The organism is Streptomyces deccanensis (assembly GCF_022385335.1).
GTDB lineage: Bacteria > Actinomycetota > Actinomycetes > Streptomycetales > Streptomycetaceae > Streptomyces > Streptomyces deccanensis.
In genome coordinates this window covers 1-230,686 of the sequence record NZ_CP092431.1, presented here as the reverse complement: position 1 = coordinate 230,686, position 230,686 = coordinate 1, and the positions used below count along the sequence as shown (strand labels likewise).

208 protein-coding genes, 1 tRNA gene and 15 pseudogenes (1 of these 224 cut by a window edge) are annotated in these 230,686 nt (G+C 69.7%); 133 read left to right on the top strand and 91 right to left on the bottom strand.

Annotated features, from left to right (window positions below):
- The 3 genes from L3078_RS01135 to L3078_RS01125 form a co-directional block, all read right to left on the bottom strand.
- Positions 1-353, bottom strand: the 5' end (the start) of a protein-coding gene (locus L3078_RS01135) for a putative PEP-binding protein (RefSeq protein WP_239750021.1). 2,275 nt of this gene lie to the left of the window's left edge; only the first 353 of its 2,628 coding nucleotides appear in the window; it begins with the start codon at positions 351-353; its stop codon lies off the left edge, out of view.
- Positions 350-982, bottom strand: a complete 633-nt coding sequence (locus tag L3078_RS01130; RefSeq protein ID WP_239750020.1) for a hypothetical protein — start codon at positions 980-982, stop codon at positions 350-352. Before L3078_RS01130 ends, L3078_RS01135 begins: the two co-directional genes overlap by 4 nt.
- A gap of 94 nt (positions 983-1,076) precedes the next feature.
- Positions 1,077-1,913 carry an enoyl-CoA hydratase/isomerase family protein gene (locus L3078_RS01125; protein ID WP_239750019.1) on the bottom strand — a complete coding sequence of 279 codons (837 nt, stop codon included), beginning with the start codon at positions 1,911-1,913 and terminating at the stop codon, positions 1,077-1,079.
- 118 nt (positions 1,914-2,031) lie between these two features.
- Here L3078_RS01125 and L3078_RS01120 point away from each other — a divergent pair, with 118 nt between their 5' ends.
- Complete coding sequence (locus L3078_RS01120) at positions 2,032-3,246, top strand: acyl-CoA dehydrogenase family protein (RefSeq protein ID WP_239750017.1); 1,215 nt, start codon at positions 2,032-2,034, stop codon at positions 3,244-3,246.
- Between the two features lie 397 nt (positions 3,247-3,643).
- On the opposite strand, the gene L3078_RS01115 is transcribed toward L3078_RS01120, so the two are convergent.
- The gene (locus tag L3078_RS01115) at positions 3,644-4,102 is read right to left on the bottom strand and encodes an Lrp/AsnC family transcriptional regulator (RefSeq protein ID WP_239750015.1); all 459 of its coding nucleotides are present in this window, start codon (positions 4,100-4,102) and stop codon (positions 3,644-3,646) included.
- 62 nt (positions 4,103-4,164) lie between these two features.
- Between L3078_RS01115 and L3078_RS01110 the strand changes: the two genes are divergently transcribed.
- A complete protein-coding gene (locus L3078_RS01110; protein ID WP_239750014.1) occupies positions 4,165-4,926 on the top strand; it encodes an AzlC family ABC transporter permease in 762 nt (253 codons plus the stop codon).
- Positions 4,919-5,248, top strand: coding sequence for a branched-chain amino acid transporter permease (locus L3078_RS01105; protein WP_239750013.1), 330 nt, complete (start codon positions 4,919-4,921; stop codon positions 5,246-5,248). The genes L3078_RS01110 and L3078_RS01105 overlap by 8 nt, the downstream gene beginning before the upstream one ends.
- Before the next feature lie 85 nt (positions 5,249-5,333).
- On the opposite strand, the gene L3078_RS01100 is transcribed toward L3078_RS01105, so the two are convergent.
- On the bottom strand, positions 5,334-5,981 hold the full coding sequence (locus L3078_RS01100; RefSeq protein WP_239750012.1) for a response regulator: 648 nt from the start codon (positions 5,979-5,981) through the stop codon (positions 5,334-5,336).
- The gene (locus tag L3078_RS01095) at positions 5,978-7,126 is read right to left on the bottom strand and encodes a sensor histidine kinase (protein WP_239750011.1); all 1,149 of its coding nucleotides are present in this window, start codon (positions 7,124-7,126) and stop codon (positions 5,978-5,980) included. Before L3078_RS01095 ends, L3078_RS01100 begins: the two co-directional genes overlap by 4 nt.
- A gap of 132 nt (positions 7,127-7,258) precedes the next feature.
- On the opposite strand from L3078_RS01095, the gene L3078_RS01090 reads away from it, so the two are divergent.
- Positions 7,259-7,975, top strand: coding sequence for a class I SAM-dependent methyltransferase (locus L3078_RS01090; RefSeq protein WP_239750009.1), 717 nt, complete (start codon positions 7,259-7,261; stop codon positions 7,973-7,975).
- Complete coding sequence (locus L3078_RS01085; protein ID WP_239750006.1) at positions 7,972-8,631, top strand: DedA family protein; 660 nt, start codon at positions 7,972-7,974, stop codon at positions 8,629-8,631. Before L3078_RS01090 ends, L3078_RS01085 begins: the two co-directional genes overlap by 4 nt.
- A gap of 34 nt (positions 8,632-8,665) precedes the next feature.
- Here the strand turns inward: L3078_RS01085 and L3078_RS01080 are convergent, their stop codons facing one another.
- Entirely contained in the window at positions 8,666-9,886 is a 1,221-nt protein-coding gene (locus tag L3078_RS01080; RefSeq protein ID WP_239750004.1) for a metallophosphoesterase, read from the bottom strand.
- Positions 9,887-10,444: 558 nt separating this feature from the next.
- Here L3078_RS01080 and L3078_RS01075 point away from each other — a divergent pair.
- The 4 genes from L3078_RS01075 to L3078_RS01060 all read left to right on the top strand — a co-directional run bounded on the left by L3078_RS01075 (position 10,445) and on the right by L3078_RS01060 (position 13,449).
- Positions 10,445-11,083 carry a GNAT family N-acetyltransferase gene (locus L3078_RS01075; protein ID WP_239750002.1) on the top strand — a complete coding sequence of 213 codons (639 nt, stop codon included), beginning with the start codon at positions 10,445-10,447 and terminating at the stop codon, positions 11,081-11,083.
- Positions 11,084-11,527: 444 nt separating this feature from the next.
- Positions 11,528-12,322, top strand: a complete 795-nt coding sequence (locus L3078_RS01070) for a class I SAM-dependent methyltransferase (protein WP_239749999.1) — start codon at positions 11,528-11,530, stop codon at positions 12,320-12,322.
- A 105-nt stretch (positions 12,323-12,427) separates the two neighbouring features.
- Complete coding sequence (locus tag L3078_RS01065) at positions 12,428-12,844, top strand: hypothetical protein (protein WP_239749997.1); 417 nt, start codon at positions 12,428-12,430, stop codon at positions 12,842-12,844.
- Between the two features lie 215 nt (positions 12,845-13,059).
- Entirely contained in the window at positions 13,060-13,449 is a 390-nt protein-coding gene (locus tag L3078_RS01060) for a nucleoside 2-deoxyribosyltransferase (RefSeq protein ID WP_239749996.1), read from the top strand.
- Between the two features lie 129 nt (positions 13,450-13,578).
- Here L3078_RS01060 and L3078_RS01055 read toward each other — a convergent pair whose 3' ends face one another.
- Positions 13,579-14,502 (bottom strand): hypothetical protein, encoded by a 924-nt coding sequence (locus tag L3078_RS01055; RefSeq protein ID WP_239749995.1) that lies wholly within the window; start codon positions 14,500-14,502, stop codon positions 13,579-13,581.
- Between the two features lie 325 nt (positions 14,503-14,827).
- On the opposite strand from L3078_RS01055, the gene L3078_RS01050 reads away from it, so the two are divergent.
- Complete coding sequence (locus L3078_RS01050; RefSeq protein ID WP_239749994.1) at positions 14,828-15,538, top strand: hypothetical protein; 711 nt, start codon at positions 14,828-14,830, stop codon at positions 15,536-15,538.
- Between the two features lie 341 nt (positions 15,539-15,879).
- Here L3078_RS01050 and L3078_RS01045 read toward each other — a convergent pair whose 3' ends face one another.
- The 11 genes from L3078_RS01045 to L3078_RS00995 all read right to left on the bottom strand — a co-directional run bounded on the left by L3078_RS01045 (position 15,880) and on the right by L3078_RS00995 (position 26,407).
- On the bottom strand, positions 15,880-16,797 hold the full coding sequence (locus L3078_RS01045; protein ID WP_420864025.1) for a 3-hydroxybutyryl-CoA dehydrogenase: 918 nt from the start codon (positions 16,795-16,797) through the stop codon (positions 15,880-15,882).
- A complete protein-coding gene (locus L3078_RS01040) occupies positions 16,794-17,984 on the bottom strand; it encodes an acyl-CoA dehydrogenase family protein (protein ID WP_239749992.1) in 1,191 nt (396 codons plus the stop codon). Before L3078_RS01040 ends, L3078_RS01045 begins: the two co-directional genes overlap by 4 nt.
- Before the next feature lie 141 nt (positions 17,985-18,125).
- Positions 18,126-19,244 carry an alcohol dehydrogenase catalytic domain-containing protein gene (locus L3078_RS01035; protein WP_239749991.1) on the bottom strand — a complete coding sequence of 373 codons (1,119 nt, stop codon included), beginning with the start codon at positions 19,242-19,244 and terminating at the stop codon, positions 18,126-18,128.
- Positions 19,245-19,338: 94 nt separating this feature from the next.
- Positions 19,339-20,919, bottom strand: coding sequence for a class I adenylate-forming enzyme family protein (locus L3078_RS01030; protein ID WP_239749990.1), 1,581 nt, complete (start codon positions 20,917-20,919; stop codon positions 19,339-19,341).
- Complete coding sequence (locus L3078_RS01025; protein WP_239749989.1) at positions 20,916-22,160, bottom strand: NAD(P)/FAD-dependent oxidoreductase; 1,245 nt, start codon at positions 22,158-22,160, stop codon at positions 20,916-20,918. Before L3078_RS01025 ends, L3078_RS01030 begins: the two co-directional genes overlap by 4 nt.
- Complete coding sequence (locus tag L3078_RS01020) at positions 22,157-22,480, bottom strand: 2Fe-2S iron-sulfur cluster-binding protein (protein ID WP_239749988.1); 324 nt, start codon at positions 22,478-22,480, stop codon at positions 22,157-22,159. The genes L3078_RS01025 and L3078_RS01020 overlap by 4 nt, the downstream gene beginning before the upstream one ends.
- A 40-nt stretch (positions 22,481-22,520) precedes the next feature.
- Positions 22,521-23,750, bottom strand: coding sequence for a cytochrome P450 (locus tag L3078_RS01015; RefSeq protein ID WP_239749986.1), 1,230 nt, complete (start codon positions 23,748-23,750; stop codon positions 22,521-22,523).
- Complete coding sequence (locus L3078_RS01010) at positions 23,747-24,277, bottom strand: cupin domain-containing protein (RefSeq protein WP_239749983.1); 531 nt, start codon at positions 24,275-24,277, stop codon at positions 23,747-23,749. The genes L3078_RS01015 and L3078_RS01010 overlap by 4 nt, the downstream gene beginning before the upstream one ends.
- Positions 24,278-24,415: 138 nt before the next feature.
- Positions 24,416-24,958, bottom strand: coding sequence for a MarR family winged helix-turn-helix transcriptional regulator (locus tag L3078_RS01005; RefSeq protein ID WP_239749981.1), 543 nt, complete (start codon positions 24,956-24,958; stop codon positions 24,416-24,418).
- A 22-nt stretch (positions 24,959-24,980) separates the two neighbouring features.
- A complete protein-coding gene (locus tag L3078_RS01000) occupies positions 24,981-25,829 on the bottom strand; it encodes a fumarylacetoacetate hydrolase family protein (protein WP_239749980.1) in 849 nt (282 codons plus the stop codon).
- Positions 25,826-26,407, bottom strand: a complete 582-nt coding sequence (locus L3078_RS00995; RefSeq protein WP_239749979.1) for a carboxymuconolactone decarboxylase family protein — start codon at positions 26,405-26,407, stop codon at positions 25,826-25,828. The genes L3078_RS01000 and L3078_RS00995 overlap by 4 nt, the downstream gene beginning before the upstream one ends.
- Before the next feature lie 80 nt (positions 26,408-26,487).
- Between L3078_RS00995 and L3078_RS00990 the strand changes: the two genes are divergently transcribed.
- From L3078_RS00990 to L3078_RS00980, 3 genes are all read left to right on the top strand, one after another.
- Positions 26,488-27,348, top strand: coding sequence for a VOC family protein (locus L3078_RS00990; protein WP_239749977.1), 861 nt, complete (start codon positions 26,488-26,490; stop codon positions 27,346-27,348).
- Entirely contained in the window at positions 27,345-28,949 is a 1,605-nt protein-coding gene (gene paaZ, locus L3078_RS00985) for a phenylacetic acid degradation bifunctional protein PaaZ (protein WP_239749974.1), read from the top strand. Before L3078_RS00990 ends, paaZ begins: the two co-directional genes overlap by 4 nt.
- Before the next feature lie 78 nt (positions 28,950-29,027).
- Positions 29,028-30,659, top strand: a complete 1,632-nt coding sequence (locus L3078_RS00980; protein WP_239749973.1) for a bifunctional 3-(3-hydroxy-phenyl)propionate/3-hydroxycinnamic acid hydroxylase — start codon at positions 29,028-29,030, stop codon at positions 30,657-30,659.
- A 124-nt stretch (positions 30,660-30,783) separates the two neighbouring features.
- Here L3078_RS00980 and L3078_RS00975 read toward each other — a convergent pair whose 3' ends face one another.
- Together L3078_RS00975 and L3078_RS00970 are read right to left on the bottom strand one after the other, a co-directional pair.
- Positions 30,784-31,272, bottom strand: a complete 489-nt coding sequence (locus tag L3078_RS00975) for an NADAR family protein (protein WP_239749972.1) — start codon at positions 31,270-31,272, stop codon at positions 30,784-30,786.
- 80 nt (positions 31,273-31,352) lie between these two features.
- The gene (locus tag L3078_RS00970; RefSeq protein WP_338059448.1) at positions 31,353-32,021 is read right to left on the bottom strand and encodes a GntR family transcriptional regulator; all 669 of its coding nucleotides are present in this window, start codon (positions 32,019-32,021) and stop codon (positions 31,353-31,355) included.
- A 93-nt stretch (positions 32,022-32,114) separates the two neighbouring features.
- Here L3078_RS00970 and L3078_RS00965 point away from each other — a divergent pair, with 93 nt between their 5' ends.
- The 3 genes from L3078_RS00965 (at position 32,115) to L3078_RS00955 (ending at position 34,425) form a co-directional block, all read left to right on the top strand.
- Positions 32,115-32,543, top strand: a complete 429-nt coding sequence (locus L3078_RS00965) for a VOC family protein (protein WP_239749971.1) — start codon at positions 32,115-32,117, stop codon at positions 32,541-32,543.
- A 112-nt stretch (positions 32,544-32,655) separates the two neighbouring features.
- Complete coding sequence (locus L3078_RS00960; protein ID WP_239749969.1) at positions 32,656-33,597, top strand: carbon-nitrogen hydrolase family protein; 942 nt, start codon at positions 32,656-32,658, stop codon at positions 33,595-33,597.
- Between the two features lie 87 nt (positions 33,598-33,684).
- Positions 33,685-34,425 (top strand): DUF4253 domain-containing protein, encoded by a 741-nt coding sequence (locus tag L3078_RS00955; RefSeq protein WP_239749967.1) that lies wholly within the window; start codon positions 33,685-33,687, stop codon positions 34,423-34,425.
- 424 nt (positions 34,426-34,849) lie between these two features.
- On the opposite strand, the gene L3078_RS00950 is transcribed toward L3078_RS00955, so the two are convergent.
- Positions 34,850-35,200 carry a hemerythrin domain-containing protein gene (locus L3078_RS00950; RefSeq protein WP_239749966.1) on the bottom strand — a complete coding sequence of 117 codons (351 nt, stop codon included), beginning with the start codon at positions 35,198-35,200 and terminating at the stop codon, positions 34,850-34,852.
- A 288-nt stretch (positions 35,201-35,488) separates the two neighbouring features.
- Here L3078_RS00950 and L3078_RS00945 point away from each other — a divergent pair, with 288 nt between their 5' ends.
- On the top strand, positions 35,489-36,082 hold the full coding sequence (locus tag L3078_RS00945; protein WP_239749965.1) for a TetR/AcrR family transcriptional regulator: 594 nt from the start codon (positions 35,489-35,491) through the stop codon (positions 36,080-36,082).
- Positions 36,083-36,154: 72 nt separating this feature from the next.
- The gene (locus L3078_RS00940) at positions 36,155-36,892 is read left to right on the top strand and encodes an NADPH-dependent F420 reductase (protein WP_239749964.1); all 738 of its coding nucleotides are present in this window, start codon (positions 36,155-36,157) and stop codon (positions 36,890-36,892) included.
- A gap of 168 nt (positions 36,893-37,060) precedes the next feature.
- Here L3078_RS00940 and L3078_RS00935 read toward each other — a convergent pair whose 3' ends face one another.
- Positions 37,061-37,708 carry a hypothetical protein gene (locus L3078_RS00935; protein WP_239760155.1) on the bottom strand — a complete coding sequence of 216 codons (648 nt, stop codon included), beginning with the start codon at positions 37,706-37,708 and terminating at the stop codon, positions 37,061-37,063.
- 523 nt (positions 37,709-38,231) lie between these two features.
- On the opposite strand from L3078_RS00935, the gene L3078_RS00930 reads away from it, so the two are divergent.
- From L3078_RS00930 to L3078_RS00895, 7 genes and pseudogenes are all read left to right on the top strand, one after another.
- On the top strand, positions 38,232-39,992 hold the full coding sequence (locus L3078_RS00930) for a S8 family peptidase (RefSeq protein ID WP_239749962.1): 1,761 nt from the start codon (positions 38,232-38,234) through the stop codon (positions 39,990-39,992).
- Between the two features lie 215 nt (positions 39,993-40,207).
- Positions 40,208-41,212: pseudogene (locus L3078_RS00925) on the top strand (nSTAND1 domain-containing NTPase); the annotation flags it as partial.
- A 68-nt stretch (positions 41,213-41,280) separates the two neighbouring features.
- A complete protein-coding gene (locus L3078_RS00920; protein WP_239749960.1) occupies positions 41,281-42,099 on the top strand; it encodes an IS5 family transposase in 819 nt (272 codons plus the stop codon).
- Positions 41,982-44,831, top strand: a complete 2,850-nt coding sequence (locus tag L3078_RS00915; RefSeq protein WP_338059560.1) for an nSTAND1 domain-containing NTPase — start codon at positions 41,982-41,984, stop codon at positions 44,829-44,831. Before L3078_RS00920 ends, L3078_RS00915 begins: the two co-directional genes overlap by 118 nt.
- A gap of 143 nt (positions 44,832-44,974) precedes the next feature.
- A complete protein-coding gene (locus L3078_RS00910) occupies positions 44,975-46,399 on the top strand; it encodes a polysaccharide deacetylase family protein (protein ID WP_239749956.1) in 1,425 nt (474 codons plus the stop codon).
- Positions 46,400-46,481: 82 nt separating this feature from the next.
- The gene (locus L3078_RS44495; RefSeq protein WP_275593110.1) at positions 46,482-49,889 is read left to right on the top strand and encodes a S8 family serine peptidase; all 3,408 of its coding nucleotides are present in this window, start codon (positions 46,482-46,484) and stop codon (positions 49,887-49,889) included.
- Between the two features lie 257 nt (positions 49,890-50,146).
- Positions 50,147-50,515: a zinc-binding dehydrogenase gene (locus L3078_RS00895; protein WP_239749955.1), complete on the top strand. Its 369-nt coding sequence runs from the start codon at positions 50,147-50,149 to the stop codon at positions 50,513-50,515.
- A 157-nt stretch (positions 50,516-50,672) separates the two neighbouring features.
- Here L3078_RS00895 and L3078_RS00890 read toward each other — a convergent pair whose 3' ends face one another.
- The gene (locus tag L3078_RS00890; protein WP_086800909.1) at positions 50,673-51,110 is read right to left on the bottom strand and encodes an Lrp/AsnC family transcriptional regulator; all 438 of its coding nucleotides are present in this window, start codon (positions 51,108-51,110) and stop codon (positions 50,673-50,675) included.
- A 184-nt stretch (positions 51,111-51,294) separates the two neighbouring features.
- Between L3078_RS00890 and L3078_RS00885 the strand changes: the two genes are divergently transcribed.
- Positions 51,295-52,569: an ArgE/DapE family deacylase gene (locus tag L3078_RS00885; RefSeq protein ID WP_239749954.1), complete on the top strand. Its 1,275-nt coding sequence runs from the start codon at positions 51,295-51,297 to the stop codon at positions 52,567-52,569.
- Between the two features lie 36 nt (positions 52,570-52,605).
- On the opposite strand, the gene L3078_RS00880 is transcribed toward L3078_RS00885, so the two are convergent.
- The 5 genes from L3078_RS00880 to L3078_RS00855 all read right to left on the bottom strand — a co-directional run bounded on the left by L3078_RS00880 (position 52,606) and on the right by L3078_RS00855 (position 55,938).
- Positions 52,606-53,016, bottom strand: coding sequence for a hypothetical protein (locus L3078_RS00880; RefSeq protein WP_239749953.1), 411 nt, complete (start codon positions 53,014-53,016; stop codon positions 52,606-52,608).
- Between the two features lie 688 nt (positions 53,017-53,704).
- Positions 53,705-53,941: a hypothetical protein gene (locus tag L3078_RS00870; protein ID WP_239749951.1), complete on the bottom strand. Its 237-nt coding sequence runs from the start codon at positions 53,939-53,941 to the stop codon at positions 53,705-53,707.
- A 126-nt stretch (positions 53,942-54,067) separates the two neighbouring features.
- Positions 54,068-54,511, bottom strand: coding sequence for a TraR/DksA family transcriptional regulator (locus L3078_RS00865; RefSeq protein ID WP_239749950.1), 444 nt, complete (start codon positions 54,509-54,511; stop codon positions 54,068-54,070).
- 191 nt (positions 54,512-54,702) lie between these two features.
- Positions 54,703-55,659 carry a polyphosphate kinase 2 gene (gene ppk2, locus L3078_RS00860; RefSeq protein ID WP_239749949.1) on the bottom strand — a complete coding sequence of 319 codons (957 nt, stop codon included), beginning with the start codon at positions 55,657-55,659 and terminating at the stop codon, positions 54,703-54,705.
- A 36-nt stretch (positions 55,660-55,695) separates the two neighbouring features.
- Positions 55,696-55,938 carry a DUF6411 family protein gene (locus L3078_RS00855; RefSeq protein WP_239749948.1) on the bottom strand — a complete coding sequence of 81 codons (243 nt, stop codon included), beginning with the start codon at positions 55,936-55,938 and terminating at the stop codon, positions 55,696-55,698.
- A 409-nt stretch (positions 55,939-56,347) separates the two neighbouring features.
- On the opposite strand from L3078_RS00855, the pseudogene L3078_RS00850 reads away from it, so the two are divergent.
- Positions 56,348-56,458 (top strand): annotated as a pseudogene (locus tag L3078_RS00850) (hypothetical protein); the annotation flags it as partial.
- 20 nt (positions 56,459-56,478) lie between these two features.
- On the opposite strand, the pseudogene L3078_RS00845 reads toward L3078_RS00850, so the two are convergent.
- Together L3078_RS00845 and L3078_RS00840 are read right to left on the bottom strand one after the other, a co-directional pair.
- Positions 56,479-56,802: pseudogene (locus L3078_RS00845) on the bottom strand (transposase); the annotation flags it as partial.
- Between the two features lie 149 nt (positions 56,803-56,951).
- Positions 56,952-57,554 carry a TetR/AcrR family transcriptional regulator gene (locus tag L3078_RS00840; protein ID WP_239749947.1) on the bottom strand — a complete coding sequence of 201 codons (603 nt, stop codon included), beginning with the start codon at positions 57,552-57,554 and terminating at the stop codon, positions 56,952-56,954.
- A 90-nt stretch (positions 57,555-57,644) separates the two neighbouring features.
- On the opposite strand from L3078_RS00840, the gene L3078_RS00835 reads away from it, so the two are divergent.
- Positions 57,645-58,577, top strand: a complete 933-nt coding sequence (locus L3078_RS00835; protein WP_239749945.1) for a zinc-binding dehydrogenase — start codon at positions 57,645-57,647, stop codon at positions 58,575-58,577.
- A 153-nt stretch (positions 58,578-58,730) separates the two neighbouring features.
- On the top strand, positions 58,731-59,180 hold the full coding sequence (locus L3078_RS00830) for a hypothetical protein (RefSeq protein WP_239749944.1): 450 nt from the start codon (positions 58,731-58,733) through the stop codon (positions 59,178-59,180).
- Here L3078_RS00830 and L3078_RS00825 read toward each other — a convergent pair whose 3' ends face one another.
- The 3 genes from L3078_RS00825 to L3078_RS00815 form a co-directional block, all read right to left on the bottom strand.
- Positions 59,181-60,044 (bottom strand): LLM class flavin-dependent oxidoreductase, encoded by an 864-nt coding sequence (locus tag L3078_RS00825; protein WP_239749942.1) that lies wholly within the window; start codon positions 60,042-60,044, stop codon positions 59,181-59,183.
- Between the two features lie 257 nt (positions 60,045-60,301).
- On the bottom strand, positions 60,302-60,457 hold the full coding sequence (locus tag L3078_RS00820) for a hypothetical protein (protein WP_239749940.1): 156 nt from the start codon (positions 60,455-60,457) through the stop codon (positions 60,302-60,304).
- A 407-nt stretch (positions 60,458-60,864) separates the two neighbouring features.
- Positions 60,865-62,049, bottom strand: coding sequence for an amidohydrolase (locus L3078_RS00815; RefSeq protein ID WP_239749935.1), 1,185 nt, complete (start codon positions 62,047-62,049; stop codon positions 60,865-60,867).
- A gap of 175 nt (positions 62,050-62,224) precedes the next feature.
- On the opposite strand from L3078_RS00815, the gene L3078_RS00810 reads away from it, so the two are divergent.
- Positions 62,225-63,685 (top strand): aminotransferase class I/II-fold pyridoxal phosphate-dependent enzyme, encoded by a 1,461-nt coding sequence (locus tag L3078_RS00810; protein ID WP_239749933.1) that lies wholly within the window; start codon positions 62,225-62,227, stop codon positions 63,683-63,685.
- A gap of 134 nt (positions 63,686-63,819) precedes the next feature.
- On the opposite strand, the gene L3078_RS00805 is transcribed toward L3078_RS00810, so the two are convergent.
- Together L3078_RS00805 and L3078_RS00800 are read right to left on the bottom strand one after the other, a co-directional pair.
- Positions 63,820-64,806, bottom strand: a complete 987-nt coding sequence (locus tag L3078_RS00805) for a sugar-binding transcriptional regulator (RefSeq protein WP_239749931.1) — start codon at positions 64,804-64,806, stop codon at positions 63,820-63,822.
- A gap of 57 nt (positions 64,807-64,863) precedes the next feature.
- Positions 64,864-65,136, bottom strand: coding sequence for an HPr family phosphocarrier protein (locus tag L3078_RS00800; RefSeq protein ID WP_239749929.1), 273 nt, complete (start codon positions 65,134-65,136; stop codon positions 64,864-64,866).
- 471 nt (positions 65,137-65,607) lie between these two features.
- Here L3078_RS00800 and srlA point away from each other — a divergent pair, with 471 nt between their 5' ends.
- The 9 genes from srlA to L3078_RS00755 all read left to right on the top strand — a co-directional run bounded on the left by srlA (position 65,608) and on the right by L3078_RS00755 (position 73,453).
- Positions 65,608-66,279: a PTS glucitol/sorbitol transporter subunit IIC gene (gene srlA, locus L3078_RS00795; RefSeq protein WP_239749926.1), complete on the top strand. Its 672-nt coding sequence runs from the start codon at positions 65,608-65,610 to the stop codon at positions 66,277-66,279.
- Positions 66,276-67,328 (top strand): PTS glucitol/sorbitol transporter subunit IIB, encoded by a 1,053-nt coding sequence (gene srlE / locus L3078_RS00790; RefSeq protein ID WP_239749911.1) that lies wholly within the window; start codon positions 66,276-66,278, stop codon positions 67,326-67,328. Before srlA ends, srlE begins: the two co-directional genes overlap by 4 nt.
- Positions 67,328-67,699, top strand: coding sequence for a PTS glucitol/sorbitol transporter subunit IIA (locus L3078_RS00785; protein ID WP_239749908.1), 372 nt, complete (start codon positions 67,328-67,330; stop codon positions 67,697-67,699). The genes srlE and L3078_RS00785 overlap by 1 nt, the downstream gene beginning before the upstream one ends.
- 64 nt (positions 67,700-67,763) lie before the next feature.
- Entirely contained in the window at positions 67,764-68,138 is a 375-nt protein-coding gene (locus L3078_RS00780; RefSeq protein WP_239749905.1) for a hypothetical protein, read from the top strand.
- Positions 68,139-68,149: 11 nt separating this feature from the next.
- Positions 68,150-68,572: a transcriptional regulator GutM gene (locus L3078_RS00775; RefSeq protein WP_239749899.1), complete on the top strand. Its 423-nt coding sequence runs from the start codon at positions 68,150-68,152 to the stop codon at positions 68,570-68,572.
- Between the two features lie 311 nt (positions 68,573-68,883).
- Positions 68,884-70,212 (top strand): NAD(P)H-dependent oxidoreductase, encoded by a 1,329-nt coding sequence (locus L3078_RS00770; RefSeq protein WP_239749898.1) that lies wholly within the window; start codon positions 68,884-68,886, stop codon positions 70,210-70,212.
- A gap of 14 nt (positions 70,213-70,226) precedes the next feature.
- Complete coding sequence (locus L3078_RS00765) at positions 70,227-71,195, top strand: thiamine pyrophosphate-dependent dehydrogenase E1 component subunit alpha (RefSeq protein WP_239749896.1); 969 nt, start codon at positions 70,227-70,229, stop codon at positions 71,193-71,195.
- An 18-nt stretch (positions 71,196-71,213) separates the two neighbouring features.
- A complete protein-coding gene (locus L3078_RS00760) occupies positions 71,214-72,263 on the top strand; it encodes an alpha-ketoacid dehydrogenase subunit beta (protein ID WP_239749893.1) in 1,050 nt (349 codons plus the stop codon).
- Positions 72,263-73,453: a dihydrolipoamide acetyltransferase family protein gene (locus tag L3078_RS00755; RefSeq protein ID WP_239749891.1), complete on the top strand. Its 1,191-nt coding sequence runs from the start codon at positions 72,263-72,265 to the stop codon at positions 73,451-73,453. The genes L3078_RS00760 and L3078_RS00755 overlap by 1 nt, the downstream gene beginning before the upstream one ends.
- A gap of 219 nt (positions 73,454-73,672) precedes the next feature.
- Here the strand turns inward: L3078_RS00755 and L3078_RS00750 are convergent, their stop codons facing one another.
- A complete protein-coding gene (locus L3078_RS00750) occupies positions 73,673-74,620 on the bottom strand; it encodes a sugar-binding transcriptional regulator (RefSeq protein ID WP_239749890.1) in 948 nt (315 codons plus the stop codon).
- Between the two features lie 281 nt (positions 74,621-74,901).
- On the opposite strand from L3078_RS00750, the gene L3078_RS00745 reads away from it, so the two are divergent.
- Together L3078_RS00745 and ptsP are read left to right on the top strand one after the other, a co-directional pair.
- Complete coding sequence (locus tag L3078_RS00745) at positions 74,902-75,306, top strand: hypothetical protein (RefSeq protein WP_239749889.1); 405 nt, start codon at positions 74,902-74,904, stop codon at positions 75,304-75,306.
- A gap of 339 nt (positions 75,307-75,645) precedes the next feature.
- Positions 75,646-77,316, top strand: coding sequence for a phosphoenolpyruvate--protein phosphotransferase (gene ptsP, locus L3078_RS00740; RefSeq protein WP_239749888.1), 1,671 nt, complete (start codon positions 75,646-75,648; stop codon positions 77,314-77,316).
- A gap of 286 nt (positions 77,317-77,602) precedes the next feature.
- Here ptsP and L3078_RS00735 read toward each other — a convergent pair whose 3' ends face one another.
- Positions 77,603-78,235: a TetR/AcrR family transcriptional regulator gene (locus L3078_RS00735; protein WP_239749883.1), complete on the bottom strand. Its 633-nt coding sequence runs from the start codon at positions 78,233-78,235 to the stop codon at positions 77,603-77,605.
- Positions 78,236-78,354: 119 nt separating this feature from the next.
- Here L3078_RS00735 and L3078_RS00730 point away from each other — a divergent pair, with 119 nt between their 5' ends.
- On the top strand, positions 78,355-79,347 hold the full coding sequence (locus tag L3078_RS00730; RefSeq protein ID WP_239749881.1) for an aldo/keto reductase: 993 nt from the start codon (positions 78,355-78,357) through the stop codon (positions 79,345-79,347).
- A 192-nt stretch (positions 79,348-79,539) separates the two neighbouring features.
- Here L3078_RS00730 and L3078_RS00725 read toward each other — a convergent pair whose 3' ends face one another.
- The 3 genes from L3078_RS00725 to L3078_RS00715 form a co-directional block, all read right to left on the bottom strand.
- Positions 79,540-80,484, bottom strand: a complete 945-nt coding sequence (locus tag L3078_RS00725; protein WP_239749878.1) for a tetratricopeptide repeat protein — start codon at positions 80,482-80,484, stop codon at positions 79,540-79,542.
- A 105-nt stretch (positions 80,485-80,589) separates the two neighbouring features.
- Positions 80,590-82,077, bottom strand: coding sequence for an APC family permease (locus tag L3078_RS00720; RefSeq protein ID WP_239749876.1), 1,488 nt, complete (start codon positions 82,075-82,077; stop codon positions 80,590-80,592).
- A gap of 76 nt (positions 82,078-82,153) precedes the next feature.
- Positions 82,154-83,809 (bottom strand): amidohydrolase, encoded by a 1,656-nt coding sequence (locus L3078_RS00715; RefSeq protein WP_239749875.1) that lies wholly within the window; start codon positions 83,807-83,809, stop codon positions 82,154-82,156.
- Positions 83,810-83,962: 153 nt separating this feature from the next.
- Here L3078_RS00715 and L3078_RS00710 point away from each other — a divergent pair, with 153 nt between their 5' ends.
- The 4 genes and pseudogenes from L3078_RS00710 to L3078_RS00695 all read left to right on the top strand — a co-directional run.
- Positions 83,963-84,574: a TetR/AcrR family transcriptional regulator gene (locus L3078_RS00710; protein ID WP_239749872.1), complete on the top strand. Its 612-nt coding sequence runs from the start codon at positions 83,963-83,965 to the stop codon at positions 84,572-84,574.
- A 132-nt stretch (positions 84,575-84,706) separates the two neighbouring features.
- A complete protein-coding gene (locus L3078_RS00705; RefSeq protein ID WP_239749834.1) occupies positions 84,707-84,817 on the top strand; it encodes a P-loop domain-containing protein in 111 nt (36 codons plus the stop codon).
- Complete coding sequence (locus L3078_RS00700; protein WP_239749820.1) at positions 84,814-85,221, top strand: hypothetical protein; 408 nt, start codon at positions 84,814-84,816, stop codon at positions 85,219-85,221. Before L3078_RS00705 ends, L3078_RS00700 begins: the two co-directional genes overlap by 4 nt.
- A 334-nt stretch (positions 85,222-85,555) precedes the next feature.
- Positions 85,556-85,681 (top strand): annotated as a pseudogene (locus tag L3078_RS00695) (flavin reductase family protein); the annotation flags it as partial.
- Here L3078_RS00695 and L3078_RS00690 read toward each other — a convergent pair.
- From L3078_RS00690 to L3078_RS00675, 4 genes and pseudogenes are all read right to left on the bottom strand, one after another.
- Positions 85,658-85,994, bottom strand: a pseudogene (locus L3078_RS00690) (ATP-binding protein); the annotation flags it as partial. The pseudogenes L3078_RS00695 and L3078_RS00690 sit on opposite strands and share 24 nt — an antisense overlap.
- A 541-nt stretch (positions 85,995-86,535) precedes the next feature.
- On the bottom strand, positions 86,536-87,702 hold the full coding sequence (locus L3078_RS00685; protein ID WP_239749817.1) for a thiolase family protein: 1,167 nt from the start codon (positions 87,700-87,702) through the stop codon (positions 86,536-86,538).
- Positions 87,703-87,917: 215 nt separating this feature from the next.
- A complete protein-coding gene (locus L3078_RS00680; protein WP_239749812.1) occupies positions 87,918-88,748 on the bottom strand; it encodes an enoyl-CoA hydratase/isomerase family protein in 831 nt (276 codons plus the stop codon).
- Positions 88,749-88,948: 200 nt separating this feature from the next.
- Positions 88,949-89,788 (bottom strand): alpha/beta fold hydrolase, encoded by an 840-nt coding sequence (locus L3078_RS00675; protein ID WP_239749805.1) that lies wholly within the window; start codon positions 89,786-89,788, stop codon positions 88,949-88,951.
- Positions 89,789-89,855: 67 nt separating this feature from the next.
- On the opposite strand from L3078_RS00675, the pseudogene L3078_RS44705 reads away from it, so the two are divergent.
- Positions 89,856-90,041, top strand: a pseudogene (locus L3078_RS44705) (TetR family transcriptional regulator); the annotation flags it as partial.
- 121 nt (positions 90,042-90,162) lie between these two features.
- On the top strand, positions 90,163-90,528 hold the full coding sequence (locus tag L3078_RS00665; protein ID WP_239760743.1) for a hypothetical protein: 366 nt from the start codon (positions 90,163-90,165) through the stop codon (positions 90,526-90,528).
- 205 nt (positions 90,529-90,733) lie between these two features.
- Here the strand turns inward: L3078_RS00665 and L3078_RS00660 are convergent, their stop codons facing one another.
- The 3 genes from L3078_RS00660 to L3078_RS00650 form a co-directional block, all read right to left on the bottom strand.
- Positions 90,734-91,603, bottom strand: coding sequence for an alpha/beta fold hydrolase (locus L3078_RS00660; protein WP_239749802.1), 870 nt, complete (start codon positions 91,601-91,603; stop codon positions 90,734-90,736).
- Between the two features lie 133 nt (positions 91,604-91,736).
- Positions 91,737-92,741: an NADP-dependent oxidoreductase gene (locus L3078_RS00655; protein ID WP_239749794.1), complete on the bottom strand. Its 1,005-nt coding sequence runs from the start codon at positions 92,739-92,741 to the stop codon at positions 91,737-91,739.
- 184 nt (positions 92,742-92,925) lie between these two features.
- Positions 92,926-93,108, bottom strand: coding sequence for a hypothetical protein (locus L3078_RS00650; protein WP_239749788.1), 183 nt, complete (start codon positions 93,106-93,108; stop codon positions 92,926-92,928).
- A 163-nt stretch (positions 93,109-93,271) separates the two neighbouring features.
- Here L3078_RS00650 and L3078_RS44850 point away from each other — a divergent pair.
- The 3 genes and pseudogenes from L3078_RS44850 to L3078_RS00635 form a co-directional block, all read left to right on the top strand.
- Positions 93,272-93,625, top strand: a pseudogene (locus L3078_RS44850) (ATP-binding protein); the annotation flags it as partial.
- A gap of 306 nt (positions 93,626-93,931) precedes the next feature.
- On the top strand, positions 93,932-94,294 hold the full coding sequence (locus tag L3078_RS00640) for an AQJ64_40280 family protein (protein WP_239749784.1): 363 nt from the start codon (positions 93,932-93,934) through the stop codon (positions 94,292-94,294).
- A 15-nt stretch (positions 94,295-94,309) separates the two neighbouring features.
- Positions 94,310-95,173: an SDR family NAD(P)-dependent oxidoreductase gene (locus L3078_RS00635; RefSeq protein ID WP_239749780.1), complete on the top strand. Its 864-nt coding sequence runs from the start codon at positions 94,310-94,312 to the stop codon at positions 95,171-95,173.
- Between the two features lie 63 nt (positions 95,174-95,236).
- Here the strand turns inward: L3078_RS00635 and L3078_RS00630 are convergent, their stop codons facing one another.
- The 3 genes from L3078_RS00630 to L3078_RS00620 form a co-directional block, all read right to left on the bottom strand.
- Entirely contained in the window at positions 95,237-97,126 is a 1,890-nt protein-coding gene (locus tag L3078_RS00630; RefSeq protein ID WP_239749777.1) for a propionyl-CoA synthetase, read from the bottom strand.
- A 199-nt stretch (positions 97,127-97,325) separates the two neighbouring features.
- A complete protein-coding gene (locus L3078_RS00625; protein WP_239749772.1) occupies positions 97,326-98,237 on the bottom strand; it encodes an alpha/beta hydrolase in 912 nt (303 codons plus the stop codon).
- An 815-nt stretch (positions 98,238-99,052) separates the two neighbouring features.
- A complete protein-coding gene (locus L3078_RS00620) occupies positions 99,053-99,676 on the bottom strand; it encodes a TetR/AcrR family transcriptional regulator (RefSeq protein WP_239749767.1) in 624 nt (207 codons plus the stop codon).
- Between the two features lie 168 nt (positions 99,677-99,844).
- Between L3078_RS00620 and L3078_RS00615 the strand changes: the two genes are divergently transcribed.
- From L3078_RS00615 to L3078_RS00595, 5 genes are read left to right on the top strand one after another with little or no spacing between them, the layout of a single operon-like run.
- On the top strand, positions 99,845-100,660 hold the full coding sequence (locus L3078_RS00615) for an oxidoreductase (protein ID WP_239749763.1): 816 nt from the start codon (positions 99,845-99,847) through the stop codon (positions 100,658-100,660).
- Between the two features lie 34 nt (positions 100,661-100,694).
- A complete protein-coding gene (locus tag L3078_RS00610) occupies positions 100,695-101,612 on the top strand; it encodes an alpha/beta fold hydrolase (protein WP_239749761.1) in 918 nt (305 codons plus the stop codon).
- A gap of 3 nt (positions 101,613-101,615) precedes the next feature.
- Positions 101,616-101,942, top strand: a complete 327-nt coding sequence (locus L3078_RS44845; RefSeq protein WP_420864152.1) for a VOC family protein — start codon at positions 101,616-101,618, stop codon at positions 101,940-101,942.
- On the top strand, positions 101,903-103,579 hold the full coding sequence (locus tag L3078_RS00600) for an NAD(P)/FAD-dependent oxidoreductase (protein WP_239749756.1): 1,677 nt from the start codon (positions 101,903-101,905) through the stop codon (positions 103,577-103,579). Before L3078_RS44845 ends, L3078_RS00600 begins: the two co-directional genes overlap by 40 nt.
- A complete protein-coding gene (locus L3078_RS00595; RefSeq protein ID WP_239749745.1) occupies positions 103,576-105,048 on the top strand; it encodes an ATP-binding protein in 1,473 nt (490 codons plus the stop codon). The genes L3078_RS00600 and L3078_RS00595 overlap by 4 nt, the downstream gene beginning before the upstream one ends.
- Before the next feature lie 494 nt (positions 105,049-105,542).
- On the opposite strand, the gene L3078_RS00590 is transcribed toward L3078_RS00595, so the two are convergent.
- Complete coding sequence (locus tag L3078_RS00590; RefSeq protein ID WP_239749742.1) at positions 105,543-105,884, bottom strand: hypothetical protein; 342 nt, start codon at positions 105,882-105,884, stop codon at positions 105,543-105,545.
- A gap of 215 nt (positions 105,885-106,099) precedes the next feature.
- Positions 106,100-106,894, bottom strand: coding sequence for a maleylpyruvate isomerase N-terminal domain-containing protein (locus tag L3078_RS00585; RefSeq protein WP_239749740.1), 795 nt, complete (start codon positions 106,892-106,894; stop codon positions 106,100-106,102).
- A gap of 320 nt (positions 106,895-107,214) precedes the next feature.
- Here L3078_RS00585 and L3078_RS00580 point away from each other — a divergent pair, with 320 nt between their 5' ends.
- The 7 genes from L3078_RS00580 (at position 107,215) to L3078_RS00550 (ending at position 114,605) form a co-directional block, all read left to right on the top strand.
- On the top strand, positions 107,215-107,334 hold the full coding sequence (locus L3078_RS00580) for an alpha/beta fold hydrolase (protein WP_239749712.1): 120 nt from the start codon (positions 107,215-107,217) through the stop codon (positions 107,332-107,334).
- A 113-nt stretch (positions 107,335-107,447) separates the two neighbouring features.
- The gene (locus L3078_RS00575; protein WP_239760154.1) at positions 107,448-108,170 is read left to right on the top strand and encodes a methyltransferase domain-containing protein; all 723 of its coding nucleotides are present in this window, start codon (positions 107,448-107,450) and stop codon (positions 108,168-108,170) included.
- Positions 108,171-109,219: 1,049 nt separating this feature from the next.
- The gene (locus L3078_RS00570) at positions 109,220-110,155 is read left to right on the top strand and encodes an alpha/beta fold hydrolase (RefSeq protein WP_239749710.1); all 936 of its coding nucleotides are present in this window, start codon (positions 109,220-109,222) and stop codon (positions 110,153-110,155) included.
- A gap of 40 nt (positions 110,156-110,195) precedes the next feature.
- Positions 110,196-111,242: an NAD(P)/FAD-dependent oxidoreductase gene (locus tag L3078_RS00565; RefSeq protein WP_239749705.1), complete on the top strand. Its 1,047-nt coding sequence runs from the start codon at positions 110,196-110,198 to the stop codon at positions 111,240-111,242.
- Positions 111,243-111,396: 154 nt separating this feature from the next.
- A complete protein-coding gene (locus L3078_RS00560) occupies positions 111,397-112,653 on the top strand; it encodes an FAD-dependent monooxygenase (RefSeq protein ID WP_239749702.1) in 1,257 nt (418 codons plus the stop codon).
- Between the two features lie 114 nt (positions 112,654-112,767).
- Positions 112,768-114,267, top strand: coding sequence for an MFS transporter (locus tag L3078_RS00555; protein ID WP_239749693.1), 1,500 nt, complete (start codon positions 112,768-112,770; stop codon positions 114,265-114,267).
- Between the two features lie 155 nt (positions 114,268-114,422).
- Positions 114,423-114,605: a hypothetical protein gene (locus L3078_RS00550; RefSeq protein WP_239749691.1), complete on the top strand. Its 183-nt coding sequence runs from the start codon at positions 114,423-114,425 to the stop codon at positions 114,603-114,605.
- 105 nt (positions 114,606-114,710) lie between these two features.
- On the opposite strand, the gene L3078_RS00545 is transcribed toward L3078_RS00550, so the two are convergent.
- Complete coding sequence (locus L3078_RS00545; protein WP_239749681.1) at positions 114,711-115,724, bottom strand: NADP-dependent oxidoreductase; 1,014 nt, start codon at positions 115,722-115,724, stop codon at positions 114,711-114,713.
- A gap of 161 nt (positions 115,725-115,885) precedes the next feature.
- On the opposite strand from L3078_RS00545, the gene L3078_RS00540 reads away from it, so the two are divergent.
- Positions 115,886-116,395: a winged helix-turn-helix transcriptional regulator gene (locus L3078_RS00540; protein WP_239749664.1), complete on the top strand. Its 510-nt coding sequence runs from the start codon at positions 115,886-115,888 to the stop codon at positions 116,393-116,395.
- 32 nt (positions 116,396-116,427) lie between these two features.
- Here the strand turns inward: L3078_RS00540 and L3078_RS00535 are convergent, their stop codons facing one another.
- A complete protein-coding gene (locus tag L3078_RS00535; RefSeq protein ID WP_239749653.1) occupies positions 116,428-117,027 on the bottom strand; it encodes a CGNR zinc finger domain-containing protein in 600 nt (199 codons plus the stop codon).
- A 63-nt stretch (positions 117,028-117,090) separates the two neighbouring features.
- On the opposite strand from L3078_RS00535, the gene L3078_RS00530 reads away from it, so the two are divergent.
- Complete coding sequence (locus L3078_RS00530; protein ID WP_239749649.1) at positions 117,091-117,963, top strand: alpha/beta fold hydrolase; 873 nt, start codon at positions 117,091-117,093, stop codon at positions 117,961-117,963.
- 123 nt (positions 117,964-118,086) lie between these two features.
- Here L3078_RS00530 and L3078_RS00525 read toward each other — a convergent pair whose 3' ends face one another.
- Positions 118,087-118,719: a TetR family transcriptional regulator gene (locus L3078_RS00525; protein ID WP_239749647.1), complete on the bottom strand. Its 633-nt coding sequence runs from the start codon at positions 118,717-118,719 to the stop codon at positions 118,087-118,089.
- A gap of 91 nt (positions 118,720-118,810) precedes the next feature.
- Between L3078_RS00525 and L3078_RS00520 the strand changes: the two genes are divergently transcribed.
- Complete coding sequence (locus L3078_RS00520; RefSeq protein WP_239749644.1) at positions 118,811-119,989, top strand: saccharopine dehydrogenase NADP-binding domain-containing protein; 1,179 nt, start codon at positions 118,811-118,813, stop codon at positions 119,987-119,989.
- 166 nt (positions 119,990-120,155) lie between these two features.
- Positions 120,156-121,568, top strand: coding sequence for a dihydrolipoyl dehydrogenase (gene lpdA, locus L3078_RS00515; RefSeq protein ID WP_239749604.1), 1,413 nt, complete (start codon positions 120,156-120,158; stop codon positions 121,566-121,568).
- An 83-nt stretch (positions 121,569-121,651) separates the two neighbouring features.
- Here the strand turns inward: lpdA and L3078_RS00510 are convergent, their stop codons facing one another.
- Entirely contained in the window at positions 121,652-123,124 is a 1,473-nt protein-coding gene (locus L3078_RS00510; RefSeq protein ID WP_239749587.1) for an amidase, read from the bottom strand.
- A gap of 425 nt (positions 123,125-123,549) precedes the next feature.
- Here L3078_RS00510 and L3078_RS00505 point away from each other — a divergent pair, with 425 nt between their 5' ends.
- Complete coding sequence (locus L3078_RS00505; protein WP_239749582.1) at positions 123,550-124,824, top strand: MFS transporter; 1,275 nt, start codon at positions 123,550-123,552, stop codon at positions 124,822-124,824.
- Positions 124,825-125,133: 309 nt separating this feature from the next.
- Here the strand turns inward: L3078_RS00505 and L3078_RS00500 are convergent, their stop codons facing one another.
- Positions 125,134-126,090: a LysR family transcriptional regulator gene (locus L3078_RS00500; protein WP_239749578.1), complete on the bottom strand. Its 957-nt coding sequence runs from the start codon at positions 126,088-126,090 to the stop codon at positions 125,134-125,136.
- Positions 126,091-126,221: 131 nt separating this feature from the next.
- On the opposite strand from L3078_RS00500, the gene L3078_RS00495 reads away from it, so the two are divergent.
- The 17 genes and pseudogenes from L3078_RS00495 (at position 126,222) to L3078_RS00415 (ending at position 140,881) form a co-directional block, all read left to right on the top strand.
- On the top strand, positions 126,222-127,208 hold the full coding sequence (locus L3078_RS00495) for a fumarylacetoacetate hydrolase family protein (protein ID WP_239749563.1): 987 nt from the start codon (positions 126,222-126,224) through the stop codon (positions 127,206-127,208).
- Positions 127,205-128,164 carry a cyclase family protein gene (locus L3078_RS00490; RefSeq protein WP_239749559.1) on the top strand — a complete coding sequence of 320 codons (960 nt, stop codon included), beginning with the start codon at positions 127,205-127,207 and terminating at the stop codon, positions 128,162-128,164. Before L3078_RS00495 ends, L3078_RS00490 begins: the two co-directional genes overlap by 4 nt.
- A gap of 177 nt (positions 128,165-128,341) precedes the next feature.
- Positions 128,342-129,517 carry an FAD-dependent oxidoreductase gene (locus tag L3078_RS00485; RefSeq protein ID WP_239749555.1) on the top strand — a complete coding sequence of 392 codons (1,176 nt, stop codon included), beginning with the start codon at positions 128,342-128,344 and terminating at the stop codon, positions 129,515-129,517.
- Positions 129,518-129,549: 32 nt separating this feature from the next.
- Entirely contained in the window at positions 129,550-130,563 is a 1,014-nt protein-coding gene (locus L3078_RS00480) for an amidohydrolase family protein (RefSeq protein WP_239760153.1), read from the top strand.
- A gap of 12 nt (positions 130,564-130,575) precedes the next feature.
- A complete protein-coding gene (locus tag L3078_RS00475; RefSeq protein WP_239749550.1) occupies positions 130,576-131,514 on the top strand; it encodes a VOC family protein in 939 nt (312 codons plus the stop codon).
- A 60-nt stretch (positions 131,515-131,574) separates the two neighbouring features.
- Positions 131,575-132,546, top strand: coding sequence for a fumarylacetoacetate hydrolase family protein (locus L3078_RS00470; RefSeq protein WP_239749546.1), 972 nt, complete (start codon positions 131,575-131,577; stop codon positions 132,544-132,546).
- Positions 132,543-133,364, top strand: a complete 822-nt coding sequence (locus L3078_RS00465; protein WP_239749543.1) for an SDR family NAD(P)-dependent oxidoreductase — start codon at positions 132,543-132,545, stop codon at positions 133,362-133,364. The genes L3078_RS00470 and L3078_RS00465 overlap by 4 nt, the downstream gene beginning before the upstream one ends.
- A 161-nt stretch (positions 133,365-133,525) precedes the next feature.
- Positions 133,526-134,272, top strand: coding sequence for a FadR/GntR family transcriptional regulator (locus tag L3078_RS00460; protein WP_239749525.1), 747 nt, complete (start codon positions 133,526-133,528; stop codon positions 134,270-134,272).
- A 704-nt stretch (positions 134,273-134,976) separates the two neighbouring features.
- A complete protein-coding gene (locus L3078_RS00455) occupies positions 134,977-135,675 on the top strand; it encodes an aspartate/glutamate racemase family protein (RefSeq protein ID WP_239749522.1) in 699 nt (232 codons plus the stop codon).
- Entirely contained in the window at positions 135,672-136,025 is a 354-nt protein-coding gene (locus tag L3078_RS00450) for a sugar phosphate isomerase/epimerase family protein (protein WP_239749506.1), read from the top strand. The genes L3078_RS00455 and L3078_RS00450 overlap by 4 nt, the downstream gene beginning before the upstream one ends.
- Positions 136,026-136,107: 82 nt before the next feature.
- Positions 136,108-136,425, top strand: a complete 318-nt coding sequence (locus L3078_RS00445; protein ID WP_239749503.1) for an apurinic/apyrimidinic endonuclease family protein — start codon at positions 136,108-136,110, stop codon at positions 136,423-136,425.
- A gap of 188 nt (positions 136,426-136,613) precedes the next feature.
- Entirely contained in the window at positions 136,614-137,699 is a 1,086-nt protein-coding gene (locus L3078_RS00440; RefSeq protein ID WP_239749499.1) for an isocitrate/isopropylmalate dehydrogenase family protein, read from the top strand.
- Positions 137,700-137,854: 155 nt separating this feature from the next.
- Positions 137,855-138,721: pseudogene (otnK, locus tag L3078_RS00435) on the top strand (3-oxo-tetronate kinase); the annotation flags it as partial.
- A 178-nt stretch (positions 138,722-138,899) separates the two neighbouring features.
- A complete protein-coding gene (locus tag L3078_RS00430; RefSeq protein WP_239760152.1) occupies positions 138,900-139,115 on the top strand; it encodes a nucleotide-binding domain containing protein in 216 nt (71 codons plus the stop codon).
- Positions 139,076-139,618, top strand: a pseudogene (locus tag L3078_RS00425) (class II aldolase/adducin family protein); the annotation flags it as partial. The gene L3078_RS00430 and the pseudogene L3078_RS00425, both read left to right, overlap by 40 nt.
- Positions 139,619-139,836: 218 nt before the next feature.
- Positions 139,837-140,259 (top strand): ribonuclease E activity regulator RraA, encoded by a 423-nt coding sequence (rraA, locus tag L3078_RS00420; protein WP_239749476.1) that lies wholly within the window; start codon positions 139,837-139,839, stop codon positions 140,257-140,259.
- Positions 140,260-140,590: 331 nt separating this feature from the next.
- Positions 140,591-140,881: a hypothetical protein gene (locus L3078_RS00415; protein ID WP_239749459.1), complete on the top strand. Its 291-nt coding sequence runs from the start codon at positions 140,591-140,593 to the stop codon at positions 140,879-140,881.
- Between the two features lie 207 nt (positions 140,882-141,088).
- On the opposite strand, the gene L3078_RS00410 is transcribed toward L3078_RS00415, so the two are convergent.
- Positions 141,089-141,166: transfer RNA gene (locus L3078_RS00410), tRNA-Met, on the bottom strand.
- 113 nt (positions 141,167-141,279) lie between these two features.
- Here L3078_RS00410 and L3078_RS00405 point away from each other — a divergent pair.
- The gene (locus L3078_RS00405) at positions 141,280-141,522 is read left to right on the top strand and encodes a hypothetical protein (RefSeq protein ID WP_239749454.1); all 243 of its coding nucleotides are present in this window, start codon (positions 141,280-141,282) and stop codon (positions 141,520-141,522) included.
- Between the two features lie 198 nt (positions 141,523-141,720).
- Here L3078_RS00405 and L3078_RS00400 read toward each other — a convergent pair whose 3' ends face one another.
- Positions 141,721-143,694, bottom strand: a complete 1,974-nt coding sequence (locus L3078_RS00400) for an oxidoreductase (protein ID WP_239749450.1) — start codon at positions 143,692-143,694, stop codon at positions 141,721-141,723.
- Positions 143,695-143,889: 195 nt separating this feature from the next.
- Positions 143,890-144,792 carry a LysR family transcriptional regulator gene (locus L3078_RS00395; RefSeq protein WP_338059559.1) on the bottom strand — a complete coding sequence of 301 codons (903 nt, stop codon included), beginning with the start codon at positions 144,790-144,792 and terminating at the stop codon, positions 143,890-143,892.
- A gap of 329 nt (positions 144,793-145,121) precedes the next feature.
- On the opposite strand from L3078_RS00395, the gene L3078_RS00390 reads away from it, so the two are divergent.
- The 8 genes from L3078_RS00390 to L3078_RS00355 all read left to right on the top strand — a co-directional run bounded on the left by L3078_RS00390 (position 145,122) and on the right by L3078_RS00355 (position 151,865).
- On the top strand, positions 145,122-145,310 hold the full coding sequence (locus L3078_RS00390; RefSeq protein WP_239749443.1) for a tautomerase family protein: 189 nt from the start codon (positions 145,122-145,124) through the stop codon (positions 145,308-145,310).
- Entirely contained in the window at positions 145,307-145,879 is a 573-nt protein-coding gene (locus L3078_RS00385; protein ID WP_239749420.1) for an amino acid synthesis family protein, read from the top strand. The genes L3078_RS00390 and L3078_RS00385 overlap by 4 nt, the downstream gene beginning before the upstream one ends.
- Positions 145,876-147,027 (top strand): amidohydrolase family protein, encoded by a 1,152-nt coding sequence (locus L3078_RS00380; protein ID WP_239749412.1) that lies wholly within the window; start codon positions 145,876-145,878, stop codon positions 147,025-147,027. Before L3078_RS00385 ends, L3078_RS00380 begins: the two co-directional genes overlap by 4 nt.
- Positions 147,028-147,055: 28 nt before the next feature.
- Positions 147,056-147,559, top strand: coding sequence for a type II 3-dehydroquinate dehydratase (locus L3078_RS00375; protein WP_239749409.1), 504 nt, complete (start codon positions 147,056-147,058; stop codon positions 147,557-147,559).
- Between the two features lie 14 nt (positions 147,560-147,573).
- Positions 147,574-148,080, top strand: a complete 507-nt coding sequence (locus L3078_RS00370; protein WP_239749397.1) for a type II 3-dehydroquinate dehydratase — start codon at positions 147,574-147,576, stop codon at positions 148,078-148,080.
- A gap of 100 nt (positions 148,081-148,180) precedes the next feature.
- Positions 148,181-149,053: an FAD binding domain-containing protein gene (locus L3078_RS00365; protein WP_239749361.1), complete on the top strand. Its 873-nt coding sequence runs from the start codon at positions 148,181-148,183 to the stop codon at positions 149,051-149,053.
- Positions 149,050-149,523 (top strand): (2Fe-2S)-binding protein, encoded by a 474-nt coding sequence (locus L3078_RS00360; protein ID WP_239749358.1) that lies wholly within the window; start codon positions 149,050-149,052, stop codon positions 149,521-149,523. The genes L3078_RS00365 and L3078_RS00360 overlap by 4 nt, the downstream gene beginning before the upstream one ends.
- Positions 149,520-151,865, top strand: a complete 2,346-nt coding sequence (locus L3078_RS00355; protein ID WP_239749355.1) for a xanthine dehydrogenase family protein molybdopterin-binding subunit — start codon at positions 149,520-149,522, stop codon at positions 151,863-151,865. The genes L3078_RS00360 and L3078_RS00355 overlap by 4 nt, the downstream gene beginning before the upstream one ends.
- Before the next feature lie 392 nt (positions 151,866-152,257).
- Here the strand turns inward: L3078_RS00355 and L3078_RS44840 are convergent, their stop codons facing one another.
- Together L3078_RS44840 and L3078_RS00350 are read right to left on the bottom strand one after the other, a co-directional pair.
- Positions 152,258-152,590, bottom strand: coding sequence for a hypothetical protein (locus tag L3078_RS44840; RefSeq protein WP_420864024.1), 333 nt, complete (start codon positions 152,588-152,590; stop codon positions 152,258-152,260).
- The gene (locus L3078_RS00350; protein ID WP_239749343.1) at positions 152,530-153,651 is read right to left on the bottom strand and encodes a DEAD/DEAH box helicase family protein; all 1,122 of its coding nucleotides are present in this window, start codon (positions 153,649-153,651) and stop codon (positions 152,530-152,532) included. The genes L3078_RS44840 and L3078_RS00350 overlap by 61 nt, the downstream gene beginning before the upstream one ends.
- Positions 153,652-154,133: 482 nt before the next feature.
- Here L3078_RS00350 and L3078_RS00345 point away from each other — a divergent pair, with 482 nt between their 5' ends.
- The 3 genes from L3078_RS00345 (at position 154,134) to L3078_RS00335 (ending at position 161,223) form a co-directional block, all read left to right on the top strand.
- Entirely contained in the window at positions 154,134-155,051 is a 918-nt protein-coding gene (locus L3078_RS00345; RefSeq protein WP_239749326.1) for an endopeptidase, read from the top strand.
- Entirely contained in the window at positions 155,048-159,538 is a 4,491-nt protein-coding gene (locus L3078_RS00340) for an NACHT and WD repeat domain-containing protein (RefSeq protein ID WP_239749317.1), read from the top strand. Before L3078_RS00345 ends, L3078_RS00340 begins: the two co-directional genes overlap by 4 nt.
- A gap of 432 nt (positions 159,539-159,970) precedes the next feature.
- Positions 159,971-161,223, top strand: a protein-coding gene (locus tag L3078_RS00335; RefSeq protein ID WP_239760151.1) for an IS3 family transposase whose coding sequence is annotated in 2 segments (ribosomal slippage) — positions 159,971-160,313 and positions 160,313-161,223 — 1,254 coding nt in all. Because the reading frame shifts where the segments join, the coding sequence is not laid out codon by codon here.
- Positions 161,224-161,513: 290 nt separating this feature from the next.
- On the opposite strand, the gene L3078_RS44835 is transcribed toward L3078_RS00335, so the two are convergent.
- The 3 genes from L3078_RS44835 to L3078_RS00315 all read right to left on the bottom strand — a co-directional run bounded on the left by L3078_RS44835 (position 161,514) and on the right by L3078_RS00315 (position 164,171).
- Positions 161,514-162,592 (bottom strand): IS630 family transposase gene (locus tag L3078_RS44835; protein WP_420864023.1). Its coding sequence is split into 2 segments (ribosomal slippage): positions 161,514-162,091 and positions 162,091-162,592, totalling 1,080 coding nucleotides; the frame shifts between segments, so codons are not numbered across the junction.
- Between the two features lie 159 nt (positions 162,593-162,751).
- Positions 162,752-163,465, bottom strand: coding sequence for a hypothetical protein (locus tag L3078_RS00320; protein ID WP_239749301.1), 714 nt, complete (start codon positions 163,463-163,465; stop codon positions 162,752-162,754).
- Between the two features lies 1 nt (position 163,466).
- Positions 163,467-164,171 carry a hypothetical protein gene (locus L3078_RS00315; RefSeq protein ID WP_239749280.1) on the bottom strand — a complete coding sequence of 235 codons (705 nt, stop codon included), beginning with the start codon at positions 164,169-164,171 and terminating at the stop codon, positions 163,467-163,469.
- A gap of 118 nt (positions 164,172-164,289) precedes the next feature.
- Between L3078_RS00315 and L3078_RS00310 the strand changes: the two genes are divergently transcribed.
- The gene (locus tag L3078_RS00310; RefSeq protein ID WP_239760150.1) at positions 164,290-165,021 is read left to right on the top strand and encodes a class I SAM-dependent methyltransferase; all 732 of its coding nucleotides are present in this window, start codon (positions 164,290-164,292) and stop codon (positions 165,019-165,021) included.
- Here L3078_RS00310 and istB read toward each other — a convergent pair.
- The 4 genes and pseudogenes from istB to L3078_RS00290 all read right to left on the bottom strand — a co-directional run bounded on the left by istB (position 164,999) and on the right by L3078_RS00290 (position 169,037).
- Positions 164,999-165,850, bottom strand: coding sequence for an IS21-like element helper ATPase IstB (gene istB, locus L3078_RS00305; protein WP_275593109.1), 852 nt, complete (start codon positions 165,848-165,850; stop codon positions 164,999-165,001). The two genes, L3078_RS00310 and istB, sit on opposite strands and share 23 nt — an antisense overlap.
- A pseudogene (istA, locus tag L3078_RS00300) lies at positions 165,847-167,443 on the bottom strand (IS21 family transposase). The gene istB and the pseudogene istA overlap by 4 nt, the downstream one beginning before the upstream one ends.
- Before the next feature lie 291 nt (positions 167,444-167,734).
- Positions 167,735-168,436: a P-loop NTPase fold protein gene (locus L3078_RS00295; protein ID WP_239749268.1), complete on the bottom strand. Its 702-nt coding sequence runs from the start codon at positions 168,434-168,436 to the stop codon at positions 167,735-167,737.
- Positions 168,417-169,037, bottom strand: a complete 621-nt coding sequence (locus L3078_RS00290) for a P-loop NTPase fold protein (RefSeq protein WP_239749265.1) — start codon at positions 169,035-169,037, stop codon at positions 168,417-168,419. Before L3078_RS00290 ends, L3078_RS00295 begins: the two co-directional genes overlap by 20 nt.
- A gap of 688 nt (positions 169,038-169,725) precedes the next feature.
- Between L3078_RS00290 and L3078_RS00285 the strand changes: the two genes are divergently transcribed.
- Both L3078_RS00285 and L3078_RS00280 read left to right on the top strand, forming a co-directional pair.
- Positions 169,726-171,078, top strand: a complete 1,353-nt coding sequence (locus L3078_RS00285; protein WP_239749254.1) for a hypothetical protein — start codon at positions 169,726-169,728, stop codon at positions 171,076-171,078.
- A gap of 778 nt (positions 171,079-171,856) precedes the next feature.
- Positions 171,857-172,957: a hypothetical protein gene (locus L3078_RS00280; RefSeq protein ID WP_239749243.1), complete on the top strand. Its 1,101-nt coding sequence runs from the start codon at positions 171,857-171,859 to the stop codon at positions 172,955-172,957.
- 39 nt (positions 172,958-172,996) lie between these two features.
- Here the strand turns inward: L3078_RS00280 and L3078_RS00275 are convergent, their stop codons facing one another.
- Positions 172,997-173,569 carry a hypothetical protein gene (locus L3078_RS00275; protein ID WP_239749230.1) on the bottom strand — a complete coding sequence of 191 codons (573 nt, stop codon included), beginning with the start codon at positions 173,567-173,569 and terminating at the stop codon, positions 172,997-172,999.
- A 233-nt stretch (positions 173,570-173,802) separates the two neighbouring features.
- Between L3078_RS00275 and L3078_RS00270 the strand changes: the two genes are divergently transcribed.
- From L3078_RS00270 to L3078_RS00260, 3 genes are all read left to right on the top strand, one after another.
- A complete protein-coding gene (locus L3078_RS00270) occupies positions 173,803-175,662 on the top strand; it encodes a hypothetical protein (protein ID WP_239749132.1) in 1,860 nt (619 codons plus the stop codon).
- A gap of 139 nt (positions 175,663-175,801) precedes the next feature.
- On the top strand, positions 175,802-176,002 hold the full coding sequence (locus L3078_RS00265; protein ID WP_239749126.1) for a transposase: 201 nt from the start codon (positions 175,802-175,804) through the stop codon (positions 176,000-176,002).
- Positions 176,003-176,026: 24 nt separating this feature from the next.
- A complete protein-coding gene (locus L3078_RS00260; protein ID WP_239749121.1) occupies positions 176,027-176,719 on the top strand; it encodes an IS5 family transposase in 693 nt (230 codons plus the stop codon).
- Here the strand turns inward: L3078_RS00260 and L3078_RS00255 are convergent.
- Positions 176,676-177,212, bottom strand: a complete 537-nt coding sequence (locus tag L3078_RS00255) for a hypothetical protein (RefSeq protein WP_239749120.1) — start codon at positions 177,210-177,212, stop codon at positions 176,676-176,678. The genes L3078_RS00260 and L3078_RS00255 overlap by 44 nt on opposite strands.
- 231 nt (positions 177,213-177,443) lie before the next feature.
- Here L3078_RS00255 and L3078_RS00250 point away from each other — a divergent pair, with 231 nt between their 5' ends.
- Positions 177,444-178,463 (top strand): hypothetical protein, encoded by a 1,020-nt coding sequence (locus L3078_RS00250; RefSeq protein ID WP_239749119.1) that lies wholly within the window; start codon positions 177,444-177,446, stop codon positions 178,461-178,463.
- Between the two features lie 227 nt (positions 178,464-178,690).
- Here the strand turns inward: L3078_RS00250 and L3078_RS00245 are convergent, their stop codons facing one another.
- From L3078_RS00245 to L3078_RS00230, 3 genes are all read right to left on the bottom strand, one after another.
- Positions 178,691-180,499 (bottom strand): hypothetical protein, encoded by a 1,809-nt coding sequence (locus L3078_RS00245; RefSeq protein ID WP_239749118.1) that lies wholly within the window; start codon positions 180,497-180,499, stop codon positions 178,691-178,693.
- A gap of 81 nt (positions 180,500-180,580) precedes the next feature.
- Positions 180,581-181,659, bottom strand: a protein-coding gene (locus tag L3078_RS44830) for an IS630 family transposase (RefSeq protein ID WP_420864023.1) whose coding sequence is annotated in 2 segments (ribosomal slippage) — positions 180,581-181,158 and positions 181,158-181,659 — 1,080 coding nt in all. Because the reading frame shifts where the segments join, the coding sequence is not laid out codon by codon here.
- 52 nt (positions 181,660-181,711) lie between these two features.
- A complete protein-coding gene (locus L3078_RS00230) occupies positions 181,712-182,197 on the bottom strand; it encodes a hypothetical protein (RefSeq protein ID WP_239749117.1) in 486 nt (161 codons plus the stop codon).
- 2 nt (positions 182,198-182,199) lie between these two features.
- On the opposite strand from L3078_RS00230, the gene L3078_RS00225 reads away from it, so the two are divergent.
- Entirely contained in the window at positions 182,200-182,757 is a 558-nt protein-coding gene (locus L3078_RS00225; RefSeq protein WP_420864022.1) for a hypothetical protein, read from the top strand.
- On the opposite strand, the gene L3078_RS00220 is transcribed toward L3078_RS00225, so the two are convergent.
- Positions 182,694-183,485 (bottom strand): IS5 family transposase, encoded by a 792-nt coding sequence (locus L3078_RS00220; protein ID WP_239749116.1) that lies wholly within the window; start codon positions 183,483-183,485, stop codon positions 182,694-182,696. The two genes, L3078_RS00225 and L3078_RS00220, sit on opposite strands and share 64 nt — an antisense overlap.
- Before the next feature lie 993 nt (positions 183,486-184,478).
- On the opposite strand from L3078_RS00220, the gene L3078_RS00215 reads away from it, so the two are divergent.
- From L3078_RS00215 to L3078_RS00180, 8 genes are all read left to right on the top strand, one after another.
- Positions 184,479-185,003 carry a transcriptional regulator gene (locus L3078_RS00215; protein ID WP_239749115.1) on the top strand — a complete coding sequence of 175 codons (525 nt, stop codon included), beginning with the start codon at positions 184,479-184,481 and terminating at the stop codon, positions 185,001-185,003.
- A 65-nt stretch (positions 185,004-185,068) separates the two neighbouring features.
- Complete coding sequence (locus L3078_RS00210; protein WP_275593107.1) at positions 185,069-186,652, top strand: transposase family protein; 1,584 nt, start codon at positions 185,069-185,071, stop codon at positions 186,650-186,652.
- Positions 186,649-187,761, top strand: a complete 1,113-nt coding sequence (locus tag L3078_RS44490; protein WP_275593106.1) for an AAA family ATPase — start codon at positions 186,649-186,651, stop codon at positions 187,759-187,761. The genes L3078_RS00210 and L3078_RS44490 overlap by 4 nt, the downstream gene beginning before the upstream one ends.
- On the top strand, positions 187,758-188,516 hold the full coding sequence (locus tag L3078_RS00200; RefSeq protein ID WP_050487125.1) for an AAA family ATPase: 759 nt from the start codon (positions 187,758-187,760) through the stop codon (positions 188,514-188,516). The genes L3078_RS44490 and L3078_RS00200 overlap by 4 nt, the downstream gene beginning before the upstream one ends.
- Complete coding sequence (locus L3078_RS00195) at positions 188,513-188,788, top strand: hypothetical protein (protein ID WP_239749114.1); 276 nt, start codon at positions 188,513-188,515, stop codon at positions 188,786-188,788. Before L3078_RS00200 ends, L3078_RS00195 begins: the two co-directional genes overlap by 4 nt.
- 40 nt (positions 188,789-188,828) lie before the next feature.
- Entirely contained in the window at positions 188,829-189,677 is an 849-nt protein-coding gene (locus tag L3078_RS00190; RefSeq protein ID WP_239749113.1) for a hypothetical protein, read from the top strand.
- On the top strand, positions 189,674-190,093 hold the full coding sequence (locus tag L3078_RS00185) for a helix-turn-helix domain-containing protein (RefSeq protein ID WP_239749112.1): 420 nt from the start codon (positions 189,674-189,676) through the stop codon (positions 190,091-190,093). Before L3078_RS00190 ends, L3078_RS00185 begins: the two co-directional genes overlap by 4 nt.
- Before the next feature lie 132 nt (positions 190,094-190,225).
- Complete coding sequence (locus tag L3078_RS00180; protein ID WP_070201530.1) at positions 190,226-191,071, top strand: nucleotidyltransferase family protein; 846 nt, start codon at positions 190,226-190,228, stop codon at positions 191,069-191,071.
- 37 nt (positions 191,072-191,108) lie between these two features.
- Here the strand turns inward: L3078_RS00180 and L3078_RS00175 are convergent, their stop codons facing one another.
- The 3 genes from L3078_RS00175 to L3078_RS00165 all read right to left on the bottom strand — a co-directional run bounded on the left by L3078_RS00175 (position 191,109) and on the right by L3078_RS00165 (position 194,430).
- Positions 191,109-191,459 carry a hypothetical protein gene (locus L3078_RS00175; RefSeq protein WP_070201531.1) on the bottom strand — a complete coding sequence of 117 codons (351 nt, stop codon included), beginning with the start codon at positions 191,457-191,459 and terminating at the stop codon, positions 191,109-191,111.
- Between the two features lie 68 nt (positions 191,460-191,527).
- Positions 191,528-193,024 (bottom strand): restriction endonuclease, encoded by a 1,497-nt coding sequence (locus tag L3078_RS00170; protein ID WP_239749111.1) that lies wholly within the window; start codon positions 193,022-193,024, stop codon positions 191,528-191,530.
- 323 nt (positions 193,025-193,347) lie between these two features.
- Positions 193,348-194,430, bottom strand: coding sequence for a hypothetical protein (locus tag L3078_RS00165; RefSeq protein ID WP_239749110.1), 1,083 nt, complete (start codon positions 194,428-194,430; stop codon positions 193,348-193,350).
- Between the two features lie 147 nt (positions 194,431-194,577).
- Here L3078_RS00165 and L3078_RS00160 point away from each other — a divergent pair, with 147 nt between their 5' ends.
- Positions 194,578-194,886 carry a transposase gene (locus tag L3078_RS00160; RefSeq protein WP_053756971.1) on the top strand — a complete coding sequence of 103 codons (309 nt, stop codon included), beginning with the start codon at positions 194,578-194,580 and terminating at the stop codon, positions 194,884-194,886.
- The gene (locus L3078_RS00155) at positions 194,883-195,803 is read left to right on the top strand and encodes an IS3 family transposase (RefSeq protein ID WP_239748969.1); all 921 of its coding nucleotides are present in this window, start codon (positions 194,883-194,885) and stop codon (positions 195,801-195,803) included. Before L3078_RS00160 ends, L3078_RS00155 begins: the two co-directional genes overlap by 4 nt.
- Positions 195,804-195,831: 28 nt before the next feature.
- Here L3078_RS00155 and L3078_RS00150 read toward each other — a convergent pair whose 3' ends face one another.
- Positions 195,832-196,524, bottom strand: a complete 693-nt coding sequence (locus L3078_RS00150) for a hypothetical protein (protein ID WP_239749109.1) — start codon at positions 196,522-196,524, stop codon at positions 195,832-195,834.
- Positions 196,525-197,071: 547 nt separating this feature from the next.
- Between L3078_RS00150 and L3078_RS00145 the strand changes: the two genes are divergently transcribed.
- From L3078_RS00145 to L3078_RS00135, 3 genes are read left to right on the top strand one after another with little or no spacing between them, the layout of a single operon-like run.
- The gene (locus tag L3078_RS00145; protein WP_239749108.1) at positions 197,072-197,560 is read left to right on the top strand and encodes a DNA-binding protein; all 489 of its coding nucleotides are present in this window, start codon (positions 197,072-197,074) and stop codon (positions 197,558-197,560) included.
- 25 nt (positions 197,561-197,585) lie between these two features.
- Complete coding sequence (locus L3078_RS00140) at positions 197,586-199,688, top strand: hypothetical protein (protein WP_175411401.1); 2,103 nt, start codon at positions 197,586-197,588, stop codon at positions 199,686-199,688.
- Positions 199,688-200,407 (top strand): helix-turn-helix domain containing protein, encoded by a 720-nt coding sequence (locus L3078_RS00135; RefSeq protein WP_070201534.1) that lies wholly within the window; start codon positions 199,688-199,690, stop codon positions 200,405-200,407. The genes L3078_RS00140 and L3078_RS00135 overlap by 1 nt, the downstream gene beginning before the upstream one ends.
- 76 nt (positions 200,408-200,483) lie before the next feature.
- Here L3078_RS00135 and L3078_RS00130 read toward each other — a convergent pair whose 3' ends face one another.
- Together L3078_RS00130 and L3078_RS00125 are read right to left on the bottom strand one after the other, a co-directional pair.
- Positions 200,484-201,014, bottom strand: a complete 531-nt coding sequence (locus L3078_RS00130) for a hypothetical protein (protein ID WP_338059444.1) — start codon at positions 201,012-201,014, stop codon at positions 200,484-200,486.
- Positions 201,015-201,231: 217 nt separating this feature from the next.
- Positions 201,232-201,561, bottom strand: coding sequence for a hypothetical protein (locus L3078_RS00125; RefSeq protein WP_239749107.1), 330 nt, complete (start codon positions 201,559-201,561; stop codon positions 201,232-201,234).
- An 877-nt stretch (positions 201,562-202,438) separates the two neighbouring features.
- Between L3078_RS00125 and L3078_RS00120 the strand changes: the two genes are divergently transcribed.
- From L3078_RS00120 to L3078_RS00070, 11 genes and pseudogenes are all read left to right on the top strand, one after another.
- Positions 202,439-202,702: a helix-turn-helix transcriptional regulator gene (locus L3078_RS00120; RefSeq protein WP_032769652.1), complete on the top strand. Its 264-nt coding sequence runs from the start codon at positions 202,439-202,441 to the stop codon at positions 202,700-202,702.
- Positions 202,703-202,949: 247 nt separating this feature from the next.
- Positions 202,950-203,735 carry a DUF6083 domain-containing protein gene (locus tag L3078_RS00115; RefSeq protein ID WP_338059443.1) on the top strand — a complete coding sequence of 262 codons (786 nt, stop codon included), beginning with the start codon at positions 202,950-202,952 and terminating at the stop codon, positions 203,733-203,735.
- Positions 203,736-203,738: 3 nt separating this feature from the next.
- Positions 203,739-204,215 (top strand): hypothetical protein, encoded by a 477-nt coding sequence (locus L3078_RS00110; protein WP_239749036.1) that lies wholly within the window; start codon positions 203,739-203,741, stop codon positions 204,213-204,215.
- Positions 204,212-205,763, top strand: a pseudogene (locus tag L3078_RS00105) (UvrD-helicase domain-containing protein). The gene L3078_RS00110 and the pseudogene L3078_RS00105 overlap by 4 nt, the downstream one beginning before the upstream one ends.
- Before the next feature lie 247 nt (positions 205,764-206,010).
- Positions 206,011-207,588, top strand: a complete 1,578-nt coding sequence (locus L3078_RS00100) for an ATP-binding protein (RefSeq protein ID WP_239749017.1) — start codon at positions 206,011-206,013, stop codon at positions 207,586-207,588.
- 87 nt (positions 207,589-207,675) lie between these two features.
- Positions 207,676-207,912: a hypothetical protein gene (locus tag L3078_RS00095; protein ID WP_239749008.1), complete on the top strand. Its 237-nt coding sequence runs from the start codon at positions 207,676-207,678 to the stop codon at positions 207,910-207,912.
- A gap of 77 nt (positions 207,913-207,989) precedes the next feature.
- On the top strand, positions 207,990-209,159 hold the full coding sequence (locus L3078_RS00090; RefSeq protein ID WP_239749004.1) for an exonuclease SbcCD subunit D: 1,170 nt from the start codon (positions 207,990-207,992) through the stop codon (positions 209,157-209,159).
- Between the two features lie 34 nt (positions 209,160-209,193).
- On the top strand, positions 209,194-212,547 hold the full coding sequence (locus L3078_RS00085; RefSeq protein ID WP_239749003.1) for an AAA family ATPase: 3,354 nt from the start codon (positions 209,194-209,196) through the stop codon (positions 212,545-212,547).
- On the top strand, positions 212,544-213,359 hold the full coding sequence (locus L3078_RS00080; RefSeq protein WP_239749001.1) for a hypothetical protein: 816 nt from the start codon (positions 212,544-212,546) through the stop codon (positions 213,357-213,359). Before L3078_RS00085 ends, L3078_RS00080 begins: the two co-directional genes overlap by 4 nt.
- Positions 213,329-213,577: a hypothetical protein gene (locus L3078_RS00075; RefSeq protein ID WP_239748997.1), complete on the top strand. Its 249-nt coding sequence runs from the start codon at positions 213,329-213,331 to the stop codon at positions 213,575-213,577. Before L3078_RS00080 ends, L3078_RS00075 begins: the two co-directional genes overlap by 31 nt.
- Before the next feature lie 127 nt (positions 213,578-213,704).
- Positions 213,705-215,954: a DEAD/DEAH box helicase gene (locus L3078_RS00070; RefSeq protein WP_239748993.1), complete on the top strand. Its 2,250-nt coding sequence runs from the start codon at positions 213,705-213,707 to the stop codon at positions 215,952-215,954.
- Positions 215,955-215,981: 27 nt separating this feature from the next.
- Here L3078_RS00070 and L3078_RS00065 read toward each other — a convergent pair.
- Positions 215,982-216,715: pseudogene (locus tag L3078_RS00065) on the bottom strand (IS5 family transposase).
- Positions 216,716-216,904: 189 nt separating this feature from the next.
- On the opposite strand from L3078_RS00065, the pseudogene L3078_RS00060 reads away from it, so the two are divergent.
- Together L3078_RS00060 and L3078_RS00055 are read left to right on the top strand one after the other, a co-directional pair.
- Positions 216,905-217,721: pseudogene (locus L3078_RS00060) on the top strand (IS5 family transposase).
- An 82-nt stretch (positions 217,722-217,803) separates the two neighbouring features.
- A pseudogene (locus L3078_RS00055) lies at positions 217,804-218,622 on the top strand (IS5 family transposase).
- A 124-nt stretch (positions 218,623-218,746) separates the two neighbouring features.
- On the opposite strand, the gene L3078_RS00050 reads toward L3078_RS00055, so the two are convergent.
- Positions 218,747-219,685 (bottom strand): RNAseH domain-containing protein, encoded by a 939-nt coding sequence (locus L3078_RS00050; protein ID WP_275593214.1) that lies wholly within the window; start codon positions 219,683-219,685, stop codon positions 218,747-218,749.
- A gap of 71 nt (positions 219,686-219,756) precedes the next feature.
- On the opposite strand from L3078_RS00050, the gene L3078_RS00045 reads away from it, so the two are divergent.
- Complete coding sequence (locus L3078_RS00045; RefSeq protein WP_053756971.1) at positions 219,757-220,065, top strand: transposase; 309 nt, start codon at positions 219,757-219,759, stop codon at positions 220,063-220,065.
- Positions 220,062-220,982: an IS3 family transposase gene (locus L3078_RS00040; protein WP_239748969.1), complete on the top strand. Its 921-nt coding sequence runs from the start codon at positions 220,062-220,064 to the stop codon at positions 220,980-220,982. The genes L3078_RS00045 and L3078_RS00040 overlap by 4 nt, the downstream gene beginning before the upstream one ends.
- Here the strand turns inward: L3078_RS00040 and L3078_RS00035 are convergent.
- The 7 genes and pseudogenes from L3078_RS00035 to L3078_RS00005 all read right to left on the bottom strand — a co-directional run.
- A complete protein-coding gene (locus L3078_RS00035) occupies positions 220,979-222,880 on the bottom strand; it encodes a pPIWI_RE module domain-containing protein (RefSeq protein WP_239748958.1) in 1,902 nt (633 codons plus the stop codon). The genes L3078_RS00040 and L3078_RS00035 overlap by 4 nt on opposite strands.
- A 51-nt stretch (positions 222,881-222,931) precedes the next feature.
- A complete protein-coding gene (locus L3078_RS00030) occupies positions 222,932-224,953 on the bottom strand; it encodes a hypothetical protein (RefSeq protein ID WP_239748939.1) in 2,022 nt (673 codons plus the stop codon).
- A complete protein-coding gene (locus tag L3078_RS00025) occupies positions 224,847-226,220 on the bottom strand; it encodes a hypothetical protein (RefSeq protein WP_239748936.1) in 1,374 nt (457 codons plus the stop codon). Before L3078_RS00025 ends, L3078_RS00030 begins: the two co-directional genes overlap by 107 nt.
- Entirely contained in the window at positions 226,211-227,194 is a 984-nt protein-coding gene (locus tag L3078_RS00020) for a restriction endonuclease-related protein (RefSeq protein ID WP_239748926.1), read from the bottom strand. Before L3078_RS00020 ends, L3078_RS00025 begins: the two co-directional genes overlap by 10 nt.
- Positions 227,195-227,529: 335 nt before the next feature.
- Complete coding sequence (locus L3078_RS00015) at positions 227,530-228,780, bottom strand: helix-turn-helix domain-containing protein (RefSeq protein ID WP_275593213.1); 1,251 nt, start codon at positions 228,778-228,780, stop codon at positions 227,530-227,532.
- 69 nt (positions 228,781-228,849) lie between these two features.
- A pseudogene (locus L3078_RS00010) lies at positions 228,850-229,039 on the bottom strand (NUDIX domain-containing protein); the annotation flags it as partial.
- A 339-nt stretch (positions 229,040-229,378) separates the two neighbouring features.
- A partial coding sequence (locus L3078_RS00005) for a hypothetical protein (protein WP_239748914.1) occupies positions 229,379-230,686 on the bottom strand: 1,308 nt, incomplete at its 5' end.

The window sequence follows — 230,686 nt, the reverse complement described above, 5'->3', positions numbered from 1 at the left end:
GCGCTGGCCGACAGACGCAGCAGGAGGGGGCGGCCCGCGTCGCCGATCCGCCGGCCGGAGAGCTGTTCGATGAGGTCGACGGCGGCCCGGGCGGTGCCGGGCTCGCACAGGGACGCGGAGGCGCCGGCCGGGACGGTGAGCCCCGGAACGACCGGCAGCCCGAGGGCCACCAGCCCGTCCATGGCCGCACCGTGCGCGCCCAGCTCGTCGGCGTCGAGCCCCCTGATCCGCCCCTGCCCGTAGGGCACCAGGACCCGGCCGGGGGCGTCGCAGGAGGCGAGCGGAGCCTCCGGCCGCGCGAGCGGAGCCTCCGGCCGCGCCACGGCGTCCGTCTCGCGGTCGGTGACGCTCAACCCCGGCTCCCCGTGACCAGTTCCTCTTCCCGGGCCTCGTCCTCGGCCCGGCTGATCCCCAGCACGAGCAGCAGTTCCTGGTGGAGCCGCATCCACACGGTGTGGTATGAGTCGCACAGCGGCGAGGCCAGCCACTGCGGCTCGCCGTCGTCGAAGCGGTCGAGGGCCTCCTCCAGGGCGGTGACGTACTGTCCGCTGCCTTCGAGTACCGGCTCCAGTCTGCGCAGTACGGGCTGGATGGCCTCGTGCACGTCCTCCAGCGACTCGCGCACCCCGGCGTCGTAGACGCTGTCGGAGTGGTCGTTGGGGCTGCCGTCGGGGCGGCACTGCCATGCCGTGCACACCTCGCGGATCTTCCTGTTGACCGGCAGGAAGGCCTCGTACGCGGCGGTGATCCGCTCCTCCTGCGCCGACCCGGGGGAGATCCGCAGGATCCGCGCGGCGGCGGCCTTGGCGCGCTCGGTCGGCAGCACCATCGGTCCCTTGACCATCGCCAGCCCCGCGTCGACCAAGGGGCGGTGCTCGGCCTCGGGCCTGCCGCGCCACATGCCACGCAGAACGAGATCGACGACGGCTTCGGTCAGCGTCTCGTCGAAGGCGTCCGGAAGGTCCACGGCAGCAGATTGCATCGCCACACCTTTTCCCCGGTTCTGTGGTGACCGGTTCCTCGGATCTGTGTTGCCCGGAGGTTACGCTCCGGCGGGCCTGTTAGTGAAGAGGGAATCAAGAAACACTTTCCGGTGCCCTGGGCCGGTCCCGGCCTTCCGAGCCCCGGGCACGGCCCCGCGCGGCGAGGAACGACGCCATGCGCTCCTGTGCCTCCGGCGTACCCGCCAGGGCCGCGATCTGCCGCGCCTCCTCGGCCAGATGGGAGGCCAGGCCGGTCCCGTCGCGACCGCGCAGCAGACCCTTCGCCGCGCGCAGTGCGCCACCGGCCCCGGCGACCAGCCCGGCGGCCGTGCGGTGCGCCGCCGCGTCCAACTCCCCGTCCTCCACGGAACGGGAGACCAGACCGCACCGTTCGGCATCGTCGCCGGTCAGAACCCGGTTGGTCAGGATCAGGTCCGCCGCCACCCGGGGGCCGGCCAGGCGGGGCAGGAACCAGGAGGCCCCGCAGTCCGGGGTGAGCCCGACGTCCGTGTATGCCAGCCGGAACCGCGCCGACCGGGCCGCCAGGACGATGTCGCCCACCAGGGCGAGGCCGACACCGCCGCCGGCGGCGGCGCCGCGCACGGCGGTCACCACCGGTACCGGCAGGTCGTGCAGCGTCAGTATCGCGGCGTGCGCGGCGGTCGCCACGGCATGCACATAGGCGCCCGTCCCCTCGCCCAGACCGGCGAAGGCGCGCAGGTCACCGCCCACGCAGAAGGTGCCGCCCGACGACCGCAGCAGGACCGCGCCCCCCGGGTCCGCGGCCACCTCGGCAGTCGCGTCCCGCATGGCCTCGGCCGTCGCCAGGTCCAGGGCGTTGCCCCGCCCCGGATCGTCCAACCGCACCTCGACGACGCCGTAGGGGTGACGGACCACCCGGACCGCCCCGGGGCTCGTGGAGTTACTCATGGACATGCCTCCTGTCGTCTTCCCGTCACCGGGCTCTCCCGGCAAGATACTGAAGACGCTATACAGTTTCTAGACGCGACGGGACCCGGTGCCCGTACGCCCTTCGGCGGGAGGTCCCGTGCCCATCCAGTTCGACGTCGATCCGACGATCGCCCAACTTGCCGCGTCCACCTCCGCGTTCGTACGCGAGGTGGTGATACCGGCCGAGCGCGCCTGCGGCGGGTCGGTCCACGACGCCCCCGAGGACGTGCGGCAGACCCTGCAGAAAGGCGCCCGTGAGGCGGGTGTGTTCGCTCCGCACGTGCCCGAGCGGTGGGGCGGACACGGCCTCGACCTACGGGGCCAGGCGGTGGTGTTCGAAGCGGCCGGCTACTCGCTGCTCGGGCCGCTGGCGCTGAACTGCGCGGCCCCGGACGAGGGGAACATGCACCTGCTGGAGAAGGTGGCCACGGAGGAGCAGCAGGAGCGCTATCTGCGTCCGCTCGCCGCCGGTGACGTGCGGTCCTGCTTCGCCATGACCGAGCCGGCACCGGGGGCCGGTGCCGATCCCCGCGCCCTGCGGACCACCGCGACCCGGGTGTCCGGCGGCTGGCGCATCGACGGACGCAAGTGGTTCATCAGCGGGGCGAACGGTGCCGGCTTCGCCATCGTCATGGCCCGCACCTCCGGCGAGCCGGGCGACCCGGGCGGCGCCACCATGTTCCTGGTCGACGCCGGTACGCCCGGCATGAACATCGTCCGCGACATCGAGACCCTGGACGAGGCGCTCTTCGCCGGCCACAGCGAGATCGTCTTCGACGGGTGTGTGGTGGGCGACGAGCAGGTGCTCGGCGAGGTCGGCCAGGGTTTCGCGGGCGCCCAGGTGCGGCTCGGTCCCGCCCGTATGACCCACTGCATGCGCTGGCTGGGCGCCGCCCGCCGCGCCCAGGACGTCGCCCTCGAACGGGCGGGCAGCCGCATGGCGTTCGGCTCCGTCCTCGGGGACCTCGGGATGGTGCAGCAGATGCTGGCCGACTCGGAGATCGACATCGAGGCGAGCCGCGCGCTGATCCTGCGCACCGCGTGGGAGCTGGACACCGGGTCCGCCGGAGCCGCGCAGCTCACCTCGGTGTCCAAGACCTTCGTCGCGGAGGCCGTGAACCGGGTGGTCGATCGCGCCGTCCAGATCTGCGGAGCCCTCGGCATCTCGGCCGCCGACGCCCCACTGGCCCGCCTGCTCAGGGAGGTACGCCCGTTCCGGATCTACGACGGCCCATCAGAGACACACCGCTTCGCCATAGCCCGCCGCGCGGTACGCCCGTACCGCAGACCGAGCACGGGCCCTACCGCCTGACCGGCGCCGACGTCACGTACGGGAGAGGCTCGTCGTGCGGGGGAGCTCCGTTCGGTGTGGTGTGAGGGGGCGGAGAGGCCGTCCGGGGGCTCGCGTGTGGGCCGGCGAGTTCGTGGGTGGTCGTCGAGGCCGACGCCGGGGATGTGCCGGAGGTGGCACAGGCATGAACGGCGATGCGGACCTGGCACCCTGTTCACCCTCGTTCGTCCGGCGGCAGAAGGCATCCGGCGACGACCGGGTGCCGCGCCGCCGATGTCGCCCCCGCGGCTACGATCACGCCGCCGTCCGGGCGCAGTTCGACCGACTCGCAGCCCGCCTGGACCAGAAATTCCAATGCACCTGCTCCGTTGATCGGACGTCCAGGACGCAGCCCGCATACGAAGGAGGACCGCATCGTTCAGCCGTCCAGCTTGATCGTCTTCATGGTGAGGTGGGATTCGAGGCGCAGGACGGCGGGCAGACCGCTGAGCCTGCCCATCACGAAGGCTTCGTAGGCGGCGTGGTCGGCGACGGCGACGCGGAGGAAATAGTCGGGACGGCCGTACATACGACGGAACTCGACGACCTCCTCGTACGAGGCCACGGTGTCCTCGAACTCCTCGACGGTCTTGCGGTCCTGGGCGAAGATCTCGACATCGATGTGGACCTCCAGTTCGCGCCCCAGAGCCGCGGGATCGATGACGGCCCGGTATCCGGCGATGACGCCGGCCTCTTCCAGCCGCTTGACCCGGCGCAGGCACGGCGGCGGGGTAAGACCGACCCGTTTGGCGAGCTCCACGTTGGTCAGTCGGCCGTCCTGGCGTAGATGAAACAGAATTTCCCGATCGACGGCATCGAGACTGATTTTATTGCTCATCGGCCGATCGTAGCGCCATTATCGGCAACCATATGAGGCGCGAATCTTCCTAAAATGTCGGCATGCGAATACGGCCCACCGTTGCCGACCCCTCGTGCCCGCCTCCCTCTCCCACCTCACCCCTGCCTGCCGCCCGTACGTCGTCCGACGCCCGGTCCGCGTTCCAGGACTCCGCCCCCGTGGGCCTGGGCTTCGTGCCGCTGGGCATCGCCTTCGGGGTGCTCGTCACCCAGTCCGGCCTCGGCTGGTGGTGGGCGAGCCTGTCCAGCGCGGTCGTCTTCGGCGGATCATTCGAGTTCCTGCTCATCGGGATGGTCACCGCCGCCGCCCCGCTGGCGTCGATCGCCGTGTCCGCGTTCCTGGTGAACGTCCGGCACGTCTTCTACACGCTGTCCTTCCCGCTGCACCAGGTGAAGGGGCCTCTCGGCAAGACGTACAGCACCTTCGCGCTGTGCGACGAGGCATACGCCCTGACCGCCGGGGAGCACGCCCGCTCCTGGTCCGGGCGGCGCATCCTCTGGCTGCAGTTCTTCCTGCACCTGTACTGGACGGGTGGTGCCACCGCCGGCGCCCTGCTCGGCTCCCTCATCCCGGACAGCGTCACCGGCCTGGACTTCGCGCTGACCGCCCTGTTCACCGTCCTCGCCCTCGACGCCGTCCGTGACCCGCGCGGTGACCTGCCCACTCCTGCGCTCGCCCTCGTCTGCGCCCTGGCCGCCCGCCTCCTCTTCCCCCACCAGATGCTCCTGGCCGCCTTCGCCCTGTTCACCGCCGTTCTCCTGACACGCCGCTTCGTCATCGGCAGGAAGCCCACCCATGCCTGACGCTCGCTATGCCGTCGTCGCCGTCCTGGTCACCGCGGCCGTCACCTGGGGCCTGCGCGCCCTGCCCTTCGCGGCTCTCGCCCCGCTGCGCGCCAGCGCGACGGTGCAGTACCTCAGCACCCGCATGCCCGCCGGCGTCATGGTGATCCTCGTCGTCTACTGCCTGCATGACCTGCCGGTCACCCAGTCCCGCGTACTGGCCCCGCTGGCCGCCCTGACCGTGACCATCGGCCTGCACCTGTGGCGCCGCAACGCCCTTCTGAGCATCCTCGCCGGAACCGCCGTGCACGTGACCCTGGCCAGTACGGTCTTCGCCCCCTGATAACTCACGCCACGAGCGGGCCCTCGCCTGGCCCGGCACCCGAGCGACTTCGGCGGACGACCCGTCCCAGGCGGCGCCCAGTCCGTCAGGTGATGCCGGCGTCGCGGGCCAAGAGGGCGGCTTGGACGCGGTTGGTGACTTCGAGTGCCATCAGGATGCGGCTGACGTGGGCCTTGACGGTGCTTTCGCGCATCGCGAGATCGGCGGCGATGTCGGCGTTCGTACCGCCCTTGGCGAGGAGGGCGAGCACGTCGCGTTCGCGGGGGGTGAGCTGGTTCAGGCGTGCTCGCGCCGCGGTGGTTCGTGGTGGGTTGGCGGCGTGGTAGCGGTCGATGAGGCGGCGAGCCGCGGTGGGGTGGAGCATGGCGGAGCCGGTGGCCACGAGGTGGACGGCGCGCAGTATTTCGGCGGGGTCGGTGTCCTTGAGGAGGAAACCGTCGGCCCCGGCGGCGAGGGCGTTGTAGACGTATTCGTCGAGGTCGAAGGTGGTCAGGGTGATGACCTTCGGGGGGTGGGGGAGGGCGCGGAGCCGAGTGATGGCGGTGATGCCGTCCATGTGGGGCATGCGTACGTCGACGAGCGCGACGTCGACGTGGTGGGCGGTGGCCTGTTCGATGGCCTGCAGACCATCGGCGGCCTGGGCGACGACCTCGATGTTCTCGTCGGTGCCGAGGAGGTCGGCCAGACCCAGGCGGACCAGGGCGTCGTCGTCGACGATCATGGCGCGGATCATGTGGAGGAGCCGTTCTTCTCGATGGCTACGGGATGGGGGATACGGGCGGCCAGTCGCCATGCCCCGGCGCCGGCGGGGCCTGCGGTGAGCTGCCCGCCGAGCGCGCTGACGCGTTCGCGTAGCCCGACCAGACCGTAGCCGGAGCCGGGAGTGTCGGTGCGGGGGGCTCCTGGGGTGTTGCCGACCTCGACGAGGGTGGCCGGTGCGCGGTAGTCGACGCGTACGGTGACCTGGGCTCCGTGGGCGTGCTTGCGGGCGTTGGTCAGCGCTTCCTGGACGAGGCGGTAGACGGCCAGGCGGTGGGTGGTGGGGGCCTGTTCGGGAAGACCGTGGAAGGAGAGTTCGACCTGTTGCCCGGCGGTGCGGGCCTCGTCGACCAGCTCCCGTACCTCCCTCATCACGGGCGACAACTCGGAACCCGTCCGCGCCCCGTCCGGGTGGTGCAGTGCGCCGAGAACGTCACGCAGGTCGGCGAGGGCTTCGACGGACGTGGAGCGCAGCAGTCCGAGGCGGTCGGCGACCGGTGCGGGCAGAGCGTCGCTTCTGGTGGTCAACACGCCGGTGTGCAGAGCGATCAGGCTCAGCCGGTGGGCCAGCACGTCGTGCATCTCCACGGCGATCCTGGACCGCTCCTCGGCACGGGCCGCTTCTTCACGGAGCTTCGACTCCGTGCGCAGATGCTCGACATCGGCGGCCAGAGCCTCCAGAAGACGTCGTCGATTACCCAGCCACAGGCCGACGACCACGGCCAGAGTCGGCAGGAGCACGGTGGAGGCGTAACTCTGCGACGTCCACAGTGAGGTGCTCGAGTAGCTGAACAGGTTGGCGCCCAGCGCGGCGACGGCGCAACCCACCGCCGCCCGCGCCCTGAGATCCACGGCCAGGCTGAACAGGGCCAGGACCATGAGTGGCAGCAGCGGCCAGCCCCACCAGGCTGTGGCCACGGTGACCAGCAGCGGCGCGACCGGCCATCGCAGTCGGGGCACGAGCAGGGCCGCTCCGCACAGAAGAGCCGCGACGGTGACGGGAACCAGGAAGCCCGCGGCATCGGTCGATGCCGCGTTCAGCGGGGCGGCCAGCACACACACGAGCACCAGGCTCACCCGGCCGAAGGCAGCCCATCCGCGCCCTTTGCTCCTGTTCACTCTGGCAATCCTAGGCAGCACCGATGGGGTTTCCGTCCGACGATCTGCGATGCCTACCCCCGACTTTCGTAGGGGGACGGGGTCGCACAACGGCGGATCCGATGCCTGACACCGGTTCCTAGCGTCGAAACCATGAACGAACGCACCACCTGGCACGACCGCGCACTGCCACCCCGCCATGCCGAGGGCTTGATGTTCCTGGCTGAAGCGGCCCGCGATCTGCGGACGACCGGAGCGATAGCCCCCAGCGGCAAGGCCCTCGCCCGTGCCCTGACCGAACCGGTCAGGGCACGGGCACCCCGGCCGCTCTCCGTCCTGGAAGTCGGCGCCGGCACGGGCGCGATCACACGTGCGCTCATCCCCCAGCTGCCCCGGGGCAGCCGTCTGGACATCGTCGAGGCGAATCCGCGCTTCGCCGCTCGGCTGCGTCGCCTCGCCGCCGTCCACCCGCACCTGGCCGACCGGCCCGCGCAGGTGTCGGTACACAAGGCGTTCGTCGAGGACCTCGACACCGACGAGCGCTACGACGTGATCATCTCCGGGTTGCCACTGACCAACTTCGAGCCCGCCCAGGTCGAGCGGATCATGTCCCGCTACCTCGAACTGCTGCACCCCGGCGGCACCCTGACCTACTTCGCCTACCTCGGCACCCGCAAGGCCCGCGCCCTCACCGCCTCACGGGCCGCAGCGCGCCGCCACGCCGCCGTGCACGACCTCATGGCTGCCTACCAGCGCACCTACGCGACCGGCCGCTGGACCGTGTGGGCCAACCTTCCCCCCGCCCACGCCTGGCACCTCCGACTGCCTCTCGTCGCTGCGCCGCGGCCACAGGAACCTGCCGGCCTGTGAACGCCGTTTCCGACATCCTCGGCCACGTCTCCCCGACGTCGGCCTACACCGTCGTGGCCGGGGCGGTGCTGGCCGAATCGGTCCTGTTGGTCGGCGCCTTCATCCCCACGCTCACCCTGCTGTTGACCGCCGGGGCACTGGCCCGCACCGGCCAGCTCAGCCTCCCCGTCGTCATCGCCGTCGCGGCAGGCGCCGTCGTGGCGGGCGACTTCTTCGCCCATCGCACCGGCAGGCTCCTCGGCGAGCAACTGAGGTCGGGCCGTGTGGGCAGCCGTGTTCCCGACACCACCTGGCGGCGGGCCGAGATGCTGATGACCCGCCGCGGCGGCCGGTCCATCCTGCTGGCCCGCTTCCTGCCCGTGGTCCGCACCCTCGCCCCCCACTTCGCCGGCGCCACCCGACTGCCCTACCGCAGCATCGCCCCGTACAGCGTCGTGGCCGCCTGCCTGTGGGCGACGGCCGAGGTCGGCGTCGGCTATGCCGCGGCCGCGTCTCTCCAGCGCGTCCTCACCCTGGGTGGCCCCGCCCTCGCGACAGTCGTCCTCATCGCTCTCGGGACCACACTCCTACGGCGTCGCTCACCACACCCCACGCGACGCGCAGACGCAAGCCCGCGCAGTGGCCCCGAGTGCCCTGACGGCGCTGCACCGCGCTGAGCATCAGCAGCAGCCGGTATCGGCCCGTCGGGTCCTACGTCGAGCCGGACAGGTTCGGGGATCGGAGTACGAGCAGGGTGATCTCGCTGGGGGCGAAGACGCGGAACGGCGGGCCCCAGAAGCCGGTGCCGCGGCTGGTGTAGAGGAGGGTGCGGGCGCCGTGGTGGCTGAGGCCGGCGAGGGCCGGCTGGTCGAGGCGGACCAGGTGGTGGAAGGGCCAGATCTGACCGCCATGGGTATGGCCGGAGAGCTGGAGGTCGACGCCGGCGGCCGCCGCCCGGTCGATGAACTTCGGCTGGTGGGCCAGGAGCAGAACGGGCAGGTCGGGGTCGGCGCCGTTCAAGGCTCCGGCGAGGTGGGCGCGGTGGCCCGCCAGGCCGGAGGATTCGGCGGTGACGTCGTCCACGCCGGCGACCACGAGGGTGTCACCTCCGCGTTCGAGCAGCAGATGGCGGTTGCGCAGCGGCTCCCAGCCGAGCTCGTCCATCAGGTCGACCCAGCCCTGGGCCTCGCTGTAGTACTCGTGGTTGCCGGTGACATAGACGCGGGCCCGGGAGGCCCGCACGGTTCCGAGTGGGGTGGCCTGGGCGCGGCGGCGTTCGGCCGTGCCGTCCGCGATGTCGCCGGTGTGGCAGACCAGATCGGCTTCCAGGGTGTTCACGGTCTCGCACACCTGCGCCGACCAGCGAGTGCGATCGAGGGGACCGTAGTGGGTGTCGGTGATGAGGACGACGCGGGTGCCGTCCAAACCGGCGCCCAGCCGGGGGAGTTGAACATCGAGTCGGCGTACGCGTGGCACGCGGCGGGCTTCGGCGTACCCCCAGGCGAGTAGTACGGCGGTCACGCCGAGGACGGCGAACGTGACGATGCGAGCCCGATCCTGACTCTCGCCGACACCGACTACGGCCAGGAGGAGCCGCAGGGTGACGCCGACCAGAATCGACCAGGTGAACAGAACCCAACTGGACCCCAGCAGGGTGTCACCGACGATGGCCGCCCGGTCCTGCTGTCGTCGACCATGGCCGCGCGCCATCGCGAGCGGCATACCGACGAGGCCGAGGGCGAACAGAGCGGTGCCGCCGAGCGTGACGGGCAGCGGCCAGTGCTGGCCGCTGTGCAGAAGCACCCAACACGGCACGGCCCACAGCAGAACGGGCGCGATCAGGGGGAGGTAGCGCATCAAGCGGTGCAGCCGGCTCTGCCGCGCGGCTTGCGCTTCGCTGCCGACGGGTCGGGTGCTACGGGTGTCGGTCACGCTTCCCCTCTTCGACCAGGCTGCCGTCTCGCGCACTGTATCCGGTCGCCCTCGGGCGGGACCGACCCGAGTGCACGAGAGCGGCCCCTTGTGACGGAGGGTTCTCGAGGGGATCGCATGCCCAGCCGCGGACACCCCCTCGACGTGCGTTGCGGTGGGGGCGCGATTGCCCTGAAGGCAGCCCGAAGCGAGCCGACTCCCTCAACCAGGGCGCCACCGCGATCTTGCGCCTTCTCCCGGTCCAATCGATGACACACCGTCATGCCGGGTGCTGCCAGGAGGACTTGTGGTCGACTTACAGCCGCCACCCGCCCGAGTGGCCCCTCTTCTCCAGGGCGGCCTCGCGTTGGTCCGGACGGGTGGGAGAGTGAGCCGTGGCGCACTTGCGCGACGAGGGTCGGCGTGGACACGTCCTTGCGCCGTACCCCGCTGTCGGTCGGTACGGCGGTCTTTCTGGCCGGTACGTTGGGCCGCACACACCCGGTCCATGTGTCTGGGGCATATCAGGACGAAGACCACGGGGGTTCCATGATCCGGTCGTTCCTACATCGTCGCCGGGTGGCCTCGGGTCTTCCGATCCCGGACGCGTGCACACCCGGCCGGCACGCCCTGGCCACCCGGCGCCTGCTGCTCTACACCCCGGTGATCAAGCTCGACGTGTTGGCGGCCTTCGCCGCCGGCGCGGACCCCGATTCCCAGCGCTGGCAGGGGAACCAGTTGGACCAGGTGGTACCGGACCCGGACGTCAGACGGGCCCTGCTGCGGATGGGCCCCGCCGGCGCCACCCCTCGCTGGTTCTTCAAGTCCAACCCCGAACTGGCCGAGCCCTCCGAACCCGGCCCCGAGACGTTCGAGTTCATGGTCTGCATACGTCGCGACACCGGCCACTACGCCGGATCCCTCGAACTCGACCACGAGAAGGGCGAGATCGGCGGCACCCTCGCCCCCGATCATCGAGGCCAGGGACTCGGCGCTGAACTGTTCCTGGCGGGCGCGGAGTTGGCCCACAGCCACGCCGGTCTGCCGATGGTACGGGCCGGCACGGCGACGGCGAACCTCGCGTGCCGCCGCTCCCTGGAACGCGCCGGCTTCGTCCCGGCCCCCGGCCCGGCCCGCCACACCGTGCCGGACGGCCGTGAGCTGGAGACCGTCTGGTACCAGCACCAGGGCACCGCGTCGGCATGCGCGAGGCCTTGAAGCAGGAGCGGACGCATGCGCCGGGCCCCTTGCCGTAGGCGCACGCCGCCGGACGGCTCGGTAGACCGGGATGTCTGCGCGCACAGCCGTGCACGTATGGCGAGGCCACAAGGGCGACGCGCAGGTACCACTACCTGGGAGTGGACTGAAAAGACCGGCCGGATATCGGCGAGACAGCGCCATAACGCCGGACTGCTTTCGGCCCCGGCCCACAGCGCGTACGGCTGCTCCCGCCGTACGCCCGTAACCCGGTAACGAGCCCACCTCGTCCCTGATCCGACCATGAGCAATGGTCAAAAGCGTAGAGATCGTCTTCGCCGTCGTCGCCGGGGATCAGCCTGATCCGGACCGGCATCGACTCCTCTTGCCTGGCACTCACCAGGCCCGAGCCGCGTTGCACGACGACGACGTCGGCGGAGGACGTCCGGCGGCTATCGTCGCCAGATGCCTGAAGTTCCTGAGGAGTTCGACACCGCGATGACCACCTGGCGGGAGTGGCAGGACGCCCCCTGGGGCCGACTGCGCTACTCGATCGCTGAGGCAAACCTGCTCCGTCACTTCGACGACCTGGGCGGCGAATCGCTGCGGATACTCGATCTCGCCGGCGGCGACGGCGGAGACGCCCTCCGCCTCGCGGCCCGCGGGCACCATGTCACCATCGTTGACCACGCGCCCGCCATGCTCGCCGCGGCCACCGAGCGAGCCGTGGCAGCAGGCGTGACGGAGCTGATCACCTGCGTCGAGGCAGATGCGACCGATCTGCCCCGCGACCTCGCCAAGGGCGAGTTCGATGTCGTGCTCTGCCACAACCTCCTGCCATACATGGACGACGTCCCAGGCACTCTCACCTCAGCACTCTCGCCCCTGAAAGCCGGGGGCCTGGTCTCCGTCATGGCGATCAACCGGCATTCGGCACCCCTGAACATCGCCGTCCGGGAGATGGACCCCGCGGCCGCGCTCGCCGCACTCGACACCGATCAGGCTCGCACACAGATGTTCAATTCCGCGCTGACGCTCCACACCGCCGACGAGATCATCCTCACCCTGCGAAAGCTCGGATGCCGGGACATCTCCCACTACGGCATCCGCAGCTTCTGCGACTACATCACCGACGACGCACGCAAGCACGAACCAGGCTTCTACGCAGACCTCGAACGCCTCGAACTCGCCACCACGGCCCGGCCGCCCTACATGCACACTGCCCGGCTCTTCCAACTCACAGCCTGGAAGCCGAGTTAGGCCGTTTCGTTCGGTTCACCGAACCCTTGGCGTGTGTGCTGTGCTCCTCGGGTACGGCGCCTCCGACGCCCTCTGTAGCCTGGCTGTACGAGGGGGGAGCTGATCGTGGAGAACATACTGTCCGTGGCCATCGGAGCCGCTGTCGGCCTCATCGGGGTGGTGTTCGGGTCGTGGTTCACCGCGCGCCGACAGGACCGCATGTGGCTTCGCGAACAGAAGCTCAAAGCCGGGATCGGCTTCAACACGGCCGTAGTCCAGCTACTGGACCACCTGAAGGAAACACAGCTGAGCGACGACGGTCCGGGCGCCAACGAGTTGGTGGACCGGCTGCAGGAAGCACGCTCAGCCCTCTACCTGCTCTGCTCCGACGACACCGTCGATCTCGCCGATGCTCTCGCGCGTCGGGTCTGGAGCACCCAGCCCACCAACGGCAGGGACGACCGCCGGACCGAGTTCCGAGTGACGTTGGACCTCCTGCGTCGCTTCACCCACCAACTCCGACAAGAGATCGCCAGCTCGTAGTCACCACTGAATCACCGGGCGGGAGCAGTTGGCGGATCACGCGGGAGGAGTACGGGCTGCCAGGGTGCCAGGTGGAAATGCTCTTTCAGCATGGCGTCGGTCGTAGCCTAGAGTGCTGTCGCGAGGGTGTTCACGTCGCTCGTCACCAACAATCCTGCACACCTTCTTCCTCGTCTCCGCAGGCACTTCTGGGACCACACCACCAGGAGGAACCAGTGTCATACCCGCAACTGTTCACTCCCGAGGAGAAGCTCGCCGACGCGAAGAAGCTGTTGAGTCTCCCGCGAATCGTCGTGATCTGCGGGTCCACCCGCTTCATGACCGAGATGAACGAGGCCGATCTGCGGGAGACCAAAGCCGGAAAGATTGTCGTCAAACCGGGCTGTGACATGAAGTCGCCGCGCGAACTTGGGTCCGATCCTCTCGAGGCCGAGGCGCTGAAGGTTCGACTCGACGATCTGCACCGGGCGAAGATCCGACTCGCTGACGAGGTGCTCGTGGTCGGCGACTACATCGGAGACAGCACCCGAGCCGAAGTCGCCTACGCCCGGTCGCTGGGCAAACCCGTGCGGTTCACGCACCCCGAAGTCGACCCTAACGCCTGAGCACCCGCTCACAACTCGACAACCAGGGCTAGCATTGACCGCCGCCCACCCCGCACCTTTCGCAGATGTTCCGTGGAGTTGATCATCCAGAAGCGTCCAGCCGTCGGCCGATCTCGGCAGGCCGCGTGCTCACGATCCCTGGGTGATGGTCTTTTCTCGCATCATGGTCTCCAGTTCCTCGTCGGACAGCGGGTGCAGTGTGTTGAGCAGGTGGCGCAGACCCGGTTCGTCGAGGGACTGGCTGGAGGCCTCGACCTCCGCGCCGCGGTGCTCGCGGATCAGTCTGATGTGGTGGCCGTCGTGGGGGAGGGCACTGGCAACCCGGATCTCGCCGTGCTCGTCCACGGTGCAGGTCACGTCCTTCTGCACGAGCAGGGCGCATGTCGCTTTCGGCGTGTGCGGCGAGCGAACCGTCAGGTTCACGTATCCGCTCTGGTCCGGCTCGACGGGGCGGTAGTCGACGCTGAAATGGCCGTGACCCACCACGGCTTGGGAGACCCGCATCCCCGGCGGGGGGTCCGCCACGTACAGCAGCTCAGGACGCTCCCGGTACCGCGCGACCTCGGCAGCGTGCCGACGCTGATCCGCCTGCTGCGGACCGACGAGGCCCCCGTAGACCCCGCATGCCGCCAGCACGGCGATCGCCCCCAGCCGCACCCACCGGCTCGGTACGAAGAACGCCGCGGCCACGGCGTACGGCAGTCCGGTCAGCGCGATCCGCATGCCGGCGCTCCCCAGGTCGACCTCCTCGCCGTAGGCGGCCAGGCCGGCCAGGACGCCGAGCGTGCCGAGGACGAACACGAGGACCGCCCAGCCGAATCGACGTGGCGTGGAATCGCACAGTGGCACGACCGTTCGTGCCGGGAGGCCCGCCGTGGCCAGCAGGATCACCGTCAGTGGTACGCCCAGCGCGAAGGCCGACACGGCGGACCCCGTGCCGCCGCCCCAGCCCGCCATCAGCAGCCCGAATCCGAGTACCGACATCGCGGCGGCCATCGTCGCCCAGACCAGAAGGAGATGAAGTGCCGTCAGTGCGCCTCTGCCACTCGTCATGCCAGCAGGCTGCCATCCTGTGTTCCGGCGGACATGAGTACTTCTACTCAGTGCGTTCCCCTCCCTCATCGACGGCGTGCTGGCGCACAGCCCCGCCGTCCCCGGCGGCCAGATCGGACGCGCCCTACGCGCCCCACGCGGCCCGGCCCCGTGTTCCCGTGCGCCAAGGCGGCGGGATCCGGGAGTTACGGAACAGGGACAACTCGGTGCAACCGCCCCCCACCCGTCCGCGTCTCCGCTCCTGCCCAGCGCGAATGCCGGGCCATAGCACGACGGGGAGTGACGAGTGAACCGATCCAGGGGATGGGCGAGACGGGTGTCCCAGGTGGCCGCCGCAGGGCTGGTCGCGGGGCTGGTCGTGGCCTGCGGGCCGAAGGACTCGGCTGCGGGGGAAGCGGCCGTGAGCGGGAAGCCGGACAAGACGTCGAAGCCGGCGACCGCCACACCGGCCAAGTCGCCTGACAATCCGGCCAAGTCGCCCGACAGCCCGGCGAAGACACCCGGTGCCCCCACCACCGCTCCGTCCCCGAAGCCGAGCGGTACGGCAGCCGGTGGCGCCAAGGCCCTGACCTGCGAGCAGTTGCGGAACGCGTCTCTGGACGGCGGAGGGCTGGAGGGATACGGCATCTCAGGAGCCGCGCTCAGCGCAGGACGCTGGGAGGGCGCGGACGGTGTCGTGATCGAGTTGCAGCCGCAGTGCGCGATCGGTGACATCGCCGGGGACAGCGCGCCCGACGCCGTGGGAGCCCTGAAGATCTCGACCGGTGGCACCGGCAAGTTCTACACGCTGGTGACCTGGCGCAACGACGGCGGCACCCCCGTCCCCGCAGCCGCCGCCGAGCTCGGCGACCGTACGCCCGTGGTCTCCATCGCCTTCCCGTCCGGCGGGGCACCACGACAGGTGACCGTCGTCTACCGGACCCGCGGCGACGACGATCCGGCGGCCGTCGTCACCCTCACCCGTACCGCTGTGTACGAGGTCAGCGAGCCCACCATGGTGGAACTGCACCACAGCGACGCCCCGTACACGCCGTAACCGGCGACAACCTGGCCCGCAGGGGTACGCCCAGGGATGCCGAGTTCGACGCGAGCGACCCGGAAGGGGCCCCGACCGGGCGCTCAGCGTGCGGATCACCAGCGAATTCGAGCTCGAGCCGACCGAACGGAGACATGGCGACGCCTGCGCGCCAATGCCCGGGCAGCACCGATCCGTCGGGCGGGACGGGTCCGTTCGAGGGGGCGGGTGAAGCCGCTGATCGTCAGACGTGGGACGTCGGCGAGGAGGTCAGGGCGGGGTCGGGTGCCACGATCGTCTCCACCCGCACCGGCTCGCCCTTGACCGGTGCGATCACGCCGCGAACTTCCTGCGTCATGAGCTCAGTTGCCCTTCTGGGCATCCGAGTAGTCGTGGAAGCCCCGGCCCGACTTACGGCCGAGCAGCCCGGCCTCCACCATGCGCAGCAGCAGGGGTGGCGGGGCGTGCAGGGGGTCCTTGAAGTCCGCGTACATGGCTTCCGCGATGGCGGTGAGGGTGTCCAGGCCGATCAGATCGGCCAGGCTCAGCGGGCCCATGGGGTGGGCACAGCCCAGGACCATGCCGGTGTCGATGTCCTCCGCGGACGCGTGACCGGACTCCAGCATGCGGATCGCCGAGAGCAGGTAGGGGACCAGCAGGGCGTTCACCACGAAGCCGGCGCGGTCCTGGGCGCGGATCACTTTCTTGCCCAGCACGTGGGTGACGAAGTCCTCCGCCCTGGACTGCGTCTGCGGAGCCGTCAGCAGAGAGGGCACGATCTCGACGAGCTGCAGAACCGGGACCGGGTTGAAGAAGTGCACCCCGATCACCTGGTGCGGCCGGGTGGTGGCCATGCCCAGTTTCATGATGGGCAGGGAGGAGGTGTTCGACGCGAGCAGCGCGTCCTCGCGTACGACGACGCGGTCGAGGGCGGTGAACAGTGCGGTCTTCACCGCCTCGTCCTCGGTCGCCGCCTCCACCACCAGGTCCCGGTCGGCCAGGTCCGCGAGGTCGGTCGTGACGCGGACGCGGTCGCGCGCGGCATCCCGTTCCGTGTCGGTGAGCTTGCCGCGCCGTACACCGCGGTCGAGGGAGGCGGTGATCCTGGACCGGCCCGCCTCGGCGGCGTCCGGGTGCACCTCGTGGACGACCACGTCCAGCCCGGCCCGTGCGCAGACCTCGGCGATACCCGCGCCCATCAGTCCACAACCGACGACACCGATCCGCCGGATGTCCGGACCGCCGTGCACCCGAAGGCCGTGAGCCGGACCGTCGTTCACCGGAACGCCGCCTGGCCGGTCAGGGCCTGGCCGATCATGAGCGTGTGCATCTCGACGGTGCCCTCGTAGGTGAGGATCGACTCGAGGTTGTTGGCGTGCCGGATGACCGGGTACTCCAGGGAGATGCCGTTGGCGCCGAGGACCGTACGGGCGGTGCGGCAGATGTCGAGTGCGGTACGGGTGTTGTTGAGCTTGCCGTAGCTGACCTGCTCGGGGCGCAGTCCGCGGTCGTCCTTGGCGCGGCCGAGGTGGAAGGCGAGCAGGATGCCCTTGTTCAGCTCGATCGACATGTCGGCGAGCTTGGCCTGGGTCAGCTGGAAGGAGCTGATCGGGCGGTCGAACTGGACGCGGTCGCCCGCGTAGGCCAGCGCGGTCCGGAAGGCGGAGCGGGCGGCGCCCATCGCGCCCCAGGCGATGCCGTAGCGCGCCTCGTTGAGGCAGGAGAGCGGTCCGCGCAGACCCCGCACCCGGGGCAGCACGGCGGAACCCGGCAACCGTACGGAATCCAGGACCAGTTCGCTGGTCACCGAGGCCCGTAGCGACATCTTGTGCTTGATGGCGGGGGCCGAGAACCCGGGGGTGTCGGTGGGGACGACGAAACCACGGACACCGTCGTCGGTGCGCGCCCAGACCACGGCCACGTCGGCGACCGAACCATTGGTGATCCACATCTTGCGGCCGTCGAGCACCCAGTCCTCGCCGTCACGGCGCGCGGCGGTGCGCATGCTGCCCGGGTCGGAGCCGGAGTCGGGTTCGGTGAGGCCGAAGCAGCCGATGGCGGTGCCCGCGGCGAGGCGGGGCAGCCACTCCTCCTTCTGCTCCTCGGAGCCGAAGGCGTGGATCGCGTACATGGCCAGCGAGCCCTGTACGGAGACCAGGGAGCGCAGTCCGGAGTCGGTCGCCTCCAGTTCCAGGCAGGCGAGGCCGTAGTCGACGGCGCTCATCCCGGCGCAGCCGTAGCCCTCCAAGTGCATGCCCAGCAGGCCGAGTTCACCGAGTTCCTTGGTGAGCCCGCGGATGTCCTCGATGGCTCCCTGTTCGAACCACTCGGCGATGTGCGGCTCCACGCGACGGTCGCAGAAGGTGCGGACGGCGTCACGGACGGCGCGCTCGTCCGGGGTCAGCAGGGTGTCGAGTTCCAGGAGGTCGAGGGGGTCAGCCGGACGGCCGGCGTGCGAGGCGTGCATCGGTACTCCAGACAGAGGGGGTTAGACAGAGGGGGGAGGAGGGGGCCGTCGGCCAGGGGGGAGTTGCCGACGGCCCCGGCTGTGGGGCGTTACGGAGGGGGTCGGCCGCGAGCCGTTACGGAGGAGGGCGGCCGCGAGCCGTTACGAGGTGGCCCGTGGACTGATGATGAAGTTGCTGAAGCCGCCGTTGCGTTCGGCGATGCCGCTGATCACCTCGTTGACCTGCTCCAGCGGATACACGTGGTGTTCCAGCGGGCTGAGGTCCAGCAGGCCCGCCCCCACCATGTCCGCCATGGTCTGCCCCTCGGCGGAGGTGAACCACGCCGAGCCGATCAGCCGCAGCTGCTGGTCCATCATCCGGTGGATGTCGATCGGCAGATCACCGGCGACGGCACCGATGTTGACCGCGATCCCGCCGCGCGCCATGGCCCGCATGCCGGCCCGGAACGTCTCGTGCGGGGCACCCGGGCCGAGCGCGTCGATGTAGATGTCGGCGCCGTAACCGCCCGTCTCCTCGCGGACCCAGTCGTCCAGCGGGCCGTCGTCCAGCGAGTGCAGGCGCAGCCGGCCGCCCGCGAGCTTGCCGACCTGGTCGAGCAGACCCCGGTCCCGACCGGTGCCGTACACATCGGTGAGGCCCATGGCGGGGGCGAGCAGCGCGGCGGCGATGCCGAGGGTGCCGCTGATGCCGTTGATCAGGATCGTCTTGCCCGGGCCCGCCTCCGCCTTGCGCAGCGCCGAGTACATGGTCCCGATGTAGCCGAAGCGGGCCGCGGCCTCGAAGGAGAGCGAGTCGGGCAGTTTCACCAGGCTGTACGCCGGGGCCACCATGTACTCGGCGAGTCCGCCCTGGTAGCGGTCGAGCAGGTCGAGCGCGGTCGCGGAGAAGCCGAAGTAGCCGGCGAAGGCGTAGCTGGCGCAGTTGATCGAGTCGCCGCCGCGGCAGGCGCGACAGGAACCGCAGGAGCGGCCCGGGTTGACGTAGACCCGGTCACCGGGCTTGAACGCCTGGACGCCCTCGCCGACCGCCTCGACCACGCCTGCCGGGTCCAGGCCGAAGATCGCCGGGAGAGTGGGCAGGGGGCTGTGCGGGAACCAAGTGGTCCACATGTTCAGGATGTTGGCGAGGTTCGGGACGATGTTGACGGCGTGCACGGCCACCCGGACGTCACCGGGGCCGGGCTCGGGAACGGGGAGTTCCTCGATCCGCATCGGCTCGCCGACGGCGTGCATCCGCGCGGCTCGCATGGTCGCACTCATGGGCTCTCCTGGGTGTGGTGAGGGAGCTGTCGCCGGAGGTACCGGCGGCGTGTGCGTGGGGGGAGTGGGGGAGCGGGAAGGGCTCGGACGGGGATCAGACGTCGAGCAGGGTGGTGAGGCGCTGCCGCTGGAGCTTTCCGGTGGCTCCGCGCGGCAGCGCGGGCACGACGCACAGGCGCCGCGGCCACTTGTGCCGGGACAGCCGGCCGTCGAGGTGGGCGCGGAGGTCGTCCAGGGTCGGTTCGCCGGCGTCCGTGACCAGGAAGGCCGTCACCAGCTCGCCCCAGACCGGATCCGGTGTCCCGGACACCGCGACCTCGACGACACCCGGGAAGTCGGTCAGCGCGTTCTCGACCTCGGCGGGGTCGACGTTCTCGCCGCCGGTGATGATGGTGTCCTTGACCCGGCCGGCGACCTCCAGCCGGCCTTCGCTGTCGAAGAGCCCCCGGTCCCCGGTGCGGAACCAGCCCTCGCCGTCCGTCACCGGCCGTGTCCCGGCGGACGTCCAGTACGCCGACGCGACCGACGGACCGCGCACCCAGATCTCGCCCGCCGTGCCGACCGGGGCGGGGGCCCCCGCCGGATCGACGACCCGCAGCTCGACATGGGGCGCCGGGTGTCCGGCCACGGCAGTCGTGTCGAGCGCGGAGTACGTCACCCCCGCGCAGGTCTCCGTCAGGCCGTAGGAGTCCACGACCGCGATGCCGCGCTCGTGGAGGCGCTCCCTGGTCGCGGTCTGGGCGGGTGCTCCGCCGGAGAGCAGCCACCGCAGGCCGTCGAGGTCCTCGCCCGGGAAGCGGGGGTGACGGGTCAGCAGGGCCGCCATGGCCGGTACGGCGAAGGCACACGTCGCCCGGTGGTCACGGACCAGATCGATGAACAGATCCGGGTCGAACTTCGGCGCCAGGACCACCGTTCCGCGACGGGCCCAGGTGTACTGCGGAAGCCCGCCCAGCACGGCCACGTGGGCCAGCGGCGTGGAGACGAGAGCGACGTCGTCCGGGCCGACGGGCAGCCGGTTCAGGCCGTTGACCATGCTCCAGCGCAGGTTGTCGTGGGTGAGCGCAACTCCCTTGGGGCGCCCGGACGTTCCTGAGGTGAACGCGATGACCGCGATGTCGTCCCCGGCCGGGGGAGGGGGCGCCTCGATCGCGGGCGCGGAAGGCTCGTCGACGGGGTGCAGCACCTCCCACGTGAGGACCTCCTCGGCGAACCCGGCCTCGGCGAACCCGGCCTCGGCGAACCCGGCCTCCGCGAACCCGGCCTCGGCGAACCCGGCCTCGGCGAACCCGGCCTCCGCGAACCCGGCCTCGGCGAACCCGGCCTCGGCGAACCCGGCCTCCGCGAACCCGGCCTCGGCGACGACCGCTCGCGGCGCCGTCTCCTCGCGGATGACGGCGAGCTCGGCGCCGGTGAGCTGGGGGTGGACGGGGACGAGGACCGCACCCATCCGGGTCACCGCGAACATCGTGACGAGGGCCTCGGGACGGGCCGCTCCCTGCATCACCACGCGATCGCCCGCGCGCACCCCGAACCCGTGGAGACGGGCGACGGTGTTCCGGATGGCCAGATCCAGCTCGGCGTAGGTCCAGGAACGGTCCTGGAAGACCAGAGCGGGTCGCGAACCGGCCTCGGCCGCGCTCGCCACGAGATGGGCACCGAACCAGTCGTTCATCCGCGCACCCCCGCCGCCCGTCGAGCCCGGGTCAGGGCGCCGAGTGTCGATCCCACGAGGTCGGCGGCGCACACCGGCGCGCTCTGCTCCAGCAGCCGCCGGGCGGCCAGGTGCTCCGCGGGCCAGTTCAGCGTCTCCACGGCCACCAACCGGTCGTCGCGGAAGGCGTAGGCCGCCAGCCGTTCCGGGGAGTCTCCGGTCGCGAGGTAGACGTCGTCGGTGCTCGCGCGGAGTCCGGCGATCTGGAGCTTGATGTCTCCCTGGTCGCTCCAGAACCACGGCAGGTTCGTGTACGGCACGGGGGCGGAACCGGCGATCCGGCGGCCGACCAGGGCCCCCTGATCGGTGGCGTTCTGCACGGACTCCAACCTGACCAGCCCGTCCGCGCACGGATGCGGGTGGCGAGCGCAGTCACCCACGGCGAAGACCCGTGGATCGGTGACCGAGCGGAGCTGATCGTCGACGATCACGCCGTCGTCCACCGCCAGACCGGCGTCCCGCGCGAGCTCGTCGCGGGGGACGGCGCCGATGCCGTAGACGACGAGGTCGGCGGGCAGCACGCCACGGTCCGTGACGACTCGCTGTACGTGGTCCGCGCCCTCGATGGCCTGCACGGCCGTCCCGGTGAGGATCCGTACGCCGCTGCTCTCGTGCCGCTCCCGCAGATGTTCCTGCACCTGCGGGGAGACGGCCCGGCTCAGCAGCCGTTCGGCCAGCTCGACGACCGTGACGCGCGCGCCCCGGGCCTGGGCGACCTGGGCGAGCTCCAGCCCGATGAACCCGCCGCCCACGACGACCACCTCGCGGGCCGTCGTCAGCGCCTGGCCGATGGTGAGGGCGTCGTCGAGTGAGCGCAGGGCGTGGACGCCGTCCAGCTCGGCGCCGGCGACGGGCAGCGGCCGGTTGCGTGCGCCGGTCGCCAGTACGAGGTGCTCGTAGGGCAGACGGGTTCCCGAGGCGGTGGTCACGGCGCGGGCGGCGATGTCCACGGCGACCACGGCATCACCGAGCCGCAGATCGATGTCCCGCTCGCGGTAGAAGGACTCCGGCACCAGCTCGACGCGGACGGGATCCGTGTGCGCCTTCTTCGACAACGGCGGCCGCTGGTACGGCAGATGAGGCTCGGAAGCACAGACGGTGACCGGCCCGTCGTAGCCGGAGGAGCGCAGGGTCGACACGACACTGAACCCGGCCTGTCCACCGCCGACGACGACCACACCCGCGGTGCTTGTGCGCGTCATACCTGCTCCTCGGGTACCCGCACGACCAGGCCGTCGAGTGCGTCGGACAGCTGGACCTGGCAGCTGAGCCGACTGGTGGGCCGGCGTTCGGCGGCGGTGAAGTCGAGCATCTCGTCCTCGACGTCGTTCGGGGGCCCCACCAGTTCGCTGTGCCGGGCGTCGACGTAGACGTGGCAGGTGGCGCAGGAGGCGTTGCCGCCGCACTCGGCGACGATGCCGTCGACTCCGTGGGACACGGCCGCCTGCATGAGCACGGTTCCCGAGTCGGCGGTGACCTTGCGCTGGGTGCCGTCGGGCAGCTCGAAGATGACGATGGGCATGAAGTCCTCCCGGTGGGGACGGCTCAGGTGCTTGCCGGGTTCAGGCGGCTTGCCAGGTGACGTGCAGTGAGGTCAGGCCCCGGAAGACCCAGCCCTCCACGCGGTCAGCCGCGCCCTCGACGAGGCGGAGCTGCTTGAGGCGGTCGAAGACCAGGGGCCAGGCGAGCGCGCTGACCTCGTGGCGCGCGACCCACGCGCCCATGCAGAAGTGCGGTCCGCCGCCGAAGGCGAGGTGGGGGCGGTGCGGGCGGTCGATGTCGAACTCGTCGGCACGCTCGAAGACGGACTCGTCCCGGTTGCCGGACGCGATCACCAACGCCACCCGGCTCCCGGCGGACAGCCGCACACCGGCGATGTCGTGGTCCTGGGTGAGCTGGCGCGGGTACATACCGATCGGTGACACCCAGCGGGCGGTCTCCTCGAACACCCGCTTCCACAGCGCCGGTTCGCCGAGCACCCGGCGCTGGACGTCGGGGCGGCTCAGCAGAGCCCAGGCGCCCACACCGAAGACGTCACGCGGTTCGTTGACGCCGCCGCCGATGATGACCTTGACGTTGTTCTGGATCTCGGTGAGCCCCACCGGCTCGGCCGCGTTGACCATGGAGGAGATCACCGAACCGTCGGGCTCGCGCCGGACCGCCGCGGCGATCTCGGCGACCGCGTCCTCGATGGCCCGGGTCGCCCGTTCGGCGCGCAGCCAGAGGTCGGGGTCGTCCGCGTAGTTGCTGTTGCCGGCCATCATGGCCCGCGACCAGTCGGCGATGTCGCCGGCCGTGGCGTTGCGCAGGCCGAGGACCAGGGCCAGGTTGGCCGCCGCGAGGGGTTCGGCGAAGTCGGCGATCAGGTCGGCCTCGCCGCGCCGGGCGATCCGGTCGAGCAGCTCGTGCGCGGTCTTCTCGAAGGCCCCGGCCCACAGGTTCCGGACCTGGCGGGGCCGGGTGGGCGGCTCGGCCGCGGCCCGCAGCCGCCGGTGTTCCGGGTCGTCCTCGCGGAGCATGTTGGGGCCGACGGTGCGCAGCAGGAGCGAGCCCTCCTCGCGCGAGCTGAACACCTCGGGCAGCTTCTCGGCGTGGACGATGTCGTCGTACCGGGTGAGCAGGTGACGGCCCACGGAGGGCACCCAGGCGAGCGGTGCCTCGGCGCGCAGCCGTGCGTAGGCGGGATAGGGGTCCCGGCGCAGGTCGGCGAGGTCGAGGTCGACGACGGGTGCGCCGGGTGCCGCGGTGGCGGGGGCGCCGGCGTGGCTTCCGCCGGTGGCGGGGGCGCTCATGACGAGGTTTCCGCGCCGATCAGGACGAAGAACACCGTGGCGGGCTCGGTGCCGAGGTTGCGCCAGGCGTGGCGCGTGCCGTTCTGCACGCAGAGGTCACCAGGTCTGAGGACCGTGGTCTCCCCGCCGTCGAGATCGAGGACGATCTCTCCGCCGAGCACGACGCCGTAGTCCACCGTCGGGGTCGTGTGCATCCCCGGGTTCTCCGGTTCGAACAGCTCGGCGAGACCGGGCGTGCCCTCCAGCTGCTCGGCCGCAGCGGCGGCGGGATCCCAGGACGGGTCGGCGTAGACACTGGCCGGCGGGAAGGTGACGGTCAGGGCGATCGTCTCGCCAGGGGCCGGCACATAGGACTTCAGGGTCTCCGTCGGGTCGGCCGACGGGGCGGCGGGAGCCGTCGTGTTCCACACCAGGGAACGGGCGAAGCCGGGGGTGTGGGTGTACTGACGTGAGACGGGCGGCTCTCCGTCGCTGACGATCACGGGCTTGCCACTGGGATCGACACCGGTGACGACACGACGGACCATGATTCTCTCCTTTGAGAAACACCTGCTGACAAGCTCTGGACGTTAGAGGTGTGACAGTAAGAGTCCTGACGAATACGTGAGAGTGAGTGATCTGCGCGGGCCCTAGTCCGCGTGGTGTGAGTGGCCGGTGTGTGCCGGTCAGTCTGCGGCCGGAGTGTCCTGATTGACCAGGGTGCGCAGCAGGTGAACCAGCTCACTGAGCTGGTCGTCGCGCAGTACGCCGGTCCAGGCGCGCTCGCGCTTGGTCTGGGCCTCGATGGCCTGGCGCAGCGTCTCGCGGCCTTCCGCGGTGAGCTCCACGAACAGCTGGCGGCGGTCGGACTCGACCCGCTCGCGGGTGACCAGGCCCCGGCTCTCCAGGGTGGCCAGCGCGCTGGAGATGCTGGCCCGGGTGGATCCGGAGACCCGGCCGATGTCCTGCTGGCCGAGCGGGCCGTAGACCCACAGGGCATTGAGGATCCGGAAGCCCGCCCAGGTCAGGCCGAGCGGCCGGTGGACGTGCTTCTCGAAGTCCTTGGTGAGCCGGGCTTCGAGGCGGGTGAGATCGGTGACCATCTCGATGGCGTCGAGGTCCCGGGGCTCGGTCGTGCCCAGCTCACGATGGTGGTGGCGCAGCAGCTCCGAGAACTCCCGGGTCCGGCTCGCGCCGGCGATCTCCGTCTCGCGCACGGTGTCCGTCACGATCTCCCGCCCTTCCCTCTGCCTAGCCGCCGACGACCGGATTGACCATAGTGCCCACGCCCGTGACTTCCGTACGCAGGACCTTGCCCTCGGTCAGGTACAGCCGCGGAGTGCGGCGGACACCGCAGCCGGCCGGGGTCCCGGTGAAGATCAGGTCGCCGGGCTCGAACGTCACCCGCTTCGACAGCCAGGCGATCAGCGCGGGCACCGGGAAGATCAGGTCCGAGGTCCGGCCTCGCTGGACCTCCAGGTCGTCGACCCAGCCGGCCACTTCGATGTCGTCGGGGTCCTCGAACTCGTCGACGGTGACCAGGAAGGGGCCGATCGGGCTGAAGGTGTCGTACGACTTCGGCAGCGTGAACTGGTTGATCGGCTTGCGCCACTGCTCGCGCCGGTCGCTGACGTCCTGCCCGGCGGTCACGCCCGCGACGTACGACCAGGCGTCGGCCTCGGAGATGTTCTTGCCGACCCTGCCCATGACGACGACGAGTTCGGCCTCGAAGTCGACCTTGTCGTACTGCGGTTCGACCACGATGTCGTCGTAGGGGCCGACGACGGACGAGGCGAACTTGGCGAACACGGACGGTTCGTCGGGCACGGGGAGGTTCGACTCCTCGGCGTGCGCCCGGTAGTTGAGGGCCACCCCGATCGCCTTGTACGGCTTGGCGACCCGGCCCAGGTCACGCCGGTCGAACGGCTGCCAGTCCGCCTCCGCGGCCCGCTCGGCGAGCGTACGCAGCTCGTCGTGGAGGGAGAGGTCGGAGAGGACCTCCAGGCGGGCCTCGATCGCGCCCTTGCTGGCGGTGGCGATGTCGAGGGCGCGGTCGTCGCGGACGACGACGGGGCGGCCGGCGAGGTTGGCGAGCTTCATGCGGCTGCTTCCTTGTGGTCGGGGAGCTGGGGGAGGGGCAGGGCGGCCTCGCCCTCCACCTGGACGCCGAGGGTGTTGATGACGGTGGCGATGGTGAGGTACTGGCCGACGGTGTAGAGGACGTCGATGATCTGCTCGACGCTCAGGTGCGCCTCCAGACGGCTCCACAGCTCGTCGTCGACGCTCTGGCGGTCGAGCAGCGAGTCGGTGGCGCCGAGCAGTACCCGGTCGAGTTCGTCGAGGTCGTCCCAGGCGCCGGTCGCGGCGGCGAGGAGCGTCCCGTCGGTCAGCCCCGCCCGGCGGGCGATGCGGACGTGCTGGTCCCACTCGTATGCCGCCCCCGCCCGGGCGGCGATCCGCAGGATCATCAGCTCGCGGGACCTCAGCGGCAGGGTGTTCTTGCCCAGCACGTGGTTGCCGAAGACGAGGAAGCGGCGCAGCGCGTCCTCGTGGTGCGCCAGGGTCGCCCAGATCGTGTAGATCCGGCCGTCCTGATCGCGGTACGGCGCCAGCGACGCCAGGGTCTTCTCCTGCAGATCGGCCTCGTCGACGGGCCGCACGCGGGCTTTCTCGGGCACTGGATCCTCCTCGGCTCGATGGCGTCAACGTATTCGTCAGAGTCTTGACCGTCAAGGGTCTAACAAATAACGTCGTCGTCATGACGATCCAGAGCCTTGGGTACGTGGGCATCGGCACGCCCGACCCGACAGCATGGGCGGACTACGCCCGCACAGTGATAGGCCTCGCGGTCGAGCCCGGAGACCCGGAAGGGCCCGTACGTCACCGGCTGCGGATGGACCAGCACCCGTTCCGCATGTGGCTGACGGAGGCGGAGACCGGCGGCGTCACGGTCATCGGCTGGGAGGTCCGCGACCACATGGCGATCGAGGCGATGACGGTGCGCCTCAAGGAAGCCGGCATCGACGTCACCGTCGGCACCGAAGAGGAGTGCCAGGACCGCCAGGTGGCCCGGATGGTGCACTTCACCGGCCCGCTCGGCATCCGCACCGAGCTGTTCTGCGGCCGCCGCCTCGCCCCGAGCCAGTTCGTCTCACCGCTGGGCGTGGACTTCGTGACCGGGGAGCAGGGGCTCGGACACGTGGTGATGAAGACGCCGCACGTGCAGGAGGCGGTGGACTTCTACTGCGACGTCCTGGGCTTCCGGCTCAGCGACACCGCCGACTACCCGTGGGGCACCTTCTACTTCCTGGGCTGCAACCCCCGACACCACAGCATCGCCTTCATCCGGTCGTACAAGAACGAGGGCACCCACCACATCCTGTGCGAGGTGACCAGCCCCGAGGAGGTCGGGCGCGCCCTGGACCGCACACGTGAGCACGACGTCAAGCTCATGGCGACGCTCGGCAAGCACGCCAACGACGGGATGTTCTCCTTCTACATGAACTCGCCGGCCGGCTTCGGCATCGAGATCGGCGCGGGCGGAGTGCAGGTCGACGAGGCCACCTGGGTGAGCCGCGTCTACACCGCCGACATCTGGGGCCATCACCCGGTCGCGTGACGTTCTGCCCCTGCCAGGCAAGTCTCCCCTCCGACGAAAGCGGTCTGTTCGCCATGCTCCAGAGCTATCTGCGGGACACCTGGACCACGCCCACGGCCACGCACGCGTCGGCGGCCGAGGTGCACGACGCGGTCACCGGTGACCTGGTCTGCCACGTCTCCTCCGAAGGCCTCGACCTCGACGCGGCGTTCACCCACGCACGACGCGTCGGCGGACCGACCCTGCGCGCCCTCACCTTCCACCAGCGAGCCGACCTCCTCGACGCGCTCGCCGCCGCCGTCCGAGCCCGACGCGAGGAGCTGTACGCCCTGTCGTCCCGGGCCGGTGCCACCCTCAACGACGCCCGCTACGACGTCGACGGCGGCATCCGCGTCCTGCGCGACTACGCCACCCGGGCCCGGGCCGAACTGCCCGACGCCCCCGTCCTCGTCGAGGGACCGGCCGAACGGCTGGGCAGGGGCGAGGACTTCCTCGGCGTCCACCTCTGCACCCCCTCACCGGGCCTGATGCTGCAGGTGAACGCCTTCAACTTCCCCGTCTGGGCCCCGCTGGAGAAGCTGGCCCAGGCGCTGCTGGCCGGACTGCCCAGTGTGGTGAAGCCCGCCACCCCCACCGCCTACCTCACCGCCCATCTCGTGCGGATCGCCGCCGAGTCCGGAACCCTCCCGCCCGGAGCACTCCAGCTGGTCGTGGGTTCGGTACGCCCGGCCCTGGACCTGCTGCGGGAACAGGACGTGCTCTCCTTCACCGGCTCGGCCGCCACCGCCGCGACGCTGCGCACCCACCCCAACGTGGTGGCCCGCTCGGTCCGCTTCAACGCGGAGGCCGACTCCGTCAACGCCATCGTCCTGGCGCCGGACGTCGATCCCGGATCTCCCCTGTTCGAGGCGTTCGTCCGCGAGGTCGTGACCGAGATGACCGTCAAGGCGGGCCAGAAGTGCACCGCCATCCGCCGCGTCCTCGTCCCGCGCCAGCACGAATCCGCCGCCCTCGACGCGATCTCCTCCGAGTTGGCCGGCGTGACCATCGGCAACCCCACCGCGGAGGGCGTCCGGATGGGCGCCGTCGTCAGCCTCGCGCAGCGGGACGACGTACGCCGGGCGGTGCGCCGGATCGCCGAGTCCGGCCGCTTCGTCCACGGCGACCCCGACAAGGTCCGCGTGGTGGACGCGGACGCCGAGCGGGGTGCCTTCCTGGACACCCTCCTCGTCTCCGCGGACCCGGACGCCGCCGCACCGCACGAGGTCGAGCCGTTCGGACCGGCGGCGACCGTGCTGGCGTACCGCGACACGGCACACGCCATGGACCTGGTGGCGCGCGGCCGAGGCAGTCTCGCCGCTTCCGTGGTGGGCGACGACCTCGCCTGGACGACCGCCTTCGTCCAGCAGGCGGCACCCTGGCACGGGCGACTCCACCTGCTCGACTCTACGAACATGGCACAGACCACGGGGCACGGATCGCCGCTCCCCGCCCTCCGGCACGGTGGCCCTGGGCGGGCCGGCGGCGGATCGGAGATGGCGGGCATCCGCGGCGTGGTGGACCTGATGCAGCGCACCGCGCTCCAGGTCTCACCCCGGCTGCTGGACGCGCTGTCCGCCTGACCGCCGTGCGGAGGGCGCCGGGCACGACGACCGGAACGGCCGCACCGTCGCGCGGCGCCGACCACTGAAGGGGATGTCATGGGTGACTCATTCGATGCCGATGCCGATGCCGATGCCGATGCCGATGCCGATGCCGATGTCGCGATCGTGGGCCTGGGGCCAGTCGGTGCCACAGCGGCCAACCTGGCCGCCGAACTCGGGCTGTCCGTCGTGGCCTTCGATCGCGCCACCGCCGTGGAGTCGCGGCCCCGAGCCATAGGCCTCGACCATGAAGCCATGCGCGTCTTCGCCAACCTGGGCCTGGCCGACGCCTTGGCGCCGCACACCATGCCGTACAGGCCGTCCGAGTACCGCAACCGCCACGGACAGGTCATCAAGCGGCTCGACACCGCACCACCACCCCATCCGCTGGGCTGGGCGCCCAACTACGTCTTCCTCCAGCCCGAACTAGAAGGCGCGTTGCGTCGGCGCCTCGCCGACGCCGACGGCGTCGAGGTGCGCCTCGGAACGACGGTGACGGACGTGCGTGCCGACGACGAGGGCGCTCGCGTCGAGGCGGTGGACGACACCGGTGAACGGCGGACGTACCGTGCGCGGTACGTCCTCGCGTGCGACGGCGGCGGCAGTCGCACCCGGACACGACTGGGGCTGTCCATGCGCGACCTGGAGTTCGACGAGCCGTGGCTGGTGGTGGACATCCTGTTGCGGCCCGGCGCGGGGGAGACGCTTCCCCGGACCAACGTCCAGTACTGCGAGACGGAACGCCCCAGCACCTACGTGGTGGGGCCGGGCCGTCTGCGCCGCTGGGAGTTCATGATCAACAAGGGTGAGGTCCCGGAGGACATGACCGATCCCACCGTCGTCCGTACGCTTCTGTCGCGGTGGCTGCGGCCGGGGGAGTACGACCTGTGGCGGGCGGCCTCCTACCGTTTCCACGCACTCGTTCTGAGGCAGTGGCGTGCCCAGCGGCTGTTCTTCCTCGGAGATGCCGCCCACATGACGCCTCCTTTCCTCGCGCAGGGCATGTGCCAGGGCATCCGGGACGCCTCCGGCCTCGTATGGAAGCTGGCCGCGCATCTGCGCGGCGGTGCCGGTGACCATCTCCTCGACACGTATCAACTGGAGCGTGAGCCCCATGTCGTCCAGGTGACGGCCGCTGCAAAGGAGTTCGGGCGGATCATCTGCGAGCGTGACGAGCTTGCTGCCGCGCGACGGGACGCGGAACTGCTGGCCGAGCTGGCGGCCTCGCCCCGGGGAACGATCCGTCAGTCACTCATCCCGGGCCTCAGCGGGGGATTCGTCGCCCCTGAGCGCTTCCCCGTCCGGGGCCACATCCTGCCGCAGCCGCAGGTCACCGACAGTGCGGGACGGAGCGCGCTGCTGGACGAATTCACCGGCACCACCTTCCGCCTTGTGCTGACGGACGAGGCGGACGACAGTGCCGTGGCGGCCGCGCTGAGCAAGCATCGGGCCGAGGGAAGCTTCCCGGTCGAGCTGGTCCACCTGCACCAGGGCGCGGCACCAGCCCGACAGGGCGCCTACCGGGAGGAGACCAACGTCCTGAGCGCCTGGCTGAGCGAGCACTCGTGCGAGGCGGTCCTGGCTCGACCCGACCACTACACCTTCGGCGGCGTTCACGACGCGGCCGACCTCGACGGGCTTCTCACCGCCGCCCGGCAGCGGTGGACGAGGGTGGCCGCCGCCGGCTGAGCCGCCGTCATAAGACCAGCGAGGGTCGCTGCTGCTGCGCTTGGAGTCCCCCGTGAGCGGCTGCTCCGCACCATGGCGCAGACGCGCCAGCCGGTGCCATTGGCATCCCGCACATGTGGTTCAGTTACCGGCGAGGGCGGCCAACACCGTTGTGTTCTTCGGCGAGTTCGGCGAGTTCGGCGCGGAGTCGGCTGCGGGTGCGCATGAGGATCTTTCCGAGCATGTTCTTGCCGGTCCCGGTCCTGCCGCGCCCCCAGTAGTGATCCGCGGTGGTGTCCTCGACGATCTCTTCGTCACCGGTGGACAGCAGAACCTCACAAATGTCGCCATGCGTACGGAACTTGGTCGCCACCGCACGGCGCATCACGTCGTCCTTGACCCGCTCCCAGTCCCTCCGCAGAGGCTTGGACGCATCACGCCCCAGCTCGGCTGCCCGCAGTGGAGTACGAGCGCGCCGGACGAGTTCGGCGTGCCGGGTGCCGGCGAACTTCTGCGCCTGGAAGTAGTGCTCCGAAGTGGGCCACCACAACCCGTCGAGGTCGAAGCCATGATCGGAGAAGTTCGAGAAGCATCCGTACGGAACCTCGTCGGCACCGTAGAAGTAGATCGTCATGAGGACCTCACGGGAGTCACTGAAACCCGCACAGTGTCAGACACACTCCCGCCGCCATCAACCAGTTTTCGGAGGCTCGGCTACTCCGTCGTGTCCGCCGCCTTGAGGAGTTCGAAGGCGTGGCTCCTGTGTTCCGCGAAGAGCCGGAGGGCGCGCTCGGTGTCGCGTGACTCCAGGACATCGGCGAGTTCGCGGTGTTCGACCTCGATGTGCCGGGCGTAGTCGTTCTCGCCGAGGCCCATGCGCATCAGCAGGAACAGGTGCACCTGGGAGCGGATGGCCTGCCATGCCTTCTCCAGGCGGCCGTGATGGGCGGCGGCGTAGACGGCGTCGTGGAACTCCAGGTCCAGCCGCACGATCGCGTGATCGTCCTCGGCGTGGGCCATCCGGTCAACGGCTCTCCGGACGGACGCCAGGTCCTCCTCCGAGGCGTGCTCCACGAGGCGTTCGACGGCCAGCTGCTCCAGCGCCCCGCGGAGGCTGTTCAGCTCCTCGGCGTCCTGTGCGGACAGGTTCGTCACGGTGGTCCCGCGATGCCATTCGCTCTGGACGAGGCCTTCGCGCTCCAGCCTCAGCAGCGCCTCGCGCACCGGGCCACGGCTGACCTGGAGGGCCGTGGCCAACTCGACCTCGCGCAGCTGGGCTCCGGGTGCGTAGACGCCGGAGAAGATCGCTTCGCGGACACGGTCTGCGACCTCGTTCGCCATGCCGCGTCGGCGGGCCGGTGCGATGCCGCTCTGGTTACTCACTTCGCTCACCCTTGCTGCTCGATGTAGCAATGTTAACATTCAGACATTCACTGTCAGTGCTACCGCCACTCTTCCGAACGGAAGGAAAAAATCGTGACCACGCACGAACGACCGGTCCCGCCCTTCCACCTGGCCGTGCCGGTCGACGACCTGGCGGCGGCTCGCCGCTTCTACGGCGAGATCCTGAACTGCAGCCCGGGCCGCAGTTCCGACACCTGGATCGACTGGAACTTCCGTGGCCATCAGCTCGTGACTCACCTGGCGCCGCGTGGCGAGCCGGTCCACAACCCGGTCGACGGCCACGACGTACCCGTCCCGCACTTCGGCCTCGTCCTGTCCGTCCCCGACTTCCACGCACTCGCCGAACGCCTCCGTGCCGCGGACACCACGTTTGTCATCGAGCCCTGTCTGCGGTTCGAGGGGCAGCCCGGCGAGCAGTGGACCATGTTCCTCAAGGACCCGTCGGGTAACGCCCTGGAGTTCAAGGCGTTCGCCGACAGCTCGCAGATCTTCGCAGTGTAGTCAGCATGGCCGGCGGGGCCGCCGCGCTCGGTCCGCCGACCGCCCTGCCCACCGTCGGCTGATCCCGTCAGCCGCTCATCTCACCCATCGAAGCGACCCAGGAGACAACGACATGCGTGTTGCCGCCGCACAGGCCAGGCCGCACTGGCTCGATTCGTCAGCCACGACCAAGAAGGTCGTCGCCTGGCTCGAGAGCGCGGCCGAACAGGGTGTACAGCTGATCGCCTTCCCCGAGACCTTCCTGTCCGGCTACCCGTCCTGGCTGGAGCACACGGGCGGCGCCCGCTTCAACGACGCAGCGCAGAAGCGCGCCTACGCCGCGTACCTGCAGGCTGCGGTCGAGCTCGACGGCCCGGAACTCGCCCAGATCACCGAAGCCGCACGAGACCTGGGCATCTTCGTGTACCTCGGCACCACGGAACGAGGAGTCGGTACCGCCCGAGGAACCGTGTTCTGCACCCTGGTCGCCATCGACCCCGGCGCCGGCATCGTCAGCGCCCACCGCAAGCTCATGCCCACCCACGAGGAACGACTGGTCTGGGGCCTCGGGGACGGCAACGGGCTGCGCGTGCACAAGGTGGGCCCCACCCTGGTGGGAGGCCTGAACTGCTGGGAGAACTGGATGCCGCAGGCCCGTCACGCCCTCTACGCGCAGGGCGAGGAACTGCACATCAGTGTCTGGCCCGGCAACCCCCACAACACCGCCGACAACAGCACCTGCTTCATCGCCCGCGAGGGGAGGATGTTCCACCTCGCTGCCAACGGGCTGCTCTCCCTGGCCGACGTCCCTGCCGACTTCCCGCTGCGCGCCGAGCTGGAGGAGGTCGGCGTGACCGACTACTGCCGTGGTGGCTCCGCCGTGGCGGCCCCGGACGGCACCTGGATCGTCGAGCCGGTCGTGGACGAGGAGCGTCTCGTCATCGCCGATCTGGACTTTGCCAAGGTCCGGGAGGAGCGTCAGAACTTCGACCCGGCCGGCCACTACAGCCGTCCGGACGTCTTCGCCGTCGAGGTGGACCGTCGGCGCAGGGAGGCATCGCACTTCCGCGACTGACCGGGGGCAGGGGCAACTGCCCTGTCCCGCAGTCGGGGTGGCCCTGCGGGTGGCTGCGCTGTCGGTACCACGGTCTACGGTGTGGCCATGTCGTTCGCACTGCCCAGCGGCCTGCCTCCCGGCCGGTTCCTGTCTCGTGGCCCCGTACGCCCCGTACCGGTGTGGGTCTCTGACGAATTCCCCCAGGACGCCGAACGGCTGTGGCCTCGCCTGCTGAGCGAGCACAGTGCACACGGCCTGGTTCCCCTCCTGTGCCGGCCCGATGCCATGGGAAGGCCGCTGAGCCTGGACCACGTCGACACCGTCCGCCTGGCGGAGGTGCTGGCCGCGGACTTCGCCGAGTACCGCGGCAGGAGGCTGCCCTTCTGGACGGACCCGACGCCGGCCCCGGTACCCGAAGGCATCGAGCCCTGGCCGCACGACCCGGGGCCGCCCTTCGAACAGTGGCCGGGCCTGACACCGGGGAGTCCGGTCGCGGCCGCAGGTCCGACGCCGGACGAGGCTGCGTCAAGCCTGCTGGCCGGGCTCATGAAGTCGGGTCAGTTCGGGGTGGACGAGTGTCGGCTCGTTCTCGTCCCTGCCGATCGCGGCAGCGATGCTCTGGCGTTGATCGGCTGGTCGGCGGAGGCACCACTGCCTCTGCTGTGTGCACTCCTGCGGAGCTGGGAGGACCGCTTCGGCGCCCGGGTCGTGGCGGTGTTCGGCAGCGAGCTGCACGTATCGGTCGCGAGACCTCCCGTGGAACCAGAGCACGCGAACCAACTCGCCTTGGAGCACGTGCTGTCGACGGCGACCAACGTCGTCGATGACCCGCCCCCCCTTCCCTGAGTACGCGACGGAACTTGCCGGACGGGCTTCCTGGTCGTTCTGGTGGGACTAGGCACGACCGTCGGGCTGTGTCGTAAGTGATCGGCGCGATCGCCTGGAGCTTTCCAGTGGCGCCGGACGCTGCGGCGCGCGAAGACGACGACGCCGGCCGCCGCGGCGGCCGTGGCGGCGGTGACCAGGGCCGCGCGGCGGGCGGCGGGGGAGGTGAGGGGAGCAAGGTCGCGTAGCCGGTCGAAGACACTGAGCGGGGGGCCGCTCAGCACGTTGCCGGGCGGGCGACGCGGCACCGCGGGGTGGGGATGGGTGGGCGCGCCGGCGCGCACCGCCTCCCAGGCGGCTCCGATCTGCCGCAGTCGGCGGTCTCCGAGCGCGTCACGCATGCGGGGCAGCAGCTCGTCCTCCTCGTCACGGATGTCCTCGGAGATCAGGGCGAACGCTCGGCGGAGCGGCGGGGATCGTCCGGTGATTTTTCGACCTGAGCGATCAGCTCGTTGATCTCCTGATGTTCCTGCTCGACCCGCGCTGTGAGGGCCTGGCCGTCGGCACTGACGCGCCGTAGGAGGGGCCACAGGACGGTCTCCTCGGCGAAGGCATGACGGAAGACCAACTGCACGATGTCTCCCCACAGTTCCTTCTGTTCCTCGGGCGTGGTGGTGGCGCTCCCGTAGCGGTTCATCATCGCGTCGAGGTCGGCGTGATCGCGTCGCTGTCGCACCAGGATGCTGTCCTCGCCTCCGAGCTGGGCAGCGTCCTGTTCGCTGATCGAGATGGTCATGATGAACCTTCCGGGGACGAACCCTGCCCGTCATCCGCCAACGGGCGGGCCAGCTCATCGTCGTGCGGCCTGGGGATGGCCACTCCTCACTGTCTGGACCCACCGAGTCCCCCGCATACGCCGCCCCGATCACCTTGAACCATGCCAAATGGGGGCAATCATCAGCTAACCCGCGCTTGACCGGAGGCGGCCTCCGTTTTATCGTGGACGCAATTCGGAGATAGCCTCCGTTTTAATGGTTCACCACCCGAGAGCTCGGGTCACCGCACCGAGGGCGCAGGAGGGCGTATGAACGCCGCGGAGCAACGGGGGCGCAAGCCCCGCGCCGACGTCCAGCGCAATCGCGCGGCCCTTCTGGAAGCCGCCCAGCGCCATTTCCTGCGGGACGGCGTCGGTACGTCACTGGAGGCGGTCGCCAAGGAGGCGGGCGTCGGGCCGGGAACGCTGTACCGGCATTTCCCCACCCGTGAGGCCCTGCTGGCGGCCGTACTGCACGCCCGCACCCAGGAACTGGCGGCCCGCCGCGAGGGCATCGCCGGCATCGACGACGCCGGCGCGGCGCTGACGCAGTGGCTGCGGGCGATGGAGGACTACCTCAGCGCCTACAGCGGACTGCCGGAACCGCTCATGGCGGCGACCCGGGCGCAGGACCCGGGCAATCCGCTCACCGTCCCCTGCGACGAGCTCATCGCCACGACCGACGCATACGTGCGGGCCGCGCGGCGCACCGGATACCTACGCCCGTCGGTGACGGGCCACGACCTGTTCCTCGCGGCCTGCTCGGTCGCCTGGATCAAGGGCGCCGGCGCCACGGGGGAGTCGGTCGACCGGCTGCGGGCGCTCGTCGCCCACGGATACCGCGAGCCGGACGACCGCGCCTAGGCCGTGTTTAGCGGTCGGCACCTCGCTCAAGGCCGCCCCCAGGGGGTGGCTCATCCTTCGAATGGACAAATCATGAAAATAACTGTTATCGGCGCTGGGGCGATCGGCGGAAACCTGGCTCGCAAGCTGAGCCTGGCCGGTCACGACGTCCAGGTGGCGGGCGCCCGGGGGCCCGAGGCTGTCGCGGCCGAGGTGCTGGACGCGGGCGCCCGCGCGGTGGCCCTGGACGCGTCCGTCCAGGGCAGGGACGCGATCATCCTGGCGATCCCGTTCGGGGCGCAAGGGCAGCTGGCGGAGCTGATCGCCACCGCCCCCGCCGAGACCGTGGTGATCGACACCTCGAACTACTACCCGCACCTCAACGGGCGGATCGAGGCGGTGCAGGACGGCGGCCAGGTGGAGAGCGTGTACGTCTCCGCGCTCCTCGGCCGGCCCGTGGTCAAGGCGTGGAACGCCGCCCTGGCCGAGACCCAGCGCACCCGAGGCCTTCCGGCGGGCACCGCAGGCCGTATCGCCATCCCGGTCGCCGGCGACTCCGAGGACGCGAAGAAGGTGGCCATGAGTCTGGTCGACGACACCGGCTTCGACCCCTACGACGCCGGTGCTCTGGCCGACTCGTGGCGCCAGCAGCCGATGGGCCCCGCCTACTGCACCGAGCTGACCCTCGATGAACTCCCCGCCGCCCTGGCCGCGGCCGACCGCGTCAAGGACGCCGCCGTCCGCGACAGCATGCTCGAGCGGATCGCCGCCCTCCCCGACAACCCCACCCTCGACGACGTCGTCGAGATGAACCGCGCCGCACACCGCTGAAGCCCGCGGCACCGCTGAAGCCCGCGCAGGCGGCGCGGCATGCGGGCGCCTCGCGGAGAGCGGGCCCCGCGCGGCGGCCCGCCGGAGCCCCTCGTTGACGGTCGGTGCTCGTATAACACGCCCGCCCAATCCAACGTCAGGCATCCGGCCGGGAGGCGGCGGGAATGCCTACCGCCGCCGGTTGCGGGGCATCAGGCCCGCGCGGCGGGCGAGTTCGTCCTCGGGTCCGGTGCCCTGGCGTTTGCCCGGCGTGGAGCGGACGACGTAGCGGAAGGGCAGTCCGCCGGGTTCGGCGATCATGCCGCCGAACCGGGTGTCGCCGGCGAACCACACCCGGTCCGCCGGGCGGGGCCCACTGGGGCGGGGACCGTCCCAGCCGTCGGCGGGGACGGGGAACGAGCAGTGGCTCTGGCCGTCCGGCTGGAGCAACACCACCCGCCCGTCCGTCCCCCAACGGCGGCCCTGGACCCGCTCGCCCTCGGCGGCGATCACCCGGACCTCCTGGGTCCGCACGGGCCAGACCTGCCATCCGTAGGTGGACATCACCAGCCGCTCCCGGCGTCGCGCCCGGCGCCACAGCAGCGTCAGCCCGGCCGTGACCGCGATGACGGGGACCAGGCAGGCGGCGGTGACCAACCCCGGGGCGGAGCCGGGGCCCGCCCAGGAGAGGACTGCCGCCAGCAGCAGCACTTCGGCGGTCAGTGCGAGGATGCCCCACCGGAGGCCGCGTTCACGCTGCCGCAGGACGTCCTCGACGCCCGGGGTGTCCACCGCCGCTCCCGGCAGCACCTCATAGCCGTACTCCGCAGCGATCATCACGCTTCCCCTCCCGCAACGGCCGTGGTGCGGCGGTTCGCCGGCCGTCGCCAAGGCCCTGGGCGGCGGCTCGCGGATCTCCACCGCGCCCGCAGCCTACTGGCCGCGCCCCCGGTGACCACACCCTTCTCCCGGTTGTGCCACAGCTCCTGAACACCTCGAACGGTGGCGTCCAGGCGCCGGTCTCCCTGACGCCGAAGCCTCCTCGGGGTGAGGCGGCTTCGGGGACTTCGGGCGGCGTGGTGTCCGGTCAGCGCAGGCCGAGTTCTTCACGCTGGTGTGCAGCGGCATGCTCTGGCAGGAGCGGTCCGTCGAAAATCGCGGCGGGAGCGGTTGTGTCGCTTTTCAGCCATGCTCCTGCAACGTCCCTGCACGGAAAGGTACTTCCGTGCAGGAGCATGCACCTGACATCTTGCATCCACCACTCGTTTCGTACGGTCCGGCCGGTGCCCTCAGCGCGGCCGGGCCGTCTCTGGAGGACGCATTGATACCCCACATATTCAGCCGATCCAGACGCACGCTGGTGCTGGCGGGCACCCTCGGCGCCGCCCTCGTGCTCGGCGCGCCGGGCGCCCTCGCGGGCACGCTCCCCGTCGCCCCCTCCAAAGCGCCGGCCGCCAAGGCCCAGGCTCCGGCCACCGTGCCCGCGTCCCAGAGCGCGGACTGGGTGGCCGGCACGCGTGCCTACCTCGTGATCACGGCCCCCGGTGACAACTCGGCGGTCCGCTCCGCGATCGAGGCCAACGGCGGCACCGTCTTCTCCAACTTCGAAGCCATCGGCGTGATCGTCGCCCACTCGGCGGCCGGCGGATTCGCCGCCACCATGCGCGGCGTCTCCGGCGTGCAGCAGGTCGGCGCCACGCGCACCTCGGACGTCCCTGCCGACGCGTACAACCCGGCGCTCCCGCCCAACCCGTCCCAGGCCTCGACCCCGGCCGGCGAACCGGTCCGGGCCGACATGAGCCAGATCAAGGCCGACCAGGCCTGGGCCGTGAACCCGGGTTCCGCCTCGGTCAAGGTCGGCATCCTGGACACCGGTGTCGACGACCAGCACCAGGACCTGGCGCCCAACTTCAACGCGGCCGACTCGGTCTCCTGCGCCTACGGCAAGCCCGACACCCGTACCGGCGCGTGGCGGGACGTCGACACGCACGGCACCCACGTGGCGGGCACCGTCGCCGCGGCCAAGAACGGCAAGGGCGCCGTCGGCGTGGCCCCCGGTGTGAAGATCTCCGCGGTCCGGGTCGCCGAGCCGGGCACCTCCCTCTTCTTCGCCGAGAACACCATCTGCGGCTTCGTCTGGGCCGGTGACCACGGCTTCAAGGTCACCAACAACAGCTATTACACGGACCCCTGGCAGTTCAACTGCCCGGACAACATCGACCAGGCCGCCATCATCGAGGGCGTCAAGCGCGCCCAGGAGTACGCCGAGAGCAAGGGCTCCCTCCAGGTCGCCGCCGCGGGCAACGAGAACTACGACCTCGCCCACAAGACGACCGACTCCGCGAGCCCGAACGACTCGACGCCGGTCACCCGCACCATCACCAACGCCTGCCTCGACATCCCGACCGAACTGCCGGGCGTGGTCACGGTCGCGGCCAACGGCACGGGCGTCACCAAGGCCTCGTTCTCCAACTACGGGCAAGGCGTCATCGACATCGCGGCACCGGGCAGCAACGTGTACTCCACCGTCCCCGGCGGCGGCTACGGCAGCAAGAGCGGCACCTCGATGGCCTCCCCGCACGTGGCCGGCGTGGCGGCGCTCATCGCCAGTGCCAACCCGGGCATCACGCCGGCGCAGATCCGCGCCAAGCTGGCCACCCAGGCCAACGACATCGCCTGCCCCTCGGACAGCCGCTGCACGGGCACGACAGCCAACAACGCGTTCTTCGGCGAGGGCCAGGTCGACGCCCTCAAGGCCGTCGGGGCCACCCCGACGCCCGGCAAGTACTTCGAGAACCTCGCGGACTTCGCCGTCAACGACAACGCGACCGTGGAGAGCCCGATCGCCGTCACCGGCGTGACCGGCAACGCCCCGGCCACCCTCAAGGTGGGCGTGGACATCAAGCACACCTACATCGGTGACCTGAAGGTCGACCTGGTGGCGCCGGACGGCACCGTCTACACGCTCCACAACCGCGCCGGCGGCAGCGCCGACAACATCGCCCAGACCTACACCGTCAACGCCTCCTCGGAGGTCGCGAACGGCACCTGGAAGCTGCGCGTCAACGACAACGCCGCGTCCGACACAGGAAAGATCGACGCCTGGAACCTGACCTTCTAGCTGCGAACGGCTGGGCGGCAGACGGCATAGGGACCTCGGCGGCGGTGCGCGCGACGGTCGGTCCCTGTGCCGGAGCCGCCCAGCCAAGCCGCAGACGGCCCGGGGCCGGTGTCCAGCCCACCGCACGGCTCAGCAGTGTCACAGATCGGACAGGTTTGCGTGGGGGCGAGTGAAAACGTAGCTTGACCGCCTGAAGCGTGTGAAAGGTGCTCCCGGTGGGACGACGTGAGAAGCCGGTCGATCCTGACGCCGGTGCCGTGCAGCGCCTCGCGCACGAACTGCGGCTCCTCCGAGAGAAGGCCGGAAAACCGCCGTACCGGGAGATGGCCGCGCGGGCGGGCTACTCCATCACCGCGATGTCCCAGGCCGCCGCCGGTGATCAGCTGCCGTCCCTGGCGGTGGTGCGGGCGTACGCCGAAGCGCTGGACGCCGACCCGCACGAGTGGGAGCGCCGCTGGCGGGAGGCGGACGCCGAGGTCCGGGCGCCCGTACCGGAGGAGAAGCCGCCGTACCGGGGGCTGGCTCGGTTCGAGCCGGACGACAGTGAGCTGTTCTTCGGCCGGGAGACGCTCCTCGCCGACCTGGTGGAGTTGGTGCGCGAGCACCGGTTCGCCGCCGTCTTCGGGCCGTCCGGCAGCGGCAAGTCGTCACTGCTACGAGCGGGACTGATCCCGAGGCTGCGGCAGGCGGCGGGGGAGGAGCGGCCCGCGGTGATCCGCGTGCTCGCACCGGGAGAACTGCCCGCGCGCACGCACGCGCAGGCACTGGTGCCCCGCGATGGCGAGGGCGAGACCTGGGTGATCGTCGACCAGTTCGAGGAACTGTTCACGCTGTGCCACGACCGTGCGGAGCGCGACCGGTTCCTCGACCTGCTGCTCGCGGCCCGGCGGCCGGAGAGCGGACTGCGGGTGGTGGTCGCGGTCCGCGGCGACTTCTACGGCCACTGCTCCGCACACCGTGAGCTGGCCACGGCCGTCAGCCGGGCCAACCTGCTGGTCGGGCCGATGAGCCGGGACGAGCTGCGCGAGGCGATCACCGGCCCGGCCGCCTCCGCCGGACTGAACGTGGAGCGCACCCTCACCGCCCGGATCATCGACGAGGTCGTCGACCAGCCGGGAGCGTTGCCCATGCTCTCCCATGCCTTGCTGGAGACCTGGCGCCGTCGTCGTGGCCGCCTGCTGACCCTGGCGGCGTACAACGAGACGGGCGGAGTAAGGGGTCCTTGCAGAAAGATCGTGTTGTGGCACGGTGGAGAGGTATGTGATCCCGTCTTTTGTGGGGTGTGACCATGGCGCGGCGGAAGCCGTGGGAGGTCAGTGACGAGTTGTGGGCGGTGATCGAGCCGCTGTTGCCGAAGCATGAGCGGCGCTTCCGGTATCCGGGGCGCAAGCGGATCGATGACCGCAGGACGCTGCAAGGTGTGCTCTTCGTCCTCTACACAGGTGTCCAGTGGGAGTTTCTGCCGCAGGAGCTGGGGTTCGGATCGGGTCCCACCTGCTGGCGTCGGCTGGCCGAGTGGCAGGAGGCGGGGGTGTGGGAGGAGCTCCAGCGGGTGCTTCTGGACCGGTTACGGGCGGCGGACCGTCTGGACTTCTCCCGCGCCACTGTCGATGCCTCGCATGTGCAGGCCAAGCGGGGGCGAAGCAGCCCAAAAGTCGGTCCGAGCCCGGTTGACCGCGCACGGCCGGGCTCGAAGCATCACGTGCTGACCGATGCCCGCGGCACTCCGCTGCGGGTGTCGCTGACCGGTGGTCACCGTCACGATGTCACCCAGCTTCTGCCGCTGGTCGACAGCCTTGGGCCGGTACGGGGCAAGCGGGGCCGGCCCCGGCGCAGCCCCCGCACGCTGTATGCCGACCGCGGCTATGACTACGACATCTACCGCCGCCGTCTGCGCGAGCGCGGCATCACACCGAAGATCGCCCGGCGCGGCCGGCCACACGGCTCGGGCCTTGGCAAAGTCCGGTGGGTCGCCGAGTCCGCCATCGCCTGGCTCCACGGACCCCGCCGCCTACGGACCCGCTGGGAAACCAGAGACGACATGCACGACGCCTTCCTTCAGCTCGCCCACTGCATGACCCTCGCCCGCAAGCACCCGGCTTTCTGAAAGCACTCCTAAGAGGCGCGATCGCCGCCACCGCCGAGGAGGTGTACCGCCGCATACCGGCGGAGCAGAGCCGTATCGCGCGGCGCATCCTGCTGAGGCTGATCGCGCCCGGCGACGGCACGGCCGACACACGCCGCCCGGCATCCCGCTCCGAGCTCGGCAGCGGCGCACAGGACGTGCTGGACCGTCTCGTCGCCGCCCGTCTGGTCACCCTGGACGGCGACACGGTGGAGCTGTCGCACGAGGCGTTGATCACAGGCTGGCCACGGCTCGCCGGGTGGATCGAGGAGAGCCGGGAAAGACTGCGCGCACAGCGCCGACTCGGTGAGGCGGCGCGCGGCTGGGAGGAGTTGGCTCGTGACCCCGGAGCGCTGTACCGGGGCGCGAGGCTGGCCGGGGCCGCGGAACTGTTCGTCCGCCAGCCGAACGACGACCTCACCCCTCTGGAAAGAGACTTCCTCTCGGCCTCCCTCGCCGCTCAGCACGCCGAGCGGGAGGCCGAGACACGCACCGCACGTCGGACGCGTTCTCTGACCATCGCCCTGTCCGTGTTCCTCGTCCTGGCACTGACCGCCGGCCTGGTCGCCTGGCAGCGCAACGAGGTGAGCCGGGAGGAATCCGCCAAGGCCACGGCCCGCCGCCTGGCCACCGTGGCCGGCAGTCTGCGCTCCACCGACCCGCGCACCGCCGCCCTGCTCGGCGTGGCGGCATGGAAGACGGCCCCGCTCACCGAGTCCCGCTCGGCCCTCCTGGGATCCCTGACACAGCCGGAACGCGACGCGTTCACCGACCCCTTGGCCGGAAGGGACGTCCGGCGCTTCCTCTCCGACAGCGGCCGGACGCTGCTCAGCGTCGAGGGCACCACGGTGACCACCCGGAACGTGACCGACCACCAGGTCACCGCCACCCACCGCCTGCCGAGCGGCACGGAGGTGGGCGACGTCGGGCCCGACTCCCGGTTCCTCGACGTCATCGGCCCGGACGGGGGAGGCAGGCTGTGGAACCTGCCGGAGGGCAGATCCGAGGCCGAGCTGGGCAACGCGTCACAGTGGGGCAGCTCGACGGACGGGGGAACGTACCTCACCGCGCCGCCGGACGGCCCGGGCGCGGTCGCCTTGCACCGGACGGACGACGGCCAGGTCCTGTTCACCACCGACCTCCCGCGCACGCTCTCCTCGGCGGCCATCGGCCCCGGCGGACGCCTGCTCGCCCTCTGTCCCGCCGATGGGCCGCTCCAACTGTGGGACACCGCCGCCCGCAAGCGGCTGCCGGGAACCTGGGAGAAGGCGGACAGCACCGTCTGCGGAACCGGTTCCGGTGCCGACGGCGGCTCCCGCCTGCTGCGGTTCAGCGCGGACGGCAGGCGGCTGGCCGCCGTCTACGGCACGCGGGCCCTTGTCTGGGACGTCCGCGGCGGAAGCACGCTCGCCGACTTCGCCGGTGACGGCAGCACCGGCTTCACGCAGGCAGCGCTCTCCACCGACGGCGAGTTCGTGGCCACAGCGGACGACCAGGAACTCGCCGTCTGGCGACTGGCCACCGGCGGGACCCAGGTCTTCCACCGGCCGATGTCCAAGGACGAGGTCACCGGGCTGGCGTGGGACCCGGGTGAGCCCGGCCTCCTGCGCTACCTCGACGGCGCCACCGTTCACACCCTTGACCTGACCGCCCGTCTCACCCCGCGGTGGCACGACACACCGACCGACGCGAGCCTGCTCAGCCCGGACGGCACCACCTTGGCCACCGTCACCCGTTCCGGCGCCGACTACCGCTTCGAGCTGCGCGCCACGCGCACGGGCAAGGTCCTCGCGCACGCGAAGCTCGGCCCGCTGCCGAGCACCTCCGACGAGGACGTTCCCCTGCTGGCCTTCAGCCCGGACGGCCGCGCCCTGGCCCTCGCCGACACCGCGTCCTCCCACGGCTCGTCGCGGCTGCGCTTCACCGTGTGGGACGTACGGGCCCACCGGATCCGTACGGTCTTCGACACCTCCGGCGCGGCCGACCGCCCTGCCAAGGCCCTCGCCCTGGGACCCGGCGGCCGCACTCTGCTGGCCGTCCGCTTCACCGACGGCACCTCCACGACGGAGGTCTGGAACACCCGCGACCACCGGCGATCGAGGACCGTGCGTGGCTTCTCCGGGGAGGCACTGGCCGGGCGACCCGACGGGGGTCTGCTCGTCAGCTCCGACGACCAGTACGTCGATCCAGGGGCCGCAAGGGTCCGTGGACGCGCGCTCGCCGACGGCCGCCAGGTCACCTCGCTCGCTTTCAGCCCCGACGGCACCCAGCTCGCCGTCGGCGATTCCACCGGCCACGTCACCCTGTGGGACGGCGCGATCCGAGACCGCACCGGCGCACTCACCGGCACCTCCGACACGGTCACCCAGGGCGAACCGGAGGCAGTGGGGGCGCTCGCCTTCTCCTCCGACGGCGCCACGCTCGCCGTGGGCGGCGCGAACGGGACGCTGAGGCTGTGGGACACCGAGAGCCATCAGCTGCTCGGGGCGGACCTGCCCACGCCCGGCGACGAGATCCATTCCCTTGCCTTCACCGAGGACGGCGGCACGGTCTACGCCGTCAGCCCCCACGTGCCGCTCCTGCGTTTCCCTGTCGACCCGGACCACGTCGCGGACATCGTCTGCGCGCGCGCCGGTGGCGGACTGACCGCGGAGCAATGGCGGACCTACGTCCCCGACGCGCCGTACGAGAGCGTCTGCCCCACCAGCGGCTGACGCGGCCGGTCACCGGAACCGGATTTTTCACAGTGGCGTCGAGGGTCGCTGAAAAACGCCTCTGACCTGGACGCTCGTGACCAGAACGACCGCGGCGCCCGCCGACGGCGTCCGCCCTCCCCTCTCCCAGGTTCTGGTCACCCATGCGCACTCACACCCTGCTGCCCTCGCTCCTGCTGCTCGGCACACTCTCGATCACCACGGCCTGTTCTCCCGGTTCCTCGGAGCCGGCATCCGCCGGCCCGCCACGAGACGCCACCCAGTCCCCCTCGCCCGTCCACAGTGTCGACCCGTCGAAGATCAAGGGCCTGCGGATCGTCACCAACAGCAGCGAGCAGCGCTCCTGCCCCTTCGCCACGAGCTACCCGGACGTGCCCGGCGCGGAGGCGATGACGGCCGCGATGAAGAAGGACGTGGAGCAGCGCCTGGCCACATTCCGCGAGTGGGCGTGCGCTAACGGCTCAGTCGGCGAGCTCAACGTCAGCCACAGGTTCCTGGTGGCCTCCGGCGATGTACTCGGCGTCCGGCTCACCACACAGGACGGGAGCGGCGCCGGGTCCGGGCTGTCGAGCAGGACGTACTGGTACGACGGGGACGCGGGCGACTACGGCACCGCTCTCGAACTCATCGCCGACGACTCCCGGAACGCCTTCATCTCCGCCTTGAAGGACGAACTCGAGGGGCGCGAAGGCTTCGACACGACCGTCTTCGACGGCACGCTCTCCGACGCCACCTCCCGCGTCCCCGCGCTGGACAACATGGCCTTCACCGCTGACGGCGGTCTGCAGGTGACCTTCGACAGCGGCGAGGTGGGTGTACCGCCCGCCGGAACCTTCCTGGCGACGCTCTCCAAAGAGACGGTCACCCCCTGGCTGTCCGCGTTCGGCAAGCGCGCCCAGCGGCAGACCACGACGCCCAGCCGTTCGCTCGACCTGGGCGCGACGCACACCCTCGGCCCGGCCGTCCCCACCCACACCGCCTCCGGCGACGACGACACCGACTGCAAGCAGGTCACCTGCATCGCGCTGACCTTCGACGACGGACCGGCGGCCCCGGAGACCGCGACCCTGCTGAACCACCTGGCCCAGTACAAGGCCCGCGCCACCTTCTTCACCACCGGACAGAACGTCGCCGCCCACCCCGACCTGGTCCGCGCCGAGGCCCGCGCCGGACACGAGGTCGGCAACCACTCCTGGAACCACCCCGACCTCACCAAGCTCACCCCCGAGCAGATCGCCTCCCAACTCAACCGGACCAGCGCCGCCATCAAGGCCGCCACCGGCAAGGAGCCCACCCTCTTCCGCCCGCCCTATGGCGCCATCAACTCCACCGTCCGGTCCGCCACCAGGCTTTCCCCCGTCCTGTGGGACGTGGACACGGAGGACTGGAAGTATCCCGACGCCGCCAAGGTCGCCCAAACCGTCATCGACAAGGCGCAGCGCAACAGTGTCGTCCTCTTGCACGACATCCACCCCACCTCCGTCGCCGCGGTCCCGCAGATCCTGCGCACCCTCACCGCCCGCGGCTACCACTTCGTCACGGTGAGCCACCTGCGCGCCAGCCTCTGAACAGTCGCCCCGCTCATCCTGCTGGCCCCAGTCGCCGAACCACCAGATTCCGGCATGGAGCCGGACACCGAAGGAGAACGCATTGCTGCCCAAGTCAGTCAGGTGGGGGACGCTCCCCGCCCTCGCAGGTGTGGTGGCCGTCTCGCTCGCCGTGCCGGGCCCCGCCGCCCAGGCCGTCGCCCCCGAAGCAGCGTCGGTGGGGAGGCACACGGGGACAGCCAGAACCGTGACCCTCATCACCGGCGACCGGGTCATCCTGCGCCCCCAGCCCGGCGGCAAGACCCCCGCCGTGTCCGTGCTCCCCGGCAAGGGCCGGGAGGACATGGCCTTCCGCCTCGTACGCTCCCTCCGAGCCGGGACACGGCACATCAGCGTGATTCCGACTGACGCCGAACACGCCCTGTCCACCGGGAAGTTGGACGCGCGCCTGTTCGACGTCACGGAGCTGATCCGCATCGGTCAGGACGACGCGCGCTCGCGCTCACTGCCGTTGATCGTCATGGAGCGGGCGGGCAAGGGGGCCGCCCGATCCGCCCTCACCGCACACGGAGCCGACCTCGGCCGCACCCTGCGCGTGCTGAACGGCGGCACCCTCACCCAGCCCAAGAAGCACACCGGTGCCCTGTGGCAGTCCCTGCGCAAGGGACCGTTGTCCAGTCGCGTCAACAAGCTCTGGCTGGACGGCAAGGCGAAGGTCCTGGACGACGAGAGCAACAAGATCATCGGAGCCCCCACCGCCTGGAAGTCCGGCCTCACCGGCAAGAACGTGCTGATAGCCGATCTGGACACCGGCATCGACGCCCACCACCCCGACTTCAAAGGCCGCATCGCCGCATCGAAGGTCTTCACCGGGACCAGCCTCAAGGACGGATTCGGGCACGGCACCCACACCGCCTCGACCATCGCCGGCACCGGCGCGGCATCCCGAGGCACGTACGCGGGCGTCGCGCCGGGCGCCAGACTGCTCATCGGCAAGGTGTGCGACGACAACGGCGCCTGCCCCGACAGCGCGATCATCGCCGGCATGGAGTGGGCCGCGGCCCAGCACGCGGTCGCCGTCAACATGAGCCTCGGTGACACCGCCACCGACGGAACCGACCCCGTGTCCACCGCCCTGAACCGGCTCACCGCACAGACCGGCACCCTGTTCGTGGTGGCCGCCGGCAATGACGGCGGGCCGGAGGGCACCGGCGTGGACGGCACGATCGGCAGCCCCGGCAGCGCCGACGCCGCACTCACCGTCGGCAGCACCACCAAGCGCGACACCCTCAGCGACTTCTCCAGCCAGGGCCCCCGACTCGGCGACGCCGCCGTCAAGCCCGACCTGGTGGCACCCGGCGAGGACATCATCGCGGCCCGCGCCGACGGCACCAACATGGATACGCCCACGCCCAACCCGCGCTACGAGCAGGCGTCCGGCACCTCCATGGCCACCCCGCACGTCACCGGTGCCGTGGCCCTGCTCGCCGAGGCCCACCCCACCTGGAAGGCCGCCGACTTCAAGCGGGCCCTGACCTCCTCGGCGCACGGCCTGAAGAACCTGACCGCCTTCCAGCAGGGCTCCGGCCGCCTCGACATCGGGCGCGCCCTGAAACAGAAGGTCCACGCCACCTCCGGCGCCGCCAACCTGGGCCTGTTCGCCTGGCCGCACGCCGACACCACCGCCACCCGGCAGATCACGTACCGCAACGACGGCGACCAGGCGGTCACTCTCAAGCTCGCCCTGGACACCTACGGGCCCGGCGGCAAGCGGGCCCCGGCCGGCATGTTCGCCCTGGGCGCCACCAGCGTGACCGTCCCCGCGCACGGCACCGCCACCGCCAACGTCACCGGCCGTACCACCAAGGCCCAGATCGGCCGCTACGGCGGCGCAGTCCTCGCCACCGCCGGAGACACCACGGTACGCACCGCCGTCGGCCTGTTCGCCGAACCGGAACGCCACACCCTGACCGTCACCGGCCTCAACCGTGAGGGCAAGCCGGCCGCGGGCGAACCGCTGACCGTCGTCGGCCCGCGCACCGGCATCCAGCAGGACATCCGGCTGGGGAGCGACGGCACGTTCCGGCTGCGCCTGCCGGAGGACGACTACACCATCCTCGGCGTCGACGACAGCCTGGCCGAGCTCGACGGTTCCGGCACCCGTACCGGCACCCGGACCCTGCTCGCCGCCACCGGCATCCGCACCGACCGGGACCGCACCGTGACACTCGACGGCCGCAAGGCCGGCAAGGTCTCGGCCCGCGTCGACCGCCGTGACACCACAGCGATCTCCACCTCGGCGACCCTCGCGCTGGCCGGAGGGCAGGAAGACGACACCTACTCACTCACCGTCGTCGTCGGCAGCAAGGCCACCCTGTACGCCACGCCCACCGCACAGGCCCGGGGCGTCCGCTACGCCGCCTCCACCACCCTCACGGGCAAGGACACCGGCGGCGCCCACCGCTACTCCTTGTGGCAGACACACAAGGGCGGCATACCCGCCGACACCGACCCCGTCGTCCACGACCGGCAACTGGCCACCGTGCGCGCCAGTTACGCCTCCCAGGGCGGCAAGCGGGTCGCAGCCGTGCGCTCCGATCAGCCGACGACCGATGTGGCGTTGATGCCGTTCATCCCGACGTTGCCCACCGCGCTCCCGAGCCGGGTAACCGAGTACTACTCAGCCGCCCCCGGACTCACCTGGACGCACTACCTCGACCTCTTCGGGACGACGGACAACAGGCCCGACGGCACTCTCCCGGACCATGACGAGACGACCGCGGTCCGTCGCTACCGGGCCGGACGCACGTACACCGTCGACTGGAACCGCGCCCCCGTCGGCCCGGCCGTCTACAGCTCCACCCGCAAGGGCAACCACCTGTCCCTGGACATGGCCCCTTATGCCGCCGCCGGCACCGGGCAGCGCCTCGACGGTTCCTCCAACTTCGAGGTCGACGGCGACGTCGTGCTCTCCTCCGGTGGACGGGTCATCGACCGAACGGGCGACCTCTCGAACATCGGCTTCACCGTCCCCGGCGCCGCCAAGCGCCGCTACACCCTGACCACCCGCACCACGCGCACGGTCGACTGGACGGCGCTCGGCACCCGCTCCACGGCGACCTGGGGCTTCACCTCGGCACGGCCTCGCGGCTCGACGTCCTCGACGCTTCCGCTGCTGACCGTACGCGCCGGGGGAGGGGTCGACCTCAACAGCACCGCCCCCTTCGGCCGTACCTTCCGCGTCCCGCTCACCGTGCAGCGCCCCCCGGGTGCCGAACGGTCGGCGGTGACCCGGCTGACCCTCCAGGTCTCGTACGACGACGGCCGCACATGGAAGACCGTCCGCGTCGCCCGCCACGGCACCACCGGCAGCGCCCTGCTCCACCACCCGAATCGCACCGGCCATGCCTCCCTGCGGATCAGCGCAGCGGACAAGGCAGGCAACACCGTCACCCAGACCGTCATACGGGCCTACCGCATCGCCACAGGTCAGGGGCGCTTGACCCGGTAGGCATGGCCTGAGGTGCCGCAAGTGCCGGGGCTTGGACCCGGCGAAGGCGGTCGCCCTTCCGGTCGCCGGCGTGGCCGCACTGCGCTCGCTGCGGGCCGCCGGGCTCGGGCCGGACAAGAGGGTCTTGATCACCGGCGCGTCCGGCGGGGTCGGCCGCTTCGCCGTCCAGTTGGCGGCGAGGGCGGGTGCCCACGTGATCGCGTCCGTGGGCTCGACGGCCCGCGGGGAGGGGCTGGTCGGCCTCGGGCGCCGACGAGGTGCTGGTCGGCCTGGAGGGACTCGAGCGAGCCGTCGACGTGGTCATCGACAGCGTCGGCGGTCCCCAGCTGGTGGCGGCATGGAACCTGCTCGCTCCCGGGGGCAGCGTGCAGAGCGTCGGCTGGACTTCCGGGGAGCCGGCGGTCTTCCCCCCGTATGCGACCGTGGGCCCGACCAGGTCGCTGACGTCCTTCGTCATCGAGGGCGATACCGGCCCGGACCTGACCGCTCTCACCGAACTGGCTGCCGAGGGGGCCATCTCTGTCGAGATCGGCTGGCAGGGATCCTGGGCCCATTTCGCCGAGGCCGCCGAGGCCCTCCGCGGGCGCCGCGTCTCCGGAAAGGCAGTCCTGCGGGTCACGCGGTGAACGGGATGCGCCGGCACTGCCTCCGCCGCCTCCCGCCGCAGGTAGTCCCGGGAGAGGTTGTCCCAGCGCAGGCAGCTGAGAACGATCCGGTCGCGGACGCGGCGCTCGTCGGCCGACGCGAGCCCGGCACCCGCGGTGATCCCATGGTGGTGTTCGATCACACGCGAGGCCGGTTCAACAGCCGGGAGAGCACGATGGCGCTCTCGGTCCGTTCGACAGGAGCCGTGGCGCGCACGCGCTGGATGGCCTGTTCCAGGTGATGGATGTCCCTGGCGAGCATGTGGACGACTGCGTCGGCGGCGCCGGAGACGGTACAGGCTTCGACGACCTCGGGGATGCCCTCCAGGGCGCGGCGCAGTTCGGCGGGGGTGGGATTGCCGGTGCAGTAGACCTCGACGAAAGCCTCGGTGTGCCAGGCCAATGCCTGAGGGTCGATGAGAGCGGTGTAACCGCGGATCGCGCCCGTGGCCTCCAAACGGCCGAGACGCCGCTTGGCAGCGGGCGCGGACAGCCCGGCCGCCTTGCCGATCTGGGCGTACGTGGCACGTGCGTTGTGCAGCACGTAGCGGATGATCGCTTCGTCGATGGCGTCCATACCCCACTCCAGACGTCGGAACCTGTGGCTGGCCTCGCGCGCCGCGGCGCAAGTATTCGCCACGATCCCCCTGACATTGCAAGAAATCGACAGGAGGCAGCAGCAAATGGCGATTGCTTGCATTGTCGGCCCGAACATAGTCTCCGGCTTGTCCTGATGTCACGTGTGCCGGAGCAGGGTGGGGATGACAGCAAGCCTGAGCGATGTGGAAGCCTCGGCACTGGCCGCGGTGGACGAGGCGGCCATCGGCCGACTGCTGCTGGAACTTCTCGCTGTTCCGAGCGTGACGGGGAGCGCCGCGGAGTCAGAGCTTCAGCACGTCCTGGCCCGGCAGTTGGAGCGGATGGACCTCGATGTGGACCTGTGGTCCATGAACCTGCCCGAGCTACGTGCCCATCCCCGGTTTCCCGGCAGCGAGGCCCCGCGCACGGAGTCGTGGGGCCTGGTGGGCGGCACGCGGCCCCAGGGCGACGGGCCGACCCTGGTCCTCCAGGGACACGTCGACGTCGTCCCTTCCGGGGACCTGGCGCAATGGCAGGGCGACCCGTTCCGCCCCCGGATCACCGGGGACTTGGTGCACGCACGAGGAGCGTGCGACATGAAGGCGGGCGTGGTGGCGATACTCGCCACCCTGGCCGCGATACGCCGAGCGGGCGCGAAGCTGCGCGGCCAGGTGTCCGCGCACTTCGTCGTCAGCGAGGAGGACGGAGGCCTCGGAGCGTTCGGAACCCTCGAACGCGGCCACACCGGTGATGCCTGCATCATCACGGAACCGACCAGCGGCGCTCTCATGACCGCGAACGCCGGCGCCCTGACTTTCCGTATCGAGGTACCCGGCCGCGCCACCCACGGCAGCACCAGATACGTCGGAGTGAGCGCGATCGACGCCTACCTGCCCATCCACCGCGCGCTCGCCCGTCTCGAAGCCCGCCGCAACACCGGCGCCGGACCCCTGATGGCCGACTACCCCATTCCCTACCCGCTGTCCGTGGGTACCGTCCGGGCCGGCGACTGGGCCAGCAGCGTGCCCGACCTGCTGGTGGCTGAGGGAAGACTGGGTGTCCGCCTGGGCGAGGATCCGGCCCGGGCACGCACCGAACTGGAGGTGTGCGTGGCCGAGGCCTGCGCGGACGATCCGTGGCTGCGCTCTCACCCCGCCACGGTGACGTGGCCCGGAGGCCAGTTCGCCAGCGGACAGCTGCCCGCCGGCCACCCGCTCGCAGCCCTGGTCGGCGACGCGCACGCCGACGTCACCGGCGGCCCCCGCCCGCCGGAGCGAGGCGCTCCCTACGGCAGCGACCTGCGGCTGTACTCAGGGGCGGGCATCCCCACGCTCCAGTACGGCCCCGGCGACGTACGCCTCGCGCACGGCCCGCAGGAACAGGTCCGCGTGAGCGAAATCGTCACCGTCACCAGGGCACTGGTACTCGCCACGCTGCGTGCGGTCGGCACCGAGTAGCCAGGTCTCCGGCTGCCTCGGGCCCGTGACCGGAAGCTACGCGACACCCCTGGCGCTTCGGCAGTTGTCCTCGTTGTTGCCCCAGTACTCGCAGACCGTGACGTACACGTAGAACCCGTCGGCGAAGAAGTTCCCGACGTCCGCGGTGCAGCTGCCGTTGTTGGACGGGTCGCGCAGGATGACCGCCATGTCACCGCCACGGGGGTCGGTGCCGCTCACGACGGCGACGACACCCCGCTCATTGGAGTCGTTGTCGCACACCGTGATCTTCTCCATCGACGGATAGCCGGCGAGGTCGGCGTCGAAGAACACCGCGCCGCTGCCACCCGCCGTGTAGAGCCAGCCGACGTTCTGGGGCGGCTCCGCCGCGTTCGCCTGCGTCCCGACACCGAACACAACGGCCAACCCCGTGGCGACCACCAGACCGAATCGTCGCACCCACCTCATCGACCATCCCCCTTCCCAGCACAAGACAAGATCGGCACACCCTACGAAAAGCTCCCGCTCACGTCACCGCCCGCTCGCAACTCTGGCTGGATCTGACGGTCACCCACGGACCGCCCCGTCGGCTGCGTGAGCACTCTCTCCGCCGTCCCGGCGGTGGCGAGTTCTCATGCGACTGACGCGGTCAACTCGCCCCTGTCGGTCGCGGAGTCGATTGCCACCAGCGGTGTTTGGCGGGGCCGGGCCGACGAACGGCCCACCCGAGGACACCGCGCTGTCAGTGCCCCGACGTAGGGTGCCTGGCGTGGCCGTATACCGGCCTCGACCCGCAGTTGACCACCCACCGGCCGCGCCGCCGGGAAAGTCCGACAGAGAGCAGATCCCGCCGTGTTCCAGGAGACCCCCATCTTCAGCCGCCTCGTCGACGAGCGCGGCGACATCCCCGCCCAGGTGCGCGGCGAAGCCGAGCGCATACAACGCGACTTGGCCCGTGTCCTGCGCCAGGCACCCGCATCCCCCCTGAACACGCCGCGCAACTCCCCGGGCTCGACAGCTCCCTCCAGGTCCCTGTAAGGGTGCGCTGCGCCCGTCAGGCCCGCGCCTTCACCGCTGGCTTTCTGGCTGCACGACGGGTCGCGGTCGTAGTCACTCGACATGGACGGGTGCCGGGGACCACGTGGGAGGCAGTGGCTCAGTTGCACATCAGGTTGTGGCTCGCACCGATCGGTCTGATCGGTGCCGTGGCCACGCGGAACCGCTCGTCCAGGGCGTCGAGTTCGGCCTGACGGTGTCCGCGTACCCGCTCGGTCAGGATCGGCCAGGCGTCGCGGAGCCAGTCGCGATCGGCGATGTCATGGAGAAACTCCCAGGCCCACATCGTGTCGAAGCCCTCTTCGACGTCCGCAACGAACTCCGCCCACGCCTCCATACACGAGGACCAGCGACCTCGACGAACCCGACGACCCATCGCCCTGAGCGACGACGAACAGGTGCTCGGCCCCTTCCGTAGCTACTCGGACGCTGGAGGCGCCAGGGCACTTCCCACGATGCTCCCTCATGGGTTGTGCGGCGGACGCCGTAGCGGGTGGCCGGTGCGCGGCGGCCGGCGTGCGTCGGATTCGGCGCAGCGGACACACGTGGTCGTCGCCGGACGGATCTCCAGACGCTCGGGCGGGATCGTCATGCCGCAGCCTTCGCAGCGTCCGTACTGTCCTCGGTCGAGTCGTTCCAGCGCCCGGTCCAGCTCCTTCAGGTCCTCGCGTGCTTGCGCCATGAGGGCGGCCACGTGGGCACGCTCGAAAGCCGTGGTGCCTCCTTCGGGGTCGTGCTCGTCGTCGACAGCGATCAGGGCATTCGCCGCGACGATCCCGTCGAAGTCGCGGCTCAGCGCGGCAGCCCGGGCGAGCGTCTCGGCGCGGGCGGCTACGAGGCGCGCGCGGGCGTCCGAGGAGATGGGCGGACCGGGGGCGTCGGGGTCCTGACGGGATGCATCACCCATGCTGCGAGAACGCCGAAACGCGGCTCACGATTCCCTATGCCGAAGCTCAGCGAGCCTGGTCCGACGCCCCATGCCGGCGTCCGGCGCATCCGGTCACCGCACACTTTCATGTAGCCCTGGCCTGCACGTTTACAGATCCTGTCCGGCGAGTAGGGAGAACCGTACGACCGGACGATCACGGTGGTCGGCGGTCAGGGGTTTTCGGGGTGGTTGCCGGGCCCGCTGGTGCGGGGGGACAGAGGGGTGGGTGACAGCGTGGTGTCTTCCTCTCCGGGCTCCAGCAGGGTGTTCGCGGCGCCGACGATGAGCGGATCAGGGGTGCCCACCGCCTCGGGATCCTTGCTGGCGTAGTCGATGCGCGACAGCAGACTGCGCATGGTCTCCAGTCGCGCGCGACGTTTGTCGTTGCTCTTGACGACGGTCCAGGGGGCGCATTCGGTGTCGGTGGCGCGGAACATGTCGACCTTGGCCTCGGTGTAGTCGTCCCACCGGTCCAGCGAGGCCAGGTCGGTGGGGGAGAGTTTCCACTGGCGTACCGGGTCGACCTGCCGGATGGCGAAACGGGTGCGCTGTTCGGCGCGGGAGACGGAGAACCAGAACTTGACCAGCACGATGCCGTCGTCGACGAGCATCCGCTCGAAGGCAGGGCACTGAGCGAGGAACAGCTCGTACTCGTCCTTCGAGCAGTAGCCCATCACACGCTCCACGCCGGCCCGGTTGTACCAGGAACGGTCGAAGAACACGATCTCTCCCGCCGTCGGCAGGTGGGTGACGTACCGCTGGAAGTACCACTGCCCCGTCTCCCGCTCGGTGGGCCTGTCCAGGGCCACAACACGTGCGCCGCGGGGGTTGAGACGCTCGGTGAGGCGTTGGATCGTGCCGCCTTTGCCCGCCGCGTCGCGCCCTTCGCACACCACGATCACGCGTGCGCCGGTGTCCTTGACCCACCGCTGAAGCTTGAGCAGCTCGATCTGGAGGACACGCTTGCGCCGCTCGTACGCCTGGCGGCTGACCCTGTGGTCGTACGGATGGTTCTCGCGCCAAGTCCTGAGGGGGCGGCCGGCCCCGTCCAGCAGGACCGGCCGCTCTCGTCGGCTGGTGTCCACGGTCAGCCCGTCCAGGAGCCGGTCGCCCTGTTCAGCGTTCATCACACCACTCCCGAGTGAGCTCTGTATGCGCCGAGGTCAGAGGGGCATGCGGCCACGGGTGCGGCGGCCGGCCGAGCCGCTGCGGCCCACGGCGCGGGAACTCGTCCGGAACGGCTTGCTGAAGAGCCGACCCAGGACACCGGGCGCCTTGCCGCCGGCTCGCGCGCCGGCGCCGAGCGAACGCTGGGTACCGCGTTCGGGATGACGGGACAGACGCGGGACGAGGAAGGCCAGCACGGCCAGGACGACACACACTCCGACAACTGCGGCGATGATCACGAATCGACTCCTTCGATCGGTCGGGAGAATACGAGTGCCCCGTCCCGTTCCCCACCCACCTATGTATTCGCTCGCATACTCTCGACGCCTGCGAGGGCGGGGTTCAGCCCTTCAGCCGCGGCAGCAGTCGGCGATGGTCCGTCCTGAACGCGCAGCCTCGGGCTCCCGCAGCATGTCGGGGTAGGCAGCGCCGGAGCCGTTTTCGAGATGCCGTGCGGGAAGCCGCAGCGCGCGAAGGCGAAAACGAAGGCGGTGTCGATGCCTCCGGCACCGAACGCCTCCAGCAGTCCGCGCACATGCAAGCAAGATCGTCGCGCCAACCCGGCAGCTGCTCCTGGAGGCCAGCGCGCTCTACCGCTCCGCGTGGCCCAAGGGGTTCCTGGCCTGCGGAAGAAGTGCGGCGACGCGCATGGAGGCCCGGTTCCACGATCACCCGCACGCCAAGGTGATCCGCAGCCTGCCCGGCATGGGCGCCATGCTCGGAGCCACCTTCATCGCCGCAACGGTCGGTGACATGGAAGCCCTTGGCACCGCCGACCGTCTGGCGGCGTTCGCCGGCCTGTCCCCGGTGCCAAGCCAGGGGCTGATGTCAACCGCGAGGACCAGGCGCCCGTCGGCGGCCTGCGGCATCGGCAGGCCGGCCAGCACCTGCCGCAGCCGGGGAACGTCCACGTTCCCGCAGTTCAGCGCGTCTTACATCGTGCCCTGCCCGCGCCGGTGCTCGGCCAGCAGCGTGAGGTCCACCGGGGTGGTCACCGGACCGGGCGCGCAGAGCAACGCGTCCACGAGCTCGAACGGTTCGTCCCCGCGCGTGGTCAGGCAGTCGAATAAGTCGGCCCGGAAGCCGGACGCTTGTGCGAACACATCCCCGGGGCCAGCGTCTGCAGCAGACTGACCTTCGCGGCCTTCGTCTTGATCGGTGCACCTTGGTGGGAGCACATGATCAGACGAAAGCCGCCCCGGCGTCCGACGAACGCCCAGGTGTGCAGGCAAGTTCGAGGCCCATCTCGACCTCAGGCCATGAAAGACAAGCTGAGGGCGGAGTTCATGGATGAGCAGGACCGGCGCAAGAGTGCGGGAAGTTCGCCCGGTATGCAGTCGGGCAGCCATTCGTCCAGAGTGCAGCGCCAGGATGCCAAGAAGAACTCGATGACGAGCCGCAGCTCGAGACGGCTCTGTCCGCCGAGCCTGCGAGCGATCTCGGCCTGGACTTCGGCGCAGTGTCGGCGCGTGTACCCGTCGAGTGCGGGCGAATCGGCAATCAGCCGCAGCGTGAGTGGGAAGCGTCGGTACCAGTCCTCATCCATGCGCTCGAGAGTGGTCAGCATGGCGTCGAGGAAGACGTCGGCCAGCGGCCCGGACTTCTTGATGCCGTCCAACACTTCCAGGTAGACGTCCCAGAGCTGCGTTACGGCGGTGAGTGCCACGTCCTCCTTGGAGCGGAAGTTGCGGAAGAAGGTCCGCCGGGACACCTCCACCTGCTCCAGCAGCGCGTCCAGAGGAGTGTTGTCGAATCCGCGGTCGCCGAAGAGCGTGACGGCGGTATCGATCAATGCCTGGCGAGTGCGGAGCTTCTTCCGTTCGCGCAAGGTGGCGGGCTGCTCGGAGGTGGTCACCCTTGGCACTTTATCAAGCATGCCGAGACCGAGCATATGCTCTACTGAGGCAAACGCCACACTGTGGCACTTCATGAAAGGGATCTCCCCGTGCGCGCACTCGTCGTCGACCACACCTCACCCGGTCACCTGTCACTGACGGACATCCCCGCACCGCGGCCCGCCGCCCACGAGGCGCTCGTGCGGGTTGAGGCGGTATCGCTGAACTTCGGTGAAGTCCATGAGGCGACCCGTCCGCAGATGCCGGGCGGCACCGTGCTCGGCTGGGACGCGGCCGGCGTGGTCGTCCAAGCGGCCGCCGACGGCTCCGGCCCGGCTGAGGGAGAGAGGGTCGTCACTCTCGGCGAGACCGGCTGGGCCGAGCTGCGAGCCGTACCCGCCGCCCGGCTCGGCACCGCACCGAAGGACGCCGACCCCGGCGCACTGAGCACCGTCCCCGTCGCCGGACTGAGCGCCCTGCACGTGCTGCGCCGGATGGGATCGCTGCTCGGTCGCCGCGTGATGGTCACCGGTGCTTCCGGCGGCGTCGGCCGCTACGCCGTCCAGTTGGCCGCCCGCTCGGGCGCGCACGTCGTTGCCATCAGCCGGAACCCCGCCCAGGCGGACGGACTGCGAGCCCTGGGCGCCCACGAGGTCCACCCCGAGCCGGCCGCCGCGCGGCAGCCCGTGTCTGCCGTTCTCGACAACGTCGGCGGACAGTACCTCGTCGACGCCTTCGCCACCTTGTCGGCCGGCGGCATCCTCTACAGCGTGGGCCGCTCCTCCGAGGCCGACGTAGTGCTGCCACCGGATGCTCTGCTGGGCAACGGAGGACGGCACGACCGGTCGATCCGCACCTTCTTCCTCTTCGGCGACCCCACCATCGACTTCTCCGCCGATCTGACCTGGCTGGCCAGAGAGATCGCTGCAGGCCGACTCGATCCGGGCATCAGCTGGCGCGGCCCCTGGACTCGCCACTCCGAGGCAGTACAGGCACTGCTCGGCCGGCGCCTTCACGGCAAAGCCGTCCTCGATCTCGAGTAAGCGGCCGGATTCGACACCGTCCCAACCTCCGTCGGCACCACACAACGCCGACGGAGGTTGAAGAACAAGCTGAGGGCCTGTTCGCCATCCCCAGCAGACTCCGGGCCGGCTCCACGACGACCAGGACCGCGGTGACGCCGAGGAGGCCGCCCGATGAGCGTGATGACCACCGCCCTGCGTGAATCGCTCAAGACCCTGCGGCTGTCAGGGATGCTGGAAACTTTCGACGCCCGCCTCACCCAGGCCCACGGCGGCGAACTCGGCCACCCCGACTTCCTCCAGGGCGCTCTGCAGGACGAGACACCCGTCGCGAGACCGTTGACTTCGAACGCCCCCTGCGCAAAGCGAAGTTCGAGCAGAATCCACCCTGGAAGGGTTCGACTTCAACGCCTCCCCGAAACTGGCCGGCGCCCAGATCCGCGACCTGGCCGCCCTGCGATGGCTCACTCCGGCGGGTCCGTCATCCTGTTCGGCCCGGTCGGGCCACCTCGCCATCCGGCAGGCCGCAAGCGTCCGCAGGTCATCATGAACGGCCCCAGCTACCGGCCCGACAAGCGACCGAAGAAGCCCACCGACAAACCCGGCACACCCACGAAACGCTGATCAGATCACCGGCGGCCCCGCCTCGATCCGGCGCATTACCGGGGACAGGCGATCCAGATCGGGGCCCGTCTGGACCTGCCGCTCGTCCCACCAGGTGGCGCCGGCGTCACGCAGCGGACCGGTCACGTCCTTGGCCTTCACGGCGTCCGAGGACGTGGCACCGCCGAGCACGAACTCGAAGGGCCGCTCGGCCCCACCCCTACGGTGCTTGCGCACATAACCGACAAGCTCCCGAACCTCTGCCACATCGGGCACATGCCCATGCCGGGCCGTCTCGAAAAGAGGCACCGCCCCGTCCCACCGTGCTGCCCGCCGCATCGGCGGGCGACGCGGCCAGAACCCGCCGATCCACACCGGCGGACCAGGCCGCTGCACTGTTGCAGGCAACAGCGTCACGTCCCGGACCTCGTAGTGCCGGCCACGGTGGTCCACCGACTCACCGGACCACCAGCGCCTCAACAACCCCAGTCCCTCGTCCAGCCGCTCGGCGAGGAAGCGTGGCTCAGCGGTGTCTCCGAAGCTGCGGTACTCGTCCTCGACCGGCCCTCCCAGACCGGCTGCGAAGATCACCCGGCCGCCGCTGAGATGGTCCAGGGTGGCCACCTGGCGGGCAAGTTGCTGCGGACGATAACGGGGGACCGGCGTCAGTAACGTGCCCAACCGGATCCGCGAGGTCGCCAACGCGGCCGCAGTCAGCAGCATCCACGGGTCTCCGAAGGGGCGGCCCTGATGTTGTCGATGCAGTACGTGGTCCCAGACGAAGAGTCCGTCCCAGCCGGCCTGTTCGGCGGCAACCGCCACGGCCGCGACGTTACGGGGGTCGGCGAAGTCACCGAAGTTGGGGATGTTGATGGAGAAGCGCATCCCAGCAGGATCCGCAACCGGTCGCGAAGGAGCAATCGGATTCCGATCCTGCGGCACGACAGGGTCTCGTCGAGCAACCGCCAGTGCGTCGACTGCGACGAGCAGTCCCGGCGATACGAAGTCTCCCTCCCATGAACTGCCGTCCTACACGGGCGGCGGCGGTCAGCCGTGGCCGCGATCAGTCGGGCAGGAAGGTTGCAGACTCGCTGCTCGACGGCACCGGATGAGCCTGCGTGCCCTGCGAGTCACCAGGCCAGTCACTGGCCCTTCTTGTTGAACCATCCGAGCGACTGGACGACGGACGCGCCGATCACGAGGATGCCGAGAGGCACGATCGTGAACCAGGTGGCATCGGCTTTCATGGCCGCGAGCAGGGCGATGGCGCCGAGGGCCAGCGCCAGGAGCACGAGCATGCCCAGAAGGACACGAGTCTTGGAAACCAACGGAGGACGCTCCAATGTTCAGCCGGGCTCTCTTGACCGGACAGTGTTTGCTACCTGTTGGACGGCTAGCGACGGTTGCCCTGTAGGGAGGCAGCAAGCTCCCTGGCGTGGCACCACCGCTCCGTCAGAAAGCGGCATCGGCGAGTCTCGCAAGGCTGCCTTCCCGAGGCGCCAGTAGAACTACGTAATCGCATACGTACGTTCACCCGCCAGGCCCGGCCCGCCAGGCCGCATCTGCGGTGAGCCGTGCCAATCTCGCCTGTCGGATGGGAAGTTGGCCGGACGAACACATGAAGCCCCTGTGAACGAGGCCGCCGCCCCCAGGACCAAGGTCCTGCATAAGGGTTCGGCAGGCGGGTCCGGCATGAGAACAGCGTTCAACCTCCGTCGCGGGCGGCGTGCCGGTCCCAGGCACGATTGCGTAGATCCGGGTCTCGCAGGACGTCCAACGCCGTGCCGGCCAGCGCCTCGACCACGGCTGTGAGGACCTTGCGGGCGGGTTCGGAGGCTGCGGCCGTGGCGAACTCGGGGGTGTGGTCGCTGCCGCCGGAGTCCATGATCGCGACGAAGGGGTGGATGGCGGGCACACGGCCGCTGACGTTGCCGATGTCCGATGAGCCCAGGTAGACGCCGGGTTCGGGTGGTGTGAGGGTGATCCCGGACCGGCTGAGACGGTCGGCGAAGCGGTCGGACAGCACCCGGCTGTCCCGGAAGTGTTCATAGCGAACGCCGGCCCGCTCCACCTGGCAGGAGGTGCCGGTGGCTCGCGCGACGCCCTCCGCCGCGGCGTGCAAGCGCGCGGCCAGGTCGTCCAGGGCGGCGGTGGTCGCCGCCCGCAGTCCGAAGCGGCCCTCGGCGAGGTCGGGCACGACGTTGGTCGCGGTGCCGCCGTGCGTGATGATCCCCTGGACGTGCGATCCCTGCGGCAGCCGACGGCCGAGCGCCGACAGGACGTTGAACAGCTCGATCAACGCCGCGAGGGCGTCGATGCCTTGGGTCGGGTCGCCCGTGGGATGGGCAGCCCGGCCCCGGAAGGCGACCCGGTACTGCTCCTGCGCCGTCAGGGGCGCCCGTACCCAGTCGTACACGCCGGGATGGAACATCAGGGCGGCGTCGACGTCGTCGAACACACCTGCCTGCACCTCGAGTGCCTTGCCGCCGCCGCCCTCCTCGGCCGGCGTCCCCACTGCCACCACCGAGCCCTCGGTACCGTGCCGTAGGGCGTGCACGACCAGCGCGGCGCCGAGGCCGGCGGCGGCGATCAGATTGTGGCCGCAGGCGTGCCCGAGCCCGGGCAGGGCGTCGTACTCCAGCAGGAGCGCCACGGCGGGCCGGCCGCGGCCCGAGACCGCCGTGAACGCCGTGGGCAGGCCCGCCACGTTCCGTCTCACCTCGAAGCCCGCACGGCGCAGTCGGTCGGTGAGCAGGGCCGTCGCCCGGTGTTCGGCGAAGGCGGTCTCTGGATCCGCGTGCAGAGCGCACGCCACCTCCCACAGGGCGTCTGCGCGCCGGGCGACCTCCTCGTGGAGTCCTGGATACGACGGAGGCGGGAGGCTGGACACGTCGGAACTCCAAGGGGTCGGCGATCGTCTTCGCTCCCGCTTCCGAGTTCCTCCTCGACCGGACTCCAACCGCCGCGTTTCGGAATCCGCTCGTGGTGTACACGGGCAGGGACAGGTGACGCTCGACGTCGTACGAATGTGCGGAGTCGTTCCCGGGGGCCTGCTGGGAGGAACCATGGACCATGCGCAGGTACCCGTGCTGGAGGCGCTGCGGGACTTCCGCAGCCGGGGTGACATCGCCTACGGCCCGCCGGGGCACAAGCAGGGCCGCGGTGCGGATCCGCGAGTCGCTGAGATCGTCGGCCTCGACGTGTTCCGCTCCGACGTCCTCTCACTCAACGGGCTGGACGACCGCCGCCAGTCCCGGGGCGTCCTGAGCCGGGCCCAGGACCTGATGGCGGACGCGGTCGGCGCCGACCAGGCGTTCTTCTCCACCTGCGGCAGCTCCCTGTCGGTCAAGACCGCCATGCTCTCGGTGGCCGGGCCCGGCGAGAAACTGCTGATCTCCCGAAACGCGCACAAATCGGTGATCGCGGCCGTCATCGTGGGCGGAGTCGAACCGATCTGGGTCCACCCGAAGTTCGACACCGAACGCCACATCGCTCACCCGCCGGAGCCCGACGACGTACGACGACGGCTGCGGGAGCATCCGGACGCCAAAGGCATGCTGCTGATCACGCCCACGGACTGGGGCACCTGCGCCGACATCCGTGGTGTGGCCCGGGTTTGCCACGAACACGACGTGCCCCTGATCGTCGACGAGGCGTGGGGGGCGGTCTTCCCGTTCCACCCCGGGCTTCCGCCGTGGGGCATGGATGCCGAGGCCGACCTGGTCGTCACCAGCGTCCACAAGACGGGCAGCGCCATCGAGCAGAGTTCCGTCTTCCACGTGCAGTACGACCGGGTGTCGGCGGAAGTCCTCAAGCAGCGGGAGGACCTGCTCGGTACCACCAGCGCGTCCTCACTCGTGTACGCGACACTCGATGGCTGGCGCCGCCAGATGGTCGAGCAGGGACACGACCTTCTGGACACCGCGCTGCACCGCGCCGAACGGATCCGCACGACCGTCGGCGAGCTGCCCGCCCTGCGTCCGATGGGCGGCGAGATCGTGGAGGAGGGCCTCGCCGCCTCCTACGACCCCCTGAAGATCGTGATCGATGTACGGGACCTCGGCATCAGCGGCATGCAGGCCGCCGAGTGGCTCAGGAAGAACCGGCAGGTGGACGTCGGCGGCTCCGACACCTGCCGACTCAGCGCCTCGATCACCTACGCCGACGACGACGAGACCGAGAAGACCCTGCTGGACGCCCTGCGCGCGCTCACCGAGGAGGCCGGCTCGCTCGAACGGCAGCCACCGGTTCGTCTGCCTGAACCCTCCGCCCTGGAACTGGAACAGGCGATGTCACCGAGGAAAGCGTTCTTCGCCGAGGTCGACCATGTGCCCGCCGAGCAGGCGACGGGTCGGATCGCCGCGGAGATGATCAGCCCGTACCCGCCCGGTGTGCCCGTGATCGCGCCCGGCGAGGTGATCACCGACGAAGTCCTCGACTATCTGCGCAGCGGCTTCGAGCACGGAGTCCTGATCCCGGACGCGGCCGACCCGTCGGTACGGACCCTACGGGTGGTGCGTGGCTGAGCCGGTACCGACCGACCGTGCGGGCCGACGTCCCCACCGCCTCGCAGGCCGACGTCGACGCACCGGCCGGGGCGGGGCAGGTGCGGGGCATTCGCTGGTGCTGGCTGGGAGTTCACAGCGCCGGGCATGGGTGATCATCGAGTAGCTGGTGCCGAAGAGGACTTCGCGGAAGTGCCCTGGGCGGAGAGCAGGGCGCGAGCGAGGGAGCTGTCGGAGATCAGTACGTCGAGCGCACCGCTGCGCAGGGCGCCGAGCACGCCGCGGGCCTTCTCCGCGCCCGCCGCCACCCCCGCCACGAGCGGGATTCTGGAGAGTTGCTCCAGGGATACGGCCAGCACCCGCTCGTCGACCGGACCGGGAATGGGTCTTCCGTCGACGTCGAAGAAGCGCGCGCAAAGGTCGCCTGCTGGTTGGCGGTTGTCGAACTCCTCCCTTTCCCGCGGGTCGAGTGCCAGCGCGTCGATGATCGCCGCGGACGATCCGACGCCGTGGCTGCCGATGCCGACCAGCGCGATAGCGACCTGTTCGGCTGCTTCGAGCGCGTCCTGGACGGAGGGCTCGGCGAGCAGGATCTGTCTGCTCGCCGGGGTGGTGAGCAGGGCGGGAGCGTGCAGGTGGCGGAAGCGGCCGCCGAGGCGGGCGGCCAGGTCCCGTACCAGCTCCTCACCGGTGATCTCGCTGTCCACGGAGGACAGCCCGCCGACAAGGGGGAGCACTTCGACATTGAGCCCGCCGTTGTCGGGGACGTGCTGCACAACCGCCTGAAGCGTGCGCCCCCAGGACACCCCCACGCGCTGCTCGGGCCGCATGGTCTCCAGCAGCCAGCGGGCTCCGAGGTCCCCGACGTGGGCAAGCGTGCGGTCACTTCCCGGGGCATCGGCCACCCGGCAGTCGCGCAGCCCGAACCTCGCGCGCAGCTCGCTCTCCAGGGACAGGTCGCGCCCTGCCGGATCGTGAATGCTGATCTCGACGATCCCTCTCTCCCGGGCAGCGGCGAGCATCCGGGAGACGTTGGGCCGGCTGACGCTGAGGGCATGGGCGATCTCCTGCTGGGAGCGACCCTCCTCGTAGTACATGCGGGCGACCTTCACCAGCAGGTGCTGATCACGTGCCGTCGGCATGGTGCTTCCTCGGGGGTGCGTCAAGCGGTGCTGTGCGGTGACCGCGGAAAACGCGCGTCATGACACCGCGTCGAGGTCTCGCGCGAGCAGGTCGGCGAGGTCGGCAAGAGCCGCCTCCTCCTCGGTGCCTTCGGTACGCAGCACGACCTGCTCGCCGTGTCGGAGTGCGAGGGACAGCACGGCGAGCATGCTCTTCGCGTTCACCGGCGCCCCTTCCTCCCTGCCTATCGACACCTGGCACGGCTGCTTCGCGGCCGCCTGGACGAAGGCCGCCGCGGGCCGGGCGTGCAGTCCCACCTCGGACGCGATCGTGACACGGGTCTCAGGCACAGCGTTCTCCTTCGATTTGTCCGGCAAAGTACGCTCTCGTTGGCCGAGGGCTGGGCGAAGCTGCACGTTACACAGCCGGTGGACAGATGTGAAGAAGAATTGCATCAATGTGCAAACGGCGGCCGTCGATGCCCGGTGCGCGCCCTTGAGGGCGCGGGCGAGGCTCGGGCCGGCGGGCCGAGTTTCCCTGGCTGTCACACAGCGTAATTAGGTTCGACATCTTGTCGCGCCGCGCTGCCCGGTGCTACACCTCTATCGAACAGAGGTGAGGAACTCTGAGCAGACGTGCAAACCCACGTGCTGCATGATCCCCGTTCCTCCCGTCGCATCCCGATCACGCCGGCTCCCCACCCCACCAGAGCCGCCTACTCGTCTCCGCCGTACGGGCCATGGGCTCCGGCCGGCCTCCGCATCCCCACTCGGAGACAGAGACCTCCGTATCCCCGCTCAGAAACAGAGAGGAGGGCCGAGATGGTTACCGTTGCCGCGGCAGCCCTGGCGGCGTCGACACCCCAGGGCGAGGAGAGTGACAACCCCGTCATTCGTGGCGCAGTCTGGGTCGGCTCCCATTTCATCGGCCTGTTCAACGAGGCCGGCAAGCAGTTCACCGGTCTGGTGACCGGGATTCTCCCCACGCTGATCGTCCTGCTCACCGCCATGTACGCGCTGGTGACGTTCGTCGGCGAGAAGCGCGTGACCCGGGCCGTCGAGTGGTCCTCGCGCTGGTGGATCACCCGGTACACCGTCATGCCGGTGCTCGCCGTGCTGATGCTCACCAACCCGATGTGCTACTCGTTCGGCAGGTTCCTGCCCGAGAAGTACAAGCCGGCCTTCTACGACTCGGCGGTCTCCTTCGTCCACCCGGTGACCTCGTTCTTCCCCTACGCCAACGCCGGCGAGCTGTTCGTCTGGCTGGGCATCGCCAGTGGCGTGCAGAAGCTGGGTCTGTCCACCGTGCCCCTGGCGCTGTACTACCTCGCCACGGGCGTCGTGGTGATCTTCATCAGGGGCGTCGTCACCGAGCGGATCACTCTCATCCTGATCAAGAGAACCGGCCGCACCGAGATCTTCCGCAAGTTCGACGAGGAATTCACCACGGGCAACGCCAGCAGCGCGCTCACGGTGACCGGAGGCACACGATGACGACCACCGAGCAGAGCCCGCGCACCTACCCCTCGGTGTTCGTCCGCAAGGGCTCGGGCGGTTGGGGCGACGGACTCACCCTGCGCCGCACCGAGACCCGCAACAAGGTGCTGTCGGTCACGGGCGGGGGTATTCACCCCGTCGCCCAGCGGATCGCGGAGCTGACCGGGGCGGAGGCCGTCGACGGGTTCCGCACCACCGTCCCCGACGACGAGGTCCTCTGCGCGGTGATCAACTGCGGCGGCACCGCTCGGATAGGTGTCTATCCACGCAAGCGGATACCGACGATCGACGTGTATCCCGGCGCGCCCGGCGGCCCGCTCGCCCAGTTCATCACCGAGGACATCTTCGTCTCCGACGTGGGGGTGGACGATGTCGTGGTCGAGGAGGGGGCGGAGGACGACGCCGAGGCGGCGCCGGCACCGGACTCGCCATCGGCCGGGGACAACCGCGACCAGACCGCGGACCCGGTCACCGAGCCCGTCGCCCAGCCGTCGGGTGGCGGCGGACTCTTCTCCCGGATATCCGACGGGTTCATCAAGTTCAGCTCCGGCATCGGCTACGCGGTCAACACCCTTCTGGCCTCGGGCCGGCAGGCCATCACCCTGACGATCAGCACCATCCTTCCGTTCATGGCGTACGTCAGCCTGCTGCTGGGGTTCGTCCTCTACACCGGCGTCGCCGAGGCGATGGGCGAGGGCCTCAAGCCGCTGGCCTCGAATCCGCTCGGTCTCATCGCCCTCGGTGCCGTGGTGGCCCTGCCCTTCCTGTCCCCGATCCTGGGGCCCGGAGCGGCGATCGCCCAGATCATCGGGGTGCTGATGGGCACGCAGATCGCCGCGGGAACCATCCCCGTCGAGTACGCTCTGCCCACCCTGTTCGCCATCAACGGCCAGGTCGGCTGCGACTTCATCCCCGTCGGTCTCGCCCTCGGTGAGGCGAAACCCGAGACGGTGGCGGTCGGTACGCCGGCGGTACTGCTCAGCCGTCTGATCACCTCGCCCCTCGCCGTGGCCCTTGCCTGGCTCGTCAGCTTCGGGATGTACTGATGAACGACCTCTACTACCAGAGCACCATCCTCCGCGTCGGCGACGAAGCCGCGGACCTCATCAACGGCGGCGTCCTCATCCTCTTCGGTGAGCCGCTTCCGGGGGACCTGGAGAGCCTCAGCGTGGTGCACGAGCCGGCCGACACCCCCGCCCAGGAGATCCGACCGGGCGACGAGCTGTGGCTCGGCGAGACCCGGCTGACCCTGACCGCGGTGGGGGAGCGCGCCCAGGAGAACCTGACGACCCTCGGTCACGTGGTCGTCTACGTGGACCCCGATCCGGCCGCCGGGCTGCTGCCCGGAGCGTTGCACGCAGACGGTCCGCTCGAGGTTCCCGCACCGGGAACCGAACTGAGGCTCGTCCGCGCGTGACGGTGCGGCCGGACCGAGGTGCGCACGCGGCGCGGCCGCGGCGAGGCGGAAGGAGCAGCACACCATGAACGCCCCTGATGACAGCGCCCCGGCGGAGGACGCCTGTCGCGACTGCGGCGGGACGCTCGTCGAGGGATCCATGGCACTGCCACTGCTCGGCTCACCTCGCTTCGCCTACCGTCTCGGCACCACCGAAGTCACCACCGAGGTGGCGGCCCTGATGTGTCTGAGCTGCGGAACGGTCCGGCTGCGCGGCCGGAATCCCGATCGGATACGGAGTGCGGTGGCGGCCAGGAAGGTCCGCCACCGCTCCTCCTTCGGCCTGCCCCGCATACCGGGACTGCCGGCCCGCTCGCCCTTCCTCCCCGAGGGTGACGGACAGGAGCGGCCGGCAGTCCCCTCCCCTCCTGAACGAGGGGCCGGAACCGAAGGCCCCTGAAAAGAGGACTCATGGAATACCTGCCCTTGGCCCTGCTGCTGCTCGGCGGCTTCGTGCTCTCGCTTCTGGCGAGCGTGGCCCAGCACCGCTACTACATGCGCACCGTGAACAAGCTCGCCGGCCAGGAGCACCGGGCGGGTGTCACCCTCGTCTCCGGCCGCGCCACCGGGCGGCTTCGCGGCGCCGTGGTGCTGCTGCTCGTGCGGCGGAGCGACAGCGTCGTCGAACGAGCCCTGGTGATGCAGGGGGCTTCCGTTCTCGCCCGCTTCCGCGAACGCCCGCAGCTCACCGGGAAGCTGAGCACGGCGTCGTCCCGGGCCGGATCCACCGCCATGGCACGCGCGGTTGAGGACGCCCGCGACCGCTACCGCCGGATGCAGTCCGGCGCCACGGTCGATCACGGCCCCGCTCTCCGGATGTGGTCGACACGGTGAACGACCTCCACTACAGGAGCACGGTGCGGTTCGTGGGCGCCGCCTGCGAGTAGTCGCCGGCGGCGCCTGTCTCATACCGCGTCCCGCAGCGCCGGGGCTGCGTGTGCCTGACATATGTGTCTGACATGGCCATGACATTCACCTGTCGGCAGTCGCTCACCGCCCGCCGACGGGAGGAGTCGACCCAGGCCTTGTCCTGGGTGCCGCACCCGTGCTACCAAGTAAATCACCAACGTGCATATCAAATGCACGGATGTGCAAATGCGCCCAGTGGGTCGGAGATCGACCGGGTGGCAGGAAGGGACCGGAGCATGAGCTACAGGGATCAGTTGCGGGAGCGGGAGCAGAAGCTCGGCCGGCCGGTTCGGGTGGGCCTCGTGGGCGCTGGGCAGATGGGACTCGGTTTCGTCGCGCAGGTGGCGCACATCCCGGGCATGGAGATCTCCGCGATCGCCGACATCGACCCGGAACGCGGTCACGAGGCGTTCAAGCGCTCGGACCGGGGCCAGGCGCTCAGCGGCGGCACGGCCGACGAGCGGGCCGCCGCGGTGCTGGGAGGCAGGCCGGTCGTCGTCACCGACGCGCTGGACCTCGTCTCGCTGCCGATCGACATCATCGTCGACGCCAGCGGTGTGCCGGACGTCGGTGCCTCGGTCGCTTTCTTCGGCCTGCTCGCGGGCAAGGACATCGCACTGCTCAACGTGGAGTGCGATGTGACGATCGGTCTGCTGCTGTCGACGGTCGCGCAGCGCATGGGCCGCGTCTACACGGTCTGTCGCGGTGACGAACCGGTGGAGTGCAAGCGGCTGGTGGACTACGTGCGGGACATCGGGTTCAGCGTGGTCTGTGCCGGCAAGGGCAAGAACAACCCCCTCGACCCGACGGCCACCCCCGAGGCGCTGACCGATCAGGCCACGGCCAAGGGCATGAACCCGAAGATGCTGGCCAGTTTCGTCGACGGCTCCAAGACGATGATCGAGATGGTGGCGCTGGCCAACGCGACGGACCTCCGGCTCAGCCGGCGCGGCATGACCGGTCCCCACTCGACGGTCGCCGACCTGGCCAAGACCTTCCGCCCGGAGGCGGACGGCGGCGTGCTTCCCGCCGCCGGGGTGGTGGACTACTGCACCGGTCCGGTCGCGCCCGGTGTGTTTGTCATCGGTCACAGCGACGACCCGGTCGTCACCGCCGAGATGGAGTACCTCGGGATGGGCGAGGGGCCCTACTACTCGTTTTACCGGCCCTACCACCTGGCCAGCGTCGAGGCTCCGCTCTCCGTCGCCGAGGCAGTGCTGGACCGCGTCCCGAGCCTCGCGCCGACGGTGTGGAACGCCGAGGTGGTCGCGGTCGCCAAGCGGGACCTGCGGGCCGGCGAACGCATAGACGGCATCGGCGGATCCACCGTGTACGGACTCGCCGAGAGCGCCGAGGCGACGGCGGCCGACGCTCTGGTGCCCCTGGGCCTCGCCGCCGGCGCCGAGGTGGTGCGGGACGTCCCCGCCGGGACCGTGCTCACCCACCAGGACGTGCGGATCGACCAGAACGCCATGATCGCGACCCTGAGGCGTCTGCAGGACCGACTGTTGGCGGGGGAGCGGATCGACCTGCCGGTGGCGCCGACCGACCCTCTGGCCGCGTGAAGGGGACTGTGAGCATGGACCTGATCAAGGACGCCGAGGCGGCCCGTTCCGCCCTCACCACGATGTGGACCATCCGCCGGTTCGAGGAGGCCGTCGACGACCTCTTCGCCCGCGGCATGATGCACGGCACCATGCACCTGTCGATCGGTCAGGAGGCGGTGCCGGTCGGTGCCTGCGCCGAACTGCGCGACGGCGACTACATCACCTCCACCCACCGCGGCCACGGACACTGCATCGCCCGCGGCGCCCAACTCGACCGCATGATGGCCGAGTTGCTCGCCAAGGAGACCGGGTACTGCCGGGGCCGCGGCGGCTCGATGCACATCGCCGACGTGGCGACGGGCAACCTGGGCGCGAACGGCATCGTCGCCGGTGGTGTCCCCATCGCCGCCGGTGCCGCCCTGGCCAGCCGGCTGCGCGGCGAGGACCGGGTGGCGCTGAGCTTCTTCGGCGACGGCGCGGTCAACGAGGGCGCCTGGCACGAGGGAGTCAACCTCGCCGCCATCTGGGACCTGCCCGTGGTGTTCATCTGCGAGAACAACAACTACGGAATGTCCATGTCCGTCCAGCGGGCGTTCCGCGTGGAGCGCCTGGCCGAGCGCGCCGCCGGCTACGGCATCCCCGGCGTCACCGTCGACGGCAACGACGTGGCCGCCGTACAGGAAGTCGTCCGCACCGCCGTGGAGCGGGCCCGCGCGGGCGGCGGCCCCACCTTCGTGGAAGCACTCACCTACCGCTGGAAGGGCCACTCCAAGAGCGACAAGAACCTCTACCGCACGCGCCAGGAGATCGACGAGTGGCGCGACCGTGACCCGATCGCCCGCTACACCGCCACCCTGCTCGACGCCGGCACCCTCACCGAAGCCGAGGCACAGCAGTGCCAGGCCGACGCACGTGACGCGGTGCGCGACGCCGTACGCACGGCGAACGCCGCCCCCGACGCCAGCGCCGCGGAACTCACCTCCGCCGTCTACGCCGTCTGACTCATCGGAGACCTGCACATGACCACCACACTCCCGAGCCCGGCGGCCGCGACGACGGCGCGGCCGCCGGCCGACCCGTCGGAGCGCACCCTCACCTACGCCGAGGCGGTCCGCGAGGCCCTCGCCGAGGCCATGCAGACCGACCCCCGCGTCTTCGTCCTCGGCGAGGACATCGGCATCTACGGAGGCGCCTTCGGCGTCACCGGCGACCTGGTGCACCGCTTCGGCGAGGAGCGGGTGCGCGACACCCCGATCAGCGAACTGGGCATCGTCGGCGCGGCGGTCGGCGCCGCGCTGGCCGACATGCGGCCCATCGTGGAGATCCAGTTCTCCGACTTCACGGCCCAGGCCATGGACCAGATCGCCAACCAGGCCGCGAAGATCCACTTCATGCTCGGTGGCGCGGCCCGCGTTCCGATGGTGCTGCGTGCCCCCACCGGCTCCGGCACCGGCGCCGCCGCCCAGCACTCCCAGAGCCTGGAGACCTGGTTCGCCCACATCCCCGGGCTGAAGGTCGTCATGCCCGCCACCCCGGCAGAGGCCAAGGGCCTGCTGCTGGCCGCCATCGACGACCCCAACCCGGTCATCGTCCTCGAACACAAACTGCTCTACAAGCAGAGCGGACCCGTGCCCGCCGGCGCCGACCGCATCCCTCTCGGGCAGGCGGCGGTCCGCCGGCAGGGCCAGGACCTCACCATCGTGGCCACCGGCATCATGGTGTCCCGCGCCGAGGAAGCCGCCCAGCAACTGCTCGCCGAGGAGGGCATCACCGCAACCGTCGTCGACCCCCGCACCCTCGTCCCGCTGGACGAGGCGACGATCATCTCGGAAGTGGCCGCCACCGGGCGCGCCCTGCTGGTCCAGGAAGCCCCCAAGACCTGCGGCTACATGGCCGAGATCGCCGCACTGATCGCCGACTCGGACGCGTTCGGCCGCCTTCGGGCTCCGATCCGCCGCCTCAGCGGCCTGGACGTACCGATCCCCTACGCGCCCCAGCTGGAGCGCGCGGCCGTGCCCCAGGTCCCCGACATCGTGGCCGAGGCCACCCGCCTGGTCAGGTCGTGGTGATGGCTGAGATCCCCCTGGTCATGCCCAAGATGTCCATGACGATGGAGGAGGGCACGTTCCTCACCTGGCACAAGGCGGAGGGCGACGAGATCCGCGCCGGCGACGTGGTGTGCGAGGTCGCGACCGACAAGGTCGACATGGAGGTCGAATCTCCCGTCGACGGAATCCTGCTCCGACTGGTGGCGCAGCCCGACGATGTGATCGCTGTCGGCGAGCCGATCGCCTACCTCAGCAGCGACGCGGACGACCTGCTGGGCGACCTCCTCGACGGGCCGGCCGAGGCGGAGGCTCCACCGCCCGCTGCGGCGGCGCTCGCCACCACGCCGGCTGCGCCGCCGCCCCTCTCGACCGTCGTGTCGGCCGTGCCGCTCGCCCGACGCCGGGCGGTGGAACTCGGCGTGGACCTCGCGACCCTCAACGGCACCGGGCCGGGCGGGACCATCAGAGTGCTCGATGTCGAGGCCGTGACCTCCCCACTCGTGGCGCCCGCACCCCACGTGCCCCCTACCCCGTCAGTCACCAACGGAGTACCGGCGGGTACAGCCACACCGGCCGCACGGCACAGGTCCCGCAGGACCGTCGCCCGCCAGACCAGCGCGAGCGCCGCCGTCCCCCAGGCCGTCGTCTTCCGTGACCTCGACCTCGAGGCCGTCGCGGAGCGTCGCGGGCAGTGCGGCTGGCTCAGCCTGATCGTACGGGCCTACGCGGATGCCCTGCGGGACAGCCCGCTCAACGCCCGGTGGACCGGGGAGGGCAGCGAGGTATGGTCCGACGTCGCGGTCGGGTTGATGGTGGACACCGAACTCGGCCCGGTCGCCCCGGTGTTGGTCAACCCGGACCGGTTCCCGATCCAGGAACTCGACGAGCGACTCGGGCGCGTGGCCGACCACGCCCGCAGCGGCAAGGTGCCGGTGGAGTACCTGACCGCGGCCACCACCACCGTGCACGACCTGGGCACCCTGGGTGTCGACGCCTTCCAGGAACTGCTCAACCCGCCCCAGGCGACCGCGCTCTCGGTCGGTGCGGTGGCCCCGCACGTCGTCCCCGTCGGCGGCGGAGTCGGGGTGCGCACCCGCTGCCGGGTCGGTCTCACCGTCGATCACCGCGTCGGTGACTGCGCGGACGCCGCGCGCCTGCTGAACGCGGTCCAGCGACGCCTGGACGACCCGAACTGGTTCGGATGGCGGTGACCCCGCCACTCATCCGGGAGCGCTCCGACGATCAGTCAGCAGGCGCCCTTGCCACCCCGGTGGCCCCATGAACGCGCTGCCGCCCGTCCACATTGTCCTTGCCCTGACTGCCAGTGGACGTGGCGGCAGCGTGCTCCTCGGCCTGCGGGCAGGGGGCACGCCCTGGCCGGACGCGGATGCGGGTGCGGGTACGGAGCCGATGCCGGATGCCGGATCGGCTCAGGCCGCGGCAAGCAGCGCCTCTGCCAGCGGGGCGTCACAGATGAGGGCGTCCACGTAGCGTCCGCGCAGCGCGCCCAGCACTCCCCGGACCTTCTCGACGCCTGCCGCCAGACCCACCACCGTGGGTATCCGGCGGAGGTCGTCGAGCGAGATGGCCAGCACCCTGTCCTCGACCGCCCCGCGCACCGGGTTGCCGTCCTCGTCGAAGAACCGGGCGCACACATCGCCCACCGGCTTCGCCGCTTCGAAGGCCGCCCGATCGCCATCGCTCAGGTGGAGCGACTCGATGATCGCGGCGGAGGAGCCCACCCCCATCGCACCGATACCGAGGAAGGCGACAGAGGACTCGCGACCGGCGTGCAGCACGTTCACGATGGCCGGCTCGGTCATCAGGGTGTCACGCGATGCCTTGGCCTCCAGCAGGGCGGGCGCGTGGAGTCGCTGGTAGGTGGTGCCCAGGCGGTCGGCCAGCTCCCGGACCAGTTCCTCGCCGGTGATCTCCGAGGCCACGGAGGAAAGTCCGCCCACCAAGGGGAGGATCTCCACCGCGAGGTCCTGCCCGAAAGGGACGGCGTGCACCATGGCCTGGAGCGTGCTCCCCCAGGAGAGCGAGATGCTTCTGCCGGGCTTGACCATGTCCAGCATCCAGGCGGCCGCCAGCTCTCCCACCTTGGCCAGTGCCGACTCGTCGGTGTGCACCGAGGCCACACGGCAGGAGGACACCCCGAAGGCGGTCTGCAGCCGCTCCTCCAGATCCAGATCACGTCCGGCCGGATCGTTGATCCGGATCTCCACGATCCCCTGGTCCCGTGCGGCAGTGAGGATGCGTGAGACGTTCGATCGGCTGACACCCAAAGCGCTGGCCACCTGTTGCTGCGACAAGTTGTCCAGGTAGTAGAGCCGTGCCGCCTTTGCCAACAGGTCACGCTCGCGGGACGCCGGCATGTCCACCCCTCCCCTCGCCATGTCGTCACATCTGTCCAGATTGTTGCACAGCCGACCAGGAGGTCGTCCCGCCTGGGGACTTACTCGTAGTTCCCCTCCTGCGCGGACCTGGACAAGGGTGGGCCGGCGTGGGACTATTTTCACGTACGTGAATTGAGTACTCACAGATGTGACGTGTGGGTGGGGTCTGGTGGCCGTGAGCGTATCGTTGGGGCTGAACGCGCCACTCAGCTCACGCGCCAGGCGCACCTGCTGACTGATGGCAGAAGCCGGGGCTGCTCATGCCGCTGACCGTCGCCCGCCCCACCCCGATCGCCTGCTGCACTACTTGCCCGACGGGCGCGGTGAGCTTTGAGGAAGCCAAGGAGCCGACAATGACCGAGAGCACGGAAACCGCGTATCTGGAGTGCACCTGTGGCGGAGAGCAACTTCATCGGCTGACCTACGTCCACGGCTGCCTGCTCACGATCATCTGTGACAACTGCAAGAAAACCACCATGATGCCCAGGGAACTGGTCATAGGGCAGTACACGCGGGACTTCCGAGGCCGTCTCGGCCGGCTGCCCGCCAAACTCCGGTCGGACGCACAGGACCATCCGGTGCGCTTCGTCGTCGGCCTGCCGGTCAAGGCGATCAACAAACTTGCCCAAGTGGTGCACGAGATCAAGCTGATCGCCCGAACCTGACCCGTTCAGCTCGCCGCCCGTCGATCGACACCGCCCGCCCGCCTGCCGAAGTCCACGCCCGGTAAACGGCGTTGTCGTGGGGTCGTGGACCGTGGACCGTTCGTGGTCCGGTGGGATGCCGCCCCCGTCGACCGCGGGCACGTCCTCGATCTGTCCGGTTGCGGCCCTGGAAGCCACGGGCCGACTCCCTCTCCGACGTCCGTGAGGACGACGGAGTGAGCGCCGACGACGCGCTGTTCGGCCGGCAGTGACAACGATCGCGCCCATGACGCGGTCGCATGCGAATCGCACAACCACCGCGGCTGCGGGGCCCTGCCGCACTGATCGGAGACGCGTGACATGGAGACAACGCTGCGAGGCGTCGGCGTGAGCCACGGTGTGGCGATCGGCGAAGTTCGGCACATGGGCACAGCGGTGCTGGAGCCGCCCGCGAAGCGGATACCGGCGGAGGACGTGGAACGTGAACAGGGGCGCGCCCGCACGGCCATGGAGGCCGTGGCCGCCGATCTGATCAAGCGCGGCGACCTGGCCGGCGGTGACGCCCAGGCGGTGCTGGAGGCGCAGGCCCTGATGGCCCAGGACCCCGAGCTGATGGCCGATGTGGAGCGCCGGATCACGGTCGGCAGCGGTGCGGAGCACGCGGTCTGCGACGCGTTCGCCGCGTATCGCGCACTGCTGGCCGGTGCGGGGGAGTACCTCGCCGGGCGGGTGGCCGACCTCGACGACGTGCGGAATCGTATCGTCGCCCGGCTGCTGGGCGTTCCCATGCCCGGTCTGCCGGAGAGCGACGAGCCGTACGTGCTCATCGCCCGGGATCTCGCGCCGGCGGACACCGCGCTGCTCGACCCCTCTTTGGTACTCGGTTTCGTGACCGAGGAGGGCGGGCCTACGAGTCACAGCGCGATCCTCGCGCGGGCGCTCGGCGTTCCGGCCGTCGTCGCGCTGCCGGGGGCGGGGGAGCTGGCCGAGGGCACGATGATCGCCGTGGACGGCGGCACCGGCGAGATCTTCGTGAATCCGAGCAAGGAGAAGACGGAGCGGATGGCGGCCGAGGCCGCAGAGCGGAAGGCGTCACTGGCCGCTTCCACCGGCCCGGGTGCCACCTCCGACGGGCACAAGGTGCCGCTGCTCGCCAACGTCGGGGGCCCGGCCGACGTGCCGGCTGCGGTGGAGGCCGGAGCGGAGGGTGTCGGGCTGTTCCGTACGGAGTTCCTGTTCCTGGACGACAGCGAGCAGGCGCCGTCCGAGGACAAGCAGGTCGAGGCGTACCGCCAGGTGCTGGAGGCCTTCCCCGAGGGGCGTGTGGTCGTGCGTGTGCTCGATGCGGGTGCCGACAAGCCTCTGGACTTCTTGACTCCGGCGGACGAGCCGAACCCCGCTCTCGGTGTGCGCGGTCTGCGGACGCTGCTCGATCACCCCGAGGTGCTGCGGACGCAGCTGCGGGCGCTGGCGAAAGCCTCGGAAGGGCTGCCGGTCCAGCTCGAGGTGATGGCACCGATGGTCGCCGACCGTCGCGAGGCCAAGGCGTTCGCCGACGCGTGTCGTGAGGCGGGGCTGCGGGCCAAGTTCGGTGCCATGGTGGAGATCCCGTCGGCGGCGCTGCGGGCGCGGTCGATCCTCCGGGAGGTCGAGTTCCTCTCGCTGGGGACCAACGACCTCGCGCAGTACACGTTCGCGGCCGACCGGCAGGTGGGTGCGGTCTCGCGGCTGCAGGACCCCTGGCAGCCCGCGTTGCTCGACCTCGTCGCGCTGTCCGCGGAGGCGGCGAAGGCCGAGGGCAAGAGCTGCGGGGTGTGCGGCGAGGCCGCGTCCGACCCGTTGCTCGCCTGTGTGCTGACCGGCCTGGGGGTCACCTCCCTGTCGATGGGCGCCGCGTCGATTCCCTATGTGCGGGCCACCCTCGCGCAGTACACGCTGGCGCAGTGCGAGCGTGCAGCGGCGGCCGCCCGCGCGACGGACACGGCCGAGGAGGCGCGCGGCGCCGCGCAGGCGGTGCTGTCCGGCGAGTGAGGCCGCGATGACTCGTACACCTGGATGTGCGAGTTTCATCGAGCGGTCACTGGTCGACGCGGGCGCCGCTGTCGCCGTCAGCCGAACGGTCGTGGATCAGCCCGGACACGCCCCAGCGTCGCGTTGTGGCCACGGAGCCCGTCGTGCGCGTCGAGCCCGGCGAAAAGGGCGACGACACCTGGAGACCGGAGCCGGGACGCCCGCTGGTCGGCATCCGCGGATCGGCGTCCCGTGCGCCGGGTCGGCGAGAGCCGGACGGGCTCACCGCGTCACGCGCCCGATCGGCTCACCGCGCCGCGCGCGGGAAGATACGTTCGACGGCGGCGACCACGGCGGCGCGGCGAGCGGCGAGGGACGGGTCCGTGGCCTGTTCCGCCGCTATCGCGCCGATCTCGGTCTGTGCCGCCCACGTGGTGGCGATCTGGTTGACCAGGGCGAGGACGTCGACCGGGTCCCAGACCGGATCCAGCCGCCCCGCCCGCTGAGCCTCGCGCAACTGGTCGAGCTTGCCGGCGACGGTGTCCCGAACCGTGTCGGCGCCGGACGAAGCGGCGGTGCCGGCGAGTTCGAGGCGGCCCCAGGCGATCAGCCGGTGGTGGTCCGGGCGGGTGATCGTGAAGTGGTCGTAGAGGCGGCCCGCGTAGCCCGGTAGATCGTCCGGGTCCATGGGGGTGGCCTGCGCGACCCGGGCCAGTTCGAGCAGGGAGACGTGGGCGTAGAGCGCCTCCTTGCCGCGGAAGTACGCGTAGACGCGCTCCTTGCTGGTCCTGGCCTGCTTGGCGATGCGGTCCACCCGGGCCCCGGCGATTCCGTGCCGGGCGAACTCCTCCGTGGCGGCGGCGACGATCCGCTCGCGGGTGGAGTCGGCGCCTTCCGAAGCGGCGGGCGCGGGGGTCGGATCGGTCGTCGGTCGAGGCATAGGGCCAGGATAAGTGACCGAACTGTTTGGTTTGGCATTGCGGCGGTCCGACGCTAGAGTCCAAACCGAACGGTTCGGTTTGGCACTTGCCGACTCGCACTCATGTCTGGAGAGAACTCATGCATCACCGCGATCTGGGCTCCCAGGGCCTGCGCGTCTCCGCGCTCGGCCTCGGCACCATGGGGATGACACTCGCCTACGGCTCCTCGAACGACGACGAGAGCACCGCCACCCTCCGCCGTGCCCATGAACTCGGGGTCGACTTCTTCGACACCGCCGAGCTGTACGGCCTCGGTACCGGCAGCAACGAGATCCTGCTGGGCAAGGCCGTGAAGGACTTCCGTGACGAGGTGGTCCTGGCCACCAAGTTCGGGTTCGACATGACCGCCCAGCAGATCGGCGCCGGGTTCGACAGTCGTCCGGAGAACATCCGCAAGGTCGCCGAGAACAGCCTGCGCCACCTGCAGACCGACCGCATCGACCTCTTCTACCAGCACGTCGCCGACCCCGACGTGCCGGCCGAGGAGGTCGCGGGCGTCGTCGGCGAACTGATCGCCGAGGGCAAGGTGAAGTACTTCGGCCTGAGCAACGTCGGCCCCCAGTACATCCGCCGCGCCCATGCCGTCACTCCCGTCACGGCCCTGCAGTCCGAGTACTCGCTCTTCGAACGGGAGGTGGAGGAGAAGATCCTGCCGGTCGTGCGAGAGCTGGGCATCGGGTTCGTCCCGTACTCCCCGCTCGGCCGCGGCTTCCTGACCGGCGTGGTCAAGCCCGCCGCCGAGTACCCGGCGGACGACATGCGCAGCTGGGACGAGCGGTGGCAGGGCGACAACTACACGTACAACCTCAACGCCACCGAGCAGCTGAAGAAGCTCGCCGCCGCCAAGGGCATCACCGCCGCCCAGCTCGCGCTGGCCTGGCTGCTCGCCCAGGGCGACGACGTGGTCCCGATCCCCGGTACCCGCAACGCCGCCCGCCTGGCGGAGAACACGGCCGCGGTCGACGTCGAACTCACCGACGCCGACCTCGCTCAGATCAGGCAGATCCTTCCTCAGGGTTCCGCGGGAAGCCGGTACCCGGCCGCGATGCTGGCCACCATGTCGACGGACTGACTCCGTGGCGTTCGTACCGATCGCCCATGTGTGGGTACTCCTCGTCGGATCCCCCGGAGCCGGCCTTCTCGGCGGCCTGCCGGCGAGGTGGGCTCGGCGTAGGCCGCCCCCGACACCAGCGGCGCGGACACATCGGGGGCGGCCGGGCCGGTGTTCGTCAGCGACGTACTGACTAAATGCCTGTGGCCCGGGTCAAGAAGTTGCGTCGGCTCGTCGCCGGGCGGCGGTGAAGGCCAGGACGGAGTCGCGGCCGTCGTGTCCCCAGGGGAAGGGGGTGACGAGGCCGGCGATGGCGCCGAAGACCGGGGCAGCGCGGGCCGGTTCTCCGGCGGCGCAGAGGGCGTAGGCCAGAAGGTTGAGGTCGGCGACGGCCGCCGCGTACGGCAGGTGGCCCGCCTCGGGCCAGGCGGCCTGTGCCGGTCCCAGGATCCCCGTGGCTTCGTACCCGCTCCAAAGGCGGTCGGCCATGAGCGCCTGGACACCGCCTTTGGACCGGGCGGTGTGGTAGCGGTCGATCAACGGCAGCAGCGGGAGGCCGGCTGTCGGTGCCGTGGCCGGGGCAGTGGCCCTCACCTGGTCGACGAAGTCGATGGACTGGGCGAGGGAGCCGCATTCCCGGGGCGAGAGGTAGCCGTACATCTGCAGATGAGCCTCGCGGTGCCAGGGGTCTCGCGCGACGATCTCCCGCCATACGGGGAAGACCTCCGAGCGCGGCCTGCCCCACCGGCGGAGCAGCCCGAGGCGCACCACCCACGGGTTGGGGTCGTGGGGATCCAGGCGGGCCGCCGTCGCGCAGGCCCGGAAGGCCTGTTCGAACTCGCCGTGGTGCACGTGCGTGCGGGCGCCGCGCGCCATGACGCCCCAGGCGAACAGGGTGTGCGCGTCGGGGCGGTCGGGACGCAGTTCCGCCCAGGACCGCTGGATGCCCGGGCGCGTCACGGTGGCCAGGGCGGCCAGTCGATGGGCCCGGCGGTCCCAGTCGCGACCAGTGTTGTCGAGCAGCCGCTCGACGATCGGGGCGGCGAGCGTCCGTGCGGTGCCTCTGCCGGTGAGTTGCCGGCACACGCGGCCCAGTTCGGCGTCGTCGAGTTCCGCGGCGAGGCGCGGTGCCGGCTTTCTGCCCAGGCCACGGATCATGACCGTCGACCCTCCTCATGGGGCGTCTCGTGGGTCGGACGTACCGCGCGGGGCGGTCCCGTGCCCGGCCTGCGGCCGAGAGCAGGGACCGCCGCGGTGCGCACGTCAGGCGGCGTCGACGTCGGTGGTGGCCAGCTTGCCGTAGACATCGGGCCGGCTCCGGCGGATGCGTGCGGCGACAGCCACACCGGACAGGAACACCGCCGGTGTGAGCGCGACCAGCGACCAGTTGACGGCCGGGCCGGCGCCGGTGAACAGGTCCAGGCGCTTGCAGACCAGCACGGTGACGGCGGTGAGCAGGACGCCGGCCGCGGCGGGCGCGAGGAGGGTCCGCAGAGGTCCCTCGCCGTGCTCGGCGGAGTTGCGGCGGAAGAACGCGACCACCGCGAAGGCCGCCAGGGCCTGCAGCACGAGGATGCCGACCACACCGGGAGTGTTCACCCACAGGAAGAACTTGGTGTAGGGGTCGACGCCGGTCATGGCGAAGACGGCGACGACCACGGCCGCCAGGACGCTCTGGGCGACACCGGCCACCCACGGCGAGCCATGCCTGGGGTGCACCCGGCCCAGGGCCGCGGGGGCGACACTCTCGACGGAGAGGGCGTAGACGTAGCGGGTGATGGCGTTGTGGAAGGCGAGCAGGGCGGCGAGCACGCTGGTGACGATCAGGACGCGCTGGACGTCGGTCGCCCAGCCGCCGACGTACTGGGTCATGGCGGTGAAGAACATCTCCGCCGGGTTCTGCGCGGCGGCGGCGACGGCCTGGCCGCTGCCGAACGCCTGCACGATGATCCAGCTGATGAAGGCGTAGAAGAGGCCGAGGAAGCCGATCGCGAGGTAGGTGGCGCGGGGCACGGTGCGGTTGGGGTGACGGGCCTCCTCACGGTAGATGGCGGTGGCCTCGAAGCCGATGAACGCGGCGACGGCGAGACCGAGCGGTCCGCTCATCCCGGAGACGAAGACGTTCGAGGGGGCGAAGGAGTCGAAGGTCAGTCCGCTCGCGCCGCCCTTGACCAGGACCGCGCCGGCGAGCAGCACCAGGATGGCGGTCTCCGCGATCAGCAGGGCGGCCAGGACCTTGGCGCCGAGGTTGATGGAGCGGAAGCCCAGGAACCAGACGACGGCGATCCCGGCGAAGGCGTACACCGGCCACGGCAGGTCGACGCCGAGGAGGTCGTTCGCGGTGGTGGCGGCGAAGAACCCGAAGGCGCCGAACATGCCGATCTGCAGGGAGTTGTACGAGAACACCGCGAGGAACGCCGCCCCCAGCCCCGCCGGACGTCCGAGACCTCGGGCGATGTACGAGTAGAAGGCACCGGCGTTGCGGATGTACGGCGTCATCGCGGTGAAGCCGACCGCGAAGAGGACCAGCACCACGCCGACGGCGAGGTAGGCGACCGGGGCGCCGATGCCGCCGAAGAGGATGGCGAGGGGAGCCACGCCGGCCATCACGGTGAGCGGGGCGGCCGCGGCGACGACGAAGAAGACGATGTCGGCGACGCCGAGGCTGCCGCGCTGGAGGTGAGGGCTCTGGTCCGACCCGGCGGCCGGTGGGGGCTGCTGGGGAGCGGTGGGGACGAGGGGCTCGGTCATGGAGGTCTCCGCGTGGTGTGTGTCGAGGAGGGGCGGAACGTCCAGGAGACGCAGACCGGTCGTGACCGACGTAGGTCTATCGTCTCCCGGCACGCGTGGAGTGGGGAGTGGTGGCGTCGTGGGTACGCCGGCCGGCGAGCCAGGTGCCCAGGACGGGGAGATGCGCGAGGTCAGCGGGGGCGATCCCGGCCGGGTCGGCGGCGAGATGCACCAGGTCGGCGCGCATTCCGGGACGCAGCGCGCCCCATTCCTTCTCCTCGAACGCCTGGTGGGCGCATCCCGCGGAGTAGGCGGTGAGAGCGGTGTCGATGTCTATCCGCTCCTCGGGGAGCCAGCCGCCCTCGGGAAGACCCTCGGGCGTCTGGCGGGTGACCGCGGTGGCGATGCCCCGCAGTGGTTCATGGGCGGTGACCGGCCAGTCGCTGCCGAACGAGAGCCGGGCGCCGGAGGCGAGCAGGGCGGCGATCTGGTACTGCCGCGCGCCGCGCACCGGGCCGATCCTCGGCAGGGTCAGCTCGGTCATCAGAGGGTCGGGCTGGGCCCATAGCGGCTGGAGGTTGGCGATCACGCCGAGGGCGGCGAACCGGGCCAGGTCGCCGGGGTCGATCAGCTGGGCGTGGGCGATGACCGGACGGCGGTCGCGGGCGCCGTTGGCGCGGGCGGCGGCCTCGATCGCGTCCAGAGCCATCCGGACCCCGCCGTCGCCGATGGCGTGCAGGTGTGCGCGGAAGCCGAGAGCGTCGACGGCGGTGACGGCCTCGGCCAGCTCTTCGTGGGACCAATTGGCGATGCCGTGCGAGTGCGGGCAGTCGGTGTAGGGCTCGAGCAGGGCGGCGGTGCCGGCCTCGACGACGCCGTCGGCGAAGAACTTCACGCTCCGCGCGGTCAGCAGCCCGGGAGCGGAGCTCTCCACCTTGTCCCGGTCCGCCGTGAACCGGAGGACGCGCTCGCGCCAGCCGTCGGGTTCCAGGACGAAGGCGAGGTCGGCCCGTACGGGAAGCCCCGGCCCGGTGGTCGCGGCGGTGACCCAGACGTCGGCCTGGTGCGGTTCGACCCAGGCGTCCTGCACCCAGGTCACGCCGGCCGCGGCGAACCGGGCCGCGGCTTCGCGCAGGGCCGCCACCTGTGCCTCGTGGGACGCCGTGGGAATGAGGGCGAGCACCGGGCCGAGGGCACCGAACTCGCGCAGGGTGCCCAGCGGCTCCGCGGATCCGTCGCGGCGCAGGATCTCCCCGCCGGCCGGATCGGGGGTCGCGGCGGTGTAACCGGCCCGGCGCAGGGCCTCGCTGTTCACCCAGGCGGTGTGGTGGTCCATGGTGCGCAGGACGACGGGACGGTCGGGCACGGCGGCGTCCAGCCACCGCGCGTCGAATCTGCCGTCGGGGGCGAGCCACGGGTCGAAGCCGTCACCGGTGATCCACTCCGTCTCCGGGTGTTCGGCGGCCCAGCCTCGAACGGTCTCGACGATCTCCTCGACGCTTCCCAGGTCCCGGACCGGCACGCCCGCCAGACCCAGGCCTCCCATCACCGGGTGCACATGTCCGTCGCCGAACGCCGGCAGCAGGGCCCCGCCGGCCAGGTCGACGACGGCGGTACGCGGTCCCCGGGCATCCAGCGCCTGTGCTCCAAGGGCGGTGATCCGGCCGCCGGTGACGGCGAGGGCACCGTGGACGGAGCCCTCTGGGGCCCCGGTCCGGACGGTCCCTCCGGTGAAGACGATGTCGGCGTACATGGCGTGTGGCGGTGCCTCTCCTAGGGCCGACCGCCTAACTGAAAGGCGTTCGGTTTCCGGTAATGTAGGCGCCGTCCGGGCGGCTGGGAAGAGTTTTACTGAAAGCCATTCGGTAACGTCTGGGTTACGGCACACAAGGGACGAGGAGTCACCGTGGGACGGCCGCGCACACCCCTGCTGGACCGTCGGCGCATCGGTGCCGCGGCACTGCGCCTGGCTGACGAGAAGGGCGCCTTCTCCATCCCGGCTCTGGCCAAAGCCCTGGGTGTCGCGCCGTCCGCGCTCTACCACCACGTCGCCGGCCGCGACGAGATCATCTCGCTCATGCGGGAGGAACTCGCCCTGACGACCGGAGACGACCAGGACTGGTCGCAGCCCTGGGAGGAGGTCCTGGAGAGCTGGGCCCGCTCCTATCTGGCCGCCTTCGCCGCCCACCCGGGGGCGGTTCCCCTGCTCGCCACCGCCCCGCTGGCCGAACCGTTCATGCACGTGATGTACGAGAAGGTCGCGAAGCTGCTCCTGGACGCGGGCTTCGACACGCATCAGGTCATGCCGCTGATCACCGCACTGGAGAGTTTCGTGCTCGGCTCCGCACTCGACCTGGTGGCGCCGCCCGTGATGGTCTCCGACGTCGCCCGCGACGCGACCCCCCACCTCAGCGCCGTACTCGACCAGACTCCCGCCGATCGCAGCCGCGCGACCCTGGCCTTCGACCTCGGGCTGCGCGCCCTGCTCATCGGCTTCCGCGACCTGCTGAACAGCTGACGGCAGTCGCGCACATCGCCCCAGGCCGGGCCGGTTCGGTCCTGATGCAGCGCCGCAGGGTGCCGCAGGGTGTGCGGATCAGGCGGCGAAATCTGATGGAGCGCTCCGAACTGCCGCCGCTACGTTCAGCTCGTGAGAGACATCGATGTGCTCGTCCTGCACGGCTCACCGGGTGCGGGGAAGACGACCCTGGCGCGGGCGGTCTCCGAAATCCTGCGGGAGGCCGATCTGGCCCACGGGTGATCGATCTGGATGACATCTCGCTGGTGCATCCCGACCAGGGCCGTTCCTTCGCGCGCGAGAATCTCAAGGCCATCTGGCCCCGTTACGCTGCGGTCCCCGGTCTCAGACTCGTGCTGCCGAGCGTCATCGCGGACGAGGGGGAGCTGGTGCTCCTGCGCGAGGCCCTCCCCGGCGCCAGCCTCGCCGTGTGCGAGCTGACCGCGCCGGAGGCCGTTTTGAAGGAGCGGGTCACGGCGCGTGAGCCGAACGAGTTCTGGCGGGATCGACTGCGTCGCTGGGTCGACGTGTACCACGCGCGGAACGATCTCTACAGGATCCGTGACTTCCTCGTCTCCACGCACGAAAGGTCGGAGGAGGACGCGGCTCGAGAAGTCGTCGACAAGGTCGGTTGGCTCGCCGCGTGACACGCCGCGTGACACGCCGCCGGGCGCGGCGCCGCGTTCAGGGCCCCGTTCGTCCGCCGCTGTCCGCGTCGTTTCGTGGGCTCAACTCTTCGGAGCACGGAACTGTTCGGCGTCCGACCGGAGAGCAGTGGATGAGCCGTGTCGCCAGGCTGTAGCCGATTCCACGATGCTATACATTTCCTATAGTCACTGCTAGCTTTTTCGTTCATGGCGGAGGAGTCTCTCAAGGGATCCCGTCGAAGTGAGGGCAGTGCCGAAGCGTTGGCCTCCGGGACCGACTCCGCTCGGTTCCTGAGGTCAGTTCGAGGCGGATATGGCCCGGCTCATCGACTGAATGCATATCGACGCCGAGAAGCTCACGGCTGCGGAATCGTACAAGTTGCTGATCGGCAGCGTCATTCCGCGGCCCATCGCATGGGTCAGCACGCTGTCGGCCGACGGCGTCGGAAACCTGGCGCCAGCGGGTGCCCCACCGCTCGGTGAGCGGGGCGACCAGCAGCAGGCCGCGGCCGCCCTCGTCGCTCAGCCGGGCCCTGCACAGGTGCGGGCTGGTGCTGCTGCCATCGGCCCTCGCAGGTGAGTGTCCGGTCCTTGATCAGCCGCAGCCGGATCGGGCCGGTGCCGTAGCGGATGGCATTGGTGACCAACTCGCTGACGACGAGTTCCGTGACGAACAAGGCCTCTTCGAGCCCCCACTCGGTGAGACGCTCGCCGGCGCGCGTGCGTGCCTCGGCCACGGTCGAAGGATCACTGGCCCGCTCCCAGGTGGCCAGGCTCTGGATCGGGGGCGGATGGTCGGCGCGGGCCCGGGAGCACGTGCGGGAGACGGGGTCGTAGACGGCGTTACAGGCAGGTGGCGCCACGTCACCCGGGATCTGTGACGGCGAGGCGTTGCCGGTGTCATCGGCGTCGTCGGCGTCCTGGGGAGCCCGGAGTGGGTCACGATGTCGTCGAGGTGGGTGAGGAGCGGGATCACGTCGAACCAGTCGCCGCCCACTCCGGCGTCGCCGCCCTCGGGCACGTCCAATGGGCCACACGTGCGTCCCCGCCCGCCACCGCCATGGTCACGGAATCCGGGAGGTGGGCCGTGTTCAGTTGCCGTGTGCCGGGGCACCTCCACGATCGTCCGGCAAACGGCGTAGGGCAAGGCGAGACAAGGGCCGCCGCGGACGCGCGGTTCAGCCGGTTCGTCGGACAACGCCGGGGTGCCGCGGACACTCGTCCACGCGACACCCCGGCCGCACACGGCCTATCTGCCGACACCTCCCACATCAACTGGCGACAGAGCGGCCGAGTACCGCGTGAACCGTCCGCTCAGATCCTCTCGATGATCGTGGCGTTGGCCTGGCCGCCGGCCTCGCACATGACCTGAAGGCCGTAGCGGCCGCCACGCCGCTCCAGCACGTTGAGCAGAGAGGTCATCAGGCGGGCACCGGAGGCGCCCAGGGGATGGCCGATGGCGATGGCGCCGCCGTCGATGTTCACCTTGGACAGGTCGGCGCCCGTCTCCTTCTGCCAGGCCAGCACGACCGACGCGAAAGCCTCGTTGACCTCGAACGCGTCGATGTCGTCGATGCTCAGCCCGGCACGGGCCAGAACCTTCCGCGTCGCCGGGATGATCCCGGTGAGCATGAAGATCGGGTCGTCGCCGACGACGGCGACGGAATGGATCCGGGCGCGCGGCCTGAGGCCGAGCTGCGCGGCCGCCTCCTCGCTGGTGACCAGGAGCGCGGCGGAACCGTCGTTGACCGGAGAACTGTTGCCTGCCGTGACCCTCCAGTCCAGGTGCGGGAACCGCTGCTCCCAGTGCTCGTTCCTGAACGCCAGCCGGAGGCCGGACAGCGTCTCGACGGTGGTCGAGGGCCGGATCGTCTCGTCCGTGTCGAGGCCGTTGACGTGACTGACCTGGCCGTCGAACAGGCCGTCCTTCCAAGCCTTCGCGGCGCGCTGGTGTGACTGGGCGGAGAACTCGTCGAGCTGCTGGCGCGAAAGCTCCCAGCGGTGGGCGATGAGCTCGGCACTGATGCCCTGCGGCACCAGGCCGCCGTCGTAGCGGGCGTTCACTTGGGGGCCGAAGAAGTCCTTGCCCGCGAACTGGGAGCCGATGGGGATCCGGCTCATCGACTCCACGCCGGAGGCGATCGCGACGTCGTACGCGCCCGCGATGACGCCCTGGGCGGCGAAGTGAAGGGCCTGCTGACTGCTGCCGCACTGACGGTCGACGGTCACACCGGGCACCGACTCCGGGAAGCCGGCCCCCAGCAGGGCCCATCGCGCGGTGTCGCCCGACTGCTCCCCTACCTGGCCGACCGCACCGCTGATGACATCGTCCACCCGCGCGGGGTCGATGCCGGTGCGGTCAACCAGCGCGCGCAGCACGTGAGCGTGCAGGTCCACCGGATGGATCTCGGAGTACGCGCCGCCCGGCTTGCCCTTGGCGATGGGGGTGCGGACTGCGTCGACGATGACGGCAACGGTCATGACGGTTCCCTTTCACGATGGTGCCGTCACCCTAGGGGAGTGGGTTTGAAATTCCAACCTATGTGGTTGTGAGGTGGGACTCCCGGAACTGGCCCCCTCGCAGCCCTACGGCCCGTGCATCCGCAAGGCAGCGGCGCCGCCCCCGGCAGCGAGGTCACTCTCCCTGTGGGGTCGAACGCCGCAAGCGCAGTACGTCGCTGCCGATGAGGTGGGGATCAGGGCGTCTCGTTCACCAGGCCGATGTACTCGCCGAGCCGGTACTCGACGTCGAGCCCCTTCTCGGCGACGAACGCGCCGAGTCCGGCCGCACGCGCGAGGAACCCAGGCTGCGTCAGGGTGCTTCCGAACGCGGCGAAGGAGGCGACGAGATCGGCGTCCGGCGGCAGTGTCGCCCGGTTGACCTGGGACTTCGCGGTCGCCAGGGCCTCCCGGTCGAAGGAGGCGAGGCGGGCGGCCGTCGCGTCGACGAAGGCGTCGAGTTCGGCGTCGGGCAGGGCTCGGGTGACCCATCCCCAGCGCTCGGCCAGGTCGGCGTCGTAGTCGGCGCTGCCGAGGATGGCCTCGAGCGCCCGGTCGCGGCCGATCGAACGGGGGAGCCGCTCCGCCCCGCCTCCGCCGGGAACGAGGCCGAGGCCGACCTCGGGCTGCGAGAAGAACGCCTTCTCACGGCTGGCGTAGCGCAGGTCGCAGGCGAGGGCCAGTTCGTTGCCGGCGCCGCGGGTGCGGCCGCGGATGGAGGCGATGCTGACATACGGGGCCTTGCTCAACCGCAGAACGATATCGGTCCAGACCGGGTTGTCGCCCTCGTGTTCGGGGGCGGGGATGCCGCCGGCCTGGGAGGCGTCGAAGTGGTTGAAGAAGTAGTCGGGGACCTCGCTGGTGAAGACGACGACCTGGAGGTCGGTGTCCTTCTCGAACCCTGCGACGATCTCGTGCAACCTGACGACGGTCTCGGGAACCACCAGGTTCACCGGCGGGTTCGCGAACGTGATCTTGGCGATCTGCGGGGTCGTCCGCTCGAGGCGGATGGTGCTGGGCTCACTCATGGGATGTTGCCGTTCTCTTCGTAGTGGTTCGGGAATGGGCGTCGGCAGGCGCGCATGTTCGTTCGGCGGATCTGCCGGTCACGGCTCGGTCGGGGCCCGGTCCACCCCGCATGACGCGGTCGGTTGTCGGTGCAGCTCTGACGCCGCCCGACACGTCCCCCACCCCGTGACCGACCAAGTGGGCGGCGCCTTGCAGCTGTCTACTCGTCGAGGAACTGAAGGGTGTGTTGCAGGAACCGCTGGGGGTACTGGAAGTGCGCTCCGTGTCCGGCGTCGGGGTAGATCAGCAGTTGGGCGTCGGGGATGTTCTGGGCGAGGTGCCAGGAGTTGATCGAGGTGATCATCACGTCGTTCTCGCCGTTGAGGACCAGCGTCGGCTGGGTGATCGCGTTCAGGTAGGCGTACGGGTTCTCGCCGGGCAGAGGTTCGGCGTAGGCGGCGACTGCTTCGAGCTGCGCCTGTGCGACGTCGAGCGAGCTCGGCGGGTCCTGGTCGGCCCGCTGGTGGCGGCGCTCCCAGAAAGCCCGGCCCGCTTCGACGGCGGCTTGCGAGCGGCCGAAGAACAGGAAGAGGAAGTCCTCCACCGTGGGGACCGGATTCGTCGCCACCTCGGGCACCTTGGGATCCATCGTCGGGTCCCCGCCGCGGAGCCCAGTACCGAGCAGGAGGAGCTTGCGCACCAACTGCGGGTGGCGCAGTGCGACTTCCTCGGCCTGCCAGCCGCCGATCGAGAACCCGAGCAGATCGACCTGCTCCAGTCCCAGGGCCCGGATGACCGCGGCGATGTCGTCGGCCATGTCCTCCATGCGGTTGCGCGGGGTGCCGGATGAGGAGGCTATGCCGCGCCCGTTGAACAGGATGACCTCGCGGCTTTCGGCCAGGCCGTCGGTGAGCAGGGGGTCCCAGTGGTCCATTCCCCCGCGGAGGTGCTGGACGAGGAGGATCGGGACACCGGAGGGCTTGCCCCAGCGGCGGTAGGCGAACCGGTCGCCGTCGACCTCGACGTACTGGGTCGGGGCGGTCACATGCGTATCGCTCATGGTCTGAGCCTTCCTGGAGAGGTGAGCAATACGATGACGATCGTAATCTAAAAAGTCAACCCTTTAGATGTCGGTCATCATCTATGCATGCTTGGCCGTCGAGCGTCGACCGGAGAAGGGCTGGCTGGGCATGCGAGTGACCAAGGCGCAGGCGGAGCAGAACCGTGCGCACTTCGTCGCGACCGCCGCCCGGCTGTTCCGTGAGCGCGGCTATGACGGTGTCGGCGTGGCGGAACTGATGGCGGCCGCCGGGTTCACCCACGGCGGGTTCTACAAGCACTTCCGCTCCAAGGTCGACCTGATGGCCGAAGCGTCCGCGAGCGGGCTCTCGCAGACCGCGGCACGGGCGGAAGGGTCTGGACCCGGCCGAGTTCGTGGACAGTTACGTCTCCCGGGAGCATCGCGACGGGCGCGGCGACGGCTGCACCGTCGCGGCCCTCAGCGGCGACGCCGCACGTCAGCCGGCGGACCTCAAAGGGGAGTTCGCGGCCGGGATCGAGAACCTGCTGACGGCCCTTCAGGCCCCAAGCGACACGCTGGGGGATGCCGAGCAACGCGCGGCCCGCATCAGGGTGATCAACATGCTCGCCCATTCGATCGGCGCGATCATGCTGTCGCGGGCATGCCCTGACGATTCTCCGCTGGCGGACGAAGTTTTCGATGCCTGCCGCGAGGAGATTCTCGCCTCGCTGGCGCACGACAACAGCGACCAGCCGGCGGCTCGCGGCACAGAAGTCTGACCGAAGCGGACCGAGGCGAGCCCAACCCCCCGCCGGTCAGGGCCCATCGACGCCGCACGGGCGCTGGTACTGAACGTCCCGTCCATCTGCTGACGCCTCGCCAGCCTCGCGCTGTCCGGCGCCGGATGGCCCAGCGCTCTGCCGGTCGGCGGGCGTCAACTCGATGGCCGTGCGGCCCCATTCCTGCGGAGCCGCTCAAGTTCAGTCAGGACTTGAGGAATTCAAGCGCCCGGGGCACGAAGTCCTCGTGGTGCTGGAAGACACCCCCGTGCCCGGCATCCGGGTAGAGGGGGATGAGTTCGCCGTGGGGCAGGCGGGCGGCCAGGTCGAGTGTGTTGTGGCTGGGCACCATCCGGTCGTTCTCGCCGTTCGCCACCAGGACCGGTTGGCGAATGGCGGACAGGTCCGACGGCGCTTGGCGGCCCCAGCGCTTGACGGCCTTCAGCTGGGCGCGGAGCGACGGCAGCGCGATGTCCTTGTCGCGGTCGTGCGTGCGCTCCTTCAGCCGTTCGAGGAAGTCGCGTCCGGCCTTCCGGCCACCTGCGGTGTCGGTGAAGAAGAGGGAGAGCTTGGGGTCCTGCCGGGTCAGGGCGCCCTTGAGTGTGGCCCGGATGGTGAGAGCCGGGACCTTGTCGATGCCGGGGCCCCCGGCGGGGCCGGTGCCGGCGAGGATGACCTTGCGGACGAGGTGCGGCTCTTCGGCCGCGATGACCTGCGCGACGAAGCCGCCCATCGACAGGCCGAACAGGTCGACCTGGTCGAACCCGAGAGCCCGGATGAACAGTACGGCGTCGCGGGCCATCGCCTCGATCGTGTCGGGTGTGGAGCCGCTCGATGCGCCCACACCGCGGTTGTCGAAGGTGATGACCCGACGTCGTGCGGCGAGTCCGTCGACGACGCGCGGGTCCCAGTTGTCCAGCACGCCGGCCAGGTGAACCAGGAGGATGAGCGGTACGCCGTCCTCGGGGCCGAGTTCCCGGTAGGCGAAGTCCTCGCCGCGAACGGATACGGAGCGGGTCACCGCGCTCTTGTACGAGGCCGTCGAGGGGGAGGGGGAGTTCTGCGGTGTGCTCATGTCCGGGTCCTTCTGTAACGGGTCTCAGGATGCTTTCGTGCCGAGGGCGGTGGCGGGTCCATCCGGTGTGCGGGAGGGCTCTGACGCTCTGGCGTGGGCGGGAGGGCCCTGACGCTCTGGCGGGCTTGTGCCCTCACGTCATCTTGACGACGACCTTGCCCGCCTTCGCGTGGCCCGCTTCGAGGTACTCCAGTGCTTCTCGGGCCGACTCGAACGGGAAGACGGTGTCGACGACGGGGTGGATCTTGTCGGCCTCGACGAGAGAAGTGAGTTCGCGCAGCTGGTCGCCGCTGGCCTTCATGAACAGGAACGAGTACGTCACGTTGCGGCGCCGGGCAGCGCGTCGGATGCGGAAGCTCAGTGCGGACATCGCCAGCCGGATGACGGGATTGGCTCCCAGTTCCCTGCCGAGTGCGGCGTCGGGCGGACCCGCGACACTGATGACCTTTCCACCGGGCTTGAGCACCTCCAGGGACTTCTGAAGCGTCTGGCCGCCGAGCGAGTCCAGCACGACGTCGTAGTCGTGCAGCACTGTCTCGAACGCCTGCTTCTTGTAGTCGACGACGACGTCCGCGCCCAGGTGCTTCACGAGGTCGATGTTGGCGGTGCTCGCGGTGGTCGCCACATGCGCGCCCAGCTGCTTCGCCAGCTGGATGGCGATGCTGCCCAGTCCGCCGGAACCGGCGTGGATGAGAACCCTCTGACCCGGCTGGATGTGTGCTCGCTCGACCAGCGCCTGCCACGAGGTCAGGCCGACCAAGGGAAGGGACGCGGCCTCCTCCATGGTCAGCGAGGCCGGCTTGAGCGCCACGTCGTCCTGGTGCACCGCGATGAGTTCGGCGAACGTCCCGATCCGGTCCTTGTCGGGCCGCGCGAAGACCTCGTCGCCCACCGCGAACCGCGTGACGGCCGACCCCACCTCGATCACCACTCCGGCCAGGTCGTTGCCCAGGACGAACGGGACCTTGTACGGCAGGATCGTCTTCATCTCCCCGTCCCGGATCATGCGGTCGAGCGGGTTGATGCTCGCGGCGTGCACGCGTACCAGGACGTCGTCCGCACCCACCTGCGGGTCCGGCACTTCGCCGATCCGCACGCCGGCCTTGTCCCCGTAGCGCTCCACGGTGAGGGCCCTCATCGTCGTCTCCGTATCTCGTCCGCGAGCGGACGGGGGTGCTGTGCCTCCTGGCAACATATAGAATTATGTTCATAATCCTAACGTGGTGACTCGGTAGGCGGCAAGCAGGACCTTCGCCATCAGTTCCGAGGCGGTGTGGGCGCGGGAGCTCATGTCATGTGCGGGTGCGCGCTCTGCGGGCGGGTCAGGTCACAGCCCTGGCGTGCTCATGCTCGATGCCCAGCAGGGTGAAGGCGTTGCGGATGCCCTGTTCGAGCGGTTCATCGGCGAGCCGCCTGTCGGCGAGGACCCGTGAGGGCTGCAGGGTCCGGCCATCATGGCGTAGGCGCTGAGTGCTGTGGTGCGGGCTGCCGGCTCGGTCCGTCACCGCCACCCCACTACCGCCAGACCCCTTCGGGCCGCCCGACCCGCAGCTGAAGGAGGCAGCCACCTCAGTGCGCGTCGCCTGGCCGAGCCCCTGCCCGAAGACGCCCATCCTCTGCCCCTGGAGCAGTGGACGAACTGCTCCACCTGCGCCGGACGGATTCATCATGACTGCCGCTCACCACGCGCTCACCGCCCAGGCGCCTGACGCCGCGATCGACACCCCCTGCCGCATGCTCCGGCTGCCCGCCACGCGAGCCCAGGCCGCCGACACCATCGCTCGCGCCGAACGCGAGGGGCTCTCTTACGCCGGATCTCTCGCCGAGCTGCCGAGGACCGAGTGCGAGGACCGTGACCGGCGCCGGGCCGAACGCCGCATCCGGGCCGCTCACTTCCCGCGCGAGCAGTCCCTGCTCGGCAATTCCGGAACCGCCAAGTCCCACCTGCTGATCGGCTTGGGCGCCGCGGCCGCCACGGCGGGCTACCGCGTCCGCTACACCACTGCGGCCAGCCTGGTGAACTACCGACCCCTGCAAAGCGTGGTGTCGTTGGGGCTGACGGCTCGTGATCCCTGCGGTATGCCGCCTGTACGAGGTACGCGCAGGGTGGCGGACTCACGGACGAACGGCGGGCCTTCCGGGCGAAGTTGCGGTTGGAGGCGGCCGAGTGGTTCCAGAGCGGGGACGAGAACGTGATCATCGCCCAGGTCGTCGGTGCAGCATGGTTGGAGTGATCTCAGGGGCGTGCTGGGGGACATCCCCGATGCGGCGAGCCACGAGATCGGGTGGACTGGCACTCACCTACGCCTCTCGACCAGAAAGCAAAGCATGCATACGACAGTCGAATGGATCCGAGCCGACGAGCGACTCCCCTACGACGGTGCCGGCATCCTCGCAGCCGTGACCGGTCGCTATCCGGGCGAGCAGGAGGATGACCCCGACTCGCTCTCCGGTCAGGAGTTCTGGCTGGTACTCCCCATGTACTTCCGTCGCATCCATCCAGTGGAGGAAACCGGAGAGATCATCGAGAACTGCTTTTACGACTCCGACGGCGTGGTCCGCTTCCCCATCGGTGGGCCGACCAGCGAGGAAATAGTCACGCACTGGGCCGAAATGCCGAGCCTTCCCGGCATGGACGTACAGCGCATCTACGGCAAGGACGTAGGCCGCGCGCTTCGCGCCCTGCCCTAGCGTTACTGACCATGAGTGCATGACATCGTCATGGTGGAGGCCGCGCTGGATGGCGGTGATCAGGTCGTCGGGGTCGGCGAAGGCCCCGTTCGCCCGGCTGGTGCGCCGCGGCACGGACCACAGGCTTTTCACCGGGTTGAGGTGGGTTGCGTAGGGCGGCAGTTGGATGTCGGTGAGCCACTTGCGGTCGGCGGTGTAGTGGCTCATTCCGGCGGTGAGGTGGGTGTTCAAAAGTGTCCCAAACCCGACCGCCTCGGCCGCATCGACTACCTATTCGTCAACCAGGGCATCGCGGAGTTCCAGACGCTCGAAGAGGTCACCGAGGAATCATGGGACCGCATCATCGACGTCAACGCCAAGGGCGCCTTCTTCACCGTCCAGCGGCTGGCGCCGCTCATGTCTGAGGGCGGCTCGATCGTGTTCACCACCGTCTCCAACGACCAGATCTTCCCCGGTCTCGGCGCCTACTCCGGGGCGAAGGAGGCCGTCGCTGCCTTCGTCAAGGTGCTCGCCGCCGAGCTGCTGCCCCGCAGGATCCGCGTCAACGCGATCGCCCCCGGCTTCATCATCACCCCGACCATGGGTGTCGCCGAGCTGACCGATGAGCAGCGCGCCGAGTTCATCGAACAGGGCAATGCCTCCACGCCGATGGGACGAGGACGCACCGTGGAGGAGATCGCCGCCGCCGCGTTGTACCTGGCCGTCGAGGCCACCTTCACCACCGGAGTGGATTGCCCGTGGACGGCGGGTTCGGCCAGGGCATCGGCGAATGACACGACCCACCCAGTGAGCCCCGGTCTCGGATCGACTCGACCAACGCGCGAACTGCGTCACCTGCAGCCCGGTGAATGTCTCCACCCGCACTCGCGTGCGCGGTGATTCGACACCGACGTCCGTCGGTGTCGAACATGCTCCCCGTGGCTCACCTCCTGGGGCTGCCGTTCACGTCGTGTGATCGGCGCGGCGGAGGACGGGGCGCAGGGTTTCGATGACGGCGGGGTCGTCGACGGTGGAGGGGATGGGTTCGTCGTGGCCGTCGGCGATGCCGCGCATCGTCTTGCGCAGGATCTTTCCCGAGCGGGTCTTGGGCAGGGCGGCCACGACCGTGACGTCCTTGAGGGAGGCGACGGCGCCGATCCGTGTCCGTACGAGCTGGACGAGTTCGGCCTCGACCTCGCTCGCGTCGCGATCGACGCCGGCCTTCAGGACGACGAGGCCGCGCGGGACTTGCCCCTTCAGGGCGTCGGCGACGCCGATGACGGCGCATTCGGCGACGTCGGGATGGGCGGCCAGGGCCTCTTCCATGCTGCCGGTGGACAGCCGGTGTCCGGCGACGTTGATGACGTCGTCGGTGCGGCCCATGACGAAGACGTAGCCGTCGTCGTCGATGTGGCCGCTGTCGCCGGTGAGGTAGTAGCCGTCGTAGGCGGAGAGGTAGGAGGCGATGTAGCGGTCGTCGTCGTTCCAGAGAGTGGGGAGTGCGCCGGGTGGCAGGGGGAGCTTCACGACGATCGCGCCGTCGACGCCGGCGGGCACGGGCTCGCCCGAGGCGTCGAGGACACGGACGTCCCAGCCCGGGAGCGGGCGGGTGGGCGAGCCGGGCTTGAGGGGAGCGGTCTCGATGCCGACCGGGTTGGCGACGATGGGCCAGCCGGTTTCGGTCTGCCACCAGTGGTCGATGACCGGGATACCCAGGAGATCGCTCGCCCAGTGGTAGGTCTCGGGGTCGAGGCGCTCACCGGCGAGGAAGAGGTGGCGCAGGCCGGTCAGGTCGTGGTCCGCCGCGAGTGTTCCCTTCGGGTCCTCCTTGCGGATGGCCCGGAAGGCGGTGGGCGCGGTGAACATCGTCTTGACTCGGTGCTCGGCGGCGACACGCCAGAACTGGCCCGCGTCGGGTGTGCCGACCGGCTTGCCCTCGTACAGGACGGTCGTGGCGCCGGCCAGCAGGGGTGCGTAGACGATGTACGAGTGACCGACGACCCAGCCGACGTCGGAACCGGTGAACATCGTCTCGCCCGGGCCCACGTCATAGACGGCGCCCATCGACCAGTGCAGGGCGACCGCGTAGCCGCCGCAGTCGCGGACGACTCCCTTGGGTTTTCCGGTCGTTCCGGACGTGTAGAGGATGTAGAGGGGGTCGGTGGCGGGCACCGGAACACAGTCGGCCGGCTGCGCGGCGGCGACCAGATCCGCCCAGTCGAGATCGTCGGGCCCCAGCTCGGCGGACTGCTGCGGGCGTTGCAGGATCACGCTCTTCTCGGGCTTGTGGGCCGCGAGTTCGATCGCCTGGTCGAGCAGAGGCTTGTACGCGATGACACGCTTGCCCTCGATGCCGCAGGAGGCGGAGACCACGACCTTGGGGGTCGCGTCGTCGATGCGCAGGGCGAGTTCGCGTGGGGCGAAGCCGCCGAAGACGACCGAGTGCACCGCGCCGATCCGTGCGCAGGCCAGCATCGCGACAGCGGCCTCGGGGACCATCGGCATGTAGATGACGACGCGGTCGCCCTGCCCTACGCCGAGCCCCGTCAGTGCTCCGGCGAAGGCCGCGACCTCGTCCCTCAACTGCGCGTACGTGTAGGTGCGCCGGGTGTCGGTCACGGGTGAGTCGTAGACGAGTGCGGGCTGTTCACCCCGGCCGGCTTCGACGTGCCGGTCGAGGGCGTTGAAACAGACGTTGAGCCGTCCGTCGGGAAACCAGCGGTAGAAGGGCGCGCCCGAGGAGTCCAGGGCGCGGTGCGGAGCGACATCCCAGTCGATGCCTTCCGCCGCCTTCAGCCAGAAGCGCTCCGGGTCCTCGGTACTGGCGCGGAAGACATCCTCGTACGTTCCCATCGCGCACTCCTTTGTGGCATCGGGGCGGTGGTGTGGTGGCGAGCAACACGGTGTCGGACACACGTACCGTATGCCGGTCGGCGTGGTCGGCGTGGTCGGCGTGGTCGAGCAGGATGCCGGTGACCGGTGAACCCGGTCACCGGCATCGCGGTGGTGCGGCGGCCCGGCGGACAGGCCTGACGTCAGGCGCGGCTTTCGCTCACGCGCCGAGGTGCTTGCGGAGCCACTGGCCCATCTGCCCGATGGCCTGGTCCACCTCGGGTACGCGTCCGGCGCCCATGATGAACGAGTGCTGCCCTTCGGGCAGCGCGTGGGTCTCGGTGGTGACCTTGAAGTCCGCGAGTCGGCGGCCGAGTTGGGCGCCGTCGTCGGCGAGGGTCTCGTACTCGCCGTAGTGGACGAGCGTGGGCGGCAGGCCGGTCAGGTCGGCGTGTACGAGGCTGATCTGCGGGTCGGTGAAGTCCACGGCGGGATCCTGCAGCCAGGCTTGGCGGAAGAACTCCAGGGACCCTCGGCTGAGCATCTTGTCGTTCGTCTCGTTGGCGTCCACCGCGGGGTTCTGGAGCGTGAGATCGGTCCAGGGGGAGACGCTGACGATCGCGCCAGGCGTGGCCTCGCCCTTGGCGAGCAGGCGCAGCGGCAGCATCACCGCGAGGGTGCCGCCGATCGAGTGGCCGGTGCTGCCGATGTTCTGCGGCTCGTAGCCCTGCGAGAGCAGCCAGCGGTAGGCGGTCTCGGCGTCGTCGAGCTGCGCCGGATAGGGGTGTTCGGGCGCCAGACGGAAGTCCACGACCAGGGAGCGGGCGCCGGCGGCCTTCGCGATGTGTCCCGCGGCCTTGCGGTCGGAGTGCATGGAGGCGGCGACGGATCCGCCGAAGTGGAAGTGCAGCAGCGCGCGGTCGGGATCGGCGCCTTCGGGAATGGCCCACAGGGCGGGGACGCCACCCGCGTCCACTTCGGCGTAGGTGACGCCTTCCGGCTCGGTCGACGCCTTCTGGCTCGAGTCGATGATGTCACGGATGACGGCCAGGTCGAGGCCCGGTGTCGACGTCTTCGCGCTCACACTCGCGAGAAACTCCGCGAACTCGTGTGCCTCTGGGCTTATTCCCATGGTGATGCTCCTTCTCGGGCGGGTGCCGTGCCGGGTTCCTCTGCGGCAGCCGGGTCGGTCGCTGGTCATGACGCTACTGGCTGAGTATAGAAAAGTAAACTCAGATGGGCTGGGATCACCCACCGCGGAACGTCGGTGAAGCAGGGCAACACGCTGCCGACGGCGAAGGGAACCGCGTTGACGACGAGGAAGGCGCGCAGCGCGCGATGCGCGCCTCGCGGAGGCTGCCCAGGCGTTGGCGTTGCGTGGCAGCGAGCCGACGACGGAAGGGGGGAATGAGCAAGGGCAACGAGTCTGGGCGCCCTGGCGGAAGCGCGGCATACGGCACATGACGTGCCGCTTGCATCTGTCGCCGCTCGATGCACAGGGTGCTGTGCCGGGTGTCTGGCGAGTGAACGCGGACGAAGAGAACTGGGCGCAGACCTCGAAGCCCCAGCAGGACCTCGGAAAGCGTGCGCGTGCTCAAGCGGTCACCGTGGCAGGGAGGCGCTGGCCTGCCGAAGCCTCCCCGCGGTGACCGCCGCGACCGGCTCAGGCGCAGCCGCGTCGGCGGCCATGGCGCTTTGCCGCCGGCGTTGCCCGCGACAGCAACGCCGTGCCCGCCGGCGGCTCGTCACGACTGGCTTCGTCTGCCGCCTCTCGTGGTCGAGCAAGTGCTCGCGTCGGGATCGCCCAGATCTACGCCTGACGCCCGGCGAGTTGAGACACGTGATGGCTACGTCAATCAGGTCCGCGGGGGCCATGGGCCGTGCCTCCGCGGCCTCGACGTGCCGACCGCATCGGATGCCTGTGCGATGAGGCCGACCGTGTCCTTGTCAGTGGTGGCGCGGGCGAGGCAGCAAGGCGAACGCGCTCTCCGCGATCGCGGTCAGGCGGGCGGGACTGTGGCCGTACGCGCCGACGACATCGCTCCCACGGATCACGGTCAGCAGGAGGTAGGCAAGGTCGTCGGGATCCGCGTCGGGGTCGATGTCGCCGTTGCGCTGCGCCGCTCGCAAGCACTCGGCCACCGCCGTGCGGACCACGGAGAAGCAGTCGTTGGCCAGGCGTTTCACCTCGGGGTCGGAGGCGCCGACCTCCAGGGCCATTTTGGCGGCGAAGCAGGCCGCCGCCGCCCGGTCGGAGGCGGGGGGTACGTCGGCGGCCAGTGGCACGCCGTGGACGGCGCGGAGCAAGTACTGGTGCAGTCGTTCCAGGGCGCCCTCGTCCGGTCCGGCGAGCATGTTGCGTGGACCCTGCCCGAGCCGGGCGAAGTAGCCGGTCATCGCCTCCATCAGCACGCCGTGCTTGCCGTCGAACGCGGCGTAGAGGCTGCCGCGGCCCAGGCCGGTGGCGGCGCTGATGTCGTCGACGCTCGTGCCGTTGTAGCCGGAGGCGCGGAACTGTCGCTCGGCGGCATGCAGGACGTGGTCGCGGTCGAAGCTTCGTGGTCTGGCCATGCATCGAAGGTACGGCCGACCCACCCTTCTTGACAACCCAGTACAGAACCGCCTAGGTTTCAGACTGTTCAGTACACAACCATCCTGGGCTCACCGAACCGGCTAGGTACGGGCTTGCGGGACCGGTGCGCACCGTGTCGGTCATGGCACACAACCGAAGGAACCACCATGCAGACAACTTCCCCAGTAGCCCTCGTGACGGGCGCCTCCTCCGGGATCGGGCGGGCGGCAGCGCGCGCCCTCGTGCGCGCCGGCTTCGCGGTGGTGGGCACGAGCCGCAACGCGGCGAAGGCCGAGCCGCTCCCCGGGGTGACGTTCCTCGATCTCGACGTGGCCAGCGACGAGTCGGTCCGCTCCCTGGTCGAGGAGGTGATCGAGCGGTTCGGCCGGATCGACGTCCTCGTCAACAACGCGGGCGTGGGCGCGGTCGGCGCCGCCGAGGAGAGCTCGATCGACCAGGCCAAGGAGGTCTTCGACATCAACGTCTTCGGCGTGATGCGGATGACCAACGCAGTGCTGCCCCACATGCGCGCCCAGCGCAGTGGCCGCGTGGTCAACGTCTCCTCGGTACTCGGTCTGATCCCAGCCCCCTACATGGCCGTCTACGCCGCCACCAAGCACGCGGTCGAGGGCTACTCCGAGTCCGTCGACCACGAGCTTCGCGAGTTCGGAGTCCGGATGCTGCTGGTCGAGCCGGCCTACACCAGCACGAGTTTCGAGGCGAGCAGCATGGCACCCGACTCGCCCCTGCCCCTCTACGCCGCGCAGCGGGAGGTCTCCCGGGACGTGCTGGCCACGGCCGTGCGCAACGCCGACCATCCGGACGTGGTCGCGAAGGTGATCGTCGCGGCCGCCACCGATTCCAAGCCCAAGCTCCGGTACACCGCCGGCCCGATGGCCAGACGCGTCAGCGCCCTGCGCCGGATCGTGCCCTCGCGCGCCTTCGACAAAGAAGTCCGCAAGCTCAACCGCCTGGTCGGCTGACCCCGCGGTACACCCGGCGCCCGAGGAGACGCACATGTCCACATCCAGAGACACCGAAGCAGGCATCGGCGATCTGTCGTCCGACCGCTCTTGGAAAAGGCTGACACCCATGGAATTCGAACACGTCACCTTCGACCTGCCCCACGGCACCTTTCACGCGCTGCAGGGCGGCGACCCCGACGGTCGACCCACGCTCGTCCTGCACGGCTTCCCGGACCATCCGCCGACCGCGCAGCCCTTCCTCGCCGAGCTCGGCCGCCGCGGACGTCACGTCCTCGCACCCTGGCTGCGCGGCTACGCGCCGTCCCCGACCGCGGGGCCGTTCGACTTCGCATCCCTCACCAGCGACGTGCTCGCGCTGATCGACCGCTGGTCTCCCGGGCGAGCCGTTGAGTTGATCGGCCACGACTGGGGCGCCTTCCTCACCTACGATGCCGTCGCCACCGCGCCGGAGCGGATCGAACGCGCGGTCACGCTCGCCATCCCCCACCCACGCACGTTCCTGACCCTGATGCGCCCCGCTCAGCTGCGCCGGAGCTGGCACATGGGGCTATTTCAACTGCCCGGAACCGGCTGGCTGGCCGGCGCCCGCGATCTCGCCCTCATCGACCACCTCTGGCGTCAGTGGTCGCCCGGCCTCTCGCTCGATCCAGCTCTCCGGGCGGAGCTGCACAAGGACCTGCGGGCGAGCATGCCCGCGCCTCTGAAGTACTACCGGCAGATGATGAGACCCAGCATGCTCGGGGTGTTGCGCCGCACGTCTCAGCCGATCACGGTGCCCCTGCTGCAGCTCCACGGTGCCGACGACGGCGGCATCCTCCCCCCGCAGATCGACGACCGGCATCGGTTCGCCGCCGCGCACGCGCTGGAGATCGTCCCCGACGTCGGTCACTTCCTGCACATCGAGGCCCCCGAGGCGATCGCGGAACGGATCGCGGCATGGGCCCAATAGCGGATCACTCGACCCCCGCGGCGAGACCACCCGAATGGGCGTCGCAGGGCCGACCGGCAGGCCGAGGTGGACCAACTGCCGGCCCTCGGGGCGAGGCACGCGGACATCGGCCGGGGAGAGCGGTCCTGGACCACACTGGTGGACCCGGAGGGCAACGAGTCCCGCGTGCTCGGCTCACGGCATCGCCGACCGGAGCGAAGCAGGGCACCGAACATACGATGGCTGAAAAAACGCGGCGCGGCACCGAGCCGGCGCCGACCGGTGATCCGATCACTCGGGGTGGGAGACCTATGGCACAGGCCGCCGAATCGGCGCGAACCGTCATCATGACCGTGGACGACGACCCCGGGGTGTCCCGGGCCGTCGCCCGTGACCTGCGACGGCGCTACGGCCAGTCGTATCGGATCGTGCGCGCGGAGTCCGGTGAGTCCGCGCTGGAGGCGCTGCGGGAGCTGAAGCTGCGCGGTGATCTGGTCGCGGTGATCCTGGCCGACTACCGCATGCCGCAGATGAACGGCATCGAGTTCCTCGAACAGGCCCTGGACCTCTATCCGGGCGCCCGGCGCGTGCTGCTGACCGCGTACGCGGACACCAACGCTGCGATCGACGCGATCAACGTCGTCGACCTCGACCACTACCTCCTCAAGCCCTGGGACCCGCCGGAGGAGAAGCTCTACCCGGTCCTGGACGACCTGCTGGAGGCGTGGCGGTGCAGTGACTTCCGGCCGGTGCCGAGCACCAAGGTGGTCGGACACCGCTGGTCGGCGCGCTCCTCGGACGTACGGGAGTTCCTGGCCCGCAACCAGGTGCCCTACCGCTGGTACTCCTCGGACGAGCCAGAGGGTCAGCGGCTGCTGGCCGCCGCCGGGCAGGACGGGCAGCGGCTGCCGGTGGTGATCACCCCGGACGGCGATCCCCTGGTCGAGCCGGAGGTGCCCGACCTCGCCGCACGCGTGGGTCTCGCCACGACCCCGACCGCCGACTTCTACGACCTGGTCGTCATCGGTGGCGGGCCGGCTGGTCTTGGCGCGGCCGTGTACGGGGCCTCGGAGGGCCTGCGCACGGTGCTCGTGGAGCGGTCGGCGACCGGCGGGCAGGCCGGGCAGAGCTCCCGGATCGAGAACTACCTGGGCTTCCCGGACGGTGTGTCCGGCGCCCAGCTCACCGACCGGGCCCGTCGGCAGGCGACGAAGTTCGGCGCCGAGATCCTCACCGCCCGTGAGGTGGCGGGCCTGGAGGTCAACGGCGCGGCCCGCACCGTACGCTTCTCGGACGGGTCGGCGATCGCGGCGCACAGCGTGATCCTGGCGACCGGTGTGTCGTACCGGAAGCTTCAGGCGCCGGGTGCCGACGAGCTGTCGGGCCGCGGGGTGTTCTACGGGTCCGCGCTCACCGAGGCCGCCGCCTGCCATGGCCACGACGTGTACATCGTCGGCGGCGCCAACTCGGCCGGGCAGGCGGCGATGTACCTGTCCAGGGGAGCCAAGTCGGTCACCCTGCTGGTGCGCGGAGCGGACCTCACCGCGTCGATGTCGCACTACCTGATCCAGCAGATCGCCGAGTCGCCCAACATCTTCGTACGGGCCCACACGGTCGTCGAGGCCGCGCACGGCGACAACGACCTGGAACAGCTGACGCTGCGCGACACGAAGAGCGGGCAGACCGAACGGGTCGACGCGCAGTGGCTGTTCGTGTTCATCGGCGCGGCCCCGCTGACCGACTGGCTGGACGGCACGGTCCTGCGCGACGAGCACGGGTTCATCCTCGCCGGACCCGACCTCACCCCCGACGGGCGGCCACCGGCCAACTGGGAGCTGGACCGGCCGCCCTACCACCTGGAGACCAACATTCCCGGCGTGTTCGTCGCCGGGGACGCCCGCGCCGAGTCGGCGAAGCGGGTCGCGTCCGCCGTCGGAGAGGGAGCCATGGCCGTGATGCTCGTACACCGGTACCTGGAGCAGTCATGAGCGGGCAGCCGATGCCGTGCAGCCCGGCGGAGATCAGCTCGCTGTTCCTCTTCGAGAAGCTCAGCGCCGAGCAGCTCGACAGACTGTGCACCGAGGGTCGGGTCGAACTGTTCGACCCCGGGCCGGTGTTCACCGAAGGTGACCCGGCGACCTGCTTCTACGTGATGATCGAGGGCACGCTCGTCATGTCGCGCCGGGTGGGCAGCGACGACATCGAGGTGAGCCGCACGTCCCAGCCAGGGGTGTACGCGGGGGCCGTGATGGCGTATCTCTGGGACGGGAAACCGCATCGGTACATGAACTCGTTGCGGGTGTCGGAGCCGACACGGTTCTTCGTCCTGCCCGCCCAGTCGTTCGCGAACTTCATGAACGAGTGGTTTCCGATGGCGGTCCATCTCCTGGAGGGGCTCGCCCTCGGTTCGCAGACCTTTCAGCGGGCCGTCGGGCAGCGCGAACGGCTGCTGGCGCTCGGTTCGCTGTCCGCAGGCCTCACCCATGAGCTCAACAACCCGGCCGCGGCGGCCGCACGAGCCTCCTCGTCGCTCAGGGACCGGGTCGCGCACATGCGCGACAAGCTCAGCGCCATCGCCTCGGACCCCGACCACGGCGACGCCTTGAAGGCCTTGGTCGACCTCCAGGAGCGTACGGCCGAGCGGGTCTCCAAGGCGCCGGCGCTGAGCCCCCTCGAAGCGTCCGACCGCGAGGACGAACTCGCCGACTGGCTGGACGACCACGGTGTCCCGAACGGCTGGCAGATCGCGCCGACCTTCGTGCAGGGCGGTCTCGACGTCGACTGGCTGGAGCAGATCGCGGCGGCCGTCGACGAGCAGGAGATCCTGCCCAGCGCCATCGAGTGTCTCAACTACACGGTCGAGGCTGAGCTGTTGATGTCCGAGATCCAGGACTCCACCACCCGTATCTCGCACCTCGTCGACGCCGCCAAGCAGTACTCACAGCTGGACCGCGCGCCCTACCAGGTCGCCGATGTGCACGAACTCCTCGACAGCACGCTGCTGATGCTGTCGGGCAAGATCGGTCCACAGGTCAAGGTCGTGAAGGAGTACGACCGTTCGGTGCCGAGGATTCCGGCCTACCCCGCCGAGCTGAACCAGGTGTGGACCAACCTGATCGACAACGCGGTCTCCGCCATCAAGAGCGCGGGCGGCGAAGGGACGTTGACCGTACGCACCGCTGTGGTGCACGACCGGTTGCTGGTGGAGTTCCGCGACACGGGCCCGGGAGTGCCGGCCGAGATCCGCGGCCGGATCTTCGACCCGTTCTTCACCACCAAGCCGGTGGGCGAGGGCACGGGACTGGGGCTCGACATCTCCTGGCGGATCGTCGTCAACAAGCACCACGGTGACCTGAAAGTCGAGTCCGTACCCGGCGACACCCGCTTCCAGGTGCTGCTCCCCCTCACCGCCACCGACCCCCATACCGTCCCCGGCCCGGCCCAGGAGCCCTCATGACCAAGGGCACCGGAATCGACGCCAGCGTCCCGCCCAGCGGGGCCGGGACGACGGGCTGACCCGTCTCGCCGGTGTGCTGGGCCGGCCCCGTGTCCGCGAGGCCCGTGCCGCGCTCATCGCCGGGGACGCCGGGGTGTGCGCGGCGGGCCGGACACCCCCGACGACGTCGGCATGAAACCCACGCACTACGCCGTCCACGTCGGCCTGGGTGCACGGTCGCCGCGCAGGACACGGTGTTCCACGTCAGCGATCCCGCCTCCTACGGGAGACCCCGCACGAGGACGACGCTTGCGAGTTCCTGGCGACCCTCCTCGCCATGTGGGTTGCTGGTCGAGGGGCGGTCATGCACTGGCCGCCCTGCAAGAAGCCCGGGCGCGCCACCGCACGCGAAATCGCCTGACTGCAAGCCGCCGACACACGCGACGGCATACCAGCGTCCCGCGCGGGCGGGCGCGACCTGCCCTGCCTGGTCCTGGACCTCGACGCCACGCTAATCACCTGCCACTCCGGGAAGGAGCAGGCAAGCTGCCGCCTACAGCGCGGCTTCGGCTACCGGGACCCGAGGACCCGGGAGGACCGATGTCGGCGAGAAGACGCCAGGCGGTGGGTGTGGCGGCGACCGGGCCGAACACCTCGCGCTGGTCACGCAGGACAGCGAGGTCAGTGACGGTCTCGCCGCCGTCGGTGATCATCACGGCCAGGTCGACCGCCACCCGGCCGGGGCCGTGCCCCGTGCCGCGCGGCCGCAGCCGACGCAACGCGTTGGTGAAGGCGCTGGTCAGCCCGGCGACGTCGACCAGATCGGCCAGCAGACGGGATCCGGCATGGCCGGCCAACCCGCGACCGTCGGCCGAGACGACAAGTCGCGGACATGACCCGGTAGTGCGCACGCGGAAAGCGCCTTCCCCCGCGAGACGACAGAAGCCTTGGACAAGCCCTGTCGTCCCAGGTCAGAAGGCACTTTCGCTGTGCCGCTCATGCTGCGGACACGACCCCGAGTGAAGCGGGCGGGCCCGGGCGTGTTCCCGTGCCCGTTGCCTCACCGCCGGGCTCAGAACCCGGGGAAGACCCTGCGCAGGTCGTCGAGGGTGACGGTGTCGCCGGTGAGGGTCACGGAGGACGGGGTGTGGGCGGGGGCGTGCCGGCCGGCGACGAGTCGCAGCCACCACTCGGCGGGGGCCGTCAGCACGGCGTCGGCGTGCTCGGGTTCCCCGGTGAGCGCGACCGTCTCGCCGACCGAGAGACCGAAGGCGCGCTCTGGTGCGGTGGTGCGCACCGCGACGGTGACGGGGCGGTTCTCCAGGGCGTCCGCCTTGCCGATGAAGCCCAGCATCATGCCGGCCTGGTCGAGAAGCGGCGCGGTCGCGGCGGACGCCAGGGTCGCCGACGGGTCGAAGGTCACCTCGACGTCCCACGAGTGGTGGGCGAGCTCACCGAGCCGGAGCCCCGCCGCGGTCGCGACGTCCACCGGCGCGGGCAGGAAGCCGAGGTCGATCCGGAGGTCGCTGCGGGCCCCCGCGTCGAGGCTCTCGTAGCACTCGACCAGCGCCTGGTTGGCGGTGACGAAGCCTTCGGCGCGCTCGGCCGGGGTCATCGCGTTCCAGCGGGCCCACACCGACTTGTTGAAGTCGCCGTCGGGGGCACCCGTACCGCCCGTCGCGCCCTCCAGTACGGCCAGGCCTATTTCGGCGCCGCTGCCCAGATGGCCGAGCACCTGGGAGACGTCCCACTCCGACGCGCCGGACGGGCGGGTGAGATCGGCCGCGGTGAGTCTGTGCACCACAGCGGCGAGGTGGTCGTGCCCGCTGCGCAGGGCGTCGATGATCCGATCTGCGGCTTCAGTCATGTTCTTTTCCTCGATGAAGGCCCGTGAGCTCAGGATGGTTGTGTACTGAACAGCCGGAAACCTAGGCAATTCTGTACTGAGTTGTCAAGAAGGGGGGGTCGGCTTTACCTTCTGCATGTGGCGAGACCGCGAAGCTTCGACCGCGACCACGTCCTCCATGCCGCCGAGCGGCAGTTCCGTGCCTCGGACTGTCATCCGCGTGTTGACAACTCGGTACAGAACCGCCTAGGTTTCTGACTGTTCAGTACATAACCGTCCTGAACTCACCGGACAGGCTGCGTGCACGTCTGGCGCCACCCCCGTCCCGTCGCTCTACCTCCATGGACGACCTGTTCACGAACGGCTTCGAACGCCTCGTCATACCCGACGCAGGTCACTTCCTGAACCTCGAACAGCCCAAGACGGTCGCCGACCACATCCTCGGCTTCCTGAACGGCTGACCCCTCCAGCACCCAGAACTCGAAGGGTTGACCGAACCATGACTGACAAGGAAAGGCAGGAGACCATGGCTGTGACGACTCCTTTCATGGAAAAGCACCGCGGCACCGAGGCCATGCTGGCCGTCCTCGACGCGATGGACCAGATGCCGAGCGCCGGCCTGCTGCGGGCCCGCTCCTACGAACTGCTGTCTCTTGTCCCGGGCTCGTCTGTCGTGGACGTCGGCTGCGGTGCCGGGCGGGCCGTCGCCGAGCTGGCCGAGCGTGGCGTCCACGCGGTGGGCGTGGATCCCGATCCGTGGATCCTGGCCGAGGCCCGGAAACGGTGGCCGGGGGCCGAGTTCCGGGAAGCGGGGGCGGAGGATCTGCCGTTCGCCGACGGAAGTGTGCGCGGCTACCGTGCCGACAAGGTCTTCCATTTTCTTCAGGAGCCGTGGCGCGCGGTGGCGGAAGCACGGCGCGTCCTCTGCCCGGGCGGCAGGATCGCCCTGATCGGGCAGGACTGGGACGCCATCATGATCGACTCTGATGACGCGGCGCTCACCCGCACGATCGTGCACGCCCGCGCCGACCTCCTGGGCGCGCCCCGCGCCGCCCGCCAGTACCGCAACCTGCTCCTGGACGGCGGCTTCCACGACGTCACCGTCGAGGTGCACACCAGCGTGTTCACCGATCCCGCGATGTTGTCGCTGCTCACCGGGCTCGCCGAGTCGGCCTGCACGAGCGGTGCCGTCGGCCGTGACCAGGCCGATGAGTGGCTCGCCGAACAGCGCCGACGCGCCGAGGCCGACCGCTTCCTCATCGCCTTTCCGTACTTCGTGGCTGCCGCCTCCGCCTAGAGAGCAGATGGAGCACGGGCTGCGGGGATCCGCTCGACCGGGGGACGGTGACCACGCTTGTCAGGCGCTCGTGGCCGATGCGGGTTTCCTTGGCCGGCCGGGGGTGGCCCTTTCCATGCGAGACGCCTGGTCATGAGGGTTGGGCAGCGACGACATCGAGGTGAGCCGCACGTCCCAGCCGGGGGTGTACGCGGGGGCCGTGATGCGTACCGGCTGCTCACCTGGGCTCGTCAGGGCTCCTCTGTGCCGCAGAACTTGGGGCGCCGTTAACGAGCGGCGAACCAGGTGACATGTAACCCCTGCAGTAAGGTCCGGAGCCGGATCTTCCCCGTCGGACTCGTCGCGGCCCTCATCCTGCCCCGGGGCCCCTCGTGCGGTGCGGCGGCAGCGGGATCACGCATCCTCCCCTTGCTGTCGGGCCTGCGCGATCAGCGCGGCCGCGACGTCGTTCGCCTGGCCATCGGTCTGTTCGACGACCGTGCCCACCGCGTTGGAGTGCCGCCCGTGACCTGCTGCTGGAGGCGTTTCATCAGGTCGGGGTCGAGTGTCGCTGCCGGGCCCGGCGAGGTCCACCGGGTCGGCCGGCGCGGGGCGGTGACCTCGGGCCCGGCCGGTGCCGTTCTCCTCGATTTCGGCGAGCGCGCAAGACCGACCTTCCGTACTTGACAACTCAGTACAGAACCGCATAGGTTTCTGACTGTTCAGTCCACAACGGTCCTGAGCCCGCCGGACAGGGTGCATGCAGCCTTGCGCGATCGAGGGCAACCCATGCCTTCGAACTCCTCCGCGCCGCCCGGCGTCGCGATGCCTTCCGGGCCGGCAAGGCCCGGTCTGATCCTCGCGCTCCTGGCGACGGCGAGTTTCGTCGCCGGACTGGATCCGTACATCACGAACGTCCCCAGCGAACCGGAGCCGGACTCTCCACTCGGTGCACAGCCACCGTCGTGACCACTCACCGGCACTGACCCCGGCTTCAGACAGCCGTACCTGCCACTTGGTCCGGGCTTGCCGGACCGCGACGCCGCGAAGGCGGCCCGGAGGTTGAACTCATGACACAGGTGACCCAGCAACCGCCCTCTGGCGAGGACTCCCCGGCCGAGGGGTCCCAGGCGAGCGACCGCGTCCGTCGTCGGACGGTTCAGGCAGGCGGACTGGAGGTTCCGATCCTTGAGGCCGGCAGCGGGCCGCTCGTGGTGCTCCTCCACGGGTTTCCCGACCATGCCGCCAGCTGGACAGGGACTCTCGACCGCCTTGCGCAGGAAGGATATTGGGCGGTCGCGCCCGCACAGCGCGGATACTGGCCCGGCGGCGCGGCCCCCGACGGCTCCTACCGCATTGCCTCGACCGGCCAGGACGTCCTGGACCTGATTGAAGCGCTCGGGCGCGAGCAGGCGGATCTCATCGGCCACGACTTCGGCGCCGCGGCGGCGTACGCGGCAGCGAGCCTCGACGCCAGGCGCGTCCGCAAGTTGGTCACCTTGGCGGTTCCCCATGGCCGTCAACTGCTGAACGCACTGGTCGCCGACGGTGACCAGCAGCGACGCAGCTGGTACATGTTCTTCTTCCAGACGGCCATGGCGGAAGCGGCCGTCGAGCACGACGACTTCGCCTTCATCGACCGGCTCTGGCGGGAATGGTCACCCGGCTACGAGCTGCCGGACGCGGACCGTGCCGCGCTCAAGGAAACCCTGGGTGCTCCAGGAGTCCTGACCGAAATCCTGGGCTACTACCGCCAGTTGTTCACGCCCCCCGCGGACGAGGCGACCCAAGCCCTGCAAGCCCGGGCCTTCGGCGCCATCACCGTCCCGTCGCTCTACCTCCACGGCGCCGACGACAACTGCATGACCGTGGAGTTGAGCGACGGCATGGACGACCTGTTCACGAACGGCTTCGAACGCGTCGTCATACCCGGCGCAGGGCACTTCCTGCACCTCGAACAGCCCAAGACGGTCGCCGACCACATCCTCGGCTTCCTGAACAGCTGACCCCCTCCACCCACCCAGAACTCGAAGGACTGACCGAACCATGAACGACAAGGAAACGCAGAAGACCACGGTTGTGACGACGCCTGCGGACGTGAGCGACGCACTGGCCGAGGGGACCGTCGACGCGGTGGTGATCGGCGGGGGCGCCGCGGGGCTGAACGGTGCACTGATCCTCGCCCGCTCCCGCCGCTCGGTCGTCGTGATCGACAGCGGCTCTCCGCGCAACGCGCCCGCCGAGGCCGTGCACGGCCTCCTCGCCCTGGACGGCACCCCGCCGTCCGAGATTCTTCGACGGGGCCGGGAGCAGGTGCGCCAGTACGGCGGACGCGTCGTCCACGGCCAGGTGGTCTCGGCCGAGCCCGCAGCCCCGTCGGCGGACGGGGACCTGCGGTTCACCGTCGCCCTGGCCGACGGCCGCCACATCACCGCCCGCCGCGTCCTGGTGGCCACCGGCGTGAAGGATGTGCTGCCGGAAGTGCCCGGGCTCGCCGAGCACTGGGGAGACAGTGTGGTGCACTGCCCGTACTGCCACGGCTGGGAGGTACGCGACGAGCCCATCGGCATCCTCGCCACCGGCCCCGCCTCCATCGGCCACGCGTTGTTGTTCCGTCAGCTGACCGAGGACCTGACCTACTTCACCCACGGCACCGACCTGGACGAGGACAGCCGCGCCCGCTTCGCCGCCCGCGGCATCCGCGTCATCGACACCCCGGTCACCGAGGTCGTCGACGACAAGGACGGTGCCCTCGCCGGGGTGCGCCTGGCCGACGGCCAGGTCGTGGCCCGCCGCGTCCTCGCGGTCGGCCCGCAGATGCAGGCCCGCACCCAGGGCCTGGAGGGCCTGGGCCTGCCGGTGCGGGACCTGCCGAACATCGGCCACGGTTTCGCCTCCGGCCCGGCCGGCACGACCGAGGTGCCGGGTGTGTGGGTGGCCGGCAACGTCACCGATCCGGTCGCCCAGGTCGGGGCCTCCGCCGCGGCCGGCGCCCTGGCCGGCGCCAACATCAACAGCAGCCTGGCCATCGCGGACACCGACGCGGCCCTCCAGAGGATCGCCGAGGAAAGCCCCACAGCGGCCACACGATGACCTCGAAGCCCTGAAATCTCAGATCGGTTTCCAGACGGTTCTCAGTCATGCCCGCAAGCAGGCAGCACGAGCGTCGCACGCCCCCACGACTTCCTCGCCGGCCTCGACGACTTCGCATCCTCGGCTTCCTGAACGGCCGACCCACCCCAACCACATGAAGGACACGACAGTGTCGGAACGCAATCCCATGGACAAGAACACGACATCGCGACAGCGGGCCCTGGTGGTCGGCCTCGGGATCAGCGGGATCGCCTCCGCGCTGCGACTGCATCGCGCGGGCTGGGAGGTGGTGGTACTGGAAAAGGCCCCCGAGCGGCGCCGCGGCGGATACTTCATCGCCCTGTTCGGGACCGGGCTCGCCGCCGCCGAACGGCTGGGCTTCGCCGACGCGGTGCCGAATCGCTTCGCTCCGGAAGGCGTGAGCTACGCCGTCGACCGCACGGGCCGGCGCCGCCGCGGTGTGAGCTACGCCGATGTGTTCGGCGGGTCTCGGATGGTTGTGCGGGGTGACATCGAAGAGGCGGCCTTCACCGCCCTGCCCGACGAGGTAGAGATCCGGTACTCGACCGTGCCGATCGCGCTGGACCAGTATCTCGACGGGGTGGACGTCGAGATCCGCGATCTGACGACAGAGACGACGACCGTCGAACGGTTCGACCTGGTGGTCGGGGCAGACGGACTGCGCTCGACCGTGCGCCGGCTCGCGTTCGAGCCCGAGCAGAGCCCGATCCGTCGGCTGAACTACATGATCGCCGTGTACAGACTGCCCGAGCCGATACCCGGCTACCGCCCACAGGACGGGCTGAGCATGATCGAGGCGGGCCGATCGGTGTGGGTGTTCTCGTTCGCCGATCGTCCACCGTCGGTGATGTTCTCCTACCGCACCGACGACGTGGACGCCGAGTTCACCCGGCCGGCCATCGACTCGCTGCGCGCCGCCTACGGCCCCCAGCCCACCGGCTCCACGCTCGGTTGGCTGCTCGACCAGTTCGAGAAGGCCCCGGACCACCTGTTCGACTCCGCCGAGCAGGTGCACCTCGACCACTGGCACCGCGGCCGAGTCGTGCTCGTCGGCGACGCCGCGTGGTGCCTGACCGTCTACTCCGCCATGGGGGCATCCACCGGCCTTGCCGGGGCGGACCTGCTCGGCACCCTGCTGGAACGCCACCCCCACGACGTGCCACGAGCACTGCGGGAATGGGAGGACCAACTACGCCCGTTCATCGCCCACCATCTCGGCAGCGCTGTGAGCCAGCGCAGTTTCTTCACCCCAGGCAACCGCGCCGAGTTGCTGCTTCGGTCCGTGATGCTCCGCCTCGCCCGGCTGCCGATCGCCGGCCGGCTGCTCGCCAAGACGAGGGCCGACAGTACGCGGATGAAAAGTCTGGATATCGCCGCCGCTGCGGCGTGACTGGACTCTTCGCGGCACGTGCTCAACGCCACCGATCCGCAAGCCCCACAGCGGCCACACGATGATCTCGAACCCTGGAAACCCTTCAGCCATGCCCAACAAGCAAGGAAAAAAATGAGTACCACCATCGACCGCGGAGCGCCCGACTCCGGGAAGACAGACTCGGGCCTTCGCGGCTCCCACGCCGTGCGCTGGTGGGTGCTGGCGGTCATAGGCCTGGCGCAGCTCATGGTCATGCTCGACGCCACCGTCGTGAACATCGCGCTGCCCGAGGCCCAGCAGGACCTCGGCTTCAGTGACGGCAGTCGGCAGTGGGTCATCACGGGATACGCGCTGGCGTTCGGCAGCCTGTTGCTGCTCGGCGGTCGACTCGGTGACCTGTTGGGCCGACGCACCCTCTTCGTGATCGGCTTGGCGGGTTTCGGGGTCGCGTCCGTCGTCGGCGGCGCGGCCGGCAGCTTCGAGATCCTCGTCGCGGCACGCGTGGCCCAGGGCCTCTTCGCCGCGCTGCTCGCGCCCGCGGCCCTCTCCCTGCTCAGCGTGACCTTCACCGAACCGTCCGAGAGGGCGAAGGCGTTCGGCATCTTCAGTGCGCTGGGCGGTGCGGGCGGTGCGGTCGGGCTGCTGGTCGGCGGCATGCTCACCGAATGGGCGTCCTGGCGCTGGGTGATGTACGTGAACGTCGTCTTCGCGGTTCCCGCCCTGATCGGTGCGTTGCTGCTGCTGGCCAAGCCCGTGATCACCAAGAAGCCCCAACTCGATATTCCGGGCGTCGTCGTGGTGAGCGCCGCGCTGTTCGCCGTCGTCTACGGGTTCGCGCACGTAGAGTCCACGAGCTGGACCGACCCGGTCGCCCTCGGCTCCATGATCGTCGGCGCGGTGCTGCTCGCGGTGTTCGTCTGGCTGGAGGCCAGGGTCGCGCATCCGCTGCTGCCGCTGCGCGTCGTGCTGGACCGGACCCGCGGTGGTTCGTTCGCGGCGGTGTTCGTCATCGGCATGGGGATGTTCTCGATCTTCCTGTTCCTGACCTACTACTTCGCGGCCAGCCTCGGCTACTCGCCGATCAAGACCGGTCTGGTGTACCTGCCGATGGTCGCGGCCGTCGTCGTCTCGTCGACCACCATGCCGGTGCTGGTGCTGCCCAGGGTCGGCCCGAAGATCGTGATCACCACCGGCTTCCTGGTCGCCGCGGCCGGTATGGCCATGCTGACCCGGCTCGAGCTGGACAGCACCTACGCCGCCGACATCATGCCGGGCATGATCCTGATGGGTCTCGGCATCGGCGCGGTGATGACCACCGCGTTCCAGGGGGCGACCTCAGGCCTGCATCACGAGGATTCGGGCGTCGCCTCGGCACTGATCAACACAGGCCAGCAGGTGGGCGGCTCGATCAGTACAGCGCTGCTGACCACCATTGCCTCATCGGCCGCCACCGACTACCTGACGTCGCACAAGCCCAGCGCGCTGGCCGCGGCGCAGGCCGGCGTCGAGGGCTACACGGCCACCCTCGCGTGGGGATCCGGGTTCTTCGTGGTCGGTGCGGTGATCGCGGCGCTCCTGATCCCGAACCGGGCTCTGGAGCCGTCCGAGGGCGAGCCCGTGATGGCCCACTGAGCCTGAGTCCCACTATGGAGATGCCCTGCTACCTGCGATGACTGTAGTTCTCAGGTACACGAGTCAGCGCAGGAAGCAGGGCACTACGGACTGCGGGCCGCCAAGGCCAAGGCAACAAGGGCGGGCGCAGCCCCGCCTCGCGGCCGACAGGACCGATGCCGAGCGCACCGCGTACCGCGTACCTGGGAGGCCGGTTCATCACCGACCTTGCCCGCGCGCAAGGTGGCCACACCCTGCGCGTCAGCGCCACGCACACGGTCCACCGCCAGTTCCTCGATCACTGCCGGCCCCTCTACGAGACCCGTGTTATCGCTCTCGTGACCGGCACCCTGCGCTGAGCGTGCTCCTGGAGGTATGGCCCGCCGTCGCTCCTGCTACGTCTGCGACCGCGGCTCTCCGGGTCCGTGGTGCCCTATGGATCGCGGCGTTGCGGCCGCGCGGTTTCACTCGCTGTCGGGCGCCATGGAGATCACGACCTTGCCGGCCTTGGTGCGGCCCTGTTCGACGTAGGCCATCGCTTCGAGGGTCTGGTCGAAGGGGAAGGTGGTGTCGATGACCGGGCGGAGTTTTCCGCTGTCGTAGAGGGCGCCGAGTTCGCGTAGCTGGGAGCCGTTGGCCTGCATGAAGAGGAACTCGTAGCGCACGCCCAGCGCCTTGGCCTGCTTGCGGATCTTGCGGCTGAGGGTGTTCATGACCAGGCCCAGGACGGCAGGGGCGCCGAGCTGCTTGGCGAAACCGGCGTCCGGCGGGCCGACGACGCTGATGGCCAGGCCGCCGGGCTTCAGAACGGTCAGTGACTTCTCGAGGTTCGCTCCGCCCAGGGAGTCCAGCACCAGGTCGTAGTCCGAGAGGGCTTGGGAGAAGTCCTCCTTGGTGTAGTCGACGACGATGTCGGCGCCCAGGCTCCTGACCAGCTCCTCGGACCTGGTGTTCGCGGTCGTCGCCACCGTGGCGCCTAGGTGCTTGGCGAGCTGGATGACCGTGGACCCGAGACCGCCGGCGCCGGCGTGGACGAGCACCTTCTGCCCCGGCTTCACGTGCGCGCGTTCGACGAGGATCTGCCAGGCGGTCAGGGCCACCAGCGGCACCGCGGCCGCCTCCTCCAGGGAGAGTGAGGCCGGCTTGGGGGCGACATCGTCGGCGTCGATCGCGATGAACTCCGCGAAGCCTCCCACGCGCAGGTCGCGCGGGCGGGCGTAGACCTCGTCGCCGACCTTGAAGCCGTGCACGGCGGAACCGACCCGCGTGACGACGCCGGCCACGTCGTGGCCGAGCACGAACGGGCGCTTGTACTTCAGGATCTGCTTGAACTCCCCGTTGCGGACCATCTTGTCGAGCGGGTTGACGCTGGCGGCGCTCACTTTGACCAGGACGTCGCGGGCGCCGACGGTGGGCTCGGGTACGTCTGCGGCGCGGACGCCGTCCTTGCCGTACTTCTCGACGACGAAGGCCTTCATGTCGGCCGCCTCTCTGCGCGGGTGTTTCGGTGGCTGATGCGATTCTTCGGGCGGGTCCCCCTGCGCGCCCGTTGCTCGCGTGCGGCCGGGTTGATGTGCCGACCACGACGCTACTGGCTGAGTATGGAAAAGTAAACTCAGGTGAGGTTAGAATCATCCCCATGGATGCAACGACCGAAGCTCTGCGGGACGCCGGCGCGGACCCCCGTCTCGACCGGGACACGTCGAACTGCTCGATCGGCCGGACCCTCGAGGTCGTGGGCGAGAAGTGGACGATTTTGATCCTGCGCGAGGTCTACTATGGCTCGTCCCGTTTCGGCGAGTTCGAACGCGTCCTCGGCTGTCCCCGCAACCTCCTCGCGGCGCGGCTCAAGATGCTCGTGGAGGAAGGGATCCTGGCCACCGAGACCTACAAGGAGCCGGGCTCGCGAGGCCGGCCGAAGTACGTGATCACGCCGAAAGGTGCGGATCTGGTTCCGGCGGTGATGGGACTCCTGCAGTGGGGCGACCGCTACCGCGCCGACCCGGAGGGCCCGGCCATGCTGTCCCGGCACCGCGGCTGCGGCGCACACGTCGACGCCCAGATCCGCTGCGACCGGGGCCACACCGTCCAGCCGAAAGACATCGAGAGCGTCCCCGGCCCGGCCTTTCGCCTGCGGTCCGCCGAGTGAACTGAGCGCGGCAGCGGCCGGGGGCTGAGGGCTCAGTCTCCCGGGATGTCCTCACTCCGTCTGGCCCGCGCCTGGTGGAGGCGGACCTTCGTGCGGTTGCCGCAGCGGGACATGGAGCACCAGCGGCGGTTGCGGGCAGGGGAGCGGTCCACGAAGCGCAGGGCGCATTCGTCCGCGCCGCAGACCCGTACCCGCCGGATCTCGGCGGACAGGAGCAGTTCGACGGCGTCCTGGGCGATCAGCGCCAGGGCGGCTGACGCATCGGTGACGATGCCCGCGGTTCCGGCGGGCTCCAGGCGCCCCGCCGTCACGGCGATCTGCAAGGCGGGTCGAGGAGCCCCCGCTGCTGATCGGTTGAGCACGGTGATGTCGCCGGACAAGGGCAGTCGGTTGTCGGCGACCGCGAGTACGGCCCGGTCGACCGTCTCGCGCAGTCGTCGACCCGACGCGAGGGCAGCTGCGGGGGCCGGGATGTCAGGTGCGAGCAGTCCGGCCCGCTGAAGCCAGAGAGTCAGGTCGCCCGGATCGCGGAGCGTCTCCTCCGGCGCGGTTCGCCACCGGTGGCGGAGGGTGTTGGCGAAGTCCAGGCAGACCCGCCCGCCGTCCCAGATCCACATGTCGTCCGTTGCCACGCCTCCATTCTGCACGTTAGCTTAACCGTCTAAGGCGGTTAGTCGTGCCGAGGAGGCGCAGTGATGGGGCAGCCGACAGTGACGACCGGGGTGACGCAGGTGGACGGGGTCCGCCTGCACCACGTCCGAGCGGGATCCGGCCCCCTGCTCGTGCTGCTCCACGGCTGGCCGCAGACCTCCGACTGCTGGCGGCCGGTGCTGGCGGATCTCGCGGCCGACCACACTGTCGTGGCGCCCGACCTGCGCGGCTACGGCCTGAGTGACAAGCCCACGGCCGGCTATGACAAGCGGCGCATGGCTGCCGACATCGCCGGTCTCGTCGAGGCGCTCGGTTTCGATAAGGCCGCGGTCGTGGGCCACGACCGCGGTGCCCGTGTGGCGCACCGGTGGGCGCTGGATCGCCCGGAGCAGGTGGAACGGCTCGCCGTACTCGACATCGTGCCGACCCGGGAGATGTTCCGTCGCCTTGATGCCTCCCTCGCCTCCGGATACTGGCACTGGCTGTTCCAGATGCAACCCGACCTGCCGGAGCGCCTCGTGGGACGCGACATCCGTGGATATCTCGAGTACTTCTTCGAGCGGTGGACCTACAACCGCCACGGTCTGACATCCGAAGCAGTCGACGCCTACGTCCGGGCGTTCTCCCGTCCGGGCGCCCTGCGCGCGAGTTTCGACGACTACCGCGCCATGGAGCAGGACGTCGCCCTCGACGACATCGACGCCGCCGAGGGTCGTCGTCTCACGATGCCGGTACTGGCGTTGTGGGGTTCCGTGGGGCTGCCCTCCCGCCTGCCGACGCTGGAGATCTGGCGCGAGTACGCGGACGACGTCACCGGCGCCGAGATCCCGGAGTGCGGTCACTTCATCCCGGAGGAGCAGCCGACAGCGATGCTGGCGCACCTGCGGCCTTTCCTGGCTGCCGGAAGGGCCGTTTAGCGCGGGTTGCGTACATGAGCGCATCGGCGATCTCCTTGGAGAGCCCCCAGGACCCAAGAGCGACGCCGAATGGCAGGAATGCCGGGAATGCCGACGGGACGCCCGTCAGGCATCGGGTTCGGATCAGCCGCGGGTGCTGATGCCGTCGGCCGCCAGGCCCGACATCAGCAGGGTGAGCGCGTGGAACGTCCTGGTCAGGGCCTCCTCCCGGTCCGCTGAGGCCGCGATGATCTGGTTGCCCTCGCACAGGCCGGCCAGCAGCAGTCGGGCGACAGTGGCGACCGGTACGTGCGGTTGCAGTTCACCGCGTTCGGCCAGGGCGGTCAGCAGCCGTTCGATGGGTGGCTGGGCGACGGTCTCGTTGATGTGCCGGTACTGCCCACCCAGGACCGAGGGGGCCTGGGCCATCAGCTCCCGGTGCAGGGGATCGTCGATGGTCCGCCGCAGGAAGGCGTGCGTGAGGTCGGCGACCGCGGTCATGGCGGGTTGCTCCGGGCCTGTCCCACGGATCGCCTCGCACGTCGTGTCGCTCAGGGCGCCGACCTGCCGCAGCAGTTCGGTGTAGAGCTCGGCGAACATCGCCTTCTTGTCCGGGAAGTGGCTGTAGAAGGTGCCCTTGCTCACCCGCGCCGCGCTGGTGATGGCCTCGACCGACGTGTCCGCGAACCCGTTGTCCACGAACAGTTTCCGTGCGGCCGTCACCAGGTCCGCCCGGGTCTGCTCCGCGTACATCTGTCGTCGGTTTGGCCCTCGCATGCGCACCATCGTATATTCAATGACCTCAGGTCAGTGAATGACCATGGGTCACTCGAATCGTGCCAGTGCCCTCCGGAAGGCAGGCGGAGCCGTGGAAAAGCGCAGGATCGTGTTGCTGGGTGCGACGGGGTACACCGGGCAGCGTGTGCTCCGGGAACTGCTCGCACGAGGGGAGAAGCCGACCCTGGTCGGGCGGAGCCGGACGAGGATGCTGGCCCTGGCCGACCGCTTCGAGGCGGACCTGCCGGTGGCCGAGATCGACGTCACCTCGACGGCCGACCTCACGCGCCTCCTGGAGCCGAGCGATGTCGTCGTCTCCACGATCGGCCCGTTCACGCGGCTCGGTATGGCCGCGGTCTCGGCTGCCGCGCGGGCGGGAGCCCACTACTTCGACTCGACGGGGGAGGGGACCTTCGCCCGCCGCGTCCTCCTCGAACTGGACGCCGTCGCGGCCGCCAGGGGAGCGACCCTCGTACCCGCGTTCGGCTACGACTACGTGCCGGGCAACCTCGCCGGCGCGCTCGCCCTGACGCGGGCGGGCCAGCGGGCACGCCACGTGGAGGCCGGCTACTTCATCACCCGTGCCGGGCAGGGAGACGAGCTGCTCTACCGGAGCACCCTGCGCGACGCGTACACCCTCACCACGGGAGGCACACGCCAGACGCTGGTCGCGGCGGCGGCCGAAGACGGGTTCGCCTACCGCAGGCCCCGCCCCTGGGCCGCCGCCCGTGTGGTCGACGAGCGCGTAGGCAAGCGGGTGCGTACCTTCCACTACGGCGGCGTGAAACGTACGGTCATGACCGTCCCGGGCACGGAGCATCTCGGACTGCCGGAGGTCTTCCCCCAGTTGGAGAGCGTCGAGGTGGGCCTCGGGTGGTTCGGACGGTGGACGCGCCCGGTGCAGACGGCCGCCACGCTCCAGGCGCCCTTGCTGCGCTCGGCGAAGGTGCGGGCCGCCCTGGAGCGGTGGTCCGAGCGGCTCCCGGGATCGCGACGCGAGCCGGACCCCGACGGCCGTTCCCTGGTGATCGCCGTCGCCCGCGACAGTCGGGGCCGGCCTCTGACCGTGACGGCGCTCACCGGACCCGATCCGTACGAGATGACGGCATCCCTCCTGGCCTGGGGCGCCGTCCACGCGGCACAGCCGGAAGCCGTCCTCGAGCCCGGCGCGCACGGCCCGGTCGCAGCCTTAGGCCTCGACACCCTCAGGCTCGGTGCCGCCGAGGCCGGAGTGCACGAAGTCGACGGGGCACCGGCCCGCCGTCGATGATGTGGGCGGGCATAGATCATCGCTGCGTGGCGCTGAAGCTGATGTCCGGCAAGCCGCTGCCGAGATGGTGGATGCCGCCGCTGGTGGGTTGGTGAACAGATCGTTCGATCGGGAGCGGGTGCGCCCCTCGCGGGGGCGGGCCGCCCCAGGGGAAAGGAAGCCGTCCATGGACGAGCAGGGTGAGCGCTTCGACGTCGTCGTACTCGGTGCGGGCCCCGGCGGATACGTCGCCGCCATCAGGGCCGCTCAACTGGGCAAGCGTGTCGCGGTCGTCGAGGAGAAGTACTGGGGTGGGGTCTGCCTGAACGTGGGCTGTATCCCCACCAAGGCGCTGCTGCGCAACGCCGAGCTCGCGCACATCTTCACGCGCGAGGCGAAGACCTTCGGCATCAGGGCCGAGGGCGAGGTCTCCTTCGACTACGGGGAGGCCTTCCGCCGCAGCCGGAAGGTCGCGGACGGCCGGGTCAAGGGCGTCCACTACCTGATGAAGAAGAACAAGATCACGGAGATCAGCGGGCGCGGCACCTTCCTCGACCCGAACACGCTCCAGGTGGCCGACTATGACGGCAACACCCGCACCATCGGCTTCGAGCATTGCATCATCGCCGCCGGCGCGACCCCCAGGCTGCTGCCCGGCACCCGCCGTACCTCGCGCGTGGTGACGTACGAGGAGCAGATCCTCGCCGAGGACCTGCCGGAGTCGATCGTCATCGCGGGCGCCGGCGCCATCGGCGTGGAGTTCGCCTACATCCTGCACAACTACGGCGTGAAGGTCACGATCGTGGAGTTCCTGGACCGGATCGCCCCGCTGGAGGACGCCGAGATCTCCGCCGAACTCGCCAGGCAGTACCGGAAGCTGGGCATCGACGTCCTCACCTCGACCCGTGTCGAGTCCATCGACGAGTCCGGTCCGCAGGTCCGGGTCACCGTCACCGGCAAGGACGGCGCCCAGCAGGTGCTGGAGGCCGACAAGGTGCTGCAGGCGATCGGCTTCGCGCCGAACGTCACCGGCTACGGCCTGGAGAACACCGGGGTGAGGGTCACCGAGCGCGGCGCGATCGATGTCGACGGCCGCTGCCGCACCTCCGTCCCGCACATCTTCGCCATCGGCGACGTCACCGCGAAGCTGATGCTCGCGCACGCCGCCGAGGCGATGGGCATGGTCGCCGCTGAGACGATCGCGGACGCGGAGACCATGGAGCTGGACTACGTGATGATCCCGCGCTCCACCTTCTGCCAGCCGCAGATCGCCAGCTTCGGCTACACCGAGGCGCAGGCGCGGGAGAAGGGCTTCGACGTCCAGGTCGTCAAGTTCCCCTTCACCGCGAACGCCAAGGCCCACGGCCTGGGCGACGCGAGCGGCTTCGTGAAGCTGATCAGCGACGCCAAGTACGGCGAACTCCTCGGCGGCCACCTCATCGGCCCGGACGTCACCGAACTCCTTCCCGAGCTGACCCTGGCCCAGCAGTGGGACCTCACGGTCCACGAGATCGCCCGCAACGTCCACGCCCACCCGACCCTCGGCGAAGCGGTCAAGGAAGCCGTCCACGGCCTCGCCGGCCACATGATCAACATGTAGAGGATGCGGTGGAATCCGGCGGCAGCCGTGACACGTCACGGGGCGGGTGGTGTGCGACGTCCCCTCGTGCCCGGGTCGGGCGGTCAGATCTGGACGAGGGCCGGAGGTGGCACGAAGCCGTCGACTTCCCTGCCGAGCAGGGCGGCGAATTCGATGGTGGTGAGATCGCCCCCGCTCGGGCCCATGGCCTGCAGACCGATGGGCAGTCCGCTCCTGCCCTTACGCACCGGGATGGTCGTCGCCGGCCCTCCGGAGACGTTGGCGACGGCGCTCCACTTGACCTGGTCCCAGTAAGGACGCCGTACACCGTCGACCTCGAACGGCCGCCCGAACCAGTCGATCAGTTTGTTGTGATGGGCGGGGGCGGCCGTCGGGGTGACCGGCATGAGCACGATGTCGAAGTCCTGGAAGAACTCGAACCAGCGCTGCCGGAGCTCGCCTCGCACCATGTGGGCCCGCAGCCAGTGGAAGTGGGACTGGACGGTTCCACGCAGGGCGGGTCCGGCGTCGCCCCACGGGCGCTGGACGAACCGGGCCAGCGTCGCGGCACTGGGGGCGGGGGAGAGGCCGGTGCGGTCGCCCGCGCCGAAGAGCAGGGGCGAAAAGGCCTTCCGGTGATTCGTCGCGAGGTCGACGGGGAGGCTCGCGGGCTGGACGGTGATCTTCGCACCGGCCGTACGGAGCACGGTGACCGCGTCGTCCACGGCCTGCCTGATGTCGTCGTCGACCGGACACGAGGGATCCTCACTCCAGACGGCGACCCGGAAGTCGGCGAGCCTGGTCGCGCGTGGCGGTGCGAGCGTGTAGCTGAAACCACCGTCGTAGTCGGCCGACCCGACCGTGGCCCGCAGGATCGGGACGAGATCACGGGCGTCCCGAACCTGTGCGCCGCCGCAGGCCATGTCGGCTTCGGTCCATCGTCCGGCGCCCGGGCCGTAGGGCACATGCCCGATGAGCGGTATCGACCGCCAGGTCGACTTGTGACCGTACAGGCCGTTGAAGTGGGACGGGATCCTGGTCGATCCACCGATCTCCGAGCCGAAGTCGAACGTGGTGAGGCCCGCGGCGGTGGCGACGGCGCCGCCGCCGGCGGATCCCCCCGAAGTGCGGGTGGTGTCCCACGGGTTCGACGAGGGACCGAACACCGGGTTGTCGGCCTGGACGTCCTGGTTGCCCGGAGGCATGTTGCTCTTGCCCATGATCACGGCACCGGCCGCGCGCAGCCGCTTGACCGCTTCGGCGTCCTGGTCGGGCACGTAGTCCTTCAGGTCCATGCGCCCGCAGACCGTGCGCATGCCGGCGGTCTCGTAGCTGTCCTTGACCGTGATCGGCAGGCCGTGCAGCGGACCGAGGTCCTGCCCCGCCGCCCGCGCGGCGTCTGCTTCTCCCGCCTCTCGGCGGGCACGTTCGGGGTCCAGGGTCACCACCGCGTTCAGTGCGGTGTTGTGGACGGCGATCCGCTCGAGATAGATCTCGACGAGTTCCCGGCTCGAGATCTCACCCGCGGCCAGGGCGCGTGACTGCTGCGCGGCGGACTGGAAGGGGACGTCACTCACGGGCATGCCTCATCTCTGACGCTGTCGGCGCCGCGTGGAATGGCGGTCGTAATATTACGTTCGGCAGACCATAGGCCGGGAGCGGGTGCAAGGCAACGCCCTTGCGGGTCCGCTGACGCGTGCGAGCGTTCCCCGGGCCCCGACCGGCCGTGTCTCCGGGGCATCGCCGCCCCCGCGAGCCTGGAACTCTCGACGTTCACGTCATCAGTGGTTCCTGATGGGCTCATCCACTGGGTGGATGGCACGGATACGGGATTCGGATCGCTCCGAGGATGGTGGCGGCGCTTCGGGCACCTCATAGTCGTCCCTACCGCACGCGCCCGCTGACGGGACAACGGCCCACGTGCGGCCACGCTCAGCATGCCGTGCGCCGTCGGTGCCCGTGAGCGGCATGTCTCTCCCGTACGCCCTCCCATGGAGTCGCCATGCCTGGTTCCGCCCCGCTGTCTCCCCCTGCGGTCGACGATGTCGCTCCGTCGCCTCTCGCCGTCTCGGGACCGGCCCATCTGCTGCGGGTGACACTGCTGATGGCGGGCAGTTGTCTGCCGATCCTGGGAGCCGTGCTGATCGCCCCGGTGCTGCCGAAGATGCAGGACCACTTCGCGGCGGTCCCGGGGGCCGAGGCACTGGTGCCCCTCGCCCTGACCGTCCCGGCGCTGGCGCTGGCCCTGCTCGCCCCGTTCGCCGGCGTGATCGTGGACCGGCTGGGCCGCAAGCGCCTGCTGATCGTGGCGACCGTTCTGTACGCCGTGTTCGGAACCGCCCCGCTCTACCTCGACTCGCTGGGCGCCATCATCGCCGGCCGCGCGCTGGTGGGCGTCGCCGAAGCCGCGATCATGACGTGCTGCACCACGCTGATCGGCGACTACTACACCGGTCGGCAGCGGGTGAAGTACCTCGCCCTGCAGACCATGTGCGCCTCCGCCTCGGCCACCGTCTTCTTCGCGATCGGCGGTGCCGTCGGCTCGGCCGGCTGGAAGGCGCCCTTCTGGATCTACGCCGTGAGCCTCGTCCTCGCCCCGCTGATGGCCTCCGCGCTGCCCAGCCCGGTCACCCGCGCGGCCACCGACGACACCCCGGCATACACGGCGACGGTGCCGGCCCTACGCGCCTTCCCCTGGCGGCAGATGGCGGGCATCTGTGCCCTGACCTTCTTCGGCGCGATGGTCTTCTACACCGTCCCGGTCGAGATGGCGTACCTCCTCGACGACCTCGGTGTGGAGAGCACGGGCGTCATCGGTCTGGCCACGGCGGTCGCGAGCGCCGCCACGGTGGGTGGAGCGGTCACCTTCGCCCGGCTGAAGCGCTCCCCGGACCCGATGCTGCCCGCGGTTCTCGGCGTCTGCGCGGTCGGCTTCGGGGTGATGTTCCTGGCCAACGACGTGCCGCTGCTGGTCGTCGGAGCGGTGGTCAACTGTGTGGGCACGGGCATGCTGTTGCCCGCCCTGCTCACGAGCGCGATGTCCCGGCTGGCGTTCGAGGACCGCGGTCGTGGCACGGGGTTGTGGATGGCGGCCTTCTTCGGCGGTGAGTTCGTCTGCCCGCTCGTCCTGCTGGCCGGTGAGTCGGCGGTCGGCAGTCTCGCCGGTGCGGTGGGCGTGTTGGGGCTGGCCGCCGCGCTCGTCGCGGCGGGGCTGGCCGTGGTGCGTCGGCGCGTCGGTGGTGCTGGTCCCCGGCCGCTGCCGGAGCAGTTGGGCTGAGTGGGGATGTCGCCCCCGCCGCCCCTACCCGTCCCATCCCCAGGGGCTCCGCCCCTTCGACCCCGGGGTGGTCTGTCGGCCGCGGGTGGGGTGTGGCTGGTCGCGTGGTTCCCCGCGCCCCTGACGGGGCGCGGGGACTGGTTCTGGCGGGGGGCGGGGGCCGGTCCTGGCGGGGCGTGGGGACCGGTTCTGGCCGGGCGTGTGGAACCAGCCCTGACGGAGCGTGGGAACCAGCCCTTACGGAGCGCGGGGTCCGGCCCTGGCGGGGTGTGGGGCTCACGGGTCAGCGACCCGAGACCCCCTCTGCCGCTACCCTGCCGACCCCCCGCCCCGCACGGCGGAGCCGGCCTGCTCCGGGCCGTTGCCCGTCAGCGTCGCGCCCACCTCCACCGCCTTCTGCCGCAGCCAGATGTGGGCCGCGTCCTGGGTGTGTACGGGATGCCACCACAGCGCCTCCTGAACCGGTACCGCCTCGAAGGGGCAGGGCAGGACGCGCACCGCCGCGGAGTGGACCGCCTTGCGGGCCAGACGTTCTTGGATCATCGCGACCCGGCGGGTGCCTTCGACCATGTGCGGCAGCAGCTGGAACGTCTGCACCGAGACCTCCACCCGGGGGCTGATGCCGAGCATGCTGAGCTGGCGGGCGGCCGGGGCGTCGTAGGGGCGCTGGTAGACGGCCCAGGGCAGGGTGGCGAGCTGGGTGAGGGTGAGGCTGTCGCCGATCTCGGGGTGGTCGTCGGCGACGAGGCACAGCCAGCGGTCCTGGTGGAGGTCGACGGCGGGGAAGCCGTCGATGACGCCGTGCGGCATCAGCAGGCCGTCGACGGTACTGAGTACGGTCGCGGTGTTCTCCACGACGCTGGGTGCCGGGTGCTGGAAGGTCAGCCGGACGCCCGGTGCCTCCAGGTGCAGGGCGCGGGCGAGGGCGGCGCCGAAGACGGCGGCGCCGTAGTCGGAGGCGAGCAGGGTGAACTCGCGGGTCTCAGCGGCCGGGTCGAAGTCGGCCTGGCTGGCGAAGACGCGTTCCAGCAGGTCGCACGCAGTGGCGCTGCGGTCCCGGAGGGCCACGCCGAGCGGGGTCAGTTCGTAGGCGTTTCCGGTCCGGGAGAGCAGTTCGTCGTCGAAATGCCGGCGGAGCCGGGACAGCGCCGCGCTCATGGCGGGTTGGCTCAGTCCGACACGCTCGCCGGCCCGGGTGACGTTGCGCTCCTCCAGCAGGGCGCGCAGGGCGACGACGAGATTGAGGTCGAGTCGCGACAGGTTCATGCGGCACCGCCTGGCATCAGCGAAAAGGTCGAAAAGTATTCACGGCGTGGATGACCACCATCCACAGGATTCATTTCCGCGATCACATGATCCCGGTCAGAGTAGTCCGCAACTCAGCAGGAGGACATCTCATGGCAACACTCACGCAATCGGCCCGCCCCTTCGCGCTCGGCACCCTCTCCCAGCCGGGCGACAGCCCGTTCCCCGGCCTCGTGGTCGGGGGTCGTGTGCTGGACCTGGGCCGGGCCCTGGCCTGGAAGCCGGCCGATGTGCGTGCGGTGCTGGAGCGGTGGGAGGAGACCCTGCCGGTCCTGCGCGTCCTCGCGGGTGAAGACGCGCTGGAGTGGCGGCCGCTCGACGGCCTGAGGGTGCACGCACCGGTCGAGCCCCGGCAGGTCTTCCAGTCCGGCGCCAACTACCGCCAGCACGTGATCGACCTGGAGGTGGCCCACCGCTCCTCGGACGACCCCCGCACCGTCGAGGAGGCACGCGCAGAGATCGCCGCGGTCATGGACCGCCGGGCCGCCGAGGACCTGCCGTACGTCTTCATCGGCCTGCCGAGTGCGATCACCGGCCCGTACGACGATGTCGTCCTCCCGGCATGGGCCGAACAGCCCGACTGGGAGCTGGAGTTGGCGGCCGTCATCGCCAGACCTGCCCACCGGGTGTCCGTCGAGAAGGCCTTGGAGCACGTCGCCGGTTACACGATCGCCAACGACCTCACCGACCGCGCCACCGTCTTCCGCCGTGACATGAAGGCCATCGGCACCGACTGGCTGCGCTGCAAGAACGCCCCCGGCTTCACCCCGCTCGGGCCCTGGATCGTCCCCGCCGGGGCGATCACGGACCCGGGCGACCTGCGGGTCACGCTGAAGCTGAACGGCGAGATCATGCAGGACGAGTCGACCAAGGACATGCTCTTCGGCGTCGCGCGACTGGTGTCGTACATCTCGCAGACATCCCAACTCCTCCCCGGCGACCTGGTGCTCACCGGCAGCCCGGCCGGCAACGGCATCCACTGGGGCAGGCTGCTGCGCGACGGCGATGTGATGGAGGGCTCGATCACCGGGCTGGGCACCCAGCGCACCCGATGTGTCGCCGAGGAGCACGGCGCATGATCGACCGTACGGATCCCGAGGGCGCGATCGCCGAGGCCGCGAAGGCGTACTCGAACTGGGGCCGCTGGGGCGACGACGACGTCCTCGGCACCCTCAACTTCCTCACCGAGGACAAGCGGCGCGAGGGCGCCGCGCTCGTCCGGCGCGGAGTGAGCTTCTCGCTCTCCCAGCGCTTCGACATGAACGGCCCGCAGAAGGGCTGGCGGCGCCGCACCAACCCGGTCCACACCATGCTCGACACGGGCACCGACGCCGCCCTCGGCAACCAGGGCTTCCCGCACGGCATCGGCGGGGCCGACGACGTGATCGCGATGCCGCTCCAGTGCTCGACCCAGTGGGACGGACTCGGGCACATCTTCGACCACGGCTTCGCGTGGAACGGGCGCCGCGCCGACAAGGTGGTCACCTCCGACGGAGACCTGGTCACCGGCATCGAACACATGGCGCCGCACATCGCCGGGCGCGGGGTCCTCCTCGACGTGGGACGAGTGATCGGCTCCCAGGGCGAGTTGCCCGACGGCTTCGCCGTCACCGAGGAGCACCTGACCACGACCGCCGAGGCGCACGGCGTGAGCGTGGGCCGCGGGGACATCGTCGTCGTACGCACCGGGCAGCTGGCCCGGGTGCGCCGCGACGGGTGGGGTGAGTACGCCGGTGGGCCCGCGCCCGGGCTGTCGTTCACCACCGCAGGCTGGCTCCACCGCACCGAGATGGCCGCCGTCGCCACCGACACCTGGGGCTTCGAGGTCCGGCCCAACGAGTTCGACCACGCCTTCCAGCCGCTGCACCAGGTCGTCATCCCCCACATGGGCCTGGTGATCGGTGAGATGTGGGACCTCGACGCGCTCGCCGAGGACTGCGCGGCCGACGGCGTGTACGAGTTCTGGCTCACCGCCGCCCCGCTGCCCATCACCGGAGCCGTCGGCTCCCCGGTCAACCCGATCGCCGTCAAGTAGCCCGCAGAACCGGCCGGATGCGTCCGTCCCCGGACAGTGGCGACGCAACTGGCCCCCTCCTCCGCTCCACCCGCCGACGGGTGAGGCACCCAAGTCCCCTGGCCCGCGTTCGCGCGGGCGAGCCGCACACAGCCGCCCGTAGCCGCGCGGCCCCGAACCTCGGGAGGTATCCCCGACATGGCAGACAGCCCCACCTCGCCCCGCCGCTCTCGACCGAGCCCGCCCGAGACGACCCCCACCGTCCTCGTCATCGGCGGAGGCGCCTCCGGCAACGCCGTGACCATCCTGTTGCGCCGCGCCGGCCTCGCCGTGGACCTGGTCGAGGCCAAGCCCGACTGGAACGTCACCACCGGCTCCGGCATCACCCTCCAGGGCAACGCCCTGCGCGTCCTGCGCGAACTGGGCGTCTGGGAGCAGGTGAGCGCCTCCGGACACGCCTTCGGCACCCTGGGCATCACCACCCCCGACGGCACGGTGCTGCACGTCGCCGAGGACATCAGGACCGGCGGTGACGACCTGCCCGCCACCCTCGGCATGCAGCGCCCCCAGCTCCAGCGGATCCTCATCGACGCGGTCCGCGCCTCCGGCGCCACCGTCCGCCTGGGCATCACCGCCGAGGCCCTGGAGCAGGATGCCGAAGGCGTCTCGGTGCGCTTCGGCGACGGCAGCGAGGGCCGCTACGACCTGGTGATCGGCGCCGACGGCCTGGGCTCCGCCACCCGGGCCGCGATCGGCATCACCGACAAACCGGAGCCGACCGGGATGGCCATCTGGCGCGTCGCGGCCCCGCGCCCCGCGGGCGTGGACCGCACCGACCTCGCGTACGGCGGGCCGGCCTACATCGCGGGCTACACCCCCACCAGCGAAAACACCCTGTACGCGTTCGTCGTCGAGGCCTGCCGTGACCGCGCCTCGATCGACCCGTCCTCCTACGCCGACGAGATGCGCCGCGCCGCGCAGGGGTACGGCGGGTTCTGGCCGGAGATCGCCCGGCACATCACCGACCCGCGGAAGGTCAACTACACCTGGTTCGACCGCCTGCTGGTCGAGGGCTCCTGGCACCGGGGCCGCGTTGTGCTGATCGGTGACGCCGCCCACTGCTGCCCGCCCACCCTCGCCCAGGGCGCGGCCATGTCCCTGGAGGACGCCCTCGTCCTCACCGAGCTGCTCACCAGCGGCCGGAACTGGGACGACGAGCTGTTCCAGAGCTACTACGAGCGCCGCGTCGCCCGAGTGCGGACCGTCGTGGAGGCGTCCGTACAGATCGGGCAGTGGCAGCTGGAGGGGGTGCACGACGCCGACGTGCCGGGTCTGATCGGCCGCACCATGAACCTGCTGAAGGAACTGCCGTGACGGCGCCCACGCCGGACGTGCCCACGCCCGACATGCCCACGGTGAATGTGCACGTGCCCACGGTGGACGTGCACGCGCACCTCCTGCTGCCCGAGGTCGACGCCCTGGTGGCGGACCTGCCGGGATTCGTCGAGGCCCGCGCTCTCGACGCTCGCCGCAACGGCCCCGCCGCGCTCGCCGTCAGCGGCCCGATGGTCCGCGAACGCGCCCCGAGGATGATCGACGTCACCGCACGGCTGGCCGCGATGGACGCCCAGGGCGTGGACGTCCAACTCGTCAGCCCGTCCCCGTCGCACTACCACTACTGGGCGGACATGGAGACGGCCGAGAAGGTCTACCGGCTCGCCGCCGAGGCCACGGCCGCCCACTGCGCCCAGGCACCCGACCGCCTGCACGGACTAGGACTCGTTCCCCTGCAACACCCCGAGCAAGCCGTACGCGCCCTCGAACACGCCCTGGAACTCGGCCTGTCGGGCGTCGAGATCTCCAGTCACGCCCCCGGCCGCGAACTCTCCGACCCGGCCTACGAACCCTTCTGGACCCGGGCCGAGGAGACCGGGGCGCTCCTCTTCCTGCACCCCTTCGGCTGCACGCTCGACGACCGCCTCGACCAGTGGTACCTGTCCAACGTCGTCGGCCAGCCGGTGGAGAACGCGGTCGCGCTGTCGCACCTGATCTTCTCCGGCGTGCTGGACCGGCACCCGGGCCTGAAGGTGATCGCAGCCCACGGCGGCGGCTACCTGCCCACCCACATCGGCCGCTCCGACCACGCGTGGTCGGCCCGCTCCGACGCGAGCGCAGGCTGCGCCCACCCGCCCAGCAGCTACATCAGACGCCTCTACTTCGACTCCCTCGTCCACGACCCGCACGTCCTGCGGGAACTCGTCCGGGTGGCGGGCGCGGACCGGGTCCTGCTCGGCTCCGACTACGCCTTCGACATGGGCGCCGAGGACCCGCTCGCTGCACTGCGCGCGGCGCGGCTGCCCGACCCCGACTTCCACGCCGTCCGCGGCGGCAACGCAGCAGCCCTGCTCGACCTCACCTGAAAAGGGACCCCCATGACCAACCGTCTGCTCACCCACCTCAGGCACGTCGACCTCGCCGTGCCCGACTACGACAAGCAACTCGACTTCTACGCCGGTGTCTGGGGCCTGACCAAGGTCGCCGAGGACTCCGGCATCTCCTTCCTCGCAGCCGAGGGCAGCCCCGAGCAGTACGTCGTCCGGCTGCGCAAGGCCGACGAGAAGCGGCTCGACCTGGTCTCCTACGGGGCCGCGAGCACGGCCGACGTGGACACCCTCGCCGAGCAACTGCTCGCGGGCGGCGTGCGGTTGATCTCCCGACCGGGCAAGGTCGAGACACCCGGCGGCGGTTACGGCTTCCGATTCTTCGACGTCGACGGCCGCACCATCGAGGTCTCCGCCGATGTCGAGGTGAGGCAGCACCGCAAGATCGAGGAGAAGGAGTCGATCCCGGTCAAGCTCTCCCACGTCGTCCTCAACTCGCCGGACCTCGACAGGACCCGCGACTGGTACGCGTCGCACCTCGGCTTCCGTCTCTCCGACACCCTCAGCTCGCCGCACATGGGCGAGGTCATGCACTTCATGCGGATCAGCAACCAGCACCACTCCATGGCCATCGCCAAGGGCCCGCACACCTCCCTGCACCACGTCTCCTTCGAGATGCGGGGCATCGACGAGTACATGCGCGGCTCCGGCCGCGTGATCCGGGCCGGCTTCAAGAAGGTCTGGGGCCCCGGCCGGCACATGGCGGGCGACAACACCTTCACGTACTTCCTCGACCCGCACGGCAACACCGTCGAGTACACGACCGAGCTGGAGCTGCTGGACGAGGACACCTGGCATCCCCACGTCTACGACTTCTCGAAGCCCGAGGTCACCGACCAGTGGGGCACCGCCAACCCGATGAACGAACTGGTCGCGAAGGAGTCGTTCAACGACGTCGACCGCGGCGTCTTCGTCGCCCCGCCGGTCTGACCCCCGCCCCCCGCCACGCCCCCGGCCCTCGTGTTCGACCTCCTGCCGACAGGACCCACCATGCGTTTCGCCACCTACGAGTACCGCGACCGACACCATGTGGCGGTCGTCGAAGAGGACGGCACGCTCCGTCCACTGCCAGGCGTCCACTCCCTGGCCGGCCTGCTCGCCGAGGCGGGCGGCCTGCACGAACTGCTGGGCTCGGGCTCCGATCTCCCCGGCGTCCCGGCCGGCCCCCATGTCTCCGAGGTACGGCTGCTGGCCCCGCTCCAGCCGCCCACCGTGCGGGACTTCGTCACCTTCGAGGAACACGTCGAGGGCGTACGGCGGTCCGTGGACGGCGCGACCGGTGTTCCGGAGCGGTGGTACGCGGCCCCGACGTACTACTTCGCCAACCCCTACGCGGTGTACGGCCCGCACGACGACATCCCCATGCCACCGGGGTCGAGCGTCCTCGACTTCGAACTGGAGGTCGCGGTGGTGATCGGCAAGGAGGGCCGGGACCTCACCCCCGAGCAGGCCCGTGACCACATCGTCGGCTACACGGTCTTCAACGACTGGTCCGCCCGCGACCTGCAGTCCGCCGAGATGAAGGTCGGCCTCGGCCCCTGCAAGGGCAAGGACACCGCCACCACGCTGGGCCCGTACCTGGTCACCGCCGACGAGCTGGAGCGGTACCGCGACGCCGACGGCTTCCTGCGGCTGGCGCTCACCGCCGAGGTCAACGGCGAGGTGGTGGGCACGGACCTGCTGTCCAACATGAGCTGGACGTTCGAGGAGATGGCCGCGTACGCCTCGCGCGGCACCTGGGTGCGCCCCGGTGACGTCCTCGGCTCAGGCACCTGCGGCAACGGTGGCTGCCTCGCCGAACTGTGGGGCGTACGGGGCAGACAGGACCCGCCGCCGCTGAAGCCCGGCGACACGGTCACGCTCACCGTCGAGGGCATCGGCAGCACGTCCAACACCGTGGTGGCCGGCGCCGACGTCGTGCCGGTTCCGGCCGGCCGGCGCCGCTCGCGGGAGCGGCCGTGAACGAGGCGCGTCCCCAGCGACTGCTGGGCAAGGTCGTCGTGGTCACGGGCGCGGCGCGCGGCCAGGGCGCGGCGGAGGCCGAGGCGCTGACCCGCGAGGGCGCCCGGGTGATCGCCACCGACGTGACGGAGACGGCAGACTGCCGCCGGCTCGACGTCACCAGCGAGCAGGACTGGGCGACACTCGCCGCCGACCTGCGCGAGGCGTACGGACAGGTCCACGGCCTGGTCAACAACGCGGGCGTCACCTGGCGCGCCCGGATCGACGACGTACGCCCCGAGGACATGGCCCGGGTCCACGCCGTGAACGTCACCGGTCCGCTGCTGGGCATCCAGCACCTGGCGCCCCTGATGAACCCGGGGGCGTCCATCGTCAACGTCGGTTCCTCGGCGGCCCTGACCGCCCACTACCCGGTGGCGTACACCGCCAGCAAGTGGGCGCTGCGCGGGTTGTCGAGGACCGCCGCGATGGAGCTGGGGCCGCGCGGCATCCGCGTGAACACCGTCCACCCCGGTTTCATCGAGACCAGCATGACCGCCTCAGCGGCGCCCGCGTTCCGCTCGGCCAACCTGCGCGAGACACCGCTGGGCCGCACCGGAACCGTCGACGACATCACCCCGCTCATCACCTTCCTCCTCTCCGACGACTCCGCCTTCATCAGCGGGGCCGACATACCGGTCGACGGCGGCTTCACCGCGCACGGAGGAGCCAAGCCGATCTCGGACGCCCTATGGCCGACGCCGCCTACGCGGGCGCGCTGGTCGACTGGGCAAAGAACGTCTCGACATCAAGGTCAAGGCAATCCGGGGATCTCGTGAGCCCGACGGCACTGCCGGGACCACTCAAGGCCCGGTACCGGGTCCTACCGGGCCCGTCCTGACCGGTGCCTCTTCCGGAGGGCTGATCCGGTCACCGGGTCACCGGTTTGCCGGTGGCGACTAGAGTAGGGAGGCCTTCGACCAGACCAGAAAGCGATGCCATGGCCGCCGAACTGTCCAGGATCAACGTGGAGCCGCGGGAACCATTGGCGTCCGAGGTGTCGCGCAGGCTGATCGACTATCTCATGTCGGGTGACGTCGCTCCGGGCGACCGGATCCCGTCCGAACGGCAGCTCACGGAGATGCTCGGCGTCAACCGGCCGACGGTCCGCGAGGCGATCAAGTCACTGGGGTTCCTGGGGCTGTTGGAGGTCCGGCAGAGCAGCGGTACGTACTTCCGCGGCCCCGACTCGGACGTCCTGTACCGCCTTTTCGAGCTCGGGCTCGTGCTGGGCGAACGCGGTTCGAAGGATCTGCTCGAGGCGCGCGCCGAGCTGGAGACCCTGGTCGCGGGGCTGGCCGCCGATGTGATCGACGACGACGGCGTCGCGGTACTGCACGGGTGCCTGGAGACCATGCGTACCTGCGCGGACGAGGACTTCGCGGCAGCCGACATGGCGTTCCACGCGGCCGTCGCCGATCTGTGCGGCAATGTCGTCCTGCGGGACATGCTCAGGGGCCTGCGGCGCATGATCCAACGGGGCTGGATCGAACGCACGGGGACCACCCGTAGCCGTCAGGTCGCCTACGACGACCATGTCCCGATCCTCGCGGCGATCGAGCGGCGCGACGCCGAGGCCGCCCGCGAGGCCATGGCCGCCCACATGGAGGGCGCGACCCAGCGGCTCCTCACGGCGCTGGAGCGGCAGGGGCAGGGGCAGGGGCAGGGGCAGGGTAAAGAGGGCTGAACCCTGCGCGACTGATCAAGGGCCCTTGTCGGGTACGACGATGTAAGCGGCCGTCGGGTGAGATGGGCACGGGGTGCGGCTTGACGCCGGTCTGCTTCGGGGCCGAGGCTCCCGTTTTCCAGGATCGGCAGGGTCACCACGCTGCCCGAGGAGCGGTTGGCCGGTCGGGTTCTCCAGTTCGACGGTCTGGAGCAGGGTCCAGGTGTGCCCGTCAGGGGAGACGTCGTACACCTCGGCCGCGGTGCGCGAGCTTACGTAGGCGACGGATCGACTGCGGCGGGGCGGTGGCGTGCAGCGCCCCCATGGCGGCGAGCGGGAGCGAGACCATCACCCGGCGCGAGAGGGCGGCCGACGCCGTGGCTGGCCGGGGGGCGGGGGTTCCTTCGGAGAGGGGTTCACGGGCACTCGCCGAGTTCGGTCTTGATCAGTCCGAGCAGGACCCACAGGGGCGCGCTGGTGGGGCGCATCATGTGCAGGATCTGGCCGATGGCGCCGGCGCGGGCGATCTCGTTGGCGTCGGTGGTGATGCGCAGACGACCCGCGGACCGCGCGTACCTGCGAGGGCAACCGGTCGACCGGTTGACCGGATGTCTGCGTGATGCCTACAGTGACGACACGCCCGACCAGGCTTGCGGCGCACGCCGCCAGGTCGGGCGCGGAAACCCCGCAAAGGGTTCCGTCTCCCGGAGGAGGAAAGAACCCCGGTGATCGAGAACCGACCCCTGGTCGCCCTGATTCACGCCCTCCCGGCAGCCGCCCGCATCGCCCAGCGGGCGTTCGCCGACGAGTTCCCCGCCGCGCGGGTGTGGAATCTGCTGGACGACCGCCTGCTGGAGGACGCACAGGACGTCGACGGTCTGACCGACGGCCTGCGTCGGCGCATGCTCCGCCTGATCACCCATGTGATGGACGGCGGCGCCGAAGGCCTCCTGCTGACCTGCTCCTCCTACGGGGAGGTCGTGGACACCGCCCGCACCCTGTGGGACGTGCCGGTCCTGAAGTCCGACGAAGCCATGTTCAGGGCCGCCCTCGCGGGTCCCTACGAGCGCATCGCCGTCGTCGCCTCCACCGCACCCGCGGTCCCGGCCGCCGTCGCCCAGTTCGAAGCGCTCGTGCCGACGGTGCGCCCCAGCCGTCCGGTCGAGATCATGACCGCGCTGAGCGAGGCCGCGGCCCACGCGGACAGTCACGAGGCGATCGCCCGCCACCTGGCCGAGGCCCTCAGGGCCGCCGGTGCGACCGACGCCGACGTGGTGCTGCTCGCGCAGTACTCCTTGGCCCCGGCCCGTGACGCGTTGGCCGACCTGCTCGGCGTGCCGGTCCTGGACGGGGCCGGCACCGCGGCCCGGATGCTGCGCTCCCTGCTCACCAGCACCGAGCGGGCCACGGTGGGTGCGGCATGACGGCGCTGCCGTGGCCGCTGGCCTACACCGTCTCCGGCGACGACTGCCGCACCCTCAGGCCGCTGGGCTTCACCGCGCCGCTTGCCGAGGCGGTCGTACACCTGTCGAAGCTCGGCTACGACGGTGTGGAGGTTCAGGTCCGGTACGTGACCGCGCGCGGCGCCGAGGCTCTGGCCCGGACCGTCGAGAGCCACGGCCTGAGGGTCCTCGGGATCGGCACCGGGCCGGTGGCCGCACAGGACGGCCTGACCCTGACCGACCCCGCACCGGACGTCCGTCGGCACGCGCTGGACCGGCTGCGCGGCGCGGCCCGCCTCGCGGGAGCCCTCGGTGTCCCGGTGTCCCGGTGACCCTGGGCCAGACCCGCGGCACCTTCCTGTCGGGGCTGGCGGGGAGGTCCAGGGGACGTGGGCGGAACGCGCCGTACGAGAGTTGGCCGAGGAGGCGGACGCCCACGGCAGCCGAATGCTGCTGGAGCCGCAGACCCGCGCCAGCACCTCCCTGTGGAACACTCCCGACGAAGCCCTCGCCGTCCTGGACTCGCTCGGTACGCCGGCCGGGCTGGTGCTGGACACCCACCATCTCGAAGCCGAAGGCGTCGAGCCGATCCGGGCCATCACCGAGCACGCCTCCGTCACCAGCTGCCTCCAGCTCGCGGCGCATTCCACCCGGGGCCCCTCACGGTCGGCGACCACCGGCTCACCCCGTTGCTGCGCACGCTGCGCGAGGGCGGCTTCACCGGGTGGCTGACCCTGGAGCACACCCAGGACGGCGACGGTGCCGAAGCCGCCGCTCGTTCCTAAACGGCTCTGACCGCCGCAGCCGCCACCGCCACCGCCACCGCCACCACCGTCCGGGCCTACCCCTCTGCCCGCTCCCTACGCCCGCCCCTTGTTGAGACGGTTGTTGCGACCGTTGTTGAGAGAGGAACCCGCACTATGAGCACCACCTACCGCCTCGGCGTCCTGGAGGGCGACGGCATCGGCCCGGAGATCGTCCCGTCGTCGGTCGAGATCGCGACAGCGGCCGTCACGGCTGCCGGCGCGAGCATCGACTGGGTGACGCTCCCGCTGGGCGCCTCGGCGATCGAGACACATGGCACCCCGGTCCCGGACGAGACCAGGACCGCGCTCGCCGACCTCGACGGCTGGTACCTCGGCCCGCACGACTCGGTGTCCTACCCCGAGCCGCACAAGTCCGCGCTCAACCCCTCGGGCACCCTGCGCAAACACTTCCAGCTGTTCGCCAACATCCGCCCGGCGAAGTCCTTCCCGGGCGCGCGGGCGGTGTGTGACAGCGCGGACCTGGTCATCGTCCGCGAGAACACCGAGGGCTTCTACGCCGACCGCAACACCTTCGCCGGCACCGGCGAGTTCATGCCCACCGAGAACACCGCCATCATGCTGGGCATCATCACCCGGGAGGCCACCGAGCGCGTCGCCCGGGTCGCCTTCGACCTGGCCCGCTCGCGGCGCAAGAAGGTGACGATCGTCCACAAGGCGAACGTGCTGAAGCTGACCACCGGGCTGTTCCGTACGGTGTGCCAGGAGGTCGCCCAGGAGTACCCGGACGTCACGGTCGACGACTTCCACATCGACGCCATGACCGTCCATCTGGTGCGCCGTGCCCAGGACTTCGACGTCATCGTCACCGAGAACATGTTCGGGGACATCCTCTCCGACCTGGCCGGCGAGATCTCCGGCTCCCTGGGCACCGCCCCCTCCATCAACGCCTCCGCCACCACCGCGATGGCCCAGGCCTCGCACGGCTCCGCCCCCGACATCGCCGGGCAGAACATCGCCAACCCGGTCGCCATGATCCTCTCCGGCGCGATGCTCTTCGAGTGGCTGGGCGCCCAGCACGGCGACAAGGCCATCGGCCGGGCCGGGCAGATCATCGAAGCCGGGGTGGCGGCCACCATCGAGAGCGGCGTCTCCACCCGTGACCTGGGAGGCTCGGCGTCCACGTCGGAGTTCACCTCGGCCGTCGTCAAGGCCATCCGGAACGGGGCGGGCCAGAACTGACCGCCCCGCTCCGGGCCGAGCCAGAACTGACCCCGCCCGCTCCGGGCCGGGCGGCTCCCCACGGTCGGGACTGGCGTGACCGGCGCGATCCCGTCCGCCGCTCGCCCCGGATCACCGCGAGCCGCACCCCCGCACATCCCCCGGAGAGCCCCGTCATGACCCTGCGCATCGGCTGCATCGCCGACGACTTCACCGGCGGCACCGACGTCGCCGCCGCCTTCCGGCGCGCCGGCCTGCGCACCGCCCTGGTCTTCGGCACCCCGCACGCCGCCACCACGCTGCCGGCCGACTGTGACGCGGCCGTCGTAGCACTCAAGTCCCGTTCCACGCCCGCCGACGAGGCTGTCACCGACGCGCTCGCCGCTCAACGTTGGCTGTGGGACAAGGGAGTTGCGCAGGTCTACTTCAAGTACTGCTCCACCTTCGACTCCACGGAGAAGGGCAACATCGGCCCGGTCGCAGACGCCCTTCTGGACGCCGTCGGAGCGCCGATCACCCTGCACTGCCCGTCCTCCCCGCCCAACGGCCGTACCGTCTACCAGGGCCACCTCTTCGTCCACGACCAGCTGCTCGCCGACTCCCCGCAGCGCCACCACCCCCTCAACCCGATGACGAACTCGGCCCTGGTGCGGCTGCTGTCCGCGCAGACCCGCCACCGCGTCGCCCTCGTCGACTGGGCGACCGTCCGGCAGGGACCCGAGGCCGTCCGCGAGGCGCTCCTCGCGCACCGGCAGGCAGGCGTACGGCACGTCATCGCCGACGCCCTCACCGACGACGACCTCGCTGTCCTGGGCGCCGCCGTCCTCGAACTCCCCGTCGTCGCGGGCGCGGCAGGCCTGGCCGAGGGCCTCGGGCACGCCTACCCCACGACCGGCCCGGCCCCGGTCGAGCCCCTGCCGCGGGAAGGCAGGGCCGCCGTCCTGGCCGGCAGCTGCTCGGCCCGCACACTGGAGCAGATCGACCACTTCCAGGCCGCCGGCCTGCCCTCCCTCCACCTCGACGTGCTGGCCGCGGCAGCCGGCCGGGACGTCACCGGCGAGGCCCTGGCCTGGTACGACGCCCAGGACCCGGACCTGCCCGTCTGGTCTACCCCTCCGCCTCACCCGAGGAACTCGCCGCGACCCAGGCCCAGTTGGTCCTCGCGGAAGCCGCCGCCCAGGTCGAGAAACTCCTCGGCGACCTGGCCGCCCACCTCACCGAATGCCCTCCGGCGCTGTCACCACCGCGCTCGACATCCGTGCCGTGCTGGTGGGGGAGGAGGCGGATCCCGGCGTGCCCTGGACGTACGCCGACACCAAGCACGGGGACCTCGCCCTCATGCTCAAGTCGGGCGACTTCGGCGCCCCGGACCTGTTCACCCGAGCCCTGGGACGGTCATGGCCACCTACCCCGACGAAGGAGCCGTCCGCGAGCTGATCGTGCGCACGTCCCGCTCCCTCCTCACCCGCGGCCTGACCCACGGCTCCACCGGCAACCTGTCCGTCTGCCCCGCCTACGGCACCCTGCTGCTCACCCCCACCGGCTCCAGCCTGGGCACCCTCACCGACCTCTCCCGCACCGACATCGACGGACGTCACCTCGGCGGCCCACGGCCCACCAACGAGGCATTCCTGCACGCGGCGTTCTACCGCTCCCGCCCCACCGCGAACGCCGTCGTCCACCTCCACTCCACCCACGCGGCAGTCGTCTCCTGCCTGGCCGACGTCGATCCCGCGAACGTACTCCCACCCCTGACCCCGTACTACGCCCTGCGCGTCGGTACGCTCCCGCTGCTGCCGTACCACGCACCCGGCGACGCCACCCTCGAACCGCTCGCCGAAACGACCGCCCGCGACCACCACGCCATTTTCGGGCCCGTCGTCGCCGGCGCCACCCTGGAGCAAGCCACCGACGCCATCGAGGAGTTGGAGGAGACCGCCAAACTCCACCTCCTCCTACGAGGACACAACACCCGCCCCCTCACCCCCGACCAGGCCGCCGACTCGCGCCCACATCCTCCTGACGACCGGATGCGCGCGAGCGCGGCAGCCTCCCGCGACCCCTCAACCTCTCAACGAAGGACGACACCCGTGCCCGGACCAGTCACCCCGTCCCCACCGCCGACCTCGTCGACCAGTACGGCACCCAACTGCGCATCGTGGACCTCCAGTTCCGCCAGTTCGGAGCCCACCGCCTCTTCGCCGGACCGGTACGCACCGTCTCCTGCCACGAGGACAACGGTCTACTCCGTGACCTCCTGCGCACCCCCGGCGACGGCCATGTCCTCGTCGTCGACGGCGGCGGATCCCTGCGCACCGCGCTGGTCGGCGACCTCATCGCCGCCTCCGCCCAGGACAACGGTTGGGCCGGCCTGATCCTGCACGGCGCCGTCCGCGACAGCGCCGCGCTGGCCGAACTCCAGCTCGGTATCAAGGCTTTGGGCACCATCCCACGCAAGAGCTCCAAGGACGCCGTCGGGGAGATCGACGTCCCGGTCACCTTCGGCGGTGTCACCTTCGCCCCCGGTGACATCCTCCACGCCGACGACGACGGCATCGCCCTCCTCCCTCCCGCACGCTGAGGGGGAGCCCATCCTGAAATGTTCGGCTGCTCGGTGGCGGGTCACCGCGCTCGGTCTGGTCGGCGCGGTCCTCTACGGCCGACGGGAGCCCTTCGGCAGCGTGGCGATCCGCTCCGCCCTGGAGCGCCCGCGCGGCGGAGCCGTATATCAAACCGCGCCGCGCCCCTGAGAGATTCGACAGTCGTCACGATCACCATGTCATCACCAGGGACTCGCGGACGAGCGCGACGGCCGCCTGGGGCGAGTAGTCCAGGGCGCTCTGGGTTGCCGACCGCTGACAGAGACCGCTCCACTCCACGACAGGCCGCTGCGATGCTCGTAGGATGCCTGAATGCCCAAGCCGTTATGGATGAGTCGCCGCGTGTGGGTTGCCGCGTGGGCGGCGCTGTGCGTGGCCGGTATCGTTGCCACCGCCGCTCTGAACGCCTCTCCGGCGCCCGGCCCGCAGCCCGAGAAGCCCGTCAGTGCCGAGTGCGCCGAGCACATCGCGGACGTCGAGGCGCAGTTGGCCAAGGCCAAGGCGGAAGGCAACGATGACGGCGTGTTGGCCTTCACACGACCCCGGATCGGCGCGGACGACTGCCATGATGCCCTTCTCGACCATTTGCGCGGCGATCGGTGAGCCGCCGTAAGGCCGCGCTGATCGACCAGCGTGATTGCTGGACCTCGCGCACCGCAGCGTGCCCGGTGCCCCAGACGTGACCGACTTCGGCACCCTCCCGGCAGCCGTAGCTCGGCCCGCCGACAGGATCCCTCGGCCGCCAGGGCCCGTAAGTACCTGCGAACGGCTCCGGCCCCCGGCGATGTGACGTCGCCGGGGGCCGGATTCTGGTAGCGGGGGCGGGATTTGAACCACGCGACCTCTGGGTTATGAGCCCAGCGAGCTACCGAACTGCTCCACCCCGCGTCGGTCTGACCAGCGTACGGGATCCCGACTGGCCGGGCAGGGAATTTTCGCGCTGTGGTGCGGTGCAAGGCCACAGTTGGCGTGATCCGACTGCGGTGGACCATCGAGCCCACGTGGCCCCACCGCGCGGGGACGGGACGGTTCCGACGCGCGCGATCCGCGACGGCCACGGCACGTCACCGCTCGCCCTCTGCTTCTCCGCCGCCGCGAGGCAGCGGTTCGTCGCCGAACACCGTTACGCGGACCGGACGTTCCGGGACGCCGACCGCACCGGACGGTCAGGAATCACGCACCCCATCTACCGGCAGTCGGCCGATCACGCAGGTCATCACCTGCCCCAACCGGCAGCCGGTTGACCACGTCGTCATCACCTGCCCCAACCGGCCGACGAGGCGTAGACCGGCACCGTCAACCCGCTGCAACGAGCGGTGTCGCCACTCGTTGTGGCACTGCCCTGCCTGGGAGGTCGCGCACATAGGCGCGATGGGGCAACTCGCAGAAGAAGGGGCACAAGGCTTGGTGATCACGGGTTGCCGAAGTGTGGCCCACCCGTGTCAGATCCCGCGGCCGGCCCGGTGCCCGTGGACGATGGCGATCTCGATGTCTCGCGGCTGGTAGCAGTCGCCGATCGCTTGCACATTCGGGTGCTGCTTCACCAGTTGGCGGTAGAGCGAGTCGTCGGCGATGCCGCCGGCGGCTACGACAACGGTGTCGATGCCTTCGATGCTGTCGGGTTCCCAGGTGACGACATTGAACGTGGTGATCGAGCCCTCTTCGATCTCGTGGATCGCGGTATGGGTGTGCAGTTCGACTCGCGGGCTGTTCATGAGCACTTCGAGGAGATGGTGCCGCGCCGGCGATGGCATTTCGGGGGCCACGGTCTCCATCCCGGTCACGAACCTGACGTTGTGTCGCTTGGCGGCGAGGTAGTCGGCCGTGGTGGCCCCTTCCGCCCGGCCACCGACGTCGAACACGAGGACGTTCCTGCCGGCCACGGTGTCGTCGGCGAGGACTTCACGCGCGGTGTGCACATGCGGGAGGTCCGCGCCGATCAGCTCCGGAACGAAGGGCGTGGACCCGGTGGCGACGAGGATGACGTCGGGAGACTCGGCCAGGACGGTCGTCGCGTCAGCCTCCACGCCGAGTCGAACGTCTACCCCGACCTTCGGCAGCTGCCGCTCGAACCAGAGGATGACTTCCTCGAAGTTGCCGCGTTTCGGTGTCGTCATGACGAGATTGACCTGGCCGCCCATGCGCCGGTCGCGTTCGAACAGGATCACCTCGTGTCCCCGCGTCGCGGCGGTGCGGGCCGCCTCCATGCCGGCCGGTCCGGCGCCGACGATGACGACCCGCTTCGGTTCGTCGGCCGGCTCCAGCTCCCCCCACGCCTGCTCCCGGCCGGTGACCGGGTTGTAGATGCACCCGACGCCGAGCCCTTTGTCGACATGACCGACACAGGACTGGGTGCAGGCGATGCAGGTGCGGATGTCGTCGATGCGACCTTCACGCGCCTTGTTGGGGAAGTGAGGGTCGGCGATGAGGGTCTTCGCCATGCCCACGATGTCGAGCTTTCCCTCGGCGATGGACTGCTCCGCGAAGGCCGGTGAGTCCTGACGACCCGCTCCGATGATCGGCAGTTTGATGCCGGCGTCCTTCATGGCCTCCGAGAGGTGGACGAACGCCCCGGTCTCGAAGTAGTGGCTGGGCCAGTGGGCGCGACCGATGCGAGGGACGGAGGTGATGGCCTGCCAGATGTTGATGTAGTCGACGAGCTGCTCCGCTTCGAGGATCTTGGCCAGCTCGACGTGCTCGGCCAGACTCATGCTGTAGTCCACGCCGTCGTCGTAGAGCCGGACGCCGAGGAGCCGGTCCTTGCCCATCCCCTCGCGCGTCACCGTGAGCACTTCGTTGAGGAACCTCATCCGTTCACGCAGGTCCTTGCCGCCGTACTTGTCGTCGCGGCGGTTGCCGTGTGGATGCAGGAAGTTCGCGAACAGGTAGTCCATGCCGATGGCGAGCTCGATCCCGTCGAACTCGCAGCGACGCATGCGGTCCGCTGCGGCGCCGAACGACTCGACGATCCCTTCCACTTCGCCGGTCGACAGCTCGTGGGGCATGAACAGGGGTACCGAATAGTCGGGGGTCGGGACGGGCGACGGGGCGACGATGTCGCGGCGGAGGAATCCCGCGTGATCCATGAGGCGACGTCCACGGTGACCGAGCTGCGCGATGAGGGGGACGTCGAACTCGTGGCACCCCTGCACCATCTTGGCGAACGCGTCCATGGTCGCGTCGCTGTAGGTGGCCAGCGAGAGCGAGGCGTCACCGTCATGGACGGGAACCGTATGCCCGGTGACGATGACACCGGCGCCGCCCTTGGCTCGTTCGCGAACGTAGTAGGCGTACGCGTCGGTCGGGGTGCCGTCCCCGAGTTGGAAGTGTGCGGCGTGCCCGGTGTTCATGATCCGGTTCTTCAGGAGGTATGGACCTACCTGAATGGGGTTGAAGAGGTTCGGGAAGTCCGTCATGTCAAAGTCCTGGCTCTCGAGCTCGACTGAGGTGTCACGGCTGTGCGGAGTGCCGAGCCCGGGCTCTCGATCGGCGTGAGGCCAAGTGACTCACGTCCCGCCATCCAGGTAAAGCGGGGAAACGTGGAGGGAACCGTGCAGCAATACTTATCGTTCTGCCGAACGCAGGACCAGTCAGTAGGCGAGCTGTAGGCCCTAACGATCGGTGATGCTGGGCCTGCTGTGCTGATAGGCGTCTCGGAGCGCGCCACGCACCGCCACGAGCGCGGGGTTGCGGTGCGAGCCGACCCGGCAGGTCGTGACGATCTGCCGCACGTGGGAGGCCGCCATCTGGCGCAGGTGGAAACTCGGCTCACGGTCGAACCAGGTGAGGTCCGGCAGGAACGCCACCGCGTGGCCACTCGCGACGAGCCGCGCCTGCACCAGTACGTCAGAGGTCTCGTGGGCCACTCTTGGTTCGAAGCCGGCTTGGCGGCAGGTGGCCGTGGCCCAGGCGCGCCCTGGACTGCCTTCTGGCTCCAGAACCCAGGGGTGGTCGGCAAGATCCGTAAGAACCGCCTCGCTCGGTTCGCGTCCCTCGGGCGGGTCCAGGAACGCGACGCGGATGGGGTCTTCGGCAACCACATCGAAGTGCATCTCGCTCGAACGGCTGGTCGGAAAGTCGAGGTAGTTCTCGCCGCAGACCAGATCGAACTCGCGGGCCAGCAGACCGGGGAGCGCGACTTCGGGTTCGGCCTGGGTGAACTGCACCGTGAGTCTGGGGTGGTCTTCCGTCAGCGAGGTCAGCGTCGCGGGCACGAGTGCGAGCGCGGCGGTCTGGACCGTGGCGAGTCTGATCGTGCCCACGACGTTGTCCAGCGACGCGAGGATGTCCGTTTCGGCCCGTTCCAGCTGCTCCAGCACTGCGGCTGTGTAGGCGACGAGGATGTGCGCCTGCTCAGTGAGTCTGATGCGCCGGCCGTCCGGCTCGAAAAGCCGCGTTCCGATCTCCTCCTCCAGCACGGCGAGCTGTTGGGAGACGGCTGACGGGCTGTAGGCCAGGGCGGCGGCCACCGAGGTGACGGTGCCGCGTCGCGCCAGTTCTCGAAGCAACCGCATGCGGTGCAGATCGAACCTCACGCCCCGACGCTACCATGAAGAAAAACTGAAAGATACTGGACAAGTTTCCGCGCTATTCATGAATCAATTGTCGCGGCATCCTGTGTTGCACCGCGGGTCGGACTCGGCCGTCCCCCCACTCGGTGGGGACCACCGCTGTGGTCGCGGCCTGACATCCCACGATCTCCCCCTGGGCGCCGGCTGTCGGTCCGTCCGCAGTCAGTGCTCGTCGCCCCGCGCCGCATGGATACCGAAGGGAACGTCATGAGGAGAATCTGTTCGGTGCCCAAGTGGTCGGCGCCGGCGGCTCGTTCGGATGGGAGAGCGCTGTGCCGCTGGTGGACGTGACGTGGTACGAGGGGCGCTCGCGCGAGCAGAAGGAGAAGCTCGCCCGAGCCATCTGCGAGGCCTTCGTGGAGATCGGCGCCGCGCGTCCGGACACGGTCCACGTGATCTTCCGAGACATAGAGCCCACCCAGTGGTTCAAGTCGGCAGAACTGTTGGAGGAAGAGCGATGACCCTGCGGATCCGCAAGATCCTGACCGTCCGGGAAGAGACCCGGTCCGAGGGCGGCCAGGACGCCGACCGGCCTCTTGTCAAGGCTGCCGCGATCGCCGTGCTGAGCAATCCCTACGCCGGCCGGCCTTACTCCGACGACCTCGCGGCCATCACCGACGACAACTACGAGCTCGGGCGCTTGCTGGCCTCCACCGCCGCCGAGACCCTCGGACTCGAGGTCGAGGGCTACGGCAAGGCATCCCTCGTGGGCGCCGACGGCGAGATCGAGCACGGCGTCGCACACAAGATCGGCGAGTTCGGCAAAGGCGTCCGCGACGCGGTGGGCGGCGAGGCGTGGATCTCCTCGGTCAGCAAGCGCTGCGGCCCCGGGGTCCAGGTCGACGTCCCCCTCGCCCACAAGGACGAGGTCTGGGTCCGCTCCCACTACGACGCCTTCACCCTGTTCGTCCCCGACGCGCCGCTCGCGGACGAGGTGGCCGTCATCGTCGCCGTCTCCTCCCGCGGCCGGCTCAACGACCGCGTGGGCGGCATGACGGTCGAGGACGTCAGGAAACAGGAGAAGCAGTGAGCACCCTCGACATCGTCAACCTCGCCGGCGCCGTCAGCGGCCGGCTAGGTGACCCGCTCATGGCGATCGAATCGGTCCGCTGCGTCGACGGGCGGATCGCGGCGCTCGGCACCGACGGTGAAACCGGCGACGCCGACGTCACCCTCGACGCCAACGGCGCCATCCTCACCCCCGGCCTCATCGACACCCACGTGCACGTCACCTTCGGCGACTGGACTCCCCGACAGCAGACCGTCGGCTGGATCGAGAGCTACCTGCACGGCGGTACGACCCTGATGATGTCGGCCTCCGAAATCCACGTGCCCGGGCGTCCCAGCGACCGCGCCGGCCTCAAAGGCCTCGCGATCGCGGCACAGCGATCCTGGGAGAACATCCGTCCGGGCGGCGTCAAGGTACTCGGCGGCTCGGTCATCATCAGCCCCTCCCTGAAGGAAGAGGACTTCGCGGAACTCGCCGCCGAACGCGTCGGCTTGGCGAAGGTGGGATTCGGCGCCTTCGAGAGCCAGTCGCAGGCAGCCCCGCTCGTACGCGCGGCCCAGGCCGCCGGGTTCATCGTCATGAACCACACGGGCGGCGCATCCGTGCCCGGATCCGCGGCCGTCTCACTCGACGACGTCATCGCGCTCGGCTGCGACATCGTCGGCCACGCCAACGGCGGCACGACCTCCCTCCCGGACGAGCACCTCAAGCACGTCTTCGAGGCTCCCGGAGCGCTCCAGCTGGTGCAGGCCGGCAACCTGCGCTCCAGCCTGCTGATGCTCGAGATCGCCAAGGAGCGCGACGAACTGGACCGCATCCTGATCGCCACAGACTCGCCCACCGGCACCGGCGTGATGCCGCTCGGCATGATCAAGACGGTCGCCGAGTTCTCCTCCCTCGGTGGCCTCAGCGCCACGGACGCCCTGGCGCTCGCCACCGGCAACAGCGGCCGGGTGCTGCGCCGCCCCGAGGGCATCATCGAGATCGGCCGCCCCGCCGACTTCGTCCTCATGCAGCCTCCCAGCGGAGGCGTCGCCACCGACGCGCTCTCTGCCATCGAACGCGGGGACATCCCCGGCATCGGCGGCGTCGTCATCGACGGCGAGGTCCGAGCGCTGCGTTCCCGCAACACCCCGGCCCCGGCCCGGCTCGCGACCCGACGGTCCTGACTCCTTCCCGATGCGCAAAGGACACTCCGTGGACCTGAAGACACTCCGTACGACCGACCAGCGGTGGGAGATCGCCCTCCTGAGCGGCCCCAACACCACCAGGCGGCTCCCGCCTGCCGACGATTTCGAGCGTCAACTGCGGACGTGGGGCGACGACCTCGGGATCGCGGTTCGACACGTCCGGTCCAACCACGAGGGCCGGCTGCTGGAGTACGTCCACGCCAACGCCGGCCAGGTCAACGCCTTCCTCGTGAACCCCGGCGGCCTGGTGCGCGTCGGCGAATCCCTGCGACACGTCCTCAAGGACGCCAGGAAACCCGCCATCGAGCTGCATCTCGACCAGGCGGAGCTCCGAGGCGAGTCGATCTTCGCCCCCAGCGTCACCGGCATCTTCGCCGGGCCCGACCGGCACGCCGTCCTGGGAGCCCTGGTGGCCCTCTCCCTCGCGCTCGACGACCCCGACTTCCTCGACCCCGAGGGAACGAGCGAGATCAACCGCTCGCACGGCAACCCACGCTCTCTCTACGGCTGACCCGGAGGCCTCAGATGACCCACACGGACACCCCGGGCACCCCAGACACCGAGGGCACGCCAGGAACCGAGGACGGCAGGCGCCTGCGTTTCGCGCTGCTCAACGGCTTGAACATGACCAACCTCGGGCGGCGCGACCGGAACATCTACGGAAGCATCGCCTCCCTCCAGGCACTCGAAGACCTGATCACCGAAGTCGGCGACGCCATCGGCGTCGACGTGACCGCCTTCCACTCCAACCACGAAGGCGACCTCGTCGACTTTCTCGAGGCCAACCCGGACATGGACGGCTACCTCATCAACCCCGGCGGCCTCTGGGCATTCGGCGACCCGACTCGCATCGCCCTGGAGGAGACCGGGAGACCGTTCGCCGAGGTGCACTTCGCCAACATCTTCGCCACCGGGCACCTCTCGACGTTCACCCAGTCCTGCGACGCGACCGTCATGGGTCTGCGCCACCACGGCTACGTAGGAGCGGTCGTCGCACTGGCCGCTTCGGTCCGCGCAACCGCCAGGAACTGACCACGGTTCCGCAACGCGCGCCCACGGGATCGGCATGCCGAACGCTCAACGCCAAGACACCACGGGCCCCCACACAGGAGCCATGACAACGAGGATGGGGATGTCCGAGCCCGACGTCGGCAGCTACAGGCGGCCCGACAACCTTGCCGAAGCCCTGACCATGCTGGACCGCCGCCCGGCCTCGGTGCTCGCCGGCGGCACCGACCTCGTCGTCCTGCGTGCCGACGGCACGGTCGACCGCGCACACGACATCGTCGACATCAAGGGCCTCTCCGAACTGCGGGGCATCAGTCGCGACGCGGACGGCACGCTCACCATCGGCGCCGCCACCACCTTGCGGGAGCTGGCCAGGACGACCGTCGTACCGCCCAACGCCATCACCGACGGAGCGGCGCTCGTCGGCGGCTGGCAGACCCGCGTACGCGGAACGATCGGGGGCAACATCTGCCGGGCCTCACCGGCGGGCGACACCCTCCCCGGGATTCTGGCCGCACACGCGCAGCTGGAACTCGCTTCCACCACCGGGACCCGACTGGTGCCGGCACACGCCTTCTTCACCGGGCCGGGCCGAACCGTCCGCGAACCCAACGAGCTGCTCACCCGCGTCATCGTTCCCGCGTCCCGCGGTGCCTCCGCGTATCTGCGCTTCACCTATCGTCGCGCGATGGACCTCGCCGTCGTCGGCGTCGCGGTCCATCTGGAGATCGAGAACGGCCGCTGCGTCGCCGCCCGCGTGGCGCTCGGCGCCGCCGCGGCCACCCCTGTGCCGGCCCCCGAAGCCGCCGACGCGCTCGTCGGGACGGAGTTGGACGAACCCTCCGTCGCGGCGGCCGCCCAGCTGGTGCTCAACACCGCCACCCCCATCGACGACGGCCGGGGCTCACGTGCCCACCGGCGCACCGTGCTACCAGTGCTCGCGAAGCGCGCGATCGGCATCGCGCTCGAACGCGCGCGAGAAGGACACCCACGATGACCACACACATGACCCTGCGCGTCAACGGCTCGGACCACGACATCACGGTCGCGCCCGACACGCTGCTCCTGGACGCCCTGCGGTACGAGTGCGGCCTCACCGGCGCGAAGCTCGGATGCGGCACGGGCGACTGCGGCGCGTGCACCGTCACCGTCGACGGCGAAGCGGTCAACAGCTGCCTCGTGTACGCGTTGGAATGCGAGGGACACGCGGTGGAGACGGTCGAAGGCGCCACCGCCGGCGGGATCGGCGCGCTCGTCGCCGAGGAGTTCGTGAAGGCCGACGCCGTCCAATGCGGCTTCTGCAGCCCGGGCATCATCATGTCGACCTGCGCGCTGCTCGCCAGAACCGAACCAGGAGCGGCCACCGACGAGGACATCAAGGAGGCGCTCGCCGGCAATCTGTGCCGCTGCACGGGCTACCTGCCGATCCTGGAGGCCGTCCGGCGAGCGAGCGGGGCACCACGATGAGCGACAAAGACTTCGGCCAGTACCAGAACGTCGGCCGCCGGCTCATCCGCCGCGACGCGGTCGAGCGCCTCACCGGCCACACCACCTACACCGAGGACATCCGCCTCCCGGGGATGCTCCACGGCGTCCTCGTGCAGTCGCCCGTCGCGGCCGGCCGGATTCGCGGCATCGACGTCGACCGGGCAGCGGCGCTCGACGGCGTCGTCAAGGTGCTGACGGCGAAGGACGTGACCGACCGCCGCTACGGGAACTACGTCAAGGACCAGCCGATCTTCGCCCGTGACCGGGTCAGGTTCGTCGGCGAACCCGTGGCGATGGTCGCGGCCACGTCCCTGGCGGTCGCCCGCCGAGCGGCAGGCATGGTCGAGATCGACATCGAGGCGACGACACCCGTCGTCGACCTCCGCGAGGCCCTGACGAGCGCCGAGGTGCTGGTGCACGACAGGGACACGAACGTCATCGAGGACGTCCACATCTCACGCGGTGACGTGGACGCCGTCTTCGCCACGGCACACGCCGTGGTGCACACCGAGATCGAGTCGCACCGGGCGCACCAGGCCTATCTGGAACCACGAGCCGTGACCGCCGTGCCCGCACCCGGTGGGTTCTCGCTGCTCATGAGCACGCAGCAGCCGTTCGGCGTACGGGCCCAGCTCGCCGAGCTGTTCGACCTGCCCACCGGCGCGATCGAGGTGCGGGTGCCCGCCGTCGGCGGCGGTTTCGGCGGCAAGCTGCACCTGCTGTTCGCGCCCCAGGCGGCCGCGATGACCCTGGCCACCAGTCGTCCCGTCCAGATCGTCTGCTCCCGCGCGGAAGACATGGTGACCGGCAACCCGCGCGAGAACTCGATCGTGCGCATGTCCAGCGCGGTCGACGAGTCGGGCCGCATCCTGGCCCGAAGGTGCGACGTCGTGCTCGACGCCGGCGCGTACGCGATGGACACGCCCATCCTGACCTCGATGGCCGCGTTCTACGCGACCGGCCCCTACCGCATCGACGCCCTGGACGTCCGCGGGCGCGCTGTCTACACCAACACCTGCCCCACCGGCTCGTTCCGCGGCCCGTCGGGCCCGCAGATGGTCTACGCCGCCGAGGCGCAGATCGAGGACATCGCCCAGCGGCTCGGGCTGGACCCCGCAGAGGTGCGACGACGTAACTTCATCGGCGAAGGCGACCGCGGCCCCACAGGTGAGCTCATCACCCTCCGCGGGACGACCGACGAGTGCATGCGCGTCGTCGAGAGCCGGCTGCGGCAATGGCGCCAGGCCGACGTCCCCCGGGACGACCACCGACGACGCGGCTACGGGCTCGCCTGCGCATGGTGGTCCACCCTCGGCACACCGTCGGCCGCGACCGTCGAACTGCACGAGGACGGCACCGCGACGCTGTCCTCGGGCGGAACCGAGATCGGGACCGGCGCCATCTCGACCGCCCTGCCGAGCATGGTCGCCGAAGAACTCGGGCTGCGGCCCGACCGCGTCGTCCTGAAGTCCGGCGGCACCCGGGACGCCCCGTACGACTCGGGTTCCCGTGGCAGCCGCACCATGTTCGCCACCGGCAACGCCACGGTTCTCGCCGCTCGCGCCGTCGCCGAGCAGATCAGGAACGAAGCCTCACGACTGCTCGGGGTCGACCCGGCCGACCTGGTGCTCCGCGAAGGGCGCGTCGAGGTCGAGGGCGCACCGGAGACCGGCATGACCATCGCCGACGTGTCCGCATCCGCGCACATGCGTTCCGGCCCGGTGGTCGCGACCGGTCGATACCGGGCGGAGCTCGCCCCCGTCGAAGGCTCCGACCTGCGGGGCGCCCGCTTCCTCAGACTGGGTGAGCCCACCTTCCACTGCCACGGCGTGGAGATCGCCCTGGATGAAGAGACCGGACGGGTCGATGTCCTCAACTTCATCGCCGTCCACGACGTCGGCAGGGTGGTCAACCCTGTCGGCGCACGCGGACAGGTCGAGGGAGGCGTCGTGCAGGGCATCGGCTACGCCCTGACGGAGAACCTCAGGACGAACGACCGGGGAGTCATCGTCAACGGCAACTTCCACGACTACCGTCTTCCGACCATCGCCGACGTACCGCCGCACATCGAGACCCTCTTCATCGAGACCAACCACTCGCACACCGGACCGTTCGGAGCCAAGGGCCTGGGCGAGCCACCGGTGATCCTCCCGGCGGCGGCCATCGGGTCGGCACTCCGTGACCTCCTGGGCGTACAGCCGTACCACCTGCCCCTGGACGCGGACCGGGTCGTCCTCACGATGGCCGAACGGGACGCTCGTCCGACGCCGGGGCAGCCTCCGTCGACAACGCGCCCACCGGAACCGGAGGTTGAGCGGTGAGGTGGTTCCGGAGTCTGGTGCGCTTCCTCAGCGACGCCTTCGACGGCGTCACCAAGGCATGGACCAAGGACGACCCCTCGTCACCGCCGAAGCCGCCGGTCACGCCACCCTGGTAAGGCCTGCCCCCTGTTCGTCGGCCAGATGGGGCCGGATGAAGGTGACCGAGCACAGCGGAACCGACCCGGCAGACGACCGGGTCTCCGCCGGGAGCCGCACGGCCCCGAGCACGGCAACCCCTTCACCTTCCTGCCGGACGAGGAGGGAACCTGGACCTTCCGCACCGCGAGCAACGCCCGCTCCCTGGACTCGGTCAACGGCACCCTCCACTGCGGCCCACCCTTCGAGGGCTCACCCGATCCGCCGTCCCCACCAGCCTTCAACGCTGGCTGTTGTCAATGCTGGGGCCCACTCAGGGCAATACGAACGGAACGGTTCAACGCCGCCGGGGCGCTGAGCAAGTTCCCAGCAGCATCGTGGTCAGGGACGTACGCTGGGAACGCGCTCCCCACCCCGCGGGTGCTGAGTTGTCTGGCCGAGGCACCCAGCCCGATCAGAAGGTCACCCACACGGTCGGCGCGCTGCCGACCGAACCTGACTTGTCGGGACATCAGGTCGACGTCTGCGGTGGTACCGACGAGCCGAGCATGCCGGGAGCGGTCGGCACTCAACCACTGGGCGATGGGCTCAAGGGCGCGGATGGCTGCCTTCTCATCGACAAACTCCAAACTGTTGGGTTCGAAACGGACCTGCGAGTCGCCCCTGAAGACGATGGTGTCTCCCGGGTCCGGCTCGATGGGCTCGGTTCTCGGCACTCGCGCGACCTTGACGGTGTGCGGGGTGCGCACCGAAGAACCATGCGTCGGCCGCGGGTGGTTCTCACCTGGGCGCCGGCGGCTCGAAGGACTTCCTTGTAGATGTCCGTGAGGTTGGAGCGCCACCGGTCGCCCAACTCCTGCTGGGGTGGGGCCGTGAATCCGAGACCGACCAGGTTCACCACCTTCTGTTCCTCGAACTTCCGGATCACGCTCGTCCAGGTCGACGCCGGCGCATGGTGGGCTTCATCGACGATCAGATGGCTGAACTCGGACAGCAGCGCCTGCCTCGCCTCTGGCGTGCAGTGATGCAGCACATGCGGTGTTGTCACCACGACGTTGCAGGCCGCGGCGAACGCCTTCGCCTCGGCCGCGTCCGTGAACCGGCGCGTCACCCGGCCCACACACGGGCGCAGCGCGCTCTCGGAGACCACCTTCTGCCGCGGCAGGATCCCCAGCGACTCGAACTTCGCGGCGATCTGATCCCGCAGTGCAATGCTCGGCACAAGCACGAGCAGCCGCTCGGGACGGCAGGCCACCAGCAGAGCCAGCATCGTCTCCGTCTTGCCGGTGCCGGTCGGCATGACGACGAGACCGGGTTCGGGAAGCGTCGAGTACCAGTACCCGATCACCGCGTGCAGGGCCCCGCCCTGCGGCGGCCTCAAACCGTCCTCACGCACCGCATCGTGCAACTCGAGCGCGTTCTCATACGACTCCAGCACCGCCTGAGGAGCCAGCAACTCCTGCGGCCCTCGCCAAGCCACCACCCCCTCACCGCCATCGGGCAGCGTTGCGCTCAACACCGCCACCGTCTCGTCTCGGGCGACGGCCCAGCGTCCGAAGGAGTTGTACACGAACTGACCCTCGGGCGTATCGCTGACCTGCAAATCCCCTGCTGGCACGAGAAGTTGACGGACCGTATTGCCCGACCACTGCCGAGCGGCCGCCCAGAGCTCTTGTGTCCGCAACCCCATCGCCCACCCGCTTCCCTGTCCACACCCCACCGGCGCTGTCACCCAGAACCGATGCCTGAGTGACGGTGTGCCCCTGAGAGCTGCGGGGGCCAAGAGGAGGACGCCGTGCACCTGCGCAGGAGCTGATTCATGGTCTGCATGTGACAGCAGTTATGCAACCAAAAGCAGAAAATGATCAAATTCATCCGCTAAGGCTGCTGACTCAGGCAAGATTCACCTCTGATGGGTCGCATGTGAACACGTAATGCGCATGGGGTCGTTGCGCTGATATGGGCCGTGTGCGCTGAGCCTGGCCTTGCGGGCGGCTGCCCTTCGACTGGATCGCCTCTGACAACTGCGCAGCCCTATGGGTGCCGGCGGTTGCTCTTGCAGACACGACCGCCCGCGCTGCGCAGCCCGCGACCTTCAACTCCTCCCACTCAGGTAAGTCCGTTGACCGCACACAGGCTGATGCGGCACCCGTAGAGTTGGCCTTCACGACAGTGGATCAACAGCAGACGACGGGGGAACGGGTGCAGCAGCATGTGCTCGGGGTGCACGGGATCCGGCAGGGCAAGACATCTCAGCGTGAGCTGGCCAAGAGCTGGCGCGATGCTCTCGAACGCGGCGTGGAGCAACTCCACGGCTCCGAGGCACTCAACGCAAAGAGCACCCATCCCACACTGCAACTGCCGCACTGGGCCACTTTGCTGGCTGAAGACACCGGCAGGCTGAGCACACGTCATGTGCTGCCCGATGACGAGACACCGTTCACCGCGGCCGAGGAGGAGTTCATCGTCCAAGCCCTGGACGATCTGCTCACCCCGGAAGAGCGCGCGTACGCCGACCAGGTGGATCCGACGACTCTCGGAATGGTCAAGGTGCCGCCGAGGATCACCCAGCGTGCGATCGCCTACGACCGGCGCCAGCCTGATGGTCGGGTCTACGCGCTCATCCACCGCCTGCGCGAGGTCCACGTCTACCTGACCGAGCCCGAACTGGCCAGCCAGATCCGCAAATACGTCCTGCAAGGCGCCGATGACCGCACCACGGTTTTGCTCGGCCACTCTCTGGGCAGCGTGATCGCCTATGACCTGCTGCGGTACGAAGAGATCGCTGCTCCCGGCACGGCGGGAATGGCCGTACACACCTTTGTCACGTGCGGCTCGCCCCTGGCCATCCCCACCATCCAACGGGGCATGGGCCTGTCCGATGGACTACTGGCCCCGATCGCATCGCACATCCGGTGGGTCAACGTCTTTGACCCGGACGACGTCGTCACGGGCGGAGCCGGTCTGGCCGGGGTGGCAGAGCGGGTGACCGACATCGAGGTCGACAACGGTATCCGTGATCCGCATGCTGCCCCCAGATACCTGCGCACCCGCCCCGTCGCTCGCGCCGTCACTGCCGCCTGGTCATGACCGACGAGCACGTCCCGGCCACCTACCGGCGCCGACTCGTCGTCATCGCTGTCAGCGACTACGACGACGGCACGCCCACCGAGCGCGTGGCCTTCCGAGACGCCATCAACGCCCAGGTCTCCGTCGTCGAGGACTGGTGGAACAGCCCCCACCTGGACGACCAGCGCCGCTTCACACCCTCGCACCCACCCAAACCACTGCACAGCGTCCACGACCTGCGGGCCTTCCTCATCGACGAAGACCTCATCAGCGCACACGACGACGACGCCCTGGTCATCTACCTTACCGGCCACGGCCTGGCCCCCGCCGACGAGCGGCACTTCCTCCGCCTTCCCGACACCCATACCGAACGCCCCCTGGGCACCGCGTTTCCCACCGCCGAACTCATCGCTGCAGCCCTCGACTCCCCAGCCGAACACGTACTGGTCATGGTCGACTCCTGCTTCTCCGGCCGCCTCACCCAAGAACTCGACCGAACCCTCAAAGCCCTGCACCCCGACCGACACGCCCTGAGCTCACTCGTCGTGCTGACAGCGGGAAACGAAGACAGCAGACCCCGGCTGCGTGCTTTCACCACTGTCCTGGCCGCGGTCCACGCCCACTGCGCCGACGAGGCCAACGGCTACGCCCGCTCCCACCTGAGCTGGGAAGACTTCGACACCATCCTGGACACGGTCTGGGATGCCACGCAGATGGCCGATGTCCAGGTGCTGTGGCCGCCGAACAGCGTCAGCCGACGCCTCGCCGCCCGCGAGCTGAGCCCCTGCCTGCCCAACCCCGGCCACACCGACACCACCTTGCTGGAAGACGCCCGCAGCCAGCTCGGATGGACCCGGCGCGACGTCGACGCCTACTGGATCGACAAAGCAACCGGCCAGATGTCCAGCGACACGGGCTGGTACTTCACCGGACGCACCGCACTCTTGGCCCGCATGAACGCTTTCCTCGCCGGCAGCGACAGCACCCTGATCGTCACCGGGCAGGCCGGGTCCGGCAAGAGCGCCTTGCTGGCCCGGCTGGTCACCCTCAGCGACTCCCGGTTCTGCGATGACCCCACCTACCGCCCCTACCTGGAGGCGATCCCCGAAGAACTGAGGGTGGCCACCGGCGCCATCGACGCCGCAGTGCTGGCCCGCAACACCGATCCGCAGGAACTGCATGCCGCCCTCTACCAGGCTCTCACCGGCCAGAGCATTCCGTCCGACGAGAACCCATCGGACCTGCTGCACCAGCACGCCCGCACCACACTGATGCGCACGGACCGGCCTCTTACCGTAGTCGTGGACGGCATCGACGAAGCCAAAAACCCCCGTCGCGTCATCACTGACGTTCTTCGCCCCCTGGCTGGCCTGCGCAGCGGCGGCCAGTCTGCCGTCCGGCTCATCCTCGGCATCCGCAGTTCGGTGCCCACCTCCCGCCACGCCCTGCCGGACCAGGACGTCCGCACCGAGCGAGACCTCCTCGACCTGTTGCGCGAAGCCACCGGCGCCTTGGCCCCGCTGCGCACCGACGACGACAGTGCCGAGGACGACATCGCCGCCTACGCGGCAGCCCTGTTGCGCGCCCCTTCCGCCGCCGGAAGCCGGCTGACCGGTCGCAGCAGCCACGCCATCGCGGATGTCGCCGCTGCCATCGCCCACGAGGTCACCCCCTCGTTCCTGGACGCCCGGCTCGCGGCCCAGCAGCTCCATGCCCGCACCGCGCTGCCCGCACCCTCCGATCCCCACTGGCGCCGCCAACTGCGGGAGGGAACCCAGGAACTGCTGCGCCAAGACCTCGCTGACGTCGCCCAGCACACCCGCACGCGCCCGGAAGATCTCCTGGCCGTGCTGCGTGCCACGGCGTTCGCCCTGGGTGCCGGAATGCCCTGGGCACGGGTATGGCCTGCCGCCGTCCGTGGCCTGGAACCAGGCTGCGACGCCCCCGACGCCTGCATCCGCGTGTTGCGCAACAGCCGTCTGATCGGTTACCTGACGACCGCCGTTGAAGACGGTCGGACCGTATACCGGCCTATCCACGAACGTGTCAGCGAAACCCTGCGCACCGCCCCCCACACATTGCTCGTGCAGCAGCCGCTGCCCGGCGTTGACGACACTCATGCCTCCGACGGCATCGCAGCCCACCGCAGTCTGACGGAGGCCTTCACACGGCTGCTGGCCGAGGCCCCCCATCAGCAACCACATCCGTATCTGCGCCGGCACCTGATCGCCCACGCCGAGGCAGGCGACGTCCTGGACGACGCCCACGTCCCCGTGTCGTTCCTTCCTTTCGAAACCCACGGCCGTATCCGCGGGACGCTGGGACTTCCGGTCGTCGCCCAGGAGGCCACCCACTGCCTGGCGGCCTGGTCTCGGATTGAGCCGTTCCTCGCCGACGCCCCGCCCGACGCCAGGGCCGACAGTCTGGCGCTGGCCGAACGTGCCGGCGACGACCAGGCCAGCCGCACAGAGCCCCCAGCCCGCCGCAGCCCGTCGCTGACGGCCCGGTGGAATCGCCTGCACCTGCCCGGGAACATTCTCGCGGGCACCTCAAGCGACATCTTCGAGATCGTCACGTTCCTCAGCAGCGACGGATCACTCATCGTGGCCGCCGGCCATGCCGACGGAACAGTGACCATGTGGGACGCCCGCACCGGGCTGCCGTTCGGCGCCCCCTTCACACAACTGGGGCGATTCGCCCGTGCCTTGACTGTCGTGGACACCCGCAGAAGAAGACCGCGCCTGGTGGCGGGTACCGATGCGGGCCTGTGGCGGTGCGACCCGGAGACCGGAGCCATCGAGCAGCTCTTGTCCGGCCGCGTGCGGGCCACTGCATCCTTCGTCTCACCCGAGCACGGCTTCCTGCTTGCCGTGGCACTGCCGTACGCCACGCTCACCATGGACCCCTACACCGGAGTCGTCATCAGCCAGCGAGAGGCTGACGCTGACGCCCGTCCGTCGACCGTGCACGCCCTGGAAGCCGTCCCACTGCCTGGCGGCCAGGTACTGCTGGCCATCGGAACGGACGGCTCCCGCGTTCCGCTGCTCGACGCGCACACCCTCAAAACCGTCACCGAACTGCCCGGCCAGGGCATGGGTACATCAGCCCTGCAGGCATTTACCACCGGGAGCGGCGAACTCAGGTTGGCGATCGCCTCACGCTCCGGCAAGGGCCTGAGAATCTTCGACCCCCTCAGCGGACGCCCACAGCAACGTGTTCGCCTCCGCCAGTCCATTGCCTCCATGACCCTCTACCCTCGTGCCTACGACGAGCCACTCCTTGCTCTCGGCAGCGGCGTCGACGGACGCATCACCCTCATCAGCACCAGTGACGGAGAAGTAGTCCACCAGCTACCGACCGAACACACCAAAGCTGTCCGGGGACTCGCCGTCCTGGCGGAAAGCCCGGGGCGGCGCGGCATCCGGGGCGGGCGCCCCTCCTCAAGACTCTCCGCCCGGACCGAACCGATGCTGGTCTCTGGCTCCTTCGACGGCACCATCCGACTGTGGCAGCCCCACAACGACGACATCGGACCCGAGCCGATGCCAGACCCGTCAGCTCAGCGCATCGCGATGCTCCCCCAACCCACCGGCCCGGCCCGGCTCATCAGCAGCAACCACGCCACCGACATCAGCATCCACTCGTTCGAGACAGGGCGGCCACGTCCGTTCCCGCACGCTGCTCTCGACCTTCCCGGCCACCACATCACCGCCCTGGCGACGGCCGACCACGCCGACCGCACCTGGCCCGGAAACCTTGCCGTCGCCTACAGCGACGGCAGCCTTCACGTCCTGACCGACGAGGGCGAACGAACAGTCCTGCTGGAAGGAGCACGTCCCGGCCGTCGCGGCCGCAACCACGTCCGCACGCTGGCCTTCCTCCCGACCTCTCCACCTCAATCCCCCGTCGTAGTCGCCGGATTCAGCGACTCCAGCCTCGCCTACTTCCCCCTCGATCGCGCTGAGGGCGCCCGCCAGGACATTGCGCGCGCCGACGGCCCGGTGCGAGCCCTTGCCGTCTCACCCGCCGAAGCGCCACTCCTGCTGGCCGTTGCGACCCGAACCATCCGTCTGCTGCATCCCCGCCGGGAGCCCCATGCCCGCCTGCCACAGCGCATCGGAGGGGTGCACAGCCTGGAGTTCATCATGCTCTCCGGCGCCCCCGGTCTGCTTCTTGCCACAGGCGGAGCCGACGGCGCCATCAGGCTGTGGGATCCCAGGGCACCGCGGCAAGCCCTGCAGGTACTGAGCGGTCACCGCGGAAAGGTGACCGCCCTGACGACGCTGCACCACCGGGCTTTCCCGCAGCCCTTGCTGGTCAGCGCCAGCCCGGACGACACCACTGTCCGGGTATGGGAATGCCGCACGGGCGAGGAGATCCTCAGGTTGATCACTGCAGCGCCCGTCACCTCCCTGGCCGTATCGGCCGACCCTCGTCAGGAGCATGACCAGCCGACCATCATCTTCGGCAGTCCTCGAGGAATCGGGGCAGCCGCTGTGTACCTGTAAGTCAGGTCTGTCCTCACCGGCGACGTGCCCGCTTTACGACAGACGCAGCCGGGCGCGGTAGGTACTTGCTGCAACTGGCCGACTTGGTGGCGGGTGCCAGCCGGGCCGTGGCCCAACGGCACGACGGTGATGCCGACGATGCGGGCAACGACCTCACCGCGCTTGGGGTCCAGATGAAGGCTCCGAAGGACTGCTCATGGGCAGAGCTCCGAAGCCTGTGCGAGCGTGGACCCTGCCAGGGGCCGCTGTGGCTGACGCGCGTACTCCGGGCGGACTGAACGATCCGGGGTACCCGTGCCGCTTTCCCGCAGGCGGGTCTGGACAGGTACATCCGTGTACGACGGATTTCATGCGAGATCCGGGGCCTCCCCCTGAGTGGTGGACACGCTGATACTGGATCTGCTTGATCCGGAGGAAGCGAGAACACCGCCGATGGCGATGAAGGACTACTCGGACGAGTTCAAGGCCGATGCCGTGGCCCTGTACGAGTCCACGCCCGGGGCGACCTACAAGAGCATCGCCGCTGACCTGGGCATCAACAGGGCGACGCTGCGTGAGTGGGTGCTGCGGGACCGGGAGCGTCGCGGCGTCGCCCCCGCGGCCGCTCGGTCAGGTGGGGCAGCGCCGGCCCGGGCAGGACAGCCGGCACCGTCCGCCGACCCGGACGAGCGGATCCGGCAGCTGGAGGCCCGGGTGGCCGAGCTTGAGGCGAGCGAACGGAAGCTGGCCACCGAGCGGGACATCCTGCGCAAGGCGGCCAAGTATTTCGCCGGCGAGACGAACTGGTGAACCGCTTCCAGTTCGTCCACGACCACCGGGACGCCTTCGGCGTGAAGCGGTTGTGCCAGGTGCTGGGCGTGAACCGTTCCAGCTACTACAAGTGGCGGGACGCGGCCGACGCGCGGACCGCGCGGCAGGCCGCCGACCGGGCCCTGGCCGAACAGATCCGCGCCGTCCACGCCGACTCCGACGGTGCCTACGGCTCCCCGCGGATCACCGCCGAGCTCCGTGCCGAGGGCCGCAAGATCAATGAGAAACGGGTGGCCCGCGTGATGCGCAAGTTCTCCATAGCGGGCATACGCCTGCGAAGACGGGTCCGCACCACGATCCCGGAGCCGTCGGTGACACCGGTCCCGGACCTGTTCCAGCGGGACTTCACCGCCCCCGCGCCCGGGATCAAGTACATGGGCGACATCACCTACCTTCCCACCGGGGACGGCGACTTCCTCTATCTGGCCACTGTCCTGGACTGCTTCAGCCGCCGGGTGGTCGGCTGGTCCATCGCCGCCCACATGCGCACCGAACTCGTCGCCGACGCCCTGCACATGGCAGCCGCCACCCGCGGCGGTCTGAGCGGCGCGATCTTCCACTCCGATCACGGCGCCCAGTACACATCGCGTGAATTCGCCGACTTGTGCGGCGAGTTGGGGGTCACCCAGTCCATGGGCTCGGTCGGCACCTCCGCCGACAACGCCGCCTGCGAGAGCTTCCACGCCACCCTCAAGCGCGAGACCCTGCGCGGCGCCCACCACTACCCGGGAGCGGAACTGTGCCGACGGACCGTCTTCCGGTGGCTCACCCGCTACAACACCCGCCGCAGGCACTCCGCCAACGGACACCTCAGCCCCATGGCCTACGAAAATCAGCACCGGCAGGAGTCCGATAAGCTCACGCTGGCCGCATAACCACCCCGACGCGTGTCCACCTCCGCGGGGGAAGGCCCTCCAGACCCTTGCGCGGCAACGGGCATGAGCCTGGTGCGTCAGTCGTGGCCAGAATCGGCCTCGGGCCTACTGCCTGCATAGCGGTTGATTGCCGGCACGACTGCGGACGCCGTCAGGGCTAAGCTCCCCTGTTCGGCCGACATTACGTCGGCGACGACCAGGCCGACGGTGACGATGACCACTGTGACCATCCACCCCACAAGCAGCTTTTTATGTGCTCGCTTGATCCATTCACTACTGACTTCGGCTCGTCAGGGTGACGCTGGTTCGTCGAGGGCCAGGCCGGTGCCCGCTATGAAGCCGTCGAGGATGCCGGACCGGTACTGAAGGCGCTTGAGCCGGTTGCGTACGAGTGCTTCGAGCCGGTCGAGGGCAACGACTGCGAGGTTGGCCAGGCTGTGCTTGACGTGCGCCCATACCCACTCGACCGGGTTGAGGTCGGGTGAGTAAGCGGGCAGCAGGAATACCGTCAGCCACTCACGCTCGGCGATCAGCTCGCCCATGGCGCGGGAGACGTGGGTGTTCAGGCGGTCCCACACCAGCACGAGGGGCGCCTTGACGAGCTGGTGGACGCCGTCGATCAGCGCGATGAAGTCCCGCTCGCCCATGCTGCGACGTTTGCCTTTGCCCGCTCGGTGGGTGCGCAGGCGGTGGCACAGCCGGGTCCGGGAGCCGGGCCGCATGGCAATCATCCCGGCCACGGACAGTCGGCCCGAGCGTCGTCCGCTCACCGTCACCTGCGGGGTGTGGCCGCGCCGGCCCCAGGTGCGCCCCCTGGGCGGTCGGCGGGTGAAGCCTGCCTCGTCCTCGAAGCAGATGTAGCCCCCACAGGCCGCCCGGACTCTTTTACCTCCGCCCAGGTCGCCTCCTTCCACGCGGTGACGGCCTGCTCGTCCCGCTCGGCGACCCGCCGCGCAGGGACCTGCGGGCTGAAGCCGAGCCGGTGCATCAGCCTCGTCGCGCCCGAGACGCTGTAGGAGACGTGAAACTTCCTGCCGATCAGCGTGGCCACCCTCGCCGCGGTCCACACCTGGTCCTCCGTCCAGCCGTGCGCGGCCGGACCCTGCTCGAGATACCTGGCGAGCTTTTCCAGACAGCGTGGCGACAGGCGACACCGGCCCCCGCTCGGCCCTCGCGAAAGCAGCTCCTCGGCACCGCCTTGCCGCCACAACTGCTGCCACTGGTAAGCCGACTTCAGACTCACACGCAGCTGCCGGGCCACCTCGGGCGGTTTGACCTGCTGCGCGAACAGCTCTGCCGCCTGTATCCGCACCGCTTCCCGACGCCCCCGTGCTGCAGGCGTCAGCCCGCCCCCATCCGCGTATCTCACACGCCATGGACTACCGACAACACCGCACCCACATCGGCAAGTTCAGCAAACATCACCCTAACGAGCCGAGATCAGTAGGCGAGCCCGGGGCGAAGTCCAGCAGGATCCCTTCGGGCGGCGCGGGATCGTCGAACTCCTCGGTACGCACCGTGAACTGTGTCATGCCAGCCCCTCCAACGCCTGGTAGGCCAGTTCCACGGCATTCTCAACAAGAGCACGGCCGTCTGGGCCCGACCAGTCCAAACTCAACGGCTGCGCAGGCATCTGGATGGCCACGCAGTCCTCGATGATCTGGCGCATCTGCCCGTCAGCGCGGCGTGCAGCCTCGGGGTCGGCGATGGTGCCGAGCCGTTCGGCCACCACCGGCACCCGGTTGTAGATGTAGTGCGTCAGGAACAGTTCGAGCAGCCGCTCCACATCGTTGCGGTCGGCTGCCTCGCTTTCGAGCTCCTCCCAGGTGTCCGCCTCGCCAAACAGTTCCTCCAGAACGTCGCAGACCGCGTCCCGGGCCGCCTGCCCGTCCAGGTCGCCCCCAGCACCAGCCAGTTGCGTCACCAGCTCATCGACGATCTCGAACCGGTCCCGCCCGACCAGGTCGCCCAGCGACGCCTGACGCAGCGCCTCGCCCAGCCCGTCGGCGGCCACCCCGGACAGCAGGCCGCCCAGCCGCTGGGCCGTGCTGCGCCCGGCCGCCGCGCCCGCGGCGGCGGCCGCAGCGCCACCCAGGACCGGAACGTGGCGGGCAAGGACGGCGGCAGCCCGGCTGCGGGGAGCGGAACCACGGCTGACGTCGCGGGCGTATGCGGTCGCCGCGTGCTTGAGAGGCGTCCACGCCCCGCCGGAGCCACTGGTGCGGTCGGTGGAAGTACCCACTTCAGCTACGCCCTTGCCGCCGGCGCACGTCGCGAGCCTGGCGCACGAACGAGCCTGCCGGGGTACCTGTGGACTCCCAGCCGTCCAGCAGAGCCGTCACGGAGGGGTCGGTGGGGGGCAGCCGTCGCACCAGGGTCGAGAGCTTCGGGCGCAGGAGCTCCAAAGGGACGAGTCTGAGCCGCTCGCAGACGTCCCGAGCGATCGCGGGGATCTCGTGACACAGCTCCGCCGCGCTGTCCGTGGCCGGTCCCGCCGGATCACGCTGAACCACCTGCATAAGGTGCTCCACGAGTGTCGGCAGATCCTCAGCCGCCACGGTCTGCTGCACCTGTCGCACCGCGGCCCGGCGCCGGCCGACGACGTCGGACTGGAGCAGGCCGAGCAGTTCCTGGACATGCGCGGGCAGAAGCGCCGTGGTGGCCGCTAGCCTCAATTTGGCCCGCGCGAACGTGAAGTACGGGCCGAGATCTACTGCGGCCAGGGCGGGATCCATCCGAAGCCAGGCGTCGATATGCGGCATCTCCGCCCAGGCGCGAACCTCCTCGTTCAGCTCGCCCGTGGCGGTGCTCTCCCCGCGAGCCCGCCCTCGCCTTGGGGGACGTCCGTCCGAGGAGGCGCGTGGCTCCTCGGGAGTCTGGCTGTCGCCCGATCCTCTCTGAGCGGCCGTCGCCGCACCGCGTGCGTGCCGTTCGGTGTCGACGGTCACGTAATTCCCCATGGCTGATGTTCACGTAATTGGCCAATTGGTCGCCTGCGCAGGCTGCGTCGCGTCCCGCCGCCGTAATCTGGTTGAGAGCCATCGCGGGGCCGTGGACACTGTCGCGGTGTACTCAGACGCTGACGCTGCCGCGTTGTATGACTTGCTGAACCCGTGGGACCCGGAGCCATCGTCCGCCGACGCGTTCTATGCCGAGTTGGTGATGGCCGCGGGCTCAGTGCTGGACGTCGGCTGCGGCACCGGCTCGATGCTGCACTGGTCGCGCGAGCACGGTCATGTCGGGCGTCTCGTGGGCCTTGATCCGGCCCCCGCTGCCCTCGCCCGCGCCCGGCGTCGTGCCACCATCGAGTGGATCGACGGCATGGCGGCTGACGCGAAGTGGGAAGCCGATTTCGACCTCGCGACGATGACCGGCCACGCGTTCCAGTTCCTGGTCACCGACGACGACGTCCGTGCTTCGCTCGGCGCGATCCGTGCCGCACTGCGTGAGGGCGGCAGGTTCGCTTTCGAGACCCGCCATCCGCAGGCGCGTGCCTGGGAAGCATGGAATCCGTCGAACGCAGCGGACATCACCGACGCGGCCGGCCGGATCCTGCGTGTGTGGCACGAGGTCGAAGCCGTCGCCGACGGCGTGGTCACGTTCACCGGGACGACGGCTGATCCTGATGGCACCGTGCTGCGTGTCGACCGCGCCAGCCTGCGCTTTCTGGATGTGCTGGCACTCGACGAGTTCCTGGCCGAGGCGGGATTCGAGATCGAGGCCCGTTATGGCGACTGGCAGCGAGGACCCGTCACCCCGGCGAGCCGGGAGATCATTACGATCGCCCGCCGACCATAGGCAGGTCAGGTGGCGTGATCCCCCGCAGTGGCGGGAGATCGGGACGCGCATCCGGGCAGCTGGCTAGGGGCCGGGGGTTTGTCGATCTTCTCGTCCTGGGCCGCTTGTTGGGTCGGTAGCTGGGTCCGTTCATGATGACCTGGTGGCTGGAGTTGATCAGCCGGTCGAGGAGGGACTCGGCGACGACGGGGTTGGGGAAGAGGGGATACCAGTCGCTGGGTGCCCTGTTGCTGGTGATGATCAGGGACCGGCCCTGTCGTTCGGAGACGAGTTCGTAGAGGTCGTCGGCCTGGGACGCGGTTAGCTGGCGCATGGCGAAGTCGTCGAGGATGAGCAGGTCGGGGCGGATGAGTTCGCGCATGCGCCTGTCCCAGGTGCGGTCCGCGTGGTCGCCGGCAAGTTCGGCCAGGATCCGGCTGGTCTTGGCAAAGCGGACGTTGGCGCCCTGACGGACGGCCTGGTGACCGAGGGCCTGGGCGACGTGTGTCTTTCCGACCCCGACGGGGCCGAACAAAATCACGGACTCGCCGGAGTGGAGCCAGCGCAGGGCCGCGAGATCGCGGATCTGGGCGGCGGGCAGCTTCGGTGAGGCATTGAAATCGAAGCCCTCCAGGGTGGCCTGCTGCTCGAACTTGGCCTTGCGTAGGCGGCGTTCGAGCGCGACGCTCTCGCGGCGGGTGATCTCGTCGTGGCAGAGGACCTGGAGGAAGTCGAGGTGTCCGAGTTCGCCCTTCTGAGCCTGGGTGAGGCGGGCGTCGAGGGTCTCGAGCATCCCGGACAGCCGCAGGGTCTTGAGGGAGTCGCGCAGGGCGGTGGTCATCACGCTCATCGGGCGGCCTCCTCGGCGTCGTCGTGGCCCTGGTCGTCGTGGACGCTGCCGGGGGTCTGGGTGGGGACGGTGGCCGCGAACAGGCCTTCGGGCCCGTGCAGGAAGGCCGAGGCTCCGGCATCGCCGGTCTCGGGTTCCGGGTCGGTCTCGGTGCCGGCGACCAGGATGCCCTTGACGGTGCGGTAGGACGGGTCGCCGACCGCGATCGCCTTGCGGCAGGCGGCCTCCAGCCGGACGTCGCCGTACTTCTTCCGCAGCCCGAGCACCCCCTGGGCGGCCCGGAGCCGGTAGAGGGCGTTGACCTCCAAGAGCTGGTCGATCACCTCCCGGCAGGCGTCCCCGACCTGGGATGCCTGGCCGCGGCACCAGATCGGGGTGCGCATCTGGAACGCGATCTTCTCGGGCGGGTAGTCGTTCTTGTCGGTGCGTTTGCCCTGCTCCAGCGCGGCGTGGGTCTTGACCAGCTCTCCCTCATGGAAGATCTGCACCGTCACGGCGGTGGAGCGGACATCGACGCGGCGTCCGACCAGCTTCCAGGGCACCGAATAGAGAGTGCGGCCGACTTTGATGTGGATGTCCGGGCCGACCGTCGCCCTCGACCATCTGGCCAGCACGAACGGCTCTGGCGGCAGCGGAAGCAGGGCCTTGGCCTCCACCGCCTCGAACACCGACAGTGGCTTCGCGCCGTCCAGCGGGGGGCACTGCCGCTGGCCTGCGACGTTCCTCGCCCAGAGCAGGGCTTCGGCCTGCATGTGCTCCAGCGAGGTGAACGTCCGCCCGCTCCAGAGCGAGTCGCGGACATAGGGCATGGGCCGCTCCACCCTGGGTTTGTCCTTAGGCTTCGAAGCGCGAGCAGGATCCACCAACGTGCCGTAGTAGGTGGCGAGTTCGGCATACGCCTTGTTGATTTTCGGGTCGTAGAGGTCCGGCTTGTCCACCCCGGTCTTGAGGTTGTCCGGCACCAGACGCCGCGGGACGCCGCCGAAAAACCGGAACGCTTCCACGTGGGCCTGTGTCCATGTGTGCTGGTCCATGTGCGCCACCGGGCGGACGAACATGTGCCGCGAGGCGGGCAGCACCATCACAAACGCCCAGATCCGGTGCCGTTTCCCGGTGGCTGGGTTGATCCACTGCCCCAGGAAGCCGTAGTCGATCTGGGCCTCCGAGCCCGGCTCGACGTTCTCCCGCAGCACCGTGACCTTCGAGCGGGCCGCCTCCTCGGGCAGGTTCTCGTGCACCCAGCGGCGGAACGTCGACAGCGACACCCTCAACTTGCCCTCGTCCCGCAGCCGTTGGTGGATCGTGGTGACCGTCGTGGTCTCCAGCAGGCTCTTGACGTAGTCGCGGTGCGGCTCGATCTCTGCCCACCGCACCTGGTTCAGCCTCCGGCCGGCCAGCTCCGGAAACCAGCTCTTGAGCAGCTTGGCCCAGTCCGCCTCGCTCATGGGCGGCCCACCCGGGGTGATCCCTGCCGCCTCCGCCGGCGCCAGGTATTTCCTGATCGTCTTGCGGTCCACCCCCCAGCGACGCGGACACCTGACTCTTGGACCGGCCCGCGTACCAGTGCACGTAGATCTCGACGATGTCGACCACGGTGAATGTTCTCCTTGCCATCCGGTGCGTCCGTCGACCTCTCGGCTCGCAGGTTAAGGGACCGCGAAGGCTCCGAGAGGCCAGGACCCTCAACCCGGGCACCGGCATGCCCATGGGGAACCCGGCCGATTCGCAAGGAATAGCTAAATATCGCTCAAACCGCCCGAAACGGGGAATATGGCGCCTGTTCGAGTGTGGTCAGCGGCACCACCTGCGGTCAGCATCCCGGTGGGGAATCGTGACCACAGGGGTGGGGAATTGACTGACGCTGATCATGCAGATCATGGGGAATTATCTGACCACCGACAGTTCGGCGGCTTGGAGATGTCCGTTCCCGCCCGATCCCAGTGCCTGGACCTGCCAGTCGAACAGATTCCGGAAGTCGGTCAAGTACTGCTCTTCCAGCACCATGAGCTTGGCCAGGACCGCCGCGTCCAGCCTCGTGCCCCGGCGTTCGGCGCTCGCCAGGCGCAGGGTCAGCGTGTTCAGAAACCGCTTGATCTGCCGAGGATTGCCACGCAACGTACTGCCGAGCACCGGGGAGATCGCCGCCGCCCACGTCATGTCCTCGTACAACCGCGTCGGCATGCCAGCGCCGAGCGTGGCAGATGCGATGCCCGCATTCAGAGCAACCCCAAGGGCGCTTTCGCGCCTGCGCAGGTCAACTGCTTCGCACACCCTCTCGAACTGCTCCCGCTCAAGGTGCAGTTGCGCCAGCAGCAAATGCATGTATGTCTCGGCTTCGGGCGCGGACAACACCGGAATGCTGATCTTGACCTGGAGCATCTTCTCCAGATACTCCGCGCCCAGACCAGACGTTCCGGGGCGGCCGAGGCCCGGGTAGCGTCGGTCGATGGCGGCCTGCACGACCTCGGGGTGGGCAGCGATCACGAACGCGCTTTTCTCCACGTTGAGGAAGAGACGGATCGCCTCAAAGGTGTCAACGACCGTATGTGGCAGGCACCGGTCCAGGTCATCGATCAACACGATCACCGCCCGAACCTGCTCCAACGAACCCACCAAGCTGGCGAACTCCTGCCGGAACGCCCCCGGGTCCGCGGGAGTGCGGTTCTCTTCCGCGCTCTCCCCGACAGGCTCCTGGTCCGGGTACGTCCCCCCCGACAGCGCTCTGGGCGATGGTGGAGGCCACGTCAGCCAAACCGGGATCGAGCGCGCCGGCAGCCATGGCCGCGCCGGCGGGCAGTGCCGCTCCGACCAGCATCTGTACCGGCCGCCGCAGGCTCCGGGCCACTCGTCTGAGTCGGCCCGCCTCCACAGCCTCGGCGCTGCCCTCATCGGCTTCTTGCTGCAGGCGCGTCAGCACTGCCTCCATGAGCGCGCCCTTGATGTCCTCATAGCCTTCGTACTGCCACGGGCTGAACGGGACCACGACGAAATGTCCGGCCTCGTCGGATGAAATGGTCGACAGTTCCTTCGAGACGATCCTCAGCAGGCTGCTCTTGCCTGAACCCCAACCACCGAGCACACCCAGCGTCAGAGGCAGGAGCCGCTGCTGTGTCAGAGCAACGACCATCTCGTCAACGAGGAAGTCAAACCCGAGAAGGTCCAGATCCGTCTCGTTATCCGACCACACGCTACCTCCCACGCCCTGATCTGCGTTGGCTCCCGCCCAACACGTCCATGATCTTAGGCCGAGAGGCCGAAAAAGCGCCCGGTTCGACGGAATTGGTGTCACGATGCAACTGCCCGGCACCTACAGACCGCTACCAAGGCCGCATCCGTCACTCACGGCCTCCAGCGACGTACGTGACACGGGCCACGCCCGCCTTCGTGGCGAGCCCCCATCACCGGAGGAGGACCCGCAGCACACGCTCGTGGCCCCCTTGCAGAATCCCGTGTCTTCGCCGGTAACTCAGTCGCCCCCCTGGAACGGGCCACCGTTGCCGACATGCAGCCCAAGCTTCCGGCGTTGGTATTTCTGCTGCTTGCAGACGCGGAGACGCTGCCATGATGCAGGTCCGGAACCGGCAGCGCGCTTGCGCGAGAGACTACACATTGCGTCCCACCAGGCCTGGCTGGGATGCCCTCGCCGCACTGCTGTGTGACGCTGCCGCTCGAGCGCTGTTTCGGAGAAGGGTTCAGCGGATAACTGAGGCCCCTCGCCTACCGAACCGCCCAGCGGAAGCAGTGGCAACTGCCCCTCCCGCTCCGACATGTCGGCCCGCGCCCGATGTCCGGAGTGCAATGAACATCCTCAGCGACCGTCGGCCGAGGCTCGACGCCGGACCAATTGTCAGTAGCGACGGCTAGCCTCAACCTTCATGAGTCTTGCGCGCCGACCGGCTAGCGAACTTCCCGGCGACCCCGCCCAGTTGCGGTTGGTCTACAGCCACGGGCACCCCGCCGTGCCCCACGAGGACGAGGACACCCTTGAGCACTGGCGTGTCTCCATCCGCGCCTACCACGACGAGGAGGAGGAATGCGCCGACGGCTGCACCGATGCGTGCCAGCAGCTCATCGACAACGGCAGCGAGGCCGGCTGGCTGCGTCTGTGGCGGCTGCGTGACAACACCGGTGCGGATCGCTGGATGGTCGCGGACGCCCAATCGGGAGACCTGGAGAGCATCGCGGCCACCGTCCTCGACGACGGCGAGTATTCCGATGCCTTCCAGGAGATCATCGACTGCCCGGTGGGGGGTCTGCTCATCCTGGACCGGGTGTTCCTGGCCCGTCCCTGGCGCGGCTTCGGCCTGGGTCCGGTGTTCGCCGCCGAGGCCATCCGCCGCCTGTCCGGCGGCTGCTGTGCGGTCGCGGCCGAGCCTGGCATGGCCGAATGGCCCGAAAACCGGGACGAGGTGAATGACGCCGACCGCGCCACGGCCAAGGCCAAGATCGCCGCCCTGTGGGAGTCGATCGGCTTCCACGCCTTCCACGGCGGGGTGCAGCTGCTCGATACCAGCCTGCAGGAGTCCATCGACCTGCACCGTGCGCGCCGCAAGGACCTGGAGGACCTCTCCGCCGCCTACCGGGCCCACCTCGAGGGCCGGCCCGCTTTTCCTGAGCTGGCCGTGACCCCGCCCGCCTCGCCAGCGACTCCCGTGCCGGCCGCTACCCGTCAGCCACCTGCGCCCGCCCCGGAGGCAGAGGCGGAGCCCGGCGACGGACTGGCGGCCGCCGCGAGCCTGTCCGACCTCCAGCGGAAGTGCAAATTCTCTGGCTGGAGCCCCGGCGACCGCGCCGCCGCCCTGGCCGTCGCTGCACAGGCCACCCACGACGCCGACCTGCGCCAACTGGCCGCCCAGGTCAAGCACGTGCACTTCGGCCTGCGCGACGCCTGGACCGACGCGATCACCTTTCCCGGCCGCCTCTTTAACGTGCATCCCTTCCGGGAAAACCCCGCCGCCCTCGGGCCACTGGCCGGACTGTGGGTCTACGGCTCCAATCTCAACGGCCGTTACCGGGGCCGCTCCCACGCCGTGGGCGGGGACTGCCAGCACGCCCGCCCCCTCACCCAGGACACCGAACGCATGACCCTGGCCGACCTCCTCGACCTGACCAGTTTCTGGGAATGGAACGGCCCCAGCTGCTCCTTCTGCCACGGATGGTCCGGCCAACGCCTGACCCCCGACCAGCACACCCACTACCTCACTGTCCTCGCTGGCCACCAGCGCTGACCGCGGCGATCACGTAACCGGCCACGGGTGCTCACCGCGATGCTCCCTGCCCGGCCGGGCCGCAGGGAAACGGGAACGCATGCAAGATCACCAGACCGGACGCGGCCGTGCAGGGCAGCTGCCCGACCGGCTGCGTGCCGTCGGCCCGGGCTGGTACCCCTGCTGCTGCGACTGCACACCCACCTCCTCGCGTGGGACGCCGAGTACCGGGTCGAGGTTCTCAAGGAGAAGTTCGGCGCAGCCCGCGTGCACATCGTCACTGACTCGGGGGCATCGGATTCCGAGATGCGCAGCCTCCTTGTCCTGTCCGGGGAGGAACAGCCCGCGACCGTCTGCGAGTTCTGCGGGGCAGTCGGACGCCGTCGGCGCCGCGCCGATGCCCCGTATGGCTGGACCACGGCTGTGTGCGATCCCTGCCAGACCGCGTGGTCCGTCACTCCATCCTGATCGTCAACGGCGCAGTGCGCCACCACCGCAGGCAACGACGGGACACCAATGAAAGGCGACTCCAGGGGCCCCCGCAGGGTGTGCCGGCGGCTGTCCGACAGGTCCGCGCCCAGCGGCCGTCGCCGATCCCAGCTCTGCGGTCGTTCGCTGCCCGGCTGTACGTGTCTTCCGGCACCGCGCTGGTCTGCGGAGCCAAAAACCTGATGTGCCCGGCATCGACTGCTGACACCATGCCGTCAGCACCTGCCCGGCCCCTCGCCGACACCAAATTTGGAGCGGTGGCTTACGACGGGAGGCGACACTGCCCCGAGCACCCGGAGAGAGCACAGCCGTGACGACAACAGCCCCTGGCGACGACATCGCCTTGGCCCTAATTGCGCAGGACATCATGTTCCTGCGACGCTTCGCCCAGAGCGTCACGGTCGGGGCCTTGGACGAGGCTGTCGTCCCGGTCTTCTGCATGCACAACTACATGTGCCTGATCATCCACGAGTCCCACCGGGCACTTCGCCAGGTCGCTCCCGACCTCGCGGACGCCCTCGCCTACGACTGCGCGCCTGCCATCGAGCGCGCTCGGCACTCGGTCAAGCTCTACGACGACAAGTACAAGGAACTGGATGATGTCGGCGCCGACTTCCGGCGCATCATTGAGGAACACCGTCAGGAATTCCTCGGCAACACGTGGCTGCCACTGGCTCGGCCGCTGGAGAGGGATCTCGTCCTGTGGCGCTTTCGCGGCAGGCTTGTCTCGACCTCTCACACAGCCAGCTTCTTCCTCGCATTCCCCCCGCAGGCTTTCAAGAACAAGGACGATCTCGGTCCCAGGCTGCATGCCGTCGCCGTGGAACAGGGCAGGTACATTGGCGCGGCGGCAGAAGGCCTGCCCTGGCAGGGGCAGCCCGTCCTCGACGTGATGAAGACAACGGACCGCACGGAGAACAAGGTGCGTGCCGAGAAGCACTACCGGCGAAGCTTCGATCCCGCCCTCCGAGAGGAGATCAAGGCCTCCCTGACAGCCATGACCTGTGCACTGAACACCGCTGCCGTCCTCCTCGCCGACGACACCAACCCCTCCTCGGCGACAACACTGTTCAAGCTGCGCTACATCACCCTTCATCACGTCCTCTCCAGCCTCGGCAAGCTCGATGACCAGTACGGAGCCGAACTCCGCACGCCGGACCGAGCGCTGCTGAAGGACATCCTCGACGCCCCGATGAGCAACCTGATCCTTCAGGCTCACAGAGGCTTCAGGAACACTCTGGTCCACTACCGCCCCACGCGGGACGTGCAGGCACGACTGTCTCTTGACGCACCGCTCTACGGCCTCTTGGACGCCTACTTCCCAGCAGATGAAGCACGATCGCTCGGCGACACCCTTGTGCTCCACACCGCTCACGTCGCCGACCGCATGAGCGCCTGGTGCGACAACTGATCGGCAGGACCTACGGTGCGCCGTCCTGGGCGGTGGGAGTCAGCCGAGCCAGTGGACCAGGCGCGCCGTGTTGTGCACGGCAAGGGCTCGTTCCTCAAGACCGAGCGCGTACTGTTTTGCCGTGTCGTCACCGCGGGTCAAGAGCAGGGACGACAGGCCGATGAGCCGGGCGCTGCCCAGGCAGGCGACGTCGAGGGCCAGGGCCAGCATCTCGGGGGAGATGTCGTGGGCCCTCAGTGTGCCGTCGACGTAGCGGGCCATGTGCGCGAGCCCGGTGGGAGTGCTGTGGGTGACCTGACTCAGCAGTGAGTACGCCACCGGTAGCCAGCCCGGCTCGGGGGAGGGCTCGCCCATGGCCAGGAGCAGCTCGTCGATCGGCGGCAAGGGCTTGCGCCCCTTCGCTATGGCTTGTGGCCCTTCGACCACGCTGTCAGGCAGATGGAGCAGCTGCTCCGCGGCTTTGAGGGACACCCCGTTGCTGGAGAACAGGGCGGGGGTCTTCTCCTTGCGGGCGCGGAACTCGTCGAAGTAGCGGGAGGAGCGCTGTACATGTGCCTCGTCGTCCTTCTGCTCCTGGGCCAGCCAACTGTCCCTGCGCCAGGCGGGCCTCACCCTGGCCCAAATCCCGCAGGGCGACAGCGACACCGCCTTCGAAGCCAGTCAGGACCTCGGGCGACGCTGTGAAACGTGAAGTCTGCAATGAGCGATGGTCGGGCGGCGTTGTCAGTGGTGCCTGAGACAGTGGTGGGGTGCACAGCCATGCAGAGCGAGCCTTCGATGATGCAGTGCGGACCGGTCGTGCGAACGCGGCCATTTTGGAGATGGCCCGCCGCCACTGTCTGAACATGACGTTCACCGAGTTCGGCGGCCAGGGTATGACCGAGGCGGCCACCGGCCTGCCGATCAACACGCGGCAGGTGAGCTGCCTCGTGGCGCATGGCGGTGCCAGCGCGAACTTGGACTGGATCGCTGGGGAGTTCTACGAACAGCATCGCGTGGGCTGTTCCCACCGCCGTCCGACGGGCGACGTGCCGAACCTTGCCACGGTCATGGATGAGCGCAAGGAGGCCGCAGCCAGAGCCGATGCGGTAGAACGAGCGGAAACGGCGAAGCGGCACCTCGCCTGGCAGCAGCGTGCGGAAGACCGTCGGGGCACGCAGGCGTCGTCGGATCCAGCAATGGCCAGTGCTCTGGACGACATCGCCCTCCTGGATCAGGAGCCGGGAACGGAACGGGACCGGGAGGCCTGCGATGGCGCGCTGCGGCGATTGACTGCACTGGCCGAGCGGGCGCCGGAGACCTTCAGCACCGCGGTGATCGCGTTGGCCCTGGACCTGGTGACCGACGTCCACGTCCCGGAGTTGCTGACGCCGCTGCGGCACGTGGCCCGCGTCCGCAGCGAGCACGCAGCGAATGTCCTGCGAGCCGCTTTGGCCACGCTGCGGCACAGTCCTGTTGTCGAGGCCAGCCGCTGCGTGACTGACCTGCTGCGTCCCCACGATGGGGACCAGGTGGACGAGCCAGTGGTCCGGTCCCTTGTGTACCTCGCTGAGCCTCAAAGCCGACGCTTCGGGGTCTACGAAGGCGGAACCGGAGACGCCAGTGCTCTTCGTGTGGCAGCCGGAGCGGCCCCTCAGGCCGTGGCCCGTGTGCTCACCAGCATGCTGCCGGCCCCGCGACCATCCGAGTCGCTAATGGTCCCGCCAGGTGTGCGGCCCGCTCCTCAATCAGAACGAGAGCTGGAGATGGATCGGCGTGCTGCCGCAGCCGCCGTACAGGCCCTGGCGTTCACCCACCCGGATGTGGCAATTGCACTCGTGCCGCAAATGCTCCTGAACCTGGGGGTGGACGGCGACCACCACAACGATCCCGCACCGATCGCCACGGTTCAAAGGTCCCTCGCCACCCTGCTCGTCCTGGAGGTGGGTGACGTGCCTGCCCAGCTCGAGCACACCGGCCGTACAGCCGCAGACTTCGTGCGCGAGCGTCTGTTCGGTGTGCTGGAGCAGGCCGGCCGCCTCATCGACCCTGGGTACAGATTTCGCACCGCGGGTGATCCTCAGCTCGATGCGAGCCAGCAGAGAAGAGTCTTCGAGTATCTGCTTTCCAGGTGCCTGACCCGCGTCGGGGGTGACTGGGGCGGCCACGTGCGCTTCCCGGCCGCGACTTTGATCGAGCAGCTGGCCCAGACCCATCCGACCTGGACGCAGCCGCAGCTGGCTGCCCTCCTGGGTGCGGCCCTGACAGCCATCGACACACTGGAGTCGGCGAATACCACCCCCACCCCGCTCCTGGCCGCCCCAGAACCGGCCCCGCCGGAGCTGCAGTTCCTGGAGCGAATGGCCTACCGGCAGTCGTTGGCGTCCAGCATCGGCAGGCTCCTGGACGCTTTGGAGCACATCGCCACCATCGATGCAACGGCAGTATGCGGCGCGGTCATCGACACCATCACCGACGAACGCGACAGCCAGCGCAAACACGTTATCGTGCCGCGCTTGCTGCCGCTCCTGGGGACGCTCGGACGACGCCACGGCGACCACCCCGGCCTGCTGCGGATGATCATCCCGCTCCTGCACACCTACATTGTCGACTCCGATGTAGCCTCGCGGTCGGCAGCGCTAACCGCCTGGGCGGACATCGGCCGCGCGCATCAGCTGCCCTCGAGCATCTCCGACCTCCTGCCAGCGCTGCTCACCGACCCTTAGAAGCTGTTGTCTTTTCGATCTTGAGAGATGCGCGTCGAACGGGAGTCCCGATCGGGTGGTCGGGGGGCGCTGGGCGCATACGGACAGGGCCTCCTGAACAGCTCGTTGGTGTCGAATCACCGAGCAACAGGAGGCCCTGGTGCAACAGTCTTGCGTGCCGATGGCGGGGCAGTCCAGCGTGGTCACCTGGGAGTGTGACTGCCTGGCTCACCGGTTCGGAAATGCCTCCGACAACGGGACGCGACAGCCTCGCTACCCGACGGACATGACGGACGGGGAGTGGGCCGTCATCCGCCCGCTGCTGCCGGTGCCGGGCTGGATGCGCGGCCGGGGCGGCTAGCCGGAGGGGTATTGCCACCGGGCCATGCTCGATGCGATCCGGTATCTCGTGGACAACGGGATCAAGTGGCGCGCGATGCCCGCCGACTTCCCGCCGTGGGACCGCATCTACGCATTCTTCCGCCGCTGGCGGGACAACTTGCTGGTCAAGGAGTTCCACGACCGGTTGCGTGCGAGGGTCCGCGAGGAGCTGGGGCGGGACGCGCAGCCGACGGCCGCAGTGATCGACTCGCAGTCCGTCAAAGCGGACGCCGTCGTCGGATCGGACAGCCGCGGCTTCGACGGCGGCAAACTGATCAACGGCCGCAAGCGGCATGTCGTGGTCGACACGCTCGGCCTGCTGTTGGGCGTGATGGTCACGGCCGCGGACACCGGCGACCGCATCGCCGCCCAGGTTCTGCTCGGACAGGTCGCCGACGTGCACCACCGGCTGGAACTGGTCTGGGCCGACGGCGGCTACACCGGCGGCCTCGTCGAGTACGGCCTGGCCACGTTCGCCCTGGTCCTGGCGATCGTAAAACGCAGCGATGACATGCGCGGCTTCGTGGTGCTGCCCAAGCGGTGGATCGTCGAGCGCCTCTTCGCCCACCTGATGCGAAGCCGCCGTCTGGTGCGCGACTTCGAGCGGCGCACCGCCAGCGCGGAGGCGATGGTCTACTGGTCGATGACCCTGCTCATGACGCGCCGCCTTGCCCGGCCACACCCTGGGCGAGGGTGAACCGGCCCGGCTGCCGCTCGGCCAGCCAGCCGCGGGCGACCAGGCGTTTCGCTTTCGAGCGCAGTGCCTCCACCCGTGCCGGCACCACGTCCATGCCGAACATAGCGGCCATTTCCTGGCAGGTCAGCGGCCCTTGATGGAGCCGGTTCCGGTCCGCGAGCGCCGTGAGGATGCGCTGGTAGTCCACGGACAGCACCGACCAGGCCAGTCCCTGGCGCCACACCGGCACCTGCGACTTCGGCTTCGCCGCATCCCCGGGGTCCGGCGGCGCGTCCGCATCCCGCGGATCGTCAGTGACCTCCGTGCCGACGGTGTTGTCGCCGTCCGGAGCCAGCACCGTGCCGACCCGCTTGCGGGCAATCGCCCACTCCTGCCATTCCCGCTCGGCCGCGGCCAGTTCGGCCTGGATGCGGTCGGCCTGTTCCCGCAGCCCGTCGACTCGACGGCGAGCAGCGAGCTCGTGCTGTTCCAGCAGTCCGACGACTGACGGCATCCATGACCTCCCGGGGAGCGACGATCCGGCAGGCCACGACTCCCACGGAATCACCACTGCTATCCCCGACCAGCGGAAACACGTCGATCACGTCCGAAAAGACAACAGCTTCTCAGGCAGACTCGGCTTGTCGCGACGGAAAGAGGGCATGGCTTGATGACCCTTCAGACGGACTCTGCAGGAAGGTTTCGGCGCATAGGCCTTGTCAGCGCCGTCCTCCAAGATGCCCCCATGAGTCTCACCTCCCATCTCAAGGACCCCCGCTCTCCCATCTCTCGCTTTCTGGCGGAACACCTCCCCGACACGAAGGCCGTCCTCGACGATTACCGCACACGCTTAGCCCGTTTCCCTGCCCCGCTGCGGCCGCAAGTGGAAGCCGGGCTGAAGCCCGAGTACCGGATGCTCGGCCACACCATTGATCACCGCCTGCGGATCTCCCTGGGAGCGCCGACCGGCGCCCCCATCAAGGAGGGCATCGTCCGGGCCGTCATCGACGACGACGGCTGGCCCAGCCAAGAGGTGATCCGCGCCGTCCAGAAGGCCAGCGACACCATGCTGGAAGAACTGGCCGGCTACCACAACGATGCAGGGCAACCTCTGTGCCTTGCATCAGCGGACGAGGACCGGCTCATCCGGCTGTGCCATGTCGCCTCCAGCTTCGAGGCGATCTTCCGTCACTGCGGCTGGCTGCGCGGGAACACGCTCGGTCTCTGTGCTGCCGATGCCACCCTGGACGACCTGGTCGATGCTGTGCCGCACTACGTCGTCGGTGACATCCGCCAGCAGATGCAACTCGCCGCAGACCCCGGCCCGTTCGAGAACATGCGGCTCCTGCCTGCCAGCGCCCGGGTCTGCGGCCCCGTCTTCGACGGCAGCCTGCAGGTCGGTGGCGCGGACGCCGACTTCATCCTCGATGGCGCACTCATCGACTGCAAGGCCACCATCCGCCCGGAACGCATCAGCCGCGCAGAGATCTACCAGCTGGCCGGATACCTGCTGCTCGACTACAGCGACACGCATTCCATCTCCACCGTCGCGCTCTACCTCTCCCGCCAGGGTGCGCTCATCGACTGGAGCGTCGAGGAGTTTTTGGGCCTGCTCGGCGCGCGGCATGAGCTGCCAGCCCTGCGGGATGCGTGCCGTCACACGCTGACCGACGGCAGGCACGGCAACCCGCTGCCTCCCGTGGATCCTTCCCGTCCACTTCCCCGGCCCCGCTCGGCGCCCGCCGCCCAGCAGTCGCTGTTCTGACGAGCTGGGCCGAGCCGGACCGAAGGCGGCTGCAGGATGCCTGCAGCCGCATGCCGATCGCATCGAGTGCTCCGGCTGGCGCAGCGATCAGGTTGATTCTCATTCGGGCACCCTCAGGTAGCAGTGTGGAGCGATGACTTCGACCGCGTATGTGCTGCTCAGCATGGCAACCTGGGCAGCGAAGCGCCTCGTCTGCCTTGGTTCTGTGCGGTCGGCGGCAGGGCGCTTCAGGGCGATGAGGGCGGCAGTGTGGGGCTCTTGCGACGTGACCAGGAACTGGGGCTCGGAAGGTTGCCGTTGACGACGATGACTGCGACGAGTGAAGGCGCCTCGGGGTTGGTCAGTCCGTGAAGCGCTGGCTGGAGGGTGAAGAGGTAGTTCTCCGGAACACCGACAGGTGAGGCCTTACGGCTCATGTCCAGGATGCAGAGAATCGAGAGGCGTGCGCCGTCGGCGGCTGCGTACTGCGTTGGCTGCCCCATGTACTTGGGGGCTCTGTCTCGGGTGACCGGGGTGTTGCGCTCGACTTTGAGCTCGGCGGTGACGCCATCGTGCCGGACATCCAGGTAGCCCAGGGCGAGTGGGGTGCCTCGCTGCAAGCGCCCGCCGAGTTCCGGCTCTGCCTGGAGTTCCTTGTACAGGTCGTCATGAAATTTGCGCTCTGTTACGTGGCTTCCGCGCTTGTATTGCTTGTTCCACGTCATGGTGAGGCCGGTGCGGCAGATGGCGGTGAAGAGGCGGCAGAAGGCTTGGAGCTGGTCCTCGTCGTAACCGGCCCGGTGCAGATTTTCGTAGAGGGCGAGCAGCCGCTCGTCGAAGACGGGGAAGTTGGTCAGGAAGTCGCGTGAGGCATCGAAGGGCCGGAATCGGATTTCGCGGTGTCCGGCGGTGTCGAGGCTCTCGGTAACGGGTTTGCCGTCCCGGGTTCCGCGCCAGCGCAGCTTGACCGAGAACGGCGGGGCGGGACTGCCTGCGGGCAGAGCGAAGCGGAGGATGAGTGTGCCGGTGGCGCTCAGTGTGTCGGGGCCGTCCGCGCTCGGCGGGCGTGTCCAGAGGTAGGTGGGCGTTTCCGCTTCGTTGGGGGTGAAGTGGCTGAGGAGTTCGGCTTCGAGGGTCTCGGCCCACTCGGGCCAGGGGCCGGTGCGTACGTCCAGGCGGAGTTCGTAGACGGTCGAGTGACGCAGGACCTGCGGGCCGGTGACAAGGCGTCCGTCCACGCTGGCCAGTACGACCGCAACGGCCGGCTGGTCCTCGACCAGCTGGGTGTCCGCTTCGTTGCCCAAGACGGTGTGGGAAGTGAGTGGCGTGCGGCGTGGGCCGCGCGCGATGACAAGTGGCAGGGGCAGGACGGCCCACTCCGCCAGGAGGTCAGCCACGCCGCTGGCGTCTGCGACGGCTTGGACGTGCCGCAGAGCGGCTATCAGCGGTCCGGCCAGCGTGGCCAGGGCGTTCATCTCGATGGTGTCAGCGTTCAGTTCCGCTGCGTCAAGTCGGATCAGGAAGGCGGCCACCTCGCACAGGGCGGCGAAGCACCGGCCGTAGGCGGCGGTCGCCGTTGCCTGCTGACACTGCTCTCTTAGCGTGGCGGCGGTGCTCTGCAAGTGGGCTGCGCGGGCGCGGAGCGCGACGGCCGGATCGCTGTCGGAATGGCCCTGGCCTGCCCCGGCAGCCGGTACCAGCTCGTGGCCCATGAGAAGGCTTCGGACTGTGACACGAGTGCGGACTTGGTCCGCCAAGGCGCTCACATCGTTGTCTGCTCCGACGGCTTGAGCAGCATGCGTCAGCGCAAGGGCGGTCGCACGCATATCTTCTCCGGCCACCGCGGCTGCATCAAAGGCGGCCGCGGCGGCGATCAGGGTGAGCAGGGCTCGGTGGAGGGTAAATGCAGGCTCGTCCGGGGTTGCCTTGAGGACACTGTTCATGATGGTGGCGGCATCTCCGGGGCGGGCTGCCCGCCAGGCGACTTCGGCGTATTCGGCCGCACCGACCACCTGGTGTGGCCCGAGTTCAAGAGCGGCCGCCTGAAGATCCTCCACCGTCAGGCTGGCCAGGCCCGAGCCGCAGTTAAGCAGCGCGCACAGTTCCAGGTTGTCGTGGGCGTTACTGACTTCGGCTCGTCAGGGTGACGCTGGTTCGTCGAGGGCCAGGCCGGTGCCCGCTATGAAGCCGTCGAGGATGCCGGACCGGTACTGAAGGCGCTTGAGCCGGTTGCGTACGAGTGCTTCGAGCCGGTCGAGGGCAACGACTGCGAGGTTGGCCAGGCTGTGCTTGACGTGCGCCCATACCCACTCGACCGGGTTGAGGTCGGGTGAGTAAGCGGGCAGCAGGAATACCGTCAGCCACTCACGCTCGGCGATCAGCTCGCCCATGGCGCGGGAGACGTGGGTGTTCAGGCGGTCCCACACCAGCACGAGGGGCGCCTTGACGAGCTGGTGGACGCCGTCGATCAGCGCGATGAAGTCCCGCTCGCCCATGCTGCGACGTTTGCCTTTGCCCGCTCGGTGGGTGCGCAGGCGGTGGCACAGCCGGGTCCGGGAGCCGGGCCGCATGGCAATCATCCCGGCCACGGACAGTCGGCCCGAGCGTCGTCCGCTCACCGTCACCTGCGGGGTGTGGCCGCGCCGGCCCCAGGTGCGCCCCCTGGGCGGTCGGCGGGTGAAGCCTGCCTCGTCCTCGAAGCAGATGTAGCCCCCACAGGCCGCCCGGACTCTTTTACCTCCGCCCAGGTCGCCTCCTTCCACGCGGTGACGGCCTGCTCGTCCCGCTCGGCGACCCGCCGCGCAGGGACCTGCGGGCTGAAGCCGAGCCGGTGCATCAGCCTCGTCGCGCCCGAGACGCTGTAGGAGACGTGAAACTTCCTGCCGATCAGCGTGGCCACCCTCGCCGCGGTCCACACCTGGTCCTCCGTCCAGCCGTGCGCGGCCGGACCCTGCTCGAGATACCTGGCGAGCTTTTCCAGACAGCGTGGCGACAGGCGACACCGGCCCCCGCTCGGCCCTCGCGAAAGCAGCTCCTCGGCACCGCCTTGCCGCCACAACTGCTGCCACTGGTAAGCCGACTTCAGACTCACACGCAGCTGCCGGGCCACCTCGGGCGGTTTGACCTGCTGCGCGAACAGCTCTGCCGCCTGTATCCGCACCGCTTCCCGACGCCCCCGTGCTGCAGGCGTCAGCCCGCCCCCATCCGCGTATCTCACACGCCATGGACTACCGACAACACCGCACCCACATCGGCAAGTTCAGCAAACATCACCCTAACGAGCCGAGATCAGTAAGCCGGTCGTTGACGCGCGGGTCGCGCACTTGGCGCAGCCGCAGCTGGGCCATGGCCGGGGTGGTGGCGGTCTGCGGCAGCCAGTCACCGTTCAGGGCGTCGCGTAGGTCGTAGCCGTCGAGGTCGGCGGCGCGTCGGAGGATTTCCTGCTCCGTGTGGATCCTGAGGGCTTCATTGCCTCGGGAGAGATTGGAGGCAGCCGCCATGGCCTTCTTGACGGTGTCCGGAAACCGGGCGATGTCTACGTGTTCGCAGACCGACAGGGCGTAGGCCAGCAGAGAGGCGCTGTCCTCGGTGCTCCAGTCCAGACGCAGGGCAGTGTCGAGGACACCGTCGATGACGCCTAGGTAAGAAGCTGTTGTCTTTTCGGACGTGATCGACGTGTTTCCGCTGGTCGGGGATAGCAGTGGTGATTCCGTGGGAGTCGTGGCCTGCCGGATCGTCGCTCCCCGGGAGGTCATGGATGCCGTCAGTCGTCGGACTGCTGGAACAGCACGAGCTCGCTGCTCGCCGTCGAGTCGACGGGCTGCGGGAACAGGCCGACCGCATCCAGGCCGAACTGGCCGCGGCCGAGCGGGAATGGCAGGAGTGGGCGATTGCCCGCAAGCGGGTCGGCACGGTGCTGGCTCCGGACGGCGACAACACCGTCGGCACGGAGGTCACTGACGATCCGCGGGATGCGGACGCGCCGCCGGACCCCGGGGATGCGGCGAAGCCGAAGTCGCAGGTGCCGGTGTGGCGCCAGGGACTGGCCTGGTCGGTGCTGTCCGTGGACTACCAGCGCATCCTCACGGCGCTCGCGGACCGGAACCGGCTCCATCAAGGGCCGCTGACCTGCCAGGAAATGGCCGCTATGTTCGGCATGGACGTGGTGCCGGCGACGGGTGGAGGCACTGCGCTCGAAAGCGAAACGCCTGGTCGCCCGCGGCTGGCTGGCCGAGCGGCAGCCGGGCCGGTTCACCCTCGCCCAGGGTGTGGCCGGGCAAGGCGGCGCGTCATGAGCAGGGTCATCGACCAGTAGACCATCGCCTCCGCGCTGGCGGTGCGCCGCTCGAAGTCGCGCACCAGACGGCGGCTTCGCATCAGGTGGGCGAAGAGGCGCTCGACGATCCACCGCTTGGGCAGCACCACGAAGCCGCGCATGTCATCGCTGCGTTTTACGATCGCCAGGACCAGGGCGAACGTGGCCAGGCCGTACTCGACGAGGCCGCCGGTGTAGCCGCCGTCGGCCCAGACCAGTTCCAGCCGGTGGTGCACGTCGGCGACCTGTCCGAGCAGAACCTGGGCGGCGATGCGGTCGCCGGTGTCCGCGGCCGTGACCATCACGCCCAACAGCAGGCCGAGCGTGTCGACCACGACATGCCGCTTGCGGCCGTTGATCAGTTTGCCGCCGTCGAAGCCGCGGCTGTCCGATCCGACGACGGCGTCCGCTTTGACGGACTGCGAGTCGATCACTGCGGCCGTCGGCTGCGCGTCCCGCCCCAGCTCCTCGCGGACCCTCGCACGCAACCGGTCGTGGAACTCCTTGACCAGCAAGTTGTCCCGCCAGCGGCGGAAGAATGCGTAGATGCGGTCCCACGGCGGGAAGTCGGCGGGCATCGCGCGCCACTTGATCCCGTTGTCCACGAGATACCGGATCGCATCGAGCATGGCCCGGTGGCAATACCCCTCCGGCCGGCCGCCCCGGCCGCGCATCCAGCCCGGCACCGGCAGCAGCGGGCGGATGACGGCCCACTCCCCGTCCGTCATGTCCGTCGGGTAGCGAGGCTGTCGCGTCCCGTTGTCGGAGGCATTTCCGAACCGGTGAGCCAGGCAGTCACACTCCCAGGTGACCACGCTGGACTGCCCCGCCATCGGCACGCAAGACTGTTGCACCAGGGCCTCCTGTTGCTCGGTGATTCGACACCAACGAGCTGTTCAGGAGGCCCTGTCCGTATGCGCCCAGCGCCCCCCGACCACCCGATCGGGACTCCCGTTCGACGCGCATCTCTCAAGATCGAAAAGACAACAGCTTCTGACCAGCAATAACTGGACGGACTGAGCGTTCAACGGCATGCCAAAGCGCAGGGATTGAGTCAATTCCACGGGGGTCAGGGTGAGTTGGGGCGGGGAATCCGGCAATTGACTGTCAGACCCGAACGCTAGTGTTCCTGTTGTCCTGCGTCGACGCACTTGCTAGGTATGGCGTGCGCATGCCGAAGTCAGCTACCCGCGAGTCGTTACTCGCAGGTAGCTGAGGGCGGAGTTGAGACCTCGCTTACTCCTTCGTGGCTAAAAGTGGATCCTGCGCCATGAGGGGTGGCCTGCGTATTCGCTTATTCGGCGTCGACAGCGAGATTTGCGCTGGCTGAACGCATGCGTCGCCTCTCGGCCCGCGCTGGCTGTTCGATCGCCAATCGATGCCTTACCCCGTCCGGTTCGGCACCTGGCAAACCGGCCGCCGACGGCGGTTTCTGGAGCCGCGAAATGCCCCAAATGTGTCGCACCTCGATGTCGACCTGAACTCGTTCCGTCGCACACCCGCTCTCCTAGGGTGCCGTGCATCGGAGCCCACGGCTCCCAGCCGGCCAACTCACCAAAACCACCGTGACGTTGGAGGCCCAGCAGCGTGCAGGGCGCAGCGATTTGGCGCCCTCTCCGACCGAGAGGGCGCCCCTTCAAAGCCTGCAGCGCACCACCCCATGATCACGTGAGCCCTCGGAGAAGACTCGTATGGGATTCGGACGATTAGGCGCCCAGGGCGTGCCCGGGGTTGTAGCCCTCAGCACCACTCTTGATGAGATCGCGCAGGTCACCGACCCCTACATGACGCCGTCAGAACGGCTGAGACGTAACCTGCTCTACCTCACCCGCTCCCGCACCGGTTACACCTACATGCAGGACTGCGGCATCCGCATGGACCGGCGGATGATCACTGCCTGGCTCACCGAGGAACGCCACCCACGGCCCGAGCAGCAGCAGCGCCTGGAAAACGCCTTCCGCCTGCTGCGCCGCCGCAACATGGCACCCAGCATGACCCGCCGGCTCAACGCCGGGGGTGGGACCCGCGTGGAGATCTACCCCGTCGACCAGAGCGACGTCGACGACAAGCACCGGCGCACCGCCCGCTGGCGGCACAAGAACATCTACCGCTGGGACCCCATCGTTAAGGCCTGGTCGCGCAGCGACCTGCACGCGCTGACGTATCGGTGGCGCGACGTGATCACCGACTTCGATTCCGACTGGCGCATGTATGAGCACGTCACCCACCTCGGCTTCTGGGCCTGACCCCGTCGCCCACCACGGCACGGGACCCCGAACCGTTGATCGACCTGCACCGAAGGAACGCCTCCATGGAGTGCCCGGACCTCGAGGTCCTCACCGACGATGACCTGGCCCGACGGCAGCGAGCACGCCACGAACTCATGGGCCCGGCCGTACGTGCCCTGCTGGAGTTGTCGCAGCGCGGGGAGCTGACCACCGCCCACGTCGAACTGTCCGCCCACACTCTCGGCGTCCACGTCCGGACCGTGTGGCGCAACCTGGCCCGCGCCCGGCTCGGTGAACCCCTGCGACGCGGCCGGGGCCGCTTCGAGATCACCGACGACATCCGCACGCTGCTCGCCTACCACCGAGGCAACGTCAAGGCCATCCACAGAGAACTCGTCCAGGACGCCGAGAAGGCCGGCGCCACCCCGGTGAGCCTGTCCACACTGCACCGCGCCGTCAAACGCGACCTGACACCCGGTGACCGGGCCGGCTTCAAGAGCGGCATCCCTGCCTCCCGCGGCCACGACCCGCACCTGCGCCGCCCGCCCACCGCCCGCAACGAGGAATGGGAAGGCGACCACAAGCAGGCCCCCGTCTGGGTCTGGGCCGACGGACGGCTGGTCAAACCATGGGTGACCTGGTTCTGCGACTGCCACACCGGCATGATCATGGGCTGGGCCGTCACCCCGCACTTCCCGCACCGCGGGTCCATCCTGGCCGCCCTCAGATCCTGCATCCTCCATGGCGACGGCTACGGCCCGGCAGGCGGCCTGCCCACCCGGATCCGCATCGACCGCGGCAAGGACTTCCTCTCCTGCGCCGTCCAGGACGCACTCGGCGCCTTCGCCGTCCAGGTCGACGTCCTGCCCCCATACACCCCCCACCTCAAAGGCAGCATCGAAAACCTCAACCGCGCTGCCACCAGCATGTTCTTCTCCACCCTGCCCCGCTACACCCACGCCCAGAAACTCGATTCGCGCCGCCGCTCGGGGGAGAAGGACCCAGCCCTGACCTTCGAAGGCTTCGTCGAGCTCCTCGCGCAGTGGGTTAAGACCCGCAACGCCGAACACCCGATGGCCGGCTACGGCGACCTCACCCCGTTGCAATGGTGGAACAGCGACCCCAGCCCGCTGCGCGAGGTCAGCGCCGAAGACCTGCACGCCTTCCTCCTGGAAGGCGACCGCTCCACCCGCGTCATCAACGGCCACGGCATCCGCTTCAGGGGACGCGACTACATGGCCGGCTGGATGACCGGCCGCTCCGGCACCCGCGTCCACGTCCGCTTCCAGCCCCACCACCTCGACCAGATCGAAATCTTCGATGCCGACAACCGCCGACACCTGGGCACCGCCTACCTGGCCGACCAGGCCAGCGACGAGCAGATCGAGCAGGTCTATCAGGCCCGCACCGAGCGTGTCCGCCGCGTGCGCCGCGACCTGCGCCGCGCCGAGACGCTGCGCCGCCGGCGCTTCAAAGCCCACACCAGCGCCGGACCGGCCCAGGCGGACACCGCGATGACCCGCAAAGAGGCCGCCGAGGAACTGCGCACCTGGCGTTCCAGCCGGGCCGACGACGACCTGCCCACCGACTACATGCCCCGCCGGATCACCCCACCCGGCCGCTGGGCCGTCCCCGGCCCATCCGCCCCCTCCGAGGAAGACACGTGACCACCGCGCTCACCGCCCCCGACCCGCCACCCGGCCGCTCCACCCGCATCATCCGCGGCCAGGAGGTGCGCTGGCGAGGCCGCCCCTACACGGCCGCCTGGATGACCGGCTACGCCCAGCGCACCGTCCGCATCCACCCTCGCGACCCGGACAGCGTCGACGTCTACGACGCCGCCACCCGCCAGCCCCTGGGCACCGCCCACGCCCGGCCGCCCCACCTTGCACCCGACCACGCCCACACCGCCCGGACGAGCTCGAAGGACACCGACGTGACCGACACCGACACCACCCAGACGACGCCCCGCCCCGACCAGGACGAGGTCGTCGGCGAACCCGACTTCTACCTCAACCTCGCCGACGCCCGCATCGTCGCCACCGAAGCCCTCCTCGAGGCCAGCGAGAACATCGCCGACACCATCGAAGCCCGGGCCATGTCCTGCATCTACGGCGACGCCGGCCTCGGCAAAACTTTCTCCGTCCTGGCCGCCCTGAAAGAAATCTCCGCCGAACGCGTCCTGCTCCTGCAGTTCCGCTCCCGCCCCACCCCCCGCGACATCCGCCAGGAACTGTTTACCGAACTGCGCCTCGAAGGCGAACCGCCGTCCCACCCCAGCGAGTTCGACCGGCTGCTGAAGCGGACCCTGGCCCGCAAGCCCTACGTCCTGGTCTGCGACGAAGCCCAGCAGTTCAGCCGCGAATGCTTCGAGTTCGTCCGTCACCTGTGGGACACCGGCAAGGGCAAGAACCGTCCCGCCGTCCTCTTCGTCGGCGGCGAAGAAGCCTACAAAACCCTCTACAGCGAACCCGCCCTCGCCTCCCGCATCTACATCTGGCAGGAATTCGCCCCCATGGAAGCCGACGAAGTCCAGCGCAACATCCCCCTGTTCCATCCCGTCTGGGTCAGCGCCTCACCCGAACTCATCGACTACGTCTACGAAGAAGGCGCCGGTGGCACCTTCCGCGTCTGGTCCAAGATCACCTACCACGTCCTGGAAGGCATGAAGCGCCGCGGCCTGGAACAGGTCGACGAATCCATCGCCCGCTGGGCCATCCGCCGCGCCCTGCCCCACCGACGCCGCTCCCGCCGCCCCCAGCGGGACGCCGGATGACCCCCACCGAGCACGCGCCCCACTACCTCAGCCTGCCCGACGCCCGCACCGTCACTACCCAGGCCGTGCGGGCCGCAGGCCACGCCCTCGACAACGCACTGCGCGAGCAGACCATGATGTGCCTGACCGCGGACCCCGGCGTCGGCAAGACCTTCACCCTGCACACCCTGTGCCAGCAGCGCCCCACCCTGTCCGCACTACGGCTGCTCCCGCGCCCCCAAGCACGCCCCGACGACCTGCGCCACAGCCTGCACCATGCCCTCGACCTGCCCGGCGACCCACCCCAGGACGCCGGCATCTGCGACGACTACCTACGCCACGCACTGGAACAGCCGCCCCGACTCCTCGCCGTCGACGAAGCCCACCAGCTCTCCGCCTCCTGCATCGAATACCTGCGCTATCTCCACGACGACCCCGTCCCACAGGTCACCATCCTGCTGCTCGCCAGCAGGCCCCGTCTCAAAGCCCTGCGCTCACAGCCCGCCCTGCTCAGCAGGGTCACTACCTGGCACCACATGGAACCCCTCGCCGCGGACGAAGTCTTCACCGTGCTGCCCCGCTTCCACCCGCTGTGGCAGAACACCCACCACAACACCCTCGCCCGCCTGGACGACATGTGGGCCCACGGCAACCTCCGCCGCTGGGCCGCCCTGACCCACCAGCTCCAGGCGCACCTGCGCCGCCGCCCCGACCAGTCGCCCGACCCGACCGCCCTCCTGCGCCGCCTGCACCCGACTCTGGCCCCCTCCGCATGACCTCAACGCCCACGTCCGCCGCAACGGCCGCCACCGTCACCAGGTGGACCCCCAGTTGGTCGCCGGACCACACCGACTCCAGCCTGCCGCCCATCACCGTGATCAACGACCCCCACGACCTGCCCGACTACACCATCACCGCACTCGCCTCCCACCACCCCGCGACCGGACGCGTCGCCGTCCACCCCACACCCCTGGCCACCGCACCCGCCTACCTCGCCCACGACCTCATCAGAGCCCTGGGCAAACACCCTTCCACCCCCGCACCGTGAAGCGCCCTGGTGGACCCTCAACGCCGAATCCTCCTGGCGCGTGACGCTCGCATGGACCCAGGCCCTCCACATCGACCACTACGTCATCTGCCGTGCCCACCGCATCACCGAACGCCACCTCGAGTACCTCATGGCCCTGCGCGAACGCACCCGCACCCGCTTGACCCTTGTCATCAGTGGCCCACCACTGGCCGCACTGGCCACCGTCCTCAGCGCCGTCCGCCACCATGAGATCGACTCCCTCGAAGCCGCCCGCCAGCACCTCAACACCGGCGCGCAGTCACGCTCACACGCCTCCAACTACCCTGGCTGGCACCACGCCGCCCCCTTCCCCGCCCCAGACGACGAACCCTGGTACGCGCTGCCCCCACGCTCCCGGCGCCCCGGCAGGAGACCCGCCACCACCACCCCCACCTCCCGCGGCACTGTCAACCTGCTGCCCGGCCGCGCCACGGTGCCGCCCCCCGTCGTGCTACCGGCGCTCACCGACCTTGCTGCCCCCAGCCCTCACCACGAGGCCGTGGCTCAGCGCATCCACACCCGCATCGCCCACCCCGTCCACGCTGCAGCCGTCGCCGTCCGCGCACTGACCGGCTACGGCATCGACCAGCTGGCCCACCTCACACGCCCCACACCGCAACGCCCACAGGCCGACCTTCCCGCCGATCTCCCCAGATGGGCCGAACTCCTTCTCGAAGCCGCCCACGTCCACAGTGAGCTCGAGAACTACACCCGCCCAGGACTGCCCGCCCATCTCACGGACGCCAACAAGCCCTTCCGGCTCACGTGCGGGGAAGAAGAAGAGATCGCCCACGCCACGGAGACCTGCCGCCTCCTCGCCGCAAACCCCGCCCCCGAACGTCCCAGCACACGCAGAAAAAACCCATGACGAGCAGCTACCGAGCCATCGAGGTGCTCCTGGCCGAGCAAACCCCGCTGCCCCCACCCGCCGAACGCAGCTGCCTGCGCAACAGCCTCGGCCTCACACCGACCCGACTCGCCCGGGCCATCGGCGTTGACACCACCACACTCCACGCATGGGAAGAAGGTCTCACCGAACCAGAAGCTCCCCTGCGCGCCGCCTACGCCTACTTCCTCGCCCGGGCCCACACCCTCGGCACCTACTACGCCCAAGCCATCGCAGAGCCCCACCCCACCGCACCTGCTGAAGCAACCGACACCGCGCAAGGAACCCTGGCCCTCCTGAGCCCGTGCCACCCCCCCTGCAGCCCGGGTGAACCCCAACGCCGGCAAGAGCCTGCAGCCCAGCCCTTCCTGAACCCGCGCAGTCCCGCGCCCCGCTGAAACGAGCCCCCGGCCAGGAGGCACCACGGACCTTTCGCGTACTCACTGGAGAAAACGGGGCGTTGTCAGTGCCGGCCGCTAGAGTTCCCGCTTGTCCGGCGCGGACTGCTTTGTGAAGATCAGGAGCTGCCCATGAAGCGTGAGCGGGCGACCGCAACCCTCCACGAGATGCTCGACCGTCTTGAGCAGAACATCTGGCCACTGGACCTCATCACCGAAGTACACCTCTTCGGCTCCTACATCCGCGGCGCCCTGGAAGTTGGCGACATCGACGTCGTGATCCAGCACACCACCGACGAGCGCTGGACCCAGCACTCTCTCAGCGCGCTCTTCAGCGGCCGCGACGGCTACGCACCGATGCGACAGGCTCTGCGCGGCAACCGCCGCGGCGTCAGCTTCCAGTTCCAGGAACGCCAAGCCCTGGAGAAGGAAGGGATCGAACTGCTCCTGCTGTGGCGGCAGGGCGAGCCGATCACTATCGCCCGGCAGCGGCTGGCCGCGATCACCCCCGATGCGGCCGCCGGCCGTGCGCCGCGCGATCATGTCCTGCCGACCTACGAGGCGATCGCCGACCAGCTCCCGCGTCCGGTCCGTATCGACCTGCACCGCTGGAGCACCGAAGGCACGGCCACCGTCGCCGCGTTTGCTCTGAGCGACGCCCAGCCCCGCTCTGCCGCAGCGCTGGAGCACATGGACGACCGGTGGACCTCGAACAGCCCTCTGCGCCGCGCAGCCGCCGCAGCGCTGGCTCACCTGGAGAACACCGGCCTCGAACTGGGCCGCGCCGAGGTGCACGGCCGGTACATGACGCCGGGCGCGAGCGATCACATGATTGACTGCTTCGTCGACCTGGGCTGGCGCTACTGGAGCAAGGCGCAGTGCTATCTGGACGACGGTCAGGCATGGTTCGAGGTCCTGCCCGCAACTGCCCGGCAGCCTCTTCACGCCCTGCACATCACACCCGTTCCTCGCGCCTGAAAACTCGGCATCCCGAGCGCTGACGGGCCCGGTGAGTTCAGGGATGCCGCTGCGTGCCGGTCCCGCCGAACAGATCATCGATCGAGAACGCGAAGGAACCGGCGCTTGCGGCTGAGCTTCGGTGTCCCTGCGCCTCAGTGGCCAGCCGGGTGATGAGCGCCTCCCAGCATGACGGGCAGCCACACCTGCCGCCGTCACGGTGCTCGGCGCCACTGCGGCCCACCGCTGCCTGAACCTGGCCGGCCAAAGCCTCGAACGCAACCTTCCACCGGTCAGCCGACGCCTGGTGGGCCACAGCCTGGCCGGCAGCCGAACGCGCCGCTTCCTCGGCTCGGCGCCTAGCCTGGATCATCGGCCAGTCCGGCCCGCCGCCATATCCGTACGACATGCTTGTTCCTCTCGTGTCGAACCGCTGTCTCCAACCGCACACCGGCACGAAAGGACACGAGGGTGGCGTCAGTTCAGGTCGCGTGTCTGCCAGCCCGGCGGGAGCTTGGGCAGGCCGATCAGAGCGTCGATGCCGAGATGCTCCAGCAGCAGGGCTTTGAGATGCCGGCCGTCGATGAGTTCGACGCGGTTACGGGGAGCGAAGTCCCAGCTCGCCTTGCCGAACCACGCGGTGGTGACCACGATGCCCTTCGAAGCGTTCTTGTCGTTCACGATGCCCGCGACCGACCGCACCGTCTCGGCGGAGACCACGTTCTTCGAGCGTTTGGCCTGGATGATGCACAGCCCGCCGATGAGGGGTTCCTCATTGACCGCGACAGCGTCGATGCCGTCGTCTCTAGACGCCTGGGTCACCCACGACTTGAGCCCGATCTTCTCGAACAGGCGCCGGATGAGATGCTCGAAATCGATCGGGTCCATCGCGACGAGGTCGGGCCGGCTGTCGAGGCCGGCGACGACGTCGCGCTCCGGGGCGATCTTGTACCGGGTCAGGTCGAACGTGACAACGGGCGGAACCGGTTCAAGGTCGTAAGGGTGCTGGGAGACGATCGCGTTGAGATGGTGAAGGCTCTGCACCGGGGCGAGTTCCGGCTCGTCCAGCACGAGTTCCCCGAATGTCTCCCGGCTGACCCGCACACTGATCAGACACGGCTCGATCGACTTGCCGGTGGCACGGTCCTTGGCGTGCACCTTCCCGTTGAACGCAACTCCGTCCACGAGCGACGGCGGCGTCACAGCGAAGGCCTCGTCGATCGCCCGCAGCGCGAGTCTGGCCACCAAATCTCTGTACAACGCCTTGCACTCACTCTCCTTGCGTGGCTGCGGGACCACAGCCGGGGGAGCAGAGGCTTTGAACCGATACTGCGTGACCGAGGGAACCACCGCCTGGACGGGGAGCTCGATCTCCAAAATCAGCTCCCGGGACTCAGGAGCGAACGCCGCCCGCCGAGCGCCACCAAGGCCTTCCGGATACCTGATGGAGCCCAGCGTCCTCTCCACTGCGACCGCGAACCCTTCGAAGTCTCCTTCACCGAGCGCCTGCTCCGCCTCCAGCCGCAGCCCGGGCAGCCCACCGGGGCGGTCAATCAGGACAGCAGTCAGCTCCTCGAGCCGTTCTTCGACCTGGGCCGTCCGCCCTGCAGCCTCCCGGCGTAAATTCTCAACGCCCTCCTGCTTCGCACGCCGCTCCGCCGCAGCCTTCTCGCGGGCCTCCGCGCGACGCTTCTGCTCGAGTTCCTTCGCCCGCGCAGCCTGACGCTTCTCAAGATCCCGCACGATCTGCTCGGCCTTACGCGACTCGGCAGTCCGCTGTGCCTGCTTCTCCTTCTGTGCGCGCATCCACGCCTGCGCCTGCTCGCGTTCTCGACGTGCTTCCTGCTTTACCCGCTCGGCGGCCTCGCGCTCCGCGGCCCGCGCCTGACGCGCCTGCTCCGCCTCAGCGCGCCTGGCCGCTGCGGCCTTGGCCTTCTGGCTGTCCCGGTACGCCTGCAACAACTGCGCCGCCAACGACTTTCTACGCGCCATTCGCCGCCCCCCGACCACAGGTGAAAGTAAAAGAGCTGCCCCGTTCGCGGGCAGGGCAATCTCCAGCGTCCGCCCATGGCCTGACTCGCTCGGAGGACGACGGCTTTTCACACGCACCGCTTGGACCGCCCGCGGCAGCGTGGAGGGGGGTGTTCAGGCGTCGTCGCTGATCCATAGCTTGCAACACCGGTGCCCGCCGGGCAACGCCAGCAACTCGGCGGCCAGATGCTGCCGCTCGAGCTGGCGCAGCGGCCGCCGGGACCGAGGGGACCGGCCGGCCCCTCGGTACTCCTGGCCTGCTTCGCTCAGCCAGCGTGGACGGGGGCGTGATCGAAGAACCGGTGCTCGTCGTTGATGTGGATCTCCCGCACACCAGGGTAGGGACGGGGGAGCGGGTCGTTGGTTGCGGCGATGACCTGACAGGCGTAACCGTCGGCCGAGGGGTCATCGGCGATGGAGATCAGCGTGTCGATCAGACGCAGACTAGTGTCCTGGTCGAGACCTGTCGCGCCCAGGCCAGCCAGAGGCGAGTCGATGATCAGCAGCGGAGGGACCCGGGCCAGGGGATCCACGCGGCCGAGGTCACGCAGGGCCAGTAGCAGCGCGACGTTCGTGGCAGCCCTCGGGCTGCCTCCAACCGAGCTGTCGGCGAACGTCTTGTCGACATCGCCGTGCTCCTTGACCCGTGTGGTGAAGTCCAACGGATCGATGGAGGCGGCCTCGACAGCCGGGTTGATCTGACGCAGCCGCTCCAGGAAGAACTGCGACCAGCGACCGGTAACCTCCTTTCGGCGTACCTCCTGGGCGCTCTTCACGGCGTCGCGGGCGGCCTGCGCCTGCTCCATCGCTTCCTTCGCCGCCGCGACGGCCGTATCCTGGGCGCTGATGTAGTCGGCGTCCTGAAGACGCCGCTTGAGCTGAGCCACGTCCCGGCTCAGACCATGGGCCTCCTTCTCCGCCGACTGAGCAAGCGTGCGGGCCGAAGCGACATGGTCCCGGTCGTAGTCATCACGCGCGGCAAGCGCATCTGCTGCGGCCGTTTCCGCCTCCTGCGCTGCCTGCACCACGGTCGTCATATCCCCTTGCAGCGCCTTAACCTTCCGAGCCAGCCGCTCCGATCGCGCCCGCGCGGTGGCGATCTGCCGTTCACGCCGGTCCTGGCCGCCGGGGTGGACCAGGCCGCACTGCGGGCACAGGCCGGGCGCCCGCTCGGGCAACACCTGCCCGCAGTGGGAGCAGTCCTGCGCCGCCGGGTTGAGCAGCGCGGCGAGCTCGCCCTCCGTCCGGGCCTGATCCGCCATGACCCGGCTCAGCTTGCCCTGGACCACCTCTGCCTGCCGCGCAGCCTTCCTGCGCTGCTGGTCCGCCGCCTTGTGCAGGGCAACCAAGCGCCCGTGTTCCCCCACCGCCGCGGTCAGCGCACCGGCTGCCTTCTGCCAGCGACCGGCGGCAGCCTGGTGCTCATGTGAGGTTCCCCCGAGATGCGGGGAAAGGTGACAGCAGGTCAGATGGGTCTCATGAGAGGAGCCCAGACGATGCCTGCCCCGAGGAAGTACCCGCTGGAGTTGCGTGAGCGTGCGGTGCGGATGTATCGGACCGCCGAGCCGAAGCCGGTGATCCGCCGCATGGCTGAGGAGCTCGGCGTGCATCACGAAGCCCTGCGGAACTGGATCCGGCAGGCCGAGGCCGACGCCGGCGAGCGGGATGACCTGCTCACCACCGAAGAGAAGAACGAGCTCGTCCAGCTGCGGCGCGAGGTGCGGGACCTGCGCCGGGCGAACGAGGTCCTGCGGACGGCCTCGGCTTTTTTCGCCGCGCAGCTCGACCCGACCCGGCCCAGGTGACCGCACTCCTAGACGAGCACCCGCACCTGGGGGTCGAGCCCGTACTGCGGGAACTGCACATCCCCTCCTCCACCTACTACCGCTGGCGCCAGGCTGAGAAGGACCCCTGCGAACGGATCCGCCAGGACACCGAGCTGACCGGGCAGATCCGACGGATCCACCAGGACTCCGGCGGGATCTACGGATCGCCCAGGATCCATGCCGTCCTGAAGCGCGAGGGCGTCCACGTCGGCCGCAAGCGGGTCGAGCGGCTCATGCGCCAGGCCGGCCTGGCCGGGATCAGCCCCCGCAGGAGCAAGGGCTTCACCCGCCGCGACCCAGACGCCGACCTCGCCCCTGACCTGGTGCAACGCGACTTCACCGCACTCGCGCCGAACCGGTTGTGGGTCACCGACCTGACCATGATTCCCACCCTGGAGGGGCCACTGTGGCTGTCGGCGATCCGCGACGCCTTCTCCCGCAGAGTCGTGGCCTGGGAGACCTCCGCCCGCGCGGACGCCGACCTGGTCCTCACCTCGCTCGAGTACGCACTGGCCAGCCGCGAGGTCGCCCCTGGCGAACTCGTCCACCATGCCGATCACGGCACGCAATACACGTCTATCAAGCTCACAACCCGCCTGGTCAGAGCAGGTGTTCAAGCGTCCATGGGCTCGGTCGGCGACTCCTTCGACAATGCCCTGGCGGAGAACCTGTGGATGCTGATCAAGACCGAGTGCATCCGCGGACGGACCTTCGACACCAGAGCCGAGGCGAACCTCGCGCTCTTCGAGTACATCGACGGCTTCTATAACCCCCGCCGCATCCAGAAGCGCCTCGGCTACCTCAGCCCCATCGAGTTCGAGGAGAAGCACTACGCCGACCAGGCAGCGGCCGAACAAGTGAACCTGAAACCACGTCAACCCGCCCTGACCTGCTAGTCAGCCACTCCCGCGCAGCGGGGGAACCTCAATGCTGCTTTTGCTCACACTCGGCGCGCACACTGTCCGGATCGGCCAGAGCGCCGGTGTCACGGAGCTTCTTGAACTGCCTCAGCGCAGATTGGGCAGCCCGAAATCGGCTTTCAGTCTCGGACGCGTTCTTCTCCAGACCCGCGAGCTCCTCGTTCCACAGCCCGAGCACCACTTCCAGCGCAAGCACGCGCGATGCGTCCTTGCCCCCGCCGAGGAACTCCGAGGCGATGGTGTTCTGCCGCAACGCCATCACAGTGGTGTAGAACTCATCCAGCCCAGCACGTGACGTGCCGCGGACCGCGGCCGACAAGCCGAGCAGGTCCTGCACGAACGCGCCCGCCGTCATCTCCGTGGCTTTCGACGACGTGACCGCAAGCGAATGCTCGATCGCGCGGGGATCGTCGAGATTTTTCAATGACACCCGCGCCCGCGGATCCGATCCGCTGCGCGTTGCCTGCCAGCGCACCCCGGCGACGCGGAACACCAGGCGAAGATACTGACAGCTGCGCACCTCCGGCATGACCGTCGCCGTCCTCAGCCCCAGCGGATACAGCAGAGCCTCCACAGCGGTCGACTTCCCCGCTTTCGAATGCCCGACCAGGAAGGTCACCAGCCCCTTGAAGTAGCGGGCATACCAGACCCCGCCGCGCTGGAACTCAAACCGTTCGATCACCAACGACGGGCCCACCGGCGCTCCTTTGTCCACACGAATACGTCGGTAGAGGAAACGAACGCCTGCCGACTGGGTGACGCACGCACACTGCTGCTTTCCACCAGCGACCAGCCAGTGCCCGGCAGCCCGCCGCACTACGTCAGAGCAGACCCTGGACCGCCAGTAGGGCAAATCCCCAACGATGCAGCCGGTAGCGGGCGCCGCCCCGCAGGCCAGGGTGCAGTTGCTGCCAGCCCCCGGCCGGGCAGCCCCCATCTGCTGTCACCCGCAGACCCCCGGCTCCGCGATCACGATGCGACGAAGCTGCCCGCACAGGCGTGACGTCCCCCTGCCTCAGAGCAGTCGACCCAGCACGACCCGCCATCTTTGACGCCCTTTCGGATCGATCGCTAAAGTGCATGCGCAATCAGATAACAGAGTTCGCATGTGATGGGGGCGGAGGATGGGCATCTTGCTAACAACCGGACAAGCAGCAGAGGAACTCGGCTTCGCCGTCACGACATTCCGGCGCCTCATCCATGCCGACCTGCTCCCCGGGCATTCCCAGCGTGGAGTCCGGGTCATGACCCCCCTCAGCGTCGTGCAAGCTCTCAGCGCGCGCCGCCACGCTCCCGTGCACCAGCTCGACGCCCCAGAGATCGCTGTCCTGCGCGTTGACGCCGCCCAGCCCGCGCACGACGACGACCGGGACTGGATCGGCTTCGCCGCCACGCTCAGCCCCGACCACCTCGTGAAGGCGCTGCGCGGCTGGTGGCGGTGCGACGCGGCGAGTGTCGCGGCCGGGGGAGTGCTGCCGGTCACCCTGTCGGGCTACGTCGTGGCCGTGCTGACCGGCCTTCAACGGTGGGAGAAGAACTTCGCCGGCAAACACGCCTTTCCCGAAGCCCGCCTCGCGGGCTACGTGACCGATCTTGCCGCTCCGACGACAGTGATCACCTCCGATCTCGACGGCGACCGCAGGCTTGCCGAGTTGCTGCTGGGCACGCGGCTTGCCTCCCACTCGGGCGGGGCCATTGCCTACGTCACCACGAACACCGCTACTACTGGCTGAAGCCGCTTCGGACAAGGAAGCCTCGATGGACGCACAGAGCTACAACGCAGCGCTGGCCGATCTACGCGGCGTGCGGGACCAGATCAAGAAGACGCGGGCCGCGCTCGCGAAGCTGGAAGCGGACCGGGACAAGCAGATCGTCCAGCTGGCCTCCTACGAGAAGGCGAAGGCGGAGCGGATCGCCCCGGCGGCCGGCCTGGGTGTGGCCGATGTCGTCGCCCTCGCCCCCAGCCTGGCCCCCGACAGTCTCGCCGTGCAGCAGGCCCCGCAGTCGCCGGCACCGAAGCCGTCCCCTGTGAAGGCTCCTTCCGCGGCCGTGGCGTCCCTGCCGACGCAGACACAGGCCGCTCCCGGTCCCACAACAACCCCCGCTTCCGCAGGCACTGCTGCCCCCGAGACGCACACCGTGTCCTCGGAGCCGCCCGCATCACCCTCGGAGGCGCGGCGGGAGCTGCCGTCGATCCCGGCCGGTTCCAGCGGTGACGCCTGGTTCACTCACACCACCGGTCTGGTCTCCACCAGGCCGAACTTCACCCAGCAGGCGCGCTCCACGGTCTTCCTGGACGCCACCACAGGGGTCCTGGTCCACCGCAGCCAGACCCACCATCTCGACCTCGCCGGCCGGTCGGCCGCCGACATCCTCACCGCCGTCTTCCACACCGTCCCCGAGGACGTGGAACGCATCTACATCACCGCAGGCGACCCCTGGCACCGGGATGCCGACCGCTACCCCTACCTCCGCGACGCGGTCGCCGCCTGGCTGAACGCCCCCATCGCCGGCTGGCGCACCGACACCGGCCGCGGCCGCGACCGCATGGCCGGACACTTCGTCCACGCCCGCAACCCCGTCGGCCGCTACCAGTCCGCAAGTGGCGACCACCACGTGGAGATCCGCTCCGTGGGGGAGTGGTTCGACACCGACGGCGACGACCCTCACACCGTTCGTGATGCTTTCGTGCTGCTGTGGCAGGCGCTGCGCCGCCACTGGGACGACGCGGTGATCATGGGCTCCCCCTCCCAGACCGGCCGCGACCTGTGGACGCGCACCATCCCCACCCGCGGCCAGCACGCCGACGGCTTCCCCGTCCTGTCGGAAGAACTGCGCGGCCTGCTCCACGCCACAGCTGGACAGGGCCGCAACGAGCTGCTCACCCCGCCCCGCGTTCCCGAGCAGCTGCCACAACTCGTCGAGTACGACCGCACCTTCGCCTACGCCAAGCACACGTGGAAATCCCCCGTCGGCACGCCCCGCCGCATCACCGCCACCACCTTCGCCGCCTGGAGCGAGAAGGAACAGATGCGGGCCCTGTACGGGTGCGGGCACTGGCAGGTCCGCGTCACCGTCCCCGACACCTGGAACCATGTCGGCCTCCTGTCGGCACCGGCCCCCGGAGACCGCGCATGGCACTATCCGGCCACGCCCGGGACCACCTTCACCACCTGGGCCGGCGGCCCCGAGATCCACACCGCCCTGACCAACCCGATCCAGCCGTGGAAGGTCGAGATCCTCGATGGCATCCTGTGGGAGGACGGCAAACCGCTGGACGACTGGGCCAAGAAGCTGAAAGAGACCTGGACCAATCTCTCCGCCCAGGCTCACTTCCAGGGCGATCCCCAGCAGGCCCGCGCCGCCCACCTGGCCTCCCGCGCCGTGCGTTCCATCCTCCTGTACGGCATCGGCTCCTTCGCCCAGCGCCCTCGCATGGTCACCGGCACCACCCCCCGCACCCTGGAGCGCGACGTGCCCCCGGACGCCGAAATCATCGGCTTCGACGACGAACTGATCACCTGGCAAAAGCCCACCGGATTCGCCCGCGACCCCAACGCCCACCCCGAATGGGCCGCCGCCATCTGGTCCGCAGCACGCGCCGCCCTGCTCACCCAGCGTCACCGTGACGACGACACGTACGCCGGTGCCCTGCACACCCTGCCCGGTACGGTCGTCGCCTTCCGCACCGACGCCCTCTACCTCACTCAGCCCCACGACTGGCCGTATCACCATCAGCCCGGCGACTATCTCCTGCGTGGCCGCCTCACCGGCCCCGTCACCGCCCCCACAAGCGAAGAAGAACTCCTTACGCTGCGGGAGGCCGGACGCGCGGCCCTCACTGCTGAGCGGGAGGCCTGATGCCGCGCCGCCCCCGCCGCCAGCCTCAACCCCAGCCCGAGTTGAACGAAGCAGCACATCTCGCCGACCGGCTCCGAGCGGTCGGCTACACCAAACGCGACATCGCCCGCATCATCGACCGCGACCCCTCCCTGGTCTCGCAGTTCTACACCAAGAACAAGGGAGCGGCCTTCGTCCCCGCCCTCCGGCAGGTCCTGGCCGCCGTCGAGACCGGCGGCATCACCGACCTGTCCGAACTCGCCGCCATCGCCGCCCGCCTCACCCAGCGGCGTACCACCGCCTCCGGCGCCCGGGCTCGGGTGCGCACCAAGGCCGTCCTGATCACCCCCACCGGCTCCGGCACCGGCCGCGTCGGCGCCCAGGCCATCGCCTCCGGCTCCGCCCGCCTGCGCCCCTTGATCGCCGAAGCCGCCCGCCGGGGCCTGCGCCTGGCCTTCACCGTGCGCCTCGCCAAGACCGGCTACCTGCACCCTTCTGGCAGCCGTACCGACTCACCCGGCATCCGCCGCGACGTCATCCAGCGCACTGACCACAGTGAGGAACGCTCCTACGGCTCCGCCCAGGCCGGCGGCTTCGACGCCGCCGACTTCGCCCGCCGCGTGGACGCCGCGGGCGGCGACGTCACCGCGGCTGTGCACCAGTGGCTGGTGGAGACCGGCCGCATCCGTCCCGACGCTCAGATCATCCACCTCGAAATCCGCACCTGGCGCCCCCGCTGACAGGCGTCGGACAGCGCCCTCAGTCTTGCTGGCTGGCAGCCTCGTCGAACTGTGCCTCGGCCTCCGGCCCACCCGCCTACTCCGGTGCGGGGGCGGTGTAGAAGACGGACCTGCCCTGCTTGCTGCGCTCGGCCTGGCTCTTGGCCACGAGTCCCTCGAGCGTGACCCGCACGACCTTGGTCGTGATCTGGCGCTCCGGATGGGCCTGGCCCAGGGCTGTGGAGATCTCCGCGGCGGAGCGCGGTTCCTTCGACTCGGCGAGGTGGCGGCGGATGAGCTCGACCAGGGTGGGCTGGGCCGCCGTCGTGGCACCCTCCGCCTTGGCCGCGGACTTCTTGGCGGCTGCCTTTTGCGGCGCGGCGGCGGACTTGGCCGCCCTCTGCTTCCCGCTGCGCGCGGCACTGGCCTTCTTCCTGGGTGAGGGCACCGTGGCACTCTCGGAAGTGGCCGCAGGCTCGGCCGGGGCTTCGGTGATGCCAAGGGCCTGTCGCATGTTCACCAGCACGGTGTGGTCGTGCTGCAGGGCAGCCAACTGCTGTTGCAGGGAGGCGATGTCCGCCGTGATGCGTTCCTGCTCCTTGACGTTGCGTTCGAGGTCACCGGTCACCTGAGCGGTACTGCGATGTCAGTTCAGTGGCGGGAGTGGTTGTCTCGGGCATGGGTACTGACCTTTCCTCGGTGAACCAGCGTGCTGCGGGGCTGCACCAGATGAAGTGACACCCCTTCTCGGGCGGGTGTTGGCGCTCAGCAGGGACGCCACACGTGCCGCACGATGCCTTGGCGTACAGATGGTACGGACGAACAGCGCCAGTTGTTCCGCCACGCTATGTTGGCGTGCGTGCCTGCGGCTGGGGCAGTTGCCAGGACACCGCGTCGGTCTCCCGGTTGTGATGCCATGCCCTCAGGGTGCGCGTGGTCACCAGCCGGTCGAGCAGTTCTCCGGTCTGCTGCGGGGAGTGCCCGCACAGGCGGGTGAGGATGTCCATGTCGGTGCTGTGTTCGGGCCGGGCACCGGTGTGCGCGGCCAGCACGAGAGCGGTCAGCCGCAGTGCGGGCGCCGTGGCTAGGCAGGACCAACGGCACCGGCCGCAGCGCCCAGTCGGCAGCACGGCAGCGGGTACGGCGGCCGGGCGCCTGGTCCAGCACTGTGGCATCGAGCAGCCGCACCTGCCACGGCAGCGTACGCACGTCCGGCAGCTCCAGCCAGCCGGCGTGGGCCAGCTCCAGCCATACTTCGCGGTTCTGGCGCAGGCGCATGCCCCGCAACAGGCCCGCCGGCAGCCGGACATGGGCGCGGGTGTCGGCACGCAGCGCGCACTGCAGGGCCAGCAGCCGGGCGGCGGGGGAGGTGAAGCGGGGCAGCGCGGTGCCGAGGTACGGCAGCATTTCCCGCACCCGCTCCCGCTCCTGGACCCCGGCGTGGGACCGGCGCGCGGGCGGGGGCGGGCCAGGGGAGGCCTGCTGCCGCAGGGAGCCGGAAAGGGTGTCCGGTACCACGGCCGTGTTGCTGGTCGCCGCGGCACAGGCCGCGCAGGTGTCGGCCAGCCGCCAGGCGCGGCCGCTGCGGTCGCGGGTGAGGGCCAGCAGCACCGGTCCCGCGCAGCCGCGATGACGCGGATGCCACCGGCAGCCCCGGGCCCGGCACTGGCAACTGCGCAGATAGGTGGGCAGCGCGTCGGCGCGGGCATGGCAGGCCAGATGAGCCAGGACGGCAGAACGTGCGGAGGCCCCCGTGAGCGCAGACGTGTGAGCGGCGCAGGCGGGGCAGACGAGAGCGGGGCCGCCCGCTCGCGGACGCAGTTCGACTGTCCAGATGCGCCGCACTGCTGCGTGCGCGCCAGCGAGCCTCATGGGCTGGTCGTCCTCCCGTCCGTCCGTGCCTGAGGTGGTGGGTGCCCCGGCGCATCACAGGGCCGGGGAAGACGCACGGTAGTGCAGAGTCCTGCACCTTGAATGCCGCACTCACCACCCAGACAAATAGTGCAGAGGTCTGCACTGACAGGGCAGGGGTCTGCACCGTCGGATGGTGGAGTGACGATCTTGCCGCCCGATCCCGACCTCAACGCGCTGCGCATGACGCTGGTGCGCCTGCGGGGCGAGCGCGGCTGGACCTACGACGAACTCGCCGACCGCAGCGGCCTGGCCCGGCGCACCCTCATCGACCTGGAACACGGCCGCACCAGCGGCAGCGTCACCACCTGGCACACCCTCGCCCACACCTTCGACGTGCCCATCGAGCACCTCCTGGGCACCCTCTGCGACGACCACACCCCACCCGGCATGCACGGCCCCTGACGCCCCGGCGCGCCCGCCTCGGGTCCTACCGCGAATCACCCGAACGGAGAGCAAGCGTCGAACGTGAGGACGCTCGCAAGATCGTCTGTTCGGTGCCGCTAGGCTGGTCGAGGGACATGAGCCCCGCGGTGTTGCCTATCCTCGCGTGTCGCCTGGCACGGTCCGGGCCATGTGCCCCACGCCCGCCCCCGACGGCCGCCACTGGGACGGCAGCCCCCGCGCTCTCCGCCGCCCCCGAACGCTCCGAGTGACCACCACCAGCCCCAGCCGCCTGCTGCGCGCCGGACAAACCGGCCGCTGCCGCCACTGCGGGAGCCGCATCGACCTCTACCCGCGTCCCGACCAACGGCCCATCGCCCTGCACCCCGCCGAATTGACCGTCACTGACGTCCCCAAATCCTGCCGCTGGCACCTCAGCGGCGGCATCGCCTACCCGCACGGCGACAACAGCGCCTGGTGCCGCATCCCGCATGCCGTGCTCTGCCCCCACCGCACCCCGACCTGCCAGGCCGGCACCCGCCTCGAGGCGATCCGCCGTCAACTCGCCGTCCGCGCCCGCCGTCTGATCGACACCCAGGCTCTCACCCCCGCCCCACCAGTCACCCCGCAGCCCGACGCCCCCCAACCCGGCGGACCCGACCGCCCCGTCGTCCAACTGCTGCTGTGCCGCTACCTCGCCCAGCAGCGGCTCGAGGAGCTGCGCTGCGTCGCCCAGACCCGCCACCGGCACCGCTGCCCCCACCCCGTCCTCGCCCCCGCCGGCCCAACCGGGATGTGGAAACTGCTGCCCACCACCGCCCGGCACGGCCAACTCGCCCTGCCCGATGCCCTGATGGCCGTCTACGACCTGGGCCACCTCGCTTATGGCGAACAGCTGCGCTGGCGCACCCAGCGCTGCCCGGCACACGCCACCGCACCCGGCGCCGCCGACCTCGCCCTGGCCTGCTGGGAACCCTTCGCCCCCCTCCTGCACGCGGCACACATCCACACCCGCCTGCCCCATTCCTCGCCCCGCCCGCACCGAAGGGGATGACCGGTGCCGCACCACGCCCTGGAAATCACGCTGACCCGCCCCCTGCCCCCGCCCGTCCTGCAGCGCGCCGCCCGCCTGCTGCCGCTCGCCGCCAACCACGACGCCACCCGCCTGATGGCCCTCGTCGCCGCCAAGACGCCGCAGCGCGCCGCCCGCCGGCTGCGCCGCCGCCTCGGCACCCGGCTGCCCATCGACGTGATCACCACCCACTACCCGGACGCCGACCACAGCGTGCTGCTCAACATCGCCTTCCCGCCCATCGTGCACGCCGCCCTGACCGTCGGCGCCCGCCGCGCCCAGCAGACCCCCGAGCGCTTCCTGGAACTGGCCGTGCACCGGGCCCTGGCCGAGCACGCCGACCGGGAGACCGAGCGCCTCGACCACGCGGTACGCCACCTGCTGGCCCACACCACCCCCGCCTACCTGCTGGCCGCCGTCGGGCACGCACTCACCCGACTCCCCGAGAGGCCCACCCTGTGAACCCCACCGACGAACAGACCGCAGCAGCCGACGCCTTCCACGCTGGCCACCACCTCGCCCTGCAGGCCTAGCGTCGGCACCGGCAAGACCACCACCCTCGCCATCCTCGCCCGCGCCACCACCCGCCGAGGCCGCTACCTGGCCTACAACCGGGCCATCGCCCAGGACGCACGCACCCGCTTCCCCGACACCGTCCAGTGCAAGACCGCCCACGCCCTCGCCTACGCCGCCGTCGGCCACCGCTACACCCGCCGCCTGAACGCACCCCGCCGCCCGGCCTGGCAGACCGGACAAGCCCTCGGCCTGACCAAAGCCGTCCGCATCGGCGACCGCGAGATCTCCCAACGCGCCCTGTCCAACGCCGCCCTGCGTACCGTCGCGCGCTTCTGCCACACCGCGGACGAGGCCATCACCCGCCACCATGTCCCTCGCCTGCGCGGCCTGGACGGCTGCGACCTGCATGCCCAACTCGCCGCCCATATCCTGCCGTTCGCCCGCAAAGCCTGGGTCGACCTGCAGCATCCCGACGACGGCGCCGTCCGCTTCGACCACGACCACTACCTTAAGATCTGGGCCCTGACCCGGCCGCGCATTCAGGTCGACTTCCTGCTGCTGGACGAGGCCCAGGACACCAACCCTGTCGTCGAACAGACCTTCCTCAACCAGCGCGAGCACGCCCAGCTCGTCATGGTCGGCGACTCTGCCCAGGCCATCTACCACTGGCGCGGCGCCAAAGACGTCATGACCGGCTTCGACGGCACCCAGCTGACCCTATCCCAGTCCTTCCGCTTCGGACCCGACCTCGCCGCGGAAGCAAACCGCTGGCTGCACCTGGCCGACGCCCCGATCCGCCTCACCGGCACCCCCGCCGTACCCACGGAACTCGGCCCCGTCACCCAGCCGGACGCCGTGCTGTGCCGCACCAACGTCGGCGCCATGGCCCAGGTCATGACCCTCATGGCGGCCGGCTACCGGGTCGCCCTGGCCGGGGGAGGAGACAGCCTGCAGGCCCTGGCCCTCGCGGCCCGCGACCTGAAGGAAGGCCGCCGCACCCACCACCCCGAGCTCATCCTCTTCCCCTCATGGGGCGATCTGCAGGACTACGCCGCCCACGACCCGGCCGGCCGCGACCTGCAGCCCCTGGTCAACCTCGTCGACACCCACGGCACCGACGCCATCCTCACCGCCGTCGCCCGCCTCGCCCCCGAGCCGCACGCCCAGGTCACCGTCTCCACCGCCCACGAGGCGAAGGGACGCGAATGGCCCCGCGTGCTCATCGCGGACGACTTCGCCCGTCCTGAAAACAGCACTCCTGACGAGCAGACAAGCACCGCGGCGCCACCCGACCCCATCGACGACGCCGAAGCCCGCCTGGCCTACGTGGCTGTCACCCGTACCCGCCAACGCCTCGACCTGGGCGGCCTCTCCTGGATCGACGCCCACTCACAGCACCTCGGTCCGAGCGGAACAACTCCCTCGGGCACCGTACAAAAGGAACACGAGCAGACGGAACCCGGACCACTGCCGGTGCGCCACACGCATGGTTGACAGGGCGTCATCGGTGGGGGAACGGCGCGGGAAGGTCATCACTCATCGCGCGGTGCTCCGGCTTGTCCGGGCGCACCGCCCTCCGTCTGCCCATTTTCTCTCCGTTATCGACAAAACCCCTCGCAGCAGGCATCCCTTTAGTTACGGTCTGTACTCACAGATACCGCCCCAAGTTTCGGCGCGCCCCGATCGGTGTTCACCGCCAGTCGGCAGTGCCCGACACCGTAAGACCGACAGGGACCGGCCGATGACCGACACCGACTCCGAGCCCCACGGCGCTGACAGCACCGTATTCGGCCGCAGCTCCACACCCGCGACCAGCCGGCAGCCGTTTGCAGGCCACCTCACCAGCGGCGACGCCGAAGAGGAGGTAGGGAAGGTAGCAGGTACCGAGGACTCCACCCCGTTGAAGTTCCACGTTGCTCTTTCTCCTGGCGCCTATCTGCAGCTCGACGACGTGGTCAGCACTCGCCGGGAGATCCCCGGACGCGGCACCGTCGTCACCTCCGGCGTGGTGACCGAGGTGGTCGCCCGCCACGAGGGCGCCGCGTTCGGCTCAGATGTCTTCCTCATCGCCGACGGAATCCTGCCGGCCACAGTGCAGGAGGTCGCCGAGATCACGACCACCCGGGTCGACCCCGAGTACTACGTCCCGCCACGCCCCGGCGAAGCCGCCATCCGGGCCTCGGGCACGGCGCGGGACGCCGCGCTGTACTTCGACCGGATGGACGCACGTGTGCCCGCCGGCATCGGCCGGGACGGCGAACCGATCTATCTCAACCTCGAATTCCTCGACGGCACCCGCGGCGCCCACGTATCGATCTCGGGCATCTCAGGCGTGGCGACCAAGACCAGCTTCGCGCTGTTCTTGATGCACTCGCTGTTCACCTCGGGCGCCCTCGGGGCCCGCGCGGTCAACGCCAAGGCCCTCATCTTCTCCGTCAAGGGCGAGGACCTGCTCTTCGTCGACCAGCCCAACACCCGTCTCGACGGGGAGCTGAGCGCCGCATACGCCCAACTCGGCCTGCCCGCCCGCCCCTTCGCCTCGGCCGGCTTCTACGCCCCGCCGCTGCCCGGTGACACCACCGGCCGCCCCCACGTCACCGGCAGGACCAGCGGCGTCACCGCCTTCTGGTGGACCCTGGCCGAGTTCTGCGAACGCGAGCTGCTGCCCTACGCGTTCGCCGATGCCGAAGACGAGAAAAACCAGTACACGATCGTCGTGCACCAGGTCACGAGCCGGCTGCGCCGCGAGGCTCAGCCCGCCGGGAACGACGGCGCGGTCGCCATCGACGGAACCGTCCTCCGCACCTGGCCGGAGATGGTCGACTTCATCTCCGACAAGGTCACCGACGACCTCAGCCGCCCGGACTGGGCGGGCCCGGCCATCGGACTGGGAACGGTGAACGCATTCGTGCGGCGGCTGCGGTCGTCCCAGCGGCCGCTCGGGCCCCTGCTGCGCGGCGACCTGAGCACGGTCACCGACCACCCCGTCTCGCACTCCATCGACACCTCGCAGCAGCAGGTCACCGTGGTGGACCTGCACAACCTGCCGGAACGGGCCCAGCGGTTCGTCGTCGGTGTCGTGCTGGCCGCGGAGACCGCCCGCAAGGAGCAAGCCGGCCCGGGCGGCCTGCTGTTCACGATGGTCGACGAGCTCAACAAGTACGCCCCCCGCGAGGGATCCTCCCCGATCAAGGACGTACTACTGGACATTGCTGAACGCGGCCGCTCACTCGGCATCATCCTCATCGGCGCCCAGCAGACCGCCTCTGAGGTGGAACGGCGCATCGTGTCGAACTCCTCGATCAAGATCGTCGGCTAGCTCGATGCCGCCGAGGCCAGCCGCCCGGAGTACGGCTTCCTGCCCGCCTCGCAGCGCCAGCGCGCCACGCTCGCCAGGCCCGGCACCATGTTCGTCTCCCAGCCGGAGATCCCGGTGCCCCTGGCCGTCGAATTCCCCTTCCCCGCCTGGGCCACCCGGCTCTCCGAGGTCGCCGACCCCACCTTCTCCACCGGCACCCGCGCAGCCGGCCAGGCCACCGGCAGCGCGGCGCGACCGGACCCGTTCAGCAGGCTGCCCCAGGCAGAGAGCGATCCGTGGCCCGACGACACTGACGACGGCGCCATCGATGAGCCGCCCTACTGACGTCTGGCCACCGCCCTCCCCAGCGCACCCACGCCCCCCGCTGCTCTGCCTCAGCCACCCGAAAAGGACCCCGCCCCGTGAAGTTCCTTCACACCTCCGACTGGCATGTCGGCAAAACCCTCAAGGGCCGCAACCGGCTCGAGGAGCAGGCACGCATCCTGCGAGAGATCACCCAGATCGCGATCGACAACGACGTCGACGCCGTCCTCATAGCCGGCGACATTTACGAAAACGCCTCGCCGACCGCAGACGCCCAGAGGCTGGTCGTGCGTACCCTGCTGCGCCTGGCCAAGCACGGCATCGAGGTCATCCTGATCGCCGGCAACCACGACCACGCTGCCACGTTCGAGGCCTACAGGCCGCTGATGGACATCGCCAGCATCCACGTCTACGGCCAGGCCAGACCGGCCGCGAAGGGCGGCGTGCACACCTTCCACGCCAGGTCCACCGGCGAGCCCGTCAACGTCGCCGTCCTGCCGTTCCTCTCCCAGCGCTACGCCGTCCGCGCCGCGGAGATCATCGCCAACACCCCGTCGCAGAACGTCGGCGCCTACGACCAGCTCGTCCGTGACGTCCTGGCCAATCTGACCGGAGCGTTCACCTCGGACGCCGTCAACATCATCATGGCCCACCTGACCTGCACCGGCGGTACCTTCGGCGGCGGCGAGCGACCCGCCCAATCCATCATGGAATACCACGTGCCGGCCGCTGTCTTCCCTGTCGAGGCCCACTACGTGGCCCTGGGCCACCTGCACCGCCGGCAGCAGATCCCCGCCGCCTGCCCGGTGCACTACAGCGGCTCCCCCTACGCCATCGACTTCGGCGAGCAGAACAACACCAACGTCGTCTGCCTCGTCGAGGCCACCCCCAACACCCCCGCCCAGATCACCGACATCCCCGTCACGGCCGGCCGCAGACTGCGCACCGTCGAGGGAACCGTCGCCCAGCTGACCGCTGACCCCGCCGGCTACGGCGAGGACTACCTCAGACTCGTCGTCACCCAGCCCGCCTACGCCGGCATGCGCGACGACCTGTACGAAGCCCTCCCCAACGCTCTTCAGATCCTGATCCACCCCGATCATGCCAGCACCGGCGCCACGGCAGGAATCAGCGTCGACCAGCCGATCAAGACGCCTGTGCAGCTGTTTGCCGACTACTGCCACAGCGTCGGCGTCAGCGACGACCGGGTCACGGCGTTGTTCAATCAGCTGCACGACGACCTGACCCGCTCGACCGCCCGCCCCTAAAGCCAGGCCCGCACCCGCCCGAAGGAACTCTCAGATGCGTCCCGTTCGTCTTGAGCTCAACGGCTTCGCCGGCTTCCGCGCTCCCACCGTGGTCGATTTCACCGACACCGACTACTTCGCCCTCGTCGGCCCCACCGGTTCAGGCAAGTCCACCATCCTCGACGCGCTGACGTTCGCCCTGTACGGCTCGGCCTACCGGTGGGGACGCAGCAACGCCATCTCCTACGCACTCGCCCCCACGAGCAACCGCTGCACGGTCTCGCTCACCTTCGACATCGGATCACAGCGCTACCAGGTCGCCCGCGAGGTCCGCCGCATGGGCCAGCAGATCCAGCAGAAGGCCGTCAGCCTGGTGCAGTTCACTGACCCCACCGCAGTCGCTGTCGAGCCAGGCGGACCGCAGCCGGAGGTACTGGCCGGGGAGATCAAGGAACTCAACACCGCCATCGAGGATCTGCTCGGCCTGTCCTTCGACGACTTCTGCCAGTGCGTCGTCCTGCCCCAGGGTGACTTCGCCCGGTTCCTGTCCGCCAACGCCAGCAACCGCCAGCAGATCCTGCTCAAACTCCTCGGCGCCTCCCAATACGAAGGCATCGGCAAACGTGCCGGCGCCCAGGCAGACCAAGCAGCCAAGGAGGTCGAAATCCTCAACGACCAGCTGAGCCGGCACGCCGACGCCACCCCCGAAGCCGAGGCCGCCGCACAGGCGCGTGTCGAGACGCTTGAACAGCTGGCCGTCACCGTCGACCAACTCGTGCCCCGTGTCACCGAGGCACGCACCCGCGCACACGAGGCCGACGCCCGAGCCGACACGCTGCGCAGCGAGACCGATCTGCTGGCCTCCATCCGCACCCCCGACGGCATCGAAGAGCTGCAACGTCAGGCCACCCGGGCACAGACGGCCGCCCAGCAGGCCCGTGAGGCCGCCGACGCGGCCGCTCAGACCCTCTCCGACGTCACCCAAGAGGCTCAGTTGGGCCCTCAGCGCACCGACCTGACCCTCACCCGCGACCGGTACACCGAGAAGGCAGCCCTGACGGGCCGCCGCGACGGCGTCATCGCCGACGCCCAGCGCGCCCAAGAGGAGTTGGCGCAGTCCAAAGACCGGCTGAAAGCATCGGCGCAGAGCGTTGACAAGGCCCGCCGCAGCGCCGAGGAGACCCGGGAGCGCCGCGCCCAGGCCCGGCAGGCGCAGGAGAAACTGCGGGGCCGCCACCAGCTGCTGGCTGCCGTTCGTATCCCCGACGGCGTCACCGACCTGACCAGCCGTGCAGCAGCCCGTTCTCACGAGGTCGAAGCCGCCGCTGAGGCGCTCACCGCGGCCCGCGACCGGCACGAACAGGCCTCCCGTGCGCTGACCGCCGCCGGCGACGGCAGCCGGCTGACGGAAGCGCACCAGGCACTCGATGAGCTCCTCGATGTCATCAGTTTGCTCACGCATGCCACCGGCGCACTGGACGACTGCGCCGAGAGGGCCAGCCGGGCTGAAGAGGCGGTGGCAGGCGCCCAAGCGCGCCTGAACGCGGCCACGTCCACGGTCGATGAAGCCCGCGTCCTCGCCGGTGCCGCACAGCTGCGCCCTCAGCTTCAGGTAGGCCACACCTGCCCGGTCTGCGAGCAGAACGTCACCACCCTCCCGCCGCCGCTGTCCGACCCCGCTGTCCAGGCAGCCGAGGCGGCACATGCCGCCGCCGCAGAAGAACACCGTGCTCTGCTGGACCAATACGAGGACGCCAAGAAGGCGGTTACCGACCAGCAGCGGGAAGTGGACAAACTCACCACACAGCGCACCCTGCTCGACAAGAGGCTGGGCACACTGCTGCCCGACCGCCCCGCCGGCACCGGCCGTGACTGCGACGCCGACCGCGCCCACCTCGACGAACTCATCGAATCCCGTGACCAGTTGACCACTGACGAGCAGCAGGCCCGCGACGCGGTACAGAAAGCCGAAACTGCCCACGGCTCCGCCACGTCGGCTGTCGCCGCGCTGCAGCGGGAACTCGACCGGGCCCGCAACACTCTGCACTCGACGCTGGGCACACTGACCGCTTTTGACCCGCCGACCCTCGACACCGACGACCTGACCTCGGCCTGGACCGACCTGGAGGCCTGGGCCCGCACCCAGACCACCACCACAGAACGCGACCTCGCAGCCGCCGACGCCGAAACGGCCGACGCCGAAAAGGCCCACTCGGACGCGACCAGCGCGCTGGAGACCGCCGACCGTGCACAGGCCGACGCCCAGGCTGCCCACACCGCAGCCGTCGAGAACGCCGCAACCGCCAGCCTCGCGAAGACGAACCTGACCGACCGCCTGAGCACACTCGAGACGCTCTTGGCCCAGGCGCCACCGGAAGCCGAACTCCCGGCCCTCTTCGAGGAATGCGCCCGTCTCGAGGCGGCCGTGGAGACAGCCACCACGCAGGCCAACCACACACGCACAACAACCAAGGCAGCAGCGGCCGAACAGGACAAGTGGCGAGAGCACACCGCGAAGGCCCGCTCCGTGCTGGCAGCCAGCCGGGATACCGTGGCGGCGCTGAGTCCACCAAGCCTCGACACCGACGACCTCGCCGCCGCCTGGTCCACCCTGACCGGCTGGGCCAGCCGCCAGATCAGCGACCGGCAGACCGCCATCGCACGCGCAGACACCGACACCCAGACCGCCCACAACGAAGCCGACCAACTCCTGGGCAGCCTGGAGACCCTCCTACGCGGCAACGACCTGGACCCGCAGGACCTCGGCGACAGCCCGGGACGCGCCGCACAGGCCCCGCGCGTGGTCGCGGTCGCAGCCGAACGCGCCCGGGGCCAGGTCAAAACGATCCAACGCAGCCGCGCCGACGCCGACGCGATACAGGACAAGATCGACGACGCCCGCACCCGACAACAGGTAGCCGCCGAACTGGCCCGGCTGATGCGGTCCAACAAGTTCCCCCAGTGGCTCGCCACCTCAGCCCTCGACACTTTGGTCGCTAGCGCCTCGCAGTCACTGCGCCAACTGTCGGGCGACCGCTTCGACCTCAGCCACCAAAAGGGCGAGTTCTACGTCATCGACCACTTCGACGCCGACTCCGCGCGCTCGGTGCGCACCCTGTCCGGTGGCGAAACATTCCAGGCCAGCCTGGCCCTCGCCCTGGCCCTCTCCGACCAACTGGCCGGCCTGGGCGGCGCCACGAAACTGGATTCCATCTTCCTCGACGAAGGGTTCGGCACCCTCGATGCTGATTCGCTCCAGACCGTCGCCGACACCCTGCAAAACCTCGCCCAGGGAGAACGAATGGTCGGAGTGATCACCCACGTCACCGCGCTCGCCGAACAGATCCCGGTCCAGTTCCACGTCCAGCGCGACACCCGCACCTCCACCGTCACCCGGCAGGGCACATGACCACCACAGCACAGGCCTCCCGCATGCGGTTCCACGTCGATGGCTGGGACCCCACCTACGGCTCCAGCGTCGAGAACGCCGAGGACGGCATCGCCGACTCCACCGCCAAGGTCACCCCCCATATCGAACTCGCCCCGGCAGACTGGAAGCCCATCTCGCCCTCCCAGGTATCCGCCCCAGGCGCCGTCCTGTTCGTCGACGGCGTCCGCCGCGTCGAAGCCCGCATCTGGATCGAACAGCCCCCCTCCACCGAACCGGCCACAGGCTCCGACAACGCAGCCCGGGACGCCCGGATGGCACTGTGCGCCTCCTACGCGGCAGGCACCGTGTGCTGCTGCCCCGACCGCGGCGCACATCTGCTGACCATCGACTACCGGCGCGGCCTGTTCACCACCGCCACCAACGCCGTCGACGTGCCCACCACTGCCGGAACCTACAAGGCCACCATCACCCCCGACGACCAAGACCAAAACCTCGCAGTGCTGCTCTCGACGGCGCTGCAACGCCAACTCACCGATCTCGAGGTTCTCGTCGCCACCCATGCCCGCACCGCCCTGACCGGCCACGGCGTCCCCGAAGGCTCCGACCTCCTCGTCGTGGACGGACCGCTGCGCGGCCGCACCCACCTGCCGCGCGCCCTGGGATTCATCAAATCCCACCGCACCGCCTATCTGCCGCCCGACCTGCACGCCACGATCGCCACCCTGGCCCCCGGCGAACGCAGCCCGGTGTTCTTGATGGGCACCTCCTGGGACCGCCACGCCTGGTACTTGCGACTGCCGTGCACCCCGGCGCCCCCTGGGCCGGAGTAGTACGGCTGGAATGCGCCGCCGACATCCCTGCGGCCGCGGCGATCGAGCTGGCCAACCTCTCACAAGCCCTCCTGCCGCGGTACGCCAGCATCGAGTACAAAGACACCCGTGCCCCGCAGAACCTGGTGCCGGTCGCCGGACTGGAGAGAGAACTACGCCGCCACCTGGGCAACCCCGTCCTACTCGGCCGCGCCCTACGCGTGGCATCGGCGAGCTGAACCGCTCAGACTCACGGCTCCACCCTCGCCCACCTGACCGAAGCAGCCGAATAACCTGCACCCGAGGGGCGGGCTACCGTCCTCAGCCCCTCACTCACCCGCCAGCCCTCACCGGAGCGGTAACCCCATGGCCCTTTCCGACATCGAGCTGCGGCCGCACCAGAAGGAGGCCGTCACCGCGGCCGCCCACATCCTGCGTGAAAACCCGCGGGCAAGTGTGGTCGCGGCCTGCGGTACCGGAAAGACGCTGATCGCTGCCCGCACCGCTGCCCGCACTGCCGCGCAGGGCAGGGTGCTCGTGCTGCTGCCGACGCTGGACCTGCTGTCGCAGACGATCCGCTCCTGGCGTGCGGCCGGGCGCAAGGGCGCCACGATTGCGGTGTGTTCGGCCCGTCAGGCCCTGGAGCATGAGCCGCTCAGCGCCGACGTCCCCATAACCACCGACCCCGCAGACCTGGCCGCCCTCACCGTCACACCCCGGCCAGGCCCGGTCACCGCCTACGCCACCTACGCCTCCCTGCCCACCGTGATCACCGCCCACCGTGATCACCGCCTTCCCCCCTGGGACCTGATCGTCGTCGACGAGGCCCACCGCACCGCCGGCCGCCTGGGCAAGGCCTGGGCCGCCGTCCACTACGACGACCAGGTCCCCGCCGCCCGCCGCCTGTACCTGACCGCCACCCCCCGTATCTGGGACGCCGACGCCGACCGGGACGGGGACACCGAGGCGGTGGCCTCCATGGACGACGAAGCCCTCTTCGGCCCGGTCGCCTACCGCCTTACCCTCTCCGACGCCATCGACCTCGGCCTGCTCGCCGACTACCAGATCCTCGTCCCCGTCGTCACCGACGAAAACCTGCGCGACTGGCTCGCCACCGGACCCGGCGCCGGCGTTGACGGACTACGCCTGGCCGGCCGCCAGGTCGCCGCCCTGCGCGCCATCCACGACCACCAACTGCGCCGCGTCCTGACCTTCCACCACCGCGTCGCCGACGCCCGAGCCTTCGCCACCACCCTGCACGACACCGCCGCCACCCTCCCGGACAACCTGCGCCCCCAAGGACTGTGGGCGGACTGGATCAGCGGAAGCCACACCCCCCAGGTCCGCCGTCGCCTGCTGCTCGAGTTCGCCTCCCACAGCGACCCGCACAGCCCGGCCGTGCTCTCCAACGCCCGCGTGCTGGGGGAGGGTATCGATGTGCCCTCCATCGACGCCGTCGTCTTCGCTGACCCAAAAAGCAGCCCCGTCGAAACCGTCCAGGCCGTCGGCCGCGCGCTGCGCCAGGACCCCGGCGCAGGCAAGAAGGCCACCCTCGTCGTCCCCGTCTACCTCACCCCTGGCGAAGATCCGGACGACCTCCTCGGCGCCGACGCCTACACCCCGCTATGGCACACCGTCCAGGCCCTGCGTGCCCACGACGACCGCCTCGAAGCACGCCTGGCCGACCCGCGCACCCACCGCCCCACAATGCCCCCGCACGACCCCGAGGCCTGGCTGCACTTCGACCGCCCCACCCAGGCCGAAGACGTCGCCCTCGCCCTCTCCCTGCGGGTCCTGGCTCCCAAGAGCGCTGAGTGGCGCCGCGGCCTGAAAGCCGCCCGCCGTTACCACCGCACCCACCACCACCTCGACGTCCCCCAGACCTACGAAGACCCCACCGGCTATCCACTGGGCCGCTGGCTGACCTGGCAACGCCACCTCCATGCCACCGGCGCCCTCGACGCGGCCCGCGCCAGCGCCCTGGAACGCCTCGGCATCATCTGGGACCCCCGTCAGCAGGCCTTCGACCGCGGACTCGCTCACGCCGCCGTCTACGTCACCCGCCACGGCCACCTCGCCGTCCCCGTCGACGAGACCCAGGACGGCTTCCCCCTCGGCCGATGGCTGGCAACCCAGCGCACCCGCGCCGAGACCCTCACTGCCGAACGCGTCGCCGCCCTCACCGCCCTGGACCGGTGGTGGAACCCGCCCTGGCCGATTACCTGGCAACGCGCCTATCACTCTGCTGCCCGCCAGCAGACGCAGAAGGACACATCACAAGCCAGGGAGTGGCTCGAGGCCCAGCGCGCGCGAGTCAGCGACCTTCACCCCGAGCAGCGCCGCCTCCTCAGGGATCTGGGGCTCGACCTGCCAGATGCGCCCGTCTCTTGCGAAGAGGACAGCCCGCTGTCAGCACGTGAGCGCGCTTTCCAGCGCGGGTTGACCGCCGCGCGTGCTTTCCGAGAGAGGGAGGGCCATCTCAACGTCCCCCAGAGGCACATCGAAGAGATCGAAGGCGGCTATGTGCGTCTGGGGCAGTGGCTGAGTAACCTTCGGCGCCGCCGCACCAGCCTCAGTCCGCAGCGCCTTGCCGCCCTGGCCGAGCTCGGCCTGTAAGAGGTCCTAACAAAGCCGTTGGACGTGTCAGTGGGTGATGAGGCAGGTAGCGAGGCCGAGGAAGGCCTCGTGAATGTCGTCGCGTCGTTCCCAGCGGATGCGCAGGCGGCGGAAGCCGTGCAGCCAGGAGATGGTGCGCTCGACGACCCAGCGGAAGATGCCCAGGCCGGAGCCGTGCGGCTGGCCGCGTTCTGCGATCACGGGCCGGATGCCGCGTTGCCGCAGCAGCCGCCGGTACTTGTCGTGGTCGTAGCCGCGGTCCGCGAAGAGCATGTCCGGCTGTCGCCGTGACCTGCCGACGACGCCGGCGACCGCGGGAACCTTGTCAAGCAGGGGCAGGAGCTGGGTGACGTTGTTGCGGTTGCCGCCGGTCAGCGACACCGCGAGCGGGATGCCCCGGCCGTTGGTGAGGACGTGGTGCTTGCTGCCCGGCCGTGCACGGTCGACCGGGCTGCGACCGCTTTTGGGCCCCGCCGGGCCGCCCGCACGTGGGAGGAATCGATCACCGCCCGCGACCAGTCCAGCTGCTTCGCCGACCGCAGCTTCTTCAGCAGCCCCAGGTGCAGCTTCTCCCACACACCGGCCTCGTTCCAGGCCGCCGGGCGCCGCCAGCAGGTCATGCCCGAGCCGAAGCCCAGCTCCTGCGGCAGGTACTCCCACTGGATGCCTGTCTGGAGCACGAACAGGATCCCGCACAACGCCTGCCGGTCCGGCACCCGCGGCCGGCCCGCCACCAGCTTCGTCCCCGGCTCGGGCAGCAACGGCTCGACGAGCTACCACAGTTCGTCCGACACGATCCACGGCCGCGACTGACGTTGCCCCACGACCCAACCAACGAGCAGACAAGCCGATGGTTACTTGATCAACAACTTCTGTTAGGACCTCTAACTGGATCTAACAAAAGAGGGTTGATCATGTGACTGTCCGCTTGATCGCTCGTTGATGAGGACATGGGGAAGCGTCAGTCGCGGCCGTGGATCGTGTCGGATGAACTGTGGTCGCTCATCGAGCCGTTGCTGCCGAACCACCGCCCAAGCAGGTCGAGGGACGGCCACGAGTACCCGACCGGCAGGACCTGTGCGGCATCCTGTTCGTGCTGCACACTGGCATCCAGTGGGAGTACCTGCCCCAGGAGCTGGGCTTCGGCTCGGGCATGACCTGCTGGCGCCGCCTGTCGGCCTGGAACGAGGCCGGCGTCTGGGACCAGCTGCACCAACTGCTGCTGAACAAGCTTCGGTCGAAGAACAAGCTGGACTGGTCCCGGGCGGTGATCGACTCCTCCCACGTCCGGGCCGCACGACGGGGCCCAAAAGCGGACCCAGCCCGGTCGACCGCGCACGCCCGGGCAGCAAACACCACATCATCACCGACGGCCAGGGCATCCCGCTCGCGGTGTCGCTGACCGGCGGAAACCGCAACGACGTCACCCAACTGCTGCCGCTGTTGGACAAGATCCCGGCCGTTGCGGGAGCCGTTGGTCGGCCGCGCAGACGGCCCGACATGCTCTTCGCAGACCGCGGCTACGACCACGACAAGTACCGGCGGCTGCTGCGGCAACGCGGCATCCGACCGGTGATCGCCGAACGAGGCCAGCCCCACGGCACCGGCCTGGGCACCTTCCGCTGGGTCGTCGAGCGGACGATCTCCTGGCTGCACGGCTTCCGCCGCCTGCGGATCCGCTGGGAACGACGCGACGACATCCACGAAGCGTTCCTCGGACTCGCCATCTGCCTGATCACCCACCGCCACGTCCAAAGGCTTTGTTAGGGCCAGTAAGGGGTCCTTGCAGAAAGATCGTGTTGTGGCACGGTGGAGAGGTATGTGATCCCGTCTTTTGTGGGGTGTGACCATGGCGCGGCGGAAGCCGTGGGAGGTCAGTGACGAGTTGTGGGCGGTGATCGAGCCGCTGTTGCCGAAGCATGAGCGGCGCTTCCGGTATCCGGGGCGCAAGCGGATCGATGACCGCAGGACGCTGCAGGGTGTGCTCTTCGTCCTCTACACAGGTGTCCAGTGGGAGTTTCTGCCGCAGGAGCTGGGGTTCGGATCGGGTCCCACCTGCTGGCGTCGGCTGGCCGAGTGGCAGGAGGCGGGGGTGTGGGAGGAGCTCCAGCGGGTGCTTCTGGACCGGTTACGGGCGGCGGACCGTCTGGACTTCTCCCGCGCCACTGTCGATGCCTCGCATGTGCAGGCCAAGCGGGGGCGAAGCAGCCCAAAAGTCGGTCCGAGCCCGGTTGACCGCGCACGGCCGGGCTCGAAGCATCACGTGCTGACCGATGCCCGCGGCACTCCGCTGCGGGTGTCGCTGACCGGTGGTCACCGTCACGATGTCACCCAGCTTCTGCCGCTGGTCGACAGCCTTGGGCCGGTACGGGGCAAGCGGGGCCGGCCCCGGCGCAGCCCCCGCACGCTGTATGCCGACCGCGGCTATGACTACGACATCTACCGCCGCCGTCTGCGCGAGCGCGGCATCACACCGAAGATCGCCCGGCGCGGCTAGCCACACGGCTCGGGCCTTGGCAAAGTCCGGTGGGTCGCCGAGTCCGCCATCGCCTGGCTCCACGGACCCCGCCGCCTACGGACCCGCTGGGAAACCAGAGACGACATGCACGACGCCTTCCTTCAGCTCGCCCACTGCATGACCCTCGCCCGCAAGCACCCGGCTTTCTGAAAGCACTCCTAAGCCGGACTGGGGCGTACGGGCGTAGTGGCCCATGTTGCTTCCTCACTGCCCGGTAGGCGCCCGGGCCAGCGGTAGCACAAGCCGCTGGCCCGGGCGCCGTGCTGCGGATGCTTCAGAGTTGCTTGTCGGCGGGATTGCTGTTGCCAGCCACGACGCTGTCGCCGACGGCCTCGGTGTCCTGGTCGTCGGCCAACGCGCTGCGCCGGTACTGGGGGTGGTCGAGGTCCATTTGTTGTGCGGCGTGGAGGGGGACGGGGTAGCGGGTGCGGTTGGCCCAGGCGAGGGGCTGGTGGCAGAGGCGGGCTGCGGCCAGCGCGAGGGACTGGGGTTCAACCGGGGCAGTGTTCTGGTTCATGCTGCTGGCGGGGGTGGTGATGATGGGGTAGATCTCGGTGGCGGTCATGCTGTACCAGTTGGGGCGGACTTCGTTCTTGCGCCGGTTCTCGGCGTCGCTGGAGCCGTGGCTGGCGCTCCAGCGGGTGATGGCTTCGCCGAGGCGGCCGGCTCCGGCGCCGTCGAACTGGGGCGGGACGGTGGCCAGCAGCCAGGTGGGGGAGCCGAAGTCGGGCGTGACCTGGTATAGCAGGTTGGTGACCTTGTTGGTGCGGGCCACGGTGCCGTCGACACTGCGGTGGCTCACCCTGATCGGACGCGGCAGCTCGTCCATGTCCTTGTTGATGCGCACCACGGCCAGCGGGCGTTCACGGGCGGGAAGGGTACTGGCGGGCAGCCAGGTGCTGTTGCGTGTGGGCGGCTGGCCCTGTCGGCGGTTGTGCAGGCCCAGCCACAGGCGGCGGGTGGCCACGCCGTCGACGGTGACGGTGTAGGGGATGCCGCCGAGGTAGTCGCAGAGGTCGGCCAGAGCCTGGTCGATGTGCTGGGCCACCGTCTTGAGGCCGCGGTTGTCGTCGTCGAAGTCGGTCATCTTGCCGACGGGGTAGGCGTTCGCGTGGAAGGCGGCCTGCGCCTGGTGGTAGAGCTCCCAGCGGCGGTGGGTGTAGCTCCAGCCGTGCAGGGTCCAGGCTCCGCCGGGAGTGGTGGGGGGCTTCAGGATGAGGTTCCCCCGAGATGCGGGGAAAGGTGACAGCAGGTCAGATGGGTCTCATGAGAGGAGCCCAGACGATGCCTGCCCCGAGGAAGTACCCGCTGGAGTTGCGTGAGCGTGCGGTGCGGATGTATCGGACCGCCGAGCCGAAGCCGGTGATCCGCCGCATGGCTGAGGAGCTCGGCGTGCATCACGAAGCCCTGCGGAACTGGATCCGGCAGGCCGAGGCCGACGCCGGCGAGCGGGATGACCTGCTCACCACCGAAGAGAAGAACGAGCTCGTCCAGCTGCGGCGCGAGGTGCGGGACCTGCGCCGGGCGAACGAGGTCCTGCGGACGGCCTCGGCTTTTTTCGCCGCGCAGCTCGACCCGACCCGGCCCAGGTGACCGCACTCCTAGACGAGCACCCGCACCTGGGGGTCGAGCCCGTACTGCGGGAACTGCACATCCCCTCCTCCACCTACTACCGCTGGCGCCAGGCTGAGAAGGACCCCTGCGAACGGATCCGCCAGGACACCGAGCTGACCGGGCAGATCCGACGGATCCACCAGGACTCCGGCGGGATCTACGGATCGCCCAGGATCCATGCCGTCCTGAAGCGCGAGGGCGTCCACGTCGGCCGCAAGCGGGTCGAGCGGCTCATGCGCCAGGCCGGCCTGGCCGGGATCAGCCCCCGCAGGAGCAAGGGCTTCACCCGCCGCGACCCAGACGCCGACCTCGCCCCTGACCTGGTGCAACGCGACTTCACCGCACTCGCGCCGAACCGGTTGTGGGTCACCGACCTGACCATGATTCCCACCCTGGAGGGGCCACTGTGGCTGTCGGCGATCCGCGACGCCTTCTCCCGCAGAGTCGTGGCCTGGGAGACCTCCGCCCGCGCGGACGCCGACCTGGTCCTCACCTCGCTCGAGTACGCACTGGCCAGCCGCGAGGTCGCCCCTGGCGAACTCGTCCACCATGCCGATCACGGCACGCAATACACGTCTATCAAGCTCACAACCCGCCTGGTCAGAGCAGGTGTTCAAGCGTCCATGGGCTCGGTCGGCGACTCCTTCGACAATGCCCTGGCGGAGAACCTGTGGATGCTGATCAAGACCGAGTGCATCCGCGGACGGACCTTCGACACCAGAGCCGAGGCGAACCTCGCGCTCTTCGAGTACATCGACGGCTTCTATAACCCCCGCCGCATCCAGAAGCGCCTCGGCTACCTCAGCCCCATCGAGTTCGAGGAGAAGCACTACGCCGACCAGGCAGCGGCCGAACAAGTGAACCTGAAACCACGTCAACCCGCCCTGACCTGCTAGTCAGCCACTCCCGCGCAGCGGGGGAACCTCAGGACGCTGGCAGTCACGCAGATCTTGGCGGTGCGGTCCTTGCCCTGGCGGCTTTGGCGGCGCACGTGGATTCCGCAGTGCGCGACCTGGTCGGCCGCGTGGGGGCCGATGGCATCGACCATGACCTGGTCGATGCGGCGGTCGATGATGCCCAGGCTGCGGCACAGATCCAGCAGCGACAGGATCACCTGGTGGTCGGTCTGTTTCCCGTTCGGCTTCTTGCGCTTGGCTTCCTTGCGGTCGGCGGTGAACTGGGAGACGAACCCGAGTCGCGCCAGGGTGCGCCGTGCCTGGTGCTTGGCGTCCTCGTCCGGGCCGGGCCCGGACGCCGTGCCCGCACGGTCGGCCGGCGGCATGGCGTCCTCTTCCTCGGCTGCGGCGTCGAATTCGGTCTCCGCCCAGACACCGACGAGGGTGGCCGGCTCCTTCTTGAGCGAGGGGATGTGTGCGACGGCGGTTTCCTGTCCGGCCGTGGGGCCGTGGACGAGGAAGTCGGGGACGCAGTGGAAGACGGCGCTGACGCGGCCTGCGTCCAGGGGCACGGGAATGCCCTCGGCGGGATCGATGGTCTGCGGGTCGAGGCCGAAGACGCTGGCGAGGCCATGGATCATGCGCTGGCGCATCTCGTCCCGGTACCACAGGCACACCAGCCTCAGGTGCTGGTAATTCATGGCGTCTAGAGAGCGGATGATGTCGCCCGGCTGCACGGACAGTTCGGCCTGGGGCAGCTGCTTGAAGCCGCGGGCGCGGGAGTCCTGGACGACGGTCAGGGGGGTAGGGGCGAGGATCTGTCCGATGTGGCGGTCGAGTTCGCGCAGGTGGTGCATGCCGACACCGCGGCCGACGGGGAAGGAGAAGGTCTTGCCCTGGACGGGGCGGATGGGGCCGAGTCCCACTGTTCCGGCCTCGGCTTCATCCTGGGATTCGTTGTCGCCCCGGGCATCGGCGTTCTGCTCGGCCTCGACACGCTGCTGGATGTTGTGCAGGACGGAGTGGTCCATGCCGAGGCGGGCCAGGGTCTGCAGGGACATGCGGTGGATGCGGCGGACGCGGCCGCGTCCAGCCATTTCGACCTCGACGATCGGCAGGGCGGTCTCAGCCTGTTCGGCCAGCACGGTGCGCGCGTAGGCCATTGTGCGGCTGATGCGGGTGGCCTGGGAGGAGACCACGAGGATCGGGTCGGCGACATTGGGCAGGGTCTTCAGAGCCAGCCGCACCCGGGCCAGCGCGTGCGCGGTTCCGGCCTTGTTGGACCAGGGCTGCTGCCAGGCGATCAGGCCGCCGCTGCTGTCCGGTCTCAGGGCGATGTCCTGGCCGTCCACCCTCCAGGTGCGCTGGGCGAGGCGGTGGGCCAGGTCCCAGGCGACGGTGCTGTAGACCCAGTTGGCCGCGTCCGGCTGCCGGCCGGCGGTGGAGGAGTCCGGCGTCTGCGGGCCGTCCGGGGTGATGAGGTAGTCGGCCAGCAGCCGTTCCTGCGGCATGGTTTCGGCGACGCGTTCGGCCAGCGGGGTGGGCCGGTTGAGGTCGATGTCGTCGGGGTGGTGGCCCAGGACGAGACTGTGCAGGAGGGTGAACGCGTCGCGCAGGGTGTCGTCGTCGAGCGGGCGGCGGGTGGCCAGCAGCCCCTGTTTGGGGTCGAAGAAGACGTAGCCGCCGGTTAAGCAGCGCAGGGCGCCGGTGAGCACGGAGTGCGGGGCCTGTGCCTCCTCCCGTTTGACGATGTCCTTGTACTGGCGGTCCAGCAGGGTCCACAGGGAGGTGACGCTGGTGGGGAACTGGCGCAGGTGGACGGTGGCCCCGTCCAGCAGCGTGGGGGTGCAGCGGTAGGCGAGCACGTCCAGGCAGGCGCGGGTGGTGGGTGCAGGCATGAGCGGAGAAGGCCTTCCTTTCTGAAGTGAATGCGGCTGGGCGGGGCGGGGTCAGGTGTCGTCCGGTTCGATGCCGGCGTAGGCGAGGAACGCGGCGAGGGCTTCGCGGTAGATGGCGTTCATCTGCCGGCGCACATCAGCCGGCCAGCGCTGGTGCATGCGGCGCAGGATGCCGGCGAGGTCGGACTGCCAGGAGTCCTCGTGGAAGGCGTAGTCGACGAGGTGGAGCGTCATGTCGGTGCCGCCGCGGCGGGCGCGCCCGGCGAGCTGGATCATGTCGACGACCATGCCGGCGACGATCTCTTCCTGCAGGACGTGGGCGGTGCTGATGAACCCGGGCGCGGACCGCATGATCATGCCCATGCGGGCCCAGGCAGCGGCCCTGGCCTCCCTGAGATCCCCTACCGGCTCGGCGGTGGGCATGGAGGGCAGGGAGCCGATCCCGGCGGCGTTGACACTGGCGTACATCTCCGCCGGATCGGTCAGCAGGGCCAGCGGCCGGGTGCACAGATAGACCGGCGTGATGGCCGACTTGGTGCCGATGACGATGTTCAGGCCGCGGGCGATCCGCGCCATCGGCACGACAAGGATCTTCCCCCGGCGGGGGAAGTCCTCGAATTCGTCCGGGGTCAGCTCTGTGATGCCGGGTGGCAGAGGCGGCAGCTTGGCCCGCCAGTGCCGGTCGGCCGGCACGGCGACACACAGGCCGCCGGTGTACTGGCCCGCGGAGTGGATGCCGAGCGCGAGATGGCGGCAGTGCTCGTAGGAGTTGACGACCACCGCCGCGTGCGCGCGGTCGGGGTCGGTGCGCGCGATGCGGGCGAGCTCGTCGTGGATCACCGTGTCGTAGAGACGGTCACCGAGTTTGATCAGCGCTTCGCGTTTGTGCTGCTGGGGGATGCCGGAGATCTGGATGGCCCGCTGGGTGACCGAGTCGGTGATCATGCGGCGCTTGGCGCGGATGCTGTCGGGCGCGGCATCGGTCATCCACCACTTCACGTCCGCGTGGACGTGCTCCCGCACGGCCTGAGGGAAGTAGGCGGTGGCCGACAGGCCCAGCACCGGCCGTTCCACACCGGCCAGGGCGAGGGAGACGATGCTGCCCAGCTGAGCGGTGTAGGTGTGGGGGTCGCCGCTGATGCTCTGCGCGGTCAGCTCAGCGTTCTTGTGGGGATTGTCCAGGCCGGTGACCCGGTAGCCGGTGATCGCCTTGCCGAGCATGCCGTAGGGCAGGATGTGGGCGGCCACCCCGGTCTCCAGACGCTGGGCGAGTATGCGGGCCGAGCGCATCCCCAGCGAGCGCAGCTGACCGGTCTTGTTGCGCAGCAGGCCAAGGGTGTCATCGAGCTCGGCCAGCCACATCCGCACGATCAGCAGCTCGACGGCCTCGCCGCGGTCGTGCGGATCCTTGACGACGTCAAGCAGCACTTCATTCAGTTCCAGCTGGACGGAGGCCAGCAGGTCCTCCCCGCGGGGCGCCAGCAGGTCGCCCAGCAGCCGCCGCACCGCTTCCAGATGTGGCGGCAGGCTGGCATCCCCGGCCGCCTCGTCGGTGTCGTCGGATGTGGGCGGAGCCGGGCGCAGGGCTTTGAGCTGGTCGAAGAGGTGGTCGGGGATCTCCTGCTCGCTGGTGATGCCCTCGTCGGGAAAGAGCAACGTGATCAGACGCCGGTCCCGGCTGCCGGCCAGGTGCCAGCCGGTGCTGTTGACGCCGGGCCGCTCACGGGAGGGCCCGTGGCCTTCGTAGTGGCGCAGGTGCAGCAGGTCTTCGCAGACGCTGGCCAGCAGGAATTCCGACAGATAGCGGGCGTGGCTGATGGTCGGGCACAAGGCCTTGACCGCGTCGGGCGGAAGTTTCGCCTTGTCCTCGTCCAACTCCCGCAAGGGCACGGTCGGCTGGCGCCGCGAATCCAGGACGAGCTCGCTGGAGCACAAGTCCAGGGCGGTCGACTGGAACTGGTCGACCTCATCGATCATGACGGTGTGCGAACGGCGCAGCACGAACTCTGCCACCGACACATCGGCGACGGCCCGCCCGTCCAGCCGGATGCCCAGCGGAAAGCGACCGGTCATGAAGTTGTGGTGATTGGTCACCACCACCGAGGCGGTGCACGCCTGCCGGTGCTGGGCATACTTGCCGCAGGTGGCCGTCCACGGGCACGCGGCCCGGTCGGTCATGCGGCGGCGGTGGGGACAGCCCGCGGCACGGCTCCTGGCCGGGCGGGTACGGATGGCTGGACTGGGTGTGATGGCTGAGCGCGCAGCCGTAGGAAAGCTGGTCCAGCTTCCACAGGGTCTTGTCCGACTGCTCCAGCAGACTGCCCTCGATGCGGGCGGCGGCCTTCATCGCCCGCTCGTGCAACCGCGAGGGTGACATCAGCGGCGTGCAGGTCTCCGTACGGCCCAGCTGCTCAAGATCCTGGCTGATGTCCCAGGCCGCGGACAGCGTGGCCTCGACCGTCGGCAGCACGAGGGTGACCGTCAGGCCGTTGACTGCATACCAGGAGGCGGCCACGCGCACCAGGACACTCTTGCCGGTCCCGGTGGGCGCGTTGAGGATGCCCATCGGCCCCGCCCCCAGCCGGATCAGCTCCTGCGCAGGTACCGCATCCGTGGTCTGCAACTGCGCAAAAAGGTTCTCCAGGACCGCGTGCACGTACCGGTCCGCGGCCGGGTAGCGCCCGTCGATCAGACGGGCCAGCTCGAGCAGCTCCCCGGCCGGCAGGGCAATCTCCTCCTGGTAGGGCACCGTGCGCACCTCGGGCAGCTCCGCCCGGGCCGCCGCCTCCTCTTCGCCGCCGTCGGCGAAGACAGGGATGACGGTGCGCCCCTGGATGAGCCCGGAGCCGGCCGCGTACTGCGTGCGCGGCAGCCAGATGCCCGGCCCGGCCGGCTCGTCCGGGCGGCTGCGGGGGTGATCGCGGCGCAGCCGCTGACGAATCCGGTCGACATACTCCAGTAAACCCCCGCCCACCAGCGGAACAGCCGCCTCGGCCCGCCCCACGGCGGGATCCGCGGACCTGAAGGGCAACGCGGCCGGCTCGCCGTGCGCGAAGTCCAGCAACTCCCGCGCGCGGGCGGCGAACACGGTGGCAGAGGCCAGTTCCTGCGGAGCGAGCGCCACCACCGCGCCGATGCGCTGCTTCTCGTCGTGCGGCAGGTCCCGCCACCGCGCCCACTTGTCGAGCTGGCCGCTGAGCAGGAACGCCGCGTCCCGGAACGAAGCGATGGCCCTGCCGCCTGCCTCCTCTTGGCGCGGGAAGTAGTGGGCTGCCAGGGCTAGCGCGGCCCCGACCGCCCCGGCCGTCTTGGACAGGCGCCTGGCCTTGGTCACTGCCATGCCGCCCCCGCCTTCTTGCAGATCAGTTCACCGATGCCGCTCGCCGTCGCGGTCTTCAGCCCGAACTCGCCCGCCACGGTCCCCACCAGGTCCAGGCTGGATTCGCGGTAGTCGGGCACCACCAGCCACTCGGCGCCGCCCCGGTCCCCGCCGTCCGCCTGGATCTTCTTCGCCAGCAACAGGGCGGAGGTGTAGTCCTTGACGTCGATGCGGAACTCCGTCCGCCCCGCACCCTGCCCGGCGGCGACCTGCAGGTCGTAGGCATCCAGCTCCGGCCACAACGCCACCGACAGGCCCCGTTCGCTGAGTGCGTCGAAGAGGGCGACCTCGACGAGGCCGGGCACGGTCGTCCAGCGCCACACCCCCCGAGCCAGCGCCTTGTGCCCCTCCACGGGCACCGGCTCGGGTACCTGCCCGGTCAGATCCGGGAACAGCACCGCCTGCGCACCCGACAGCGCAGCCGGCCGGGACAGCGGATGCAGCAGGGGAGCCCGCCCGGCATCCGGGAGCCTGAAGGAGTACGCGGCTCCCCAGGCCGCATGCGGGCGATGGAAGCAGCGCACACTGCCCGTCCTGGTCCCGGCCCGGGTGCCGTGCACAGTGACCTTCATCGGCCAGTGGCAGACCGGGCAGGCGAACCACCACCGGTCCCACGTCGCATCGAAGGAGACGGGCCGATAGAACTCCGCGACGCTGCTGGGCAGATTCAGCCGCCGCAGCTGCGCATCGGAGCCCGCTGGCATGCGGATCAGGCTGGAGCGCCCGTGCACGTAGGCGTCCTGGTCCATGCGCTTGCGCAGCGCGGTGAAGACCCGGTCCTGGTCCATCTCGGCCTCCAGGTTCCGGGTGCTGGCCGGCCGCCCGCCGTGCGTGGTCTTCGCCAGCGCGCGCAGGACCACCCGCTGCTCGATCTCCAGGTCGAAGAAGTCCTCGTCGAAGTCGCTGTCCGGGTCGATCAGGCGGACTCCGTCCATCTCCTCCGTGCGGCACGGAAGCAGGCAGCAGCCGGGCCAGGTCTCCCTGCAGCAGTCTGCGGAACCGGCTGAAGAGCAAGGGTGCTGCCGGGCCCCGGGCCGCCTGGACGCGCCCGTAGGCGTCCAGCAGCGTGCCCAGCCGTCCCTCGGCAGGCTGTTCGGTGTCGGTGAGCGCCTTGGCGGCCATCGCGGCCGCCGCCATCACCATGTGACGCACGGCCGCATCGGAAAGCCCGGCCTCCGCCGGAGAGTTCGCTAAATCCACGGCACGCACCATAAAGGGCGGCACTGACAATCGGCCGCCCCCGCACATGAATTCGCACAATGGTTCGAATTCAGTTTTCCGAAACACGCTCCACGGCCGTATCGGCGGCAATCCCCGGGTACAACTCCCGGTAATCCGCCGCATGGTGACGGATGTGATCCCAGCCGGCTGCGGTGACCACCCACCGATACACCCGCTCCTGGTGCCCGTCGCCTTCGTCGGGCAGGCAGTCGATGAATCCGCGGCTCAGTGCGCCGCCGGGACGGTAGCCGGTACCGAGATAGAACTTGGCCCGCCCCCACAGGGCGTCCTCCGCCAGCCCTGCCTCGCCTGCCTCGGCCACTTTGACCAGAACAGTCCACAGCCACTGCGACAGCAGATCCCCCGGGGCGTGGCCGGCGGGGCGTTCTTTCAGGCCTGCCCGCACGCAGGCTCGCCCCGCACGGGTCATCTCGACCACGACGCGTGGCACGAACCCGAGCGGAAACACCTCCACCTCGTCCTCGCTCACCCGCAGCAGATCTCGCCGCGCCAGCGCGTGCAGCGTCGCGCCGGCGCCGGCATCGTGCCAGCCCTCCGCCCGCAGCCGCTCCTGGATGCGGGTGTAGCCGGTGAACGCCGGATCGGCCCTCACCGTGAAGGGGATCCGACGCCACTGCGCCGCCCGTCCCGGGGCATGCCCTGCTGCCCGGCTCCCCGCGGCTCGCTTCTCAGCCTGCTGATCCTCCCGGAAGCACGCGACCAGATAGGCGCGCTGACGTCGCGTGAGCTCTTCCCATGTGCGGGAGCCGGCACGCCGCTGTCCCTGCTCACGGTCTGCCGTCCGCGGTGCCCGCAGCAGGTACCCCTGCTCCGGAAACGACCTGAACCAACTGCGGCGTACCGTCCGCACCGGCACACGGTAGATCTTCGCCAGAGCCGGGATGATCTCCTGCAGCGCCTCCTGCGACAACCAGGCCGTCACCGCACGGCCGTTCTCCATCGCCTGCAGCTTCCACTCCGTCACCCTGCCCAGTTCGTCGGGCAGCGCCGCGTCCAGCAGGGCAACCACATCCACCCGGTCCAGTCCCGCAAACCGCCGCAGGTCGGCCAGCGACTCCTCACCTGCAGGAACCCCCGCCAGCTCGTGCGCAGAGGTCCTCAGCGCCTGGGCCATCAGGCGCAGCCGACGCGGTGAAGGGGCGTGAGCACCCTGTTCGTACGAAGCGATCTGCCGGGCCGACACCCCGATCACCGCGCCCAGCTGAGCTTGCGTCATGCCAGCCTTCCTTCTCAACAGTACGAGCGAACCCGCAGCGAACGGTTCGATCCGTCGAGGCATGGCGCCATTATAGACTTCCTGAAGTCTATAATGGGAGTCGCGCAGGCGCAGCAACCGCCCGTCCGAGTGGCCAGGTTCGCTCTTGCCGACAGGAAGGTCCCACATGCCCTGGGCGAACTTGGCGTTCTGGCTGCGCTGAAGGATCACGACGCGACCCGTGGCTTTGTCGTGGACGATGACGGCGGCGACCAGCAGGGTCATGGATGCGAGGGCGGGGGGGCAGGGCTTAGGGCTGGTCGTCTGTAGTCCGCTGAGCCACGGCTTGTGTCCCTTCATCGGTCGGATGGTGGGGCCGACTCAGACCATGCACCACTGCAGCACACCAGCACACCAGCACACCAGCACACCAGCACACCAGGACAGCATGCACAGCACCCCATCTGCGAGCTGAAGGCCACGCGCGACGGCTATCCCGACGCGCAGGCTGCGGGGTTCACCTTCCGGCGGCGGGCGGCGCACTCTTTGCGTGCTGGCTGCCGTCCCAGTTCCGCCGCGGTCCTGGCCGGCTTTCGGCTAAGCCCTGGCTGCCGGGCTCTGCGAGGCGGGCACTGACGTCTTCGCCGCCATGGGCTCGCCGTTTCCGATGTCGCGAGAACGGTCACCACGGGGCGGCGGGAGTCCCCTCGGCTGTCAGCCCGTTCGCCAGCAGCGCCAGCCACTGCCGGTCGGGGTCGTCGTCCTTGCGCTGCACGGCGAGTTCTTCCAGCGCCTGCCGGTCCCCGGCGTCGGCGGCCGTGCGTGCGAGCTGCTCGGCCTGCGCGAACTCGCCCGCTGCCTCGAGGCGTTCAGCGAGCAGCCCCGGCGCCCATGCCAGGGCCTCGTCACAGGCGTGTCGCAGCAAAGCCGTGGCGTGCTCCCCGGTCCGTTCCCGCGCCAGACGACGCAAGGCCCAGGACCGCTGGCCGGCCGGTGCCCTCCAGGCGAGCTGCTCGGCCTCCTCCCACTGCCCGCCCTCCTCGCGGCTGCGCACCAGCTCCCACAGCGGCGTGGTGTAGCCGCGGGCGGCGGCGTGCAGCGCCCACTGGTCGGCTTCACCGGCCCGACCAGCCTGTTCGGCCCGCTCCATCAGCATCTTCACCGCCTGGCCCACACGTGCCTGCGCCGCACGCTCCAGCAGCGTGCGGCGGACGTCGTCCGTCACCTGCTCGTCGTGCACCGCGCGGTAGGCCTGCACCCACAGCGCCCATGGGGTGCCCTGCCCCACCTCCCGGTCCAGCAGGGCCTGTGCCTCCTGCTCCTGATTGCGCTCACGCAGCCGCCGCAGCAGCCGCTCCAGCGCCCAGGCATTCCCGGCCCGGGTAACCTCCCCGAGCGCGTCGTCGCCCGCCGCCGCGCCCTGCGTGGCGTCCAGCAGAGCCACCAGCTGGCGCAGCGCCCAGGTCTCCCCGGGCGGCATGGGCAGCACCGCCGGGTTGACGTAATCGAGCAGGGAGCGAGGGCCTGCTTCGAAGTTGATGAAATCCATGCCCTCCTCCCGCTGGCGGCGTCGGCGTTCGAAGACCTCGATTGCATCCCCGTACAGCCTCGCCGCGTCAGCGGCACGCCCTTCGGCCTCGGCCTGTTCGGCGAGGGTCTTCAGCGGGGTGGCTTCGCCCGCAGCGAAGGCCTCCCGGGCCGCCTGCTCCACCTCGACCGTTCCCTCCGCCAGTGCGGCCAGTTCGCCCATCGCGCGGCGGTCACCCGCCGCCCGCAATGCTGCCCGGGCACCATCCAGGTCCCCGCGCTCACGCAGGTCGTCGGCGTAGGCGCGCAGGATGTCCGGATCGCTGCACTGGGCGACCTCGGCATACCAGCGCTCCGCATCCTCGGCCTTTCCGTCCAGTACCAGCGCGCGGGCCAGGTGGAGCTGGGCCGTGGGATGGCCACGCCCGGCGGCCTCCCGCACCAGCTGTTCGGCCTGCTGGTA

Coding starts and splice junctions, on each gene's coding strand:
- L3078_RS00225 (WP_420864022.1), top strand. CDS start 182,200: ATGCCGTCAGTCGTCGGACTGCTGGAACAGCACGAGCTCGCTGCTCGC.
- L3078_RS00355 (WP_239749355.1), top strand. CDS start 149,520: ATGAGCGACAAAGACTTCGGCCAGTACCAGAACGTCGGCCGCCGGCTC.
- L3078_RS00145 (WP_239749108.1), top strand. CDS start 197,072: ATGACCCCCCTCAGCGTCGTGCAAGCTCTCAGCGCGCGCCGCCACGCT.
- L3078_RS00610 (WP_239749761.1), top strand. CDS start 100,695: ATGTCCACATCCAGAGACACCGAAGCAGGCATCGGCGATCTGTCGTCC.
- srlA (WP_239749926.1), top strand. CDS start 65,608: ATGGTTACCGTTGCCGCGGCAGCCCTGGCGGCGTCGACACCCCAGGGC.
- L3078_RS00770 (WP_239749898.1), top strand. CDS start 68,884: ATGAGCTACAGGGATCAGTTGCGGGAGCGGGAGCAGAAGCTCGGCCGG.
- L3078_RS00540 (WP_239749664.1), top strand. CDS start 115,886: ATGGATGCAACGACCGAAGCTCTGCGGGACGCCGGCGCGGACCCCCGT.
- L3078_RS00750 (WP_239749890.1), bottom strand. CDS start 74,620: ATGCCGGCGTCCCGCGAGCGTGACCTGTTGGCAAAGGCGGCACGGCTC.
- L3078_RS00430 (WP_239760152.1), top strand. CDS start 138,900: ATGCCCTCCGGCGCTGTCACCACCGCGCTCGACATCCGTGCCGTGCTG.
- L3078_RS00395 (WP_338059559.1), bottom strand. CDS start 144,792: ATGCGGTTGCTTCGAGAACTGGCGCGACGCGGCACCGTCACCTCGGTG.
- L3078_RS00210 (WP_275593107.1), top strand. CDS start 185,069: ATGGAGTGCCCGGACCTCGAGGTCCTCACCGACGATGACCTGGCCCGA.
- L3078_RS00745 (WP_239749889.1), top strand. CDS start 74,902: ATGCCGCTGACCGTCGCCCGCCCCACCCCGATCGCCTGCTGCACTACT.
- L3078_RS00185 (WP_239749112.1), top strand. CDS start 189,674: ATGACGAGCAGCTACCGAGCCATCGAGGTGCTCCTGGCCGAGCAAACC.
- L3078_RS00030 (WP_239748939.1), bottom strand. CDS start 224,953: ATGACCGGTCGCTTTCCGCTGGGCATCCGGCTGGACGGGCGGGCCGTC.
- L3078_RS00950 (WP_239749966.1), bottom strand. CDS start 35,200: ATGACCATCTCGATCAGCGAACAGGACGCTGCCCAGCTCGGAGGCGAG.
- L3078_RS00760 (WP_239749893.1), top strand. CDS start 71,214: ATGACCACCACACTCCCGAGCCCGGCGGCCGCGACGACGGCGCGGCCG.
- L3078_RS00580 (WP_239749712.1), top strand. CDS start 107,215: ATGGACGACCTGTTCACGAACGGCTTCGAACGCCTCGTCATACCCGAC.
- lpdA (WP_239749604.1), top strand. CDS start 120,156: ATGGACGAGCAGGGTGAGCGCTTCGACGTCGTCGTACTCGGTGCGGGC.
- L3078_RS00125 (WP_239749107.1), bottom strand. CDS start 201,561: ATGCCACAGTGCTGGACCAGGCGCCCGGCCGCCGTACCCGCTGCCGTG.
- L3078_RS00340 (WP_239749317.1), top strand. CDS start 155,048: ATGACCGACGAGCACGTCCCGGCCACCTACCGGCGCCGACTCGTCGTC.
- L3078_RS00135 (WP_070201534.1), top strand. CDS start 199,688: ATGCCGCGCCGCCCCCGCCGCCAGCCTCAACCCCAGCCCGAGTTGAAC.
- L3078_RS00100 (WP_239749017.1), top strand. CDS start 206,011: ATGACCGACACCGACTCCGAGCCCCACGGCGCTGACAGCACCGTATTC.
- L3078_RS00775 (WP_239749899.1), top strand. CDS start 68,150: ATGGAATACCTGCCCTTGGCCCTGCTGCTGCTCGGCGGCTTCGTGCTC.
- L3078_RS00575 (WP_239760154.1), top strand. CDS start 107,448: ATGCTGGCCGTCCTCGACGCGATGGACCAGATGCCGAGCGCCGGCCTG.
- L3078_RS01115 (WP_239750015.1), bottom strand. CDS start 4,102: ATGAGCAATAAAATCAGTCTCGATGCCGTCGATCGGGAAATTCTGTTT.
- L3078_RS00595 (WP_239749745.1), top strand. CDS start 103,576: ATGAGCGGGCAGCCGATGCCGTGCAGCCCGGCGGAGATCAGCTCGCTG.
- L3078_RS00440 (WP_239749499.1), top strand. CDS start 136,614: ATGAGCACCACCTACCGCCTCGGCGTCCTGGAGGGCGACGGCATCGGC.
- ptsP (WP_239749888.1), top strand. CDS start 75,646: ATGGAGACAACGCTGCGAGGCGTCGGCGTGAGCCACGGTGTGGCGATC.
- L3078_RS00195 (WP_239749114.1), top strand. CDS start 188,513: ATGACCTCAACGCCCACGTCCGCCGCAACGGCCGCCACCGTCACCAGG.
- L3078_RS01030 (WP_239749990.1), bottom strand. CDS start 20,919: ATGAACGACTGGTTCGGTGCCCATCTCGTGGCGAGCGCGGCCGAGGCC.
- L3078_RS00175 (WP_070201531.1), bottom strand. CDS start 191,459: ATGTCGTACGGATATGGCGGCGGGCCGGACTGGCCGATGATCCAGGCT.
- L3078_RS00500 (WP_239749578.1), bottom strand. CDS start 126,090: ATGAACCTGTCGCGACTCGACCTCAATCTCGTCGTCGCCCTGCGCGCC.
- L3078_RS00270 (WP_239749132.1), top strand. CDS start 173,803: ATGACGTTCACCGAGTTCGGCGGCCAGGGTATGACCGAGGCGGCCACC.
- L3078_RS00615 (WP_239749763.1), top strand. CDS start 99,845: ATGCAGACAACTTCCCCAGTAGCCCTCGTGACGGGCGCCTCCTCCGGG.
- L3078_RS00550 (WP_239749691.1), top strand. CDS start 114,423: ATGCCGAGCGCACCGCGTACCGCGTACCTGGGAGGCCGGTTCATCACC.
- L3078_RS00255 (WP_239749120.1), bottom strand. CDS start 177,212: ATGCCGTCAGTCGTCGGACTGCTGGAACAGCACGAGCTCGCTGCTCGC.
- L3078_RS00725 (WP_239749878.1), bottom strand. CDS start 80,484: ATGATCCGTGGCCTGGGCAGAAAGCCGGCACCGCGCCTCGCCGCGGAA.
- L3078_RS00360 (WP_239749358.1), top strand. CDS start 149,050: ATGACCACACACATGACCCTGCGCGTCAACGGCTCGGACCACGACATC.
- L3078_RS00780 (WP_239749905.1), top strand. CDS start 67,764: ATGAACGCCCCTGATGACAGCGCCCCGGCGGAGGACGCCTGTCGCGAC.
- L3078_RS00490 (WP_239749559.1), top strand. CDS start 127,205: ATGATCGACCGTACGGATCCCGAGGGCGCGATCGCCGAGGCCGCGAAG.
- L3078_RS00220 (WP_239749116.1), bottom strand. CDS start 183,485: ATGACGGACGGGGAGTGGGCCGTCATCCGCCCGCTGCTGCCGGTGCCG.
- L3078_RS00980 (WP_239749973.1), top strand. CDS start 29,028: ATGGGTGACTCATTCGATGCCGATGCCGATGCCGATGCCGATGCCGAT.
- L3078_RS00485 (WP_239749555.1), top strand. CDS start 128,342: ATGGCAGACAGCCCCACCTCGCCCCGCCGCTCTCGACCGAGCCCGCCC.
- L3078_RS00260 (WP_239749121.1), top strand. CDS start 176,027: ATGCTCGATGCGATCCGGTATCTCGTGGACAACGGGATCAAGTGGCGC.
- L3078_RS00825 (WP_239749942.1), bottom strand. CDS start 60,044: ATGCGCTTCTCCATCAACATCCCCAACTTCGGTGACTTCGCCGACCCC.
- L3078_RS00755 (WP_239749891.1), top strand. CDS start 72,263: ATGGCTGAGATCCCCCTGGTCATGCCCAAGATGTCCATGACGATGGAG.
- L3078_RS00415 (WP_239749459.1), top strand. CDS start 140,591: ATGCCCAAGCCGTTATGGATGAGTCGCCGCGTGTGGGTTGCCGCGTGG.
- L3078_RS00990 (WP_239749977.1), top strand. CDS start 26,488: ATGACGATCCAGAGCCTTGGGTACGTGGGCATCGGCACGCCCGACCCG.
- L3078_RS00285 (WP_239749254.1), top strand. CDS start 169,726: ATGAGTCTTGCGCGCCGACCGGCTAGCGAACTTCCCGGCGACCCCGCC.
- L3078_RS00475 (WP_239749550.1), top strand. CDS start 130,576: ATGACCAACCGTCTGCTCACCCACCTCAGGCACGTCGACCTCGCCGTG.
- L3078_RS00810 (WP_239749933.1), top strand. CDS start 62,225: ATGGACCATGCGCAGGTACCCGTGCTGGAGGCGCTGCGGGACTTCCGC.
- L3078_RS00630 (WP_239749777.1), bottom strand. CDS start 97,126: ATGGGAACGTACGAGGATGTCTTCCGCGCCAGTACCGAGGACCCGGAG.
- L3078_RS00460 (WP_239749525.1), top strand. CDS start 133,526: ATGGCCGCCGAACTGTCCAGGATCAACGTGGAGCCGCGGGAACCATTG.
- L3078_RS00640 (WP_239749784.1), top strand. CDS start 93,932: ATGCATACGACAGTCGAATGGATCCGAGCCGACGAGCGACTCCCCTAC.
- L3078_RS01015 (WP_239749986.1), bottom strand. CDS start 23,750: ATGAGCGCCCCCGCCACCGGCGGAAGCCACGCCGGCGCCCCCGCCACC.
- L3078_RS01035 (WP_239749991.1), bottom strand. CDS start 19,244: ATGAGTGCGACCATGCGAGCCGCGCGGATGCACGCCGTCGGCGAGCCG.
- L3078_RS00735 (WP_239749883.1), bottom strand. CDS start 78,235: ATGCCTCGACCGACGACCGATCCGACCCCCGCGCCCGCCGCTTCGGAA.
- L3078_RS00865 (WP_239749950.1), bottom strand. CDS start 54,511: ATGGGTGATGCATCCCGTCAGGACCCCGACGCCCCCGGTCCGCCCATC.
- L3078_RS00680 (WP_239749812.1), bottom strand. CDS start 88,748: ATGAGTGAGCCCAGCACCATCCGCCTCGAGCGGACGACCCCGCAGATC.
- L3078_RS00975 (WP_239749972.1), bottom strand. CDS start 31,272: ATGACGATCTACTTCTACGGTGCCGACGAGGTTCCGTACGGATGCTTC.
- L3078_RS00935 (WP_239760155.1), bottom strand. CDS start 37,708: ATGATCGCTGCGGAGTACGGCTATGAGGTGCTGCCGGGAGCGGCGGTG.
- L3078_RS01090 (WP_239750009.1), top strand. CDS start 7,259: ATGAACGAACGCACCACCTGGCACGACCGCGCACTGCCACCCCGCCAT.
- L3078_RS00450 (WP_239749506.1), top strand. CDS start 135,672: ATGACGGCGCTGCCGTGGCCGCTGGCCTACACCGTCTCCGGCGACGAC.
- L3078_RS00470 (WP_239749546.1), top strand. CDS start 131,575: ATGCGTTTCGCCACCTACGAGTACCGCGACCGACACCATGTGGCGGTC.
- L3078_RS00020 (WP_239748926.1), bottom strand. CDS start 227,194: ATGGACGGAGTCCGCCTGATCGACCCGGACAGCGACTTCGACGAGGAC.
- L3078_RS00620 (WP_239749767.1), bottom strand. CDS start 99,676: ATGGCCAGACCACGAAGCTTCGACCGCGACCACGTCCTGCATGCCGCC.
- L3078_RS00715 (WP_239749875.1), bottom strand. CDS start 83,809: ATGTACGCCGACATCGTCTTCACCGGAGGGACCGTCCGGACCGGGGCC.
- L3078_RS00250 (WP_239749119.1), top strand. CDS start 177,444: ATGAGTCTCACCTCCCATCTCAAGGACCCCCGCTCTCCCATCTCTCGC.
- L3078_RS00545 (WP_239749681.1), bottom strand. CDS start 115,724: ATGAAGGCCTTCGTCGTCGAGAAGTACGGCAAGGACGGCGTCCGCGCC.
- L3078_RS00960 (WP_239749969.1), top strand. CDS start 32,656: ATGCGTGTTGCCGCCGCACAGGCCAGGCCGCACTGGCTCGATTCGTCA.
- L3078_RS00940 (WP_239749964.1), top strand. CDS start 36,155: ATGAAAATAACTGTTATCGGCGCTGGGGCGATCGGCGGAAACCTGGCT.
- L3078_RS00880 (WP_239749953.1), bottom strand. CDS start 53,016: ATGAGGTGGGTGCGACGATTCGGTCTGGTGGTCGCCACGGGGTTGGCC.
- L3078_RS01000 (WP_239749980.1), bottom strand. CDS start 25,829: ATGAAGCTCGCCAACCTCGCCGGCCGCCCCGTCGTCGTCCGCGACGAC.
- L3078_RS00525 (WP_239749647.1), bottom strand. CDS start 118,719: ATGCGAGGGCCAAACCGACGACAGATGTACGCGGAGCAGACCCGGGCG.
- L3078_RS01130 (WP_239750020.1), bottom strand. CDS start 982: ATGCAATCTGCTGCCGTGGACCTTCCGGACGCCTTCGACGAGACGCTG.
- L3078_RS01070 (WP_239749999.1), top strand. CDS start 11,528: ATGCCTGAAGTTCCTGAGGAGTTCGACACCGCGATGACCACCTGGCGG.
- L3078_RS00400 (WP_239749450.1), bottom strand. CDS start 143,694: ATGACGGACTTCCCGAACCTCTTCAACCCCATTCAGGTAGGTCCATAC.
- L3078_RS00570 (WP_239749710.1), top strand. CDS start 109,220: ATGACACAGGTGACCCAGCAACCGCCCTCTGGCGAGGACTCCCCGGCC.
- L3078_RS00505 (WP_239749582.1), top strand. CDS start 123,550: ATGCCTGGTTCCGCCCCGCTGTCTCCCCCTGCGGTCGACGATGTCGCT.
- L3078_RS00910 (WP_239749956.1), top strand. CDS start 44,975: ATGCGCACTCACACCCTGCTGCCCTCGCTCCTGCTGCTCGGCACACTC.
- L3078_RS01010 (WP_239749983.1), bottom strand. CDS start 24,277: ATGGTCCGTCGTGTCGTCACCGGTGTCGATCCCAGTGGCAAGCCCGTG.
- L3078_RS00765 (WP_239749896.1), top strand. CDS start 70,227: ATGGACCTGATCAAGGACGCCGAGGCGGCCCGTTCCGCCCTCACCACG.
- L3078_RS00625 (WP_239749772.1), bottom strand. CDS start 98,237: ATGGGAATAAGCCCAGAGGCACACGAGTTCGCGGAGTTTCTCGCGAGT.
- L3078_RS00160 (WP_053756971.1), top strand. CDS start 194,578: ATGCCTGCCCCGAGGAAGTACCCGCTGGAGTTGCGTGAGCGTGCGGTG.
- L3078_RS00095 (WP_239749008.1), top strand. CDS start 207,676: ATGTTCGTCTCCCAGCCGGAGATCCCGGTGCCCCTGGCCGTCGAATTC.
- L3078_RS01110 (WP_239750014.1), top strand. CDS start 4,165: ATGCGAATACGGCCCACCGTTGCCGACCCCTCGTGCCCGCCTCCCTCT.
- L3078_RS00365 (WP_239749361.1), top strand. CDS start 148,181: ATGTCCGAGCCCGACGTCGGCAGCTACAGGCGGCCCGACAACCTTGCC.
- srlE (WP_239749911.1), top strand. CDS start 66,276: ATGACGACCACCGAGCAGAGCCCGCGCACCTACCCCTCGGTGTTCGTC.
- L3078_RS00555 (WP_239749693.1), top strand. CDS start 112,768: ATGAGTACCACCATCGACCGCGGAGCGCCCGACTCCGGGAAGACAGAC.
- L3078_RS01055 (WP_239749995.1), bottom strand. CDS start 14,502: ATGACGAGTGGCAGAGGCGCACTGACGGCACTTCATCTCCTTCTGGTC.
- L3078_RS00045 (WP_053756971.1), top strand. CDS start 219,757: ATGCCTGCCCCGAGGAAGTACCCGCTGGAGTTGCGTGAGCGTGCGGTG.
- L3078_RS01125 (WP_239750019.1), bottom strand. CDS start 1,913: ATGAGTAACTCCACGAGCCCCGGGGCGGTCCGGGTGGTCCGTCACCCC.
- L3078_RS00785 (WP_239749908.1), top strand. CDS start 67,328: ATGAACGACCTCTACTACCAGAGCACCATCCTCCGCGTCGGCGACGAA.
- L3078_RS01020 (WP_239749988.1), bottom strand. CDS start 22,480: ATGCCCATCGTCATCTTCGAGCTGCCCGACGGCACCCAGCGCAAGGTC.
- L3078_RS00830 (WP_239749944.1), top strand. CDS start 58,731: ATGAGCGTGATGACCACCGCCCTGCGTGAATCGCTCAAGACCCTGCGG.
- L3078_RS00565 (WP_239749705.1), top strand. CDS start 110,196: ATGAACGACAAGGAAACGCAGAAGACCACGGTTGTGACGACGCCTGCG.
- ppk2 (WP_239749949.1), bottom strand. CDS start 55,659: ATGAACGCTGAACAGGGCGACCGGCTCCTGGACGGGCTGACCGTGGAC.
- istB (WP_275593109.1), bottom strand. CDS start 165,850: ATGAGCGTGATGACCACCGCCCTGCGCGACTCCCTCAAGACCCTGCGG.
- L3078_RS00530 (WP_239749649.1), top strand. CDS start 117,091: ATGGGGCAGCCGACAGTGACGACCGGGGTGACGCAGGTGGACGGGGTC.
- L3078_RS00070 (WP_239748993.1), top strand. CDS start 213,705: ATGGCCCTTTCCGACATCGAGCTGCGGCCGCACCAGAAGGAGGCCGTC.
- L3078_RS00730 (WP_239749881.1), top strand. CDS start 78,355: ATGCATCACCGCGATCTGGGCTCCCAGGGCCTGCGCGTCTCCGCGCTC.
- L3078_RS00385 (WP_239749420.1), top strand. CDS start 145,307: ATGACCCTGCGGATCCGCAAGATCCTGACCGTCCGGGAAGAGACCCGG.
- L3078_RS01025 (WP_239749989.1), bottom strand. CDS start 22,160: ATGACGCGCACAAGCACCGCGGGTGTGGTCGTCGTCGGCGGTGGACAG.
- L3078_RS00945 (WP_239749965.1), top strand. CDS start 35,489: ATGAACGCCGCGGAGCAACGGGGGCGCAAGCCCCGCGCCGACGTCCAG.
- L3078_RS00480 (WP_239760153.1), top strand. CDS start 129,550: ATGCCCACGGTGAATGTGCACGTGCCCACGGTGGACGTGCACGCGCAC.
- L3078_RS00685 (WP_239749817.1), bottom strand. CDS start 87,702: ATGACCGTTGCCGTCATCGTCGACGCAGTCCGCACCCCCATCGCCAAG.
- L3078_RS00820 (WP_239749940.1), bottom strand. CDS start 60,457: ATGCTCGTGCTCCTGGCGCTGGCCCTCGGCGCCATCGCCCTGCTCGCG.
- L3078_RS00035 (WP_239748958.1), bottom strand. CDS start 222,880: ATGCCTGCACCCACCACCCGCGCCTGCCTGGACGTGCTCGCCTACCGC.
- L3078_RS00140 (WP_175411401.1), top strand. CDS start 197,586: ATGGACGCACAGAGCTACAACGCAGCGCTGGCCGATCTACGCGGCGTG.
- L3078_RS00585 (WP_239749740.1), bottom strand. CDS start 106,894: ATGACTGAAGCCGCAGATCGGATCATCGACGCCCTGCGCAGCGGGCAC.
- L3078_RS00230 (WP_239749117.1), bottom strand. CDS start 182,197: ATGACCTCCCGGGGAGCGACGATCCGGCAGGCCACGACTCCCACGGAA.
- L3078_RS01100 (WP_239750012.1), bottom strand. CDS start 5,981: ATGATCCGCGCCATGATCGTCGACGACGACGCCCTGGTCCGCCTGGGT.
- L3078_RS00560 (WP_239749702.1), top strand. CDS start 111,397: ATGAAGGACACGACAGTGTCGGAACGCAATCCCATGGACAAGAACACG.
- L3078_RS00180 (WP_070201530.1), top strand. CDS start 190,226: ATGAAGCGTGAGCGGGCGACCGCAACCCTCCACGAGATGCTCGACCGT.
- L3078_RS00495 (WP_239749563.1), top strand. CDS start 126,222: ATGGCAACACTCACGCAATCGGCCCGCCCCTTCGCGCTCGGCACCCTC.
- L3078_RS01105 (WP_239750013.1), top strand. CDS start 4,919: ATGCCTGACGCTCGCTATGCCGTCGTCGCCGTCCTGGTCACCGCGGCC.
- L3078_RS00955 (WP_239749967.1), top strand. CDS start 33,685: ATGTCGTTCGCACTGCCCAGCGGCCTGCCTCCCGGCCGGTTCCTGTCT.
- L3078_RS00885 (WP_239749954.1), top strand. CDS start 51,295: ATGACAGCAAGCCTGAGCGATGTGGAAGCCTCGGCACTGGCCGCGGTG.
- L3078_RS00085 (WP_239749003.1), top strand. CDS start 209,194: ATGCGTCCCGTTCGTCTTGAGCTCAACGGCTTCGCCGGCTTCCGCGCT.
- L3078_RS00350 (WP_239749343.1), bottom strand. CDS start 153,651: ATGGGGTTGCGGACACAAGAGCTCTGGGCGGCCGCTCGGCAGTGGTCG.
- L3078_RS00080 (WP_239749001.1), top strand. CDS start 212,544: ATGACCACCACAGCACAGGCCTCCCGCATGCGGTTCCACGTCGATGGC.
- L3078_RS00720 (WP_239749876.1), bottom strand. CDS start 82,077: ATGACCGAGCCCCTCGTCCCCACCGCTCCCCAGCAGCCCCCACCGGCC.
- L3078_RS00660 (WP_239749802.1), bottom strand. CDS start 91,603: ATGAGCACACCGCAGAACTCCCCCTCCCCCTCGACGGCCTCGTACAAG.
- L3078_RS00870 (WP_239749951.1), bottom strand. CDS start 53,941: ATGGAGGCGTGGGCGGAGTTCGTTGCGGACGTCGAAGAGGGCTTCGAC.
- L3078_RS00890 (WP_086800909.1), bottom strand. CDS start 51,110: ATGGACGCCATCGACGAAGCGATCATCCGCTACGTGCTGCACAACGCA.
- L3078_RS00200 (WP_050487125.1), top strand. CDS start 187,758: ATGACCCCCACCGAGCACGCGCCCCACTACCTCAGCCTGCCCGACGCC.
- L3078_RS00015 (WP_275593213.1), bottom strand. CDS start 228,780: ATGCCTCGACGGATCGAACCGTTCGCTGCGGGTTCGCTCGTACTGTTG.
- L3078_RS00675 (WP_239749805.1), bottom strand. CDS start 89,788: ATGAGCGATACGCATGTGACCGCCCCGACCCAGTACGTCGAGGTCGAC.
- L3078_RS00600 (WP_239749756.1), top strand. CDS start 101,903: ATGGCACAGGCCGCCGAATCGGCGCGAACCGTCATCATGACCGTGGAC.
- L3078_RS00025 (WP_239748936.1), bottom strand. CDS start 226,220: ATGGCAGTGACCAAGGCCAGGCGCCTGTCCAAGACGGCCGGGGCGGTC.
- L3078_RS00655 (WP_239749794.1), bottom strand. CDS start 92,741: ATGAGGGCCCTCACCGTGGAGCGCTACGGGGACAAGGCCGGCGTGCGG.
- L3078_RS00805 (WP_239749931.1), bottom strand. CDS start 64,806: ATGCCGACGGCACGTGATCAGCACCTGCTGGTGAAGGTCGCCCGCATG.
- L3078_RS00370 (WP_239749397.1), top strand. CDS start 147,574: ATGACCCACACGGACACCCCGGGCACCCCAGACACCGAGGGCACGCCA.
- L3078_RS00920 (WP_239749960.1), top strand. CDS start 41,281: ATGGCGCGGCGGAAGCCGTGGGAGGTCAGTGACGAGTTGTGGGCGGTG.
- L3078_RS01040 (WP_239749992.1), bottom strand. CDS start 17,984: ATGCACGCCTCGCACGCCGGCCGTCCGGCTGACCCCCTCGACCTCCTG.